Consider the following 228,009-nt stretch of genomic DNA (forward strand, 5'->3'; position numbering starts at 1 on the left):
GGAGAAGGTCTTCCCGTCGGTCGAGTGCCAGACGCGGAGGCCGTTGTGGTCGCGGTTGTCGACGCGGTCGTTGTCCAGGACGGCCATGGGGCGGTCGAACCCGACCACGACCACGCCGCGCGGTCCGGCGGCCACCGCCGAGAGCGCTTCGCCCGGCTCGCTCCCCGCCAGGGGGTGCGCGGACCACGAAACGCCGTCCTCGGACCGCCAGACCGCTGCCCCGCCCGTGGTGGCGCCCAGGACGTGGACGGTGTTCCGGTACCCGGCGACCGGGGTCCGGTGCCCGAGCTGCTGGACGCCGTCCAGCACCACCGGGGACCACGTCCCGCCGTCCGGGGAGGTGAAGACGTCGCTGACCAGGTCGTTCACCTGGCCCCGGCTGTTCGGCGCGGCCGGGACGAGGTGGTGCCCGGCCAGGACGAACCCCCGGTCCCACCCGGCGCCGCCCTGCAGGCTGGTGAGCCGGTCCGGCGGGACCCCGGGGGAGGCGGCGACCCAGCGGGGGGCCGGTGCAGCGGGTGCGGTCGGCGGGGGCGGCGCGGCGCCGGTCCCGCAGGCGGCGGCCAGGGCGATCGCCAGGACGACCACCGGCAGGCGGATCAGGCGCACGACGGGCTCCCGTCCGGTTCGGCCCAGGTGATGGAGTCCTTCGTGCACCACTTCCGCGCCGCCGTGGCGGCGGTCGTCCGGAACGGCTTGCCGCCGTCGTCGATCCGCAGGTCACCCCGGCTGCCGCCGGAAGTCCACCGCACGTGCAGGTACCACTCCACGTACCCGCTCGACGCGGTGGGCACGACGACGACCTTCTCCACGTCGTCCTTCGCCACCTTGAAGCTGAACTCCTGGGCTGGGACGACCCGGCCGCCCTGCTCACCCGCCACCGGGACGACCTCGGGTCGCGGCGAGCCCAGGTCGGTGGCGTAGTGGTGCGGCGTGACGTCGCTGCCGCACGTGCCCGGCAGGTAGATCCCGGTCAGCGGCGCGGACCGGGACACGACCTCCACCGAGATCGAGTGCAGCACGGTCGCCGTGTCGCTCGCCCCCTGGAACGTGACCTCGACGTGCCCACCCGAGCTGAGCGCGGCCCCGTCCGGCGGCCCCTCCCGAGGCACCGGGATCGACTTCTGACCCCGGTCGGGCACCACCCACCCGGTCTCGCACCGGTCCGGGCCCATCGACACGGCCCAGTGCGGCGCCCCGCCACCGGCCGCCGGATCAGCCGTGGCGGGCCCGGACCGCTGCAACAACCACGCCCCCGCCACCATCCCGGCGAGCGTCGCCACGATGACCAGCACACCGACGGTCAGCCCCGCGGTGCCGGAACGCGACTTGACCGTGATCCGCTCACTGGAGCCGCCCACGTTCACCTGCACGCCCTGCTCGCCGTGGTTCGCCTGGCTCACCGCCCCCGGCACGGGCGCCTCCTGCGCCCCCACGGCCCCGCGCGACCTCGTGCGCTTCTCCGCCCCGAACCCGACCGCCGCCCCCGCGACCACCAGGACCACGACCGCGAGCCACGCCCAGACGCTGCTCTTGAGGTCGGTCGCGACGTTGATGACGATGCCCAGGGCGGCGGTCACGGCGCTCCCGGTGAGGGCCTTCACCCACCCTGCTCGCTGACTGTCGATCGGTCTCTCCCGGGCGCCGGAGTGCGGTTCTGCTGACGACGCCCGAGGCTATCGGGTCCGCCCAGCCCCGTGGGCCAGTGCGCTCGGACGCCCTCAGTCGAACTCCACCGGGAGGCGGTCGACGCAGATGTGCCTGCCGTTCTCGAAGTAGCGGGTCGGTTCGGCGGTGAGCCGGTAGTTGCCGTGCCGGGCCAGTTCGTCGAGGACGGCGAGGAACTCTGTCCTGGCGTGGTGGGCGCCGAGGCAGAAGTGCACGCCCTGGCCGAAGGTCAGGTGCCGGTTGTGCGGGCGGTCGAGGCGGAACTCGTCCGGGTCGTCGAAGACCGCCGGGTCGCGGTTGGCGGCGCCGGTCAGCAGGACCACGCGGGCGCCCGCGGGGATGGTGGTGCCGCCCACCTCCACCTCGCGGGTGGTGAACCGGGTGCCGTGGTCGACCGGGGCCCACAGCCGCAGGGTCTCCTCGACCGCGCGTGGTCGCAGGTCGGGGTGTTCGCGCAGCAGGTCTTGCAGGTCGGGGCGGCGGGCGAGGACCCAGCACAGGTGGCCGATGGTGTTCATGGTGGTCTCGTGGCCCGCGATCGCGTAGGCGACCAGCATGACGTGCAGGTCGTCCTCGGTGAGCAGTTCGCCGTCGACGCGGGTGCGGACCAGGGTGGACAGGTGGTCGTCGCCGGGGTTTTCGCGGGCGCGGCGGATCTCGGTGCGGAACAGTTCGGCGAACGGGGGCCAGAAGCCGCCGGAGTCGGCGTCCCTGGGCATGCCCTTCCACGTGTTGCTGGTCAGTTCGCGGATGCGGGCGCGGGCCTCGGGGGAGAAGCCGACCGCCGCGCCCACCACGGCCAGCGGCAGCGGGGTGGCGAGTTCGGCGACCAGGTCGCCGTGGCCGCGTTCGACGACGGGGCGCACCAGCTCCGCCACCAGCCCGGTGATCGCCGCCGCGGACTCCTTGGCCCGCGCCGGGGTGAACGGCGGGCGCATCAGCGCGCGGTAGCGGGTCTGCTCCGGCGGGTCGTACTCCAGCGGGGCGAACCGGGGTGTGCCCGCCGCCCTGGGGAAGAACACGCCGTGGCCGGAGGCGAAGGTCTCGTGGTCGCGCAGGGCGGCGTCGACGTCGGCGTGGTGGGACAGGACCCACATCCCGCCGTGCGCCGACGAGTGCGCCACCCTGCCCCGTCCCCGCACCGCGCGGTGCACCCGCAGGGCCAGGTCGGGGGTGAACTCGGGGTCGTGGTGGTCGAAGTCGGCGGTGAGGCGGTCGACCGGGCAGCTCATCGGACCTCCCCGGCCCAGGCGGGCGCGTCCGGCGCCATGTGCGCGAACGGGTGCGTCGACGCCGGGTCGTAGCTCTCGTCGGTGATCCACTTGATCATGCGGCGGGTCGGCTCCATCCCGTCCTGGGGGACCTCGGGGCGGAAGTGGGTGGCGTAGCCGAGCGACACCAGCCGCTGCACGCCGTAGAGCGGCGCGGTGTCGCGCAGGACCCGCTTGAGCGAGTCCGGGTAGACGCCGACGGTCTGGGTGTAGCTGTTCATCGCGCGCACCGCCTCGGCCGGGTCGTCGATCGGGACGACGTTGGCGACCCGCCCCGACAGCGCGTCGCGGAAGTCGACCGGCTCCGCCGACAGCGACACCACCACCGCGCCCTCGCCGCCCCGGCCGCCGACGACCCGGTACCAGTCCGGGGCGGCGGCGAGGCCGCGCAGGTTCTCCCGCAGCTCGGGGTCGAACCGGCGGGCGGGGGTGCTCAGCGCGGCGGGCAGCCGCTGCACCTCCTCGTGCAGCATCGCGCCCCAGCGCAGCGCGGTGGCCAGCCCGGCCTCGTCGGTGCCGGTGGCGGCGTAGATGACCCTGGCGTTGAAGCAGCCCTCCTGGTTGAGCACGCCGACGTCGGCGGCGGCCAGCCTGGCCGTCTCGCGCAGCGCCGCCTCGGAGGCGAACGCCTCGGGACCGATCACGGTGGCCGAGAGCTTCGGGTCCAGGGCGATCAGCTCCAGCCCCGGCCGCAGGTACCGGGTCACGTGCTGGACCGAGCCGAACCCGCCCCACGCCACCACCTTCTCGACCTGCGCCGGGTGGTAGAGGCCGCGCTCGAACCCGGTGTCGCCGCCCTTCCAGTACAGCACCGACAGGTGCCGGGTCAGCGGGTGCTCCGGTGCCAGTTCGACGAGGGTGCGGAGGATGGCGGGCGCGGTCACCGGGTCGTTCGCGGGTGCCTTGATGATCGCGTCGCCGCGGGTGACGGCGCTGCGGACCACGGTGATGGCCGCGATGATCGGGTTGTTGCCCGCGATGACGTGCACCGCCCGCGCCCCGAACGCCCGCACGGCCGCGCCGCCGGAGGACACCCAGCCGTCGAGGAACTCCGCGCCGATCGCCCGCTCGGCCAGCGCCCACACCGCTTCCGGGGCGAACAGGCCCGGCAGTTGCAGGTAGGTCGAGCGCAGCACGTCGGCGGTGAGGTCGGAGAACTCCGGCAGCAGGGACAGCGCCTCCTGCAGGAAACCGTTGCGCGACAGCGCGAGCTGTCCGCCCAGCTCCGCGAGCAGGTCCACGACCTCGGCGAACGGGACCGATTGCAGGTCCGACAGCGCCACCGGGTCGCGCAGCGGCAGCACCGGCAGCAGGCCGACCGGGTCCGGGCCGTGGAACCCCGCCGGGAACTCGACCGGGTCGGCCTCGTGCACCCGCCCGCGCACGACCGCGGGCACGAAGACGGCGCTCACACCAGTGCCCCGTTCAGGAACTCCAGCGTCTCGGTGAGCGCGCTCGCCGTCGCCGCGCAGGTGATCTTGTCGTCCCCGCCCGCCCCGCCGAAGCGGCCGACGGTGCCGTGGTGCAACCGGGGGGTGGTGCGCCCGCACGGGCACGGCTCCCAGGTGACGGTGACCCTGTCCCCGGAGACGAACCCGCCCCAGAACAGGTCGGCGGACAGGTCGAGGAACGCGGCGCGGCCGGTGACCGTGCCCCGCCGGGGCAGGACCCGCCCGGTGTCGGGGTCGAGCAGGTACAGCACCAGCCACGGCTCCACGTGGTAGGCGTTGTCCTGGCACAGCATGTTGAGCGCGATCACCTCGACCATCGCGTAGACGTAGGCCAGCCGGTCGACGCCCGCGAAGGCCATGACGCCGCGGTCCCAGTCCTCGGGCAGCACCCCCGCCTTGGACCCGCCGCCGGGCAGCAGCACCGAGTCGGGGGAGAACACCCCCCGCAGGCCCCGGCCCGACCCGGCCTCGGCCATGCCGTGGAAGACGTCCCAGGTGCTCAGCGAGGCGATCCGCCGCCCGCCGAGGGTGTCGGCGAGCCGCTGCACGAACTCGCCCATGCCGCGGCCGGTGGCGTCGAGCGCGTCCTCGAACTCCGCCCGGCGCTCGGCCAGGTTCGCCGGTACCCGGACCCGGTCCAGCTCACCCCGGGCCGCGGCGGCGCGCAGGCGCCCGGCCAGGTGCATCACGTCGGCGCTGAGGTGCCCGTCGTGCAGGGTGTGGAACCGGTCGGGGCTCCCGCCGAGCTGCTGCCCCATGGCGGTGGCGTGCCTCGCGATGCCGCTGCGCCCGGTGCGGAAGCTGGGCCACACCACGTCCACGTCGGCGTCCGGGGTCACGTCGAGCCGGACCATCTCGTAGAGGCGGTCGTACTGCACGGCGGTGTGCGGCAGGAACGACATGGTGCCGGTGGTGCCGGAGGAGTGCGCCAGCCGCAGCGGGGTGCGCTCGTCGACCAGGTCGAGCCAGGCGTCGATCGAACCCAGGCCACGAGCATCCACTTCGGACAGGTCGACCGTGGTCAGCCGGGCCAGCCACCGGGTGAGCCGGTCGAACCGGTTGTCGGTCAGCAGCGAGGCGGGGTAGGACTTGTAGACGGTGTGCGGGAACAGCAGCGGCGCGGCGTCGTCGAGCCCGCGCAGTTCGGTGATGCCCTGCTCCTCGGCCATGGTCGTCAGCACCGGGACCCGGTCGCGCAGCGCGGCGAAGCGCAGGCGCGCCGCCTCCAGTTGCAGGCGTTCGAGTTCCCCCCGGGGCAGCGTGTGCATGGCCAGTCGGGAGCCGTTGAAGTACTCCACGGGGTTGCCCGCGAAGGTGAGCGGGTCGTGTTCGCCGGTCATGCGGTCTTCCTCTCCGGCTCGGGCCGCGGGGCGGAGGCGTCCCGGGCGAGGTGGTGGGCGATGGCGGTGACGGTGGGGTGGTGCCAGAGCAGGGTCGCGGCGACGGTGACCCCGAGGCGCGCGCCCAGTTCCCGGCGCAGCGCCACCGCCAGCAGCGAGTCCAGGCCCAGCTCGGGCAGCGGCCTGCGCGGGTCGACCCGGTCGGGCGCGGCCCCCAGCACCTCGGCGGCGGCGGCGCGGACCTCGGCCACCAGGAAGTCGACCCTGGCCTGCCCGGTCAGCGACACCCAGGGCACGGGGGCCCGCCGCGCCGGTCCGCGCTCGACGAGCCCGCGCAGCAGCGGGACGTCGAGCGGGTCGGGGCCGCCGGGGTCCTCGGGCAGCACCCGCAGCACCGCGAGGTTGCCCGCCATGCCGCTGTCCACCCTGGACCAGGCGCGCAGCGCCTCCTCGGCGCTGACGGCGTCGGTGCCGCGCGCGGCCAGCTCGGCGTCCACCGCGGCCGCCGACGCGGCCATGCCCAGCCCGCGCCAGCTCGTCCAGGCCAGGGCGACCGCGTCGCGGTCGCCGAGCGAGCGCCGGTGCCGGGCCAGCCCGTCGAGGAAGGCGTTGGCCGCCGAGTACGCGGCCTGCCCCGGCAGCCGCAGCAGTTGCCCGGCGGAGGAGAACAGCACCAGGAAGTCCAGGGTGCCCGGCGGGAACACCCGGTGCAGCACCAGCGACCCGGCCACCTTGGGGGCGAGCACGGCGTCCAGCTCGGCGCGGGTCAGGTCGGCCGCGGCCCCGGACAGCACCGCCCCGGCGGCGTGCACGACACCGCGCACGGGCGGGAACCCGACCTCGGCCAGCGCGGCCCTGGTCGCGGTTTCGTCGGCGACGTCGGCGGCGAGCCCGCGCACGGTCGCGCCCGCGGCCTCCAGGTCGGCGCGCAGCCCCCGGCCCACCCGGCCGGAGCGGCTGAGCAGCAGCAGCCTGCGCGCCCCGCGCTCCACCAGCCACCGGGCCACCCGGCCGCCCAGCGCCCCGGACCCGCCGGTGACCAGGTACGTGCCGTCCGGCCTGCACCGCGGGCCGCCGTCGAGCCCGCCGGGCACGGCCGCGCGCAGCCGGGCCGCCGTCGCCCGGCCGCCCGCGACCGCCACGACGTCCTCGTCGACGCCCGAGCCCACCAGCCGCGCCACCGCGGCCAGGTCCTCGGCGGTGGGGTCGGCGACCAGGTCGAGCACCCCGCCCCACTGCTCCGGGTACTCCGCGGCGAGCCCACGGGCCATGCCCCACAGCGCGGTCTGCGCCAGGCCCTCCCGCGCCCGCGCCGTGCGCACGCCCCGGGTCACGCACACCACCCGCCGCCCGGGGTGGGCGAGCACCACCTCGCGCAGCCGCCACACCAGGTCCGACACCGCGGCGGCCGTGTCGTCCCCGGTCTGCTCCGGGGCGAACACCAGCACCTCGGCCCGGTCGGCGGGCACCAGCCGCGAACCCAGGGCGGCCACCAGGTCCGGGGCGTCGCCGAGGACGGCCGCGGTCGCGCCGGGCTCGTGCTCCGGCGCGGTCACCGGCTGCCAGGTCAGCTCGTGCAGCAGACCCGCCGCCGAGGCCCCGTCCGCGTCCGGCGTGCCGAACCGCAGCCCCCGCAGCATCCCGGCGGGCACGCCGGACGCGGACGCGATGTCCACGTCGACGGTGTCCCCGGTCCGCACGCGCACGCTGAACACCGCGTCGGTCGGGGCCTCCTGCGCCAGCGACAGGCGGTCGACGGCCGCGGGCATCCGCAGCCGAGCCGGTCCGGGGAACGCCACCGACGCCGTCGACAGGACCGCGTCGAGCAGTTCGGCCCAGGTGCCCGGCACCTCGACCCGGGCGCTGAGCAGGCGGTGGCCCCGGCGCAGCTCGGTCACCGTCCACTCCAGCCCCATCGACAGCACCCCGAGCCGGGCGAGCCGGGTCACCACCGACGTCGACGGGATGCGCGTGCCGACCAGCCGCGCCGCCGCCCGGGCCGGTGGCCCGGCCGTCCCGGCGGTGGCGGTGGTGTGGGTCAGCCAGTCGCCGTCCACCCGCGAGGACAGCCGCAGCGCGCCGTCCTGGGCGCTGACCTGCACCTCCCTGGCCGGGGAGGTGGCCACCGGGACGCGCAGCCGCACGTCGCGCAGCGCCGTGGTCCCGGCGGCCCGCAGGAACGTGTTGAGCAGGACGGCGGCGGGCACGATCTCGCTGCCCGCGACCGGGTGGTCCCCGGGGTAGGGGCGGGAGTCGTGGTCGAGCCGGGTGTGCCACACCGTCACCGGCACCGGTCCGCGCACGGTGACGCCGTCCGCGCCGAGCAGGCTCTGCTCGGCCGGGTCGTGCCCGCGCCCGCCCGCGGGCGTGGGCCGCTCCCCGGCCCAGTGCTCGCGCCGCTGCCAGGCGGTGGTGGGCAGGTCGGCCAGCCCGGCGCGCGGGACCAGGGCGGTCCAGTCGACCCGCCCGCCCGCGGCGTGCAGCGCGGCGGCGTTCTCCAGCAGGGTGCGCCGCTCGGGCCGGTGGCGGCGCAGCGTGTGCGCGACGGCGACCTCCGGGGCGGTCTCGCCGATGGAGTGCGCGACCACGGGGTGGGTGGACACCTCCAGGAAGACCCGGTGCCCGTCGGCCACGGCGGCGGTCACCGCGCCCGCGAAGCGCACCGGGTTGCGCAGGTTCGCCACCCAGTACCCGGCGTCGCGGTCGGCCGGGTCGCGCGGGTCCGGCAGCGCGGTGCTGTAGAGCGGGACCGCAGGCTGCGCCGCGGCGAGTGACGCGGCCGCCTCGGCCAGCCCGGCGCACAGCGGGCGCATCTGCGGGCCGTGGAAGGCGACGTCGGAGTCCACGCGGCGCACCGGCGCGCCCAGCTCGGCGAAGCGCGCACTCACCCGCTCGACGGCGCCCGGTGACCCGGAGACAACCGTGGTGCCCGGAGAGGACTCGATGGCCGCGGTGACGTGCGGGTCCCCGTCGAGGCGCGCGGCCACCTCGGCGAAGGGCAGCGCCACCATGACCATCGCGCCGCGTCCGGCCACCTGCCGCAGCAGCACCGCCCGTCGGCAGGCCAGCCGGGCGGCGTCGGCGCGGCTGAGCACCCCGGCCGCCGCGGCGGCGGCGATCTCGCCCACCGAGTGCCCGACGACGGCGGCGGGCCGGACACCCCGGTCGCGCCAGACGTCGGTCAGCGCGAGCTGGATCGCCACGATGGCCGCCTGGACCAGGTCGGTGCCCAGCGGGTGGGCACCGGTGATGATGTCGCGGGCGCTGAGCCCCAGCTCCGCCGCGTACACCGGGTCCAGCTCGTCGATGGCGCGGGCGAACACCGGTTCCTCCGCGAGCAGTTCCCGGCCCATCCCGGCCCACTGGGCACCGTGGCCGGAGAACACGAACACCGGGTCGACCTCGGTGCGGGTGACCGTCGACCCGCGCAGGTCGCCCAGCCCGGCGACCAGGTCGTCCCGGTCCTCCGCGACGACGACCGCGCGGCAGGCCAGGTGCGAACGGCGGGTCGCCAACGTGTCCGACACGGCGGCCAGGTCCGCCTCCGGGTGCGACCGCAACCAGTCGGCGAGCCGGGAACCGTTGTCCCGTAACGCTTCCGGTGAATCACCGGAGACGGGGAAGAGGACGGGGCGGGAGTGCGGTCGCGGCACGGGGGCGGTGGGCGGGGCCTGCTCGACGACGAGGTGGGCGATGGTGCCGCCGTAGCCGTAGCCCGCGACCCCGGCCCGGCGGACCTCGCCGGGGAAGGGGGTCGGCTCGGTCACCAGGCGCAGCCCGTTGCGCTCCCAGGGGATGCCCGGGTGCGGACCGGCGGTGGACGCGGTCGGCGGGATCGTGCCGGACGCCACCGCGAGGACGGCCTTGACCAGGCCGACCGCGCCCGCGCCCGCTTCCAGGTGCCCGACGTTGCCCTTGACCGAACCGATCAGGCACGGCTGCTCGGCTTGCCTGCCCGCGCCGAGGACGGCGGCCAGCGCCCCGGCCTCGACCGGGTCGCCCGCGCGGGTCCCGGTGCCGTGGGCCTCGACGTAGCCGACCGAGGCCGGGTCCACCCCGGACGCCGCGTAGGCCGCGCGCAGCAGGTGTTCCTGGGCGGGCCCGCTGGGCGCCATGATCCCGTCGGTGCGCCCGTCCTGGCGCACGGCCCCGCCGCGCAGGACCGCCAGCACCCGGTCGCCGTCGCGCCGGGCGTCGGAGAGCCGCTTGAGCACCAGCAGCGCGCCGCCCTCGCCCCGGCCGTAGCCGTCGGCGGCTGCGTCGAACGGCTTGGACCGCCCGTCCGGCGCGGTGGCCCCGGCCCGGTCGAGCACCACCGACAGCCCGGGGGCCGACATGACCATCACCCCGCCCGCCAGCGCCAACGGGACCTCACCGAGCCGCAGCGCCTGCACCGCCTGGTGCACGGCGACCAGGGACGAGGAACAGGCGGTGTCCACCGCGACGCTCGGGCCGCGCAGGTCGAGCGCGTACGAGACGCGGTTGGGCGCACCGCACTGCGAGGAACCGATCCCCGTCCACGGTTCGACGGTCGGCAGGTCCTCCAGCAGCCTGCGCCCGTAGTCCTCCGAGCCGATGCCGACCCACACCCCGGTGTCGGTGCCCGCCAGTGAGCGGGCCGGGACGCCCGCGTGTTCGAGCGCTTCCCAGGCCAGTTCCATGGCGAGCCGGTGTTGCGGGTCGACCAGTCGCGCCTCGCGTGCGGTCATCCCGAAGAACTCCGCGTCGAAACCGGACACATCGGCCAGGAACGACCCCTGGGAAACGCGCCCGCGAATGGCGCGTGCGAACTCCCAACCGCGTTCGGCATACGATTTCCACCGATTGTCCGGAATGCTCCCGACAGCATTCGAGCCGGTCATGAGAAAATCCCACAAAGCGGCTGGTGAATCAATTCCCCCGGCGCACCGGCACGACATCCCGATGACCGCGACCGGCTCGTCCAACCCCACTGCCATTCCCTCCCCTGCGTGCCGGAAAAGGGTGGCCGGGGCCAGTGGGCCCCGGCCACCGGTGCCTCAGAGCAGGACCTTGTCCCCGTCCCAGACGGTCGCGCCGAAGATGTCGCCGTAGAGCCAGTTGCCCCGGGCCTCGGGGTCGGTGGAGGTGTAGTACTCCTTCCACGCCTGCACCAGCTCGTCGACCGTCAGGTACCCGTCGCCGTTGCGGTCGAGCTTCTCGAACGCGATGCGCACGTTCGCCGACGAGGTGCCGAACGCCCGGTGGTACGCGGCGAACTCGCCCGGCTGGACCTTGCCGTCGCCGGACTTGTCGCACAGGTCGAACAGGGCCTGGGCCAGCGGCCGGAAGCCCTCCTCGAAGTTGCCGTCCTCACCGGAGAACGCCCGCTTGAGGCCGGTGCGCCACTCCAGCGGCGTCACCTTGCCGTCGTTGTTGGAGTCCAGCTCCCTGGACAGGTGCTGCCAGAACGTGTCGAACGCGCTGAACAGCGCGATCGCCTTGGGCGAGCCGAACGGCTCGCCGAGCGCGGCGACCGTGCGGGCGGCCAGGGCGAGGGCGTCGGCGGGCTCCAGCACGCCGTTGCCGTTCTGGTCGCCGTGTCCGAAGCAGATGTCGAGCTTGCGGTCGAGCAGGTTCGCCACGTCGGAAGGGCTCACGGAAGAAACACCACCTAAGGCATCGAATGAAAGGGGGAAGGTGAAAGGTGAAGACCGGGCCGAAGAAGGCCGTGGCGCCGGGCGAGGAAGTCCCGGGCAGTGGCGCCGCAGCGCCTTCGCCAAAGTAGCGACGGGGACGACGCCCGCGCAAGTATCGTCACCCGGAAAGGATGTTTGCGAGCGGTGCGGAACGGGAATCACTCCCACAGTGGTCGTCGACGCCACTCCCCATCACCCGGCTGGCCGATAGTGGCGTTACCCCGACTCCGGTATCCGCGAGTACCGCGACGCCCCGGCGTCCGGGAACGGGTCGGGGAGCACCGCGTCCTGGTCCGCGTGGCCGGGGCTCGGCCGGTGGATGTGCGGCGATCGTGCGTTCGGGTGACAGCGGGTCCGGGGTGGTGACGGTGCGGGCGAATCCGGGCACACTGATTCGGTGCACGTGCATCCGCATGTGCGGTTGGGTTGGGTGTCGGTTGTGCCGGGGGAGAGGCGCGTGGCGGGCTGGACCGCTCCGCGCGGTGGAGGGCGGTCTCCGTGGACAGTATTGTCCACAGTGGACGCATTTGGGGTTCGCAACGGACGGTCCACTTGCGCCGGTCGTGCTCCGGGGCGGGGTGCCGTCCCGGTCATCGCTTGGTGGGAGTGGGGGCCCGCGTCTGGGCGGGGTGGCGGTGGTCGAGTCGCACCCGACCCGCGTCGGCGGAGCGCCGGGGCGTGGTCGCGGTGGGGGCGCGCGATTGACGCGCGGACCGGGTTCGGTGGAATGGCCGCCTGTCGTTCCCGGGGCGCACGAAAAGGGGTGAGGGCTCCGGTGGAGCCCTCACCCCTGAAAAAGAAATGGTTTCCGGGTTATCCTGCACCGCGATTTTCGTCATCGATCGGCGGTCGGAAAATCATTTTCCTGGTCCGCGTGGGGCGGGACCCCGGGGAAATACGACCGGAGGTCAGTCGCCGCACCAGCCCGGGCCCGCCTTGTCGGTGGAGACGTAGCCGCCGAGGTCGGTGCGGTAGCGGCCGTTGATGATGGCGTCGTACCAGAAGTTCGTGCAGGCGTTGAGGTAGCCGTAGTTGGCGTCACCGGTCGCTGCGGCGAAGAGCCTGGTCTGGCCGGTGGAGTTGACGTGGCCCTTCTGCCACGCTGCGGCGACGCTGGGCTGGAGCAGGGCTGTCGTCGGAGCCGGGGCGGCCGAGCCGGTGGCGGGGGCCAGGGCCAGTGCCGCGGCCACCGCGCCCGTGACGACGAAAAACTTCATTGTTCTCGTGGACATTCGACCAATTCTCCCGAGTGTGAATGGTGATGCGATCCGGTCGGCAAGACGGATCAGACGCTACGGGCAGCCCGCGAAGGGTGTCGATAGTCCTTTCGGTGACTGTCCGGGAAGCGGCGGACAGTCACCGAAATGGGCCAATCGGGTGGCGGGTGCGATCTGCTTTCCCGGAATTCCGGTGCGGGGGGATTTTGTTCGGCGGCGGTGACAAGAACCGCTCCCGCCGGGCCGGTTTCAGTCGTCACGCGGTGTGTCGGCGGGCTCGCTCAGGAGGTGGCGGAGGCCGGGGAGGACGGTGTCAAGGTCCTTCGTGGTGCGGAAGACCACGATGCCGCCCTCCGGTCCGGGGGACTGGCGGGCGGTGAACAGGTCGACCGTGGTGGCCATGGCGGCGTCGAACTCGGGTTCGGGGTGGTCGGTCTGGCCGCGCAGCCAGCGGCGCAGGACGTGGTTGTGGGCGGTGACCACGGCGGCGGCCATGAGTTCGGCCTTGAGGGCGCTCTCCTGACCGCCGCCCATCCAGGTGTGGATGAACTCGCGGAAGATGCGGTGGTACTGCTGCCCGCCCGCGATCTCCCGGGCGCGCAGGGCGGGGACGCTGCGGGTCAGCCGGTAGCGGGCACGGGCGAGGTCGCCCTCGGCGAGGTAGTGGCGCAGCGCCAGGCGGGAGGCCTCGGTGACCGCGACCAGCGCCGTCTCGTGGGTGGAGCCGTTGAGGCGGGCCTCGATCGCCCGGCGCAGCACGTCGTGGTCGGGGAAGATCACGTCTTCCTTGGAGCGGAACGTGCGGAAGAACGTGGTGCGGCCCACGCCCGCGCGGTCGGTGATGTCGTCCACGGTGGTCTGCTCGTAGCCGCGCTCCTCGAACAGCGCGAACGCGGCGTCGATCAGGCGGGCCCTGGTCGGCGTCACTGGCATCGGGGGCTCCTCGGCTCGGTTCGGGCTCACCCTAGGGCGTGCCGGGCGCCGCGCGGTCGGAGCTTCGTCTACCCTCGGGTACTGAGTACCGGCGATCGGGTATTCAGTACCAGCGGAGAGGGCGTCGCCATGCAGAAGGTCGGGGTCGTCGGGTGTGGCCTGATGGGGTCCGGAATCGCCGAGGTGTCGGCGCGGGCGGGGCTGGACGTGGTGGTGGTCGAGACCGGGCGGGCCGCGATCGACGCCGGGCGCGAGCGGCTGACCGCGTCGCTGGAGCGGGCCGAGCGCAAGGGGAAGGTCGCCAGTGCCGCCGAGGTGCTGGACCGGATCACCCTCACCGGCTCGCTGGAGGACCTGGCCGACCGCGACCTGGTGATCGAGGCCATCGTGGAGGACGAGGCGGCCAAGGTGGCGCTGTTCCGGCGGCTCGACGACGTCGTGGTCTCACCGGAGGCGCTGCTGGCCTCCAACACCTCGTCCATCCCGATCATGAAGATCGCCACCGCGACGAAGCGGCCCACCCACGTGCTGGGCATCCACTTCTTCAACCCGGTCCCGGTGCTGCCGCTGGTCGAGCTGGTGCCGAGCCTGCTCACCCTGGACGAGACCACCGACCGCGCCGCCGAGTTCGTCGGGACCGCGCTGGGCAAGCACGCGATCCGCAGCAAGGACCGGGCCGGGTTCGTGGTCAACGCGCTGCTGATCCCGTTCATCCTCGCCGCGATCCGGATGCTGGAGTCCGGCTTCGCCGAGCGCGACGACATCGACGAGGGCCTGGTGCGCGGCGCCGCGCACCCGCAGGGCCCGCTGGCGCTGGCCGACCTGATCGGGCTCGACACCACCAGGGCGGTCGCCGAGTCGCTGTACGAGGAGTTCAAGGAACCGCTCTACGCCCCGCCGCCGCTGCTGAACCGGATGGTCGACGCGGGCCTGCTCGGCCGCAAGACCGGCCGCGGCTTCTACACCTACGCCTGAGGAGGGCCGCGCCATGACCGGGTTCGACCTGTTCCGCACCACCGACGACCACGAGGCCCTGCGCGCGGTCGTGCGCGAGCTGGCCGAGGAGCGCATCGCCCCGCACGCCGCGGAGGTCGACGAGCGCGCCGAGTTCCCCAAGCACGCCTACGACGCCCTGGTGGCCTCGGACTTCCACGCCCCGCACGTGCCCGAGTCCCACGGCGGTACCGGGGCCGACGCGCTGGCCACCTGCATCGTGATCGAAGAGGTGGCGCGGGTGTGCGCGTCGTCCTCGCTGATCCCGGCGGTGAACAAGCTGGGCAGCCTGCCGTTGGTGCTGGCGGGGAGCGAGGAGGTCAAGCAGCGCTACCTCCCGCCGTTGGCCTCCGGGCAGGCCGCGTTCTCCTACGCCCTGTCCGAGCGGGAAGCAGGCTCCGACACCGCCTCCATGCGCTGCCGCGCCACCCCCGACGGCGACGGCTGGGTGCTCGACGGGCAGAAGTCCTGGATCAGCAACGCCGGGTTCTCCGAGTACTACACCGTCCTCGCCGTCACCGACCCCGACGGCCCGCGCGGCTCCAACATCAGCGCGTTCGTCGTGGAGAAGTCCGACCCCGGGTTCTCCTTCGGCGCCAAGGAGAAGAAGCTCGGCATCAAGGGATCGCCGACCCGCGAGCTGCTGTTCGACCGGGTCCGCATCCCCGGCGACCGCATCGTCGGCAAGCCCGGCGAGGGGCTCAAGATCGCCCTGCGCACCCTGGACCACACCCGGGTCACCATCGCCGCCCAGGCCGTCGGCATCGCCCAGGGCGCGCTGGACCACGCCCTGGCCTACGTGCGCGAGCGCCGCCAGTTCGGCAAGCGCATCGCCGACTTCCAGGGCATCCAGTTCATGCTGGCCGACATGGCGATGGCCGTGGAGACCGCCCGGCAGATGGTCTACGCCGCCGCCGCGAAGTCCGAGCGCGGCGACGCGGACCTGTCGTTCTTCGGCGCCGCCGCCAAGTGCCACGCCTCCGACGTCGCCATGCGCGTCACCACCGACGCCGTGCAGCTCCTCGGCGGCTACGGCTACACCCAGGACTTCCCGCTGGAACGCATGATGCGCGACGCCAAGATCACCCAGATCTACGAGGGCACCAACCAGATCCAGCGCGTGGTGATGGCCCGCCACCTGCTGAAGTGACCACTCGGAACTGAGTCGTCCCACCCAGACGCCGCCGTTCCCGGTTCACCGGGGGCGGCGGCGTCGCCCGTTCCCCCGCCTGTGACCGATCGCACCTCGTTTCACTTTTGGAAAAGTTGCACGGATGGAAACGAACGGCCACTGTGGAGGCATGACCGCCGAGCCGGGCCTGCGCGCCCGCAAGAAAGCGGCCACCCGGCTGGCCCTGGGCCACGCCGCGTGGTCGCTGATGCTGGAGCGCGGTCTGGACGCGGTCACCCCGGAGTCGGTCGCCGAGGCGGTCGGGGTGTCCTCGCGGACGTTCCGCAACTACTTCGGCAGCCGGGAGGAGGCGATCGTCGACGAGTGGTCGCGGCGGCACGCCTCGCTCGCCGACGCGGTGCGCGCCCGGCCCGCCGACGAACCGGTGTGGGACTCGCTGGTGGCGGTCCTGCCCCGGGCGCTGACCGACATCGTGGGGGAGCGGGCGGACTTCGCCGTGCTGCTGCGGGTGATCAGCGAGAGCCCGGCGATGCTGGCGCAGAACCTGCTCGCCCTCGACCGCACCGGTCAGTTGCTGGCGGAGGTGATCGCCGAGCGCACCGGCGCCGACGCCGACCGCGACCTGGCGCCGCGGCTGCTGGCGGGCTCGGTGCTCGCCGCGGTCAGCACGGCGGCGACCTTCTGGGTCACCGGCGGCGCGCGGACCGACCTGCCCGACCTGCTCCGCGAGTGCCTGGACCACCTGCGCGCGGGCCTGCCCACCGCCGACCTCGCACCCACCGCCTGACCCCACCGCTTGATTTCACTGCCTGATCTCACTGCCCGCCCCACTGCCCGGCCCCCAGGTCCCGCCCCGCACCCGGTCCCCACCGCGGGCGCGCACGCCTCGAACAGGAGAAACACCCCATGGCCACGTTCCTGTACCGGCTCGGCCGGTCCGCCTTCCGCCGCCGATGGTTGGTGACGGTGGCCTGGTTCGGCGTGCTGGCCGCGACCGTCCTCGCCGCGGTGGCCCTGGCCAAGCCGGCCTCCGGCACGTTCGAGATCCCCGGAACCCCGGCGCAGCAGGCGATCGACCTGCTCGGCGAGCGGTTCCCGGCCGTCTCCGCGGGCGGCGCCAGTGCCCGGGTCGTGTTCGCCGCACCCGAGGGGCGCACCCTCGCCGAGCCGGAGTACCGGGCGGCGGTGGAGCGCGCGATCACCGACATCGGCGGGGCCCCGCAGGTCGCGTCGGTCACCGACCCGTTCCAGACCGGGGCGGTGGACCCGACGACCGGCACCATCGGCTACGCGCAGGCCACCTACTCGGTGTCCTCCGCGCTGGTCACCGAGGAGGCCAGGGACGCGCTGATGACCGCCATCGAGCAGGCCCGCACGTCCGGCCTCACCGTCGAGGCGGGCGGGGACGCGTTGCAGGCGCCGGTGGAGACCGGGGTGGCCGAGGTGCTGGGCATCGCGGTCGCCGCGGTCGTGCTCGTGGTGACCTTCGGGTCGCTGGTGGCGGCCGGGCTGCCGCTGCTGACCGCGCTGCTGGGCATCGGCATCGGCGTCGGGCTGGTCACCGCCGCGGGCCACTTCTTCGACCTGTCCTCCTACACCCCGGTCCTGGCGCTGATGCTGGGGCTGGCGGTGGCCATCGACTACGCGCTGTTCATCGTCTCCCGGTACCGGCACGAGGTCGCGCTCGGCCGCGCCCCGGAGGAGGCCGCGGGCCGCGCGGTCGGCACCGCGGGCTCCGCCGTCGTGTTCGCCGGGCTGACCGTGGTGATCGCGCTGGCCGGGCTGGCGGTCATCGGCATCCCGTTCCTGAGCCAGATGGGGCTCGCCGCGGCGGGCACGGTCGCGATCTCCGTCCTCCTCGCGCTGACCCTGCTGCCCGCGCTGCTCGGCTTCGCGGGGCACCGCCTCCTGGGCCGCCGCGCCCGCGCCGCGCAGGCCGCCGGGCCCGACCAGGCCGCCGGGGCCGACCCGGCGGGCGAGCGGGCCAAGGCGCCGATGGGGGAGCGCTGGGTCGCGGCGATCGCGCGCAGGCCGGTGACCGTGCTGCTGACCTGCCTGGTCGCCCTCGGCGTCATCGCCATCCCCGCCCTCGACCTGCGGCTGGGGATGCCCAGCGAGGCGGTGGCCAGCCCGGACAGCACCCAGCGCAAGGCCTACGACCTGCTCGCGGGCGGCTTCGGCCCCGGCGTCAACGGCCCGCTGACCGTCGTCGTCGACACCGGGGGCGAGTCGGTCACCGCGGCGGCCGAGCAGGCCGCGCAGCGCATCGGCGGCCTTCCCGACGTGCTGGCGGTCGTCCCGGTCGCCACCAACCCCGAGGGCAACACCTCGATCCTCACCGTCGTCCCGGCCAGCGCCCCCAACGCCGCCGAGACCCAGGACCTGGTGCGCGCCATCCGCGCCCTCGACGGCACGATCCCCGGCGCGGGCATCGGCGTCACCGGCCTGACCGCGGTCAACATCGACATCTCCACCAAGCTCGACGCCGCCCTGGTGCCCTACGTCGCGGTGGTCGTCGGGCTGGCGTTCATCCTGCTGATGCTGGTGTTCCGCTCGCTGCTGGTGCCGCTCAAGGCCACCGCGGGCTTCCTGCTGAGCATCGCGGCCACCCTCGGCGCGGTCGTGGCCGTGTTCCAGTGGGGGTGGCTGGCAGGGGTGTTCGGGGTGGAGCAGCCCGCCCCGATCATCAGCTTCCTGCCCATCTTCCTGGTCGGCATCGTGTTCGGCCTGGCCATGGACTACCAGGTCTTCCTGGTCACCCGGATGCGCGAGGAGCACGTGCACGGCCGCGACGCGCGGACGGCGGTCACCGTCGGGTTCGCCCACGGCGCCAGGGTGGTGACGGCGGCGGCGCTCATCATGATCAGCGTGTTCGCCGGGTTCGTCTTCTCCCCGGAGTCGTTCATCAAGTCCATCGGCTTCGGCCTGGCCATCGCGGTGTTCTTCGACGCGATCGTGGTCCGGATGGTCGTGGTGCCCGCGCTGATGACGCTGTTCGGCCGCGCCGCCTGGTGGCTGCCGCGGTGGCTCGACCGGGTACTGCCCGATGTGGACGTCGAGGGGGAGAAGCTGGTGCAGCACCTGGACCACGGCGACGCGGGCTCCGCTCCCGAGGCCGAGAAGGTGCTGCGGTGAGCGCCGCCGAGCGCATCGTCCCCGGCCGGTTCGACGGCCACACGGTGATCGTGACCGGTGCCGCCTCCGGCATCGGCCGCGCCACGGCCGCCCGGGTCGCCAGGGAGGGTGGCCGGGTCGTGGCGGTCGACATCGCCGTCGCGGGCCTCGACGCGCTCGCCGCCGAGCTGCCGGACGCGGACCTGGTCACCGTCGCGGCCGACATCACCGAGCAGGCCGACGTCGAGCGGATCACCGCCGCGGCCGGGCCGCGCGTCGACGGCCTGGCCAACGTCGCCGGGGTGATGGACGACTTCTCCCCGGTGCACGAGGTGACCGACGAGGCATGGCGGCGCGTGTTCGCCGTCAATGTCGACGGGATGTTCCGGCTCACCCGGGCGGTCCTCCCGTCGATGCTGGCCGCCGGGCGCGGCTCGGTCGTCAACGTCGCCTCGGAGGCGGCGCTGCGCGGCTCCGCCGCCGGGGCCGCCTACACCGCCTCCAAGCACGCCGTCCTGGGCATCACCCGCAGTTCGGCGTTCATGTACGCCCCGAACGGCATCCGGGTCAACGCGGTGGCGCCGGGCGGCGTGGCCACCGGCATCACCATGAGCGCCACCCCGTCGCAGTTCGGCCTGGGGCGGATGGGCGCCTTCATGGGCCTCATCCCGCCGGTCGCCACCGCGGCGCAGCTCGCCGCGTCGATCACCTTCCTGCTCAGCGACGACGGCGCCAACGTCACCGGCGCCGTCCTCCCGTCCGACGGCGGCTGGTCCGTCCAGTAGGGAGCCCCTTGCGCTGTCCGTCGGCACGGACTAACGTACAACCATGTGGTTGTAGATCAGCTCGGGATTGACGGGCTCAGTGTCGACGAGGTGGACCGCGTGTTCCACGCCCTCGCCGACAGCACCCGCCGGGACATCATCGGCCGGGTGCTGCGCGCGGAGCAGTCGGTCTCGGAGCTGGCCCGGCGCTACGAGATGAGCTTCGCCGCGGTGCAGAAGCACGTCGCGGTGCTCGAACGGGCCGCGCTCGTGCGCAAGCAGCGGCGGGGGAGGGAGCAGATCGTGCACGGCAACGCCGACACCCTGCGCAAGGCAGCCCGCCTGCTCGACCGGTACGAGCAGCTCTGGCGCCACCGCGCCCAGGCCATTTCGGACATCCTGTCCGAGGACAGCGGCAAGAGCGAGAAGAGGACAGACAAGTGACCGTGACCAGCGTCCACAAGGACCCCGAGGCGTTGAGCATGACGTTCACCGCCGAGTTCCCCGCCCCCGTCGAGCGGGTGTGGCAGATCTGGGAGGACCCGCGCCGGCTCGAGCGCTGGTGGGGTCCGCCGACCTGGCCCGCCACCTTCGACGAGCACGACGTCACCGTGGGCGGCGGCTCCGCCTACTACATGACCGGCCCCGAGGGTGAGAAGGCCCGCGGCTGGTGGCGGTTCACCCTCGTCGAGGCCCCCAACCGCCTGGAGTTCGACGACGGCTTCGCCGACGACGACGGCAAGCAGTTGCCCGACCCCGCCCCGGTGCACTGCGTGGTCACCCTGGAGGCGACCGCCGAGGGCACCCGGATGGTCACCGCCAGCACCTTCTCCAGCGCCGAGCACCTGGAGCAGATGGTGAACATGGGCATGGAAGAGGGGATGCGCGAGGCCATGGGCCAGATCGACGCGATCCTCGCGGGGAGCTGAGCAAGTCCACAGCGGAGGGGCCCCGGCCGGGGCCCCTCCACCGCGTTCAGGACAGGCGCAGCACGCTGCCCTCGCCGTTGGCCGACAGATAGAGCGAACCGTCCGGTCCGACCGCGAGACCGGCGAACTGCCTCGGCGCACCGGGCATCCCGTGGCAGAACAGCGCCGGGTCCTCCCGCGTGACCCCGCCCGGCAGGCCGACCGCCAGGTCCTCCGCGTCCACCCGGCTTTCCCCGGTCACCAGGGAGATCGCGGTCAGCCGCCGGTGCTCGACCTCCACCACGAACACCTCATCACCGCGCACCGCCAACCCCTGCGGCGCACCAAGGCCCTCCGCGACGAGGACCGCCTTCCCGTCGTCGATCCTGAACACCGCGCCGCGCCGCTCATCGCTGACGTAGCAGCGTTCCTCGCCGTCCAGGGCGACGTCCACCGGCTGCGCCAAGCCCTCCACGAGCACGGTCACCGCGTCCTCGGCGTCGATGAGCAGGACCCGGCCCGCGCCCGACTCGGCGACCACGAGCACGCCGTCCGCGCGGACCGCGATCCCCATCGGGCGGGCCAGCCGCTCCGCCCGCACCCGCGTGGTCTTCGCCACCGGGTCGAAGGTCCGCACGTCGCCGTACTGCGAGGTCAGGTGCACCAGTCCGGCGCTGTCGGTGGTGATGCCGTGGGCGAAGATCAGCAGTTCCCGCGTGCTCACCCCGTCCGGCTCCGGGGTCGCCAGCCGGTAGTGGTCGGCGGCCAGCACGTTGCCGCCGAAGTCGACCGTCACGCCGAACGGGCCGTCGAGGCCCTGCGGCACGATCGGCCGGGTGCGGCCGTCCGGGTGCAGTTCGGCGACCCCGCCGCTGGCGAAGCTGGAGACGTACATCCGGTTCTCCGCGTCGAACGCCGCGTTGTCCAGCCCCACGACCCCGCTGGTGACCAGCGTCCGCTCCCCGCTGCCCAGGTCGATCCGGGTCACGATGCCCGCCACCCCCCGGGAGAGCACCACCAGGTTCCCGTCGAGGTCGAAGCGCACCGCGACGGGTTCGTGCACGTCCTCGGCGACCAGCTCGGCCGGGCCGCCGTCGGGGTGGGTGCGGAACACCTCGCCGGTCAGCATGTGCGGGTAGTACAGGTGCCCGTCCGGGCCGCGCTGCATCGCGTTGCCCATGGCCAGGCCCTCGGCGAGGACGACCGGGTCGCCGCCGCCGGGGAACAGCTCCAGCACGCGGCCGTCGAACTTCATCTCGTTGACGAACAGCCGGTCGCCGACGCAGGTGATCCCGTTGGGCACCTGCACCTGGTCCGACACCAGCGCGTACTCGCCCGCCGGGCTGCGCCGCCACACCCGGCCGGGGATCAGGTCGGTGATGTACATCGACCCGTCCGCGCCGAAGGCCAGGTCATCCGGTGCCTGCACCGGGCCGTCCACCGGCACCACCACCTCCACGTCCCCGGAGGCGAGGTCGACCGCGCTGATCTGCCCGGCGAGGAACTGCGCGACGTACAGCCGCCCGTCCGGGCCGAACGCCACCCCGTTCGACCCCCACAGCGGGCTCGGCGGGGTCAGCCGCCGCACGTCCCAGCGGGTGCTCGTCGGGTGCTCGCGCCCGGTGCCGTCGAACCGGTTGGGCCGCGTCACTTCGCCTCCACCAGCACGTCGTCCAGGCCGCCCTCGTCGCGCCAGCGCCGCAGCTCCGCGTGGAAGGCCACCGGCCCGTCGCCGTAGGACTCGCTGCGCGCCCTCGGCTGGCCCTCGTTGTTGTAGTAGCCGGGGGTGCACTCGGCCTGGAACCGGTGCTGGTCCGGCGCCTTCTCCCGGATCGTGGCCACCCAGGCGGCCTCCGCCTCGACGCTGGGCTCGACGTACCGGGCCCGGCGCTCCTCGGCCGCGGCGACCACCGCGGCCACGTGCGTGGCCTGCTCGTCGAGGATGTGCACGTAGTTCACCGAGCTGGCGTTCTGCAAGGGGCCCAGGTTGAACAGGTTCGGGAAGCCGTGGCTGCCGAACCCGTGCAGCGTCCTCGGCCCGGTGCCCCAGTGCTCGAACAGCGACTTCCCGCCCCGGCCGTGCACCGGCAGCAGCCCGGACAGGATGCCGGAGCGGCCCACCTCGAACCCGGTCGCGAAGATGATGCAGTCGACCGGGTACTCCACCCCGTCCACCACCACGGCCTTCTCCGTGACGCGCTCGACGCCCCCGTGGTCGGCGGTGTCGACCAGCGTCACGTCGGGCCGGTTGAACGCATCCAGGTAGTGGTCGCTGAACGTCGGCCGCTTGCACATGTAGCGGTACCAGGGCTTGAGCACCTCCGCCGTCCCCGGGTCCGCGACGGTGGACTCGACCCGCGAGCGGATCTCGTTCATCTTCTGGAAGTCGACGATCTCGTTGACGTACTCGCGCTCCTGCGGCGACAGGTCGGAGTAGGCGTTGCTGGGGATGAGGTTCTGCAACAGGCGGGCGCTGCCGGTCCACCCGTCGGCCACCAGGTCCCGCTCCACCTGCTCACCGCTCACGACGGTGAGGAAGTTCTCCATCCGCTCCCGCTGCCACCCCGGCGCCAGCGACGCGGCCCACTCCGGGTCGGTCCGCCGGTTGCCCCGCACGTCCACCGACGACGGCGTGCGCTGGAACACGTACAGGTGCTCGGCGTCGCGCGCCAGGTGCGGCACCACCTGGATGGCGGTCGCCCCCGTGCCGATCAGCGCGACCCGCTTGTCCGCCAACCTGTCCAGCCCGCCGTCGGCGCTGCCACCGGTGTAGTCGTAGTCCCAGCGGCTGGTGTGGAAGGTGTGACCCTGGAACGACTCGATGCCGGGGATGCCGGGCAGCTTCGGCCTGCTCAGCGTTCCGGTCGACGTGATCACGTAGCGCGCCCGCACCCGGTCGCCCCGGTCGGTCTTCACCACCCACTCCGAGGTGTCGTCGTCCCAGCGCAGCGCGGTCACCTTCGTCTGGAAGCAGGCGTCGCGGTAGAGGTCGAAGTGCCTGCCGATCGCGCGGGCGTGCTGCCGGATCTCCTCGCCGGGGGAGTACTTCCACTCCGGGACGTAGCCGATCTCCTCCAGCAGCGGCAGGTAGACGTAGGACTCGATGTCGCAGTGGATGCCGGGGTAGCGGTTCCAGTACCAGGTCCCGCCGAAGTCGCTGCCCTCCTCGATCACCCGGATGCCCGCCACCCCCGCCTGCCGCAGCCGGGCCCCCGCGAGCAACCCGCCGAACCCGCCGCCGACGAGCACCACCTCGACCCGGTCGGTCAGCGGTCCCCGGTCGCGCTCAGTCTCCGCGTAGGGGTCGTCGGCGTAGTAGCCGAAGTCACCGTCGGCGGAGCGGTACTGCGCGTTCCCGTCGGGCCGGACCCGGCGGTCCCGCTCCGCCCGGTACCGCGCGCGCAGCTCGTCGGGGTCGAAGCCCAGGTCGTCCGGGACCAGGTGATCAGGGGGCGTGGGCATGCGGGCCTCTCTGCTGTGGGGACCGGGGTGTCGGCGGGCGCGCCGCGCGCGAACACCGGGTGTCCGCGCGGACGCGCTCCGCAACCAGTCAAGCGGCACCGAACTACGTAAGTCAAGTGACTGAATTACACCGTACCGGTTCCCGCGAGCACCCCACCGCCCGCTCGCTCAGTGCAGGTGCGCCCGGAAGTACCCCTCGATCCGCGCCCACGCGTCGGCCGCCGCAGCCGGGTGCGGCCCGATGCCCGCGACCCGCCACAGGGGGCGCAACCAGCCGGGGCCGACCTCGTCGTCGTTGAGGAAGGCGTGGTTGGCCTCCGGGTACTCCTTGACGTCGTGCTCGACGCCGAGGGTGGTCAGGGCGGTGTCGAGCTGGGCCGCCGCCCCGCGCAGGGTGAGGTCGCGCCCGCCGAAGCTGCCGACGATCGGGCAGGCCCCCGCCAAGGTCGTCAGGGGATCGGGAGGCAGGTGGGCGTAGTTGACGGCGGCAGCCGCGTAGTCGCCGGAGGCTGCGGTCATCAGCGCGAAGCCGCCGCCCAGGCAGAAGCCGATGATGCCGGTCTTGCCGGTGCAGCCGGGCAGGGCGAGCAGGTGGTCGCGGGCGGCGGCGATGTCGGCGTAGGCGCGGCCCTTGCCGGTCATCGACGCCCGCATGGTCGACACCAGGCAGCGGGCGGCACCACCCTGGCTGAACAGGTCGACGGCGAGGGCCAGGTAACCCAGGTCGGCGAGCCGGTCGGCCTGCCTGCGCACGACGTCGTTCATCCCGAAGACCTCGTGCAGCACCACGACCCCCGGCCACGGTCCTTCACCCGAGGGGGTGGCGAGGTAGCCGCGCAACGGCTGCGAACCCGCCCTGGCGGCGGCGGGGGAACTCAGGTCGACTTCGGGCACGGTGTCCTCCACGGTCTCGGCAGTGGTCGGCACGGTAGACCGAACCGGGCCGCGAAGTCGTCCCACCGCACCTACGATGGCGGCTGTGAAGCGCCTCGACCCACGCGGTGTCCCGGACACCCCGACCTACCCCGAGGTCGGGGCGACGGCGGGGGAGCCGCCCGCCGGGTACCGGGTGGTCGAGGTGAGCAGGCGCCTGCCTACCGGGGTGGACTTCTCGGCGGCGGTCGAGGACCTGATGCGGTGGCGCGTGCACGAACGCGCGGGTTTTCGGGTGGCCGCTTCGACGGAGTCGGCTGTCGCCGGTTCGGTGGTGGTGTTGCGGTTGGGGCTCGTGCTGCGGATTCCCTGTCAGGTGATCTACGTCGTGGACGAGCCGGATCGGCGGGGGTTCGCCTACGGGACGTTGCCGGGCAATCCGGTCAGCGGTGAGGAGGTGTTCCTCCTGCACCGTGGCGCCGATGGTCGGGTGACTTTCCGGATCACGGCTTTCTCTCGGCCCGCTTCGGTGCTGTCGCGTGCCTCCGGGGCGGTGGGACATGGGTTCCAGGACTTCATGACCAGGCGGTACCTCAAGGGGGTTTGACCGCGTCAGAGGAGTTGGGCGAGGTCGAGCAGTTCGCCGTACCAGTCGGCGGAGTGGTTCAGGAGGGCGGCGGCCTCCGCAGGTGGGCAGGCGCGGACCTCGACCACCTGCTCCCCATCGGGTGGGTTGGTCGGGGTGGAGTCGAGGACCACGTCGGCGACGCACCAGAGCCAGGCGGACTCCGGGTGCGGCAGGTGGGGTCGGTAGGGGCGTGGGCGGTCGGTCACCGCGTGGTGGGAGCCGAGCGCGCGCAGGGGACTGATGATGCGGGCGCCCGCTTCCTCCAGCACCTCCCGGTCGGCGCAGTCCTCGATGGACTCGTCCGGTTCGCGGGTGCCGCCGGGGAGGAACCAGTGGTCGTTCCCGTCGCGGCAGATCACGACCCGGTCGCCGACCCGGCCCACCAGGTGCACGTTCGTCACCGCGTCGGGGTCCGGTGGGACGGTGCTGAACCGGGCGTCGATGCCGCCCCAGTCCCAGCGCTGCGGGGCGAACAGCCGGGGCAGGGCCGCCGCCCAGTCGGTGACCACGATCGGCTCCCGGTGGTGGTCCCGGTCGGCCGGGCACTCCCACAGCGCGTTGCCGTCCACCAGCCGGGCCGACAGCGGGTGCTGGTGCCCGGGGCACCCGGGCAAGGCGGCCCCGAACAGTTCCGCCACGTGCTCGACGGCCCGGTCCTGGAGCTGATCGGCCATCCGCACCGTTCCCCCGGCCCGGCCGATGCCCAGCGGGAAGAAGACCGGCATGGGGGTCTCGCCACCGAACTCCACGACCAACCCGTCCGAGTCGTGCGGCCGCACGTCCAAGACCCGCCACGCGGGACCGTGGAGACCGAGCCGAGCCAACACCTGCTCTGCCGCGGACCTCGCGTAGTCGACATCTCCGGGATCAGTCACGCGCCCACTATCCCGCAAGGGCACTCCCGGGCGCCGGTGGTTATCGTGGACCGACTGGTGACCAGCGCTTTCTCCGGAGAAACCCACCCCCGGCACAGCCCCGCCGCCGATCCGATGGGAGCACGCATGTCGACCACCCCGGTGCGCAACTGGGCGGGCAACGTCACCTATGGCGCCACCCGGCTGCACCGCCCGAGGAGCCTCGACGAGCTGCGCGCCCTCGTCGCAGGCGCCGACCGCATCCGGGCCGTGGGCAGCGGGCACTCGTTCAACGGCGTCGCCGACACCACCGGTGAACTGGTCTCCCTCGACCGGCTGCCCGCCACCTTCGAGGTCGACCGGGACGCCGGGGCGGTGACCGTGGCCGCGGGCATGACCTACGGGGAGGTCGTGGTCGCCCTGCACGACGCGGGCCTGGCCCTGGGCACCCTGGCGTCGCTGCCGCACATCTCGGTCGCCGGGTCCTGCGCCACCGGCACCCACGGCTCCGGCGACACCGAGCGCTGCCTGGCCGCCGCGGTCCGCGCCCTGCGCCTGGTCGGCCCGGACGGCGACGTGGTCGACCTCGACGGAGACACCCTGCCCGGGGCGGTCGTCGCGCTCGGCGGCCTCGGCGTGGTCACCCACCTCACCCTGGGCGTGGAGCCCGCGTACGACATGCGCCAGTCCGTCCGGCTGGGGGTGCCGCTGGGCAAGGTGGCGGGCGCGGTGGACGAGGTGTTCGGCGCGGGCCACAGCGTCAGCGTCTTCACCGATTGGCGCTCCGGCACCGGCTCGGTCTTCCTCAAGCAGCGCGTGGACCGGGAGGCGAGCGGCTGGGCGGGCGGCAGGCCCGCCGCGGAGCTGGTCCACCCCGTCCCCGGCATGTCGACCGACTCCAGCACCGCCCAGCTCGACGTGGTCGGCCCCTGGTTCGAGCGGCTGCCCCACTTCCGCGCGGACCGGCTCCCGAGCAGCGCGGGCAACGAGTTGCAGTCGGAGCTGTACCTGCCCAGGTCCCAGGCCCCGGCGGCCTTCGCCGCCCTGCGCGAGCTGGGTGAGCTGATGGCCCCGGTCCTCCAGGTCGCCGAGGTCCGCACCGTCGCCGCCGACGACCTGTGGCTCAGCCCCGCCCACCACCGCGACTCGGTGACGATCCACTTCACCTGGGTCCTGGACCCCGCCGCGGTCTTGCCGGTCATCGCCGCCGTCGAACGGCGCCTGCACCCCTTGGGCGCCCGCCCGCACTGGGGCAAGCTGACCACCCTGCCCCCGGCGGAGGTCACCGCCGCCTACGACCGCGCCGCCGACTTCACCCGCCTGCGGTCCACATTGGACCCGACGGGAAAGTTCACCAACGCCCTGCTCGACGCCCACTTCCCGCCCCGCTGACCCTGTCCGGCGCCTCCCCGGCTCGGACGTCGGTGTCGTGGCGGGGCAGCAGGAACGGTGTCCCGAGGATGAGGACACCGGCGGCGGCGATCGCGATCCGGGGGCTGGTGACGCCCGCCAGCAGGCCCCACAGCGCGGTCGTGGCCGCCGTGGTGGCCTTGCTGGTGACCGACCACGCGGTCAGGGTGCGCACGACCCGGTCCGTGGCGGTGTGGTGCAGCCGGTACGTGGCGAACACCGGGTTGAACACGCCGAAGCAGGTGATCATCGCCAGTTCCACGGCCACCACCAGGAGCAGACCGGTGGGGCCGGGGTGGACGAAGGCGAGCCCGAGCAGCCAGCACGGGCGCAGCACCCCGACGGTCAGCATGACCCGGTACCGCCCGAAGCGGGTGACCAGACCGCGCGACAGGCGGGCGCCGAGGAGGCCGCCGACGCACGGGACGCCGAAGGCCAGGCCGTACTGCCACGGGGTGAACCCCAGGTCGGCGAGCATGAGGACGGCGAGCGGGGGCGCGGTTGCCATGATCAGGCTGTTGACCAGGACCGTGTTCAGGAACAGCGGGCGCAGGGTGGGGTGGGTCAGGATGTGCCGCCACCCCTCGACCACGTCGTGGAGGCGCGGTCGGTGCGTGCCGGTGCGCTCGGGCGGCTCCTCGGTGCCGCCGATCGCGCGGAGGCCCGCCGCCGAGAGCAGGTAGCTGATCGCGTTGACGACCACCGTCGTGACCGGGCCGAACAGGCCGATCAGGACCCCGCCGAGCGGTGGTCCGAGCGCGGTGGTGGTCCAGGCCGTCGACTCGAACCGCCCATTGGCGACGAGCAGGTCCCCGGGGGCCACCAGCGCCTTCAGGTGGGCGCCGCTCGCCGCGGTGAAGGTGATGTCGGCTGTGGCGACGACGGCGGAGACGGCCAGCAGTTGCGCGAAGGTCAGCCACCCGGCGGCGAAGGCGGCCGGGACGCTGAGCACCGCAGCGCACCGGACCAGGTCCATCGCCACCATCACCGGCCGCTTGCGGCGGAACTCCACCCACGGCCCGAGCGGCACCGCGACCACCGCCCCCGCCGCGAGCCCCACCGCCGCCAGCATCGACACCGCGGTCGGCCCCGCGTCCAGCACGCGGATGGCGATCAGGGCGAACGCGTCGAAGGCGAGCCACGTGCCGACCGCGCTGGTCGCGTACGCCGCCCACAACCACCGGAACTGCCGCCCCAGCGCCACCCCGCTCAGCCCCGACCGGTCGGGAGGGCGCACGCCGGGCGGGCCCCGGGTGTCGACTCGAACCGGTGTGCGGCGGGCAGGTCGGCCCCCGGGGCCGGGCACGCCTCCGGGGCGGCCGGGTCCGGCCCGCGGGCCGGGGCGGTGGCGCTGGTCAAGGACGTCCTCCCGGGGCTTGGCGGAGGCGCCAGACTAGTGGGTGGCCGGGGCGGCGATCGCCACCTCGTCACCGCCGGTGGCGGCCGGGTCCGTCACCACCCCCAGCGGTGGCGGACCCGGCCCGCCCGTCATCCCCTCGGTTCCTCCCGCAGCGGCTTCACCGAGGCCGGGAGGGCTGAGGTCGTGGTGTCCACATAGGTCACGTCGAACGTTCCGGAGTAGGCCAGCACCAGCCCGCGCAGCGGGTTGGTGACCCGGACCGCGATCCGGAACCGGCCCAGCTCGTCGTCGAAGCTCTCCCGCACGTCGGCCGCGCCGGTCAGGGCGGTGGGCCAGCGGACGTCGAGCCGCAGGCCGCGCACCCGCTGCTCCCCGGAGCGGATGCGCAGCTCGCCGCGCTCGCCCACCTCGGGCCGCAGGTCGACGGCGACGTGCTGGTGGGTGCCCAGGTAGTCCACGACGCAGCCGCGCTCGTCGTTGTAGACCATGGTCGCGTCGAAGCGCCTGCGCCGGTGCGGGAACTCGAAGGTGCGCACGAAGGTCAGCGTGTCCCGCCCGTACCGGTCCAGGTAGGCGTGGTTCTCGATGGTGAAGGGGATGTCGGTGCCCTGCTCCGGGAACAGGATGTTCCTGCTCGCACCGAGCGCCAACAGCGGCCGCGCGATCCCCGCCCTCGGCCAGATCCGCCGCATGACCCCGGTGCCGACGCAGCCGCGCCCGTCGCCCGCGGCGAAGCCGAACCGCTCGCGCAGCCTCGGGTGCAGGCGGTCGAAGTCCCCGCCCAGGGCGCGCCGGAAGATCGAGGTCATCGCTGCTCCAGGCGGGCGAGGGTGGCGGGGGCGGTCGCGGAGAACCGGTCCGGTGGCGTTCGCAGGCACCGCCGCGCCGCCGGGGTGCCCGGTGACGGCGGGATCAGCGCGACCGCGACCCCGGCGACGAGCGCCGCGGGCGGGCTGAACCCGGCGACCGCCGCGGTGGCGGCCAGGCGCCAGGCCACGTCCAGGGCGGTGGTGCGCAGCGACGCCTCCGGGGTGGTGCCGCGCTCGGCCCAGAGCCGCAGCCGGTCGAACGACCACGCCGTGCCCCACCCCATCAGCGGCCGGAACACCCGGTCGACCACCCGGTGCCGGGGCGTGTAGTCGTAGCCGGTCAGGAACCGCACACCCCCACCGGACGGCACGTACCGCCAGTAGCCCGCCCCCGCCACGATCGGCGACAACGGGTGCCCCGACGAGAACCGCAACGCTGATGTGCGCGTGCCGTCCGGCCTGGTCCGCTCGCCCACCGTCGTGCCGGTACCGCCGATCCGCAGCCCCGGCAGCACGCGCGTGGCGTACCGGAACCGCTGCGGCTCGGTGCCCGGAACGGGGTCGATGGTGGTGAACCGCAGATCCCACCGCTGGTGCAGCCGGGGGTCCCGGGTCAGCTCCCACACCCGGTCCAGATCAGCTCTGACCAGCGTCTCCACGTACAAGCCCCGCATGGCGCCCCCAGGTTTGAGCAGTCGCTCAACAGCTCGGGCACGACCATAGCCCATTGTTGAGCGACTGCTCAAGAGTGGTGTGCCACAGCGCTCAGCGCCGGTGCTCCGGGTTTCGCCCGCCGCCCGGGGGGAACCACTTCCAGTCTTGAGTGGACCCGACAACGGGAGGAACCAGATGCGCGCGACCTTGATCTACGGAGCCGGTGACGTGCGGGTGGAGGACGTGCCGGACCCCCGGCTGCACGAGCCCACCGACGCGGTGGTGCGGGTGCTGCGGTCGTGCGTCTGCGGCAGCGACCTGTGGCCCTACGGCGCCAAGAAGGACGCGACCGAGGGCGACCGCATCGGCCACGAGTTCCTCGGCGTGGTCGAGGAGGTCGGCTCGGAGGTGTCCGGGCTGGTCGGGGGCGACGTGGTCGTCGCGCCGTTCGTCTGGGCGGACAACACCTGCGACTTCTGCACCGAGGGGTTGCAGACCTCGTGCAGGCACGGCGGCCAGTGGGGCGCCCCCGGGGTCGACGGCGGGCAGGGCGAAGCGGTGCGGGTGCCGCAGGCGCAGGGCACCCTGGTGAAGCTCCCCGTCGGCGAGGACTCGACGCTGCTGCCGTCGCTGCTGACGCTGTCGGACGTGTTCCCCACCGGGCACCACTGCGCGGTGACCGCCCGGGTGGGGCCGCGCACCACCGTGACCGTGATCGGTGACGGCGCGGTCGGGCTGTCAGCGGTGCTGGCGGCCAAGCGGCTCGGCGCCGAGCGGATCATCCTGATGGGGCGGCACACCGACCGCACCGACCTGGGCCGCGAGTTCGGGGCCACCGACGTCGTCGCCGAGCGCGGCGCGGAGGGTGTCGAGAAGGTCGGGGAACTGACCGGCGGCGACGGCACCCACGCGGTGCTGGAGTGCGTCGGCCTCAAGCCCGCCCTGGAGACCGCGTTCGGCGTGGTGCGCGCAGGCGGCGTGGTCAGCCGGGTCGGGGCGCCGCAGTACTCCGACGTGCCGATGGACGGGGGCCTGTTCATGCGCAACATCACCCTGACCGGCGGCGTCGCCCCCGCCCGCGCCTACATCGAGGAACTGCTCCCCGACATCCTCGACGGCAGGGTCGAACCGGGCCGCGTCTTCGACCGCACGGTGGGCCTGGACGAGGTGCCGGACGGCTACCGGGCTATGGCCGACCGCAAGGCGCTCAAGGTGCTGATCCGCCCCTGACCGCGTTTCCACCGGGCCGATGATTCGCGGCCGGTGGAGGAGTCTCACCCGGGAGATGTCCCACACCCGGAGGAGGAGACCCCTGTGATCGACATGCGCGAGACGTGCGCTGAGGTGGCTGCGCTGGTTGAGAGGGTGCGCGACGACCAATTGGCTGCCCCGACCCCGTGCGCTGAGTACACGGTTGCCGACCTGCTCGACCACCTGGACGGGGTGGCGGTGGGGTTCACTGTCGCTGCGGGTTCCAGCGTCGAAGCGGGTGGCTCGCGTGACCGGGTTGGGCTGGCCGACCGGCTTCGCGGCCTGGCTGGGGCCTGGGCCGTTCCGGCTGTGTGGGAAGGGGAGACCGAGGGGCCTGGGGGACTCGTTCTGCCGAACGCGGTGTGGGGGCGGATCGCGCTGACCGAGGTCGTGGTGCACGGGTGGGACCTGGCCACGGCGACCGGCAACGGGCTCGTGCTGCCTGAGGACGCTCTGCGTGCCTGCTACGAGCATGTGGTCCGGTTTGTTCCCGGGGCTCCGCTGCCTGAGCTTTGGGGGCCGCCTGTGGCTGTTGCGCCGGATGCGCCGTTGCTGGATCGCATTCTGGGTATCACCGGTCGCGCTCCGGTGTAGCGGGCTGGAGGCTGGGCTTTGGTGGGTGGATGTGCTCGGCCGCGCGCTTCGACTCAGGCCCGGTCGTTTGCCGGGTGTGCCCGGGTGGGTGGATGTGTTTGGCCGGGGCCCCTATGGCGATCATGTGCTCCAGTGCGTCAGGTGGGGCTGAAAAGATGCCCCACCGCCCAGGCAGGCTGTCACATGATCGCCACCCCCGGCCAAACACATCCACCCACCCGGGCAGTTGCTTGGTCGGGCCGCCGGTTGCGGGGGTGGTCGGCTGGCCGAGCGCATCCATCCACCCGGGCAGTTGGCTCGCCGGGCCGCCGGTTCTTGGGGTGGTCGGCTGGGCAAGCGCATTCGCCTACCCTGGCATCCGGTCGCCGGGCCGCCGGTTTCGGGGGGTGGTCGGCTGGCGAGCAACACATCCACCCACCCGGGTGTTTGCCCGCTGGCCCGCTGGCCCGCTGGCCCGCCGGGCCCGCTGGCCCGCCGGGCCGCCGGGCCGCCGGGTTTCGGGGTGGTTGGCTGGTCAGGGGCAGCCACCTGCCTGGGTGCTTGCTCGCCGGGCCGTCGGTTTCGGGGGTGGTCGGCTGGCGAGCAACACATCCACCCACCCGGGTGTTTGCTCGCCGGGCCGCCGGGTCGCCGGGTTTCGGGGTGGTTGGCTGGTCAGGCGCAGCCACCTGCCTGGGTGTTTGCTCGCCGGGCCGCCGGTTTCGGGGGTGGTCGGCCGGCCGAGCGCACATCCACCCAGTCGGGCATGGGCGTCGCCGGGCTGGCGGTTGGTGGGGTGGTCGGCTGGGCAAGCACATCCGCCCACCCGGCACCTGCTTGGTCGGGCTGGCGGTTTTCGGGGTAGCCGGTTGTTGCTGCGCTGGTGGGGGTTGGGGTGGCGGGGGCGGTCAGTGGGGTGATCGTGGGGCGAGGAGCAGGCCGGTGACGGCGTCGGTGAGGGCCGCGCCGACCAGGGGCCAGTCGGCGGGGGTGTTGGTGTCGGCGGCGGTGCGTTCCTGTTCGGCGCAGGTGTGGATGACCGCGAGCCGGGCGGTCTGCCTGCGCAGGGCCGCCTCCGCGGCCGGGAGGTCGGGGACGTGTGCCCAGACCGCCGCGTTGCCCTCCTCGAGGAAGGTTGCCAGCAGTGGGTCGTCATGCAGGCCCGCTGTGGCGCCCGGGTCCGTGTGGACCTGGGCGGTGAAGCGGGCGTACCAGCTCGGGTTGCCCAGTTCCGCCAGGTGCTCGGTGTAGGGGAGGACCAGGCTGGCGACGTGGTCGCGGGGCCGGGTGGACCCGCGCGCCAGCTCGACCAGTTCCCGGGTCCGGTGGGCGATGGGCTCCGCATGTGCGCGGGTGATCGCGCGGAGCAGGTCGGTGCGGGTGCCGACGTGGTAGCTCAGCGCGGAGTTGTTGGCCTGGCCCGCCGCCTCGACGATGCGGCGGTTGGAGACCCGGGCGAGGCCGTGCTCGGCGAAGAGGCGTTCGGCGGTGCGCAGCAGCGACCCGCGGGTGGCCTCGGCCTGCTCCCGCCGCGAAACCGGTCTCGGGAGCGCGGGTTCGCGCGACGACGTCTCGGTGTCCATGCGGTCATCCTCGCCCACCGCCGCCGTGGTGATGCGTTCCCCACTCCACGGCTTGTCGGTGACCCTTTCTCAGACAAGCGTCTGACTTAATCGCTAAGGTGGAACCGGACGGCTGTCCGAGCAACCGGTTCCCGGCGTTGCCCGCCGAGGGGCCAGTGAGGAGTCGAACGCATGACCACCGCGCAACCCCGCCCGTTCCCCTTCAGCCCGCCGCGCGGGTTGGAGCCCGAACCGCTGTTCGCCGAGCTGCGCAGGCAGGAGCCGCTGACCAGGGTGGTGCTCCCGTACGGCGAGCCCGCGTGGTTGGCGACCCGCTACGAGGACGTCAAGGTCGTCCTGGGCGACCCCCGGTTCAGCCGGGCGGCGGGCGCGGGCCGCGACGAGCCGAGGATGCGCCCGCACCCGGCGCCCCCGGGCAACATCCTGGGCATGGACCCGCCAGAGCACAGCAGGCTGCGCCGCCTGGTCACCAAGGCGTTCACCGTGCGCCGGGTCGAGCAACTGCGCCCGCGCACCCAGCAGATCGCCGACGACCTCGTCGACGCCGTGCTGGCCCAGGGTCCGCCCGCCGACCTGGTCGAGGCCTTCGCCCTGCCGCTGCCGATCACCGTCATCTGCGAACTGCTCGGCGTGCCCTTCGCCGACCGCGACGACTTCCGGTACTGGTCGGACGCGTTCCTGTCCACGTCGAAGTACACCCCCGACGAGGTCCTGGAGTGCATGGGCAAGCTGCGCGAGTACATGGCGGGCCTGATCGCCGAACGCCGCGAGCACGCCACCGACGACCTCCTCGGCGCCCTGGTCATCGCCCGCGACGACGAGGACCGGCTCTCCGAGGACGAGATGCTGTCGCTGGCCGAGGGGCTGCTCGTCGCCGGGCACGAGACCACGGCCTCGCAGATCCCCAACTTCGTCCACGTGCTGCTGAGCCACCCCGAGCAACTGGCGGCGCTGCGCGCGGACCTCGACCTGGTCCCGCAGGCGGTCGAGGAACTGATGCGCTTCGTCCCCCTCGGCGTGGGCGCGGGCATCGCCCGCTACGCCACCGAGGACGTCGAACTGGGCGGCGTCCTGGTCCGCGCGGGCGAACCGGTCCTCCCGGTCATGGCCTCGGCCAACCGCGACGAGTCGGTCTACCACGACCCCGACCACCTCGACCTCCAGCGCCAAGAGGCCTCCCACGTCGGTTTCGGCCACGGCCCGCACCACTGCCTCGGCGCCCCGCTCGCCCGCATGGAACTGCGCGTCGCCCTGGACACCCTCCTGCGGCGGCTGCCCGGCCTGCGCTTCGCCGGTGAGGGCATCGAGTGGAAGGAAGGCCTGTCCACCCGCGGCCCGGCCCGCCTGCCCGTCACCTGGGACAACTGACCCACCCCGCGGTGGGCGACCCGCCGTCGCCCACCGCGGGTCTTCCCCGGTCATCGGCGCTTCGTCGTCCCGGTGGGCCGGTCGCGGTGGCGCCCGCCCGGTCCCAAAGCCCCAACGGCACGCGGATCAATCGCAGCGATGCCGGATTGGGCGGCACGCAATCCCGCCACCACCCGCTGGGCGTCACTGTTCCAAGGCGGTCCGCAGGGCGTCGACCAGGCGTTCGCGGAACGCGGCCATCGACGGAACCTCCTCGGCGACCTGGCCGTCGGCGCCGTGGTACATGCCCGGCTCGACGTGCAAGGCGCACGACACCCCGGCGGCCCGCAGGCGGTGGGCGTAGTCGACGTCCTCGTCGTGGAACAGGTCCAGGTCACCAACGCCGATCCACGCCGGGGGCAGGCCGGTGAGGTCGGTGCGGCGGGCGGGCGCGGCGTACGGGCGGTCGTCGTCGACGCGCGGCGGGTGGCCCAGGTAGGCGGTCCAGCCGAAGCGGTTGGCGGCGGGCGTCCAGACGAAGGCACCGCGATTGCCGTGGTCGGTGCGCAGGACCGTCCGGTCGTCGAGCATCGGGTAGACCAACGCCTGGAACCGAACGGGCACACCGGTGTCGTACGCCCGCTGAGCCAGCGCGGCGGCCAACCCCGCACCCGCACTCTTCCCGCTGACGGCCACCCGGTCCGGGTCGACACCGAGCTCGGCGGCGTTGTCGTGCACCCACCGCAACACCCGGTAGCAGTCATCCAGCGCGGCGGGGTACGGGTGCTCCGGCGCCAGCCGGTAGTCCACGTTCACCACCAGCACGTCGAGTTCACCGGCCAAACGCGCACACCACGCATCACTGGCAGCCGCACTCCCCAACACCATCCCGCCGCCATGAATCCACACCACCACACCACCGGGCCGCCGACCACCTTCCTTGCGATGCACCGACACCCCGACAGCGGGAACCCCGCCCCCGGCGGGAACCGTCCGCTGCTCGGTCCGCACACCAGGGTGTGGCCGCGGCCGCGGCACCGACTGCTTCCGGAAGACGGCCAGGGTGACCGAGTTGAGGCTGAGCGGCAGGTACAGGGTCCACTGCCGCAGTTCCGGCGCCACGTCGGCCACCGCTCGGTGGCGGGCCAGCAGGCCCTTGGCGGCGAACCCGGCGCCGATCGCGGCCAGTCCGGCGAGCACCCGCCTCGGTGTTGAGCTCACGGTGTCGTGCCTCCTCCATCAAACCGCCCGCACGCGCTCGGTCGGGCGGTTCAGCGGTGCCGCTCCTGGTCGTACTCAGTGGAAGCGCCCATGCCTCGAAGAACACGGGCACTGCCCTCGCAGAAGCCTGCCAGGTCGTCCGCTCGCTGTGGGCCCGGGTGCCGGCAGCGCCCCGCCATACTCCTGACCGCCCCGCCACCACCGCGCGCCGAAAATCGTGCCCAACACAGTAAGTAACCAGGGGACTACACTTGCCCGGTTCGGCGCGAAAGTGATGCTAAAATCCACTTCGAGCATCTAAAGGCGCAGGTCAAGAGTCTTCCCCGCGCGAGCGGGGCTGTTCCGTCCAGGCCGCACCCGGGCTCCCACTGGTCGTAGTCTTCCCCGCGCGAGCGGGGCTGTTCCCTACCTGGTCGGCATCCTGACCGCGGTCGCCGGGTCTTCCCCGCGCGAGCGGGGCTGTTCCCCCGCTGACCGGCACTCCGCGAAGGAGCACGCCGTCTTCCCCGCGCGAGCGGGGCTGTTCGGCGTGGTTCGAGGTCGCGGCCTGCGGTGGTTCTCGGGGCGCTCAGGTCCCGACCGGGTGATCAGACGCGTTGCCGCGATTCTGAATCATCGGGTGGGTTGTGCTCTGTGCTGTGGGGGCGGACCGGGATACGATCATGGTCCGGAGTTCACGTCCGAGGAACGGGAGGCACGCGTCAGGTGCGGGACCGTGGTGGCTGCAGGCTGCGGCGTTCGTCCCGCGACGCGGCGAGATGATGGTTGGCATCAAGATCGAGGCGGTGGAACGGTCGGTCGACGACGTCTTCAGCGAGGACTACCGCTTCACCATTCCGCTCTACCAGCGTCCCTACGCGTGGACGACCGAGCAGGCGGGGGAACTCTTCGACGACCTGGTCGTGGCGGCGTCCGGGGACGCGCCCCTGGAGGAGGTCGATCCGTACTTCCTCGGCAGCATCGTCCTGATCAAGGAGGTGGGGAAGCCCGATTCGCAGGTGGTGGACGGGCAGCAGCGCCTCACCACCTTGGCGCTGTTGCTCGGTGCGCTGCGCCTGCACGTCCACGATGACTTCGCCGCCTCTCTCGACAAGCGGCTCCTGCAGGAGGGGGACCCGCTCAAGGGGACCATCGACCAGTCGCGGTTGACCTTGCGTGGCAATGACCAGGCGTTCTACGTCAAGCACCTGCAAGCCCCGGCGGCGTTGGCCGAGGCGGCCACCCTGTCCGTCGACACCCTGCTCGACAGCCAGCGCAACCTGCTGCTGAATTCGCGGTTGTTCCTGGAGCGGCTCGGTGAGCTGTCCGAGGCCGAGTGCACGCGGCTGGTCCTGTTCGTCGTCCAGCGGACCTTCCTGGTCATCGTTTCCACTCAGGACTTCAACTCCGCCTTCCGCGTCTTCACCGTGCTCAACGAGCGCGGGCTCGACCTGACCCACTTCGACATCTTGAAGTCCGAGGTCATCAGCACGATCCCGGACGCGGACCGGGAGAGCTACGCCAAGAAGTGGGAAGAGGAGGAGAACGCCCTCGGGCGCCCCGGCTTCAACGAGTTGTTCTCCCACATCCGCATGGTCTTCGCCAAGACCAAGGCGCGGGGGTCCATCCTCAAGGAGTTCCGCAGCGCGGTCCTCACCGGGCAGCGCACCGGGCGCGCGTTCATCGACGACGTGCTCGTGCCGCTCTCCGGTGCCTACGCCACGGTGACCCGGGCCGACTACGCGGCTCCCGGTGGCGCTGATGCCGTCAACAACCTGTTGCGGTGGTTGGGCCGCATCGACAACGTGGACTGGATTCCGCCCGCCATCGCCCACCTCAGTCGCCCCACCACCGACGCGGCGTCGTTGCGGGAGTTCCTCACCGGGCTGGAGCGGCTCGCCGCGAGCATGCTCGTCCGGCGGGTCGACACCACCCGGCGCATCGAGCGCTACGGTCGGGTGCTCACCGCGTTGGAGACGGGGGAGGACCTGTATCGCCCCGATTCCCCGCTGCAACTCACCGAGGCCGAGAAGCGGGACACCCTGCTGCGCCTCGGGGAGGACCTCTACACCGCCGCCCGCGTCCGCCTCTACGTCCTGCGCCGCCTGGACGCGGCGCTGTCCGACAGTGGCGTCACCTACGACCACAGGATCGTGACCGTGGAGCACGTGTTGCCGCAGTCCCCGGCGGCGGACAGCCGGTGGAACCGCGACTTCACCCCGGACGAGCAACTGCACTGGCGGCACAGGTTGGCCAACCTGGTCCTGCTCAACCGCCGGAAGAACACGGCTGCGGCCAACTACGACTTCGACGTCAAGAAGGCGAAGTACTTCACCAGCGTCAACGGCGTTTCCTCCTTCGCGTTGACCACGCAGGTGCTCACCGTCGACGAGTGGACCCCGTCGGTGCTCGAGGAACGCCAACAGCAGCTCCTCGACACCTTGGCCGCGGTGTGGTCACTGCGCTGACGACCTCAGCGCAGGCCGCGCTTCCACTGCATCCACGGGGAGTCGGGAACCTCGGTCACCCGGCCGCCGTCGACCGTGATGGTGCGGTCGGTGATGGCTGCCAGGGCTTGGTGGTCGTGGCCGATCAGCAGCAGGGCCACGCCGGTGCGGGTGGCCGCGTTGTCCAGGGTTCGCAGGGTGGTGGCCCGGGTGGTGGCGTCCAGGCCGCTGGTGACCTCGTCGCAGATCAGGAGGCGGGGGTGGGCGAGGAGGGCTCGGGCGAGGGCGCAGCGCTTGAGCTGGCCGCCGGAGAGTTGGTGGGGGTGGCGGGTGCCGACGAAGAGGCCGAAGGCGTCGAGCAGGGCGGTGGCTTCCGCTCGGGCCTCGGGTTCGGGGAGGCCGCGCAGCCGGGTCGCGGTGGCGGCGACCTGGCCCAGGACGTCGCGGAATTCGTCGAAGGAAGCGTGGGCGTCCTGGTGCACGTATTGGATCGCCCGGAGCTGTTCCCGTGAGCGTTCGCGGACGTGCGCGGGGAGGGGCAGGCCGTCGAGCGTGGTGGAGCCCCCGGAAGGCGGGAGGAGACCGGCGATCGCGCGGGCCAGTGTGGTCTTGCCCGCTCCGGACGGGCCGATCACCGCGGTTCGGCTCGCCTCGGTCAGGGTCAGGTCCGTCGGTCGCAACAGGACCGTGTGTCCCACTCGCACGGTGAGGCCCGCCGCGACGACCACGGGTGGTGTGTTCGCCACCGGGCCCGGCGGGAGCGGGGGGTCCTCGGTCAGGAGGGCGGCGGTGCCGGGGTGCCGGGGAGCGGTGAGCACCGCGTCGGCGGGGCCGGTTTCGATCAGGGCGCCGTGTTCGAGGACGGCGATGTCGTCGGCGGTCGCGCGGGCCAGGTCCAGGTCGTGGGTGAGGAGCAGGAGGGCCATTCCGGCTGTGGACAGCGCTCGCAGGCGTTCGGCGAGGCGTTCGCGGGATCGGGGGTCGAGGCCGGTGGAGGGTTCGTCGAGCACCAGCAGGCTCGGGGCGGTCACCAGGGTGGTGGCCAGCGCCATCCGCTGCTGCTGGCCGCCGGATAGCTGGTGCGGGAACCGGTGCCAGTGCTCGGGATCGAGCCCGGCCGCGTGCAGGGCGCGTTCGGCGGCGGCGACCCGGGCGGCTCGGCCGCGGTGGCCGACCGCGGCCAGTTCGACCAGGACGGAACCGCACCGCCGCACCGGGTCCAGCACGGCGCCCGGGTGCTGCGGCAGGTGCCCCACCGCCCCCGCCCGCGCCCGCCGCCGCTCGCGGGGACCGAGACCCAGCAACTCGATCCCCCCGAGCCGCACGGTCCCGCCCAACCGCACACCGCGCCGGGATTCGCCGAGCGCGGCCAGGCCGAGCGTGGTCTTGCCCGCACCGGAACCGCCCAGCACCGCGAGCACCCGCCCGGCTCCCAGCCGCAGGGAGACGTCCTCGAGCAGCGCGCGGTCGCCCGCGTCCGCGCGGAGTCCGTCGAGCCGCAGCAGGGTCATCCGGTCCTCCGCCCGCGCCCCAGGACCGAGTCCGCGACCAGGTTGGCGCCCACGCACAACCCCACCAGCAGCGCCGAGGGCACCAGCACCACCGCGGGCTGCGCGTCCAGGGCGTCGCTGTTGCGGTCGATGACCACGGCCCAGTCCACCGACCCCGACGGCAGGCCCAGCCCCAGGAAGTTCGCCGACGCCACCAATCCCAGCACCAGCGCGACCCGCGTTCCCGCGTCGGTGGCCACCGGCCCCAGCGCGGACCGGGCGACGTACCCGACGTGGATTCGCCACCACGACTGCCCCTGCAGGTACAGCGCCTCCACCGCCACCCGGCACCCCGGTGCCAGCGCCGCCGCCCGCACGACCCGGACCACCGCGGGCACCTGCACCGCCGCCGCGGTGAACACCAGCACCACCGCCCCGCGGTGCCCGGTGGCCGCGAGCACCATCAGCACCAGCAGCGACGGGAACGCCAGCACCAGGTCCAGCCCGCGCATCAGGACCTCGTCGACCACCCGCCGCTGCCCGGCCGCCACCAACCCGACCGGCACGCCGACGCCGTAGGCCAGCCCCAGCGCCGCCGCGGTGAACCCCACCACCGACAGGCCGCCGGAGAGCACCACCGCCAGCACGTCGCGCCCCAGCACGTCGGTTCCCAGCGGGTGCCCGGCCCTCGGGGGCGCCGACGGCGCACCGACCGGGTCGACCGACCCGGCCACCAGCGGTCCGCCCAGTGCCACCAGCAGCGGGACCACCAGCAACACCCACCCCAGCGCCCGGCTCACCGCAGCACCAGCTCCCGGCGCGGGGTCAGCCGGTGGGCGACCAGGTCCGCCGCCAGGTTGCCCAGCACCACCACCCCGGCGAAGACCAGCACGTACCCCTGGATCTGCGGGATGTCGCGGTTCTGCACCGCCTCCACGAACCCCGTCCCCAACCCCGGCACCGCGAACAGCGACTCCACCACCACCGCGCCCGTGAGCAAACCCTCCACCGTCCGCGCGAGCTGCTGCACCACCGGCGCCGAGGCCCCCGGCAGCACGTGGCGCAGCACGACCGCGTGCTCCGGGAGGCCGAGCAACCGCAGGTGCCCGGCCACCTCGCCCGCGCTGTGCTCCGCCACGCCGATGCGGATCTGCCGCGCCAGGTCGCACAGCTGCCGCGCCACCAGCACGGTCACCGGCAGCACCAGCACCTCCGGCCGGGCGAGCAGGTCCACCCCGGCCGCGGTCGCCGGGAACAGGCCGCCGTGCACGGCCAGGCCCGCCACCAGCAGCAGGCCGAGGACGAACTCCGGCACCGCGTGCAGCAGCACCGCGACCGACGTCAGCACCCGGTCCACCCGGGAGCCCTCCCGCAGCCCGCTCGCCACCCCGACCAGCAGGGCCAGCGGCAGCAGCACGAGCAGCGTGACCCCCGCGAGCAGCGCCGTGGCGGCCAAGCGGCGACCGATCTCCTCCGCCACCGGTAGGCCGGTCACCAGGGATTCACCCAGGTCACCGGTGAACAGGCCGGAAATCCAGCGTCCGAATCGGACGGTCAGCGGCTGGTCCAGGCCCAGGCGGGCGCGGACGACCGCGACGTCCTCCGGTGCGGCGTGCTCGGTCAGCACCACCGAGGACGCGTCGCCGGGGAGCAGGGCGGTCATGCCGAACGTGGCCACCAGGACGACCAGCGCCTGCACCGCGGCCAGCCCCAGGCGCCTGGCCGGGTAGCCCGGCACCTCAGGACAGGGTGACGCGGTCGAACCTGGCCCAGTCGGCGGTGTTCGGCGGGGCGCCCACCACACCGGACACCCGCTTCGACGTGGCCACCGTCCAGTTGCTGAACCCCCAGGCGAGCAGCCCGGCCCGGTCGTGGGTGATCCGCTGGGCCTCGGCGAGCAGGGCCAGCCGCTGCCGCTCGTCGGCGGTGGCGACGGCGCGGTCCAGCAGGTCGTCGAAGTCGGGGGAGGTGAAGCCGTTGGTGTTGCTGGAGCCCCGGGTGCGGAAGCGCTGCTTGAGGAAGGTGGGCACGGGCAGGGTGGCGGTGCGGGTGTGCGCGGCGACGCCCTTGGTCTTGATCTCGGTGAAGTAGGTGCTCGACGCGCGGGTGCTGGGGGTGACGACCAGGCCGATCTCCGAGAGCTGGCGGGAGATGAGCGTCGCCGCCGTCTCGAAGCAGGGGTCGATGTCGCTGGTCTCCAGCGGGAACGCCAAGCCCTCGGCACCGGCCTCGCGGACCAGCGCGCGGGCCGCGTCCACGTCCCGGCTGCGCTGGGGCAGGTCGGCGGCGTACCCGCGCAGGCCCTTGCCGAACAGGTCGTTGCCCACCTCGCCGCGCCCGGACAGGGCGATCCGGTTCAGCTCGTCGCGGTCCACGCCCAGCAGCACGGCCCGCACCAGCCGGGGGTCGGAGAATGGCGGCTCGGTGAGCCGCAGGGCCACGCCCTGCATGGTCGTCAGCCTCGTCTCCAGCAGCGACACCCCGGACTCGCCGGTGAGCCGGGCCGCGGTGCCCGTCGCCAGGTCGTGGGCGTAGTCGACCTGGCCGGACAGCAGGGCGTTGACCCGCGCCGCCTCCTCGTTGACCGGGACGAACTCCAGTTCCGCCACGGTCGGCCGACCCTCCCAGTGACCCTCCCAGGCGTGGAACACGGCCGGGCCGCCCGGGGTGAAGGACCCGAAGCGGAACGGCCCCGAACCGACCGGGGCGGTGAAGTCCGTGGTCCCCGCGGGCACGATCTCGGTCCCGGGAGCGCCCAGCCCCGAGGCGAACTCGAAGTCCGGCGCGGCCAGCACGAACTCCACCTCGGTGGGGGACAGCGCCCGGCTCGCGCCGAAGTCCACCGTGGCGAAGTACTGCCGCGACGACGACGCCACCGCCGGGTCGGCCACCCGCCGCAGGCTGTGGAGCACGTCCTCGGCGGTCACCGGCTTGTTGTCGTGGAACGCGGCTTTCCGCAGCTTGACCCGCCACCGCCGCCCGGTGGGGTCGCTCTCCCAGGACTCGGCCAGCCGGGGCCGCAGCGACATGTCCGCGTTGTAGGCAACGAGGGTGTCGAACAGGGCTTTCGCCCGCGCTTGGTCGACGAACAGCGACACCAGCGCCGGGTCCAGCGTCTCCTTCGACCCGCCCGCGGCGAACGCGACCCGCAGTCGCCCGGACGCGGCGGGACCGGGGCCCGCGCAGGCGGTCAGGGGACCGAGGACGGCGGCCCCGAGGACACCGCCCAGCAGCGCGCGGCGGGAGAACTGGACCATGGTGGCGACCTCCGGGACGGCGAGTGCTGTCCCGGGCGTCCGCGCGGCGCGGAACGGGGACCCGTTCCGCACTCCGCGACAGACAGGGTTGTTCGTGTTCCCGGGCGGGCATTCCGACTCGTGGCGCGCGGCCACTCACGGTTGCGGGTCAGCGCCGGATTCGCACCGGCTTCCCCCGCCGGGGGACTGTTCGGTTGTGCGAGGACCGTAGCCCACGGCCCGTGCCCGGTGGCACGTGACTCCGGGCACGGTGCGACGTCCGCTCCGGTTCAGCCGAAGGTGACGGACTCGGTCTTGACCGTTCCCGCCCGGCGCCCAGGAGCGGTGTGGTGGTCCCAGCAGAGGTTCGTGTGGTCGATCACCTTGTCCGGCGCCGGTGCGCCCCACTCGGAGAGGTCCTCGGTGGTGTGCGCGTCGGCCACGAGCGTCGCGTCGTAGCCTCGGGTGATCGCCCCGTGCAGGGTGCCCCGAATGCACGCGTCGGTCTGCGCGCCGCTGACGACGAGGCTGCCCACCCGGTGTGCCGCGAGCACGGCCTCCAGGTCGGTGTCGTCGAAGGAGTCGGCGTAGGCCTTGTGCACCAACGGTTCTGACTCGTCCTGGACCAGTTCGGGGACGTACTGCCACTTCTCGCTGCCCCGGGGGAACTCGTCCGAGTGGTGCTGCACCCACACGACGGTCGTGCCCGCCGCGCGGGCCCGGTCGACCAGGGTGGCGATGTTGGCGATGACGCCCTCCCGGTTGTGCGTCCCCGCCATGACCCCGTTCTGGACGTCGATGACGAGCAGCGCGGTGTTCGGGCGGTCGGTCAGGGTGGTCATGTCGCTCCTCGGGGTCGGTGTGCGTCCACCGTAGGACCGGGCACCGACAGAATTGCCGGGTTCTCGCGGCGGAACGGCCTGTGGATACGAAGAGTGCGAATCCGATCACGCACCGGTACCCTTGGCGGCTCGTGGTCGAGTGCGAGTCGGGGGAACTGCCGGTGAAGGCGAAGGTGTGGGCGCGAATCGCCCTGGTCGTGCTGTTGTCGTTGACGGGGCTCGCCGGTGTGGCCTCGGCCGCCCCGGTCGGGCGGGTGCCGGTGGTGCTGTTCCCGGCCTTCCACCTGAACAGGTTGGAAGTCGTGGTGGCGGGCCAGACGGCGGCGCCGGAGTGCCCGAGGACCGGCCGTTTCCAGGACTGGTACCGCAACGACCGGCCGAGCGCCGATTTCAGCCAGGTGTGCCAGGACAAGCTGCTGACCCTGCGGTACAGGGCCGACCGGGCGGTGCCGATGTCCGCGCGCTTCTCCGAGCAACCCGGGGTGCGCGTGCGCCTGGTCGACTTCGGACGGACCTCCAGCGCCCCCTTCTACGAAACCATGTACCGCAGGCTGGAGTCGGTGGGCTACGTCCGCGACCGGGACATCCGGGTGGCCGGTTACGACTCGCGCCTGACCCCCGACATGGGCGGCTTCCTGCCCCGGACCGTGCGCCTCATCGAGGACACCGTGCGCGCCAACGGCGGCCGGAAGGTCCACCTCGTCGGCCACTCCAACGGCCCGCTGTACGCCCACTACCTCCTGACCCACACCACCCGCGAGTGGCGCGATCGGCACATCCACGGCTTCACCCCGATCGCGGGCAACTTCCCCGGCCAGGGCCTGCTGTACCCGACCCTGTTCACCGGCCTGAACATCCAGGACTTCGGCTACCCCACCACGGTCGAGAACGCCGAGAGCAGCGCCCGCATGTACCAGGCCGCCCCTTCCACCTACATGAGCGCCGCCGACCCCGAGGTCTTCGGGGACCGGGAGGTCGTCCTCACCGACCGGTCGACGGGCCGTTCCTACACGCCCCGCGACCACCCCCGCCTCCTCGCCGACGCGAACCTCCCCGTCGCGGCCGAGATCGCCCGCCACTACGTGGGATTCGTGGAGTTCACCAGCCCCCGGTGGTTCCCGAACGTCGACGTCCACGCGGAGAAGGGCTCCGGCCTGTCGACGGTGGTGGGCGCCACCCTGCCCGACCTCCGCACCGGCCAACTCCTCACCCCGCCCCAGTTCCTCACCCGGGACGGCGACGGCAACCAGGAAGACCTCACCAACGACGCCGTCCGCGTCTGGAACGCCATGCGCCACCACCACTTCTCCCTGACCGACAACCCCGGTGTGGACCACTTCGCCCTCCCCAACGACCCCCAGGTGCTGGACCGCCTGGTCGCCACCCTCCAGACCCCGTGAGCACCGGGCAACCGGCCTCCCGCGCCCTGCTGGCAGGCGCGGTGTCCTGCTGGCTCCTGGCGGTGGCGGTATACCTGATCGCCGAGGCGATCGCCGCATCAGCGTTCCCGGGCTATTCCTACGCGACGAACTACATCAGCGACCTCGGCGTCCCGGAGGTCGCGACGGTCGACGGGCGTGCGATCGACTCACCGCTGCACGCGGTCATGAACGCGGGTTTCATCGCCCACGGCGTCCTGTTCGTTGTCGCCGCGCTCCTCGCCGCCCGAGCGGCGCCCGTGCGGCACCGCCGCTGGTTCGTCGTGCTCGCGGTCGTCCACGGCGTCGGGATCGCCCTGGTCGGCATCTTCTCCGGCAGCCAGGAAGCCCTGGAGAGCGGACTTGCCGCCTTCCACGTCATCGGCGCGGCCATGGCCATCATCGGTGGCAACCTCACCGCGATCATCGCCAGCCGCACAGCACGCCACGGCGTCTCAGCCCTGAGCCTCGCCCTCGGAGTCGTGGGCATCGTGAGCGTGGTGATGCTCGTGGTCGACTCCGGGACGACCGCGATCGACCTCCTGCCGGACGGCATCTGGGAGCGCCTGTCGGTCTACACGATCCAGGCGTGGGAACTCGTCGCCGCCGCTGCGGCACTCGTCTGGCTCCGCCGCACCCCGATGCCCTGAGGGCGGTGTCGAGCGGGTCGCGGCCACGCTGGTGATCAGCCGTGGGTCAGCTCGGTGGAGACGACCCAGAGGCGCTGCGCGGTGGCGGGGTCGAGAGCCCATTCCTTGACGCCGTGCGGGTGGTCGGCCATGGTGGCGTCGTCGGGCACGGTGTACGCCTCCCGGGCGTCGTCGAGGTAGTGCCCGCCCGTGCGGGTGAACTGCGGCGCGACCGCGGCGACGACGGTGGTCGCGGCGCCCTGCCCGATCGTCCTGTAGCCGAAGACGCCTGCGGCTTCGGCCGCGTCGAGGGACCGCCTCTGCGCCGGGGTGAAGTTCCGCTGCAACCCGGTCACGATCCCGCCGGGGTTCACCGCGTTCGCGAAGATCCCGTCGGCGGCTCGTCGGCTGATGGCGTCCGCGACTGCTCGACCGGCGGCCGCGTTCCGGACGGCGAGGGTCACCTCGGCGCCGGAGGCCGTGAGGGCGCGGGCCGTTTCGGCGCCGATTCCCGAGGACGCGCCGGTCACGTCGAACGCCGGCACCGCGAGCCACCGGGACGCGGTGCTCGAATCGGTGCTGCTCACCTTCGCCCGCCACGGCTACCGCAAGACCTCCATGGAGGAGGTGGCGCGAACGGCCCGGATCTGCCGGCCGGGCCTGTACTTCTTGTTCGAGTCCAAGGAAGCGCTGTTCCGGGCCGCGTTCACCCGGGCGCTGGAACAGGACCTCGCCGCAGCCGAGGCGTTCCTCGCCGCCACCGATCGGCCGCTGCGCGAGCGCCTGGCCGGAGCCTTCGACCGTTGGGCCGGGACGTCACGAACGTCATCGAGCAGAACCCGGACCTGCTCGGTGGGATCGTCGAAACCGCGCCGCTCCGCTTCGCGGACCTCGTCACCGACGCGATCGCCGAGACCGTGGAGCGGGCGTCCGCGATCCGGATCGCGCAAACGCTGATCAGCGTCTCGATCACCCCTCGCCGACCAATTGCGGGACACCTCTCAGCAGCTCTTGCCGACGTTGTTCTCGTACTCGTACGCGCACCTCGGCAGGGCGTTGTCGTCACCCACGTTGTCCACGGTCAGGATGCCCACCGGCCGGGTCGCGCCGGTCGCGGAGGTGGTGAAGTCGATGGTGCCGGTGGCGCCCTGGTAGTCCTTGAACCCGCGCATCTCGTGCGCGATGGCGCCCCGGTTGGGCGAGTACGGCGGCTGGGTGGTCGACGGGACGTCGAGCGGGTCCGGTACGCGGCGGCGCTGCTGGTTGAGTTCGACGGCGTGGACGAACAGGCCCGCCGCGTCGTAGGCCAGGCCGACGCGTTCGCCCGGCCACGGCCTGCCGGAGCGCTTGTCCTCGGGCAGCTTGCGGTAGCCCTCGCAGAACGCGGTCAGCGCCTGGTCGTCCGCTTCGCCCGTTCCACCCGGGCGGCACTTGCCCTCGGCGAGCACGACCCTCGGGGCCAGGGACACGAAGGAGGCGGGCCGGCCCGCGAGGTTGATGTCCTGGCGCACGCTCTGCTGGGCCATGAACCGGGACACGGTGTCGTCCCCGACGACGATCGGCTGTTCCTGGCCCGGTTTGCCGCAGGTGGTGACGACCTTGATCAGGAAGTTGCGGAAGTCGTTCTCCCGCCCCGCGTAGAACAGCATGGTGTCCGCGCCGCAGGCGGGCACGATCTCGCCGACCTGATCACCCCAACTGCTCGGCGTGGAGAGGATCCCCCGCTCCCGCAACGCATTCGCGCTCTCCTCGACCAGGGTGCGCAGGTAGTTGTCGCTCAGGTTCGGGTGGTACACCATGACCCGCCGGACGCCCAGGGTCGCCGCGTACCCGGCGATGGCGCGGGCCTGCGTGCCGTTGGGCGGTACGAGCTGGAAGTACAGCGGCGACAGCGACGGCAGGATCGTGCCGGTGAGCGTGGTCGCCACGACCGGCACGCCGTGGTCGCCCAGCGCCCCCAGCGCGCTCTCGGTGGCGTCGGTGGTGAGGCCCAGGTTGACCATGCCGAGCACCGACGGGTCTTCGTCGATCATCGGCAGCAGCAGGTCGTCGACCACCGTGCGGGCGGTCAGCATCCCCTCGCCGCCGTTGGCGACCACGATCCGCAGCAGTGGGCGGTCGTAGTTCTCCACGTTCAGCGCCCGCTGCTGGATGTGCAGCCCCTCCAATTCCTCGGCGATGGACGCGTCGGTGCCGGGGGACTCCTCCGCGTGCGTCAGGTCGCCGAAGTAGACCAGGCTGACCAGTGGCCGCCCGCTCGCCTCGTGCAGGTCCTCGGCGACGCGGTTGGAGGCGAAGAGGTCGCGCTGGGCCCGTTTCAGCCGCTCGTCGGTGCCGAAGACCTGGCTGGCGTCGTCGCTGTAGCCGACGCACTCGTCCAGGTCGTCCATCCAGCGCACCGCGACCCCGTCGCCGATGGTCAGCGGCAGGCAGCCGTTGCCGTAGCGCTGGGCGGCGGGCAGGACGACGGCGCTCACCAGCGCGATCACCACCAGCGCGAAGGTCAGCACCAGTGCCCACCGCCGGGCCAGCACGGGCGGCTTGGGCGACTGGTGGCCGTCCCAGGTCCGCCAGGCCGCGTCGTCGGCGTCGCTGGGGCCGTCGCCGCCGGGGTCGGGGACGGACAGGAACAGGAAGCGGGCGTCGGCGCTGAGCTTCTGCCTGCCCACCGGGAGCCCGTTCTCCCACGCCTCCAGCGCGGCCCCGGCCTCCTGCGCGCGCCACGGCGCCTCGCCGGGGCGCAGGTCGTCCGGCTTGCGCTGGGCGGTCGCCACCACCAGCAGCGGGTCGTGCTCGGTGGACTCGTTGCGCACGTCGTTGATCAGGCGCAGCAGCTTCCAGCCGCCGTTGCCCTGGGTGATGCCCTCCAGCAGCACCACGACGTGGGAGGTGTGCCGCCACCGGCGCGGCCGCAACCGCCTCGGCCGGAACTCGGCGCGCAGGTCCTGCAGGAACGCGTGCACCAGCAGCTTCTCGACCTGGGTCGCGCTCTCCCGGCCGCGCCGGTCGTCGGCGAGCCGGTCGGCGAAGTCGACGAACCGGGTGGAGTGGCCGGGCATCATGAACGGCTGCCGCATCAGCCACCGGGGCTCGCCGAAGGTGCGCCACAGGCCGAACCGGGCCAGTCGGAACAGGTCCGGCACCAGCGTCAGCAGCCGCAGCCAGAGCGAGTCGCCCCCGGTCTCGGGGGACAGCGCCGACGGTCTGCCCTTGGTGTGCCACTCGCGCAGGGCCTGCACCGTCGGGAACGTCTCGTCGCGCTGCACCGCCTTGCCCGCCGAGCGCCGCGTCAGCCAGTCGACGAGGTGGTAGTGGCGGAAGCGGGCCCGCCGCGTGGAACCGTAGACCGGCAGGCGCAGGCCCTGGCGCAGTTGCTCCAGCAGCGGCAGCACCGGCTGCCGGTCGCCCGGCTCGTCCGGTTGCTCCGAGCCCTTCTCCGCGACCACCCTCGCGAACGGCGGTTTCCGGGTCCGACCGGACATGCCCTCGGCCAGCCCGTCGAGCACGTCCGCGCCGGACGGGCCGACCAGGCACACCAGCGGCAGCGGCCGGTCGCCGCGCAGGTCGCTGTTCTTCGGCCCCAGCCACCTGGGGCGCTCCACCAGGCCGATGAGCAGCCCGACCAGGTTCGACAGCCCCCGAAACCGTCGGCGGGCGGGTACCCGGGGCGCCGCGTCCGTCGTCATCCGGACATTATGTGGCACCGCGCCCGCCAGGATGAGGCTTTGACAACTTGTGTCCAGCCCGCGCGGCGTGGTGCCTCAGACCCGGTTGCCGGAGCTGTCGACGACCACGGTGTCGACGCCCGCCGCCAGGAAGGGCGCCAGGGCGTCCGGGTCGGCGGTGACGCCGTCCGCGCCGAGGAAGGCGCGGTCGAAGGTCATCCGGTCCAGGGCTGCCTCGGTCAGCGGCCCCACGAAGCCCTGCGACACGTGCCGCGGGGTGCCGCCGAGGCACTGCACGTGGATCTGCTCGACGTCGGCGAGGGCCTGCAACGCGGTGAGGCCCGTGGTGGCGACCGTCAGCGGGGACGTGGTGCGCAGCTCCAGCGCCAGGGCGCCGGTGGTGGAGCCCGCGTCGAGCACCACGTTCTCCCCGGGGCGGACCTGGGCGGCGGCCCACCGGGCGATGGCCTGCTTCTGCGCGTAGGCGTCGCCGATGCGCTGGCGCAGGGTGGTCTCCGGGTGCGGGTCCAGCGCGATCGCCCCGCCGTAGGTGCGCGCCAGCCTGCCGTCGGCGGTGAGCTGGGCCAGGTCGCGGCGGATGGTCGACGCGGTCACCGCGAACTCGGCGGCCAGTTCCTCCACCGACGTCAGTGCGCCGGTCGACGCCAGGCGCACGATCTGCTCCCGGCGCCACCGCGACCCCTGGCGCTGGCCATCGCTCGACACGGTCGGTCCCCTCAGCTCGTCGCCGCCGGGCTCGGCGACATCCGCGCCGCCTGGCGCAGTGCCTCGATCATGCTCCGCACGTCAACCTCGCCGGTGCCCGCGATGTCGAAGGCGGTGCCGTGGTCGACCGACGTGCGGATCACCGGCAGGCCCACGGTGATGTTGACCCCGGCCTCGATGCCCAGGACCTTCACCGGCCCGTGCCCCTGGTCGTGGTACATGGCCACGACCAGGTCGTAGTCACCGCGACCGGCGACGAAGAACGCGGTGTCGGCGGGCAGCGGGCCGTGCACGTCGATGCCGTCGGCGCGCAGCACCTCCAGCGCGGGGACGATCTCCTCCTCCTCCTCCTCCTCGCCGTACCCGAACAGCCCGTTCTCCCCGGCGTGCGGGTTGATGCCGCAGACGCCGATGCGCGGCTCGTCCACCCCGGCCCGGCGCAGCGCCTCGTGCCCGCGGCGCACCGTGCGCTCCACCAGGCCCGGCTCGATCCGGCGGATGGCGTCGAGCAGGCCGATGTGGGTGGTCACGTGGATGACCCGCACCTTCGGCGTGCTCAGCATCATCGACACCTCGTTAACGCCGCAGAAGTGCGCCAGTAGCTCGGTGTGCCCGGGGTAGCGGTGGCCCGCGGCGTGCAGGGCCTCCTTGTTCAGCGGCGCGGTGCAGATGCCCTGGACCTCCCCGGCCAGCGCCAGCTCGGCGGCCACCCGGACGTACTCGTAGGCGGCGTGCCCGGCCACGGCCGACAGCTCGCCCCACGGCAGGTCGGCGGGCAGCAGCCCGACGTCGAGGACGTTGATCCGACCCGGGGTGAACTCGGCGGCGGCGACCCGCTCGACCACGACGACGTCGGGCTCCAGGCCCAGCACCCCCGCCGCCGCGCGCAGCCGGGCCGCGTCGCCGATCACGACCGGGCGGCAGTCCGGCCGCGGCTCGACCAGCGCGCCGACGACGACCTCGGGGCCGACCCCGGCGCCGTCGCCCATGGTCACGGCGATCAGCGGGGTGGTGGAGCTGCTCATGGGTGGCGTGCCTTCCGTCGGGTGGGCGCCGCCGCGCAGCGCGGCGGCGATCTCGATCAGCGATCCCGGGCCGCCGAAGCTGCCCGGGCGGGTGACGACGTGCCTGCCGCCGTCCGCGCGGCTGCGCACCGCGCCGTGGTGCACGGAGTCGAGCGGGGTCAGGGTGCGGACCCCGAGCGCGTCGAGCACCCGGCGGGCCGTCTCCCCGCCGGTCAGCGCCAGTGGTGGGTCCGACGACCCGGGCGACGAGCCGCGCGAGCGCGGCGGACACCAGTCGGGTCTGCTCGGGCCGCACGGGAGCGTCCCGGGCGGGTCGCAGCACGACCGGCCCCGCCTCCAGCGCCGCCGCGACGGCGCGGGCTGCTTCGGGGTCGTCGGCGAGCAGCACCGTGACCGGCACCGCGCACTCGGTGACCCCGGTGGCGACCAGCGCCCGCACCTGCGCGTCGGCGGTCGCCTCCGCGGTGCCCACCACGACGAGCGGGTGGACGTCGGTGGTGGGGTGGCTGTCGGTGCGCGTTCCGCGCAGCAGGGTGCGGCCGAGGGCGGCGGCGAGGCCGCCGGAGCCCGCGAGGGCCACCCACGGTGGTGCGGCGGCCACGACGGCGTCCAGGTCGGCGTCGGTCTCCGCGTCGCAAACGGGGATCTTCGCCGCGTCGAGGACGAGTACCTGGAGTTTGCCCGCGCCACCGGCCTGTCCACAATGGTCTACAACCCGCTCGGCGGCGGCCTGCTAACCGGCAGGCACACCTTCACCGAGGACACCACCACCGGCCGCTTCGGCGACTCCCGCTTCGCCGCGATGTACCGCGAGCGCTACTGGAACGCCGACCTGTTCGCCGCCGTCGAGCGGCTGACCGCGATCGCCGCCGGGGCGGGCATCCCCCTCACCGAACTGGCGCTGCGGTGGCTCGCGGGCTCCCCCCGACGTGCACGCGCTGCTGCTCGGCGGCTCGAAGGTCGAACACCTGCGCCAGAACGTCGAGGCCGCGGCCCGGGGTCCGCTGCCCGATGATGTGCTGACCGCCTGCGTGGAGGTCGGCGCCGTCCTGCGCGGCCCGATGCCCGTCTACAACCGCTGACCCCGCCCGGCCTGGCCGACATCGCCGAGATCTGCGCCACCCCCGGCCTCGACGGCGTCTACGTCGGCCCGTCCGACCTCCGCATCGCCGTGGGCGGCGCCTTCCCCGGCGACCCGGCCGTGGCCGAGCAGTTCGAGGCGGCCCTGACGACCATCCGCGAAACCGCCGCGAACACGGGCATCGCGGCGGGCATCCACACCTCCGCTGGCGAGGACGCCGCCCGCCGCCTGGGTGACGGTTACACCTTCGCCACGGTCGCCTCCGACCTCACCCACCTGGAGCAGATCGCGGCCGCCCACCTGGCGGCAGCCCGCGCCTGACGCCGGGCGCGGCCCTCGGTCCCGGTGGAACCCGAGGACGGGTGCGGTCCCGACGGGCCCGGTGGCGGTGCCGCCTCGACATACCTCCGTCAGTACGCTTGGCTGGGACGTCGGAGGCCCCTCGGGTTGTGGTGCCCGGGCCGAACCGCCACCGCCCACGGAGGTCCGCGACATGGTGCCTGCCAGTTCCGATGACGTGTGGAGAGCGGCGCGGCAGGGGTTCGGTCGGGTCCTCAGGTCGCTGCGCGTCGAGGCGAACCTGAAGCAGGGCTCGGTTTCCGCGGCGATCTCCGCCTCCGATTCCGCCTTGTCGGACCTGGAACGCGGTGTGGGAGCCCGGCCGCCCAGGAGGGACGTGGTGCGGCACTACGTCGACCACTGCCTCGGTGCCATCGCGGCCGACGAGGCCGTCCTGCGGGAACGGCGCAGGGCGGTGTGGGTCGCGTTCGCGCAGCTCGAGGCACTCCACGAGCAGCTCGGTGACATCGCGGGACCCGAGCACGCGCCACCGGGGGGAGCGCCGAGCACGCTCCGACGGGACGTGCACGCCTTCACCGGCCGGGTGGACGAGTTGGCCCTGCTCGTCGAGACCGCCGAGCAGGTGGACACCGCCTCGCACCGCGTCATCGCCGTGCACGCGGTCGACGGGATGCCCGGGGTCGGCAAGACCGCCTTCGCGGTCCACGCCGCGCACCTGCTCGCCGACCGGTTTCCCGACGGGCAGGTGTTCCTCGACCTGCACGGCCACAGCCCCGGTCGAGCGCCGGTCGACCCGCGCGACGCGCTGGCTTCGCTGCTGGCCGCCCTCGGGGTCAACCCGCTCGACCTGCCCGAGGGTGTCGAGGCGCGGGCCGAACTCTGGCGCAAGGTCCTCAGCGGGAAGAGGGTTCTGCTGGTCCTCGACAACGCGGCGGACCACGCGCAGGTGGAGGCGCTGCTGCCGGGTGAGGGGCGCTGCCTGGTGCTGGTGACCAGCAGGCGCAGGCTAGTCGAGCTGGACGTGGTGTCGATCGACCTGGCCCCCCTCAGCGCCGACGAGGCGGAGCGGATGTTCCAGGACCTGGCCGCGCGCCCGGTGTCGGAACCGCGGGCGCTGGGGGAGCTCGTGCGGCTGTGCGGTCGGCTGCCGCTCGCCCTCGCGATCCTGGCGGCCCGCTTCCGGAACCGGAAAGCGCTGAGCGTCGCCCGGCTGGTCGAGGAACTCACCGACGCCGGGAATCGGCTGCCCGCCCTCCGGTCGGGGGACCGCGCGGTCGCCGCGGCGTTCGACCTGTCGTACCGCGACCTGCCACCCCGGCGGCAGCGGTTCTTCCGCCTGCTCGGCCTGCACCCCGGCGAGGGCATCGAGCGCTTCGCGGCCGCGGCGGTGTGCGGGATCGACCCCGACGAAGCCGAGGCCCATCTCGACGCCCTCCACCACGAGCACCTGGTGGACGAGATCCTCCTCGGCAGGTTCCGGATGCACGACCTCATCGCCGAGTACGCCCGCGCGCTGGTCGGACTCGACGATCCGGACCCCACCGCGGCGGCGCTGGCCTCTCTGCTCGACTTCTACGAGCAGGCGGCGGGCATCGCGGGCGACCTGCTGGCGCGCGGTTCGCGCGATGACGAGACCGACACCGGGGCCGCGAGCCGACTCCCCCGGTTCGCCGATGCCGCCCAGGCCATGGACTGGACCGACGAGGAGCGGGCGAACCTGCTGATCTGCCTGGACTGGGCGGAGGAACCGGAGCGGGTCGTCGGCTTCGCACTCGCTCTCGCGCCGTACCTGAGGCGCACCGGCCCCTGGGACCTGGTGCTGCGGGTGCACCACCGCGCGGTCGGGGCAGCGCGTGCGCTCGGTGTCCCCGAGGTGGAGGGGCGCACACTGCTCGAACTCGGCAAGACGGAGTTCTACGCCGACAACTACGAGCGGGCGCAGGTCGTGCTGCGCGGCGCGGTCAAGATCTTCACCGAGCTCGGCGACCACAGCCGGGTGGCGCGTGCGCTGATGAGCCTGGGGCAGACCTGGATGCAGACCGGGGACTACTCCGACGCCGAGGAGGCGTACTCGCAGGCGCTCGCAGCGCACGAGCAGGCTGGGGACGTTCGTGGGGTCGCCGCCGTCCTGGTGGAACTCGGCACGCTGCACTACTACCAGGACGAGTACGCGGAAGCGGTCGACACCAACAACCGGGCACTGCGGATCTACGAGGAGCTCGGCGATCACCCGGGTCAGGCGACCGCGCTCAAGGGCCTCACCCACGCTTTCCTGTTCAGCGACGACTACGAGCGCGCCCACGACGCGGCGACGAAGGCCCAGCTTCTCTTCCGAGACCTGCGCATGCGCTTGGGGGAGGCGCAGGTGCTGTCGCTGTTGGGCAGCATCGACGTCGCCCGTGGCCGCTTCGCCGAGGCTCGCGACAGCCTCGAGGCCGCCGTGCGGGCCTACGACGGGCTGGGCGACCGCGCGGGTGTCGCCATGGCCATGATCGAGCTGGGGATCGCCCTGCGCCACCTGGGTGAGTTCCCGCGGGCCGAGGAAACCCTGCGCGCGGCGCTGGCGCTGTACGAAGAACTCGGCGAGCCCGCGGGGAAGGCCGCGGTGCGCAGGGAACTCGCCGAACTGCTGACGGCCTCGGGCAAGCTGCCGGGTGCGCTGGCGCTCCTCGACGAGGCGGAGGCGCTCTACCAGAAGCTCGACGACCGGTACGGCAAGGCCGCGACGTCCAGCGCGTACGGTGCCTGGCACCTGGCCTCGGGTGATCCGGGTGCCGCGCGGAGCAGGTACGCCGAGGCGCTGCGCTTGGCCAGGGACATCGCGGGACCGGCGGAGGAGGCATCGGCGCTGGCGGGAATGGCCCGCGTTGCCAGGGCGCTGGGCGAGCACGAGGCGGCGGACCGGGCCTTCCGGGAGGCCGTGGCGATCCACCGGCGCATCGGCTCGGGCAAGGCCGCTGGACTCGCCGCTGAGGCGGGGCTGGAATGACGGGGGTGCCCACCGGGCCCGTGCCGGGTCGGTGGCGCGCGAGGATCACCTCCACCCTCGTACGCGTGGAGGGGGTTGCCAGGTGGACGACACGACCGGCGGGGACCCGTGGCGGGCGCGACTGGCCGAGTTCGGTGCCCGGCTGCGGGACCTGCGCAAGCGGGCAGGCCTGACGCTGGAGTCCCTGGCCCCGGACATCGCGAGCAGCAAGAGCACGCTCTCGACGCTCGAACGCGGTGGGGGCGCGGTGGTGCCCGACCGTGGGCTCGTCGAGTCGTACGTGCGGCGCTGCCTCGCGGCGTGGGACGTGGACGAGGTCATCCGGGCGGCCACCGGAGAGGACCTGCTCTCCCACCACGATCAGCTGGTCGCACTGCACGACCGCGTCCGCCCGGAGCCGCGCCGAGCGCGCGCCGGGGGCGGGGAACCGGGTGGCCGGGCTCGTGTCGAGCGGGTGGTGCTGCAGGGTGCGGTGCTCATCGAGCGCCCGGCGGGTGACGCGGCGCTCGACTTCAGCCGTTCGCCGTTCGACGTCGAACGCGTGCCCGGCCCGGTGCCCGCCCTGTCCGTGGAACAGGCCAGGGCCAGGCCGTCGCGGCTGCTGCAACCCAGGTTCGCCGTCGTCCCGTTCACCGGTCGAGACGCCGAACAGGTGGCGTTGGGGAGGTGGTTGGCGGAACCCGAGCACACATCGGTCCGCCTGCTGCACGCCGCGGGCGGGCAGGGCAAGACCCGGTTGGCGGACCGGGTGGCCGCCGAACACCGCGGCGGGCAGTGGGCGGTGTGGCAGGTCCGGCACAGCCCGGCGGCGGTGGACTCCGGGAACGACCCGGAAGCCACCGAGGGCGCTGTCCCCCTGGCCCCGGGGGCGGACGTGCTGGCCGTGGTCGACTACGCCGACCGGTGGCCCTCCGACGACCTGATCACGTTGGTGCGCACCCTGCAGCAGTTGGCCCGCCGTCGGGGCACCCGAGCCAGGGTGCTCCTGCTGGGCCGGACGGCGAAGAACTGGTGGCCCGCCGTGGTCGGGCGACTCGACACCGCGTACGGCCTCGACGCCACCGGGCAGTGGCCGCTGGCCTCCCTCACGGAAGAGCCCGCCGCCCGGCTGTCGATGTTCCGCCTGGCCGCAGGCCACTTCGCCGCGCAGCTCGGGGTCGACGCCGATCCGGCCGAGGTGCCGCTGCCGGTCGACCTGGACCGCGACGGGTACGCCCAGGTCCTGGCGGTGCAGATGGCGGCCTTGGCCGCGGTCGACGCGCGGTGGCGCGACGTCGCGGTGCCACTGGACCTGGTGTCCGTGGCCGACTACCTGCTGTGCCGCGAGTACGCCACCTGGGACGCGTTGCACTCCGCCCGCGGTGGCTTCACCCGCCCGCCGGTGATGAGCAGGCTCGCCTACGTCGCGACCCTGGCTGGTGCGTTGCCGCGCCCGCACGCCCGCCTGGCGCTGCGCCGCACCGACCTGGCCGACTCGGCGAGCACGGCGGACCACCTCATCGACGATCACCTCGCGTGCTACCCGTCCGCCGACCCGCGCACGGTGTTCGAACCCCTGCACCCGGACCGGCTCGGCGAGGACCTCGTCGCACTCACCACCCCCGGTCACCCCCACGCACAGCTCAACTGGCAGGTCGACGACTGGGCCACGGCCGCCACCACCGCGGGCGCGGGCACCCGCGTCGTGTCCGCGGCGGAGGCGCTGACCACCGACCTGCTCCCGGACCCGGCGATGGCGCGGAGTTGGGCCCCCGCCGCGTTGACGGTCCTCGCCGAGGCCGCGCACCGCCACCCGCACCTGTCGACCGGCTTGCTCAACCCGCTCCTGCTGGCCAACCCGCACCTGCTCCTCGTCGCGGGGGGCGCCGCGGCGACGCGGCTGACCGACCTGCCCGACCTCGATCCCGCCGTGCTCGAAGCCGTCGAACCGGTGCTCCCGCAGACCCGCGACGTGACCACGGACGTGGCCGCGGCGGCGGTCGCGCGGCGACTGGCCGAGCACCGCTTGGCGACGGAGGCGGACCCGGTCCGGCGCGCCGCGGTGCACGGCGACCTCGCGATGCGGTTGGACCGGGCCGGGCAGTACGAGGAGGCCTTGGCCAACGCCGCGCTCGCCGTCGGGGAGGCTCGCCGGGCCACCGCGCGGGACCCGGTCCACCGCCGACGACTCGCGTCGTGGTTGAACACCCTGAGCCTGCAGTCGGCGAGGGCGGGCAGGCGGAGCGAGGCGTTGGCGCACGCGCGCGAGGCGGTCGACCTCCGCCGGGCGCTCGGGCCCGGAACCACCGAACCGGATCTGCCCGGTCTGGCCAACGCGCTGAACAGCCTGGCCAAAGCCCTCGCCGAACTCGGGTCGCACGCCGAGGCGCTCCAGTACGCGGAGGAGGCCGCCGATGTGCTCCGGGCGCTGGTGACCGCGGGCGCACCCACCGCCAGGGAGGCTCTCGCGCAGGTGCTGCACAACATCGCCGCCTCCCGATCGGACCTCGGTGCGGACGACGAGGCGCTCGTCGCCGCGGCGGAGTCGGTGGGCATCTACCGCGAACTGGCCGCGGCCGATCCGGCTGCCCACCTGCCGGATCTGGCTGACGCGCTGCAGAACCTGCCCGCGTACCTGAGCGCCGACCCGGGGCGGGCACGCGATGCGCTCGCCGCAGCCGAGGAGTCCGTCCGGCTCTACCGCGAATTGGTCGAGACCAATTCCGCTCCGTTCCTGGCCCAGCTCGCGGGGGCGCTGCACAACCTCTCCGTCACCTGCTCGGCACTCGGGGAGCGGCGGGAGGCGGCGGGGTACGCCGACGAGGCGGTCACGACCTACCGGGACTTGGCCGAGACCGACCCCGACGCCCACCAACCCGACCTGGCGCTGACGCTGCACCACCAGGCCAAGACGCTGGCGGACAACGGGCAACGGGATCTCGCGGTGGACGTGGCCGCGGAGGCTGTGACCCACTACCGGCACCTCGCCGCCATCGACCCCCGACCGTTCGAGCCCAACCTCGCGATGGCTCTCTACAACCAGGCGTCGTTCCTGTCCGAGGCGGGCAGACCGCAGGAGGCGGTGGCTCCGGCGGAGGAATCCGTGACCCGCTACCGCGGGGTGGAAGAGGTCGAGGGCGACCTCCACGCGGCGAACACCGCCGACGCGCTGCACAACCTCGCGTTCATCCTGGGTGAGGTCGGCCGTGCGGACGAAGCGCTGGCCCGTGCTGAGGAGGCCTGGTCGCGCTTGCGGCTGCTGTCCGAGGAGGACGACTCGTACGCGGCGCACACGGCGGTGTCGTGCGGCACGGTGGGCCGACTGCTGGCGGGGCTGGGCCGTCACGGGGAGGCCGTCGAGCTGGGTGGGCTGGCGGTGGCGGGGTTGCGCGCCGCAACAGCCGAGGAACCCGGTTGGGAACCGTACCTCTCCGGCGCGCTGACCACGCTGGCCCTGGGGTTGTCCGGGCTCGGTCGTGCCACCGAGGCGCGGACAGCCGCGCGGGAAGCGGTGGACATCGTGCGGCGGGTCGGGCGCGAGGCACCGGAACTGGTGACCGACCACATGCTCGTGGCCGAGCGGGTGCTGGCCGACCTCACCGGATGAACCTTCGTCACGTGCGAGGGCCGCGCACCGCGGAAGCCAACTAAGCTGGGGGGTTCTGAGCAGGAGGTGTGCCGTGGACCGGTCGGGTCTCCGCGTGGTCAACGAGCTGTCGCACCCGGTCGGCGGATCGGTGCTCCAGGCCGGTTCCGTGCACGGGGGCATCCACGTGCACCAACGGCAGTCCGCGCCGGTCGTGGTCCCGCGTCAACTCCCTGCGGCCCCGGCGCACTTCACCGGTAGGGGTGACGAGGTGCGGGAGCTGTCGACCGCGCTCGCGGACGATTCCCACCGGGGTGGACCCGCCCTGGCAGTCGTTACCGGCTTCGGTGGTGTGGGCAAGACCGCGTTGGCGCTGCACTGGTTGCTCGGCGAGTCGGACCGGTTCCCCGACGGGCAGTTGTACGTGGACCTGTCGGCGCACGGCCCGCTCGGCGCCACCGCGCCCGTCGACGTGCTCGGTGGGTTGTTGCGCGGCTTGGGTGTGCCGACCGCGGACCTCCCACCCGGCATCGAGCAGCGGTCGGCGCTCTACCGCTCGCTGACCGCGGTCAAGGCGCTCGTGGTGCTGCTCGACGACGCCGCTTCCACCGCGCAGGTCCGGCCGCTGCTGCCCGCCTCCCGGCACAGCGCGGTGCTGGTGACGAGCAGGCGCAGGCTCGGCGGCCTGGTCGCCGACGGGGCCCGGGTGGTCCAGCTCGGAGCCTTGGCGCCGGACGCGGCGGTGGAGCTGCTGCGGCGCGCCGTCCGCCCGGAGCGGGTGGCGGCTGAGCCGGAGTCCGCGCGGGAGGTCGCCGTGCTCTGCGGTGGCGTACCGATCGCCCTGCACGTCGTCGCGGCCCGCTTGGCCAGCAGACCGCACTCGCGGTTCGCGAACCTGGCGGTCGAACTCGGGGACGAGCGCCGTCGCCTGGGGGCGCTCGCCGCCGAAGACGACCTCCTCTCGGTCGCGGCGTGCTTCGACCTGTCCTACCGCTGGCTCCCCCCGGCGGCGGCGAGGCTCTACAGGTTGCTCGGGCTCTACCCCGGCACCGAGTTCGACCGCGACGTGGTCGCGGCCCTCACCGGTTCGCCGGACGCGGACGGGCTCCTCGACGCACTGGTCGACGCGAACGTGGTGTCCGACCTGCCGTACGACCGCTACCGATTCCACGACCTGCTGCGCCTGCACGCCCGGCGGTGCGCGGAGCGGGACGAGGTGGAGTCGGAGAGGTCCCGCGCCCTGCGGTCGGTGGTGTCCCGGTTCCTCGACCGGGCCGTGGCAGCCGATCGCGTGGTCACCCCGTTGCGACCGCACCTCGGTGAGCGGTACGGCGCACCCGGTGCGGCGCGGTTCGACACCCCCGCCTCCGCCCTGGACTGGCTCGAGCGGGAGGTGCCGAACCTGGTGGCGTGCGCGGAGGCCGCGTTCGCCCGGGGGTGGGACGACCTGGTCTGGCAACTCCACGAAGCGCTCTGGGGGTTGTTCCTGCACCGCGGCCACCACGGGGAGTGGGAGAGGACGGGCACCCTCGCGATCGAGTCCGCGACTCGGTGCGGCAACCGCGCCGCCGAGGTGCGGAGCCTCCTGCAGACCGCCGCCGTCCGCACGCGCACCGGCGCCTTGGACGAGGCCGTGGCGCTGTACCGCAGGGCCTTCGACCTGGCCGGTTCGACGGGCGACTGGCAGGGGCAGGCGACGGCGTTGGAGGGGCTCGGGAGTTCCGCGCACCGCGGTGGTCGGACGTCGGAGGCGGTGGATCTCTACCGCCGCTCCCTGGCCCTCAGCGAAGAGCACGGTCAGCAACGCGGCGTCGCGCTGCTGCTGTGCTACCTGGGGTACGCCTTGGTCGACCAGGGTGAGCACAGCGCCGCCATCGACCACTTCCGGCGATCGGCGCGGATCGCGGCGACCCTGGCTGATCGCCACTGCCACGCCCAAGCCCTCGTCGGGCTCGGTGCCGCACACGCCGCGCAGGGTGCTGTCGGGAAGGCCGTGGTCGAGATGGAGGAGGGGCTGGCGTCGCTCCCGGCCGCCGAGTCGCTCGTGCTGCGGGTCCACGTCCTGGAGAAGCTGGCCGAGGTCAAGGTCGGCGCAGGCGACCTCTCCGGTGCCAGGGAGCACTGGCAGGAGGCGCTGGAGTCCTACACCGCGTTGGGCGACCCGAAGGCCGAGCACATCCGCGCCCGGCTGGACGCCCTGGATGACGAACCCCCGGCGCACCGGGCCGGGTGAGCGTCCGCGAACGCAGCTTCGCGTCCGACGGCCGCCCACCCGCCCGGCGGTCCCGGTCACCTGATCGGCCTCGGCCTCGGCGCAGGGGAGACGGGTACGCCGTGGGTCGGCTCGGACAGCCCCATGAGCCCGTAGAAGGTGCGCCGCAGGATGCCCAGCGCCGCACCGGGACGGGTGGTGATCAGTCCGACCACCTCGGGGTCGGGCTCGTTCGCCCGCACGGCCAGCGCCCGCTCGACCTGCGCCTGCAGCGAGCGGTCGAGCCGCAGCGGGGATGCGACGCGGGACACGACGTCCGCCGTGCTGCCCGGTCGCACGTCGACCAGCGAACCGGTGTTCATCAAGGTCGGCACCCCGATGGCCGCCGCGTACTGGAGCACCGAGCCGTGGTCGCCGACCACGACATCAGCGGCAGCGAGCGCTGCCCGCCACCCCTCCTCCGGCGGCAGCACCACCAACCCCCGAGCTCGTGCCGCCGCCAACCAGGCCAGCACCTGTCGGCGGCCGTACCCGCGCCAGATGAACGGGTGCAGCACGGCCACCACCAGGTAGTCCTCAGTGGGCAGTGCCTCGACCAGCCGGGAGAACACCAGCGGGTCGTTGCCGAACAGCGAGTGCTCCGACCAGGACGTCGTGGCCACCACCACGCGCTGACCCGGTCGAGCGCCGAGCGCGTTCCGGTAGGCGCCGCGGTACGGCACCCCCGCGAGGATGCGGTCGAACGACGGGTCACCCGCGACGATCGACCGCGGGATCGCTTCCGGGCAAGAGCGCGCCAGCGCGACCACCTCGTCGTCGGTCGCCAGTGCCAGCGCGGCCGGGATGACCCGGTCACCGCGCATCAGCTCTCCCGGGTGCAGGCCGTGCCCGCCGGAGCCGCCGTCGTGCCCGACCCGGGACCGCAGGCTCCCCGCGCCGTGGGGCATCAGGACCACCGGCCCGTCCAGTTCCGCGATCCCCCAGTTGCAGGCGGCGATCACCAGGTCGAAGCGCGTCCGCACCGCCTGGGTCCAGGGGATGACCAGACCACCGAGTGCGCGCACGCGCTCCTCGACCCCGTACCACCGGTACCCGGTGTCGGGAACGCCCAGCACCACCTGGACGCGGAAGTCGCTCTCCAGCGCGGGGATGACGTCCAGGATGCGGTTCACGGCCTGGTCGTGGGGACAGGGGGCGAAAACCCTCTTGATGCCCGGGCGGGACAGCCACAGCTCAGCCACGGGATCGCCCGTCGTGATCACGCGCCTGTGCTCGGTCGTTTGATCGGTACGGGCGGGGATGTCGGGTGTCGACAACTCGATGCTCCTCCGGTCGGGCTGCGCGAACCGGCTGGGAGCCGCCGCAGCGTGAACGGGAACATCGTGCGGCGGTATGACCCCTCCACCTCGGAACTCCGGAATCCCGGTGCTGAGGAGCGCATCGTGCCTGGTGGGGGCGTTGAGTGTCGTTTCCGGAGCCGGAATTCCGGACCCACCCGCACCCTGCTCGTGCCGGTCCGCGCCTCCCGCCCCTGATCTACGACCGCTTGCGGGGCTTCCCGCGCTTGCCCGTCTGGTTGCCGCTGCGGTGCTTGGCCGTGCCGGTGGGTTTGGGCTTGGCGGGTTTGCGGGGGGTGCTGTCCGGGCGCTTGGGTTCCGGTGGTGTCGGCGTGCGGCCCCGGGTGCTGTTGCCGGTGCGGCCGCGGATGATGCCGATGAACTCCTCCACCGCGTCGGTCGTCTCGTCCTCCGGCCAGGACAGGGCGACCCGGGATTCCGGGGCGTCGGTCAGGGGGCGGTAGGTGAGGTCCTTGCGGTGGTGCAGCCGGGCCAGGGATTGGGGGACGACGAGCAGGCCCACGCCCGCCGCGACCAGTTCGATCGCGTCGCCGGTGGTGGCCGGGCGCTCGAAGGCTTCCTCGCCCGGGGGGCGGTCCCAGTCGAGGGTGTCGTCCAGGGGGTGCAGGACGACGCTGTCGGTCAGGTCCTCGGTGGACGCCTCGTCCGTCGCGGCCAGGAGGTGGTCCTTGGGGAACACCACGACCGTCGTCTCCGTGTAGAGGGGGATGGCGTGCAGGCCGGTGCGGTCGATCGGCAGCCGCAGCAGGGCCGCGTCGGCGGCGCGGTCGCGGATCAGGGCCTCGGCGTCGGCGGCGGGGACCTGGACGAGGGTGAGCGGCGCCTCGGGGAAGCGGTCGTTCCAGGTCCGCACCCACTTGCCCGGGATCACGCCCGGGACGTAGCCGAGCCGGAACGGGGGCGCTGTCACCCGGTCAGATTACCGGGCGTGATCGGGGGTGCCGCACACGCCCGATACCCTGGACCCATGACGTCGCCCAAGACCCCCCAGACCATGAAGCCCGCGACCGCGGCGAAGAAGCTGGGCGTCTACCTCGAAGCCACCCCCGAGCAGTTCCAGGAGGGGGTCGTCTCGCGCGACGAGCTGAACGCCCTGCAGGCCGACCCGCCGGAGTGGCTGCGCGACCTGCGCCGCGACGGCCCGCACCCGCGGCCGGTCATCGCGGCGAAGCTGGGGATCTCGATCGGCGGCCTTGCCCGTGGTGGCGTCACCGACCCGTTGACCACCGAGCAGGTTGAGGCGTTGAAGGCCGAGGGGCCGGAGTGGTTGGCGCAGGAGCGGGCTGTCCAGGCCGAGGTCCGGAAGGAAACCGCGCGGTTGAAGGCGGAGAAGGCCGAGAAGGCGGCGGAGGCCGCGAAGCCGGTCAAGCGCAAGGGTCAGCCGCACCGCCCGCGCTGACGGGACTGACCACACAGCACACACGTCCGCCGTGCGGGGTTGCCCCGCACGGCGGACGTGTGTCGTACCCGCCTCACTGTCCGATGCGGATCTCCTTGGCGGTGCTGGGGACGCCGTCGGCGTCGAGGGCGAACAGCAGGTAGCTGCCCGGCAGGGCGACGCCGGGGTCGGTGGGGATGGTGATCTGGTGCGAGGTGGGGCTCAGGGGGATCGGGGTGAGGGGGATGCGGCGCTGGTCGGTGTCCACGGTGTGGGTGGTCGAGCCGACGCGCATCAGGGCGAAGCCGGTGACCGCGCGGTCGGTGCCGATGGTGAGTACGGCGCCGTTGGCGGCGGTGGTCGGGGCTGAGGTGATGGTGGGGCGGGGTTTGGGGGTGCCGTCGGGGTTGAGCAGGTAGGGCGGGGTGAGGATCTGGCCGTCGGGGTGGTTGGTGGCGCAGGTGCCGCACAGGCCGCCGCCGCCGGAGAACACCCGGCCGTCGGGGAGGAGGTTGGCGACGCTGTGGTACGTCCTCGGCACGGCCATCGGGGCCAGGCGGGTGAAGGTGCCGGTGACCGGGTTCCACAGTTCCGGGGTCAGCACCGCCGTCTGGTCGCTGAACGGGACCGGGTAGGCCTGGCCGCCGATCACGACCACCGTGCCGTTGGGCAGCACCACGCTGTTGGCGAACGCCCGTGGGTAGGCCATGTCGCCGACCCGTTGCACGACGGGTGATCCGGTGGTGATGTCCACTGTGTACGCGCGGGCGGTGGCGTCGGCGTTCTGGTAGGCGGGGGCGCCGCCCACCGTGAGGATCTTGCCGACGTCGTACATGACCGCGTTGCCGTTCATCGCGTCCGCGCTGTCGCCGCGCAGGCCCGCGTCGGTGACCGAGCCCGTGCCGGTTGTGGAGACCCAGTTCATCCGCCTGCTCGGGCCCGCGTGGAAGACCCGGCCGCCACCGACGGCGAACAGCCAGGTGTGGTTGTCCGCGCGGTAGACGCCCTGCGGGTCGACGGTGAGGAACGGTTCCGGGCGGACGCCGGACAGGGTGCGCCACGAGTTTCCTGCGGGGGAGTAGACCTCGCCCACCTTGTTGCCCTCCCCGCCGCTCCACGAACCGCCGACGGTGAACGCCTCGCCGGTCGACAGGGTGGTCTGCGACTGGTAGCCGCGGGCGGTGTTCAGTTCGCCGGAGGCCGACCAGGTGTCGGTGGCCGGGTTGTAGATGCTGGCCTTCTTGGCGTCGCTGCCGCCCGCGACCAGGACTCGGCCGTCGGCGAGCATGGAGATGCCGGGGCAGAACATGTCGTGGCCGGTGTTGTCGATGCGGCGCTGGGTGACCTGGCCGGTGGTCAGGTCCATGATCGCGGTCTGGGTGTAGCCGTTGCTGCCGCCGAAGTTGTCCGCCGCGTAGGCCGACCAGGTCAGCAGCTTGTTGTTCGGCAGCAGCGCCGAGGCCACCGGCACGATCGGAAAGCCGACCGTCGCACCCCACAGCCCGGTCACGCTGGCGTCCGGGGCGGCGGAGGCGGCGAGGACGTCGATTTCGGCGGCCGAAGACCACGGGCCGCGGTTGCCCGCCTCGGTGAGAGCGGTCAGCCGGACGTAGCGGGCCTGCGCCTCCGGGAAGCGGACCGTCCGCACCGCGGAGCCGTCCGGCCACGTGCCCGTGGCCACCGGGGCGCCGAAGGTGACGCCGTCGGCGCTCAGTTCGATCCGGTACTGCCCGATGTTGCCGTTGCCGCTGTCCCCGCGCGGTCGCACCTGGAGACCGGCCACGGTCTGCGGCGCGCGCATGTCCAGGGTGATCCAGTGCGGCAGCGGGGCCGCCGTGCCGGACCACCGGGAGTGCCAGATCGTGGCGTCGCTGCCGTCGAGGACGTTGGCGGCGCGGCCGTCCTCGGCGGCGGTCTCCTGGTCGGAGGCGGTCGCCACCCAGCCGTCGCGGTTCAGCGGGCCGACCGCGATCGGCTGCGCGGGTGGGCCGTAGGCGTGGAACTCCGCTGCGGCGGCCACGGTCTGCGTCGTGCTCACCCGCACGTAGCGGGCGGTCGGCGTCCCGGTCAGGGCGACCGCCTTGGGGGTGGCGTCGGTGGCCCAGGTGCCGGTGGCCACGGCCGGGCCGAACGTGGTGCCGTCGGTGCTGACCGCAACCGAGAACGCGCCGAGCCGCCCCTCCGCCGAGTCGCCGCGCGGGGTGACCACCACCGACGACAGCGGTTGCTCGCGCTGGAGGTCGACGGTGAACGACAGGCCGCTGCCGGTCGTGCGCCAGTAGGTGGCCGGGTCGTTGTCCACCAGCGCGGCGGAAGTCGCCGTCCACCCGGCCCGGGACAGCGGCAGTTGCGTGCCCGGGAGCGGGCCGAGCAGGTTGATCTCGGCCGCCGAGGTCCACGGGCCGCGGTTGCCCGCCTCGGTCAGCGCGGTCAGCCGCACGTACCGGGCGGTGGCCACCTGGGAGAACCGCGCGTCCTGCACGGCGGCGGTGTCCGGCCAGGCCCCGGAGGACACGTCGGTGAACGCGGTGCCGTCGGTGCTCACCGCCACCCGGTATTCGCCGATCCGCCCGTTCGCCCCGCTCGCCCGCGGTCGGTAGAGCAGGCCGCCCACCGCCGTGGGCTGCTTGAGGTCGAGGGTGATGCTGTGCGGCAGCGGGGTGATGACCGCGTACCGGGAGTGCCAGTGCGTGGCGGCGTTGCCGTCGAGCACGTTCGCGGCGGCGCCGTTCTCGCGCAGGGTCTCCTGGTCGCTCGCGGCGGCGGTCCAGCCGGTGCGGGCCAGGGGGGTCATGGGGACCGGGGCGCCGGGGTCGCCGAGCAGGTCGACCTCGGCGGCGGCGACGCGCGGGGCGCGGTTGCCCGCCTCGGTGAGCGCGGTGAGCCGGACGAACCTGGTCCCGGTGACGGCGAAGCTGAACGCCTTGGCGGTCGCGTCGTCGGCCGCCGTGCCCGCCGCCACGGGGGCGCCCCAGGTGGTGCCGTCGAGGCTGAGGCGGATCTCGTACTGGCCCAGGACGCCGGTCCCGCCGGTGGTGCGCGGGGTGTAGACGAGACCGGACACGGGTTGGGTGCGGCGCGTGTCGATGGTGATCGACTGGGGTAAGGGACCCGCCGCGGCGGTTTCCCACACCGTGGCGGGGTTGCCGTCGAGCACGGCGGCGGCGGTTCCGGTGGTGGCGGTGGCCGTCCAGCCGGTCCGGGGGAGTTTGGTCGCTGTCGGCACCAGGGCGGCCGCGGTGGCCACCACGTGCCGTTCATTGTGATCCTGGTCACTATGCGGTTGGTCGAACAGGAACGGGGTCACCAGAACACCCGCCAGAACCGCTGTGAGGAACCGGATCGATCTGATCGGTCGTACCCGTTGGGCCACCCGGTCACCCCTTGGCTCGGCTGTTCGATCGGCGGCTCCCTACGAGCGCCGACCGGGCATCGTCCGGTCCGGTTCGGGTGTTTCACGCAGGTGACGGGTACCGGCGCGTCAGGGGGTGATTCGTGACCGAAGAGGGGTGTTCCTGATGTGCGGGGAAATCGGCAATCGGTTCAGCGGAGGTGGTCGCGCAGCCAGTTCTCGGTGATGGTGAGGCGGGCCTGGTTTCCGAGGCTGCCGGTGGCGCCGGTGTCATAGGCGTGGTTGGCGAACGGCAGCCGCACCAGGGTGACGTCGATGCCCGCTTCCCGGGCCCGGTCGGCGAAGGCGCGCACGCCGTTGGGCGGGACGACCGAGTCGTCGTCGGGGGAGATGACGAGGGTGGGCGGCGCGGTCGGGGGGAGGAACGTGGTCCCGGTGATGGCGCGGTAGCGGTCGGGGACCTCGGCGGGGGTGCCGCCGGTGTAGGCGCGGCCGAGGAAGCGGGTGTCGAGCTTCGGGTCGTCGCCGATGGAGAAGCCGTTGTCGTAGGCGCCCACCGGGTCGACGGCGGGGTACTGCACGGCGAGCGCGGCGACCCGGGGCACGGTGCCGCCGCAGGAGGACCGCGCGGAGCCCTCGGCGGCCTGGTAGGCCAGGGTGGTGGCGAGCTGCCCGCCCGCGGAGTCGCCCAGCAGGGCGATCCGGGCCGGGTCGCCGCCCCAGGCGGGAGCGCGTTCGGCCGCCCAGATCAGCGCGCACGCCAACTGCGGGCCCGCGATGTCCCAGGTGTGCACGGTTTCGGAGGCCAGCGTGTACTCCACGCTCACCACCAACCAGCCCCGGTCGGCGAACCAGCGCATGTCGCGATCCCGGTCCAATTCGGACCCCTCGACCCAGCCGCCGCCGTGGGCGTAGACCATCAGCGGGGCGTTCGCGGTGGCCGGGCGGTAGACCGCGGCGTGCAGGTCCTGGCCCGACGCGGTCCGGCTGTACACCGGGTGCTCGTCGGGTCCGTCGCCGAACGGTGACGTGGGGACCAGCGCGCGGAACGGGTTGATCGTCGCCCCGGCACCCGCGGCGGCGATCCAGAAGCCCACGACGATGACCAGCGCCATCGCCGTGCCGACGCCCCCGGCGGCGCCGAGCACCGTCCCGGTGCGCCGGAACCGCCTGCGCACCAGCAGCGCCCCGCCGACCGCCAGCAGTCCGATGACCACCGAAGGCGCGGCCGTCGTCGCCGCGACCGCGGTCCCGGCGGCGCCGAGGAGGCCGAGCCCGGGCAGCAGCGCGCCCACCCCGAGCAGCACCAGCACGAGCGCGATCCACCCCACCACGACGGCCCCCACCACCGCGAGCACCCTCGACCCGACGCCGTCCGCCCGTGTCCGCGCCACCACCACTCCCTCTGCCGTGTTCCCCCATCCTCGGGGAGGCGATCACCGTGCGCACCCCGATGTGACGTGTACGTCCGCCGGGGGCGAAAGAGGTTTGACGCGCGCCGCCCCGGGCACCCCATGAGCACACGACGAAGGGATCGACATGAGCGACGCCGACAAGATCGACGCCAAGAGCGACCAGCTCAAGGGCAAGGTCAAGGAAACAGCGGGCAAGCTCACCGACGACAACGAGATGGAAGCCGAAGGCCAGGGCGACCAGACCAAGGGCCACCTCAAGCAGGCGGGCGAGAAGATCAAGGACGTCTTCAAGAAGGACTGATGGCCGGGGCTGTGGTGGGCGGGTGATCCGAGGATCACCCGCCCACACGTCTGTTCACCGGTCTCGCAGCCACCGCGCGCTGGTGGTGAGCGTGGCCTGGGAGCCGAGGCTGCCGCCGGTGAGGTCGAAAGCGTGCTGGGTGAACGGGATGCCCACCACGGTGACGTCGACACCGCCCGCGCGCGCTTCGGCGACGAGTTCGTGGTTTCCCCTGGCGGGGATGAAGTTGTCGCGTTCCGGCTGGATGATGAGGGTTGCCGGGGCGGCGTCGGAGATGTGGGTTTCGGGGGAGATCGCGGCCAGGCGGTCCGGGTGCGCTGCTGGGGTGCCGCCGAGGTACCAGTTGGTGAAGTCGCGCGGGCTCAGTCCGTGTACGGGGTTTCCGTGTTCGTAAGCGTGGATTGGGTTGGCGACCGGGTACACCGCGACCACCGCTTCCGGCACGGGGACGGGACCCAGTTCCGGGCAGGTCGACACCGCTGTGCCCGCTGCCGCTGTCCAAGCGGCGTTGATGGCGAGGTTGCCGCCCGCCGAGTCGCCGTGGACGGAGAGCCGGGTGGTGTCGGCGCCCGCTTCGCGGGCACGCCGGGCTGTCCAGGCCAGTGCGCAGGCGACGTCGGCGGGAGCTTCGTCCCACGTTGGACTGTCTGGTGTGGACAACCGGTAGTCCACGCTCACCACGTACCAGCCGTGGTCGGCGAACCAGCGGGGGTGGGTCCCGGAATCCTTCGCGGCGCCGGTGAACCAACCGCCGCCGTGGATGTGCACCATGACGGGAGCGCCCTCGGTGGTCCCGGGTTCGTAGACCAGCGCCTGCAACGGTTCGCCGTCCACCACGGCGTAGGTGGTCGTCCGGTCGGGTTCCGGCGACCCGGTGGTGATGGCCAGCGCGGCGAACGGGTCCACCGAACCGCCCGCCCCCACCACCGCGACGACGATGGAGCCGGTGACGACGCCCGAGGTGACCAGGGCGGCAACCGACACGGCCGCCGCGACACCGCTGAACCACCCCCGTGGCCGCCGCGCCGCGACCGGGACCGCCACGGCCGCCGCGACCAGGCTCACCAGGACCAGGTGCGGCCCGTGGACGGCCCACGCCACCACGCCGATCAGCGGGAGGCTCACCGAGCCCGGCCGCAGCAGGTCGGCCACGGCGACGACCAGCGTGCCCGTGCCCAGTGCGGCGGCGACACCGGCCGCCACGGTGCTCAGCCGCGTTTTCCCGGCCGGGAGTCCTGGCACGTCCGCGCTCAACCGGTCCGGCGGACCAGGGGCAGGTAGACCTCGTCGACGATTTCGACGAGGACGTTGTCGGGCACGGTGGTCAGGCCGCGGGTCAGGTACTCGTTGCGCAGCAGCACGAGCGCGACGGTGGCCACGCGGGGGTGCACGGCCCCGGTGGCGACCTCGCCCCGGGCGGCGGCTCGGTCAAGGATGGTCAGCCAGGGCCCGGTTCCGCCGTCGGCGACCTGCTCGTGCAGTTGCGCCAGCAGTTCCGGTTCGTCGTTGGCGCTCGCCAGGAGGCTGCGCAGGACCTCCGCGCGCGGTGTGGCCAGGTCGCAGTTGACGCCCCGCAGCAGTTCCAGCGCGTCGCCGCGCAGGTCGCCGGTGTCGGGTGTCGGCGTCTGCTCGGTGACCAGTTGCCGGTAGGCGGCGACGCCGAGGGCGGCGCGGTGCGGCCAGCGGCGGTAGATGGCGTTCTTGTTGGTGCCCGCGCGCCTGGCCACCCGGTCCATGGTCAGCCCGGCGTACCCGGACTCGGCGAGTTCGGCCACGGCCGCGCGCAGGATCGCCCGCTCCAGCTCGGCGCCGCGCCGCCGGGTCGCCGCCTGTGCTCCCACCCCCATGCCGACCTCCTCCGGCGACGAGCCTACTGCACCGGCGCTCCGATATAAGGTACGGTACGTACCGTACCTTAACCGACCAGGAAGGTCCCCCCATGCGAGCCAAGGGCATCGGCTACGACACCGGGCTGAGCCTCGACGGCGACACCCGTCGACCGTTCGACCCCGACGTCGTCCGCCGCGAACTCCAGATCATCCGCGACGACCTGCACTGCACCGCCGTGCGGCTGTGGGGCGACGACCTGGACCGGTTGGAGTTCGCCGCGGACCACGCGGCCACCCTGGGCCTGGAGGTCTGGTTCTCCCCGTTCACCCACCAGTTCGGCCAGGAGGAAATGCTCGCCCTGCTCGCCGACGGCGCCGAACGCGCCGAGCGGATTCGCCGCCGGGGAGCCGAGGTCGTGTTCGTGACCGGGGCCGAGCTGAGCCTGTTCAACCGCGGGTTCCTGCCCGGCGACAGCGTGCGGGAGCGCACGGCGGCCCTGCTGGAACGGCGGTCCGAACTGGGCACGCTGCTCGCTGACCTGCCCGCGCGGGTCAACGACTTCCTCGGCAGGGCCGTCGCCGTCGTCCGCGAGCGGTTCGGCGGCAAGGTCACCTACGCCTCGGTCCCGCTGGAGCGCGTCGACTGGACACCGTTCGACGTCGTGTCGGTGGACGCGCACCGCTCCAAGGAGGTCGCCCACGTCTACCAGGACGGCATCCGCGCACTGGTCGCCCAGGGCAAGCCGGTCGCCATCACCGAGTTCGGCTGCACGCCCTACCGCGGTGCGGCCGACCTCGGCGCCCTGAGCGGGGAGATCGTCGAGTACTCCGACGGCATCCCGGTGCGGCTCGACGGCGACTACACCCGGGACGAGGAGGAACAGGCGGGTTACCTGCGCGAACTGCTGGACGTCTTCGCCGAGGAGGGGGTGGACGCCGCGTTCGTGTGCACGTTCGTCTGCCACGGCCTGTACCACCGGGCCGATCCCCGCGAAGACCTGGACATGGCGAGCTGGGGCGTGGTCAAGGTCCTGGAGCACGGTCGCGGCGACACCTACCCGGACATGCCGTGGGAACCCAAGGCCGCCTTCGCCGCCGTGGCCGACCACTACCGGGTGGGGTGACGGACCGCCTCGCCGCTGCTCCGAGGGGCAGGCGGCGACCGGCCTCATCAGCCCGGGGCGTTCCCGCCTCGCCCGGGTCGAGGTCAGGCGTCGTGCGCGCGGAGTTCGGCGCTGCCCTGCACCGCGCCCAGGAACCGCTCCGCGAGCGCGTCCACCGCCGGGTTGGCGTGCTCGTGGTCCAGGCTCAACGACAGCACCGTCCCCCCGCGCTCACCCACCACGGCGGGCGAGACCCGCAGCGCCCCCGCCACCGGTGCCAGGTCCCCGCTGACCACGAAGGCGACCAGGAACGACCCGGCCCCGCGCACGGCCGAGGTGAACCGCACCTCCAGGCGCCGGGAACCGATGCCGGGCAGCTCCGCGGTCAGGTGGTGCACCTCGTCGACCACCACCAACCGGGAGATGTCCGGCCAGAACTCGACGATCCGGTGCGCGCGGAGCAGCAGGACCACACCGTGCGGGTCGGCCTCGATGTGGCGGCTGAGCAGGACAACGGGCATCAGGACATCCGGGTGCGCTGGGGGACGGTGTCCTCCGCAGGTTAGAGGGTTCCGGCGCGGCGCGCGCCGGAACCCCGCCCGCTGCCCCCGGTCGTGGGGCGGGGCGGCGTACGGCGGTTCACTTCGGGGCGCGGGGTTCGGTGACCGCCACGACGTCGGCGGTGACCACCGCGCCGTCCTCCAGGTGCAACAGGCCGATCGTGCCCACCGGCTGGCGCCTGCGGTCGGTGGGGGAACCGGGGTTGAACACCCGCACGTCGTCCACTGTGGAGTTCCAGGGGATGTGGGAGTGGCCGAAGACGACCAGGCGGGCACCGGGGAACAGGCGGCGCATCCGCGCCTCGCGACCCTTGGCCTGGCCGCTGTCGTGCACCATGGCCACCGGGACGCCCGCCAACGACAGCTCCAGGGTCTCCGGCGCGCCCCACTCGGCCACGTCCGGGCCGTCGTTGTTGCCCAGCACCGCGTGCACCGGGGCGTAGGACTCCAGCTCCCGCAGGACGGGGGCGACGCACACGTCGCCCGCGTGCAGGATGACGTCGGCGGACCGCAGGTGCGGGAACAGCGCCTGCGGGCAGGACTTCCAGTACCGGGGCGCGTGGGTGTCCGACAGGACGAGGACTCGCACCCGCCGATCGTGCCACAGGCCCGGGGGTCCGGCGCGTGGCGGGACCGGTTCCGGTTGTGGCAGCCGCCACCGCTATTCGAGGAAAATTGTCGCCGTCTTTACCCTGTTTGCCGATTCTTGGTATTCGTGCTGAATTCGGATTACTCTTCATCCTGTGCGGTTTGACGGTGGTGGTGTGGCGCACTTTCGTTCATCCGTCGTTCACCCGGAATGTGAAGACCTTTGTGGATGTCCGTTGTGAACGAGGCGTTCGGTGGGGGTCGGGTGTGTTGTCCGCGTTTTGTGGACCGCCTTTCCGGTGGCGAGTGGGTGATTTCACTTCGTCAGGGCCGTCCTTGCGCGGCGGGGTTGGACGTGCTGTGATGGGAGCAGGAAAAGCGTCCCGGAATGCCGGGGTGCAGCGGTTCCTGTACCGTCCGGGGACCGTCGAACATTCCCGTCAGGGCGGCCGCGAGGCTGACCCATGGTGCGCACCCGACATTCCAACCACCCCGTCGCCGGTTTGTGGCTGGTGTTCTTCCTCAACGGCGCCGTACTGGCGAGTTGGGCGCCGCGCATCCCCGAGGTGAAATCGGATCTGGGGTTGTCCGACGCCGCGCTCGGTGTGGCCCTGTTCGGTGTGGCCGCCGGTTCCGTTCCCGCGCTGCTGGGCACCGGGTGGTTGTTGCGGTTCACCAGTGCCCGGTTGTTGTGCGTCCTCTCCGGCGCGTTGTTCGCCGGTTTCCTCCCGCTGATCGCGGCGGCCCGGGGTGTGCTGGGCCTGGCTCTGGTGCTCGTGCTGCTCGGTGCCGCCAGCGGGTGCCTGGACGTGGCGATGAACACCGCGGGGATCGAGTTCCAGCAGCGCTCGCCCGACCGACCGTCGGTGATCTCGCGACTGCACGGCGGCTACAGCCTCGGTGTCCTCTTCGGAGCCGCCGGGGGTGCGCTCGCGACCGGGGCGGGGGTGGGCGTGTTCGCCCACTTCACCGCGGTGGCTGGGGTCCTGCTGGTGCTCTTGGCCGTCGCCGCGCCCGCGTTGCCGCACACGCCGGTCGTTGAGCCCGCGCAGGAGGTGGCGCCCGCTGTGTCGCCGTTGCGGGGCATCGCCGCGATCCCGTTGGCGATCGCCGCGATCGCGGTCAGCGGGCTGCTGGTGGAGGGCATGGTCACCGACTGGTCGGCGCTGCTGGTCGCCAGGGACTTCGCCGGTGGGGTGTCCCTGGGGTCCACGGCGGTCGTGGCGTTCAGCGTGGCCATGTTCGTGTCCAGGTCGGTCGGGGACGTGCTGGTGGTGCGGTTCGGGCGGCGGGCCGTGCTGCGCTGGTCGGCGGGCGCGGTCGCGGTCGCGCTGGCGGTCGGGCTCGCGCAGCCGAGCGCGGTGGGGGCGTTCGCCGCCGTGGCCGTCGTCGGCCTCGCGCTGGGGCCGGTGTTCCCGCTGTCGATGACCGCCGCCGCCGACCGGATGCCGCACTCGGTGGCCACCGCCGCCGCCGGGGTCAGCGCCGTCGGCTACCTCGCCTACCTCGCCGGGCCGCCGCTCATCGGCGTGGTCGCCGAGGCCGTGAGACTGGTTCCCACCGTCGCCGCCATCGGGCTGGCCGCCTCGCTCACCACCGCGGTGGCCGCCCGCCACCTCGACCGGAACCCGCGCCGCCTCGCGGTCGCACCGACAACCAAGGAGGACGGCGATGACGTCGGCACGCCTGCGTGAAGTGCCGGTCGGCCGGTACCCGCTCAACGGGCTGCGCGGGTGCCTGACCGCCGCGCGCTGGGACCGGCTGACCGCCGCGGCGACCAGGTGGGCGGCCACCCTGCCCACCGTGTGGCACGTCAACTCCACCGACAACGGCGGCGGGGTCGCCGAGATGCTGCGGCCTGCCCTCGGCTACGGGCACGCCCTGGGCCTCGGCCTGCGCTGGCTGGTCATCGAGGCCGACACCGACTTCTTCACCACCACCAAGCGCGTCGACAACGGCATCTCCGGCGTGCCGGGCGACGGGGGACCGCTCGGCCCCGAGCAGGTCGAGGGGTTCCGGCGGGTCAGCCGCGAGGCCGCCGCCGACCTGGGCCGGTACCTGCGACCGGGTGACGTCGTGGTCCTGCACGACCCGCAGACGGCGGGCCTGTGCGAGCACGTCGCGGACCGGGGCGCCATCCCGGTGTGGCGGGCGCACAACGGCGCCGACCGGCCGAACGCGCACACCGCCCGGTCCAGCGCGTTCCTCACCCCGTTCCTGCGGCGGGCGCGGGGCCTCATCACGACCCGCCCGCACTTCCGCGACGTGGTGCTCGACTCCAGGATGGGCGTGCCCAGCGCGTCGATCACCCCGTTCATCGACCCCATGTCCGCCAAGAACACCGACCTGACCGCCGACGCGGCGCGGTCGCTGCTGGTGCGCTCGGGGCTGCTGGCCGCGCCGGACTCCGGGCACCCCGTCGTGCGGGTCGGCACGGCGCCGGGGGCCGACGTGCCGATGGTCGCGCAGGTGTCCCGGTGGGACTCGGTCAAGGACATGATCGGGGTGATGGACAGCTTCGCGCGGACCGTCGCCCCGCGCACGGACGCGCACCTGAGCCTCATCGGCCCCCAGGTCGACGGCGTGGCGGATGACCCGGAGGCGGCGGAGTACTTCCGGCTGTGCGCGGCGCACTGGGAGCGGCTGCCGCGCACTGTGCGGTCGCGGGTCCAGTTGTGCTGCCTGCCCACGGCGGACCCGGTGGAGAACGCCCGCGTGGTCAACGCCGTGCAGCGGCACGCGGCCGTCATCACCCAGAAGAGCCGGTCGGAGGGGTTCGGGCTGACCGTGGCCGAGGCGATGTGGAAGGGCACTCCCGTCGTGGCGACCCGCGTCGGCGGCATCACCGCCCAGATCCCGGACGCGCGGCACGGGCGGGCGGTCGCCCTGCCCGACCCGGACGACCTGTTCGGCCGCGCCATCACCGAACTGCTCGCCGACCCCGCCACCGGCGCCGCGGTCGGGCACGCCGCCCGGGAGCGGATCAGGGACCGCTTCCTGCCGGACTCGCACCTGCACGACGAGCTGAGCTTCCTCGGCGGCCTGGTCGGGTCCGAGGTCGCGGCGTGAACGTCCTGGCGGTCGGCGCCCACCCCGACGACGTGGAAATCCTCTGCGCTGGCACGCTCATCCGCTACCGGCGGGCGGGCCACTCGGTCGGGATCTGCGTGCTGACCAACGGCGACCTCGGCGCCCCCGACGGCGACAAGGCCACCATCGCGGCCGTGCGGGAGCGGGAGGCGCGGCGCTCCGCCGAGGTGATCGGCGCCCGGCTGTTCCTCCTGGGCGAACCGGACGGGTTCCTGTTCGACAGCCCGAGCACGCGCATCGCCTTCGCCGAGGTGCTGCGGGAGTTCCGACCGGACGTCCTGTTCGCCCCCGACCCGAACGACTACCACCCCGACCACCGGGCGGCGTCGGCGATCGCGCTCAACAGCCTGGTGCTGGCGGCGTCACCGTTGCAGCGCACGGGATCGCCCGCCATCGACGCGCTCCCAGCCGTGTACCACATGGACACGCTGGCGCTCGTCGGCGCGGCCCCGCAGCGCTGGGTCGACATCTCCGACGCGCTGGGGACCAAGCTCGACATGCTCGCCGCGCACCGCAGCCAGAACGACTGGCTCCGCTGCACCGACGGCGTGGACTACCTCGACTACGCCACCAAGCAGGCGCGGCTGCGGGGGTTGCAGTGCGGCACGGCCGCCGCGGAAGCCTTCCGCGCCCCCGAGTTCTTCCCGATCCACCGCGCCGGTTCGACACTGCCCGGACTCGATGACCAGCCCGGACTCGATCACCAGGGGGACTGAGACATGTGCGGAATAGCAGGGATCACCGGAACCGACGACGCCGGACGGGCGCTGGTCGACGCCCTCGCACGCCTGGAGTACCGGGGGTACGACTCGGCGGGGATCGCCACCCACGCCCCGGACGGCATCGAGGTCCGCAAGTCCGCGGGCTCGGTGGCCGCGCTGGCGGCGCTGGGCTCGCCCGGGGGCGAGCGCCGCTCGGGCATCGCGCACACCCGGTGGGCCACCCACGGCGCACCCTCCACCCGCAACGCCCACCCGCACCTGAGCCACGACGGGACCACCGCCCTCGTCCACAACGGAACGGTCCGCAACGTGGCCCGGCTGCGCGGTGAACTCACCGACCGGGGCATCGCGACCACCTCCGACACCGACAGCGAGGTCCTGGTCCACCTCATCGCCTGGCACCGCGCCCAGGGGGTCGACGCGCTGGAGGCGGTCCGGCTGACCCTCGCCCGCGTCGACGGCGACTACGCGGTGCTGGTGATCACCGCCGACCGCCCCGGCACGCTGATCGCGGCGGCCTCCGGCAGCCCGCTGCTGATCGGCACCGACGGCCGCGCGGTCCACGTCGCCTCCGACCGGGCCGCGCTGAGCAGCGGGTGCACCCACTGCTCCCCGGTCCTCGACGGCGAGGTCGTGGCCGTCACCGCCGCCGTCCCGGCGGGCCGGACCTGGGAGGCGCTGACCCCGGGGACCACCTGGACCGACAAGGGGTCGTACCCGAACTTCCTGCTCAAGGAGATCAACGAGCAGCCGCAGACCAGCCGGGCCGCCATCGGGGCGCTGTTCTCCCCGGTGGCCGAGGGTTCGGCGGCGGACTGGGGCAGCGCCCTGGACCGGTCGGCGGTCAAGCGGGTGTGCTTCCTCGGGTGCGGGTCGTCGTACTACGCGGGCCAGGTCGCCGCCTCGTTCGTGGAGAACCTGGCCCGCATCCCCGCGACCGCCGAACCGGCGGCGGAGTTCACCCAGCGGGACCCGGTCGTCGAACCGGACTGCCTGTACGTGCTCATCAGCCAGTCCGGGGAAACCCTGGACACCCTGCACGCCCACCGGTTCCTGCGGCGGCACCCGGTGCAGGTGCTGTCGATCGTGAACGTGCGCGGGTCGAGCCTGGACCGGGAGAGCGACGCCTCGATCCCGCTGTGCGCGGGCGCGGAGGTGTCGGTGGCCTCGACCAAGGTGGTCACGAACATGCAGATCGCCGGGCTGGCCCTGGCGTCGTGGCTCGCCCGCGCCGACTACGGCTCGAAGTCGGCGGCCCTGCTGGAACTGGACCTGGCGCTGCCCATCCTGCCGACGATCCTCGCCGACCTGCTGGCAGGCCAGGACGCCGAGATCCGCGCGCTCGCCGAGTCCGTGCACGCCTTCCGGAGCATGTACTACCTCGGTCGCGGCCCGTCGTGGCCGGTGGCCCGCGAAGGCGCGCAGAAGATCAAGGAAATCTCCTACATCCACGCCGAGGCGTACCAGGCATCCGAACTCAAGCACGGCCCGCTGGCGCTGGTCGACCCCGACCACGTCTCCGTGGTGGTCGCCGCCAACGACGCCGGCGGGCAGCAGAGCGCCACCCTCATCGGCCAGATCCAGGCCAGGGGCGGCGCGGTGGTGGTGTTCTCCCAGCACCAGGACTACGAGTTCGACGCCCCCACCGTCCGGCTGCCCGCCGTGCACCCCCTGCTCGACCACATCGTGATGGGCGTGGCCCTCCAGGTCTTCGCCTACCACACCGCGACCCTCCTCGACCGCGACGTCGACCGCCCCCGAAACCTGGCGAAGAGCGTGACAGTGGAATGAACAGCGACCTGCGAACCTCCAGCCTGGCCACCACCATCCGCCTCGACATCGGCGCGCTGATGCTGGAGTGCCGAGCCATCTGCTTCGACCTCGACGGCGTCCTCGCCGACTCCCACGACCACATCACCCGCGCCATCACCCGCTGGGCGCAGGCCCGGCAGGTGGACCTGCGCGACCTGGCGGAAGCGTCCCGCTCCCTGACCGATGTGGAGTTCGTCCGCATCGCCGCCCCGCACCTCGACGCCGAGGCCGAGGCCCGCGAAATTCAGCGGATCGAATACGAACTGGCCGGGGAAACCCCACCGATGCCCGGGGCCCTGGAGCTGTACCGAAGCGTCCCCCGGCACGCGACGGCTGTTGTCACCTCCGGGGCCCGGGCGGTCGTGACCCGCCGCCTGCACTCGCTGGGCGTCGGGGACCCGAACATCCTGGTGAGCGCGGACGACGTCACGGCGGGCAAACCGGACCCGGAGCCCTACCGCACCGCGCTGCGCCACCTCGGCGCCCACCCGGCCGACGCGATCGCCGTGGAGGACACGGTCGTCGGCGCCCGCTCGGCCAAGGCGGCGGGGATGCGGGTGATCGGGGTGGGGGAGCACCTGACCGGCGGCTGGCTCACCACCCTGTTCGAGACGTGCGTCCCCAGCCTGGACCACATCGGCACCCGGGCCTGATCCGGGCGTTGATCAGCCGCCGTGCGCGGTGATGGCGTAGCCCTCGGGACCGGTGAAGGTGAACATCCGGCCGAACGGGCTGTCCGAGGGGTCGGCAACGATGCCCACCCCTGCGGCGGCGAGCCGATCGTGCAACTGCTGGGCGTCGTCGGTGCCGAACCACAGGGCGACCCCGAGGCCGGGCCGCTCGACGGAGTCGAGGTCCACCCCGGGCAGGGGCGCGCGGACGGCGAACGGAACCGGCTCGGTGGCGAACACCACCGCTCCCGGCGGTGACGCCGGAGCCCGGCGCAGGCCGAGGTGCTGCTCGAAGAAGCGGGCAGCCGCCTCCACGTCGCGCACCTGGAGGGCGATGAAATCGGGTCCGGTGACGGTCATGGGTTCTCCTCGTCGGTTTGCATGTCAGGAGTTTGACATGGCGAACGGTAGACCTGACCGTTCCGCTATGTCAAACTCCTGACATGCCGGATCTGCCGCCTGTCCCCAACGTGACCCAGCGCTTGGGCTACCGCCTCAAGCGCGCCGCCGCCGCGTTGCGGGGTGCCATGGACCGGGGGCTGCGCGCGCACGGCCTCACCGTGCCGCAGTACGCCTGCCTGGAACTGCTCGACCAGCAACCCGGGCTGTCCAACGCCGAGCTGGCCCGGGGCACCTTCGTCACCCGGCAGTCCATGAACGTGGTGCTGCGCGGCCTCCAGGACGGCGGCCTCATCACCCGGCCCGCCACCACCGAACACGGCCGTGCGCTGCCCGCGCACCTGACCGAGGAGGGGCGCCGACGCCTCGCGGCGGCCCGGGGCGTCGTGTACGCCGTCGACCAGCGGTTGGCGGATGCCGTTCCGGCGGAACGCCTCCCCGGCCTGCTCGCCGACCTCGATCGCCTGTCGGCCGCGTTCGACGGGTGAGCTTGTCCGTCGCGGGGTGTCGACCGTGGCCCAGGCGGCCGGTCCGCGTTCATCGAGGCGGGATGATCTTGCGCGCCCGCATCTCGTCGAAGATGCGCGGGAACATCTCGGTCGTGTCGACGTAGCGGTGGAAACCGTGGCGGCGGGCCTTGGACCCATCGGCGATGAAGTCGTAGTCCCAGGAGAACACGGCGTCACCGAACGCCCAGGACGACACGTCCCGGTAGGGCGTGGGCGCCAGGTCGTGCTCGGCGGTGATCTCCCGCCACACCTGCTCCTTGTCGGCCATGACGGTGGCGAGGCTCATCGGCAGGCCGGGTGCGACCGGGAGGTCGAAGTAGTCGGCGATCCGGGGCCACATCTCCTCCCAGCGGAACAGGTCGCCGTTGTTGATGTTGTAAGCCTGGTTCGCGGCAGCCGGGTCGGTGGCCGCCCACACCATCGCTTCCGCGAGCAACCCGGCGTCGGTCATCTCGATCAACGAGCGGTAAGCACCCGGTTTGCCGGGAAAGCGCAGCGGAACGCCGAGGTGTTTGGAGATGGTGGCGTAGACGGCGATGACCATCGCCAGGTTCATCGGGATGCCGAGCGCGAAGCCGCACACCACCGACGGCCGCAGCGCCGACCAGGTCCAGTCCTTGCCCCGCTGGGCCCGCTCGACGAACGCCTGCTGCTCGACGTTGAACTCGGGCGGCATGTGCGGCGGGTCGTCCTCGCGGGCTGGGGTCTTGAACGGTCCCAGGTGCGCGCCGTAGACCTTGTAGCCCTGCACCAACTGCACGTGCCGCAACCCGGCGGCCACCGGCTCGATCGCCTCCAGCGCGTTGACCAGCATCCGCTGGTTCGGCTCGACCAGCCCCGCGAACGTCGGGGCGTCCTGGTAGGCGGCGTAGAACACGTGGGTCACGTCGGTCAGGCCCGCGAGCTTCGCCCGCGTGTCGTCGGCGTCGAGCAGGTCGACGCTGATGTGCCGCACCCGCTCCGACCCCTCGCCTCCCCGCCGGGACAGGCCGATCACCTGCCAGTCGCCCAGCCCCTCCAGGTGGTGGACGAGGTTCCCCCCGATCACCCCACGGGCTCCCACGACCAACGCCACGTTGTCCGACAAGACCAGCCTCCGATCGTCATATCGAAATTTTCCGATGCATCAAGCTAGCACGCTCCATCGAAGAATGGCGATACCCCGGTACAGTGGGGTTGTGAGCAACGCTGAGCTGGACGACCTGCTGGAGGTGTGCAAGGCGCTGGCCAACCCCACGCGCTTGCAGATCATGGGCTGGCTGCGCGACCCGGCCGACCACTTCGCGCCGCAAGCCGACCCGGTGGAGGAGGTCGGGGTGTGCGTGAAGCAGATCCAGGAGAAGGCCGGGGTCTCCCAGTCCACCGCATCGCAGTTCATGTCGGTGCTCCAGCGCGCCGGACTGGTCGAGAGCACTCGGATCGGGCAGTGGACCTACTACCGCCGCAACCGCGAACGCATCGCCGCGCTGCCCGAACTCCTCAGCGCCAGCCTCTGAGCGCCAGCCTTTGGGCGACGTCCGGGCCGCCGGGAGTCAGGGCCTGGTACCCGAGTTCATTTGGTGGGGGTGGGTCACCGTGGTGCGCGGTGACCCACCCCTGGGTCCTGCGGGTCAGCGGCTGAGTCGGGTGATCAGCTCGCGGACGGCGGTTCGGGTCACGGGCAGGGTGACACCGGGTCGCTTGCTGTCCCGGACGGCTGCGAGGTCTTGCCGCAGTTCGACACATTCACCGTTGCTGCCGGAACGGGACGACCTGCGCCACTCCATGGTCACAACCTTTCTCGTAGTCGCTCGATCATACTGCGGCTTTCCGCAGTTGAAAGGGCCAAACGATCGAGCACCGAGCGCATGTTCTCATAGGCTTCGACCTCGGCGTCGTGCAGATAGACGCCGCTTTCATACAGCTCGGCGTAGAGCACGGGAGGCGCTTCGGGGAAGTGCAGCAGCAGCCAGGAATGCAGCAGTGCGCGGTGCGGCAGGCGGCCTCGCACGATGCGGACGTTGAGGCCCCTGGCCGAGGCCTGTGCCAGGTGATCCAACTGTTCTCGGAGTGCATCGATGCCGCCGAAAGGCTGGTGGAAGGCGCTTTCGTGGAGGAAGGCCACGTAGTCGACCTTCGGCAGCACGCCCTGCCGCCGCAGGCGGGCGAGCCATCGCAGTTCGACGTCCTGCGGCCCGTAGCCATCGCTCACCATGATGCCGGTGGCGTATTTATCCGTTTGCAGCAGCCCGGGAATAGAGTTGATCGTCCAAGTCGTGATCGCTCTGGCCGAGGCCTCGTAGCTGGCCAGGGTGCCCACGTCGGGGAGTACGCCAGGAAGGGGGCGGGACCACCAACCGGCCTGGACGCCGGAGCGGGCGCTTTCGATCAGCTCCTCGCGTTGGGCCGCCGGGACGCCGTAGGTGGTCAGGATGACCGCCACGTCCTCGCTGGTGATGTGGCGCTTGCCGTTCTCGGTGCGGCTCAGGGTCGCTGCCGACCAGCCGATCGCCTGGGCGGCGGCCTCCAGGTTCAACGCGGTCTGCTGCACCCGGACCGCTTTGAGCTGGGCGCCTATGGTTCTGTCCCGCGCCTGCGGGTTCTTCCTCTGGCCGGACACGGCTTCCTTTCCACCCCTGCAAGGACGCGTGTGCGCCGAAGCGGGGAATCTACAGTGTGGGTCGCATCCGGCGGGGCGGCTCATCATCAGGTGTTCGGCACCGAACCGCTGTTGCACCATACGCAACGCGTTCACACTAGGAGAAACCGGTACAGCACAACGAATCGACGGTCCGGTCGACTCGGGAATTCACTCGTTCGGCGGGGTGAAACAGAACTCCACTGTGGACGACACGGCTATCCACAGTGGAGTTCAGAATGGTGGGTCGAGGCGGGACAGGACCTCGGTGGTGATCGCTTCCAGGGCGGCGACCTGGTCGGGGGACAAGCCTGCGAAGACCGTTCGGCGGACGGTGGCCGCGTGGGCGGGGGCCGCCTTCTCGATGGCCTCGCGGCCCGCGTCCGTCAGGACCGCGTACGCGCCCCGCCGGTCGGTGGTGCACTCCTCGCGCACCACCAGGCCCCGGCGCTGCATGCGGGCCAGGTGGTGGGACAGCCTGCTCTGCTCCCACTGCAAGTACTCGGCGACCTCGAACACCCGCAGGCGCCCACCGGGGGTCTCCGACAGTTGGACCAGCACGTCGTAGTCCGCCATGGACAGTGACGAGGTCTGTTGCAGGTCGCGGTTGAGGCGGTTGCCCAGCCGTGCCGTCATCTGCAACAGACCTCGCCACGCCCGTTGTTCGTCGTCGGTCAGCCATTCGGGTTCCGGCACGGTCAGGCTCCGTGCAGGAGGGTTTCGAACGGAACCGGGTCGGCGAACGGGTCGGGTCGGGTCGCCGGGGGGCGGGCTGCCACCAGGTCGGCCAGGTCGGTTCCGGCTCGACGCACGCGGTCGGCCAGGGCCTCGTCGCCGCCCCAGTCCTCCGAGGCGGCGAACACCGCCGTGGGGGCGACCACCGCTCGCAGGTAGGCGAACAGGGGGCGCATCGCGTGCTCCAGGACCAGGGAGTGCCGGGCGGTTCCCGCTGTGGCGCCGAGCAGGGTGGGCTTGGCGGTCAGCGCGTCCTTGTCCAGCACGTCGAAGAAGGTCTTGAACAGGCCGCTGTACGACGCGGCGAAGACCGGCGTGACGGCGATCAGGGCGTCGGCGCCGGTCACCGTGTCCACCGAGTGGCGCAGGGCCTCGTTGGGGAAGCCGGTGACCAGGTTGTCGGCGAGGTCGCGGGCGTGCTCGCGCAGTTCCACGACCTCCACCGACACCTCCACCCCGCGTTCGCGCAGGGCCTCGACGGTGGCTGTGGTCAGGCGGTCGGCCAGCAGGCGGGTCGAGGACGGGACCGACAGGCCCGCGCTGACCACGGCCAGGGTGCGCTTCATCGGACCTGGGCCTCCTCTCGGGCCTGGCCGGTGACGTCGTCACCGGCGCCGTGCACGGTGCTGTCCTTCGCCCCGCCCGCTGCGGCGACGCGGGAGGCGTGCGTGGGGGCGTCGGGGACGTGGGCGGGCTTGAGGGCGGCGAACTCGCGGCGCAGGACCGGGACGACCTCCTCGCCGAGCAGGTCGAGCTGTTCCAGGACCGTCTTGAGCGGCAGGCCCGCGTGGTCGATGAGGAACAGTTGGCGCTGGTAGTCACCTACGTAGTCGCGGAAGCCGAGGGTGCGGTCGATGACCTGCTGGGGGCTGCCCACCGTCAGTGGGGTCTCGCGGCTGAAGTCCTCCAGGGACGGGCCGTGGCCGTAGACCGGGGCGTTGTCGAAGTACGGGCGGAACTCCTTGACCGCGTCCTGGCTGTTCTTGCGCATGAACACCTGCCCGCCGAGGCCGACGATCGCCTGGTCGGCGGCGCCGTGGCCGTAGTGCTCGAAGCGGCGGCGGTAGAACTCCACCATGCGCTGCGTGTGCTCCTTGGGCCAGAAGATGTGGTTGTGGAAGAACCCGTCGCCGTAGTAGGCGGCCTGTTCGGCGATTTCCGGGCTGCGGATGGAGCCGTGCCACACGAACGGCGCGACGCCGTCCAGCGGGCGCGGGGTGGAGGTGAAGCCCTGCAGCGGGGTGCGGAACTTGCCGCTCCAGTCGACGACGTCCTCGGTCCACAGGCGGTGCAGCAGTGCGTAGTTCTCCACGGCCAGTTCGATGCCGGTGCGGATGTCCTTGCCGAACCACGGGTAGACCGGTCCGGTGTTGCCCCGGCCCATCATCAGGTCCACCCGGCCACCGGCCAGGTGTTGCAGCATCGCGTAGTCCTCGGCGATCTTCACCGGGTCGTTGGTGGTGATCAGCGTGGTCGCGGTGGAGAGCTGCAAGCGGCTGGTCCGCGCGGCGATGTAGCCCAGGGTGGTGGTGGGGGAGGAGGTGAAGAACGGCGGGTTGTGGTGCTCGCCGAGGGCGAAGACGTCGAGGCCGACCTCCTCGACCTTCTCGGCGATGGTGACGACGGCCTTGAGCCGCTCCGCCTCGCTGGGCGCGCGACCGGTCGTCGGGTCGGTCGTGATGTCGCCGACCGAGAAGATGCCGAACTGCATGGGACCCTCCTGCTCACTGCGTGCCCTGCCGAAAGTACATGATGTGTCATGTACCCCCTTCAAGGCGCTGACCGGCCCGTTCATTCCCGGGGTGACGCGGGGCATACCGGGGTGCGCGGCGGTGACTTCCCCATCGGCTCGACGGGTGTTGTGTTAGTTGCTCCCAACTGCGGAAACACGGCCTCAAAAGATCGGATCGGGGCTATCTTGCGTGTCGTCCGACGAGAGGACCTCCCGGGTGTCCTCACCGGCACCACCCCACCCGGATCGCTCAGGAGCCCACCGTGTCAAGCCGCCTGTACCCCCGCCCCGCCACCCACGCGGGGTACATCGTGGGTACCGTCCTCGCCTCGGCCCTCGTCCTCCTCATGCTGTTCTTCGGGTTCGTGGGCGGGTACACCCTCCACCGGGTTGTCCTCGTGGTCCTCTACACCCTGGCGGCCCTGCGCGCCGCCCGCCTCGCGGTCTTCCCGTTCGTCGTCCTCGAACGCGACGGCCTGGTCGTGCGGATGACCTGGCGGACGCTGCGCGTCCCGCTCGGCGACATCGCCGCCGTCGACCTCCGCCCCGCCGCGAGCCGCAACGCCGCGGGCGACCGGTTCAACCCGGCCATCACCCGGACCGACGGCACCGAACTGGTCCTGACCAAGGCGACGTACCGCCTCGACTCGGCCTACCAGTGGCGCGTGCAGGACTTCTTCGAGGAGGTCGAGCGCCGCAGGCCCGTCCGACCACACGCGAACCTGGACGCATCAACCCCGCGATGACGGGTAGCCACCCGGCATGGCGAAGACATTCCACAAGGGTGACCGGGTCCGCTGGGACGCGGGGAACCAGAGTTCCGTCGGCACGGTCGAGGACGTCATCACCAGCGACACCCACGCGGGCGGTCGGAACGTGAAGGCGTCGAAGGACGAGCCGCAGTACCTGGTGCGCAGCGAGAAGTCAGGCCGGACCGCCGTCCACCACCCGGACAAGATCCACCCGGCCTGACTCCCCGCTCAGCGCCCGGCGATGTACCAGTGGCGGTACGCGGCCCAGCCGAGGAACCGGCGGCCGGTGCCGGACGGCGTGGTGCCCGCCTCGGTGAACCGGCCACCGCCCAGGACGTGCACCAGGCCCTCCAGGACGGGCGCGAAGCGGTCGCCGATGCCAGCTTCGGCGACCTCGCCGTGCAGGGCCGTGACCCGGGCGCGCTGGGTGATGGGGTCGCAGAAGCCCAGGAAGAAGATCGCCTGGCGCCACGCGTAGGCGGCGTTCTTCACCTGGATCAGCTCCGCGTGGTGGTGGGCCGGGCGCTGGGCGAGCAACCGCACCGCACCGCTGAACGCGCGTGCCGCCAGGTCTGGTGCCTGCTCGCGCAGCCAGTCGCCCAGGTCCAACGCGTGGACCAGGACGGCCAGGTTGTGCGTGGTGAGGATCTGGCTCTGCTCCAGCAGGGTGCCGTTGCCGGACGGGTAGCTGCTGCGGCCCGCCTCCCGCGCCCGCTCCTCGCACAGGTGGGTGAAGTCCTCGGCGACCTTCTTGCCCCAGCGCAGGGTGAAGCGGCTCCGGGTCGGTTCACTCCACCGGGTGACAGGCGGCAGGTTGTAGTAGGACGCGTAGAGGGTGCCCGCCGTGAACTCGCTCGCCACGAGCGCCGCCGCGTGCCACTGCGGGGTGAACGTGCCGGTGAAGATGTCCGCCGCCACCTCCTGCACCAGGGGTGGCTTGAGACCCGCCTGCGCCGCCAGTGCCCGCAGTTCGGTGACCAGCGGGTTCGGCGTGATGGCGTGCGGGAACGCGGTCAGGGTCAGCTTGGTGGCCTGCTCCAGCGCGCGCCGGGCCGCCACCGTGCCGGTGCCCGACCCTCGCAGCACCGCCAGTGCGGACACCCAGGGCAGTTCCTCGAAGCGGACCTGCTGCTCCAGGTTGAGCAGGAGCAGGCCGCGCCTGCGGCGGAACGCGGTGTAGAGCCGCTCGTGCAGGCCCGCCGCCACCGAATCGGCGAAGTTCGCGGCGGTCAGGCGGGAGGTCAACTGGGGGAGCACGGTCGCCAGCACGTCGGCGGAGGTGATCACGCCCTGGGCCACCAGTTCCTCCGGTGGTGCCTCCAGCGCGCGGGCGGTCTTGCGCACCAACTGCGGTGGCACGGCTGAACCGGGCGGGATGCCCTCGGTGTCCGCCTCGGACACCTCGGCCGCGATGGGCTCCAGCGCTGGTATGCCGCCGTCGGCCGGGTAGTGGCGCAGGCGGTGGGTGAGGACGCGGGCGAACGCGGCAGTGGTCGGGGTGCGGGCGGTCTCGGCCTGGTCCGCGCGGACGGCGGCGCGCTCGGCGGAACCGGGGGCGCCGTGGTGGGTGAGCGTGCCTGCCAGGGCGCGGCGGACCCAGCCCAGGTCCCGCGCGGTGAGGGCGGTGAAGTCCGCCGGGCAGGCGGTGAGGGCGTGGTGCAGCCGGGTGAAGTTGCCCTTGCGGTGGGCGTGCTTGCCGGTGAACCCGTGCTCGGCGCGGGCGCGCTCGAAGTCGGCGAGCCACGCGGCCCGCTCCGCCGCCCAGTCCGGGGGCAGGCGGGTGCCGGGGCGACCGCCGTGGAGTGCGCCCTCGTCGTCGAGGGTCGGCAGGTCGCCGTCGACGGTTCGGCACCACAGCGCCACGAGGCGGTCGTAGAGCGGGTTCCACACGCCCAGCGTGCGGTTCATCAGGGCCACCTGCTGCGGCACGACAACGGCGTCCAGGGAGCGGGTGACGTCGGCGACCGTGGCCAGGCGCACGGCGGTGCCGGACAGCGCGGCCGTGGGCTGGAAGTGGGGGGTGAACCGCAGCCGGTCGAGGAACGGGCGCAGCTCGTCGAGCAGGTCCAGCGCCGCCTCGGTGAAGCCCTTGTCCAGCAGCAGGGCCACGACCGCCAGCGCCGCCTCCTCCGGGATGTCGACCCGGTAGTGGCCCGTGCGCAGCGCCGCCAGCAGCTCGGCCTGACCGGCGTCGCCCAGGTACCAGTGGTTCAGGCGGGCGCGGTCGGTGTCGCCGGGGACGTCGGCGGGCAGCGCGGCCACCCGCCGGGACTCCTCTTCGGACAGCGGGGCGTCGGCGAGGTGGCGGCCGGTGGCGAAACCGCCGGTGACGACCTCCAGGGTGACCCAGGCGGGCGTGCCCGCCACCGGGACGCGCGAGCCCACGGTGATCCGGCCCGCCGCCATGCCCGCCAGCACCCGCTCCCAGCGGCGGACCTTCCCCGCCGCCCGCGCGCGGACCGCCGGGTCCTCGGCCCGCGCCGCGCCCAGCAGGGCGCGCTGCAACCGGTCGGTCGCGTACGCGGGCGAGGCGGACTGGCGCGGGTCGTCGGACACTGTGGACTCCAGGATGAGAAGGGGGACCTGGTGGCGAGGGTCGAACTCGCACCCGCCTGGTCTCGAGCCAGGTGCTCTGCCGTTGAGCTACACCAGGTTTGCCGTGGAGGCGGGATTCGAACCCGCGCCCTCCCGGATAACAGCCGGGTGATCCACCGCTGATCCACTCCACGTGGCGGCACGACCGTAACACCCGGTCGTGCCGCGCACAGCCAGTTTTCCGCGCTCAGGCGCCCAGGTCGTCGGAGTGGCCCGCGCGCAGCCGGGCCCACTGGGCGGTCGGGCGGCCGTCGACGATCTGCCCGCCGTCGGGCGTCCACCCCTGCGACCGGTTCTCGGGCATGTCCTCCCACTCCTCCTGCCTGCCGAAGGCGGTCATGTCCAGCAGCGAATAGGTCGGGGTCATCGCCTCGACACCACGGCCGTTGGTCGCGTAGGTCTCGAACACGCGGTCCCCGTGGCGCACGTAGAAGGCGAGCAGGAACGGGCCGCGACCGGCGAGCAGGGTCTCGGCGGACTCCTGGGCGGAGTACCAGGGCACGTCCCAGCCCATGAAGTCGCGGTAGCGGACGGTCTGCTCGTACGGACCCTGGCAGAGGACGGCGTAGGTGACGCCACGGGAGTGCAGGTAGGACAGTTCGCGGACCTGGCTGGCGCAGAACGTGCAGCCCGCGCACTGCTCGGCGGCGGGGTGGCCGGTGTGCCACATGTGGAAGTAGGCGATGAGCTGGTCGCGGCCCTCGAAGGCGTCCAGCAGCGTGACCGGGCCGGACGGGCCGACCAGCGGGGCGCCCGCGTCCACCTCCACCATCGACAGCCTGCGGCGGGCCGCCGCGATCTCGTCGCCCGCGCGGGTGTGCGCCTTCTCCCGGACGAGCAACGCCTCCCGTTCGGCGGTCCAGGTGGCCCGGTCGACCACGGCGGGCAGGAAGGGGGGTGTCGGGTTGTCGGTCACGGTGCCTCCGGGGTGTCGGTGTGGTCGGGTTGGTCGGTGGTGCGGTCGAGGTGGTCTCGCAACGCGGCGAGCGGGGAGTCCCAGTCGCGGGCCAGCGCGCCGAGGAACTGCTGGGCGACCCGCATCGGTGCGGAGTTCAGCCGGTGGCGCACGCGGCGGCGCTCGCCGGGTTCGGCGGTGACCAGGCCCGCGTCGGCGAGCAGGGCCAGGTGCTTGGCGATCGCCTGGCGGGTGATCGGCAGCCGGGCCGCCAGGTCCGTGGCCGTGGCCGGGCCCCGGGCGGCCAGCGCGGCCAGGATGGCGCGCCTGCTCGGGTCGGCCAGGGCGACGAAGACCTGTTCGGCTACCGCCTCGGGGTCAGGCGGCATCGAGGTGGTCGACCAGCTCGCCGAGTTCGCTCGCCCACCCCTGGGTGTGCGAGTCGTAGGCCGTGCGGTGCGCGTCGTCGGGCAACTGGGCGAAACCGGTCTCCACCACGGTCAGCCGGGTTCCGTCGCCCGCGGGTTCGAGGGTGAACTCGACGTAGGTGCGGCGGGGGTCGTCCTCGGGGAGTTCTTCGAGGGGCCAACTGAACCCGAAGGCGGTCGGCTCCTCGACCCGCTCCACCCGCATCTCGACCTTGTGCCCGCCGGTCCAGCTCATCGCCGCCGTGCCGCCCGGCCGCAGGTCGATGCGCGCCTCGTTGCCGAACCAGGTGCCCAGGCCCTCGGCGGTGGTCAGCGCCGCCCACACCCTGGCAGGCGGGTGCGCGAGGTCCAGGGTGCGCTCGATGCGGTTGGGAAAGCCCATGGGTTCCTCCGAAGTGTGGCAACTGGTTGGTTGCGACACTATGGCAACCGATGCGTTGCGTCAACCGGGTGCGGGGTTAGAGCGCGGATGGGCGGGGAATCCTGGCCGCTGGGTGCACCACCACCCGCGTGAACTCCGAGGAAAGGCGTCGTCGTGCCGCTCTCGCTGACCTGCCGGGCCCACCTCCACGACTCGGGGGTCCGCTCGTGACCACCACCGCCGAGCAGTCCCTGTGGTTGGGCGAGACGACCGTCGAGCACCTGCCGCTCACCGGTGAGCAGCGGGCGGAGGTGGCGGTGATCGGCGGCGGCATCGCCGGGCTGACGACCGCCCTGCTGCTGCAACGGCGCGGGGTCGACGTCGTCGTGATCGAGGCCGAACGGGTCGGCGGCGGGGTCAGCGGGAACAACACCGCCAAGGTCACCGCGTTGCAGTCCACGATGTACTCCACGATCGAACAGCGCCACGGCGCCCTCACCGCCGCCGGGTACGCCTCCGCCGCCACCGCGGGCGTGCGCGTGGTCTCCACCCTGGCCGAGGGCGTCGACTGCGACCTGCAACGGGCACCGGCCGCGACCTTCGCCTACGCGCAGGACGAACGGGCCACGGTCGAAGCGGAGATGCGGTCCGCCGACCGGGCCGGGCTGGCGGTCGAGTGGACCGAACAGCTCGACCTTCCGTTCCCGACCCACGGCGCGGTGCGGCTGCCGGACCAGATCGTGCTGCACCCCGCGAAGTACGTGCGCGGCCTCGCCGCCGCGTTCACCGCCGGGGGCGGGCGCATCCACGAGCGCAGCCGCGTGCGCTCCGTGTCCGTCACCACGCCCTACCGGGTGAGCACGGCCGACGGGGAGGTCGTCGCGGAACAGGTGGTCGTCGCCACCCACTACCCGATGCTCGACCGGGGCCTGTTCTTCGCCCGCCTCGACGCCGAGCGGTCCTACTGCGTCGCGGCCCGGCTGCGGTCCGGCACACCGCCGCACGACCTGGCGATCAGCGCGGGCAGCGAGTCGTGGTCGTTCAGCCGCCACGGCGATCACCTGATCGTCGGCGGCCAGGGCCACCCGGCTGGGGAGCGGGGGGTCGACGCCGGGCGGTACACCGCGCTCGCCGACTTCGCCCACCGGCACTTCGACGTCGCCGAGGTCACCCACCGGTGGTCGGCGCAGGACCCCAAGCCCTACGACAACCTGCCGATGGTGGGCTCCTACCTGCCGGGGTCGGCGCGGCTGTGGGTGGCGACCGGGTTCGCGAAGTGGGGCCTGGCGATGGGCAGCGTCGCCGGTGAGGTGCTGGCCGACCGGATCACCGGGGTGGACAGCGCGCACGCGGAGTTGTTCTCGCCGCACCGGGTGAGCTTGCGCAGTGCGCCGACGTTGGTGCAGCAGAACTTGAAGGTTGCCAAGGACATCGTCGGGGATCGGCTTGCCACCTCTGATGCCTCTGCCAGCGCTGATGTGCCGGTGGATGAAGGGCGCGTGGTGTCTGATGGGGCGGGGAAGAAGGGGGTTTACCGGGATCAGGCCGGGGTGGTGCACGCGGTGTCGTTGCGCTGCACGCACCTGGGGTGTTTGGTGCGGTTCAACGGGGCTGAGCGGAGCTGGGACTGCCCGTGCCACGGCTCCCGGTTCGACGTCGACGGGGCTGTGCTGGAGGGGCCTGCGGTGGAGCCGCTGCCGCGTCGCGATCCCTGAGGCAGGTTTTGGTGGGGTGCCCGGGGTGGGTGGATGTGCTTCGGCTCAGGAGCGGGAGTTTGTCACTGGTGCCCGGTTGGGTGGATGTGCTTGGTCGGGGCCCCTACGGCGATCATGTGGCCCAGCGTGACAGGGTGGGGCTGAAGGGATGCCCCACCGCCCAGACAGGCTTGCACATGATCGCCACCCCCGACCAAACACATTCACCCACCCGGGCATTCGCGTAACCGGGCAGGTGGTTTCGGGGTGGTCGGCGGCTGCGCTGGTGGGGTTCGGCGTGGCTTGGTGGCCATGACTCTAGGGCTGGGGGGTGCTGGGGTCGCGCTTTTCGAAGAAGCCCGCCAGTGTTGTGCGCGGTGGTGGTGGGGGGCCGGTTTCGATGTGGGCGGTGCCGAACTGGTCGCGGATTTCCTCGGAGGAGAACCGGTTGCGCCAGCGGTGGGCTCGGGCGGTGCTGCGGGTGCTGGTGAGGGTGGCGACCTCGTCACCGGTGGCGGTCAGCGTCACCTGGGCGAGGTCCTTGTCCACCAACAGGTTCATCGCGGTTGTGACAGCACCGGGGGGCAGGGGGGCGCGTGCGTGCAGGCGGGCTCGGCAGCGGCGGAGTTGGTCGGGGGACCACGCCTCGGTTTGTGCGGTGCGGCCGTAGAGTTCCAGAGCTGCTGGGTCGGCATCTGGAGGCAGGCGGATTTTCAGGTCTCGGAAGTCTTGGCGCAGCAGGGAATGGGTGGTGCGGAAGGGGTCGGCTGTGGGGGACAGGTCCACCAGGACGTCGGGGAGGTCGATCGGGAGGGCTGCGCCCCGGGTGGTGGGTTCGGGGATGAGGGCGGCCAGGCGGGCGCTCTGGCGGTCCAGTGCCTCGCGGTCGGAGTCCCGGCCTTCCCAGTCGGGGCCGTCGTGCCAGGCGGTGGCTGAGCGTTCGTGGACCAGGACTGCTCCTGCGTTCCAGGCGCGGTAGCCGAGGTCCCAGTCTTCGCCGCCGTAGCCGGTGAAGCGTTCGTCGAAGCCTTCCAGTTCCTCGAAGAGGGTTTTGCGGCAGGCCAGGAGGGCGCTGATGACGTGGCGGAAGCTGCGGCCGTCGGCGTCGAGGAGGTTTCGGCTCGTCGTGTAGCCCTCGGTCAGCCAGGTGGGTTCGGGGAGGTGGGTGGCGGTGGCGGGGTGGGCATCCGGTGCCGTGCCGGTGAAGTCCGCGTGCCTGCGGCGGCCGACGGCCAGGGCGTCGGGGCAGCGGGAAACCGTTGCGACGATCTCGCGGAGGAAGTCCGGTTCGGGGACGGTGTCGGCGTCGAGGAAGACCAGGACTTCGCCGGAGCTGTGGCGGGCGCCCAGGTTGCGGGCGGCGGCTGCTCGGAAGCCCCGGTCGGGTTGGCGCACGACGCGGGTGGGTGGGCCGCCGGTGGGGGGTGCGGGCGGGGTGGCCGAGCCGTCGTCGGCGATGATGATTTCCAGGGGTGGGGCGGTTTGGCGGTGCAGGGCCAGGCAGGTGCGTTGCAGTTGGTGGGGTTGTTCGTAGTGGGTGACGACGACGCTGACCCGGGGGGTGGGGATGGGGTAGGGGGCGAGGAGGTCCCAGCGGTTGCCGGGCACGAGGACGTCGGTCAGCACGGGACGGCCGCGTGGACCGAGTCGTAGAGCGCCCGGTGGGCCGCGCCGGTGTCCGGCCACGGCGGCGGGTTCGGCAGGGTGGTGCGGGTCGGGTCCGCCAGTGCTGCGGTGATCGCGTCGTCCAGGTCGTCGTAGAGCCACACCGGGCTGTGGGCGGCGACCTCGTCGGCGTAGTCGCCGTGGGCGGTCAGGGGTTTGCGGCGGCCCGCGAGCCAGGTCAGCAGGGAGCCGCTGGCGCTCACGCCCCGGTTCAGCGCCAGCGGGACCGTCACGGCGGCCACGGCGGATGCCATCTCGGTGTCGCTGAGGGTGCCGGTGATGGTGAAACGGACCCCGAGGTCTGCGGCCAGGGTGTGCAGGGAAGCGGCCAGGTCGTCGTGTCCGGTGCTGACCGCTCCCATGGCCACCACTGCGGGTCTTGTGGGCTGGCGGGCTGCGGCGGTGATCGCCTCGGCGTGGCCCTTCCCGGGGTAGACGAAGCCGAGGACGCCCAGTGTCGGAATGGCTGCCCATGGCGGGCGATCACCGGGAGTGGGGAGGTGGGGGAGTGGCAGGTCGATCACCCGCACCGGGTCGCCGCCGAGTCGGGCGACCTTGTCCGCCTCGTGCCGGGACGAGACCACCGCCGCGTCGCAGGCGGCCACGACCCGCCGGTAGGACTCGGCGCGGGCGGCGCCGCGCCGGGGGTCCGGGTCGGCGCCGGGCACGTCGTGCAGGGTGACGACCAGTGGGCGCGGGGCGGTAGCCGCCCAGGTCTCGAACGCGGTGGCCGCCGCGCGGGTGTCGGGGCCGTACAGGCCGTCGGTGAACTGCGCGTGGACCACGTCCGGGTTCGACGCCACCGCCCGCACGCCGTGGGCCGCCGCCAGGTCGGCCACCAGCGCCGAGTGGCGCACCACCCCGTGCGACGCCGGGCCCGGGGCGTGGAACAGGACCCTCACACCCCCACCTCCTGCCGGACCCCGCGCAGCGCCGCCCGGTAGACCGCCTCGTGCGCGTCCGCCACCTCCCGGCGCTGGCGCAGCCGATCCGCGTGACGGGCCTGCCACACCGGCCGCTCGTGGTAAGCCCGCCGCACCGCCGCGTGCAGCGACTCCGCGTCGAACCCGTCCTCGTCCATCCCGTAGGACAGGCACGGCGCTTGCTCCGCGTAGAAGCCGCACGACGGTGCCACGACCGTCGTGCCCAGGTCGTGGCACGCCTCCAGCCAGCCGGAGTGGGTGCCGAACCGGTAGGGCAGCACCGACACGTCCAGGCCGCGCAGGTACTCCCACAGCTCCTCGTCGCTGAACGGCGGGTGGACCCGCACGTCCAGGTCGGGCAGTGCGGCGGCCACCGCGCGACCCCCGGCGTCGTCGTGGGCGTCCACCCGCAGGTGGGCGCCGGGCAGCGCGGCCACCGCCGCCGCGAGCGCGCGGGCGACCGGAACGGGATCGCTGTTGGCGCGCTTGCTCTTGGCGTGCAGGCCCACCACGAAACCGGGGCCGCGTTCCCGGGTGCCTGCCAGCAACTCCAGTGGGACGACGTGCGGGTGCGCGACCACCTCGGGCGTGCGCCCCCACCGCTCGGCGATCCGGGCCGCCGCGCCGGGGGTGAGCGTGACCACCGCGTCCGCCGCCGGTACCAGCACGTCGAGGGCGGCGGCGTGCGGGGCGGGATCGGGGTGGTGCGGGTTGCGCAGGTCGTGCACCGTCAGCACCAGTGGGCGCCGGGCCCGGCGGAGTGCGGCGACCAGGTCGCGCAACTGCGCCGGGGTGCGGTCGTCGAAGCCGAAGTGCAGGTGGTAGAGGTCGAACTCGGCCGCGTGCGCGTCCACCCAGGACCCCTCCAGCAGCGGCGAGGGCCACCACTGGCCCTCGGGTGCGCCGGGGACGGGCGGGGCCGGCAGCCGGTGCACCACCCCGCCGTCCTCGACGGGTGACAGGTGGCGCACGTAGACGTGTCCGGAAGGGACGGAGGCCACCCGGATGGCGGGTGAGGGCACGGGCATTGGCGCGTATTCCCCGAACCGCCCTCGGCGAAACTTCGGCGACCACGGCGCACCTGGGGCAGGATCGCGCGGTGGACAACGGGCGACGAGCGCACTACGCGGACTTCTACGGGGCGACCACCGGCGGCGATCCGGTCGCGGTGGTGCTCGGCAACTGCCAGGCCGAATCGTTGCGCGTGCTGCTGGCGGGCTCGCCGACGTTCCCCGTTCCCACCGTCCGCGTCCCACCCGTGCACGAGCTGACGGCCGACGACCTGCCCGCCCTCGACGCCCTCCTGGGGCGCACTGTGTTGTTTGCGACACAACCGGTCCGCGATGATTACCGAGACCTCCCGTTGGGAACCCGGCAGGTCCTCACTCGACTGCCGCCGAATGCCGCAGTGGTCCGGTGGCCGGTCATCCGCCACTACGGGCTGCACCCGTTCGCCGCGATCGTGCGCCACCCCGACGACCGCTCGCTCGTGCCGCCGGTGGTGCCCTACCACGACCTGCGCACCCTCACCGAGGCCGCCGGGGTGCCCTGGGAACCGGACCTGTCCCCGGCTTCGGTGCGCGCCGTGGCGGCGGCCTCCGTGGCCGACCTCGCCGAGCGGGAACGGCGGGCCGGTGTCGACGTCACCGTGTCCGACCTGCTGCGGGACGCGGGCGCGTCGGCGGCGAACACCCTGAACCACCCGGGGAACCCGGTGCTGATCGGCCTCGCCCGGCGCGTGCAGCGGGCCTTCGGCGCACCCGCCGACGCCGCCGACCCCGGCCGGGTGCTGCTCGACAGCGTGCACGCGCCGCTGACCGAAGCCGTGGTCACCGGGCTGGGATTGGACGTCGAACCGAGGGAGCACTGGATCGTCGGCGGGACACCGGTCGACGACGCGGAGGTCCGTACGGCCCAACGGCGTTGGTACGCCGACCACCCGCGGTGGGTGGACAGCGGGATGGCCCGGCACGCCGCCCGACTGGCCCTGCTGGGCCGGTGAGCACCCGTTCGAGTTGTGCGCCCGCACCACCCAACCGATGATGAGCGCGCGGACCGCCGACACCGGCGCCGCTCCCCACCGGCCCGGCACGCTCCAGTGCCGCGGTCGACGCTCCCGCACGGCAGATCCGGAAGGACCATGGCGACTCCACGCTGCGCAGACGAGCGGCCCAGCACGGCGCCGCTGCGCATCGCCGTCATCGCCTCCGCCCGCTACCCCATCCGCCAACCCTTCGCGGGCGGCCTGGAGGCGCACACCTGGCAGCTCGCGCACCGCCTCGGCGCCCGCGGCCACCGGGTGCACGTCTACGCGGGCGCCGATTCCGACCCGGGTCTCGACGTCCGGGTGCTGCGCGCGCTGCCCGCCCTGTCGCGGGCCGCCCGGCAGGACGTCAGCATGCCCGCGGAGTACTTCCTGGCCGAGCACCACGCCTACCTGTCGCTCATGCTCTCCCTGGCCGCCGGGCAGGACTACGACGTGGTGCACAACAACTCCCTGCACTACCTGCCGATCGCCATGGCCTCCAGCCTCACCGCGCCGCTGCTGACCACCCTGCACACCCCGCCGACGCCGTGGTTGGAGTCCGCGCTGGGCATCGAACCCGGCACGTGCGCCCACTTCGCCGCCGTCAGCCAGCACACCGCCGACGAGTGGCGGGGCAGCGTGCCGGTGAGCACCGTCATCCGCAACGGCGTCGACCTGGACCGGTGGCGACCCGGGCCCGGGGGCGGGCCGCCGGTGTGGTCCGGCCGCGTCGTCCCGGAGAAGGGCCCGGAGGAGGCCATCCGCGCCGCCCGGCTGGCGGGCACCGGCCTGCGGCTGGCCGGACCGTGCCCGGACCCCACCTACTTCCGCGAGCGGGTGCGGCCACTGCTCGGCGACGGGGTCGACTACGTCGGGCACCTCGACCACGCCGCGCTCGCCGACCTGGTCGGGTCGGCCACCGTCGCCGTGGTCCCCCCGTGCTGGGACGAGCCCTACGGCCTGGTCGTGGCCGAGGCGCTGGCCTGCGGCACCCCGGTGGCCGGGTTCGCCAGGGGAGCCCTGCCCGAACTGCTCGACGACGCCACCGGCGCCCTCGCCGCCCCCGGCGACGTGCCGGGCCTGGCCGGGGCGATCCGGACCGCGTCCGGGCTCGACCGCGTCGCCGCCCGCCGCCGCGCCGAGGCCACCTGCTCGGTCGAGGCCATGGTGGACGGCTACGAACGCCTCTACCGCGAACTGGTGCGGGGGGACTGACGCTGTGATCGCCTACTACGTGCACCACCACGGCAGCGGCCACCGCCACCGCGCGGTGTCCATCGCCCGCCGACTGCGAACCCCGGTCGTCGGGCTCTCCAGCGCGCCCGAGCCCGACGGTTGGCCCGGGGAGTGGGTGCGCCTGCCGGACGACGCGGACGGTGTGGACACCGCGACGGCGGACGTCACCGCGCACGGCACCCTGCACTGGGTTCCGCTCGGCCACCAGGGGCTGCGCGCCCGGATGGCCGCGGTGAGCGCCGTGCTCGCCCGCCCCGACGTGCGCGCCCTGGTCTCCGACGTGTCCGTGGAGATCGCGCTGCTCGCCCGGTTGCACGGGGTGGCGGTCGTGGTCATGGCGCAACCAGGGGACCGGCTCGACCCGGCCCACCGGCTCGCCTACGACGCCGCCGAGCGGCTGCTGGCCCCGTGGCCCGCCCGGCCGCAACCCGGCTGGCCCGCGTCCTGGACGGCCAAAGCGGTCCACCTGGGCGCGGTGTCGCGGTTCGACGACCGGACCGCGCCGGACCCGCCGGGGCCGGGCCGGGTGCTCGCGCTGTGGGGCACCGGGGGGACCGAGGTCGGTGCGGCGGAGGTGATCGCCGCCGCCGAGGCCACGCCCGGGTGGGAGTGGGAGGTCGCGGGTCCGCCGTCGGCCGAGCCGGGGCCGGGGAACCTGCGGTGGCGGGGCTGGCTGGCCGACCCGTGGCCCGCGCTGGGCGCGGCCGGGGTGGTGGTGACCCACGCGGGGCAGAACGCGCTCGCCGAGGTGGCCGCCGCCCGCAGGCCCGCGGTGGTGATCCCGCAGCCGCGCCCATTCGGGGAGCAGCGGGCGACCGCGGCGGCGCTGTCGCGCGGGCGGCTGGCGGTGGTGGTCCCGGCGTGGCCCGCGGCCGAGCGGTGGCCGGGGCTGCTCGACCGGGCGGTGCGTCGCGGTGGGGACCGGTGGTCGCACTGGTCGCGGGGCGACGGTGCCGCTCGTGCCGCCGCCCTGCTCGACGAGCTTGGCGGTTCCGCGCGGTGAGCGGAGTGTGCGCGGCGGTCGCGACGCGGGAGGGAGACTGGCGCGTGGCGGGTGGGGGCTTGGTGATCGGCTGGTGGTGGAGTCTGCTTCGCCGGGCTGTGCGTCGCGGTGGGGACCGGTGGCCACAAGGCGGCGGTGCCGTACCCGGGCGCCTCGGTGGTGCCGCGTGGTGAGCCGGACGGCGGTCGTCACCATCACCCGGGGGCGGGCGGGGCACCTGGCGTTGCAGTGCCGTGGTCTGGCGGCTGACCCGCCGGACCTGCACGTCGTCGTGGGGATGGGGGAGCGGCCGGAGCCGCCCGTGGTCCCCGGGTGCGAGCAGGTCGTGGTGGTGCTGCCGGACCACGGCGGGCCGCTGCCCCTCGCCGCGGCCCGCAACCGGGGAGCGGACGAGGCGATGGGGGCGGGTGCGGAAGTGCTCGTCTTCCTGGACGTGGACTGCATCCCGGGTCCGCGGGCGGTCTCGCGCTACCGGGAGGCGGTCAGCGCGGCGACCGGGCCCGCGCTGTTCTGCGGGCCCGTGGCCTACCTGCCACCCCCGCCGCCTGAGGGGTACCCGGCGACGGGGCTCGCCGCGTTGGCTCCGCCGCACCCGGGCCGCCCGGCCCCGGATGACGGGGTGCTGCTGCGCGATGACCGCTTCGAGCTGTTCTGGTCGCTGTCCTTCGGGGTGTCGGCGGAGAGCTGGCGGAGCTGGGGCGGTTTCCACGAGGGCTACCGCGGCTACGGCGCGGAGGACACCGACTTCGCCCTCACCGCCGCGGCGGCGGGTGCCCGCCTGTACTGGCTCGGCGGCGCCGACGCCCACCACCAGTACCACCCGCCGACCCGCGAGACGCCTGCCCGGGCCGCGGAGATGGTGCACAACTCCCACCTGTTCCGCCGCCGCCACGGGTACTGGCCGATGCGCGACTGGCTGCACGACCTCGCCCGCGACGGCCTGGTCGACTTCGACCCGGACGCCGACGTGCTGCGCCTGCGCGGCTGAGCCCCCGCACCCAACGAAGAGACCGTCCCCTCGCGATGCGAGGGGACGGTCTCCGTGGTCGTGGGGTCAGGGGGTGAACAGGATCTTGACCGCGCCGTCCTGCTTGCGCTGGAACATGTCGTAGGCCTCGGGGGCCTGCGACAGCGGAACCTTGTGGGTGGCGAAGGTGTCCACGCCGAGCGGGTCGTCGTCGGTGAGGTGCGGCAGGATGTCGTCCACCCAGCGGTGGACGTTGGCTTGGCCCATGCGGAGCTGGATCTGCTTGTCGAACATCGTCAGCATCGGCAGCGGGTCGGCCATGCCGCCGTAGACGCCCGACAGGGAGATGGTGCCGCCGCGGCGCACGATGTCGATGGCCAGGCGCAGGGCCTCCAGGCGGTCGACGCCCGCGGTGCGCATGAACTTCTCCGCCAGCGCGTCCGGGAGGAAGCCGGTGGCCTGCTGGGCGAGCTTCGCGACCGGCGCGCCGTGCGCCTCCATGCCCACCGCGTCGATCACCGAGTCGGGTCCGCGCCCGTCGGTGAGGTCGCGCACCGCCTCGGTGAGCTTCGCGCCGTGCTCGCGCAGGTCGAGGGTGCGCACGCCGCGGGCGGTGACCCGGGCGAGGCGCTCGTCCACCAGGTCGATGCCGATCACGTTCTCGACCCCGTTGAGGCGGGCGATCCGGGTGCACATGTCCCCGATCGGCCCCAGGCCGATGACCGCCAGGGACCCGCCCTTGGGCACGGCCGCGTACTGCACCGCCTGCCACGCCGTGGGCAGCACGTCGGACAGGAGCACGAACCGCTCGTCCGGCGGACCCTCCGGGACCTTGATCGGCAGCTTGTCGGCGAACGGCACCCGCAGCAGTTCCGCCTGCCCGCCCGGCACCGCGCCGTAGAGCTTGGTGTAGCCGAACAGGGAGGCGCCCATGCCCTGCTCGCGCACCTGGGTCGTCTCGCACTGCGAGTGCAGGCCCTGCCCGCACATGAAGCAGTCGCCGCAGGAGACGTTGAACGGGACCACGACGCGGTCGCCCACCTTCAGCGACGTCACCCCGGGGCCGACCTCCTCGACGACGCCCATGGGTTCGTGGCCCAGGATGTCGCCCTCGGTCAGGAACGGGCCCAGCACCTCGTACAGGTGCAGGTCGGAACCGCACAGCCCGGACGAGGTGATCCGCACGATGGTGTCGGTCGGGTCCTGGATCACCGGGTCCGGGTGGGTGTCCACCCGGACGTCCCGCTTGCCGTGCCAGGTCACTGCCTTCATGGTGCCCTCCGGGGCGGATCAGGGTTTCAACCGTTGCCCCCGCTTACCCGGTGGGGACACGGGCAAACGCGCGGCGTCGCCCGTCCGGTGTGCGCGGCGCCCCCGGATGGGGCAGGGTGGGACGATCTCAGCCGACCCCCCGAGACCACGGGGCCGGGGACCTGTCAGGGAAGGACCTCTGTGGTGCGTGCGCAGGGAGAGCTGGAACTGTTCTTCCCCGGCAGCGGTGAGATGGCCCGGCGGATGCGCGCCCACCCGTGGGGGGACACCCCGCTGGGTGAGCCCGCGGACTGGCCGGAGAGCCTGCGCACCGCGGTGCGGATCTGCCTGACCTCGCGGTTCCCCATGATCGTGTGGTGGGGGAGCGAGCTGGTGTTCCTCTACAACGACGCCTACCTGCCGTCGCTGGGCGACAACCATCCGGCGCTGGGCAAGCCGGGGTCGCGGGTGTGGACCGACATCTGGCACATCATCGGGCCGATGCTGGAGTCGGTGATGCGCACCGGGGAGGCCACCTGGTCGCAGGACATGATGCTGCCGACCGCCCGGCACGGGTACCTGGAGGAGACCTACTGGACCTACTCCTACAGCCCGGTCTTCGGCGACTCGGGCGAGGTGCTGGGGGTGTTCACCGCCGTCAGCGACACCACCGAGCAGGTCGTCGGCGAGCGGCGGCTGGCGGTGCTGCACGACCTGGGCGCGCAGACCGGCCGGGCGCGCACCGTCGCGGAGGCGTGCCACCTGGTGGCCGAGGTGCTGCGCCGGGCGGAGTCCACGCTGTCCTACGCCGCGCTGCACCTGCGCGACCCCGACGGGCTGCGGCGGGCCGCTGCCAGCCAGGACGTGACCGGGGACGAGCCGTGGCCGGTGGCCGAGGTGCTCGCCAGCGGCGAGGCGGTGTCGCTGGACGACGTGGCCGAGCGCGCGCCCTGGCTGACGACCCGGGACTGGGCGCAGCGGCCGAACGAGGCGCTGGTGCTGCCGCTCACCGGGGAGACCGGCGGGCGGACCATCGGGGTGGTCGTGCTCGTCGCGCACGCGGGCCGCAGGCTCGACGAGGCGTACCGGTCGTTCCTGACCCTGGTGGCCCGCCAGACCTCCGACCTGGTCAACGCCGCCATCGCCTACGAGGCCCAGCAGCGGCGGGCCGAGGAGCTGGCCGAGCTGGACCGGGCCAAGACGCTGTTCTTCTCCAACATCAGCCACGAGTTCCGCACCCCGCTGACGCTGATCATGGGGCCGTTGCAGGAGCTGCGGACCGCCGCCGCGGCGGCGGGCGACGAGCGGGCGAGCGCGGAGCTGGAGGTGGTGCACCGCAACGGGTTGCGGCTGGGCAGGCTGGTGAACACGCTGCTGGACTTCTCCCGCATCGAGGCGGGCCGGATGCGGGCCCGCTTCACCCCGGTCGACCTCGGGGTGCTGACGGCGGAGCTGTCGAGCGTGTTCCGGTCGGCGGTGGAGCGGGCGGGCCTGGACTTCGAGGTGGACTGCCCGCCGCTGCCCGACGCGGTCTACGTGGACATCTCCCTGTGGGAGAAGGTCGTGCTCAACCTGCTGTCCAACGCGCTCAAGTTCACCTTCGACGGCGCGATCCGGGTGCGGACCGCCGCCGAGGACGGGCACGCGGTCGTGACCGTCGCCGACTCCGGCATCGGCGTCGCCGAGGACGAGCTGCCCCGGCTGTTCGAGCGCTTCCACCGCGTGCACAGCGCCCGCGCCCGCTCCGGGGAGGGCAGCGGGATCGGGTTGGCGCTGGTCCGCGAGCTGGTGGGCCTGCACGGCGGCACGATCGACGCCGAGAGCCGGGTGGGCGTGGGCACCACCTTCACCATCCGGCTGCCGCTGGGCGCCGACCACCTGCCCGCCGAGGACGTGGCACCCGCGGGCGAGCGCACCCCGTCCACCGCGGACGCGGACCCGTACGTGCAGGAGGCCCTGCGGTGGCTGCCGGACGCGGGCGCCGGGGCGGGCGACGGGGCGCCGGTGACGCTGCCCGCGGTGGGGGAGTCCGCGGCCGTGCGGGCGCCGCGGCGGACGCGGGTGCTCGTCGCCGACGACAACGCCGACATGCGCGACTACCTGGCCCGGCTGCTGCGCGCGGGCGGCTACACCGTCGACCTGGCCACCGACGGGGTCAACGCCAGGGAGGCCGCCGTCGCCGACCCGCCGGACCTCATCGTCAGCGACGTGATGATGCCCCGGCTCGACGGGCTCGAACTGGTCGCCGCGCTGCGCGAGGAACCCCGCACCGCCGCGGTCCCGGTGCTGCTGCTCTCCGCCAGGGCGGGGCAGGAGGCCTCCATCGAGGGGCTGGCCGCCGGGGCCGACGACTACCTGGTCAAACCGTTCTCCGCGGCGGAGCTGCTGGCCAGGGTGCGCGCCAGCGTGCAGCTCGCCCGGCAGCGCAACCACCACACCCGCTGGCGGACCGCGCTGGTCGACTCGCTGCACGAGGGGTTCTTCGTCTGCGCCGACGACGGGTCCATCGTCGAGGCCAACGCCTCGTTCGGCGACATCCTCGGCTACGGGGTGGAGGGCCTGCCGTACCGGCCGCCGCACCCCTGGTGGCCCGACCCCGACGCCGACCCCGACGCCCACCGCCGGGTGCGGGAGGTGTTCGACCGGGTCATGGTCGACTCGGCGGACACCTGCGAACTGCCCGCGATCCACCGCGACGGCCGCGACCTGTGGATCTCCGCCTCCTTCGCCCCGCTGGAGGACCCGGAGACCGGCAAGCGGGTGGTGGTCGGCACCTTCCGCGACATCACCGACGAGCACCACGCCATCCAGCGCGAGACCGCCCTGGCCCGGCTCAACGCGGCCCTGTCGCAGGCGGACACCGCCGCGGAGGCGGTGCGGACCGTGCTGCCCCTGCTGCGCGCGCTCTGGCTCGCCGAGCACGCCCTCGCCGTGACCTTCCGGCGCTCGGGCGACCCGGAGGTGTTCGGCGACGGCGGCGACTTCACCGGGCCGGTGGAGTGGGAGCGGCTGGACCAGGCGACCCGGACCGCGATGCTGGACGTGGCCGGGCTGCCGCCGCTGACCCCCGCGATCAGCCCGGAGGGGTTCGTCGCCATCGCCATGGAGCACCCGGACGGCATCCTGGGCATCCGGATCGACCTACGCGGGCGCCGCCGCGTCGGGGCCGAGGACCGCACCCTGCTGTCCCTGCTCGCCGGGCGCCTCGGGCAGGGGGTGCAGCGCGCCCACCAGATCGACCAGCAGCGCGAGGCGGCGCTGGCGCTGCAACGGGCGATCCTCGGGCCGCCGCTGCTGCCGATCGGCATCGCCGCCCGCTACGAGCCCGCGACCCGACCGCTGAGCGTGGGCGGCGACTGGTACGACACGGTGGAGCTGTCCGACGGCCGGATCGGCATCGTCGTCGGCGACTGCGTGGGCAGCGGCCTGCCCGCGGCCACCGTCATGGGCCAGTTGCGCAGCGCCTGCCGCGCCCTGCTGCTGCGCTCGGCCGACCCCGCCCAGACCCTCGACGACCTCGACCAGTTCGCCACCAGCCTGCCCGGCGCGATCTGCACCACCGTGTTCTGCGCGGCGCTGGACACCCGCACCGGGCACCTGACCTACGCCAGCGCCGGGCACCCGCCCGGCGCGGTCGTGCTCCCCGACGGCACCACCCGGCTGCTGGACGGGGGGCGCTCGGTGCCGCTGGTCGTCGACCCCGCGCCGCGGCGGACCGCGGCGGAGTTCGTCGTCCCCGCCCGCGCCACCCTGCTGCTCTACACCGACGGCCTGGTCGAGCGCCGCGGCCACTCGGTGGACGACGGGGTCGACCAGGCGGCCTCGGCGCTGCGCTCGGGGCGGGGCAAGTCCATCGACGACCTCGCCGACCACCTGATGGGCGAGCTGGCCCCGGCCCCCGGCTTCGACGACGACGTGGCGCTGCTGCTCTACCGCCACCCCGGCCCGCTGGAACTCGCCTTCACCCCGGCCACCGGCGAACTGGCCCGCATCCGCGCCGCCTTCGGCGACTGGCTCGACCGCTGCGACATCGACGCCGAGCAGGCCACCGACATCATGGTGGCGGTCGGCGAGGCGTGCGCCAACAGCATCGAGCACAGCGACCAGGCCTGCACCGACACCGCGGTCCTGCGCGCCACCGCCACCCCGGACACCCTCACCGTCACCGTCACCGACAAGGGCCGCTGGCGCCCGCCGAACCCGTCCCCGGAGAGCACCAGGGGGCACGGCCTGACCATGATGCGCGGGCTGGTCGACGAGGTGGCCATCGACAGCCCGGACACCGGCACCACCGTCCGCCTGCGCGTCGACCTCGCCCTCGACGGTCGCCCCGGCGTTTAGGCGCTGGTCACCGGGGTCACCGCGAGCAGGTGTTTTGCTCGGCGCGGACGGCGGTACTCGGGGGGCAAAACCCTGTGGAGGTCCGATGCCCGCCGAGGCGAAAACACCCACTGACCTGCCCAAGCGGTCGTGGAAAGACACATTGGTCCGCACCGGTAAAGGTGTGGTCAAGGACAACCTGACCGACTGGGCCGCCGCCCTGACGTACTACGCGGTGCTGTCGCTGTTCCCGGCGATCATCGTGCTGACGTCGATCACGGCGATGCTCGGCCCGTCGGCCACGCAGAACCTGACCGACAGCATCAACGACCTGGCGCCAGGTGAGGCGGCGAAGATCCTGACCGGCGCCATCGAGGAGTTGCAGGGCAGCGCGAGCATCGCCGGTCCGATCGCGATCATCGGTCTGCTCGGTGCACTGTGGACGGCCAGCGGGTACGTGGGCGCGTTCATGCGGGCGTCGAACTCGATCTACGAGATGCCCGAGGGCCGCCCGGTCTGGAAGACCATCCCGATGCGGCTGGGCATCACCGCCGCGGTCGTCCTGCTGTTGGCGCTGTGCGCCGCCGGTGTGGTCGCCACGGGCGGCATCGCGGAGAAGATCGGGTCGGCGCTCGGGATCGGGTCGACCGGGGTGATGATCTGGGACATCGCCAAGTGGCCGGTCATCGCGGTCCTGGTCTCCATCGCGATCGCGCTGCTGTACTGGGCGTCGCCGAACGTGCGCCAGCCCGGGTTCCGCTGGGTCACCCCCGGCGGCGTGGTGGCCGTGGTGGTCTGGGTCGTCGCCTCGGCCGGGTTCGCGCTGTACGTGGCGAACTTCAGCTCCTACAACAAGACCTACGGCTCGCTGGGTGGCGTGATCGGTTTCCTGGTGTGGCTGTGGATCTCCAACCTGGCCATCCTCTTCGGCGCCGAACTCGACGCCGAACTGGCCAGGGCGCGCGCCATCGACCACGGGGTGCCGGAGGACAAGGACCCGTTCCTGCCGCCGCGCGACACCCACTCCTTCGACGACGCCGAGAAGGCCGCGGTCGCCGACATCCCCGAGCAGAACGACCACCGCAAGTCCGACTCGCGCGAGTCCGACGAGGTGGCGAAGGCGGGCACCGGCCGCGGTTCCGACCGCTCCCGGGACTGACCAGGCACGCGGACAACCCTGATTCGACTGGTGGACACCGCCGGACCCGTGTAGGTCTGGCGGTGTCCACTGTCCACATCGGTACAACGGGAGGTGACGGACTTGCCACAGTTCCTCGCGGCGGGCGGCTGGGGTCTGCTGGCCGGTTCCGCGCTGCTCGTCGGCGCGCTGTTCGGGTTCCTGGCGAAGGTGCCGGGCAAGGTCGTGGCCGCGGTCATGGCCTTCGGCAGCGGCGTGCTGCTGTCCGCGGTGTCCTTCGACCTCATCTCCGAAGCCGAGGAACAGGGAGGGCTGCTCGCCACCGCCGTCGGCGCGGTGGCGGGTGCGGTCGTCTACACCCTCGCCAACGTCGCCCTCGCCCGGCGCGGCGCCCGGCACCGCAAGCGCTCCGGCGACCAGCAGCCCTCGGAGTCCGAGCAGTCCGGGTCGGGCACCGCGCTGGCCCTGGGCGCCCTGCTCGACGGCGTCCCGGAGTCCATCGTGATCGGCACCAGCCTGCTCGGCGGCGGCTCGGTCAGCGCCGTCACGGTGGCCGCGGTGTTCATCAGCAACGTCCCCGAGGGCCTGTCCAGCGCGTCCGGGATGCGCAAGGCGGGCCGCTCGGCGCGCTACGTGTTCGGCCTGTGGGGTGGGATCGCGGTCATCAGCGCCATCGCGGCGATGGTGGGCAACGCCCTGCTCGGCGGCGCCCCGCCCGCCGTGCTCGCGGCGATCACGGCGGTGGCGGGCGGGGCGATCCTGGCCATGGTCACCGACACGATGATCCCGGAGGCGTTCGAGCAGGCCCACCTGTGGATCGGGCTGATCACGGTGAGCGGCTTCCTGATCGCGTTCAGCCTCTCCCACCTCGGCTGACATCCCGCGCCCGGCACTCCCACCGGCTTGCCGTCGACCCCGCGCACGCGGGAGCGGTCCTCGGTGTCGGCCTCCTCGCCGTCCTCTTCGCCGTCCTCCGCCGCGGCGGGGTCCGGGGTGTCCAGCTTCGTCCGGGAAAGTCCAGGACAGGCCGTCCCCGCCCCCGCGGCTTGCTTCCATCGGGGCCGTCGAGCACGGGGGGAGGTGACCTGATGATCATCATCGAGATCCGCGAACTGCCGGTGGCCGAGGCCAGTGGCCCCACCTGGGAGCGCCCGCTCCCGCGATGACCGCTCGCGGGTGGGGGCACCCCGCCCCCACCCGCGCGCTCCACCCCCCCGGCGGCTCCAGGAGAGGACCACGCGGATGCGGTTGCCCAGGGTCAAGGGCGTCCACCGCCCATACCGGACGAACGGCGCGATCCGGATCGGCGGCGCGGCCTTCGGGGTGGCCGCCGAGATCGCCGACCCGGACGGCGTGGTCTGGTCGCTGCTCACCGCGATGGACGGCACCAGGACACCCGCCCAGGTCGCGGCCGCGGTGCGCGCCGACCGCCCACACCTGCCCGAACCCGCCCTGGTCGGTGCGATCGACCAACTGGTGGCAACCGGTTTCCTGGAAGACGCCGCGACCGCGGGGGACCCGGCGGTGGGAGAGCGGTACTCGCGGTCCACCGCCTACTACAGCTACGTGGACCGCACCCCCCGCGCCTCGATGACCGAGGTGCCCCACCTCATCGCCGCCGCCCACGTCGCCGTCCTGGGGGTCGGCGGCGTCGGCTCGACCGCCGCCCACGCCCTCGCCGCCTCCGGGGTCGGCGGCCTGACCCTGATCGACCCGGACGTGGTCGAACTGTCCAACCTGAACAGACAACTGCTGTTCACCACCACGGACATCGGCCGCCCCAAGGTCGACGCGGCAGCGGAGCGGTTGACCGAATTGCGCCCTGACCTCGCCGTGGACGTCCGCCACTCGGCGCTGACCTCGGCCGCCGAGATCGCGGACCTGTTCGCCGATTCCCAGGTCGTCCTGCTCTGCGCCGACACCCCGGCCGAGATCGAACAGTGGTGCAACACGGCCGCGCTGACGACGACCACCCCGTGGGTCAGCGGCGCTTACGACGGCCCGCACGTGTGCGTCACCCGCTACGACCCACCGCACGGCCCCTGCTGGCGCTGCCTGCGCCTGCAGCACTACGACCGCGACCCGCTGCCGGGCGAAACCACCCCGCACATGGCCACCGCCGCGACGACCGGCCTGGCGGGCAACCTGACCGCGCACGTGGCACTGGCCCAGATCACCGGCGTCGCACCGCCTCCGGCGGGGGTCCCGGTCGTCTGGAACGCCGTGGCCCTGGGGCACGCCTTCGCTGTTCCGGTCCACCCCGATCCAAGCTGCCCGGACTGCGCCCACCGCTCCTAGGTGTGCCTCCGCCTGGGACACTCGTGAGGTGGTGCTCGGTCGGCTTCGGGGTGGTCGAGCGGCTGTGAGGCGGGTCTAGGCCGAGGCCGCCCGCGCGTAGGCCCCGGCGGCGATGTCCTCCAGGAGGGTCGGGCCGGTCGGGGTCCAGTTCAGGAGTTGTCGGGTGCGGGTGTTGGACGCGACGACGTCCATGCCGAAGAAGCGGCCGAGCCAGCCGAAGTGGGCGTCGGCGTCCTCGGGGGCGACCGAGACCGTCGGCAGGCCCAAGTGCGCGGCGATGGCGGCGGCGATGTCTCGGGAGGGGACGCCCTCCTCGGCGACCGCGTGCAGCCGGGAGCCCGCCGGGGCCTTCTCCAGGGCCAGCCGGACCATCCGGGCGGCGTCCGAGCGGTGCACGGCCGCCCAGCGGGTGGAGCCGTCGCCGATGTGGCCCGAGGCCCCGTGCCGCTTGGCCAGGCGGGTCAGTTCGGCGGTGAAGCCGTGGTCGTCCACGCCGTGGACGGTGGGGGAGAAGCGGAGCGCGACCGAGCGGACGCCGCGGTCGGCGTGGTCGAGGGCCAGGTTCTCGCTGCCGCCGCGCATGGAGTCGGCGCCGCGGAAGGGGGAGGGGTCGTCCTCGGTCACGGGGCGGCCGGTGACCCCCGACGCCAGACCGGAGGCCAGCAGGAACGGGCGACCGCTGCCCTCCAGCGCGTCGAGCATCCGCTGGACGGCGGTGTGCTCGGTGCGGCCCGCGCCCGCGTAGTCGGAGAAGTCGTGGTTGAAGGCGAGGTGGATGACGCCGTCGGCCGCGGCGGCAGCCGCGGCCAGGCTGTCGGGGTCGTCGAGGGTGCCGCGGTGGGCGGTGGCGCCCTTGGCCGCCAGGGCGGCGGCCGACTCCGCGGAGCGGGCCAGGCCGACGACCTCGTGGCCGTTGGCGAGCAGCTCGTCGGTGACGGCCGAGCCGATCCAGCCGGAAGCGCCGGTGACGAAGACGCGCATGGGGGTTCCTCCCGATGATGTCAGTGGCTGACATCAACACTAGCACCGCTTGTCAGTCGCTGTCATCACTACACTCGCGGCATGGGTCGCTGGGAGCCGGACGCGCGCGGGCGGATGATCCGCGCCGCGGTGGAGCTGTTCGACGAGTGCGGCTTCGAGCAGACCACCGCGGGCCACATCGCCGAGCGGGCCGGGGTGACCGAGCGGACCTTCTTCCGCCACTTCACCGACAAGCGCGAAGTGCTCTTCGACAGCACGGGCGCCATGGACCGGGTGACCCGCGAGGCGATCGAGGCCGCCCCGGCCGACCTCCCCCCGCTCAGCGCGGCGCTGGTCGGCGTGGTCGCCGGGGGTGACCTGCTGGCGGACCGGCACGAGCACGCCGCCCGCCGCTCCCGGATCATCGCGGCCACCCCGAGCCTGCGGGAGCGCGAACTGCTCAAGCTGGCCGGGATGGTCACCGCGACGGCGGACGCGCTGCGGGCCCGGGGGGTCGCCGAGCCCGCGGCCAGTCTTGCCGCGCACAGCGCTGTGGCGGTGTTCCAGGTCGCGTTCGCCCACTGGGTCTCGGCGGAGGACCCGCCTGCTCTCGCGGATTGCATCGCGGCTGCGGCGGCGGTGCTGCGCGCCCTGGAGTGACGCGTCGATCTGGGGCGGGGTTGGCGGCTTTGGTTCCCGCGCGGTCTTTCGCTGGGGCCCGGCTCAGGGTTGGGGTTTTGGTGGGTCCCGGCTCAGTCCGGTTGTTTGGTGGTGGTGCCCGGGTGGGTGGATGTGTTTGGCCGGGGCCCCTATGGCGATCATGTGCTCCAGTGTGACCGGGTGGGGCTGAAAAGATGCCCCACCGCCCAGGCAGGCTGTCACATGATCGCCACCCCCGGCCAAACACATCCACCCACCCGGGCATATCCGTAGCCGGGGCGGCGGTTCTCGGGGTGGCCAGCCTGCGTTCAGGACATCCACCCACCCGGGCATTTCGGCAGCCGGGCTGGTGGCTGGCTGGCGCTGTGCGAGCTTGGCTGGCCGGGGGATCGGTCGGGTGGAAGGCTTTCCCCACGTGGAGATGGGGTGTTACTTTCGATTCATCGAGCCGCAGGGACAACGGCTTTCCGGCGATCCGGAGGAGTGCCCGTGCGCCCCGTTCACCCCTTCCTGCACACCATCGCAGCCGCCCTGGTCCTGACCGCCGCTGTGCTGCTGAGCCCCGTCGCCGCCGCCGAACCGGACCCGGCGTGGTCCACGCGGGGGCAGATCGGGTTGCGCGCCGCCGATCCGAGCGTGATCCGCGTCGGGGGCACCTACATCTCGGTGCAGTCGGCGGCGGGCACCATCCAGGTCCGCCAGGCCCCCTCGCCCGACGCGCTCGCCGGGGCTCCCGCGCGCCAGGTCTGGGCCGACACCGGGAACCTGGGTTCGGTGTGGGCGCCGGAGATCGTGCACGACGGTGGCCGCTACTACATCTACTTCTCCGCGGGCAACGACGCCGCGCACCGCATGTACGCCATCAGTTCAGCTTCCCCGGACAGCGGCTACTCCACGCACCGGCGGCTCGCCCTGCCGGGGGACCGGTGGGCCATCGACGGCACGATGTTCGTCTTCGCGGGGCAGCGCTACTTCGTCTGGTCCGGGTGGGAGGGCACCACCAATGTCGAGCAGAACCTCTACCTGGCCCGCATGTCCGACCCGTTCACCCCGGTCGGCGACCGCCACGTCATCTCCCAGCCGCGTGAGCCGTGGGAGCGCGTGGTGGGCAACCCGTTCATCAACGAGTCCCCCGAGGCCATCAAGGACCCGAACGGCCAACTGCACATCGTCTACTCCGCCAACGGGAGCTGGAGCGACCAGTACTGCCTCGCGGACCTGCGCCTGCGCGCGGGCGGCGACCCCACTTACGTCTGGGACTGGTACAAGTCCAACGGGTGCCTCTTCGGTTCCAACCGGGCCACCATGATGTCGGGCTGGGACCCCACGCTGTCGGTCAACGGCCCCGGGCACCACACCTTCGTCCTCCTCGACGGTGACATCGCCACCAGCCCACCGGCCGGACCCCGGTTCCCGTTGGTGTTCCACGCGGTCCCCAAGGGCACCCCGTACACCTGGGACAACCGCCAGTGGTACAGCGGCAGCTTCTGCTGGTGGGGTGGCACCACCTACCGGCGGGCGAACGTCCCCGGGCCCACCGCCGACACCGGCTGGGGCTTGAAGTTCTTCGAGTAGGCGCCGGGGGCGCCACCGGAGGTCCGGCGGCGCCCCCGGGCGGGGTCAGCCGCGCCGCAGGACGCGGCGGGCGAGGCGGTTGCCGGTGAACTGGGCGACCTGCACCAGCACCACGATGATCGCCACCGCCACGCCGGTCACCGCCCAGTCGAACCGCTGGTAGCCGTACACGATGGCGAAGTCGCCCAGGCCGCCGCCGCCGATGGCGCCCGCCACCGCGGACATGTCGACAACGGCGACGAAGACGAACGTGTAGCCCAGGATGAGCGGGCCCAGCGCCTCCGGCACCAGCAGCGTGGTGACGATCCGCCACGGGGAGGCGCCCATCGCCCTGGCCGCCTCGATGACGCCGGGGTCGATGGTGACCAGGTTCTGCTCGACGATGCGGGAGATGCCGAAGGTGGCCGCGGCGATCAGCGCGAACGTGGCCGCCCCGGTGCCGAGCTGGGTGCCGACCACCGCGATGGTGACCGGGCCGATCGCGGTGATGAAGATGATGAACGGGATCGGCCGCACGATGTTGACCACCACGTTGAGCACCGTGTGCACCACCCGGTTCGGCACGATCCCGCCCGCCCGGGTGACGTAGAGCGCGATGCCCAGCAGCAACCCGAGGAAACCGCCGACCACCAGCGTGGCCGCGACCATCCACAGCGTCTGCCCCACCGAGTCCAGCAGGACCGGCCAGAGGGTGTTCCAGTCCGTCGCCATCAGCCCAGCTCCTCGACCTCGGTGACCGCGCGCAGCCCGGCGACCACCGCCGCGACCCCGGCGTCCGCCCCCACCAGCTCCAGCGTCAGGCTGCCGAACGACGCCGCGCCCAGCTCCTTCACGCCGCCGTGCACCACCTCGAACCGCACCCCGTGCCGCCCGGCGTCCGACAGCACGGCGCCGACCCGGCTGCCGTCGCGGACCTGGGCGGTGACCAGCGTGCCGGGGTGGCGCTCCCGGAGCCGGGCCAGGCCGTCGGCGTCCGGGCGGGCGCGCAGCACGGTCTCCACGAACCGCTTGGTGGTGCGCTCCCTCGGGGCGGTGAAGACCTCGTGCAGGGTGCCGTGCTCGACCACCCGGCCGGACTCCAGCACCGCGACCCGGTCGGCGATCTCGCGGACCACCTCCATCTCGTGGGTGATCACCACGATGGTCACCCCGAACTCGGTGTTCACCCGCTTGAGCAGGCGCAGCACCTCCGCGGTGGTCTCCGGGTCGAGCGCGGAGGTCGCCTCGTCGGCGAGCAGGACGCGAGGGTTGGTGGCCAGCGCCCTGGCGATGCCGACCCGCTGCTTCTGCCCGCCGGAGAGCTGGTCGGGGTACTGCCACGCCTTGTCGGCGAGGCCGACGAAGTGCAGCAGCTCGGTGACCCGCCGCTCCCGGTCCGCCTTGGCCCAGCCCGCGACCCGCAGCGGGTAGGCGACATTGCCGAAGACCGTGCGCGAGCGCAGCAGGTTGAACTGCTGGAACACCATGCCGATGCCCAGCCGCACCTCGCGCAGGCCGCGCTCGGACAGCGTGGTGAGGTCCACGCCGTCGACCAGCACCGACCCGGACGTCACCTTCTCCAGGGCGTTGACCAGCCGCACCAGCGTGCTCTTGCCCGCCCCGGAGTGCCCGATGACCGCGAACACCTCGCCCGCCTCGACGGCCAGGTCGATCCCGTCGAGCACCGGGGGGCCGCCGAAGGACTTGGTGACGCCGCGGAACTCGATCAGCGGGCTCACTTCTTCGCGCGGATGGTCTCGGACAGCCGGGCCAGGATCGCCCGCAGGTCCGCCACCGGCCGGTCCACCAGCACCGACGTGCCCTTGGACTCCGCCTGCACCTGCTCGGCGACGCGCTTGTCCTTGTAGATCCGGGCGACCTCGGCGTAGGTCGGGTCGTCCTTGTCGGCGTCGCGGGCCACGATCGCGTTGATGTAGGGCTCGGCGGTCGGGTCCTTCGGGTCGTCGCCGAACAGCGCCTTCGACGGGTCGAGGCCGCCGTTGAGCGCGAAGTTGTTGTTCACGACCGCGCCGTCCACGCTGGCCAGGGCGTTGACCGTCTGCGCCGCGTCGACCGGGGTCGCGGTCACCCTGGAGGCGGCGGTGTCGATCTCAGCGGGCGTCGACAGCACCGTGCCGCCGCCCTTGAGCACGACCAGCCCGGCCTTCTGGAGCACCAGCAGCGCCCGCGCCTGGTTGGTCGGGTCGTTCGGGATGGCCACCGAGCCGCCCTGCGGGATGTCGGTGACCGCGGCGTGCTTCTTCGAGTACAGCGACAGCGGCACCACGTAGGTCGACGCGATCGGCGTCAGGTCCGCGTCGTTGGCGACGTCGTAGTTCGCCAGGAACAGCAGGTGCTGGAACAGGTTCAGGTCGATCTGCCCCTGCGCCAGCGCCGGGTTCGCCTGGGTGTAGTCGCTGAAGTTGACCACCTCCAGGGTGATCCCGCGCTCGGCGGCCAACTGCTTGAACGTCGCCCAGTACGGCGACCCCGCCTCGGTCGTGCCGATCCGCACCGTCCGGCCCGCCGCCGGTTCGTCCCCGCCCCGGGTGAGGTACACCACCAGACCCACGACGACGACCACGACCAGCACCGCGGCACCGATGAGCACACCCCGGTTCCGCTGGGGCCGCGGTGGCAGCACCAACCCGGAACCCGTTTCCTCAGCCATGACACCCTCTCGTCCTCCGGCGGTGGTCCACCGCCGGAGGACACCCTGCGGCAGCCGCCGCGCGGCGGCCAAACCGTTCCGCAGAGCGAGCCGATTGGCGTTCCCGGTGCCACCCGTGATAGGCGGCGCTGCCGGAGTGGCCACTGTGGAGCCCCGGGTGGTCGGTCGGGCGGAGCGGATCGGCGAGGCCGGAACGGACGGGGACAAAACGGACAGTTCGTGCGTTGAGGGGGTGACAGCGACCCCGACGAGAGGACCCGATGAGCTTCTTCGACATGATCAAGGACAAGGCCACGCAGATCATCGGTGACGCCACCGGCCAGGCCACCGACCTGGCGGGCGGCGCCACCGACGCGGTCTCGGGCGCCACCGGCCAGGCCCAGGAGTTCGTCGGTGCCGCGACCGACCAGGCGACCGGGTTCGCGGGCACCGCGACGGATCAGGCGTCCGAGTTCGCCGGGACCGCGACTGACCAGGCCACCGAGTTCGCGGGGAGCGCGACCGAGCAGGCGTCCGGGTTCACGGGCGCGGCCACCGAGCAGGCCGAGGGCGCGGTGCAGTCCGGGCAGGGCTTCCTCGGCCAGGCGCAGGAGGCGGTGTCGGACCCCGGCGCGGCCGCCCAGGGCCTGCTCGGCCGGTTCTTCAACTGATCCGCCCGATCACGGTCGGGGCGGGGTCACCCGGTCACCTTGGCCAGGAACGCGGCCAGGTTCGCCACGGTCCGCTCGACCTTCGCCTCGACCGCGATCGACTCGTTCAGCCGCGCCCCCGGACCCGCGTCCTTCAACCCCCGCAGGTACAGCGAGCAGGCGAGGTCGCTGCACACGTACGTGCCCACCGAGTTGCCCTGCTTCCCGGCCGCACCCGCCTTCGGCGCGACCATCAGTGAGACGCCGCTGATCGGGGAGGTCAGGCACATCGAGCACATGGTGCGGCGGGTTTGGCCGGTGGAACTGGGGCAGCGCAGCGCGAGGGCCTGGGTGCGGCCGTCCAGTTCGGCGACGAGGTAGGCGCGGACAGGGGACCGGGGGTCGCGCCAGCCCAGGTAGTCCAGGTCGTCCCAGGGCTGTTCGCGCAGGTCGTGGGGCACGTGCAGGCGCTTCGCCTCGCCCTTGGAGCAGTTCACGAAGGCGGCACGGATCTCGGTCTCGGTCAGCGGCTTCACGGGAAGCACGCTAAGTTGCCTATAAGGTTTAGGCAAATCAATAATGGACGATGGCAAGTAGGCTGGGGGTTATGGCACGGGCGGGACTGACCACGGAACGGGTGACCCTGGCGGGGGCGGAGCTGGCCGACGAGGTCGGCTTCGAGCAGGTCACCGTCTCGGCGCTGGCCCGGCGGTTCGACGTCAAGGTGGCCAGCCTGTACTCGCACGTCAAGGGCTCGCACGACCTCAAGACCAGGATCGCCCTGCTCGCCCTGGCCGAACTCGCCGACCGGGCGTCGGACTCGGTGGCGGGCCGGGCAGGCAAGGACGCCCTGACGGCGCTGGCGAACACCTACCGCGACTACGCCCGCGAACACCCCGGCCGCTACGCCGCGACCCGGCTTCGGCTCGACCCGGAGACGGCCGCCGCCAGCGCGGGCGGCAAGCACTCACAGCTCACGCGGGCCATCCTGCGCGGCTACGACCTGCCCGAGCCGGACCGCACCCACGCGGTCCGGCTCCTGGGCAGCGTCTTCCACGGCTTCGCCAGCCTGGACGCGGCGGGTTCGTTCGACCACAGCGCCCCCGACGCGGCGCAGAGCTGGCCCCGCATCCTCGACGCCCTCGACGCGCTGCTGCGCAACTGGCCCCCGGCGGAATAGTGACTCTCCGCGCCGGGTTGACCCCGGCATGGTCGAAAACACCGCCGAGTTCAGCCCGACGCCCTGGGTCCAGGACCAGACGAAGCAGATCCTCGAGACCGGGACGACGGAGGGCCTGCAGGTCCTCGGGTCGCCGATCGTGCTGCTGACCCTGCGCGGCGCGAAGTCCGGCAGGCTGCGCTACACCCCGGTGATGCGCGTGGAGCACGAGGGCCGCTACGCCGTGGTCGCCTCCAAGGGCGGCGCCGAGGAGCACCCCGTCTGGTACCACAACATCAAGGCGCACCCGGAGTTCACGCTCCAGGACGGCACGGTGACCAAGGAGTACGCCGCCCGCGAGGTCGACGGCGAGGAGCGCGCGCAGTGGTGGGAGCGCGCGGTCGCGGCGTTCCCGTCCTACGCCGAGTACCAGACGAAGACCGACCGCCAGATCCCCGTGTTCGTCCTCGACCCCAAGTCCTGACGCCCCGACGACGAAGACCGGGGCCTCCGTGTGGAGACCCCGGTCTTCTCGCGTGCTGTGGTTACTTCGCGTAGACCTCGAACTCGTACAGCGAGTACCCGTACCGGGTGCCCCGGGACACGCCCTGCATCCGCACGTACCGGGCGTCGGTGGCGGCGAACGCGGCGACGTCGGTCCCGCCGTCACCCGCCGTCGTCGACCACGCGTCGCGCCAGGACGTGCCGTCGGTCGACACCTGGATGCGGTAGGACTTGCCGTAGGACGCCTCCCACTTGAGCACCGCCCGCGACACCGACCGGGTCGAGCCCAGGTCGACGGTCAGCCACTGGTTGTCGTTCCAGTCGCTGGCCCACCGGGTGCCGGTGTTGCCGTCGACGGCGTTGCGCGGCGGGGAGTTGAACAGGCCGCGCTCGTAGCTCGACGCGGTGGCCGTGGCGCCCGCGCTGAGGTTGGCGACCTGGTCGCCCCGGTGCGCCGGGAATTCCACGACCTGCTGGAACGTCGGCCGGTTCTGCCAGCCGATGGTGTCCTGGGTGATGCCGCCGAGTGCGCTGTGGATGATCGAGTCCGCGCACCACTGGTCGCCCGCCGCGCAGTTCCCGTCACCGGGGTAGACCTGCGTGGCCGGGGTGGCGGCGGCCTGCTTGAGCGTGTCCAGCAGCACCTGCCTGCACCTGGCCAGGTCGCCGTCGCCGCAGAACCGCTTGCCCAGCGGGGCCTGCACATTGTCGCCGAGCACGGCCCGCAGGTCCTTGTGCACGAAGCCCCACCAGCCGCCCTGGAACGCCGAACCGCGGTGGCTGTTGTTGTACGACGGCGTCTCGTCGACCTTCTGCCTGCGGGTCAGCTCGGTGTACGCCGCCTCGCCCAGGCCGGGCTGGAACTCGCCCTTGACCAGCAGCGGCCACCACGCGTCGAGCACCTTGATCGCGTTGGCGTTGGCGTAGGTCTTGCTGCCCTGCGCGGTCGCGGTGCGCTTGCCGCCCGAGGCCACCCACTGCTTCAACTCGGCCACCGCCGCCGCGGTGTCCGCGTCGCCGTCGCCGATGACCCGGAACACCTCCGGCAGCACCTTCTCCGCGCGCAGGTCGACCAGCGCCGCCTCGGCCATGGCCTGCACCAGGTTGACCCGGTCGACCTGACCGCCGTTGCTGATCAGCTTCTTGACCCGCGCGTCGAGCAGGTCGCCGCGGTGCACCGACTGCCGGTCAAGGCCCGACGACGCCGTGCCCGGGGCCTGGCCGTTGTTCCAGGAGATCAGGTAGTCCTGGTTCACGACGTTCGGGTGCGCCTCGGCGGGCACGTAGTCGGCGCGGTTGGTCGCCGGGTCCCAATTCACCCAGTCGAAGCCCGCGTTCGCCCGGACCGGCATCCCGGGGTCGACGTTGGCCTGCCGGACCGGCTGGAGGCCGGAGTTGTAGTAGGCGATGTCCTTGGAGTCGGCGTAGAACCAGTTGAAGTTGTAGGTGACGTGCGAGGCGGCGCGCTGGAAGTCCGCCGCCGAGGTGATCGCGTCCGGGTCGTTGAACTCCTGGAAGCCGATCACCGTGTCCAGCTCGTGCTGGTAGGTCGAGCGCAGCGTGGTGTAGGCGACGGGCTTGCCGCCGACGGTCGCGCGGCTGGCCACCGGGCCGTACTTGGTCCGGTAGGAGCGCAGCGTGTAGGACCCGGCAGGGGTGGTGCTGCCGATGGACGTGGTCCAGGCGTTCTTGCGCTCCACGACCTCCATCGGGGTGCAGACGCCGCGCAGCATGTAGCTGTTGCTGTCCTTGGTCACCGGGCTGCCGTCGGTGCTGCACAGGTCGACGGCGTAGGTGTCGGTGATGTCCTGCCCGGAGCTGGTGGCGCTCCAGGAGTAGTCCTGGCCGCGGCCGAGCAGGACGTAGAAGCTGATGCCCGCGAACGAGGCACCGCGGGCGCTGATCCCCGGTCCCTGCAACTCCTGGAGCATGAGCATCTGCGGTGCGAAGTACCCGGTCTGCGGGCCGAACACGGCCACCGGGTTGCCGCTCTTGGTGTGCGCGCCGGAGACCAGCAGCGCGTTGGACATGCCGTGCTTGTCGGACAGCAGGTTGCCGGGCAGCACGCCGTCGTCGAGGGCGCCGCGCGCGGCCTCCAGGTTGGGCTTGCCGTCGCGGGTGGTGGGGGAGGCCCCGGTCGGCTTGGCCACGTCCTTGCTCGCGGTGGCCGGGGTCGCCGCACCCGCCCGGTCGAACACCAGCGGCTGCGGGGTCACCGAACCCTTGTCCGGCAGCGCTTCGCCCTGCGGGTTCGCCGGTCGCTTGGCGTACGGGAAGTTCTGTCCGTTGTGGATGGTCTGGATGTGCTCCGGGTCGTCCTCGGAGCGCATGGTCTGCCAGACCCGCTCGCCCTCCACGACGCCGTAGCGCTCCTGCAACGCCAGCTTGGCGATCGCGGACTGCACCTCACCACCGCCGCCGCCACCGAACTGCGAACCGATCACCGAGGCGATCACGGCGAGGTCGGTCAGCTTGAACGGCTCGATCTTGCCCCGGTTGGTGATGGCGTCGATGTGCCCGAGCAGCACGTACTCACCGGGGAAGTACCGGCCGTTGTAGGCCTCGGTGATGTACTGGTTGACGCCGTCGAGGTAGGAGCGGGCGTCGGCGATGGCGACCTGACCGCGCGGGCTCGCCGCCGCGGCCTCGTCAACCTGCCGCTGCAACTCCTCCTCGGTGTACGGCGCGTCGGCGAAGAACCCCTGCTCCAGCGACTGGTTGGAGGCGGCGCCACCCGCGAACGGGGTCAGTTGCCCGCGCCCGACCCGGCGCAGCACGTCCATCAGGAACAACCGGTCCTGCGCGGCGGCGTACCCGGCGCCGAAGGTGGTCCCGGACCGGGTGGTGCCGTAGATGTGCGGGACCCCGGTCGCCTTGTCCCGGATGATCGTCACGTCCGCCCGCGGCTTCTTCGTGCTCTCCACCTGGTCCGGCGCCACGCCGAAGGAGGAGTCGTTGAAGAAGGCGTTGATCTTCTCTGTGGTCAGCCCGCCGTACCCCTGCGCGAGCGCGTCGTACTTGCCGATCTGGTCGTCGAAGTGCTTGGGCCGGGTGCCGAACGCCTTGTTCGCCAGGATCTCGGCGACCGTCGCGCTGCCGTTCTGCCCCGGCGGCACGATGTCACCGCACTGCCCGAGGCAGTAGTCACCCTGCGCGAACCCGGCCCCCCGGGGCGGCAGGGGAGCCTGCTCCCCGGCGGCCGACCCCTGCACCGCCACCACCGCGGCGGCGGTCACGGCGACCGCGGCCACCGCACCCGTCAGGTACCGGGAACGTCGTCCCATGCCCAACCCCTCTCACTCCAGTGTGACGAGCGGTGAGGCTACCGCCGGGCCCGGAACTTATGAAGGGCTTCACATTTCGCACCGGCGAGGTTGGTCCATCGGTGCAGTCGGAACGCGGCGAAACTGGCGCAGGGTGACAAAACCCGGTCTCCTTTCGGCCGGTCAGGTGGCTTCTGGCAGGGTGGTCCGACCGGAGCCGCCCGACACGCCCCGGGGAACGGGGGAGCAGCGGTGAATCCCCGCCACCAGCGCCTCAACCCCAACCTGATCGTCGGCCGCAGGGCCCGCGCGGTCCTGGGGGTCGTGGACACCACCGGCGACCTCCTCGCCCTCCAATTCGTGTTCGAAGACGCGACCTCAGCCGTCTTCACCATCTGGACCGACTGGACCCTGGTACTCGACACCCGCCCGGACGACGGGGTCCCGGACTACTTCTGGCCCCCCGAGGACCACGCCCAACGGCCGCTGGGCATCGAGATCCCCCCGGGAGGACTGGAAATCCTGTCGGTCGCCGCCCGCACCAACGACTTCGGCGAATTGGCGGGCGCCGACATCACGGCGGGCGACCACCTCATCTCACTGCGCACGTTCGCGGGCGACCTGGCGCTGGGCATCGAGTAGGGCAGGGACGAGGTCTCACGCCGTCGTGCCCAGGTAGGCATCGGAAACAGCCGTGTCGCTGAGCAATTCCGGCACCGGCCCGGACGCGGTCACCTGCCCGTGGGCCAGCACGTACGCGGTGGCGCACAGAGCACGCACCAGCCGGACGTTCTGCTCCACCAGAACCAGCGCTGTCCCGTCGCGAGCGATGTCGGCGAGGACCGCCCCCACCTCGTCCACCGCCACCGGCGACAACCCACTGGAAGGTTCGTCGAGCAGCAGCAGCCTGGGGGCGGACATCAGTGCGCGGGCGATGGCCACCGTCTGCTGCTGCCCGCCGCTGAGCCTGCCCGCCGGTTCGGCGCGGCGGGTGGCGACCCAGCCGAAGCGGTCGTAGGTGTCGCGCAGGCGGGTGCGGCGGGTGGCGCGGCCGGTGCCGTAGGCGCCCAGTAGGAGGTTGTCCTCGATGGACATGTTGGGGAACAGCCTGCGGTTCTCCGGGCACAGCGCGATGCCCGCCCGGACCAGGGCGCCGGTGTCGAAGCCGGTGACGTCCGCGCCGTCGAAGGTGATGCGGCCCGACTGCCGGGGGGCGCGGGCCAGGATGCCCAGCAGGGTGCTGGTCTTGCCCGCGCCGTTGGCGCCGAGGACACCGGTGACGGTGCCCGCGGCGGCGGTGAGCGACACCCCGCGCACGGCGGTGGTGGGCCCGAAGGTGATGGTGAGGTCGTGCACGTCCAGCACGGTCATGCCTCCCCGAGGTAGGAGGCGATGACCGCCTCGTCGGACCGGATCTGCGCGGGGGTGCCCGAGGCGAGCACCGCGCCCGCCGCCATCACCAGGACGGTGTCGGCCAGCGGCATCAGGAACTGCATGTTGTGGTCGACCACGACCACCGCGACGCCGAGTTCGCCCGCCGCGCGCCGCACCGCGGCGGCCAGGGCGGCGGCCTCGGTGCCGTCCATGCCGACGGCGGGTTCGTCGAGCAGCAGCACCCTCGGACCGGTGGCCAGCGCCAGGGCGATCATCGCCAGCCGCTGCGCCGCGCTGGTCAGGCTCGCGCCCGGCCGGTCCAGCGCGTCGCCCAGGCCGAGCAGGTTCGCGATCTGCTCGTCCGGCCAGCCGGGGCGCCCGCGCCGTTCGCCGTGGGCCAGGCGCAGGGCCTCCCGCAGGGTCCACGTGCCGAACAGGCGGGTGGTCTGGAAGGTGCGCGCGATGCCCGCCGACACCGCCCTGTGCGCGCCCCGGCCGGACGCGGTGCGCCCGTCCAGGGTGACTGTGCCCGAGGTGGGGTCGTGGGTGCCCGCGAGCACCCCGAGCAGCGTGGTCTTGCCCGACCCGTTGGGCCCGATCAGCCCCAGCACCTGCCCGGCGTCCAGGGTGAACGACACCCCGTCGACCGCGGCCACCCCGCCGAACCGCTTCACCACGTCCTCGACGACCAGCAGCGCGCTCACGCCACCGCCCCCTCTCCCCGAACCGACCGATCCGCCCGACCCGTCCGGGCCGCGCGCACCCGCCGCGCCAGTGCCGACACCCCGCCGAGCACGCCCTCCGGGGCGAGCAGGGTGACGAGGATGAACAGCACGCCCAGCACGATCTGGCTCACCCCCGGCCCGAGCGTGAGCAACTGCGTCAACCCGATGACCACCGCCGCGCCCACGGCGGGGCCGAGCAGCCTGCCCGCACCGCCGAGGCCCAGCGCCACGAACATCAGGAAGCTCTGCCCGAAGGTGAACTGCGACGGGGCGACCACGCCGTTGTACTGCCCGAACAGCACTCCCGCCCACGCCGCCGCGCCCGCCGAGCACACCATCGCCAGCAGCTTGACCCGGGAGGTCGGCACGCCGACGTGCTGGGCCAGGTCCTCGTCGGCACGGATGGCGCGCAGCCGGTCGCCGAACCGGCTGACCGAGGCCCAGTGGAACAGCGCCAGCCCCACCCCGACCGACGCGGCCAGCAGCACGACCGTCGCCTCCAGGCTGTAGCCGAGGGCCACCGGCCTGCCGTTGGGGCCGCCGGTGAGGTCGGCGGCGTTGGTGAACACCAGCGTGGCCACGGCGGTGAAGAACATGGTGCCGATGGCGAAGTACTGCCCGCGGGTGCGGCTGAACACCAGCGCCACGACCAGCCCGGCGGCCATCACCCCGGCCACCGCCAGCAGCGCGGCCACCGTCATCGGCAGCCCGGTGTCCAGCAGCACCGCCGCCAGGTACGCCCCGCCGCCGAAGAACGCCGCGTGCGCCAGGTTCGGGTACCCGCCCAACCCCTGGATCAGGTTCAGCCCGATCAGCGCGATCGTCCAGACCACCACCAGCAGCGCGACCTGCCCCTGGTCACCGCTCAACCCGGTCAGCAGCAGGTAGGCGAGCACGCTCAACCCCACCGCGCTGCCCAGCGCCGTCACGTGCGCGCGCATCTCAGGCCACCCTTCTCGCGTTCGTGCTGCGCAGCCCGCCGGGGCGCAGCACGAGGATCGACACCAGCAGCAGGAACCCGAAGGCGCTCTGGTAGGCCGGGCTCAGGTAGGCGGAGCCCAGCCCCTCGACCACGCCGAGGACCAGCCCGCCCGCGACCGCCCCCCACACGCTGCCCAGGCCGCCCAGCACGACCACGACGAACGCGCTGAGCAGCACCTCGTCGGCCATGTACGGCGAGACCTGGAACGTCGGGGCGTAGGCGATCGCGGCGACCCCGCCGAGTACCCCGGCGATGAGGAACGCCAGCGCGTACTGCCTGCGCATCGGGATGCCGAGGATCGCCGCGGCCTCCCGGTCCTGGGCCACCGCACGCATGGCCCGGCCCAGCGACGTGCGCGACAGCAGCAGGTGCAGCGCCAGCAGCGACACCACCGCGAGCACCACCAGCGCCGCCTTCACCCCCGACAGCGACACCCCGCCCAGGCGCAGCAGCACCCGGTCGTACGGGGTGTCCAGGGACCGGCCCTCGCCGCCGTAGAGGCGCAGTGCGACGTTCTGCAGGATCAGCATCAGCCCGAGCGCCACGGCGGGCGCGGCGGCGGGCCGGTCGATGATCCACCGGTAGGCCAGCACCTCGGTCAGCACCGACACCAGCGCCCCGCAGGCGATGCCCGCCAGGGCGGCGAGCGCGAACGGCAGCCCCGCCGCGCTCGCCGACCAGGTGGTGTACGCCGAGAGCACGATGACCCCGGCGTGGGCGAAGTTCGGCACCTCCATCACCCCGTAGACCAGGGTGAGGCCGACAGCGACCACCGCGAACAGGCAGCCGAGGAACACCCCGTTGACCAGGACCTGGCTCATCCGCAGGTCTCCTGCGGGAAGGTCGGGTCGACCACGGCGTCGTCCTTGACGTCGAACACCATGGCGCTGCGCAGCGTGTCCTGGCCGGGGCACCACGCGGTGACCTCGGAGGCGGTGCGGGCGTTGCGGTCGGTGAACAGCCTGCCGCCGTCGCCGGGGAGCCAGCCGCTGACCGTCCCCTGTGGAACGTCGATCTCCTTGAGCGCCTGCTCGATCTTCGCCGGGTCGGAGACGGTGTCGGCCTTGGTCATCGCGGCGGCCACGATGAACGGGAAGTCGTGCGCCCACATGGTCAGGTCCTGCGGGTACTCGTCGTAGCGCTGCTGGTAGTCCTTGGCGAACGCCTGCGCCGCCGGGTCCTGCGAGGTGGTGGGCAGGGTGCCCGCGCAGTCGTAATTGTCCTTCATGATGGAGTCGTACTGCGCGCCCAGGATCGCCTTGGCCTGGTTGGGGTTCACGCCCGCGCTGTGGATGACCGGCCCGGTGTAGCCGGACTGCCGCAACTGCTTGAGCACGGGCAGGATCACGGCGGTGACGCTGGACAGGTAGACCGCGTCGGGCTTGGCGGCCACGGCGGCGCTGATCGCGTTGCTGTAGTCGGTGGAGCTGAGCGGGAACTCGCTGTTCGCCGCGATCCGCACGCCCTCGGCCTGCGCGGACTTCGTCACGAGCTGGGTCAGGCCCTCGCCGTAGGGCTCGCCCTTGGCGGTGATCACCGAGATGCTGGTGGTGCCCAGCTTGCGCTTGGCGTAGTACAGGCAGCCCGGCACGTAGGTGGGGGAGGCGCCGCGGGTGAGGAACAGGTGGTCGCTGAGCCCGAGGATGCCGGGGTGGCTGGAGTCGAGCATGTTCACCATCGGCACCGGCTGGCGCTGCAACTGCGGTACGTAGGTGTCCGACCCCAGGCCGTAGGCGATCACGGGGACCTTCTGCGACTGCACCAGTTCGCGCAGCGCGGTCACGCCGGTGGTGGCGGCATCGGAGCGGTCGTCGGCGTAGCTGATCTCGAGCGTGCGCTTGCGCCCGCCGACGGTGAAGCCGGTGCGGTTGAGTTCCTCGACGCCCATCTGCAACGCGTTCTTCTGCGCCGGGCCGAGGGTGGCGTAGATGCCGGACAGCGACAGGATCGCGCCGACCTTGACCACGTCGCTGTCGGGGGAACCGCTGGGCGAGCCGCAGGCGGTGGTGGCGGTGAGCACGGCCGCGGCCATCAGCGCCGCTGCTGATCTGGAGCGCATGGGGGAGTCCTTCGTGCCTGGGTGTCCTGAGTGGAGACCGGCGGTGGTGAGGTGCTGAGAACTGTAGGTGCGAAACTCGGCGTTCACAAGAACGAAGTTCGACAATGTCGAATCTCAGGTTCGTTGTTCGACAATGCCGGATCGGCTACGGTGGCGGAACTCGCCGCCGTCGGCCAGGTCCCCGGCGGCCCACCCGTCCCCCGGAGGAACCGACGATGTTCACCTTCCCCAGCGCCGACGGCCTGACCGTGCACGTCGAGGAGTGGCGGCCCACCGGCCCGGTGCGCGGTGTCGTGCAGCTCGCGCACGGCATGGGCGAGCACTCCGCGCGCTACGCCCACCTTGCCGAGCTGCTGGCCGGTCTCGGTTGCGCCGTGTACGCCAACGACCACCGCGGCCACGGCCGAACCATGGTGGCCGCACCCGGCGACCTCGGCGAAGCGGGCTGGGACGGACTGGTCGCGGACGTGGTCGCGCTGACCCGATTGCTGCGCGAGCGCCACCCCGGCCTGCCGCTGGTGCTGCTGGGCCACAGCATGGGCTCCTTCGCCGCCCAGCAGTACCTGCTCGACCACGCCGACCTGCTCGACGCGGTCGCCCTGTCCGGCACCACCGCCCTCGACCTGCTGGCCACCACGATCGCCGAGGGCGGCCTGACGGTCTACAACGCCGAGTTCGAACCCGCCCGCACCGAATTCGACTGGCTCAGCCGCGACGAGTCCCAAGTGGACACCTACCTCGCCGACCCGCTGTGCGGCTTCTCCCTCGACGAGCGCGGCCTCGCGGGCATGTACGCGGGCGCCGAACGCGCGATCACGCCCACCGGCATCCGCCCCGACCTCCCGCTGTACGTCATGGTCGGCGACCGCGACCCCCTCAACCGGAAACTGGCCCTGTCCGACACCCTGGTCCAGCGCTACCGCGACGCCGGCCTGGTCGACATCACCTACCGCACCTACCCCGGCGCCCGCCACGAACTCCTCAACGAGACCAACCGCGACGAGGTCGAGGCCGACCTCGCCTCCTGGCTCACCCGCGTCACCGGCTGACCACCCGGGGTGGCCGTCACCCGACGGCCACCCCGGGGCGATTCGGCCCGGCCGCACCCCCGGCGCAGCAGCCCAATCAGCCACCCCGAAAACCGGCGGCCCGGCGAGCGAATACCCGGGTGGGTGGATGCGCTTGCCCAGCCGACCACCCCGAGAACCGCCGGCCCGGCGAGCGAATACCCGGGTGGGCGAATGCGCTTGTCCAGCCGACCACCCCCGCAACCGCCGGCCCGACCAAGCAACTGCCCGGGTGGGTGGATGTGTTTGGCCGGGGGTGGCGATCATGTGACAGCCTGCCTGGGCGGTGGGGCATCTTTTCAGCCCCACCTGACGCACTGGAGCACATGATCGCCATAGGGGCCCCGGCCAAACACATCCACCCAGCCGGGCACACCCACAAACGACCGGGCTCGAAAGCTGAGCACATCCACCCAGGCACCACCACCAAACGACCGGGCCCTAAAAACGGTGCACGGCCGAGCACACCCACCCGGACGCACACCCACGCAAAGACCGGGCTTCCAGGACTCGGACCGGCCACCCCCCAGGGCCAAGCCTCAGGCCGACTGCAACGCCGCCGCGGCGGACTCGTCGTCGGGCTGCTCCTGCGCCTTGCGCTCGGCGCGCACCCCCGCCCGGTATGCCTCGGCCTCGGCGGCAGCCCGATTCGCGTCCCAGCCGAGCACCGGGGCGATCAGGTGCGCGGTGAGCTGCGCGGAGTCCACCCCCCGGTCAGCCGACTCGATGGCCACCCGCACCCGGCGGGCGAGCACGTCACCCACATCCCGCGCCCCCTCCGCCGCAGCGGCGTACACCAGCTCAGCCCGCAGGTACGCGTCGCTGCTCGGCAGGGGTTCGGCGAGCGCCGGGTCGGCCGCGATCAGTTCCAGCACCTCGCCGATCAACGAACCGTGCCTGCCCAGCAGGCGTTCCACCTGCTCGACGGTCAACCCGTGCTCGCGCGCCACGGCGTCCCGCCGGTTCCACAGCCCGGCATGGCCGTCCGCCCCGAGCAGCGGCACCTCGGCGGTGACCGACGCGGGCACCAACCCGAGCCCGCGCACCGCCTCGTCCACCGCGTCGGCGGCCATCACCCGGTAGGTCGTGTACTTCCCGCCCGCGACCACCGTCAACCCCGGGACGGGGGTGCCCACCACGTGTTCGCGCGACAGCTTCGCCGTCCGCTCGTCGCTGCCCGCCAGCAGTGGTCGCAGCCCGGCGTAGACGCCTTCGACGTCGTCGGGGGTCAGCGGGTCGACCAGGACCCGGTTGACCTGCTCCAGCAGGTACGCCACGTCGGCCGCGCTGGCGGCGGGGTGTTCCTTGTCCAGGTCCCACGGGGTGTCGGTGGTGCCGACGATCCACTGCCTGCCCCACGGGATCACGAACAGCACGCTCTTGTCCGTGCGCAGGATCAGCCCGCTGGTGGAGTCGATGCGTTCGCGCGGCACCAGCAGGTGCACCCCCTTCGACGCCCGGACCCGCACGCTGCTCGCGGCGGCGAGGGCCTGCGTCTCCTCGCTCCACACCCCGGTCGCGCTGATCACCCGCTTGGCCCGGACCTCGGTGCGCTCCCCGGTCTCCCCGTCCACCACCACCGCGCCGACGACGCGTTCGCCGTCGCGCAGGTAGTCCACGACCCGCGCCCGGTTCACCGCCAGCGCGCCGTGGGCGGCGGCGGTGCGCACCAGCGCCAGCGTGTGCCGGGCGTCGTCGACCTGGGCGTCCCAGTAGCGCACGGCGCCGACCAGGGCGTCCGGGGAGAGTCCGGGGGCCGCGGCGAGCGCGCCGCGGCGGGTCAGGTGCCGGTGGCGCGGGGTGCCGGGGTGGCCCGCGGCCATCGCGTCGTAGAGCAGGATGCCTGCGCCGACGTACGGGCGCTCCCAGCCGCGGTGGGTCAGCGGGTAGAGGAACGGGACCGGCCGCACCAGGTGCGGGGCCAGGCGGGTGAGCAGCAGGCCGCGCTCGCGCAGCGCTTCGCGCACCAGGCCGAAGTCGAGCATCTCCAGGTAGCGCAGGCCGCCGTGGATGAGCTTGCTGGCCCGGCTGGAGGTGCCCGCCGCCCAGTCGTCTGCCTCGACCAGGCCGGTGCGCAGGCCGCGGGTGGCGGCGTCCAGCGCCGCGCCCGCCCCCACCACCCCGCCGCCGACCACGAGGACGTCCAGCCCGGGGGCGGCGGCGAGTTCGCGCAGCGCGCGGGTCCTGGCCTCGGGGGAGAGGGGTGCGGGACGCATGGCGGCTCCTCGACGTACGGGCGCGGATCGGCTTGACTGAACACAGTATGACAATGTCGAACACGGTACCGGCAAGGGGAGGGTGGATGCCAGGGAGAATCCAGTCGGTCGAGCGGGCGGCTGCGGTCCTGCGGCTGCTGGCCGCGGGGCCGCGCGGGCTGGGCGTCGGCGAGGTGGCCCGCGCGCTGCGGTTGCCCAAGGGGACGGTCCACGGGATTCTCCAGGCGTTGCAGCACGTGGGGTTCGTCGAGCAGGACCGCGCGGGTGGCGAGTACCGCCTCGGCGCCACCCTGCTGCACCTGGGCACCAGCTACCTCGACGGCAACGAACTGCGCACCCGCGCCCTCAACCGGGCCGACTCCCTGGCCTCCCGGACGCGGGAGAGCGTCCGCATCGGAGCCCCGCACGAGGGCCGGGTGCTGGTCGTGCACCACGTCTTCCGCCCCGACGACAGCCTCCAGGTGCTGGAGGTCGGCGCCCTGCTGCCCGCCCACGCCTGCGCCCTCGGCAAGGTCCTGCTCGCCTTCGACCTGCGCGGCGCCCCGGCCCTGGACGAGCTGCCGCTGCCCCGCTGCACCCCGCGCACCCGCACCACCCGCGCCGACCTCACCGCCGACCTGGAACTGGTGCGCGCCCGCGGCTGGGCCACCGACGTCGGCGAACTGGTCGACGGCGAGGCGGGCGTCGCCGCCCCCGTCCGCGACGACCGCGGCGCGGTCGTCGGCGCGGTCGGCCTGTGCGGTGCGGTCGAGCGGGTGTGCGCCCCCGACGGGACACCGCGCGCCGCCCTGGTCTCCGCGGTCCGCGACTCGGCGCGCGCCATCTCCCGCACCCTGGGCTTCACCGGGTTCCCCCCGGACCGGGGGTGACCCGGCCCGGTCACCGGTCGCGGGCGGCGATCCAGGCGGCGATCTGGGTGCGCCGGGTGAAGCCCAGCTTGGTCAGGACGTGCTGCACGTGCGTCTCCGCCGTGCGCGGGGACATCACCAGCCTCGCCGCGATGTCCCGGTTGGACAGCCCCTCGGCCACCAGCACCGCGATCTCGTGCTCCCGGCGCGTCAGCCCGGAGCGGTCGCGGGTCGGGGCGGGGGCCAGCGCGCAGCGCACCGCCTGCTCGAAGGACAGGGCCCGACCGGTGGCCACCGCCTGGTCGAACCGGTCGTGGCCGAGCCCGTCGCGGGCCATCGCCCAGTGGTCGAAGTGCGGCACGGCCAGTGAGCCCGCCTGCTCCGGGGAGGTGCCCACCGCCTCCCACAGCGTGGCGGCGGCGCCGAAGAGCAGGCCCGCGTGGGCGTGCTCGCCCTGGCGGGCGTGCACCCAGGCCAGGGCCTCCACCTGGTGGGCGGTGCCGAACCGGTTGCCCAGCAGCAGGTCCGCCGCGATCCCGGCCCTGGCCGCGCGGGCGGCGGTGCCCGCGTCGCCGTAGAGGACCTCGACCACCGCCTGGCCGTAGTGGGCCATGGCCAGGTAGTACGGGTCGACCACGTCGGCGGCCAGGTCGGCGAGCAGGGTGCGCGCGGTGTCGAGGTCACCGAGGACGGCGGTGCACACGCCGTGAATCCAGCGCGGGTGCGGTCGGTGCCGGGCGGGGGCGTCGCGGGCGGCCCGCCGGGCCAGGTCGGCCGCGCCCGCGAAGTCCCGGCGCAGCATCGCCCCGAGCGCCCGGACGTAGGTGACGTGGGCGCGTCCCGGCGCGTCGGCGATGGTCTCGGCCTCGTCGAGGCGGGCAGAGGCGACCGGGACGTCGTACTGCCAGAGCGCGTACAGGGCGCTGACGCTGAGCGCCTTGGCCCGGGCGGGGTGGGCGGGCGCCGCCGCCAGGGCGCGGTCGAGCCACATCCGCGCCTCGGCGTTGCGGCCGTGCAGCGTCCAGTGCTCGTCGACCCGGGCGGCCATGGCCAGGGCCGCCCCGGCCTCCCCTGGCTCGGTCAGCGACCAGTGCAGGGCCGCGCGCAGGTTGGCCTGCTCGCGGTGCAGCCGGTCCGCCCACCGCACCTGGTCCGGGCCGAGCCAGGCGGCGTCGGCCTCGGCGGTGAGCCGGTCGAAGGCGTCCCGGTGGCGGCGGGACACCTCGGTCAGCTCCCCGGCCTCGCGCAACCGCTCCTGCCCGTACTCGCGCAGCACCTCCAGCACCCGGTAGCGGGCCGTCGGCGCACCCGGCCGGTCGTCGCGCACCAGCACCGACTTGTCCAGCAGGGCGTCCACCAACCCGAGCACGTCGTCCGCGCCCACCCCGGGCCCGGCGCACACGTACTCGGCGGCCCCCAGCTCGAAGGAACCCGCGAACACCGACAGCCGCCGCCACACCGCCCGCTCCGCCGCCGTGCACAGCCCGTGGCTCCAGTCGAGGGTGGCGCGCAGGGTCCGCTGGCGCTCGGGAGCCGTGCGCGGCCCACTGCCCAACGGCGACCCGCCCGCCACCAACCGATCGGCGATCTGCCCCGGCGACAGCGCCCGCACCCGCGCCGCCGCCAACTCCACGGCCAGCGGCACCCCGTCCAGGTGCGCGCACAGCCGCACCACGTCGTCCACGTTGCCCGGGGTCAACCGGAACGACGGCACGACCGCCCGCACCCGGTCGACGAACAACACCACCGCGTCGTACCCGGCCGCCTCCGCGAGCACCGTCCCCCGCTCGGGCACGGCCAACGGCGGCACCGGCAGCACCCGCTCCCCACCCACCCCCAACGACTGCCTGCTGGTGGCCAGCACCACCACCCCCGGGCACCTGTCCAGGACCCGCTGCGCGAACCGCGCGCACGCCTCGACGAGGTGTTCGCAGTTGTCCAGGACCAGCAGCAGCTCCCGCCCGCGAAGGTGGTCCAGCACGGTGTCCTCGACCGCTTCCCCCGGCCGGTGGTGCAGCCCCAACCGATCGGCGACCAGGTTCGGCAGCAGCCCGGGATCGCGCAACTCGGCCAGCCCGACGAACACCGCCGCACCGGGGTACCCGGCCAGCACGTGCCCGGCCAGCCTGGTCTTGCCGACACCACCGGGGCCGGTGAGCGTGGTCAGCCTGCCGGTGCCGAGCGCGTCCCGGACCCGCGCGTCCTCCCGGCCGCGCCCGACGAAACTGGTGTTCGCCAGGGGCGGCGCAGCCTCATCCGGTGCCACGCCGCCCGATGGTAGCCGTCCCGGTGGGCCCGGGACGGCCACCGCTCAGGCGGGAACGCTCCCCGAACCACCCGAGGTGCTGTCCGAACCGGTCACACCGCGCCGCGACCGGACCGCGACCACGAGCAGCACCACCCCCGCCAGCAACGGCAGGACCAACCGGACCGCCCAGGGCACCGGCCCCCACTCACCCACCGCGGCCTGCGTCGCCGTCCCCGCGGTCATGCACCACGCGGCCAACAGCGCCGAGGCGACAGCACCGGGCAGCACGCTCCCGGTCCACCGGAACAGCGCCACGCACAGCACCCCGGCCACCGCCAGCAGCACCACCACCTGGTAGGCGACGATCGTGTGCAACTGGTAGCCGGGGAACACCAGCTCCCCGCCGAACGGGAACCGCGAGTACTGCACCAGCACCAGCACCGCCAGCCCCACCGACGGGACCAGCGCCGCCGCCCAGTACCCGCGCCGCCCGCCCACCCGCAACTGGGTGTTGAGCAGCGTGGAGAAGACCACGAAGAACACCAGCAGCGGCAGCGCGTAGCAGAACGCGGTGACCAGTTGCGGGGCGGTCGGCGCGCGGAACGCCAGCACCCAGAACCGGAAGTCGGTCTTGAACAGCAGGTCCGACGCCAACACCAGCCCGAGCATCGTGCCCACGGCCGCGGCTCCGAGCCCGACCGCCCGCCCCGCCGCCCGCCACGACCCGGGCAGCACCCCGGACAGCGGCACCCACCCGCGCACCAGCCACGGGACCAGCGCCACGGCGGTGATCACCGCGTTCAGCAGCGCCCAGGCCAACACCCAGTTGGACACGCTCTGGCTGAACCAGGCGCCGGGGGGAAACAGCTTCGGCGCGTACTTCATCACCGGGATGAACGTGATCGCCGGGATGGCCGTCGCCGCGAGCGCCGCCACCCACCAGCCGCGCCCGGTGGCGGCCGGGACCGCGGGCCGCTCCGGTCGCCGGGCCAGGGTCTTGGCGACGCCGAAGACCGACAGCACGCCGCCGACCATGGCCACGAGCGTGCCCAGCTCCTTGAGCCACCAGACCTGCCCGCCCGCCGAGCCCGCCCCGGTCAGCGTCCGGCCGAACCAGTCCACCACGTGCCCCACGGCGGCCGGGTCGTGGGTGACCCCGGCGTGCACAGTGGACGGCCGGTGCAGCACCCGCCCGGTCCCGGCGCCCACGTCGCCGTAGACGGTGCCCTCGCGGACCGGTGAGTCCGTGCCGAACAGCGACTCCATGTTCGGTGCGCCGTTGATGTCGACAGGGTTGGCCGACTGCCACATCGAGCCGGAGAACTCCTCCACCGTGGACACGACCACGGCGGTGTTGCGCGGGAACGTCGTCGTCCCCTTCGGGGTGGCCGCCGCACCGCCCCCGGTCGACGGACCGGCGGGGAACGGCGCCGACGACATCAGCACCAGCGACCGGTAGCCGTCGGGCACGGCCGCCGCGGCCTGCAACACCGTCCAACCACCCATGGAGTGCCCGACCAGCCCGACGTTGTCGCGGTCGACGAAGTCCAGGGAGCGCAGGTGGCGCAGCGCGGCCGGGCCGCCGTAGCCGTGCGCGAACGCGGGGGCCGCCGACGTGCCGTGCCCGGCCTGGTCCAGCTCCAGCACCACGTACCCGCGCCGGGCCAGTTCGATGGAGACCGGGGACATCGTCTCCCGCGAGTTGACGTAGCCGTGCACCGCGAGCACGGCGGGCGCCGGGGAATCGGCGGTGACGCCGTCCGGCACGTAGAGCAGCCCACCGAGCGACTGCCCGCCCTCACCGGTGAACCGGGTGTCGGTCACGCTGACCCGGCCGAAGTCGGTGTTGACCACCGCGGCGAACGCGCCGCCGACCAGCACCAGCGCCAAGCCGACGACGAACAGCAGGCTGATCCGCCTGACCGGTGCCCGGCTCGCTGCGGGGGAGTGTTCGGTCGACGGTGTTGTCCCGGTCGATGTCTTCCTAGTCAAGGTCATCCTCGTCCATCCAGTCCAGGCTGCGCTCGACGGCCTTGCGCCACTTGCGGAACCGCCGCTCGCGCAGGTCGGCGTCCAGGCCGGGGGTCCACTCGGCGGCCTTGTGCCAGTTGCCGCGCAGGCTGTCCAGGTCGGGCCAGTAGCCGACCGCCAGCCCCGCCGCGTACGCCGCGCCCAGGCAGGTCGTCTCCGCCACGGTCGGGCGGGCCACCGGGACCGCCAGCGCGTCGGCCAGCAGTTGCATCAGGGTGTTGTTGGCGGTCATGCCGCCGTCGACCCGCAGGCCGGTGAGCGCGATGCCGGTGTCCGCGCGCATCGCGTCGACCACCTCCCTGGTCTGCCACGCGGTGGCCTCCAGCGCCGCGCGGGCCAGGTGGCCGCGGCCGACGTAGCCGGTCAGCCCGGTGATCACCCCTCGGGCCTCGCCGCGCCAGTGCGGGGCGAACAGCCCGGAGAACGCGGGCACGATGTAGCAGCCGCCGCTGTCGGCCACGGTGTTGGCCAGCGTCTCGATCTCCGCCGCCGAGTGGATCAGGCCCAGCCGGTCGCGGAACCACTGCACCAGCGCGCCGGTCACCGCGATCGACCCCTCCAGCGCGTAGGTCGCGGGCACGCCGTCGAGCTGGTAGGCGACCGTGGTCAGCAGCCCGTTCTCCGAGCGGACCAGCGTGTCCCCGGTGTTGAGGACGAGGAAGCTGCCGGTGCCGTAGGTGCTCTTGACGTCGCCGCGGTCGAACGCGGTCTGCCCGAACAGCGCCGCGTGCTGATCACCCAGCGCCGCCGCCACCGGCACGCCCGCCAGCGCGCCCCGGGCGGTGCCGTAGACGTGCGAGGAGGGTTTGATCTCCGGCAGCACCGCCGCCGGGACGCCCATGGTGTCGAGGGTGTCCTGGTCCCACTGGAGCTTGGTGAGGTCCATCAGCATGGTGCGGCTGGCGTTGGTCACGTCGGTGACGTGCACCCCGCCGTCCACCCCGCCGGTCAGGTTCCAGATCAGCCAACTGTCGACGGTGCCGAACAGCACCTCGCCGCGGGCCGCCCGCTCGGCCAGGCCGGGCACCTCGCGCAGCAGCCACACCAGCTTGGGACCGGAGAAGTAGGTGGCCAGCGGCAGGCCGCAGCGGTCCCGGAACCGGTCCGGTCCCTCCGCGCCCGCCAGCTCGGACACCAGGTCGGCGGTGCGGGTGTCCTGCCAGGTGATGGCGTTGTGCACCGGGCGGCCGGTGGCCCGGTCCCACACCACGGTCGTCTCGCGCTGGTTGGTGATGCCCACGGCGGCCAGGTCGCCCGGCGCCAGGCCCGCGTCCTCCAGCGCCTCCAGCACCACCTGCTCCACGGTGGACCAGATCTCGGCCGCGTCGTGCTCCACCCAGCCGGGGCGGGGGAAGATCTGCCGGTGCTCGCGCTGGGCCAGCGACACGATGCCGCCCCGGCCGTCGAAGACGATGCACCGGCTCGACGTGGTGCCCTGGTCGATGGCGGCGACGTACCGGGGATCGCTCACGGGTGTCCCTTTCCGGGGTCGGGACGGGACGGTCTCCGGCTCCGCGTCGAGCCGCCCCGGGGGTCGCGGCCAGTCTGTGCGCGTCCCCGGAGCGGGGGTATCCGCAGGAATACGTAGGTTTCTACGTACTCGCGGTCATGCGGCCGGGTTCGACATCGCCGACCCATTCGGCTGCTTGTTCGGCATGGTCGAATTCGCTACCGTCGCCGTCATCCCCACCCCACGCGGAGGCCCCGGTGAACCGACGAGCGATGCTGGCCACGACCACCACCGCCGTGGCGACGACCCTGCTGGGGTCCACCGCCGCGACGGCGACCCCGGCGCGTCCGGTGCCCGCGGGTCGGGTCGAGGAAGGACTGCGGCTGCGCAGCCGCATCCTGGGCCAAGACGTCCGCTACTCCCTCTACCTGCCCCCCGGCCACCGCCCCGGCAGGCGCCACCCGGTGCTGTACCTGCTGCACGGCCTGATCGGCGACGACACCGAGTGGCCGGGCCTGGGCCTCGGCCCGATCGCCGACCGCGCCATCGCCTCGGGCACCCTCCCCCCGACGGTCGTGGTGATGCCCGACGCCCGCCGCGACCCGACCCGACCCCTCACCGAACAGGCGCAGACGTACTACATGGACGACGCCGACGGGTCCTTCCGGTACGCGGAGATGGTGGTGCGCGAACTGCTGCCCGGGGTGGAGGCGCGGCACGGCGCGGGCGGCTCGGCCGCCCGCCGGGCCATCGGCGGCGAGTCCATGGGCGGCTTCGGGGCGCTGTCCTTCGCGTTCGGCAACCCCGGCCTGTTCAGCGCGGCCTTCGGCCTCAGCGTCGGACACCGCACGGATGCGCAGATCACCGCGCTGCCGCAGGCGGAATTCGACTGGCGCTACGCCAGGGCGTGGGGCGCCGGTCTGGTCGGGCAGGCTCGGCTGAACGACCGCTACCGGCAGTGGAACCTGCTCGACACGATCACCCGCACCCCCGCCGAGGCGCTGTCGCGCACCGCGTACTTCCTGGACTGCGGCTCGTACGACGGTTTCTTCGAGGGCAACGCCGACCTGCACCTGGCGCTGACGGCGAAAGCGGTGCCACACCGGTTCATGGCGCGGGAGGGCGCGCACGAGTGGGACTACTGGACCTCCGGCCTCCCCGCCGCGCTGGAAGCCGTCGGCACGGCCTTCGCCGAGGCGGCTGCCGGGCGGTGACCGGCGGTTGCCGCCTGCCGCCGGGTTTCGCGGGGCGGGCAGCCCGCCGGAATCGCGCTTGATCGGCTGTGTCGTTCGGTATCGTCGAACGTGGTGCCGGGTATGGTGTGCGCGTGCCAGAGAGAATCCAGTCCGTCGAGCGCGCCGCCGCCATCCTGCGGTTGCTGGCCTCCGGCTCCCGCAGGCTCGGCGTGGTCGAACTCGCGCAGGCCATGAAGCTGCCCAAGGGCACCGTGCACGGCATCCTGCGCACGTTGCAGCACGTGGGTTTCGTCGAACAGGACCGCTCCGGCGGCAAGTACCGCCTCGGCGCCACCCTGCTGCACCTGGGCAACAGCTACCTGGACCTCAACGAACTGCGCACCCGCGCGCTCAACTGGTCGGACTCCCTGGCCACCCGCTCCGGTGAGAGCGTGCGCATCGGCTCCCTGCACGAGGGCAAGGTCCTGGTCGTGCACCACGTCTTCCGCCCGGACGACAGCCTCCAGGTCCTGGAGGTCGGCGCCCTCCTGCCCCCGCACGCCAGCGCCCTCGGCAAGGTCCTCCTCGCCTTCGCCCTGGAAGGCGACGCCATCCTCGACGACCTGGAACTGACCCCGGTCACCCCGCACACCCACACCACCCGCCGAGCCGTCCTCCAGGACCTCAAGCGCGTCCGCACCCAGAACTGGTCCGCCGACGTCGAAGAACTGGTCCCCGGCGAAGCAGGCATCGCCGCCCCCATCCACGACGACCGGGGAGTGGTCGTCGGCGCCATCGGCATCTCCGGCGCCATCGAACGCGTCTGCGCCCCGGACCGCACCCCCCGCCCCGACCTCATCGCCACCGTCCGCGACGCCGCCCGATCCGTCTCCCGCAACCTCGGCGCCCGCTCCTGGTGAGCCCCGCTCCCGGGCTGGGCCGGGCAGGTCGCACAGCAGAGTCGCCTGGAGCTGAGCGCCCTTTCCGCCCGAACGATGGGCCAGGCAGCCGAAGATCGACGAACTCCAGTGACCGGGAACAGCCCCGCTCGCGCGGGGAGGACCATCTGCCGATAGGACAACGACTTTCCGCCGCGGGAACAGCCCCGCTCGCGCGGGGAGGACCACTTCTTGACCTGCGGTTTCGGTGCCCGGAGGCAAATCTAGCATCACTTCCGGCGGGGATTCGAAACTGCGTGGTGGGTTGATCACCGTCTGTCTCCCACCCGTGTTGGCCTGTGAATGCCGAGTGGCGCGCTTCGGGGAGCAGATCCAGCAATGATCTTCCCGCGAGCGGGCGTGCGGCGTACGATTGTCGGGCTGCGCGGCGGTTGGCCGGGCGTTCGGGGGAGCGCGCCACAGCACACCCCATCGACCGGAGTCCCCGATGACGAGTGCCCACCCGAAGCCGAAGTCCTATGACGACATCAAGCCCGCCGTGCGCGAGAAGCTGAAGACCGTGTTCACCCCGGCGGACCTGTTCGACCCCGCCGGTGACCCGAACCTGCTCACCACCGCCGTGGACGTCAAGACCTGGGCCGAGGCGGGGCGCACGGCGGCGCAGGGGTTGGGGAAGGCGCGGAAGCTCAGTTCGGAGAAGGAGAAGTTGGAGGCGGTCGAGCAGCAGTTCGCGCGGGTGAGCGTTGCGGCTGGGCGGGACCTGGGGGCTGCCCGGCAGGCGCTGGTCGCGTTCGCCGGGTGGAAGGACTACCCGGGTGGTGATTCCTGGGGGTTCTTCGCCGACCTGCAGGGTCCCGTGGCGAAGTTCGCGGCGGAGGTGGTGGTCGAGCAGCGGTGGGTCGCGTGGTTGGAGGCCACCAAGCAGACCACGCAGGCGATCGCCCTCGACGAGACCAAGCGGCACGCGAACGGGCCGGACAGCGTGGTGGGCACGGTGATCGCGGGGATGGCCGACGGTGCCGGGGGTTCCTGGGTCGGCACCAGCGGTCACGGTGCGGTGCACCGGGTGATGTGGGACCTGCTCGACGGCGTCAACCAGGTCGAGGCGTGGGAGACCCACGTGTGCGGTGAGGTCGACGCCATGAACCAGTACCTCGTCGCGCACGCCGTGAACTCGGTTGCGGACATCCCGGTCGGTGGGGTGTTCAGCCACGCGCGGACGTGGGATGCCGGTCAGCGCAAGTGGAAGGCGCGGGCGGCGTGCGGGAACTGCGAGCAGTGGCTCAAGCGGATCGGGGCCTACCTGTCCTGACGCGCCCGCTCAGGTCAGGAGGGCGGCCACGGCGTCGACCACGACCTGGCGCCTGGTCCCGGTGTCGGTGTCCGTGCTCGCGCGGGAAGTGGCGCCGCTGGGCATCGGGGTGACCGTCGTGGAGCCGGGCGGGATGCGCACCGACTGGGCGGGGGCGTCCATGCGGACCGCCGCGATCCGGCCGGAGTACGCCGGGACCGTCGGTCGGACGGCCGCCGTGCACGCGTCGGGCGCGACCGGCGCCGGCGACCCCGCCAAGGTCGCCCGGTCGGTCCTCGACCTGGTCGACCTCGACGAGCCGCCGCTGCGCCTGCTCGTCGGCGTCGACGCCCACACCTACGCGACCGCCGCGGGCCGCTCCCTGCTCGCCGAGGACGAGCGGTGGCGCGCCCTGTCCGAGTTCACCACGGCCGACGACGCCACGCCCGAACACCTCGACCCCCTCGGCCTGCGGGGCTGAGAATGGGGTTGGCGCGAACCTAACCGGTCGTCGGTGGTGGGGCAATGCGCCGTTCGGAGTGATCGCACGACCTCGAATCCCGGTGTACTCGACCGGCGTATCCGGTCACCCGGGTGGTCCATTGACCCAAAGGGACCGGTGGTTGATTGTTGTCCCTTGCAAGCGGTTATGCGGAACGCATCCCGATCACGGCGGGCGAATTCAGGGGATTTTTCGAATTCACTCGTCGGGGTGTGCGATTCCATTCCATTCACCATTGTCCGCTCGGGGCTCCCTGTCCGCCCGGGCGGTTCCTCTCCCACGTCTGGAGGCGACGATGAAGAAGATCAAGGTTCGCAAGGCGGGCACCGTCCGGCTGACCACCTCGGCGGCGATCTACGCGACCCCGCTCTGCTGGCCCGTCTAGGGGCGCCGGTCCCCCCGGGGACCACGTGACCCGATCCCACGGGTTCCCCGGGCCGCCCGGCCCGGGGAACCCCGGCCCCGTGAGGTTCCCATGACGTCCACCGCGTTCGACCTGGACAGCCCCCTGCCGCTGCACCCGCTGACCTTCCACGCCGAGGACGGGGCCGACGACGAGGTGACCATCGGCCGGGCCGACACCGGCGAGTTCGGCGTGTTCCCCGCGGACGGGGCGGCGCTGCTGGCCCGGCTCGCGGGCGGCGCCCCGCTCGGCGAGGCGGTCGCCTGGTACGAACGCGAATACGGGGAGGGCGTCGACCTCGCCGAATTCCTGGAGGTGCTCGACGAATTCGGTATGATCGTGCGCGACGGGGAGACCGCCGCCGAGGTCGCGCCGGTGCGGTGGCGGCGGTTGGGGGTGGCATTGTTCTCCCCGGTCGCCTGGTTGCTCTATTCGGCGGTCGTCATTGCCGGAATCGTGGTGATGGTCGCCGTTCCGGAGGTGGCGCCGAGCTATTCGCACGTGTTCTTCACGCCGTCGCTGGTGGCGGTGCTGTTGTTGGCCCTGCTGGGGCAGATCCCGTTGATCCTGGTGCACGAATCGTTCCACGCGCTCGCCGGTCGGCGGTTGGGCATTCCCTCGTCGCTGCGGGTGGGGCGCAGGCTGATCTTCGTGGTCTTCGAGACCTCCCTGGACGGGTTGGTCGCGGTGCCGCGCAGGCAGCGGTACCTGCCGATCCTCGCCGGGTTGGTCGCGGACGCGGTGTGCGTCGCCGGGCTGACCCTGGTGGCCGCCGCGCTGCGCGACCCGATCGGCGGGGACGCCGGGTTCGTCGGGCGGGTGTGCCTGTCGTTGGCGTTCTTCACGCTCATGCGGCTGGTGTGGCAGTTCTACTTCTTCCTGCGCACCGACCTGTACTACCTGGTGTGCACCGCGCTGGGCTGCCTCGACCTGCAAACGGTCGCCTTCGCCATGCTGCGCGCCCGGTTCGCCCGGCTGCTGCGCGGGCCCGCGCGCCCGGTCGACGAGTCCGACTGGCACCCGCGCGACCGGGAGGTCGCCCGCTGGTACATGTGGTTCCTGCTCGCCGGTTACGCGTTCGTGCTGGCCAGTGTGGCCCTCGCCATCGTGCCCGCGGTGCTGCTCACCGTGGACATCGTCGTCGACCGCGTGGCCCACGAGCCCAGCGCGCTGGGCCTGGCCGACGCCGTCGCGTTCCTCGTGCTCACCTTCGGCCAGTTCGTCCTCGCCGGGGTCCTCGCCCGCCGCGAGCGCTCCGCCTGACCCGCCCTGGAGGCACCCATGTCCCGACACCTGTGGGTCCGGTTCCCCCGGACGATCGACCCCGCCGAACTCCCCGGCCTGCTCGCCGACGGCCTGCCCGCGCCGCTGCCCGGAGCCGTGGTCGCCCCGCTGGACGCGTGCAGGCGGCTGCGCGGCCCGTTCACCGCCACCGGGCAACTGGTGCGCGCGCTGGCCCCCGGCGCCTCGGCCGCGCTGGTCGAGCGCCACCAGGTCGAACTGCTCTCGACCGCGCCCGAACTGCGCGCCGCGGTCGACCTGCCGCGCGAAACCCTGACCTCGCTGGCGGTTCCCGCCGAGCGCACCCGCTTCTACTCCGGTGTGCGGACCCAGCGCCTCGGGCACGGCGTCGTGGAGTTCGTCCACGCCCGGCTGCGCGAACTGGGCGGCGGGCCGCGCTCGCTCGTGGTGCGGGTGGTCGACGCCGACCACACCGACCTGGAGTTCCTCGCCGCCCTCGTGCGCCGCACCGACCCGGCGCTGCTCACCGTCGTGGTCTGCGACAGCGGCGAGGACCCGGGCGGGCCGCTGACCGGGGTCCTGCGCGAGCACGCCGACGAGATCCCCGTGCCCGCCCCGCCGCCCGCCCCCTCCGGCCTGGACGACCTCGCCGCCGCCACCCGCTACGTCGACGGGGACTGCGCGGTGGACCTGCCGGAACTGGTCGCGGCCTACCACCGGCTGCCCGAGCACGTCCGCGCCGAGCTGCACGACCGCCGCGCCGACGCCCTCACCGCCGGTGGCGAGCCCACGCACGCGCTGGGCGCCGTGCCGCTGCACCGCGAACGCGGCACCGACCCGCGCGGCGCCGGGCTCAAAGCCCTGGACGAGGCCATAAACCACTGCGTGGACATGGGCTTCTACCACGCCACCGTCGACTTCGGACTGCGCGGCCGGGCGCTGCTCGACCCGGCCGAGTCCTTCGGGCAGTGGTGGGTGTTCAGCACCAAGATGACCACCTCGCTGCTGATGCTGCGCCGCGCCGAGGAAGCCGAGGCGATCTACGACGAACTGATCGCCCTCACCGACCTGCCGCGCGCGCACATGCAGGCCGCCTACGCCCGCGCCATGATCCACACCCGGCACCGCGAGCGCCGCGACCACCTGCGTGCCAAGGGGTTGATCAAGCAGGCCATCGCGTTCTCCCGGCTGCTCGCCGACGAGGGCGACAACCAGGTGTTCTCCACCGTGTTCCACCAGAACGGCCTGGCCCTGGTGGAGATGCACCTGGGCGACCTGGAGGAGGCGCTGCGGCTGGTCACCGAGGGCGCCGCGTGGCTCGACCGCACCATCGAACCCGGTACGCACGCCCTGCACCGGTCGGTCCTCGTGCACAACCGCGCCCAGCTACTGGCCAAGCTCGGCCGCACCGACGAGGCCCTGGAGTGCTTCGACCAGGTCATCGCCGCCGACCCCAACCACCCCGACCACTACATCGACCGCGGCAACCTGCTGCACACGCTCGGCCGCGACGCCGAGGCGCTGGCCGACTACGACACCGCGATCCGCCTCGGGCCGCCGTTCCCGGAGGCGCAGTACAACCGGGCGGAGCTGCTGCTCGACCTCGACGAGGTGGACGCCGCCCTGGCCGTCCTGGACCACGTCCTCGACCTCGACCCGGACATGGTCGACGCCCGGGTCAACCGCGCGGGCATCCACCTCGACCGCGGTGACCTGACCCGCGCCCGCGCCGACGCCGAACACGGCCTCGCGATCGACCCCGACAACGCCCACCTGCACCTCGTCGTGGCCCAGGTGCTGGCGGAGGAGGACGCCCACGCCGCGGCGACGGCCGCGTTCGACCGGGCGCTCGCGGCGGACCCGGACCTGCTCGGCGCGCTGGTCGGCCGGGCGGCCTCGGCCCACGAGCTCGGCGACAACCCCGCCGCCCTGGCCGACCTCGACCGCGCGGTGGCCCTCGCCCCCGACGACCCCGCTGTCCGCTTCAACCGCGCCCTGCTGCACGAGGCGGCGGCCCGCTGGGACAACGCCCTCGCCGACCTGGTGGTCGCCGCCGAATCCGCCCCCGACGACGAGGACGTGACCTCGGCGCTGGACCGCTGCCGCACGGCGGTGTGCCGCTGACCGCCCGCCGCCGATCCGCCCGGAGACCTCTGCCCTGAGACCTCCGCACTGAGACCTCCGCACTGAGGACCGCCGGTGTCCGGCGTGACCCGACGGGCGTGGACCCGCTTGCGGAAGCGTAACCACTGGGTTACGCTTCCACCGTGGATGAGGTCGCCGGAGCGATAGCGGACCCCGTGCGCCGGGACATCCTGGTGATGCTGCGGCACGAGCGGCTGTCGGCGGGGGAGATCGCGGCGCGGTTCCCGATCAGCAGGCCCGCCGTGTCCCGCCACCTGCGCGTGCTGCGCGACAGCGGCCTGGTCCGGGACGAACTCGTCGGCAGGCAGCGGTTCTACGTGCTCGACCCGGAGAAGTTCACCGAGGTCGTCGACTGGCTGGCCCAGTTCGCGCGTTCCTCCGGCTGGCAGCAGCGCCTCGACGCCCTGGCGACCGAAGTCCACCGGACCCGGCGCGAGCGCGCCGCCCGCCGAGCCACCGAACACGCAGAGGAACACACAGCATGAGCCCCGTGCCCACCGGCAGACTGCTCCGCACCGCCGTCGGAAGCGACCTGGTGCTGCCCCGCACCTTCCGCGCCCCCGTGGCGGACGTGTGGGCGAGCATCACCGAGCCCGAGCGGACCGCGCGCTGGTTCGGCCCCTGGGAGGGCGAGGGCGCGCCCGGGCGGACGGTCAAGGTGCAGATGGTGTTCGAGGACGAGAAGCCTTGGTTCGACCTGCGCATCGAAGCCTGCGAACCGCCGCGGCGGCTGGCCGTCTCCTCGGTCGACGAGTTCGGCTCCTGGCGCCTGGAACTGCTGCTGTCGGAGCACCGGGGGACGACCGAGCTGCGATTCGTGCACCACCTGGACAACGAGGACTCGATCGGTGACGTCGGCCCGGGCTGGGAGTACTACCTGGACTTGCTCACCGCCTCCCGCGACGGGTCGCCCGCGCCGGACTTCGACGACTACTACCCGTCCATGAAGGCCCACTACGCCGGGCTCGCCGCCGCGACCGGCCGTCAGCCGGAGTCCGAACAGGAGTGATCACGGCGGCGTCCACCGCGCGACGGTGAAGTGGCGCAGCCCGGGCTCGGGGTCCTCGATCTCGTCGAGGGCGGCCACGGCGAGGTCGTCGGCTGAGATCTGCGATGTCCCGTTGGTGTCGACCAGGATTCGGTTCCCGCCGCGCCGGTACGCGCCCGTGCGCTCGCCGGGTTCGAACAGCGCGGGCGGGCTCAGGTAGGTCCAGTTCGCGGGGTGGGCCAGGCAGGCGTTGAACTGGTCGACGCTGGCCTGCGCGGTGGTCCGCCACCGCGGGGGGACGAAGCGCGGGTCGTCGACCACGAGTCGGTCCGAGTCGGGGCTGCGGAGTGGGCCCGCGCCGCCGATCACCACGACCCGGCGCCCGAAGCCCAGGGCCGCGTCGAGGACGGTGGTCACCGGCGAGGTGACGTCGTCCTCCGCCCCGGGGGCCTGCCTGGTGGCGAGCACGATGACGTCGTGCCGGGCCGCCACGCGGGCCATGGCTCCCGGGTCGGTCGCGTCGGCGGTGACCGGCGTGACCCCCTCGACCGCTCCGCCACGCCCGCCTGATCGCGAGAACCCGGAGACGGTGTGCCCGCGCCGGACCGCTTCGGCGGCGATGCGGGAGCCCGCCATCCCTGTTGCCCCGACAACGGCGATCCTCATCGTGCTCTCCCTGTCTGTGCGGTGGACACCGCGATGTGGTCGGTGTCCGTGGCCGGGGGTGTCGCGCTGCCGGGGGTGATCTGGCCCGCGGCGATCGCCGCCAGGGCGAGGGCGAACCCGACCACCTGCACCGCGCCGAGGGTCTGGCCCAACAGGACTGCTCCCAGGGTCGCGGCGACCAGGGGTGAGAGCAGTCCCAGCACGGCGACCGACGCGACCGGCAGGTGGGCGATGCCGCTGAACCACAGGGTGTAGGCGAGTAGCCCGCCGATGAGCCCGAGCCAGGCGTAGCCCGCCAGCGCTGTGCTGTCGACGGCCGGGGGGACGCCCTCGACGAGCAGCGCGGTGGGCAGGAGGAGTAGACCTCCGGCTGTCAGTTGCCACCCGGCCAGGCCCATCGCGGGTACCCCGGTGGGCCTGCCCCACTTCTTGGTGAGGGTGACGCCGACCCCCATGGACACCGCGCTCAGCAGCCCGGCGACCACGCCCACCGCGTCGAGCGCCGCGGTGGAGCGCAAGACGACCAGGGCGACACCGGTGATCCCGACGAGCCCCCAGGACAGGCGCCACGCGGAGAACGGCTCGCGCAGCACGACCACGACGAGGACGGCGACGACGAGCGGTTGCGCGGCCCCGAGCGTGGCGGCCACGCCGCCGGGCAGGTGCAGGGCGGCGACGAACAGCAGCGGGAAGAAGGCCCCGATGTTCAGCACGCCCAGCACGGCGGACTTCCACCACCAGGAACCCGTGGGCAGCGCGCGGGTCAACGCGATCGCGATCAGCCCCGCGGGCCCGGCCCGCACCAGCGAGGCGAACAGCGGGTGCCCGGGTGGCAGCAGTTCGGTCGTCACGACGTACGTCGTTCCCCACACCGCGGGTGCGATCGCGGTGAGCAACGTGATCCGGAACCGGTCCACGAGAACTCCTTAACGTTGAACTGTTTAACGCTGAGGACCATACGGTGATAGCCTCGCCCACGTCAAACAGTTCAACGTTGAGAGGTGTGTGGTGGAGGACAGCGTCGACCGCGTCATCGCCCAGTGGGCGCGGGCGCGTCCCGACCTCGACGTCAGCGCGATGGGTGTGCTGGGCAGGCTCTCCCGGCTCACCCGCCGGTTCGAGCGCGAGTTGCAGGAGGTCTTCACCCGGCACGGCCTGCACCCGGGGGAGTTCGACCTCCTCGCGACCCTGCTGCGCGCGGACGTCGACGGGCACGGCCTGACGGCGGGGCAGCTCGCCGACAGCGCCATGGTCACCTCCGGCGCGATCACGAACAGGCTCGACCGACTCCTGGCCAAGGACCTCATCACCCGCGAGGCGGACCCGCGCAGCCGCCGCACGATCCGCGTCGCGCTCACGCGGCGGGGCCGCGAGGTCGTCGACGCCGCCCTGCGCGACCACGTCGCCAACGAGGAACGCCTGCTCTCCGCCATGACGGCCGCCCAGCGCGGACAGCTCGAAGGTCTGCTCCGCGCCCTGCTGCACGACAGCGAGAACCGGGACTGACGGGCGCAGCGACCACCCACGTCGGTGGTGGCCCCGGCGAGCGGTATGGGCGCCTCGGACCCCAGGTCGAGAAGGTGGTCAGGGCGCGCGGGACGCGGACTTCGAGGTCGTCGACCTCACCGACTACGACCTGCCCCTGTTCGACGAGCCCCGCGTGCCCCGGCTGGGCCTGTACGAGCACGCCCACACCCTGACCGACGTGCTCGCACCGCTGCGCCGGGTCTGGACCGCTCCCGGCTCAGGCGAGGTCGGCGTAGACGATGACGTTGTCCGCGTAGTTGCCGGTGGCCCGGTCGAAGGCGCCGCCGCAGGTGATCAGGCGCAGTTGCGGGTTGCCGGTCTCCCCGTAGACGGCCTCGGTGGGGAAGTCGGTCTTGGCGACGCGGTCGACCCGGCGGACGGTGAAGGCGGCCGTGCTCCGGTCATGCCGGGTGACCTCGACGCGGTCGCCCGGGGTGAGGGTGGCCAGGTCGTGGAAGATCCCCGGCACGCCGTGGCCGTCGACGTGGCCGAGCAGCACGGCGGGACCGGGGTCGCCGGGGACGGGACCGTGCCTGTACCAACCCGCCTGCGCGGGGCGGTCGAGGGAGGGGACCTCGGCGGTGCCGTCGGGGTTGAGGCCCAGGGGGATGAGGCTGGACCGGGCGCCGAGGGCGGGGATGCGCACCTCGACGGGCGCGGCGGCGGACACCGCCGGTGGCGTGGCGGTGGTCCGGCCGACGGGGTGGCCGCCGATGACGTCCGGGGACCACAGCAGACCCGCGGTGAGCAGGCCCGCGACGAGCGCGCCCACCAGCGCCCCGACGAGCACCCGGCCGCGGGCCATCACGGGGCCACCGTCCCGCCGCCGGTGGCCACACCGCCGCGCGGGATGGCGCTGACCTGGCTGTTGCCGGGCAGTGCCGCTGCGGGCGGCGGGGCACCGGGGCTGGTGGCGCTGGTCGGGGGAGCGGCGGCGGGTGGGCTCGCGGTCGTGGTGGGGCCGGGGGTGGTGGTGGGGGCGAGGATGATCACGTTGGTGCAGTCGGTGACCTTCCCCGGCCCGGCGTAGTCGCTGCCGTGGGCGGTGACGCACAGCGGGTGGTTTCCCACGTCCAGCGGCGGCGTCCGCACGGTGTAGCGGACCTGCTTCGGCCCCGGCTGGGGCAGGGCGGGGGTGATGTCGGTGATCGGCAGCTCCGGGCCGCCGTCCACGGTCAGCGTCAGGTGGTGCAGCTCCGAGGCCAGCAGCCGCGACAGCGCCTCGCCCAGGTCGGCGAACCCCGACATCGAGCAGGTGCCGCCGGTGGCCAGCGCGATCCGCTCCAGGGACACCGACCCGCCCTGGCACGAGGCGTCGGGACCGAACCCGAAGGTGTGGATGTCGACCGCTTCCGGCAGGTCGGCCAACATGCGTTCGGCCTCACCGCCGGTGCCCACGTTGTGCCTGCCGTCGGACAGGAACAGCACCAGCTTGCGCGTGCCCGTGGTCGCCGCCGACACCTCCGCCGCCCGTTGCAGCCCGGCGATGAAGTTCGTGCTGCCGTCGAGGTAGGGCATGGCGCCCAGCGCTTCGAGGAAGTCCGGGGTGCCGCTGCCGTCGTTGTCGGCGGCGGGCGCGACGGCGAGCTGGGTCCCCGGCGCCGAGTCCACGTCGATGCTGCGCCCGTCGGTGGCGAAGGTGGCCAGGCCGACGCTGCCGATCCCGTAGGCGGGGTTCAGCGCGTACTCCCGGTGGAACCGCTCGACGGCGGCCTTCTCCTGGGCGAACCCGGCGTCGGTCAGGCTGCCCGACCCGTCCAGCACGTAGGTCACCGACGTCGTGGGCGGCACCGCGCCCGTGCCCACCGACGCCGTGCCGACGACCGTGGTGCTGCCCTTGGGGATCACCGTGTCCGGCAGCGGTGCCTCGATGTCCACCGCGATCCCGATCCCACCGGGCAGGGTGCCGTCCACGGCGCCCGCCGGGGCACCACCCGCCACCACCAGCACGGCGGCCACCGCGGCACCGAACCTTCGCATCCCGTGTCCTCACGTCGTAGGAACTGCACCCGTCCAACGACCGGGCGGCGCACGGGGAAACCGCTCGATCGGGTGATCACTTCCGTGCTGCCCCGGATCAGTGCGTCGAGGCGGCGGTGAGGGGTGGGGTGGGGACGGGGACGGCGGCCACCAAGCGGCGGGTGTAGTCGGCCCTGGGGTTGCGGAGCACTTCGTCGTGCGGGCCTTCCTCTTCGACCTTCCCCGCCCGCAGCACGACCACCCGGTGGGCCAGGGAATCCACCACGGCCAGGTCGTGGCTGATGAACAGGCAGGCGAAGCCGAGGTCCCGTTGCAGGTCCGCCAGCAGTTCCAGGATCGCCGCCTGCACCGAGACGTCGAGGGCGCTGGTGGGTTCGTCGGCGACCAGCAGGTCCGGGTGCAGGGCGAGGGCTCGGGCCAGGCCGACGCGCTGGCGTTGGCCGCCGGAGAGTTCGGTGGGTTTGCGGGTGGCGTGGGTGGCGGGGAGGCGGACCGCGTCGAGGAGTTCCGGGATGCGGTGGGTGGCGCCGTCCACGCCGTGGATGCGGAGGGGTTCGGCGATGCACTCGGCGACCGTCAGCAGGGGGTCGAGGGAGCTGCCCGGGTCCTGGAAGGCGAAACCGAGGCGGGCGCGGGCGGCGCGCAGGTCGCGCCGGGACAGCTTTTCCAGCGGTTCGTCGAGCAGTCGGGCCGAGCCCGAGGTGGGGCGCAGCAGGCCCGCGGCGACCCGGCCGATGGTGGACTTGCCCGACCCGGACTCGCCGACCAGGCCGACCACCTCGCCCCGGCCGACCCGCAGGGTCACACCGTCGACGGCGCGGAAATCCGGGCGGCCCCGGCCGCCGGGGTAGGTGACGACCAGGTCGGTGAGGCGCAGGGCGTCGGTGTCGGTGGTGACCGGGGTGGCCGGTGGGCGGTGGCCCAGGCGGGGGACGGAGTCCAGCAGCAGGCGCGTGTACGGGCGGGCCGGTGCGCTGAACAGCCGGTGCACGGGGGCGTCCTCCTCGACCAGGCCGTCGCGCAGGACGACGACCCGGTCGGCGAGTTCGGCGACGACGCCCATGTTGTGGGTGATCAGGAGGATGGCCGTGCCCAGGCGGTCGCGCAGGTCGCGGAGCAGGGCCAGGATTTCCGCCTGGACCGTGACGTCCAGTGCGGTCGTGGGCTCGTCGGCGATGATCAGGCGCGGGTCGTTGGCCAGGGCGATGGCGATGACCACGCGTTGGCGCTGGCCGCCGGAGAGCTGGTGCGGGTAGTGGCGGGTGCGCGCGGCCGGGTCGGGGATGCCGACCAGGTCCAGCAGGCGCACCGCCTCGGCGTCGGCCTGGGCGCGGGTGAGGCGGCGGTGGGCGCGCAGGGTGGTGCGTAGCTGCCTGCCGATGGTGAACACCGGGTTCAGCGCCGTCGCCGGGTCCTGGAAGACCATGGACACCTCCCGGCCCCGGACCTGGCGCAGGGTCGGCTCTGGTGCGCCGATCAGCTCCCGCTCGCCCAGGCGGGCGCTGCCCCGGACGGTGGCCGTGCCGGGCAGCAGGCCCAGCACGGCACGCGCGGTCACCGACTTCCCCGACCCGGACTCGCCCACCAGGGCCACCACCTCGCCCGGGTCGATCCGGAACCCCACCCCCCGCACCGCCGGGGTGGGTCCGAAGTCGACGGTCAGGCCGTCGACGGTCAGCACGCTGTCGGTCATCTCGGGAGTCCTAGTCGTAGACGCGTTCGGCCTCGGCCCACAACCGGGCGAGGAGGGCGGGGTCGTAGGCGGCCCGCGCGCCGGGTTCGTAGCGCACGTGCCGCAGCGCGCCGGTGTACGGGAACGCCCGCTCGGCGGTGTGCAGGTCCCAGTCCACCGGGCCGCCGCGGTCGGCGCCGACGCTGATGCCGGTGAAGGGGGCCAGGCCGATCAACTGGGGCACCGGCCCGACCGAGGCAGCGGAGTCGCCTGCGGTGAGGGTCAGTGCCCACTCGAAGTCCGGCAGCGCCCGCGCGGTCAGCCGGACCTCGACGTCACCGCCCCGCAGGGGCAGCGGCTCGGAGCGGAACGGCTTGCCGTAGGCGTTGTAGGTCAGGTGGACCGCGTCCCGGTCGACGAACACCACGTACCCGCCGCCCTGGTCGCCGTGGGCGAACAGCACGCCCCGGTCGCCCGGGTGGAAGTCGACGGCCGCGGTGGCCGTGAAGTCGCGGAACTGGACCAGTTGCGCGGACCGGTAGCGCTCCAGCGTGGGCGTACCCGGGTACAGGGTCACCGGGCGGCTGAACCGCTCGTCGGACGGGCGGCGCAGGTGCGCGGCGGGGCCGTGGTCGGTCAGCGGGAACACGGTGTTGCGCCAGGCCTCCCGCTCCCACGCCGCCGCCAGTTCGGCGAGCTTGTCCGGGTGCGCGGCGGCGACGTCCTCGGTCTCCGTCGGGTCCTCCGCCACGTGGTACAGCTCCCACTCGCCGTCGTCGTAGGCGGTTCCGGGAACGTGGCGGGTGACGACCTTCCACCCGTCGGCGTAGTAGCCGCGGTTGCCACCGGTCTCGGTGTACTGGCTGGTGTGCGGGCTCGCCGCGTCCGGGTCGCGCAGCACGGGCACCACGCTCACCCCGTCCTCCTCGACCGCGGGCACGCCGTGGCGAGCTTCCAACCGGGGCACGCCCGCCAGCTCCAACAGTGTCGGTGCCACGTCGGTGACGTAGGTGTACTGGTGGCGCAGGCCCGGTTCCAGCCCGGCGGGCCAGTGCGCGAGGAACGGCGTGCGGACCCCGCCCGCGTACGTGTCGAACTTGTAGAGCCGGAACGGGGTGTTCGACGCCTGCGCCCAGCCGCGCGGGTAGTGCACGGTCGCCTGCGGGCCGCCGAGCAGATCCAGGTCCCTGGCCACGTCGCGGTCCCAGGTGGACGGGACGCCGGGCACGTGCACGAACTGGCTGAAGTAGCTGCGCGTGCCCTCCGGGCCGCCCTCCGCGGTGGCGCCGTTGTCGGAGGTGAACACGACGATGGTGTTGTCGAGTTCGCCGTGCCTGCGCAGCGCCCCCACGATCCGGCCGACGCTGCGGTCCACCGCGTGCAGCGTGGCCGCGTACACCTCCTTGTACCTGGCGAAGAACTCCCGCCGGTCCGCGGGCACCTCCGACCACGGCGGCACGTCCCGGCCCGGTTCGCTGTTGCGCGGCGGCAGGGTGGTGCCGGGCGGGAACAGGCCCTCGGCGAGCTGCTTGGCGAAGCGCCGCTCCCGGATGACGTCCCAGCCCTCGTCGTAGCGGCCCCGGTAGTGGGCCAGGTCCGCTTCGGTGGCGCCGAGCGGGCCGTGCATGGCGTGGTGGGCGAAGTACAGGAAGAACGGCTTGTCCGGGTCGCTCGCGCGCAACGTGTCGACCATGCCGATGGCGCGGTCGGTCAGGTCGTCGGTGAGGTAGTAGCCGTCGCGGTAGTCCGCCACGTCATAGGGGCTGTTGTCCCACACCAGCCGGTGCGGGTGGTGCAGGTTGGTCAACCCCTCCAGGCTGCCGAAGTACCGGTCGAACCCGCGTTGCAGCGGCCACGACGACCGGTCGGCCGCGTCGTGGCTGGCCGCGTCCCTGGTCAGGTGCCACTTGCCGACCGCGAGGGTGGCGTAGCCCGCCGCGCGCAGCGACTCCGGCAGCGACGGGGCGTCGTCGGGGAGCTGGAAGGAGTACCCGGGGTAGCCGGGGTCGGAGTTCGCCGGGAACGCGAACCCGGCCCGGTGCGGGTTCAACCCGGTCAGCAGCGCCGCGCGGGACGGCGAGCACAGCGGCGTCGTGTGGTAGTTGGTCAGCCGCAGCCCGCCGGCGGCCAGCGCGTCCAACGCCGGGGTGTCGACCTCGCCGCCGAACGGGCCGATGTCGGCGTAGCCGAGGTCGTCGACCAGCACGACCACGACGTTCGGCCTGCCCGCCCGACCCGGCTCGGCGGGCCAGGCGGGCCGGGACTCGGCGAAGGTCCGCCCGACCCGGCCGGGGAAGCCGGTGTAGCCGCGGGCGTGGGGCGGGGTGTTCATCGGGGTGCTCATGCCGCCTCCAGGGCCGGGTTGCCCGCACCGCGCGCCAGCAGCCCGAAGCCGAGCACCAGCGCCGCGATCACCACCAGCGGACCGACGGCGAACAGCGGGTTGAGGTCGAGGTAGCGCAGGGACGTGGCCAGCAGCGACCCCAGCGACGGGTTCGGCGGGGTGACGCCGATGCCCAGCACGCTCATCGCCCCCTCGATGAACACCGCCACCGACATGGACAGGGCGAGCTGCACCAGCACCGGCCCTCGGCAGTTGGGCAGCACGTGCGTGCGCAGCACCCAGCCCCGCCCGCCGCCCGCCACCTCGCTCGCGGTGACGAACTGGGCCTCGCGCACCCGCAGCACCGCCGCGCGCAGCAGCCTGCCGAACACCGGGATCTCCACCAGCACCACGACCAGCACCACCGACGCGGCACCGGGGCCGATGACCGCGGCGAGGCCGATGGCCAGGATGAGCTGCGGGAAGGCCAGCAGCACGTCGAACACCCGCTGCACGGCCACGTCCAGCGCCGCGTTCACCGTGGCCAGCGCCCCGACCGCGCAGCCGAGCAGCGCGCCGAGCGGGACCGCGACGAAGCTGGTCAGCAGGTCCACCCGGATGCCGGTGAGCAGCCGGGCGAGGACGTCGCGGTTCAGCTCGTCGGTGCCCAGCGGGTGCGCCGCGGACGGGCCGAGCAGGTTCGCGCCGTCGATCTGGGTGTACGGGTCGTGCGGGACCAGCAGCGGCCCGAGCAGCCCGGCCACCACGACCAGCCCGACGAGCACACCCCCCACAAGCACCTGGGCGGGCAGCCGCCTCATCGCGCACCCCCCAGCCGCACGCGCGGGTCCAGCCACGCGTGCGCCACGTCGGTCAGGAGCTGGATGACCACGAACACCGCCACCGACAGCATCAGCAGCACCTGCACCACCGGGTAGTCGCGGCGGGTGATGCCCTGCTCCACCAGCAGCCCCAGCCCCGGCCAGGCGAAGATCGACTCCACCAGCACGGCCCCGCCCAGCAGCGCGCCGGTTTGCAGGCCCAGCGCGGTCATGGTGACCGGCAGGGCGTTGCGCAGGGTGTGCCCGAAGACGACCGACCGCCGCGACACGCCCGCCGCCAGCGCGGTGAGCACGTAGTCCTGGCGCAGTTCCGCGCGCAGCGTCTCCGCCAGGAACCCGGTCAGCACCGCCGAGACCGGCAGGGCCAGGCACACCGCGGGCATCAGCAGGTACTGGGCGGTGATGTCGACCCGGTCGAGCAGCCCGCCCGGTGGCACCCCGCCGGTGGGCAGCAGCCGGAACACCACCCCGAACACCAGGATCAGCAGCACCCCGGTGGCGAAGGTCGGCAGCGCGACCGCCGCGGTGTGGAAGGCGGTGAGCGCCCGGTCGAGCCAGCCGCCGCGCGAGACCGCCCACAGCGGCCCCAGCACCAGCGCCACCAGCACGGCGAGCAGCAGCGCGGCCAGGGTCAGGGTCAGCGTGTTCGCCAGGCCGTCGGCGACCAGGTCGGCGATGTCGCCGCCGACGAGGTACGACCGGCCCAGGTCCGCCGAGAGCAGCCCGCCGACCCACCGCGCGTACTGCTCGGCCACCGGCAGGTCCAGCCCCAGGTCGTGGCGGATGGCGGCGACGACGTCGGGGGTGGCGTCCGGTCCGGCGAGGGCGCTGGCCGCGTCCCCGGGCACGGCCCGGAGCACGAGGAACACCAGCACCGACGCCAACCAGAGCACGGCCACCGCGGACGGGACGCGGCGCAGCAGGTAGCGGGTCACGACAGGTACGCCTTGCTGAGGTCGAGTTCGCGCCTGCGGGTGTAGTCCACGTCGTGCAGCGCGTCCCGCAGCACCAGTTGCTCGAACACCACACCGATCTCGATCAGGAACGAACCGTCGAGCAGTTGCTTCGACAGCTCGGCGTACGCGGCCGGGCTGTCCCCGCCCACCGGCACCTGCCACGCCTCGTCCGCCGCGGCGGTGTAGGTGTCGGCGGTGAAGTGGGAGGCGTTGCGGCGGGCGTTGAACGGGTACGCGCTCACCGCCAGGGTGGACGGGGTGAACTGGGCCCAGGAGTGGGTGGTCGTCCACAGGCCGGGGAACTGGGCGCCGATGAGCTGCTTGACGAACTGCGTGGAGTCCACCGGCCGCAGCTCCACGGTGATGCCGACCCGGCTGAGGTCGTTCTGCACGATCTGCGCCACGGAGGCCGCGACGTTGTCGGTGCCGACGTAGGTCAGCGGCACGGTCGGCACCGGCTGCCCGTGCTCGGCCAGCAGCGCCTGCGCCTTCGCCGGGTCGTGGGTGAAGTGCCCGTTGCGGGCGGCGTCGAAGGCGGGGCTGCCCTTTGGCCACGGCAGCGACGTCGGGTAGCCCGCGCCCCGGAAGACCTCCTTGATGATCCGCTCGCGGTCCAGGGCGAAGCCGATCGCCTGCCGCACCCTCGGGTCGTCCAGGCCGGGCACCGACACGTTGATCCCGACGTAGGCCTGCAACTCGGCGCCGCGGTCGAGCGGTTTGACGGTGACGCCGGGGGTGTTCGCCACCGACTCCGCGTCGCGGTAGCCGACGCCGCGGGCGAGCTGCACCTGACCGGACTTGAGCGCCGACAGCAGCGACTGGCCGTCGGGGATGACCCGCACGTGCACGCCGTCGAGGTGCGCCGGGCCGCCCCAGTAGTCCGGGTTTCGGGAGAAGGTGAGGTCGGTGTTGGGCCGCCACTGGTCGAACTTGAACGGCCCGGTGCCGACGAACCGCTTGCCGGTGCCGATGTCCGCGGCGGTCTCGCTGTCGAGGATCGGCGCGGTGTCGAGCAGGTCGAACAGGTTGCTCACCGGGTGCGCCAACCGAAGCGTGACCTCGGTGGGGGAGGGGGTCTCGATGGCGGTGATGGCCGTGGCGGTGCTGCGCAGTTGTCCGTTCCACTTCGGGTCGGCGTAGGTCTGGAGGGAGAACTTGACGTCCTCGCTGGTGAACGGGCGACCGGTGTGGAACTTGACCCCCTGGCGCAGCTTGAGCGTCAGCGAGGTGCCGTCCGGTGCGGCCGTCCACTCGGTGGCGAGCGCCGGTTGCGGCTTGAGGTCGTCCTTGCCGTAGCGGATCAGCGGCTCGTAGACCAGGCCGACCACGGTGGTGATGGACACGTTGCTGTTGGTCAGGATGTTGCCGGGGACGAGGTCGACGTTCACCCCGACCTCGGCCACACCGCCCTGCTTCGGGGTGCTGCCCGCGCCGCCGGACTGGGCGTCCACAGCGGACTGGCAGGCGGCGGTGGCCAGCAGCAGGGCGGTCGCGGCCACGCCGCGCAGGACTGCGCGTCTGCGCAAGGGGGAGTTCACGGGGTCGGTGCCTTCCGGGTGGGGCGGACGAAGTCGAAGGGGTTCTCGAAGACTCGGGTGAGCAGCCCGGTGCAGGCGGCGACCGCCTGCACCGCGGGTCCGAACGGGGTGACCGACACCAAGTCGGCCGGGCCGGGCAGGGTGGTGGTGTCGCGGAAGCTGCGCAGCAGGTCGGGCAGCCGGTCGGGGTCCTCGGTGACGGCCTGGCCGCCGAGCACCACCGCGTGCGGGTTGAGCACGTCGCGCAGGATGGCCGCGGCGCGGCCGATGGTGTGCGCGCGGTCGGTGAGCAGCCCCACGGCCCGGCTGTCGCCCCCGGCCGCAGCGGCGCGCACCAGCCGGATGTCGGCCTCGTCGACCACCCCCGCCGCCGCGGCCCGCTCGGCCACGGTGCGGTCGCACACCTCGGCCTCCAGGCAGCCCAGCGCGCCGCACGGGCACTCGGCCGACCCGCCCACCGGCAGGTGCGCGATCGTGCTGCCGCCCCACGGGCCGCGGTGCAGCCTGCCGTCGACCACCATGGCGATGCCGACGACCTCGCGGGCGTAGAAGTACAGCAGGCTCGGCGCGCTCGCGCCGCGGCCGAACACCAGCTCCGCGCTGGCCATCGCGGCCACGTGGCCCTCCAGCAGCACCGGCAGCCCGGTGGCGCGGCGCAGCGCCTCCGCCGCGGGCACCGACCGCCAGCCCAGCCGCTCGTGGTCGAGCAGACCGCGCTCGGTGTCCACCTGGCCACCGCTGGCCAACCCGACCCCGAGCACCACCCGGCGCGGGAAGCGGCGCAGGAACGCCCGCAGCTTCCCGGCGATGTGCGCGAGGGCGTCCTCGGCGTCACCGGACGGGGTCGGCAGCTCCTGCGAGGCGATGATCGCGCCGCGCAGGTCCGCCAGGCCGTAGGTGGTGGTGCTCACTCCGATGTGGACACCGCCGACGGCGAACACCCCGTCGTCGAGGTGCAGCGGCACCCTCGGCCTGCCGATGCTGCCCACCGGGACCAGTTCGGGGTGCTCGCGCACCAGGCCGACGCCGATCAGCGCGGACACGCTGCGGCTCACCGTGGGCAGGCTCAGGCCCGTGCGCTCGCCGATGGCGGCGCGCGAGAGGGGACCGGCGCGGCGGATCACGGCGAGCACGCCCGCGGCGGTGGCGTTTCTGGACAGGACGGCCTCGATCGTCTCTGCGGGCGGGCAGCGGCCTCCCTTCCGTTCACGGGGGAGGCGAACCGCCGCACACGCGGTCGGGTGGGTCACCGGGCGGCGACTGCGGCACCCGGACAAGCAGGAAGGCTCTGTTCGACCGCCCCGGAAGTCAACGCTGCCCGCAATGTGGAATCCCGGCCCGTACTTATTTTCAGTGCGGCAAGAAGCCTTGTCCGGTGCGACGGCGCGTTCGTACGGTCAGCTCATCCCACCAAACCCGTGAAAGGGGTTCCAGTGACCCTGCAAACGCAGAACGCGGTGACCGCGACCAAGCTGGGCGGTGTCATCGGCGCCCGGGTCGACGGCGTGCGCCTCGGCGGCGACCTCGACGCGGCGACCGTCGCCGAGGTGCGGCAGGCCCTGCTGGCCAACAAGATCATCTTCTTCCGCGACCAGCACCACCTCGACGACGAGGGCCAGCTCGCGTTCGCCGCGCTGCTGGGCGAACCGACGCTGGCGCACCCCACGGTCAAGGGCGTGCGCAACGCGAACGTGCTGCCGATCGACTCCGAGCACGGCAAGGCCAATAGCTGGCACACCGACGTGACCTTCGTCGACCGCATCCCGTCGGTCAGCATCCTGCGCGCCCTGCACCTGCCGCCGCACGGCGGCGACACCACGTGGGCCAACACCGCCGCCGCGTACGAAACTCTGCCGCCGTCGCTCAAGGCGCTCGTGGACGGCCTGTGGGCGGTGCACACCAACGCCTACGACTACGCGGCCAACATCGACGAGACCCGCATCGGCGGTGTGGACACCAAGTCCAAGGAGTACCGCGCCGAGTTCGTCTCCGAGCTGTTCGAGACCGAGCACCCCGTGGTCCGCGTGCACCCGGAGACCGGGGAGCGCGCGCTCGTCCTCGGCCACTTCGTCAAGCGGTTCATCGGCCTGTCCTCCACCGAGTCGGCCGCCCTGTTCCAGTTGCTCCAGGCCCGCGTCACCCGCCTGGAGAACACGGTCCGCTGGCAGTGGCGGGAAGGCGACGTGGCCATCTGGGACAACCGCGCCACCCAGCATTACGCCATCGCCGACTACGACGACCACCCACGCCGCCTGCACCGCATCACCCTCGCGGGCGACGTCCCGATCAGCGTCGACGGCACCCGCAGCACCCCGCGCACGGGTGACGCCTCGCACTTCTCCAACCTCTGAGCGCGCGAGAGCCCGTTGTCGGTCCGCTCGAACCGTCCGCAGAGGACTGATCCGAAGTGGACCGACAACGGGCTCGCGACCTGTCAGCGCTTCACTTGACGGGACGGCCCACGTTCTGCGGGAACTGGCCCGGGTAGTTGCCCGCGGGCGTGTAGCGGACCACGACGAACCTGCTCGCCTGCTGCATGATCGTGCCCGCCCCGCACTGGACGACGACCGCGCTCACCTTGGTGCTCGACTTCCACACCAACTGGGTGAAGTGCCCCGTGGCGGCCGAGAACCCGGGGCTGTTGTAGTTGTACTTCGATGCCTCGGCCATCCAGGAGTCCACCGCCTCCCTGATGCCCGCCTTGGGGTCGGAGCTGGCGTAGAGGTTCTCCCCGTACTTGCCCTGGCTGTTGGAGTGCTTGAACCGGCACGCGTTCGCGTACTGCTGCGTCGCGGCGGTCATGGAGGGGTCCCACGACACCGGCGGGGCGCCGTGGCGCGCCCTGGCCGCGTTGTGCGCGGCGACGACCTCGTCGCTGAACGCGTCTTTCGCCACTGCGCTTCCCCGGTCCTCCGCCTGCGGCGCACCGGTTGCCTGGGCGGCATCCGTCACCACCGTCAACGCCAGGCACACCGAAACCCCGGTCAGCAAAGCACGTGCACGCCTCATGACAGCCTCCTGTCGTTCCCCGACCGAATTGCGAACTGCGACAACAATCCGATGGTGCGTCGGCAGCTCGGCACCCGCCGGGGGAGTCACCCCATCGTGTGGAGGCTGACCTGGGCAAACCACTCCATTGAGGACGTTTGGAAGCGGTGCCCCGGAGGCAACCGGGGGCTCAGGTCCCGCAGAAGGTCTGGTAGGTCGAACCGAAGTCCCGCGGTGCCGGTTCGGCGTAGCGGTCGAGGCCGGGCCGCTCGTCGAAGGGAGCGCTCACCGCGTCCAGCAGCCGCCGGAACGGTTCCAGGTCACCACCCGTCGCGGCGGCCAGCGCTTCCTCGACGAGGTGGTTGCGGGGGACGTAGACGGGGTTGACCCGGTCCATCGCCTCCGTGTCCGGCTCCAACGCGCGCCAGCGGTCCAGCCAGCCGTCGATCCCCGCGAGGTCGAGGACCAGCCCGCGCGCGGGCTCGGCGTCCCCGCGAGCGGCGGCGGCGAGGCGGCGGTGGAACGAGGTGTGGTCGACGTGGTTGTCCCGCAGCAGGACCAGCAGGTCGTCGACCAGCGGCGCGGTTTCCGCCGGGTCGAGGCTGTCGGGCAGGCCCAGCTTGGCCCGCATCCCGGCCGTCCAGGCGTCGTTGTACTGCCTGCGGAACTCCCCGAGCGCCTGCACCGCCAGTTCGACGGCCCGCTCCTGGTCGTCGGCGAACAGGGGCAGCATGGCCTCGGCGAGCCGGGCCAGGTTCCACTCCGCCATGGCGGGCTGGTTGCCGTAGGCGTAGCGGCCCTGGTGGTCGATGGAGCTGTAGGCGGTGGCCGGGTCGAAGGCCTCCATGAACGCGCACGGCCCGTAGTCGATGGTCTCACCGGAGATCGTCATGTTGTCGGTGTTCATCACCCCGTGCACGAAGCCCACCAGCATCCACCGCGCCACCAGCGCCGCCTGGTCGGCCACCACCGCCTCGAACAGCGCCAGGTGCCGCCGCTCGGCCGCCCCGGCGTCGGGGTGGTGGCGGGCGATCGCGTGGTCGGCGAGCCTGCGCAGCAGGTCCACGTCCCCGGTGGCGGCGGCGTACTGGAAGCTGCCCACCCGCAGGTGGCTGCTCGCCACCCGCGCCAGCACGGCCCCCGGCAGCGGCCCCTCCCGGTGCACCGGCGTCCCGGTCGCCACCACGGCCAGCGACCGGGTCGTGGGAATCCCGAGGGCGTGCATCGCCTCGCTGACGACGTACTCGCGCAACATCGGCCCGACCGCCGCCAACCCGTCCCCGCCCCGGGAGAACGGTGTCCGCCCGGACCCCTTGAGGTGCAGGTCGCGCGGCAGCCCGTCGGCGTGGACGAGTTCGCCGAGCAGCAGCGCCCGCCCGTCGCCGAGCCGGGGGGAGTAGCCCCCGAACTGGTGCCCGGCGTAGGCCTGCGCCACCGGCGCGGCCCCCTCGGGCACCAGGTTCCCGACGAGCAGCCGCACCCCCTCCGGCCCGCGCAGCCACCCGGGGTCGAGGCCGAACTCGGCGGCCAGGGCCTCGTTGAGCACGAGCAGTTCCGGCGCGGCCGCCACGTCCGCCTGCCAGGGCAGGGCCATCTCCGGAAGCGTGCGGGCGAACTCGTCGCCCAGGGTCACGGTCGACAGCGGTGCGGTGGTCACCCACCCAACGGTACGCGGTGCCCGCCCCGGGGGCAGACGGCGCGGCGGCGGCCGACAGTCCACTCCGGTACGCCGCACCAGCGCCCCGGACCCCCGCTGTAAGCTCCCCGCCGGGGCTTCCGGGGGGAGGATCGGTTCAACGTGAACACGTCCGACATGTGGCTGCGCGACGTCGAGAAGTGGGTGACCGACGCCGAGCGCGAGGTGTCGAGCGCGAATGTGGTCCACACCACGGCGTGGACGTCCCCGCGAGAAGCCGAACCCACCCCCGGCCACGTCACCCACCCGCCCCGCTGATGCCCGGCCGCAACAGGGGCACCGGCTCGGACAGCAGCTCCTCCCACCACAGCTCCACCCACCACACCGGCGGCCCACCCGGCGGCTCGTCCACCTCCGGCAGGCCCACCCCGGGCCCGGGAGGGGTCGGCGGCCCCGGCACCACCGGCATGAACCCGGACAGCGTCGAGTCCCTCGGCGGCCGCATGGTCGGCCGAGCGGGCCAGGTGCGCGGCGCCGTGGGCGGCAAGATCCCCGCAGGCGCAGGCGCAGGCGCCGCCAGCGCGGGCGTCTTCGGCCAGGTCGCGATGGGCGCGGCGGACCGGGCCGTGGCCCGAGCCCGCACCAGCGTCGAGGGCGCCGCCAACGCCGCCGAGAACGCGGGCACCAACGCCCGCTCCAGCGCCCAGACCGCCCGCGCCACCGACCAGTCCGCCGCGAGCACCATGGACCGCCTCGCCCGCGAGACCAAGGCCCCCACCACCGCCACCGGCACCGCCGCCCGCCCCACCACGGGAGGCACGGGAGGCACGGCAGGCGCGAACGCCCCGGCGAAGACCAACGCCCCCACGGGTTCCGCCACCCCCACAACGGCCCCGACCGCCCAACGCGCTTCCGCCCATCCCACCCCCACCACCCCGACCCAGGGCTCCCGCTCCCCGACCGTCCCCACCCCGCCGCCCGGCCGCCCCGGTCAGGCACCACCCCTGAAAGGCACGGGCTCCCGGCCGCCGGATCGTGCCGCCGCTGCTTCGGTCCGCCCCGGTCAGGGGTCGCCGGTGGCTGGTCCGGGCTCCCGGCCGCCGGAGCGTGCTTCGGCTGCTTCGGCCCGTTCTGGTCAGGGGTCGTCGGTGGCTGATGTGGGCTCCCGCTCTCCGGATCGTGCCGCCACCACCCCCACTCAGGCCCGCTCCGGCCAGACCCCGGCCGGGGGGACTCCGGGCGGCGGGCCTGCCGCACCCGGCACGGCCGCACCCGGTGCGGACAGCCGTGGCGGACGTGTTCCCGCAGGCGAGTCGGGCAACCGTGGTGCCGATCCGCAGGGGAACAGGCCCGCTCGCCCGGGGACCCGGGGTCCGGCAGGCCCCGGGCCGGGTGGTGGGAACCCGGCTCCCGGCGGCACCTCGGGTGCTGGTGGTGCGGGCGACCGCCGCACCGGTCCGCCCGCGCAGGGTGGACCCACCCGCCCGGCTGACCAGAACGGGTACGCGCCCCAGCCGCCCGTTCCACGCGCGCCCGGTCACCAGGGCGGGGGCGCCCGCAACGGTGATCCGAACACCGCACCCCCGCGCGCGGGTGGTCCGGTGCCGCCCCCCGCCCCACACGGACGCCCGCAGGGCGGACCGGGGCAGCAGGACACTCGACCGCCCGTTCCGCCTCGTCCGCCCCAGGCGGCAGCCTGGTCGCCGGACCGCTCATCCGGTCAGCACCCGCTCCCCCCGCCGGGACAGGCCGGTGGGCAGAACCCGAACCAGGCTCGCCCCAACCAGCTCCGGCCACCGGTCCCGCAGCACGGCGGGCAAGTCGTGCCACCGGTCGGCCTGCCCGCGAACCCGCAGGGTGCCCAGCACCCCGGTCCGCTGCCCCACCGGGGCGGACAGGAGCCCGCCCCGACGCACTCCGCGCCACCGGCCTCCGGTCTGACGAACCCCTCGCAGCACGCCCCCACCCCGATGCCACCGGGGTCGCAGCGCCCGGTCAACCAAGCGCATCCCGGCCAGTCGCACCCCCGTCCGCCGCAGCCGCTCGATCGGCAACAGCCACCTGCGGGCCGCTTCCCGGAGTCGGATCAGCACGCCCCGCGCCCCGACTCGCGTTCCCAGTGGCCTGCTGATCAGGTGCAGCCGCGTCCGCCGCAGCCGTCTGACCGCCGGCAACCAACTGCGGGTCGTTTCCCGGAACCGGGTCAGCACGCTCCGCATCCTGACTCGCGTTTCCAGCGCCCGGCTGATCAGCCGCAACTGCCCGACCGGCAGCAGCCACCTGCGGGCCGCTTCCCGGACTCGGGTCAGCACGCCCCGCACCCCCAGCGCCCGGTTGATCAGACGCAGCCCGGCCAAGCGCACCCCCGTTCGCCCCAGCCGCCCGATCGCAGGCAGCCCCCTCCGGGGCGTTTCCCGGAGCCGGATCGGCATGCCCCGCACCTCGACTCGCGCCCCCAGCGTCCGGTTGATCAGCCGCAGCCGCCCGACCGGCAGCAGATCCCTGCGAGTGGCTTCCCGGAGCCGGATCAGCACGCCCCGCGCAGGCGCCCGGCCGGACCCGAGGCGCCCACCGGTCAGCACCGGCGCCCGGCCGAGCAGGTGCACCGGGACCACGGTGTGCAAGCGGAGCAGCTTCGGCGTCCCGCCGATCCCAACCAGTACCCCGACAACGGTCGCCCCGCCGATCCCGGCACCGCGTCGGACCGGCCCGCGCACCGCGACGGCCACGGTCAGGCGCACACCGGTCCCGCACCGCAGGCGGACGGTCCGCCCTACCCGGCGCGGAAGGAGTTGGTGCCGCACCTGAACTACTCCGAGCCGGTGCCGGTCGACCACGCCCCGCGCGACCACGACCTCAGCGGGTACGACCCCCCGGGGCCGGGGGAGCACCCCCGGGTGCAACTGGAGGCGATCGGGCCGGACACCTCCGGCTGGGAGCAGGTCAAGAGGAAGGTCGACGACTGGGCTGACGACGGGAATGTGCTCTACCGAGGTGACTCGCGGCCGCCGTCGGAGATCGCGAGGGAGCAGGGGTTCGGGTTGAAGAACCCGGACGGGGTCGTCGACATCAAGAAGCACGTCCTCGGCACCACCAACGCCTACGTCAGCACCTCGAAGTCGGTGGACATCGCGGCGCGCTTCGGGGCGAAGTCCGAGGGGTACGTCTACCGGGTCAAGGCGCCCGGCGGCACCCTCACCGAGGAGACCCAGGCCAGGGCGGGGGATCAGAGCGGCACGGAGTACAGGGAGGGGGAGGTCCTCTTCCCCGGTGGCATCCACTTCAGCCACGTCGAGGGTTGGCACAAGACCTTCGCCGACGCCCGGGGCAACGTCTACCTCGGTGAGTTCGAACCCAATCCGCACTACACCGGCGGTGCCCGGGAAGATGCCCCGGCGCATCCCAAGGGCTTGGAACAGCCCGACCAGGGGCACGTCCCACCGCCCGTCGCCCCGCCCAAGCACGTGTTGGAGCGGCAGGAGCGGGAACGGGCCATCGCCGAGGGGCGCGACCCGGACGCGCCCGCCGACCCCGCACCCGCCGCCGACCCCACCCCGGACCCGGGCGCCTCGGAACGCGACCACACCCCGATCGGCGGTCGCTTCGACCCCTCCCTGCTCGACCCCGACGGCGAGCCCACCGGCGACCAGCACACCGACAACCAGCCCACCGACGGCTCCCGTCAGCCCGACAGCGCCGACACAAGCGCCGACACAACCGCCCACCAGGACCCCGCCGAGCCCCCGCCAACCCCGGCACGCTCCATCAGCGCCGCCCTCGACGGTCTCGAAGGACCCGGAGAACCCGAGGGCCTGGCGCGCCCCGGCCCCCCGCTGACCGAACCCGCCGTGCACAGCGGCGTCGGCGACGAGCAGTCCCGGCAGGCCTTCCTCGACGAGCACTTCCCCGGTTACGGCGACATCAACCCCCACCACGCCGACAGCGGCGCCGCCGACGGCCACCGCACGAACTGCGTCGAGGCGATGCTCGCCGACGAGCGGCGCCACCACGGTGAACCCGCCCAGGCCGCCCCCACCCGACCCGAGGACGTCGCCACCGACGGCCGGTTGTCGCGGGTGCGGGAGGCGCTCGGCGGGGTGTGGACCAGCCACCGGGACTTCGACGCGGTCGCCTCCGCGGTGGCGCGGACGCCCGAGGGGGCGCGCGGGGCGGTGGCGTTCCGGTACACCGACGCCGACGGGCACGCGATCGGGCACGTGGTGCGGGTCGTGCACACCCCGGGCGGGGTGGCCTTCGCCGATCCGCAGACCGGCCGCCTGGCCGAGTTGCCCGCGGGCGCCACCGAGGTGTGCCTGCTCTCCGCCGACCACACCGATGACACCGCGCACGCCGACGTCCCCGACGACGGCGGGTACGGGCGGTCGCCGGGGGAGCGGCGCGACCAGGCCGTGGACGAGGTGGACGCCGAGTCGGGCAGCACCGACCCGCTGCGGCGGGCCCTGGCCGACACCCACGACGTGGCCCGGGGGTACACCGTGGTGGACGTGGCCGCGCGGACGCACGACGACCTGGTGGCCAAGGTGGCGGCGGACCCCGGGCACCGGGTGGTGTTCCCCGGGCGCGACGGGCACAGCCCGGCCCTGGCCACCCGCGCCCCGAACCCGGGGTGCTTCGACCGGCACGCCACCGAGGTCGTACTGTCGCGCGCGGTGGTCGACGTGGCCGAGGAGGCCGCCGCGCGGCGGGCCGGGGGCGGGCCGTGGCGGGCGGCGTTGGCGGCCCGGGCCGAGCGCGGGCGCGACCAGGTGCGGTCGTGGGTGGCCGGGGACGACCCGGACCCGCGCTTCCGCGAGGTGGTGGACTCCCTGGTGCGCCGGGGTGACGAGGGCGCGGTGGAGGACGTCGAGGAGCGGACCCGCGACCTCGACCCGGAGGCCCGCCGCCGGGTGTGGGCGGAGTTCGACGCGCTGCCCCCGGTCCGGGAGCGCACCGAGTGCGCCGCGCGGACGGGGGTGGGCCGGTCGTGAGCGGGGAACTGAACCGGGAGCGGCGGGCGCTGGTCGACCTGGCGCGGTTCGGCCTGCCGCAAACCGTTGCCGGGCAACCGTTCCCGCCCTCGGAGGTGGGCGCCCCGCTCGTCGTGGACACCGACGCGGGCGGGGACCCGGACGACGCCGTGGCGCTGGTCCTCGCCGCCGCCGAGCCGACCCTCGCCCTGGTGACCACAGTGGACGAACTGGGTGGGGAGCGGGCCCGGTTCGCCCGGCACCTGCTGGACCTGCTCGGCCGCGCGGACGTGCCGGTGGTCGCCGGAGCCGACCTGGGCAACACCAGGATGAACTGCGTCGAGGGCCTGGTCCCCGACGACGTGCCCGCGCAGGGCGGGGACGTCGTCGAGGCTGTCGCCGAGGTGTGCGCGCGCACCGACGGGCCGGTGCGGTGGGTGGGCATCGGACCGGCCAGCAACCTCGCCCGCGTCCTCACCACCCGGTCGGACCTGCGCGCCCGGCTGGTGGTGACGCAGATGGGCGGGGCGATCAACTACCGCGACCCGTCCCGCGCCGAGCACAACTTCCGGGTCGACCCGGCGGCGGCGGCGACCCTGGTCAGCACCGCCGAGCTGCCCAAGCTCGTGCTGTCGGACACCACCTTCACCCCGGAGATCGAGATCACCGAGGGCTCCGACCTGCACCGCGCGCTCGCCGCGGGCCCGGCCTGGGCCCGGCTGGTGGCCGCGCACCTGGACCGGTGGTTCACCCGCTTCCACCCCGGCACCATCCAGCACGACGCGCTGGCTTTGGCCGCCGCGTTGCAACTGCCGTACGTCGACCTGTTCCACGAGCGGGTGCTGCTCGACGGGATCGGCCGGATGACCGTCGACCCCGCGGGCCACCGGGTGCGGGTCAGCGGCGGTGCGAACCACCCGGCGTTCCTGCGCTGGCTCACCCGCGGTCTCGAAACCGCACTGGACCGGGAGGACACCCGATGAACCGCGCCGAGGCCATCACCCGCGCCGAGGCGTGGATTCGCGAGCAGCACGGCGCCGGCGCCGACCGGCTGGCGGTGCTGACCGAGCACGTCAAGCTCATCCGCGGCGACTGGTACGTGCCCTACGACCTCACCGACCCCGACGACGCGCTGGTGCCCCTGCCTGCCGTGGAGGTGCCCGACGACGGCGGCCCGCTGCGCCGCCACGTCCCCCCCGACGGCTGGTCCACGGGGGTTCCCGAGTCCTGGCCCGCGCCCACCGCGGCCGGGGTCTACGTCGACCAGGAGTGGGACGCGGAGACCTTCGCCCACGTGGACGTGCCGATCGGGGCGATCCTCGGGTGGCAGCGCGAGGACCACCCCGAGCAGTTCCGCCGCAACCCGAAGTACGTGCGCGGCCCGGCGTGGCGCGGTGAGCCGCTGCCGTACACCCCCGCCGACAAGGCGTTCGGCTACTACCGCTGTGGCTGGCTCAACACCGCCGAGGAGGTCGCCGCCCTCCTCGACGTCCAGCTCTACCTGCCGCTCACGCCCGACGGGCGGCTGGCGAACGCGGGCAGCGACGAATCCACCCGCCTCGACGCCCACACCTCGCCCGCGTACCTGCCGCCCGGGACGCACGCGTGGTTGGAGAAGACCGCGCGCCAGATCCTGACGGACGTGCCGGTCGACGAGATCCTGATCAGCCCCGGGATGACCCCGGAATCGCGGATGGTCAGGGAGCAGCTGCTCCGGGTCCTCGACCGCTACCCCGGACCCGCCGTGCCGCCGCCGACGGGGCACCGGGGCTTCCCCCCGGACCTGGCCGACGCGCTCGACCGGGCCCAGTCCGCCGGGTTCGAGCTGGGGGGCAGGCAGTGGGAGGAGCTGCGCGAGGTCCGGGCGTGGAAGCAGGGCGGCCGCCGCGGTCCCCGCCCGCCCGCCGCCCAGGCGTTCTGGGACGCCGAGGGCGGCCGGTACTGGGACGAGCCCACCTTCTCCGCCATCGCCCCACCCGGCCCCGCCCACCACAGCTGGCACAGCGTGGTCGGCGCCTACCTCGGTTTCGCCCTCGGCGACCGCGTCTCGGGCACGAACCGCGGCCTGACCGCGGGTCTGCTGCACGCCACCGACCTGCTCGTGCGCAAGGCCGCCGGGTGGGCGCCGGACCTGGCAGGCACCGGTCTCCCGCTGCGGCCCGCCGGGTGGCTCGACCGCTGGTCGGCGCCCGGCGGACCGCAGGTCAAGGAGACGACCGGGCTGCTCGGCGCGGTCGCCTCGGCCGCCCGGCCGCAGCTCGGCGGCTACTGGGTCGACGACGTCAGCCCGGTCTTCGAACTCCTGCTGCGCCCCGACCGCGGCGAGCTGACCGCGGTGCTGCGGGAGTTGGGCGCGTTCGGGCACGTCGTGGCGATGCGCGAGCAGGACACCCCGCTGGCCGAACAGCTCGCGGGCCTGGGCACGCCCTGGGAGCGGGCGCTGCTCGTCGTGGTCAAGCTGGGCCACCGGCCGTTCGACGCGCTGGGGGTGCCCCTCGACGACCTGACCAGGATGACCGTCGGCGCCCTGCTCGGCGCCCGCCACGGGATCCGGGCCTTCCCCGGGAACTGGCTCGACGACCTGCCCGACCGCCACCTGGTGGAGTGCCTGGCCACCACCGCGTACCGGGCGTTCGACCCGACCCTGCTGCCCGACCCGACCCGCCTCGCCGCCCACCCGGGCCTGCCGCCGATCACCCCGGCCATGCGCGCCGAGGCCACCAGGACCCCCGGCGGCTGGCTGTACTGCGCCGACCCGGACGTCGACCCCCGCCACATCGACGGCGTCCCCGTCCCCACCCTGCTCGGTGCCTACAAGATCGGCCCCGACGGCGCCTTCACCGGCGAGACCTGGGTCAACGAGGACTACCGCCCCAGCCCCCGCCGCCGCGGCCTGCCCCGCCCGGAGAACGCCTTCGAGGAGGTCCTGGCGTTCGTGGCCGCCGAGTGGCTGCCCTACGAGGCGGCGGTGCGGGCCGCCCTGGACCACGAGTTCCTGATCGGCCTGGCCCCCGACGGCGACCTCGCGGTGCTGATCGCCCCCACCGGGGCCAGGGTCCTGCCCGCCTACTCCGCGCCGCGCCACGTCCCGGAGGGCACGGCGGTGCGGCCGATGTCGTTGCGCTCCCTGCTGACCGTCCTCCCGGGAGTGGCGGTCCTGGTCAACCCGGGCGGCTCGCTGGGCATCGACCTCGTCGGTGACCAGTTGGTCGCCAATGCGTGATCATCACCGTGTTTCGGCGCGCGCCTGCCATGGAACCCCGGCTCGAACCGCAGAGATCGACTGGTGCGGCGAGCCCGCCCACGACGCTGTTTAGGATGACCCGATGCGCGCCACGTTGAACGCCGAGAAGACCCGGACCGTGCTGCGCAACTCGGCGCGCGTGTCGCTGGACGTGTTGCTGCTGCTGGCGGTGACCGTGGTGGTGCTGTGGGTCGTGGGGCGGATGTGGTCGGTCGTCTGGCCGCTGGTGATCGCGCTCCTGCTCACCACCCTCACCTGGCCCGTCGCCCGGTTCCTGCGCGGGCACCGGTGGCGCCCCGCGCTGGCCGCCTCGGTCGTCACCGTGCTGTTCCTGCTGGTCGCGGCGGGCATCGGCACGTTGATCGTGCTGCCGGTGGTGCAGCAGGCCGGTGACCTGTCCGACGGCGTGGTGGCGGGCATCCAGCGCGTGCGGGAGTGGGCGGCCGGGCCACCGCTGAACATCGCCGACGAGCAGGTCTCCTCGGCCCTGGACTCGGGGATCGCGCGGATCAAGGACAGCGCCGGGGACATCGCCAACGCCACCGTCACCGGGGTGGGTGCCGTGGCGAGCGGGCTGCTCAACGCCGTGCTGGCGATCTTCCTGATGTTCTTCTTCCTCAAGGACGGGCCCCGGTTCCTGCCGTGGCTGACCCGGCAGCTCCCCGGGCGCCTGGCCACGCACGTGCCCGCGGTGACCGAGCGGTGCTGGGTCACGCTGGGGTCGTTCGTGCGGTCGCAGGCCCTGGTGGGTCTGCTGGACGCGGTGTTCATCGGGATCGGGCTGTGGATCGTGGGCGTGCCGCTGGTGCTGCCGCTGGCGGTGCTGACGTTCGTCTCGGCGTTCGTGCCGATCGTCGGGGCGCTGTTCGCCGGGGCGGTCGCGGTGCTGATCGCGCTGGTGTCCAACGGGTTGACCGACGCGCTGATCGTGCTGGCCATCATCGTCGTGGTGCAGCAGTTGGAGGGCAACGTCTTCCAGCCGATCATCCAGAGCGAGAGCCTGGGGCTGCACGCGGCGGTGGTGCTGCTGGCGGTGACCCTGGGCGGCAGCCTGGCGGGCATCACCGGCAGCCTGCTGGCCGTGCCGGTCGCCGCCATGATCGCCGTGGTGTGGAACCACGTGCGCGACCGCCTCAGCGACCCGGAACCGGCCGCTGTGGACCCGGGCACCGCTGTGGACTCCGACGCCGAGCCCGTCGCGAAGACCGACCCGGCCTGACGGCGGTGGTCGGCCGGTGTGGGCCGGTGGGTAGCCTCCTCCCAGGAGGTCGGATGACGCGGGCACGGGACACAGTGGTGGTGGGCGCGTCCGCGGGCGGCGTCGAGGCCCTCCGGGCGCTGGTGGCGGGGTTGCCACCGGACCTGCCCGCGGCACTGGTCGTCGTGCTGCACATGCCCGCGGGCGGGACGAGTTCGCTGGCCGCCATCCTGAACCGCTCGGGGCCCCTGCCCGCGCGGGTCGTGCGGCACGGGGAGCCGTTGCGCCCCGGCACCATCCACGTCGCCCCACCCGACCACCACACCCTGGTGCTCGACAACGCCCTGGCCCTGTCCCACGGCCCGACCGAGAGCGGGCACCGCCCGGCGATCGACGTCCTGTTCCGCTCCGCCGCCATCGCGCTGGGGCCGCGGGTCATCGGGGTCCAGCTCTCCGGCACGCTCGACGACGGGGTCGCGGGCCTGGTGGCGATCTCGGCGCGCGGTGGGAAGGTCCTCGTGCAGGACCCCGAGGACGCGCTCTACCGGGGGATGCCGGACAACGCCCTGCGCACCGTGCGCGCCGACCACGTCGCGCCCGCGTCCGCCCTCGGTGCCGTGCTCGCCGAGGTCGTGGGGGAGCAGGTGGGCGCCGCGGGTGCGATGCCGCCCGGAATCACGGAACGGGAGAACACGATCGCCGCCGACGTCCAGCCCGATCCCGACCCGGACGCCTACGTGCTCGGGCCCGCCTCCGGTTACACCTGCCCGGACTGCCAGGGCAGCCTCGCCGACATCGGCGACGGCCGCTACCGCTGCCGGGTGGGGCACGCCTGGACCGCGGAAGCGCTGCTGGCTGCCCAGGGGTCGGAGTGGGAGCGGGCGCTGTGGGTGGCCCTGCGCGTGCTGGAGGAGAAGGCGAGCCTCACCAGGAAGATGGCCGAGCGGGCCGACCAGCGGGGGAGCACCGGTGTGGCCGAGCGCTACCGCGGCAAGCTCACCGAGACCGCGCACGCCATGGACACCCTGCGCAAGTACCTCGGCGCGGGTGTGCAGGTCGCCGACGGTTCGGGGTGAGCGGCCCGGACCAGGTCGGACCGATGGACGCGGACCCGGCCTTCGAGGCGTTGCTGGAACACCTGAAGCGGGCGCGCGGCTTCGACTTCACCGGCTACAAGCGCACCAGCCTCGGCAGGCGCGTGCGGCAGCGGATGACGCAGGTCGGCATCGCCGACTTCGCCGACTACACCGACCACCTCCAAGCCAACGCCGACGAGTTCAGCGCGCTGTTCAACACGATCCTGATCAACGTCACCGGCTTCTTCCGGGATCAGGAGGCGTGGGACCACCTGCGCGCCGAACTCCTCGGCCCGCTGGTGGCGGCCCGCTCCCCGGCGGACCCCATCCGGGCGTGGAGCGCGGGCTGCGCGTCCGGCCAGGAGGCCTACACCCTGGCCATGGTGCTGGCCGAGGAACTCGGCGTCGACCAGTTCCGCCGCCGGGTGAAGATCTACGCCACCGACGTCGACGAGCACGCGCTGGCCCAGGCCAGGCAGGCCGTCTACAGCGCCGCCGAGGTGGCGCAGGTCCCCCCGCCGCTGCTGGAGAAGTACTTCGAGCAGGTCAACGGCGAGTTCGCCTTCCGCAAGGACCTGCGCCGGTCGGTCATCTTCGGCCGCAACGACCTGGTGCAGGACGCGCCGATCTCGCGCATCGACCTGCTCACCTGCCGCAACACGCTGATGTACTTCAACGCCGAGACCCAGTCGAAGATCCTGCGCAGGCTGCACTTCGCGCTGGCGCCGCAGGGGCTGCTGTTCCTCGGCAAGGCGGAGATGCTGCTGACGCACGGCCGGATCTTCGAGCCGGTGGAGTTGAAGCGGCGCATCTTCCGCAGGGCGCCCAGCTCGCGGGTCGAACTCGGACCGGTGGGGGTCGAGGCGCCCCCGGACATCGGCAACGACCGGTTCGGCGAGATGGAGCAACTGCGGCAGTTGGCCTTCAACGCGGCCCCGGTGGCGCAGCTCGTGGTGTCGGCCGACGACGTGCTGGCGCTGCTGAACACCAGGGCCGAGGCGGTGTTCGGGCTGTCGCAGGCCGACATCGGCAAGCCGCTGCGCGACCTGGAGGTGTCCTACCGCCCGGTCGAGCTGCGCGGTCACGTGGACGTGGCCAGGGTGCAGCGGCGGGCGGTGCGCGTCGAGGACGTGCAGTGGCAGCGCGGCGGCATGGCGGCGGTCTGGTTCCGGGTCGTCGTCGAGCCGCTGACCGGCGGCGACAACGGCCTGGTCGGCGTGGTGGTCACCTTCCACGACATCACCGCCACCCGCGTCCTGCTCGACGAGCTGGCCCACGCCAACCGTCAGCTCGAGGTGGCCTACGAGGAACTCCAGTCGACGAACGAGGAACTGGAGACCACGAACGAGGAACTCCAGTCCACCGTGGAGGAACTGGAGACGACGAACGAGGAACTCCAGTCCACCAACGAGGAACTGGAGACGATCAACGAGGAGTTGCAGTCCACCAACGACGAACTCCAGGCGATCAACGAGATGCTCCGCGAGCGCAGCATCGAACTCGACCACGTCAGCGAGTTCCTGGACGACGTCCTGCGGTCGTTGCGGTCGGGGATCGTCGTGGTGGACCTGGAGTTGCGGGTGCGCGCCTGGAACCGCGGCGCCGAGGAGCTGTGGGGCCTGCGCAACGACGAGACGACCGGCAGGCACCTGCTGGACCTCGACGTCGGCCTGCCGGTCGCGGACCTGCGGCAGGCGCTGGGGGTCGCCCTCATCGACCCGGCGTTCACCGAGGTGCTCGTCATGGACGCGGTGAACCGCCGCGGTCAGTCGATCCGGCTGCGCCTGACCTGCGGCTCCCTGCGCAACGAGCACGAGCAGACCCGCGGCGCCATCCTGGTGATGGACCCCGTCCACGACTGACGGCCCGCCGCGCGACGACCGCCAGGCCCACCGCGTCCCGGCCGCCTCCCGGCGCCGAAATCAGGACCGATCCGCGTCCGGATCACCGTCAGACCCGGGCCCGGCGGGTTCGCGCGCCCCGGTGCGCAGGGTCGCCCAGACGACCTTGCCGCCGGTGGGGGTGGGCGCGCTGCCCCACGCCGTGGCCAGGAACGCCACCAGGTCCAGCCCGTGCGTCCCGGACAGGCCCTTGCCCGGGTCCACCGCGTGCTGGGGCTGGGTCGGGTCGTCGTCGTACACCGCGATGGTCAGGACGCCGCGGCGGTGCTCCAGGCGGACCGTGGGGGCGGACAGGGTGTGCTGGATCGTGTTCTGCACCAGTTCGGCGCTCATCAGCAGGCAGTCCTGCGCGACCCGGTCCAGTCCCCACACCACGAGGGTGTCGCGGATGAAGCCGCGGCCGATGCGCATCGCGGAGTGGTCGTTGGGCAGTTCGATCCTGGCCACCACGCGGGTGCTGCCGCAATCGGCGGCCAGCGCCTCCTCGGTGGTGGCGTGCACGTCCAGGAACCGGCGCAGCGGGCTGGCAGCGGTGACCGCCCGGCTGTCGCGCCCGCACACCAGCCGCAGCGGCACGCTGGGCCACTTCGCCACCTGGTCGGCCACGGTCACGAACACCGACAGCGCGACCGGGTCCGCGCACTCCATCGAGCGCACGTCGACGACGATGGCCGAGGGGGCCTCGGTCGCGCACTTGAGCAGGTGGCGGCGGACCTCGGCGTAGTGCGAGCGGTCGAGGGGACCCGCGATCCGGACGACGACGGCGGTGCCCGCTGACTCCTGGGCGATGCGCAGCGAGGCCGGTACGGCGTCCATCCGGCCTCCTCTGCCCACGGCACCCACGGCCCCGAAACACCGATGATACGCCCGGCGGGGGCCTCCACCGCCAGGGGTGTGCGCGAACCGACCGTTCCTCGAACCGGGGTTGTCCGGTTACGGCGCCGATCGGCGGGTAGCTCTCGGTCATGGGCATTGAACGGGCGGCGGTCACCGGTGGTGCGGGGTTCCTCGGGTCGCACGTGTGCCGGGCGCTGCTGGACCGGGGCGTGTCGGTCGTGTGCGTGGACGACCTGAGCACGGGGTCGCTGGACAACCTGCCCGACGACCCGGGCCTGGAGGTCGTCGTCGCGGACGTGACCGGGGAACTGCCGGTGCGCGGCCGGGTGGACCTGGTGCTGCACATGGCGTGCCCGGCCTCACCGGTGGACTACCTGGCCAGGCCCGTCGGCACGCTGCTCACCGGCGGCCTGGGCACCCTGCGGGCACTGGAGCTGGCGCACCGGAGCGGGGCGCGGATCGTGGTGGCCTCCACCAGCGAGGTCTACGGCGACCCGGTCGAGCACCCGCAGCGCGAGTCGTACTGGGGCAACGTGAACCCGATCGGCCCGCGCAGCGTCTACGACGAGGCCAAGCGGTACGGGGAGGCGCTGACCGCCGCCTTCCGCCGCGAGCACGGCGTCGACACCGGGATCGTGCGCATCTTCAACACCTACGGGGAGCGGATGCGCCCGGACGACGGCAGGCTCGTGCCCACCTTCGTCCGGCAGGCCAGGGCGGGCGAACCGCTCACCGTGCACGGCGACGGCGAGCAGACCCGGTCGCTGTGCCACGTCGACGACCTGGTGGCCGGGTTGCTGGCGATGGCCGGTTCCGACCATCCGGGGCCGGTGAACCTCGGCAACCCCGAGGAGGTCACCGTGCTGGAGGTCGCGCGGCGGGTCGTCGAGGTCACCGGCAGTTCCTCGCCACTGCGCCACGTCGCGGCGATGACCGACGACCCGCGCAGGCGCAAGCCCGACATCACCCTGGCCGGGGAGGTCCTCGGCTGGTCGCCCAAGATCCCGCTCGACGAGGGCCTGCGCCGGTCCTTCGGCTGACCGGGCGAACCCGCAGAACACCGCCAACCAGTTCCCGACAGCCAGAAGGAGACCGCCGTGCGCGTCCTCGGCATCAACGCCGTCTTCCACGACCCCGCCGCCGCGCTGGTGGTGGACGGTCGGATCGTCGCCGCCGCGGAGGAGGAGCGCTTCTCCCGCCGCAAGCACGGCAAGCGCCCGGTGCCGTTCTCAGCCTGGGAGCAGCCGGAGCAGGCCGCCCGGTGGTGCCTGGAGCACGCCGGGCTCACCCCCGCCGACCTGGACGCGGTCGCCTACTCCTACGACCCCGACCTGACCGAGCCGTCGGACGTGCCGTGGGAGGACCTGCGCACCGAGTACGCCCGGCGGGCGCCGCTGTTCCTGGCGACCGCGCTGCCCGGCCTCGACCCGGCGATCGTGCGGTTCGTCCCGCACCACGTGGCGCACGCGGGTTCGGCGGGCCTGGCCGCGCCGTTCGACGGCGACTGCGCGGTGCTGGTGTCCGACGGCCGCGGCGAGTGCGGGTCGCACCTGGCTGGCAGCTACCGCGACCACCGGCTGACCACGCTGGCCGCCCAGCACCTGCCGCACTCCCTGGGCCTGCTCTACGAGGACCTGACCCAGCACCTGGGCTTCCTGCGCTCCAGCGACGAGTACAAGGTGATGGCCTTGGCCTCCTACGCCGAGCCCCGCCACCTCGACCTGATGCGCGAGCTGATCCGCGCCGAGGACGACGGCGGCTTCTCCGTCGCCCCCGTGGACTGGGACACCCTGGCCAAGCGCCGCGAGGCGGGGGAGGAGATGACCCGCGAGCACGCCGAGCTGGCGGCCAGCGTGCAGGTCCGGGTGGAGGAGGTGCTGCTGGACCTGGTCCGCTGGCTGCACGAGCGCACCGGTCAGCGCAGGCTCACCATGGCGGGCGGGGTCGCGCTCAACTGCGTGGCCAACACCCGCATCTTCGCCGAGGGGCCGTTCGACGAGGTGTGGGTGCAGCCCGCCGCCGGGGACGCGGGCACCGCCCTGGGGGCCGCCCTGCACGTCGCCGCCACCGAGGGCGAGCCCGCCGCCGCCATGCCGGGCGCCGACCTGGGCCGGGGCTGGACCGACGACGAGATCGAGGCGGTGCTGCGCACGGCCAACGTCCGCTACACCCGATCCGACGACATCGCCGAGGAGGTCGCCGCCGCGCTGGCGGACAACCAGGTGGTGGCCTGGTTCCAGGGCCGCAGCGAGTACGGGCCGCGGGCCCTGGGCCGCCGGTCGCTGCTGGCCAACCCCTGCCACCAGGAGAACCTGACCCGGATCAACGACGTCAAGGGCCGCGAGCAGTTCCGCCCGGTCGCCCCGATGGTCCTCGCCGACCGGGCCGCCGAGCTGTTCGAGCGCGGCCCGATCCCCAGCCCGTACATGCTGTTCGTGCACGACGTGCGCCCGCAGTGGCGCGACCGCATCCCCGCGGTGGTGCACGTGGACGGAACGGCCCGGGCGCAGACCGTCTCCGCCGACAGCGAGCCGCTGATGGCCAGGGTGCTGCGCGGGTTCGAGCGGCGGACCGGGGTGCCGGTGGTGGTCAACACCAGCCTGAACACCGCGGGCAGGCCCATGGTGGACGACCCGCGCGACGCCCTGGAGTGCTTCGGGTCCGCGCCGGTCGACCTGCTGGCCATCGGCGGCTTCGCGGTGCGCCGATGACCCGCGCCGCGATGACCCACGCTCCGATGGCCCGTTATGCCGTGGTGGTCCCCACCGTGGGCCGGGAGAGCCTGCGCGCGGTGCTCGACGCCCTGCACACCGGCGACGGCCCGGAGCCGGTGGAGGTCGTGGTGGTCGACGACCGGCCCGTGCCCGGTGACCTGCCGCTGCCGCACCGGATGACAACACCCGTGCGGGTGGTGCACAGCGGCGGTCGCGGTCCCGCCGCCGCGCGCAACGCGGGCTGGCGCGCGGTCGACGCGGAGTGGGTCGCCTTCCTCGACGACGACGTGCTCCCCCCGCCGGACTGGCGGGCGCGGCTGGCCGAGGACCTCGACGTCGACCCGGACGTGGGGGCGACGCAGGCCCGGCTGTCGGTGCCGCTGCCGCCGGACCGGGCGCCGACCGACTGGGAGCGCGGCACCGCCGGGCTGGCCGACGCGAAGTGGATCACCGCGGACATGGCCTACCGCCGCTCGGTGCTGGCCGAGGTCGGCGGTTTCGACGAGCGCTTCCCGCGCGCCTACCGGGAGGACGCCGAGCTGGCGGTCCGCGTGCAGGACCGGGGCCACCGGATCGTCTCGGGCAGCAGGCACACCACCCACCCGGTGCGCCCGTCCGACTTCTGGGCGAGCCTGCGCCAGCAGCGCGGCAACGCCGACGACGCGCTCATGCGCAGGCTGCTCGGCCCCGGCTGGCGCGACCGCATCGGCGGTCACCCCGGCAGGCTGCGCGCGCATGCCCTGACCACGGCGGCGGGGGCGGGCGCGGTGCTCGCCGGTCTGCTCGGCGCCCGGCGCACCGCGCTCGCCCTGGCCGGGGTGTGGGCCGGGCTCACCGCCGCGTTCGCCGCGCAGCGGATCGCCCCGGGACCGCGCACCCCGGAGGAGGTGCTGCGGATGGTCGCCACCAGCGCGGCCATCCCACCCGCGGCGTGCGCGCACCGCCTGCGCGGCGAGCTGCGGCACCGGGGGGTGCGGCGGTGCGCATCCTGATCCTGCGCGCGCTGGGCCTGGGCGACCTGCTCACCGCGGTCCCCGCGCTGCGCGCCGTCCGCCGGGCCCACCCGGACGCGGAGATCACCCTGGCCGCCCCGCGGTGGCTGGCGGAGGTGGTGGACCGGGTCGACGCCGTCGACCGGCTGCTGCCCACGGCGGGCCTGGTGCCGATCGAGTACGCCGAACCCGACCTGGCGATCAACCTGCACGGGCGCGGCCCGCAGAGCGTCGACCTGCTCCGCGCCACCCACCCCGGCGAGCTGATCACCCACGGCCCGGAGCACCCGTGGAACGACGAGCAGCACGAGGTGCTGCGCTGGTGCTCCCTGCTGGCGCACCACGGCATCCCCGCCGACCCCGACGACCTGCGGTTGCCCGCCGGGGAGCGCAACGGCGCGATCGTGGTGCACCCCGGCGCCAGCCACGGCTCCCGCCGCTGGCCCGCCGACCGGTACGCCGAACTGGCCGGGGAGCTCGGCCCGGACGTGGTGGTCACCGGCAGCCCCGACGAGGCGGACCTGGTGGCGGCGGTCGGCGCCGCGCGCACCCAGGTAGGCGGGTTGGGCGCGCTGCTCGACCTGGTCGCCGGGGCTCGGGTCGTGGTGTGCGGGGACACCGGGGTCGCGCACGTCGCCACGGCGTTCGGCACGCCCTCGGTGCTGCTGTTCGGCCCGGTGTCGCCCGCCCGGTGGGGACCGAGGTCCGGCCCGCACCGGGTGCTCTGGCACGGCGGCACCGGCGACACCTTCGCCGCGGCACCCGACCCGGGCCTGCTGCGGATCACCGTGCCCGAAGTGCTCGGCGCGGTGCGCGACCTGGTGGCCGGGCAACCGGCCGGACGATCGAGAGGAGCGACGGGATGGCCGCGATCGGCGTCATCGGCGCGGGCTACGTCGGACTGACCACGGCGGCCTGCTTCGCCGCCCTGGGCCACCGGGTGGTGTGCGCGGACCGCGACGCGGACCGCGTCAGCGCCCTGCGCCGCGGCGAGGTCACCGCCCACGAACCCGACCTGCCCGACCTGGTCTCCGACGGCCTGCGCTCCGGCGCGCTGTGCTTCACCGGCGCCAACGCGGAAGCCTTCACCGAAGCCGGGTTCGTGTTCCTGTGCGTCCCCACCCCCTCCGGCCCCGACGGCGCCGCCGAACTGGGAGCGGTCCGCTCGGTGCTGGCCGAGATCGGCCCCCGCGACTGCCGGGTGGTGGTCAAGTCCACGGTCCCGCCGGGAACGGCGGCAGCACTGTCCCGGGAGACCGGGATCGAGCTCGTGTCGAACCCGGAATTCCTCCGCGAGGGCCACACGGTGGCGGACTTCCTGCACCCGCAACGCATCGTCGTCGGCGCCACCCAGCCGGAGGACGCGCGCGCCGTGCTCGCCCTGTACCCGGAGGCCCCCGCGATCGTCACCGACACGACCACGGCGGAACTGGTCAAGTACGCGGCGAACTGCTTCCTGGCGATGAAGCTCTCCTACGCCAACTCCCTGGCCGAACTCTGCGAGGTCTTCGACGCCGACGTCGCCGCGGTGACCGAGGGCATCGGCTCCGACACCCGCATCGGCCCCGACTTCCTGCGCCCCGGCCCCGGCTGGGGCGGCTCGTGCTTCCCCAAGGACACCCGCGCCCTGGCCGCCGCGGCGGAGGCGGCGGGCGTGGACTTCCCACTGCTGACGGCCACGATGTCGACCAACGACCGGCAAGCGGATCGGGTGGTGCGGCGGGTCATGGCCGAAACCGGTCCGCTGCGCGGGGCGCGGGTCGGCGTGCTGGGCCTGACGTTCAAGGCCGGAACTGATGACCTGCGGGATTCGCCCGCACTGCGGGTGGTGGAGCGGTTGGTGGCCGCCGGGGCGGTGGTCCGTGCTTACGACCCGTGTGTGCGTGGGGCGGTTGACGGGGTTGAGGTGGTGGAGTCGGCGGAGGTCGCGGTGGAGGGGGCGGTGGCGGCGGTGGTGCTGACCGAGTGGCCGGAGTTCGGTGCGCTGTCGTGGGCGGAGCTGAAGCCGACGATGGCGCTGCCGGTACTGGTCGACACGCGGTGCGTTGTGCCGGTCGAGGCCGCCCGGGAAGCCGGGATGCGAGTGGTGCGGTGGGGGAATGCTTCGGTGAGGTGAATGGGGTGCCGACAACCTCCGAAAATGGAGCAATCGCCATGCCGACTCTTTCCTCGCACCCTCACAGGTCGACAACTGTGCAACCGTTCAACTCCCGGACCAGCTGGGAGGCCAGAGCCCATCGGATCGCAGGATCGTCGAACATCACCGCCTGATCGCCCACCGGCAAGGGACTTTGAAGGCTGTCTCGTAACCCGGTGGTTGGTCGCTGTGGCAGGTGTTTGATCATGTCCTTGTGCAGGTGATCTCAGCATCGAGCCCGGAGTGGATCTTCCCGTTCACCGGGTTGCGGCCCGCCTGGTTCCGCAAGCTCGTGCGGGTTGTGGCCGTGCATGGAGGCGAGGAGATCGCCGACGGCCGCCCCGGCAGGCAGTGGGCGCTGGGCCTGGCTGACCGGGTGCTGCTGGTGGCCACCTACTGGCGCACGAACCTGCGGATGCGCCGGATCGGCCCCCTGTTCGGGGTGTCGCCCCGTGCGCACGGCATCGAGCCGGTCGGTCGCGGTGCCGGGGGGCCAATACCATGATCAGCACCGGCATCGCAGGTCCTGCGGAAACCGGGGCGGGAACACCGTCGTCCGACTGTTGGGCTGGGACGCCACCGCATCGGGCGGGCCTGCTCGATCTCGATCGCGGCACACTGTCCTATCGGGGACCCTGCGCGCTGGTGACACACCTGGACATGGTCCACTTCCCTACCGGTTGGGGATTTGGCTGAAGCGAAAGGGTGAACCTGGCCTCGTCGTGTTCAGCGGCACCTGGGTGGCGGGCGTGGGGCCAGAGGTGTGACTGTCCTCTGCGAAGGATCGGTTCCCTTGCCTGCCTTGGCTTTGTGCCCATGAAAGCGGCTGGTGGGTCTTCGCTTGCTGTGTCGTTGACGTCAGACCAAGTGTCACTTTCTGTGATCGTCCAAGCTCGCTCTGCTGACCGTCCACAGTGATCTGTCCAATGAGACCACCATCTGCCTATACTCGGCGACGTCACCAGAATGCACTGCCATGAAACGCTGTTGCAGGTTGCACGGCGGTTGAGAGATTTGTTCGGGTCTGAGTGGGACGTGTGGTTTCGAGGTGGCGATGGCTACGGTCGGTAGTTCGGCCGCTCCTGTCGGGAGCCGGAGGTGTCGGTTGGCGATGACGTGCGGAGCGGACGGACGACAACGCGATGAGCCGCCGGTGACGGGCCCGCCGTCGGACCACGAGCGGCCGCGGCCGGGTGGCGCACTCGGCTCACCCCGGCCGTCGGTGGCCTGCCTGCCGGACGGCGGGCGCGGGGCGCTGCCCCCGGAGCTGGACGTGTTCGTGGGGCGTGCTGAGCAGGTGGCCCAGGGGCTGGAGTTGCTGGCGACTCGGCGGTTGGTGACGCTGGTCGGTCCCGGAGGTGTCGGCAAGACCCGCTTGGCGGTGCGCTTGGCGCACCGGGTGGCCGACGCGGGCACGCACCCGGACGGCGTGGTCCTGGTCGGCCTGGCCGACGTCGAGCGCGCCGGGCCGGGGGAGGACCCGGCGCGGGTGCGGGCCAGGGTGCTGGCGCGGTTGTCGGTCGCGCTGCGGGTGCCGGACAACACCGACGACGCGGGCGTCGAGGCGGCGCTGTCGCACCGGTTGGCCGGGCGGCGGGTGCTGCTGGTCCTGGACAACTGCGAGCACGTCATCGGCGCGGTGCGCGCGCTCCTGCCGCGGCTGCTGGCCGCCGGGGACGGGGTGCGGGTGCTGGCCACCAGCACCCACCACCTGTTGCTGAGCGGGGAGCGCCCACTGGTGGTGCCCACGCTGGACACCGACAGCCTCGACGGCTCCGGTGCGGTGCCGGACTCGGTGCGGCTGCTGGCGCACCTGGCCGCGGACCACGACGTGGACATCGACCCGCACGACGACGCCGTGCGCGAGCTGTGCCGGTTGCTCGACGGGCTGCCGCTGGCCATCGTGCTCGCCGCGGCCAACCTGGAGGGCCAGAACCTCGACCAGCTCGTGCGCAGGCTGCGCGAGGACCCATTGGCACTGCGGGGGACCGAGGAGCGCGAGGACCGAGCCCACCACCGGTCCCTGCGGGCGGTCGTGGACTGGGCGCGGGAGCTGCTCATCCCCGATGAGGTCGCGACGTGGGCCACGCTGTCGCAGTTCTCCGGGTGCTTCTCCCCCGAGGAGGCCCACGACCTCGGCTGTGCCCTCGGCGTCGACCGCGACCGGATGACCGCGCTGATCGGGCGACTGCTGCACCGATCGGTGCTCGTGCGCGAACAGCGGCACGGGCAGGTGCGGCTGCGGATGCTGGAGCAGGTCCGCGCCTACGGCGTGGCCCTGGTGCCCGAGGGCACCCCCCGCGAGCAGATTCGAGACGCGCACGCCGCCGTCTACCTCGCCCAGGCCGCCTGTGCCGCGAACACCTGGTACAGCCCGCGCGAGGAGGACGTCCTCAAAACCCTCACCGCCAACAGGCCGAACGCGGCCGCGGCACTGGGCAGGCTGCTGGCGAGCCCGGACACCGTGTGGGACGGGCTGCGCCTGGTGGTCGATCGGGCCCGCACCCGGGCGGGGATCTGGGCCGGGCGGCTCCGCGAGGACCGTGAGCAGATCGCCGACGCCCTCGCCGCCACTGCCCGCCACCACCCCGGGGAACACCGCGTTGTCGAGGTGGAGGCGGTGGCCTCGGGCGCCTTCCTGGCGCTGTGCCAGGGCCGGTGCGACCTGGGCCGGGAACTGCTGGACCGGGCGTGGTGGCTGCACGCGGTCGTGGGGGGCCCGGAGCCGCCGGTGCTGTTGACCGCCCACGGGGTCTCGCTGTGGCTGTCCCCCAGTGCGGTGGTGGCGGGCAGCGCGCCCGAGGTGCTGACGCGGGCGGTGACCGCGGCCCGGGAGCAGGACGCCCCCGGTGAGGAGGCGATGGCCGAGCTGTTCCTGGTCCTCGTGGCATCGTTCGGCGGGGCGGCGTCCGCCGTCGAGTCGGCCGTGGTCCATCGCCGCGGGACCGAGGCGGCGGGAGCGGTGTGGGCGTCGTCGTGGGCGGGTATCGGCCTGGCCGTGGCCGAGTACCACCAGGGCCGCCTCGGGCGGGCGGCGGCGGCCCTGCGGCCCGCCCTGCGGGCGCAGGAGCGAATGGGCGACACATGGGGCAGGACGTGGGCGGTGCACCAGTCCGCGGTCCTCGCCGCGGCGGCGGGTGCTTGGCAGGAGGCGGCTGAGCTGTTCGGCGCGGTCGCGGTGATGCTGCGGTCCATCGGCGTCACCGTGAGCGGGTTGCCGCAGTGGTGGCGCGTGCAGCGCGAGGCGACCGCCCGCTGCGTGGTCGGGTTGGGCCAGTCCGCGATGGAACACCACACCGCCGCCGGGGAGCGGATGGGCGCGCACGAGGCGGTCGCCTCGGCACTGCGCCTGCTGCGCACCGTCGAAGCCGATGCCGACGATGCCGACGGCGTCGACCCGGTCGAGCGGCAGGGCAAGCTGAGCGCGCGCGAATGGCAGGTGGCCCGGCTGGTGGCCCAAGGCCTCAAGGACGCCGAGGTCGCCGACGTGCTGCGGCTGTCCCCGCGCACCGTCGAGTCGCACGTGCGCCGCATCCGCGAACGACTGGGGCTGCCCAACCGGACAGCCCTGGCCACGTGGCTCACCACCCAGGTCAGCCACGCGGTGTGAAAGCCGCTTGAGGGACGGCCGGTCTGCTGTGCCCGGGGTCGGGCAGCAGGATTGTCGACCACGATCTCGATCAGGTCCACAACATCGACGAGGTCATTCGACTGGCGGCATCGGTGGTGCTGTCGGAACCTGCCATCCGGGAAAATACTGAGTGGCCCACGATCGAAACCCTCAAACGGGTTTGTTCACTCGTGGACCGGACGCTCCGTCGCCGCGCTGGAAACCGTTCGTATCGAATGGGGCGCGCGGCGTCATCGAAGTGAGGGCGGAAAGGTGTCGGTGTTCGCATCTGTCCATCGACGGAGCAAGTGCGCTGGGTAGCGCGGTGGTGCCTGCGCGTGCACGTTCGCAGGACATTGAGGGTTCTCCCTTCTGTGTCGTTTGTTCGAGGCAACAAAATGCAGGCTAAATACGGTTACGTGGTGTGTTTCTGCTTGTTTATCGTCGGTCGCGTCGCTGCTTGAAAAGTGGTGGCGACGCCTTCTGTGATCGCGCACCGCCCACCCGCGGGCCGTGCGCCTCCCGACAACGACCGAGGTCAGGGAAGCACATGCGCAAATCAGTCTACAGTGGACTCGGTGGAGTCGTTCTCGCGACGGTGGTCGGAGCCGCCCCCCACGCACTCGCAGACCGTGCCCGCCGCCGTCGACCAGCGGGGCGGGGGCCCCGGATCGCCATGCGGCTGCTGCGGCTCCTGCCGGTGGCGGCGGACCACCGACGGGGTTTCCGGGGAGAAACCCCCCGACCCGGCGCAGGCGGGGGAGTGGCCACGTCGCCGCTGGACCACCGCGGTTGGAGTGCGGCGGAGACCGCGGGCGCCACACCGGGTGACCGGCGCCGCGTGCACTTCGTCGGCTCGCTGCCGCCCGCGCTGTCGGAGACGGACCGGGCGGGCATGCGGTGGCTGCTCGACCACACCGCCCCCGCGCAGCTGACAACCCTGCCGTGTGACCGCGATCCGCGCTGGATCATCGAGTGGCTGGAGGGCCTGCGCGACCGCGGCCCGTTGGAACTCGTGCTCGACGGCGACTCCTCCGACTACACCCGCATGCCGGTGTACCGCGTGCGCCGCGGTGCGACCCTCCACCCCGGTGACGTCGGCCCGCGACGCGCGCAGGAGGTCCCGGCCGCGATCGCCGCCCGCCGTGGGCTCGGTGTCGCGCACCTGCCCCCGCACCAGGTGTCGATGCCCGCGCCGCTGGACCTGAGCCTGTTCGCCTTCGGCGTCCCCAGCGCGGTGATGCGCCTGCTGCCCCCGGCCGCGGCGCTGCGCGCGATCCGCGGCGCGATCAAGCACCTGCCGACATTCACCGCCGCGATCACCGCCGAGGTCGAGCAGGTCCAGCGACTCGCCGACCGGCAGGACGAGCACGTCGTCATCCAATTGGAGAGCCCCGCGGTGATGGTCGCCTACGACCGGGTGCCCCGTGCGGTGTGGCCGCTGGTGACCGCGCTGTTGACCCGCCAGCTCGCAGGCGTCATCGCCGCCCTGCCCCCGCAGACCTCGCTCATCCTGCACGGCTGGTGCCACGGAGACCTCGCGCACAAACCGATCGCCGACACACGCGACCTGAGCCCACTGGTCGACTTCGCCAACAACCTGGCCGCGCGCCTCGACCGCCTCGGACGCCCGATGCCGCCGGTGCACGTCGCGCTGTGCGACGGCGAGACCGCGCCCTCGACCGAACCGTCGGACTACCAGGTCCTGCGCCGCCTGCGCGGTGACATCCGACTCTTCGCGGGCCTGGTCGACGAACACCACCCGGAAGCCTCCGCCCGCGCGCTCGAACTCGTCGAACAGGTCCTCGGTCGGCCCGTCGACGCGGTCGCCGCGGCCTGCGGGCTCGGCCGCCGCACACCCCGGGAGGCCGAGGCGAACGCCGCCCTCGCCGCGCGGCTGTCCACCGCTCCCGTTCTCGTCGTGCGGTGATCGTCGGAGCACGCTCGTACGGGTTCGCCGCCGCTGTTGCCGAGGGGCCGCGGCTGCGATCAGATCCACCAGCGCAGCGGGCGAAGGCAGCCGGGCGAGGCCGTCGGTATTGCCTTCTGGACGAGTGGACGCTCACCGGTGTGGCCTGTGCGGGAGGAAGGTCAACCTCAGGCCGCGCGGCGCGTTCAGGGTGCCCCGTGCGGGTGCGGGGGCGTGGTGGGGCACCACGACGTGGGTGTCGAGAACGGTGGCGATGACGACGACGAGTTCGGCGATGGCCAGGTGGGACCCGGGGCAGAAGCGGGGCCCCAGCGCGAAGGGCAGGTAGGCCCCCGGGGGCGGGTGGGAGTCGGGGTGGCGGCGGTGCGGGTCGAACCGGTCGGGATCGGGGTGGGCGGCTCGGTCCCGCTGGTTGATGTGGGGACTGAACAGCAATTCGGCACCTGCCGGGAAGTCGAGCACGGGAGCGTCGAGCACGCGCCGCAGTTGCCAGACCGGTGGGTGCAGGCGCAGGGCTTCACGCACGACGGCCCGGCACAGCGGCAGATCGGTGCCACCGGGGTCGCGCTGGGCGGTGGTTTCCCCGCGCAGCTGTTCCTGGAGATCGGGGCGCGAGGACAATTCGTGCAGCGCCCATGCCAGGGCGGCGGCCGGGACGTGGTGGCTCGACAACAACATCGTGCGCACCGCCAACGCGGTGGTCCGTTCATCCAGACCCGCGTCGGCCAGTGCGGCGACGAGGTCCGCGGGAGGCACCTCGGTGCGCAGGTGGTCGTGGACGGTGGTGAGGGTGGCGAGCTGGGCGCGCAGCAGCCGACGTCGGCGCAACAGCGGCGGGCGTGCCCGTTCCGCGGCCGACAGCTCCTCCCCGACGAGGCGGGTGAGGGTGGGGGAGGGCCGACCCAGGATGTAGTGGGTGTTGACCGTCGACAGCAGACCGGAACCTTCGCTCATCACGTCGATGTCCGCCGCGGACGCCCACCGCACGACGGCGCTCCGGGCGTGCGCGCTGATCGCAGGCGCGAACCGGGCGGCCGCGGACGGGGTCAGCCACGGGCGCATGGCTCGTCGCGCCGCCATCCACCGTTGCAGGCCGTCCACACCCCAAGATGTCGTGGCCGCCCCCTGCTCGACCCTGGCAGGCAGCGCGTGCCTGCTCGCCAACAGCCGATCAGTGGTCGCGGGGTCGGTGACGAGCCACGTGCCGGGGTGCAGTTCGACCACACCATCGCCAGACCGCGCCGCGGCGGCCAGCGCGCGTCGCGGGTCTCTCACCCCGGTGGTGTCCTCCCCGGGCCGCCCGCGCGGGCGGCCCGGGCGTGGAACCGGATCACACAGCCGGGTAGGCGTAGTAACCGGACGAGGCAAAGCGACGACGACGCACGAGCTTCTTCAGTAGTTTCATTGCACCGCTCCTCACTCGGGGGTGCACCGATTGTGATCCAGTCATCACCAAGAGTCAACAGGGTGAGGCGGGTGCATCGTGGGGAACGGTGCCCTGCGGGCAGCAGGCCCCTCCGGGGTGGTGGGTGAAAGTCCCCGGTTCCGGTGGCGCGGTCAGCCGTCGAGGAGGTCACTGCCGAGAAGGCCACCGCCTCCGGCGCCACCGCCGAGAAGGCCGTTGCCGCTGCCGCTGAGCAGCCCGATGCCGTTGTCGAGGAGGTCGTCGGCGGTGTCGACCGGGTCGGCGGCGGTGCCCGCAGTGGCCAGGGCCAGGGTCGCCGCGGCGGCCAGCACGGTCACCTCGTCGGCGTTCGCGCGGGGTCCACGGCGGCAGCCGGGCGTCGGTGCGGGAGGCGATGGCTTCTCGGCGCCCGGTTCAGCCGCCGGGGAACAGGGTGGAGCCGAGCGGCCGTTGCCGGTCGAACCCCGGGAGCACCAGGAAGGTCGCGCTCGCCGTGGTCTTGGTGAAGGGGGGAGCGCGTCGGAGCGCTCCATGTGGGTGAGGGTGGTGGTGAAGGTCCGCAGGTCGTTCTGGAAGCAGGCGAACAGCAGGCCGGGCGCGGGTTCGTCGGTGCTGTAGGAGCGGCGGAGCATGAGGCCGACACCGATCGCGCCTGCGTCCGCGCGGCGCGCGTGGGCGTCGGCGGGGACGAGGTACCTGCCGTCGGGTGTCTTGGCGCCGAGGTCGGGCCCGGCAGCGGCGGAACCGCCCGACAGGGGGACACCGGTGTCGCGGTGACGGCCGATGGCGGCCTCCTGGTCCGGAGTGGACAGAGTGGCGAACCGCCGCAGGTCGGGTTCCATGCGGCGGAGCACGGCGATGGTGCCACCGGCCACCGGCGGCGGTCCGGCCAACCACAGGTCCCGTCGCCGCTCGGCGGGCGTGTGCGGTCCCACGACGCCGTCGACGAACCCCAGCAGGTTCCGCGGCGCGGTGCGGTCCTCGGCCAGGGCGACACCCGGGCCGCGCCTGCCGGACTGGCGCCAGCGTTCGCGGACACCCGCTCGGTCCAGGAGCGCGGACGCCGCGGCCGACAGCAGCACGGCGTCGCTCGCGCACACCTGCACCAGCAGGTCGCCGCCGCGCTCGCGATCGGTGATCTCCTCGCGGGAGAACGGTGGCAGGTCGGTCGCACCGGGCAGCGCCGGGTCGCACAACCGGACGATCCGGGGGCCGATCCCGATCGTCACGGTGAGGTCGCCCGGGGCGAGGCCGAGCAGTCGCGGGTCGGTGCCCGCCGTGAGCGCGAGGACGGTCCGGCCGAGTTCGGCCAGCACCGGGCCCACCGCGGCGGTGCCATCGAGGTCCGCCACGACGACGAGCAGGTTGGGTTGGGCGTCCCGGGGTTCGGTGATCCCCGCCTGGTGCTCGCCCGCCGCGGGCACCGGGGCCGGGAGCGCGGGTCTGCCGTGCGGTTCGTCGGAACGGGTTTCGCACCCGGCGATGAGACCGGTGGTCACCGCGGCACCCGCGGCGCGAGGAACGTCCGGCGGGACGGGCGGCGGCTCACGCGAGGCAGGGTGCCACACGTCCGGGAGCGCGGACCAGTCCGGTGTCCGTGCCAGACTCGACCCATGCTCCGTGTGGATCTTCGGGTGTGGGCCGCGGCGGTGGCGCTCTCCGGCTGCTCCGGTGAGGACGACAGCGCAGCTCAGGGCCGCCGGTGCTTCCTGGACTCGTTCCTGGTCTCGCACGTGACCGCCACCGGCAACGGCCTCTACGGCATCTACGCGTTCTCCGCGCGCAACGGCGTGATCGAGGGTTCCTACGCCTCCGGGAGCGTCGACTCGGGGATCTACCTCGGGCAGTGCAAGCCCTGCCGCGTCGTGGTGCGCGACAACGTCGCCGAGTTGAACGCGATCGGCTTCGAGGCCACCAACGCCAGCGGTGACGTGTACGTGGTCGGCAACCGCTTCTCGGGCAACCGGGTCGGTCTCGCCACCAGTTCCGATCACCAGGAGAAGTTGCTGCCGCAGCGGGGTTCGGTCGTCGCGGGCAACCTGATCGCGGCCAACCAGCAGGTGGCCACCCCCGAGCAGGCCGACGGCGGGTGGGGCACCGGTGTGGGCATCGACGGCGGCAGCGACAACCGGGTCCTGCGCAACCGGATCACCGACAACGCGAACGCGGGCTTGGTGATCACCGCGACCCAGGACATCCCGGCGAACGGCGACCAGGTCCTGGACAACGTCTTCACCGCGAACGGGGTCGACGTGGGATGGGTGTTCCCCACCGCGACGAAGGGGTACGGCAACTGCGTCGGCGGTGCGGACCTGCGCACCGCGCCCGCCGGGCTCACGACGGCCGCACCGTGCCCGGCGACTCCCGGATCGCCGTCCCCCTCCGGCGCGCTGACCGGTCCGCGCCCACCCCGGGGCATCCCGTTCACCGAGGTGGCCGCACCGCCCGCGCAGCCCCAACTCCCGGGGGCCGCCGGGGCGAGCGAGGTTCCCGCCGTCCCCGCGCTGCCCGACCCCACCGCGGTCCCCGTGCCCGCGGCGTCGCTGCTGGCCGACCGCGCACTGGTGCGGGTGTCCTGAGCCCGCGGCCGTCACCGCGGCGGGACGGCGCCGGGGAGCGCGGGCACCGCGGCGCGGCTGTGCGTGTCGAAGTCGATGACGACCGGGCCCGGTTCGGAGGCCACCGCGACCTCGACCCGGTGCATGGTGCCGTCCGGACCGAGCCAGTAGCGCACCGAGCTCCCTGTCACTGCCGATGGCCGCCCTGTCATCGGCCTGCAGGCCTCGCTGGAGTCGGTGGCCACCCGCCCGGGAAGGCCTGGTGGTGTGCGGTCCGTCTGGCTCCGGGCCGCACCACCGCCCTGCATACCCTTGCTGCCGCCGTGCGCAGGACGGACCCCAGCGTCGAGATCCACCTGGTCACTGGTAACCGACGCCCCGCCCTCGCGGGCCTGGCGGAGTTATCCTCCGTGGTCAGGGGCGACGCGGAGATCGTGGCGTGGGCGCCCGAGTTCGCTGCGGAGTTGACCGCCGCCTCTCGGTAGGTCGTTCTTTTGTATAACTTGGTTGCCTTCGGGGCCACCGTCGACGGTCCGCTGCGCGGGCGCTGGCCCAGGTGCACTGCCACCAGCACGCGGTGATGGGGTGGGACGCCGACGCCGAACTGCTGCGCCGGGCGGGGGTCGACGTCGACCGCTTGGACTCGGGCTGCTGCGGCCTGGCGGGCAACTTCGGCTTCGAACGCGGTCACCTCGAGGTCAGCGAGGCCTGCGCCGAACGCGTGCTCCTGCCCCGCCTGCGCGACACCGGCACCGACACCCCGTTGCTCGCCGACGGGTTCAGCTGCCGCACCCAGGTCCACCAGCTCGACAGCGGTGGCCATGAGGGGATCCACTTGGCGCAACTGCTCGCCGCGGGTATCGACCACCCGATCGCGCCGGACTGATCGCGGTGTCGGCCGACGACCGGTGCGCCCTGCCTGCCGGAAGTGCACTGGTCCGCGTCCAGTCTACCAGGCCTGCCTTCCGCCCGACTCGGCCCTTGCAGTAGCTCACCCGTGAGCGTCGCCGGTCGTCCGTGGTGTCCCTTCTTCCACCTGTCCTTGGGCCTGGTGAGGATCGGCTCCCTGTTCGCGGGCCCGGATCGCGGCGCGCAGTTGGTCTGGTGAGAATTCGTCGTGGTCGACGAGGCCGAGGAGTTGGGCACGCTTGTGGAGTTCGATCGACTCCCGCTCATCCGCCTTGTCGTTGTGCTGCTCGTGCACGGTGTTCTCCTCGCGGGGGCTGTCCCCGTGCTCATGCCGCTCGACAGCGAGTCGGACGTGGAGATGTCTTCGCCGACCCGGGCAGATGAGGCGTCAGCGGCTGGGGGGTGGCGGTTCAGGTCGGGACGGATCGGGCGGGTCGGGCGTCGGCGGGACCGGTGGTTCCGTGCCGGGGGTGGGTTCGGGGCCGGGCGGCCGGGGGATCGGCTCGGGGATGGGTGGTTGCGCCGGTTGTGGAGGGGTCGGCTGGACCATGTTGTGCGCTCCTGTTCGCGATCAGCGGTCAGCTCTGTCTACCCGTTTTCGAGCGTGTTCCACATGGGGGTGGTGGGTCGGGCTCGTGCCGACTCACCACCCGGGTTGTCACCATCGGGATCCGCAGGTGACGGCTTGTGGACGTTGGGGTCGAGGAGCGGGAACCACGCCGACCGGGACCGGTCCGCTTGCCCCCCGGGTGGTGCTCGGGGTACCGGAAGGCCTGCCGGTCGGGGTCGAGGTCTGGTTCGGCGAGTTCGCCGACGACCGGTGTCAGGTGCGCGGACGCGGGGGGCGCCTCGCCTGCCGAACCGGGTCGCCTCTGCGGGAGGCGACGGTGCGGACGGCGCCGGGCATTGCGCGGCACGAGCGGTGGCGTCGGTGGCAGGCCTGTCGTCATGGGTTTCTGCACCGGGGACGTTCGGTCAGGTGCCTGTCGGATGGGTCTGCGGCTCCAGTGCGTCCGTCTGACGGGTGTGGAGCGGGTGCAGTGCGCGGGTCCGGTCGATCCAGACGAAGGCGTCGTAGCGGTCGCCGAGCACGGTGGGCACGTAGTTGCCCCGGTGTTCGCGTTCGGGGTGGTACACCACGCCGACGGCGCGGTGCCCGAGTTCGGTGGTGAGCAGGTCGGGGCGGTCGTCGCGGGGGAAGACGAACAGGGCCGATGTGGGTGCGGCCGCGTGCAGCACGTCCTCCAGGGAGCCGGGGCGGGCGGCGGGCACGGGCATTTCGCGCATCGGCGCCCCCCACGAGTCGCCCGCGATGACGGTGCCGCGGTGGCTGCCGAACCCGATTAGCACCACCTGGTCCGCGCCGTACCGCTCACGGGCGAGTTGGCCGAGGTTGACCTCGCCGTGGACTGCCATGTCGGTGGCGCGGGCATCCCCGACGTGGGTGTTGTGCGCCCAGACCACCCCCTTCGCGCCCGGCCCGTGGTGGGTGAGCAGCCGGTCGAGGGTCTCGTCCATGTGGCGGTCGCGGACGTTCCACGCCTCACCCCCACCGCGGACCATGCTCCGGTAGTAGCGCTCGGCCCCCGCGACGACCTCGGCGTTCTGCCACGCCCCGAACGCGCCGCCGCCCGCGGCCCGCCCCCGCAGCCGCACCAGCAGGTCGACCACCTCGTTCTCGCAGCCGGTGGGCACCAGGCGGGTGGCCGACGCGTAGTACCGCGCGTTCTCGCCGTAGGGTTCGAAGCACCGGTAGGCGGCCAAGGCCGCGGGCACCTCGGCGGGGTCGTGCTCGCGCAGGTGGGTCAGGATCTCGCGCAGCGATTCCCACAGCGAATACACGTCCAAGCCGTGGAAGCCCACCCTCCGGTGGATGTCGAGCCCGCTGTTGTGCGTGCGCAACCACCGGCAGAAGTCGACGACCTCCTCGTTGGCCCACATCCACGTCGGCCACCGCTCGAACGCCGCCAGTGCCGCACGCGGGTCCTCGGGGGCGTGCCGCGAGCACCGCACCGCCCGGTCCACCCGGCCGCAGTCGGGCCAGTCGCCCTCCACCGCCACGAAGGAGAAGCCCTTCTCGGTGATCAGCCGCCGGGTCAGCGCCTCACGCCACCGGTAGAACTCGTGCGTGCCGTGGCTGGCCTCACCGACCATCACCACCCGCGCGTCGCCGACCCGATCCAGCAGCACGTCGAGATCGCCCGCATCGGTCAGCGGCGCGGCCAGCGCCGCCACCTCATCCCCGTATCGGGACATGGGTGTCCTCCTCGCGGTCGTCGGCCGGTGTCCGAACCGCATACCCGCACCGTTCCGGCGGAAACCAGCCGGATGCCCCACTTCCTCCCGTGCGCATGGGTGTCAACCCGTCTCCGACGGGTACCACGCAGGGCAGGAAACCCCGACCACGAGGAGGAACGGATGTCCGGCAACGAGAGCGGTCAGGTGACGGGTACGCAGGACAAGGACTACAACATCATCTGGTTCGTCGAGGCGTGCCTGAGCAACGCGCTGCGCCTGGAGACCTACATCGCCGACGCCGACCGCGCGGGCGACAGCGAACTGGCGGACTTCTTCCGCCGCGCCCAGGGCGCGAGCCACAAGGGCGCCGAAGAGGGCAAGGAACTGCTCGCCCGACGACTCAACGGCTGACCGCGACGCACCTTGTGCCCGCGGTCCCGCCCACATGGACCGCGGGCACAAGGTGCGGACGACGGCCGGATGCGCCCGCGACGATGCTCACCTTGCCGGGTGGTGTTCACTCGGGTGTGGCGCCGACCAGGCGCCTCACAGTGTCGGGACACCGTACCGCTCGACGGTCTGCGAGGTGGTGCCACCGATGCCGTCGGTGGCCACCACCTCGTGGCTGAGCAGGCAGACACCCGGCGCACGCAGCACCACGGGTACGGTCCACATCGGAGTCGTCGGGCGATCAGCCCCGGATCGCACCACACCGAGGGGACGAATGCACCGGATCGACAACTCGCGCACCACGACGGCGGACACCGCTCCCTGCACGACGTGATCGACGCGGTCATAGTGGTTGCGTTCAAGGCCGAACCACTGCCTTGGCGCGGACACCTTCGTGGTCGGCATGTCCGTGCACACCCCTAACGGCATCCCTCCATGCCAGTACGAAGCCAGTACGAACGGCATGAGCGAGAGCCTTGCCCCCTCAGTGCCGCAGCGGCGCCGGTGCCACGGGCATCCCGGTGGCGCGCAGGCGGGCTGCGATCCCCCGCCGATGCCACCGGCGGAAATCGGGAGAGGGCAGTGCAACGCCTGGCCCTGGACATGGAACGTAAACTCGACGACCCACCCTCCCCGCCTGAACCGAACCGGCCGCCTGTGGTGAAGTGCCTCTCGCCCTTCGAAGATGTGGCCGGGAACCGGTGCTGACCGGTCGGCGGGGCTGACGAGTTCCATGGACGGCGGCGCCGGTGACCGCCAGGGTGGCGGCGCGGTCACGGGCAGCGACGAGGCCGCCCGTGACCTGATCACCAGCCGGGTGGGGCCGCAGGTCACCGCGACCGCCCGCCGGTCCTCCTCGACGTTGTAGTCGGCGTACCTGTCGCCCCGCAGGTGGTGCTGCGACATCGGAAGCAGCGGCCACCGGGTGAGAGGAGCGGTGCCCGGTTGCTCTCGGTGGCTCAGATCACCCCGTCCAGGTCATCGAGGTTCTCGATCAAGGTCAGAACGCCATCGAGTCCGAGGAGCGTGAAGATCCGACGAGACGCGGTTCCCCCGGGGCAGGACACGACCATGGCACCACCGCGTTCGCGGGCGCGCAGCCCAGCGTCGACCAACACCCCGATGCCCGTGCACCCCAGGAAAGTGACCCCGGTCAGATCCACCACGACGACGGCGGGTGAGGGCAACCGGGTGAGGCCGTCGGAGACGGCCGCCCGCAGGGCGGGCGCGGTCAGGAGGTCGACCTCGCCCTTGACCTGCACGGTGGTCCATCCTGCGGTCCGTGCAACCGTTGTGTCGAGCAGACAATCGTTCACCTGGAGTTCTCCGGTTGAGGAAGCCATCGACGGCGACGGCTGTCTGCTCAACCGCCCGTTCGAGAGTCACCGTAGACATGAATCTTTCTTCGTCCACTGCGGGGGCCGTTGTTCACCCCACCTGTTCGAGGTGCATCCGCGTGGCGACCTCAACGGCAGCAGGGCGCAGCGTCTATGGGGAGCGCGGGTCGTTGATGTGCTGTGGGTGTGCCGTGGTTCGGGCCCGGGCGGGCTGGTCCGGCTGCACGGCCGCCCTGCCACCGTTGTCCGGACGATCCAGGTTTCACCGCGCCCCGCGGTGGGAACAAGGGGTCATGGTCGGTGACGTGAGCGACGCTCTTTCCCAGACCTCGTCGGCCCCCGGAGCGGTTCCCGCGCTGAGCGGGCCTGCCCCGAGGGCACCCTGCCCTGTTTTGTACGTTGCCGCAGGCGCGGCGATGCGCCGTGCACTCGACGAGTACTTCGAGCAAGGCTTCGACGTCGAAAGCGCCAGCGACGGTTGGGTTCTGCTGCGCCGTCGCGCGGAACGCCTCGCGCTGACGTGCACGCCCGTACCCATCGGCATTCACCAAGCCGGCCCCGGGTTCAACACACGTGGATTTGGCCGATTCTCACTTGTGCCGAACCCGTTGGTGTGATCTTACCCTTTGGTGTCGAACGCAAGGCGTGCTCCATCCGGTGGCGTGGTGTTTCGGTGATCCTGGGTGACCCGGTCCCGCCGACGTGCTGCGGGCGGCGATCCACCAGCGCGAACTGACCCTGCGGCGGACCCACACCCGGTTGGCCGACCGAGACATGGACATCACCTGTTGGGTCCCCTTCTGAACAGCGGCGCGGCTACGCGATGGTCAACGGGCACGCTCGAGGTGGGGATGGCGTTGGCGTCGGGCCCCTGCGAGTGCAAAGGAGAACTCGGTGCGCGCTGTCGCTGTGGCCGCATTGTCGACGATCCTGCCCGCAAGTGTCTGTGGCGGAGCTTCGGCCGCTCGACCTCCGGCGGTCGGAGGGAATCCGGTGCGAGTTCGGAACTGCCGCGCAGTGGTGAGGGTGATCAGCGGAACAACGCGCCACAGGACCGAGCGGCCTGGGAAGGCGTTCCGCATGGTACCGGCTTCGCGGGCTTGGTCGTTCCGCACCTCATCCGGATGGCGGTCAGTCCGGCGACGGCCTCGGTGAAGGAGGCCTTGCCCGGCGGTTCCCAACCCAGATGGGCCAGGCGCCGCGCTCGCCGACGTGCGGGCCGAGGGCATCCAGGCCGGAGGTGAGCCTTTGCCCGTGGTGGGGGTGATCCCGCGCGACCGGTAATCTCGGACAGGGGTGCCCACGTGGTCCAGGTGGACCTGCGTTCTCAGGACGGGACGGACGAACTGCGAGTCGGAAGCCGCAGCCACCACGTCATCACCGCACTGGACCGCTCCACCGACGTCGACGCCGTCCGCGCACTCGCCACCTGCCTCGTCGGCCGGGTCGCCGCCGCCTTCCCGGCACCCCACCGCCGCCCAGCATGAAGAACAGGTGCAGCGGCCGTGTCCTGCTCGACGTTCACGATCGACCCCGCCCACCTGGTACTCGGCGAGTTCTGTTCCAGCGTTGCGGTCCGCACAGGTGGGCGACCCCGCGCGCTGGTGCCGAACGGATGGACCGTCTGGGCCCAACAGACGTGGATTCCGGGTGAGCGGGTATGCCCCGGCCGTGGATGCACGAAAGAGTGACAATGAGGCCGCGCGAGGACACGTCGCCGGGGCGGGACCCGGTGACCGCCGCGGGGCCGGACCGCATGTGGCGCACTCGGCTGTGCGAGGGGAGCACAGTTCACCCCTTGGTCGTGACCTCGCGGCGGGCGCGGCGCCGCTCGCCCGTCTGGTCTCCTACCGTTCGGACATCGGCGTGGCGGTGCTGCGCGGGGCGTTGGACTTGACCGCTGAGAGGGGGCTGCGCGACGTCTTCGCGGCGTTGCCGGAGCCGGTCGCCATCCTGGACCTGTCGGCGGTGGAAATCCTGTCGGCGTCCTGTCTCGGTCTGATCGTCGAGGACGCGGCCGCGCGCGGTGCGAGGGGGTACGCGCTGGCCTTGGTCGCCGCGGACGGGCTGGCCCTGCGGGTGGTGCGGCTGAGCGGCGCGCACACCTGTATCCCGACCTTTCCCTCGTTGTCCGACGCGGTCCGGGAGATGGGTGAGCGGGAGTTGGGGCGGCAGGCCACCGACCACGGCGTCGGTGAGCCCCGGCGCGCGCCGACCCCGGTGACCGACCGTTCCCCGTCGAGTGTCCGCGACAGCGGACCTGGGCAGAGGATCCCCACGGATCGTCGGACGTCTCGGGCTCCGTCGGTTTCCCCGCGCCTGTGCGCGGGTAGCCCGATCGTGGACGGGTGCCCGGCGGTGCTCCTGGACACCGCGGCGGCTTCGCGGGTTCGACGAAGCCGCGCGGGAACCGGAGTGAGTGCCGAATGCGCCGAGAGAGGACCGGGGTGCACGGGAACCTGATCGATGTTCGGGTCGACAAGACGACGTCGCACGTGGTGGTGCACATCAGCGGGGAGTTGGACATGGTGACCGCCCCGGTGGTGAACACGGCGTTGGACACCGCCACGGCCACGAGCGGGGACCGCGCGCTGGTCATCGACCTGACCGCCCTGTCGTTCATGGGTTCCACCGGCCTGGCCATGTTGCTGGAGACCAGGCAACGCTGCGTGGACAACGGCAGGGGATTCGCGGTGGTGTCCCCCTCGGGCAGCCCTCCTCGACGGGCTTTGGAAGTGACCGGCCTCTTCCCGGTCATGTGTGTTGAGGAAACCGTGACGGCAGGTGTTCGACGGACAGGCATGGGTTGGTGCGTCAACGGTCGAACGAAACCACGACCGGGTGGATGAGCGCCGGAACGACGTCCTGACCCGAGTCACGCTGCCGCTCGTGTGACCGCGTTGTCCGGCCGGGTGCCATGGTCCGCGCGGTGGGCGTCGATGCCGGACGACTCCCCTCGATGTCCCCGGAGTGCCTGCGGTGGCGACTGGCTCCGACCGTGTGGTTGATGTTCGATTCCGTGAGCCGAAGGAGGCCGGATGGCAATCAGTCCGGTCCCGTTGGAGCTGAGCCACCGCGCTGTGGGCGACGCCATCGTGGTGGCTGTGCGCGGGCGCCTCGACCGTGCGCAGTATCCCCGGGTCAAGGGCTACCTGCTCAAGTGCGCGGCGGAGGCGCCCACCGCCCTGGTGGTCGAGCTGTGTGCGGTGCAGTGCGCGGACCCGATCGCGCTGTCGGTGTTCGTGACGGTCGCGCACCAGCTCGCGCACTGGCCCGGTGTGGTGCTGCGGCTGGTCTGCGGGGCCGACAGCGGCGCCGTGGCCGCCGACAGCCACCTGCGCCGATTCCTCGACGTGCACGCCACCACGGACGAGGCACTCGCCGCCGTTTCCGCTCCCATGCGCCGGGTGGCCGGGGTCGAGTTGCCCAACGACCACTCCGCGCTGCGCATCGGTCGCGTCTTCATCCGCGAAACGCTCGCAGGCTGGGGGCTGGACGAGTTCCTGCACGAAGGCGTGCTGCTGGCCTCCGAACTGGTCCAGAACACCATCCAGCACACCTTGTCGGCGCCCGCTGTCCGCTTGGAGCACCGCCGCGGCGTCCTCTCCGTCGCCGTGTACGACGAGGACCCGGCCCACCCGGAACCACGTTCGGTCGAGCAGGCGCGTTCGCGGGCACTCCACGGGCTGGGCCTGGTGGCGAACCTCGCGGCGGCCTGGGGCACCTCGGCGACCCCCTCCGGGGGGAAGGTGGTCTGGGCCACGCTGCGCACCTCGACGACCGCGGCCGACTGAGCATGCCCGGGGCGGTCGTCAACCGCGGGCCCAGCCCCACCACCAGGACCACACCCCGAAGGATCGACTACCCGGGCTCTCAGGTTCGATGCGGGCCCAGTCCCGATGTGGGGTACTCGCGTTCCTTCCCGGCCGACCTGGGTACTCGCCGAGGACGCTCGAGAGGAAGGTGGGGCAATGCCACGACCTGAAGTGCGACCGGGGACGATCGTGGTCTACACCGATGTCGCGTGCGCGTGGTCGACGGTGGCGATCGTCAGGTTGTTGCGGGCCCGGGACGAGTTGGACCTGGTCGACCGGGTGCACCTGGACCACCGGTGCTTCCTGCTGGAGGACGTCAACGCCTTCCCGATCCCGAAGAAGTTCCTGGATTCGGAGATCCCGGTGGTGGGTGCGCTGGAGCCGGACCTGGGGTGGAAGAACTGGCAGGGCGACCCGGCGGACTGGCCGGTGACCACCGCGCCCGCCAACGAGGCCGTGCACGCGGCGAAGGAGCAGTCCCCGCGGGCGGCGGAGGAGTTGGACATGGCGCTGCGGCTGGCGCTGTTCCGCGACAGCCGGTGTGTCTCGCTGCGGCACGAGATCGTCGACATCGCCCGCAACTGCGAGCACGTGGACGCCGACGCGCTGGGCGAGGCATTGGACGACGGCCGGGCGCGCGGGCCGATGATGCGCGACTACCGGGGCAACCGGGACGCGGTGCAGGGCAGCCCGCACCTGTTCTTCGCCGACGGCCACGACGTGCACAACCCCGGCATCGGGCTGCGCTGGGTGGGGGAGCAGGGCGCCGGGTTCCCGGTGGTGGAGCACGACGATCCCGGGATCTTCGCCGACCTCGTCCGCCGCGCCGCCGATACCGCCGCATGAACACGCCATCACCCGGTGAGCCCATTCCCAGGCGGACGGACGGGACAGCTGCGCGACGTTGGCAGGTATCGACCACCACCGGGTGCGCGACGGAGTTCCCGAACGCCGCGTCGATTGTGATCGGGTCGAGCGGGTGAAGCCCTGTGCGTGGTTCCCACGACGTTGACCGCGCTCGCACTGACAGGGATTGCGTCGAACTGGGGTGGACGCCGGACCCATCCGAGTCCGGTGACACACGAGTTCCGGTGACACACGAGCTGAGGAGTGATCCGCTTGACCACCACGACGATGCTGATGCTGGAAACCCACCCGGCCGAGATCGGCCTGGACCGGGGCAGGCTGGCCGCGGCGATCGATGCGCTGATCGCATGCGCCCAGGCGTGCACGGCGTGCGCGGACGCCTGCCTGAGCGAGAGTTCGGTGGCGGAGCTGACCAAGTGTGTGCGCACCGACCTGGACTGCGCCGACATCTGCTCCACCACGGCGCGGGTGCTGTCCCGGCACACCGGCTGGGACGCTGGCATCAGCCGGTCGTTGCTGGAGGCGTGCGCAACGGCGTGCGAGTCCTGCGCGGACGAGTGCGAGCGGCACGCGAACATGCACGAGCACTGCCGCATCTGCGCCGAGGCGTGCCGCAACTGCGAACAGGCGTGCCGAGACCTGCTGGCCGCCACTGGCTGACGGAGGTTCGCGAGGTGACCGCCCACGCCGGGGAGAAGGCGCAGGAGGCCGGGACGTTCCACTGCGCGAAGTGTGCCGGGAAGGTGCACGTCGCAGGTGCTTGGGCGCACCGCCCCGGGCGAGGCCGCGCGGCGTCGTTGCCGACCGCGCCCCGAAGCGGGTGCCGCGTCGACGCCCGGCCCGCGGACCGGGTTGGTCGCGTTTCACCGTCGATCGTGCGGGAAGCCGTCCGTGGACGACGACGGAGGAGATGGCATGAAGGCTGTGGTGTGGCACGGGACCGGGGACATCCGCTCGGAAGAGGTGCCCGACCCGAAGATCCTGGAACCGAGCGACGCGATCGTGCGCATCACGCGCAGCGCGATCTGCGGCACAGACCTGCACCTGGTGCGCGGCACCATGCCCGGCATGGTCGAGGGCACGGTCCTCGGCCACGAGGCCGTGGGCGTGGTGGAGGAGGTCGGGCCCGCGGTGCGTGGGTTCTCCCGCGGTGACCGGGTGGTGGTGACCTCCACGATCGGGTGCGGCACGTGTTCGTACTGCCGGGCAGGCTATTACGCGCAGTGCGACACGGCCAACCCGAACGGACCGTCCGCGGGCACGTCCTTCTTCGGCGGCCCGCAGACCACCGGTCCGGTGGACGGGTTGCAGGCGCAGTACGCGCGGGTGCCGTTCGCGATGACGACCCTGGTGCGCATCCCCGACGCGGTGACCGACGACCAGGCCATCCTGCTGTCCGACATCTTCCCCACCGCGTGGTTCGGCGCGCGGCTGGCCGAGGTCCGCGAGGGCGACAGCGTGCTGGTGCTGGGCGCGGGCGCGGTCGGGCAGTTCGCCATCGCCTCGGCCAAGCGGCAGGGCGCCGGGCGGGTGTTCGTGGTCGACGGCATCGCCTCCCGGCTGGACAAGGCGCGCGAGCAGAACGCCGAGACCGTCGACTTCAACCGCGAGGACCCGGTCGCGCTGGTCAAGGAGTTGACCGGTGGCATCGGCGTGGACCGCGTCATCGAAGCCGTCGGCGTGGACGCCCAGCGCCCCGAGACCGGCCCCGCCGCCGAGCAGGCCGGGCAACAGGCCGATCAGTTCGAGCGGGAACGGCAGCAGGCCGCCCCCGAGGCGAACCCGAGCGGCGAGCAGTGGGTGCCCGGCGACGCGCCCAGCCAGGCCCTGCGGTGGGCGGTGCAGGCGGTCGCCAAGGCCGGGAGCATCGGGATCATCGGCGTCTACCCGCCCGGCTTCGACAGCTTCCCCATCGGCGAGGCGATGAACAAGAACCTCACGATCAGGATGGGCAACTGCAACCACCGCCGCTACCTGCCCGAACTGCTCGACCTCGTGGTCAGCGGCGTGGTCGACCCCACCGCGTTCATCACCCGGCACGAGCAGCCCGTCGACGCCGTCGAGGCGTACCGGACCTTCGACCGGCGCGAAGAGGGCTGGCTCAAGACCGTCCTGGACGTCGCATGAGCGGCACCGTCGCGGACGCCCTCGTCCGCCGCCTGCGGGCCTGGGACGTGCCCAGGGTGTTCGGCTACGCGGGCGACGGGATCGACCCGGTCCTCGCCGCCCTGCACCGGGCGGGCGGCGACCCGGAGTTCGTGCCGACCCGGCACGAGGAGATGGCCGCGTTCATGGCCACCGGCCACGCCAAGTACACCGGTCAGGTCGGCGTGTGCCTGGCCACCCAGGGTCCCGGTGCGATCCACCTGCTCAACGGTCTGTACGACGCGAAGCTGGACCGCCGCCCGGTGGTGGCGATCGTCGGGCAGGTGGTGTCCACCGCGCTGGGGACCGGTTACCTGCAGGAGGTGGACCTGCACGCGCTGTTCAAGGACGTGTGCGGCCAGTACTCCCAGACCGTGTTCGCGCCCGAGCAGTTGCCCGTGCTGCTGGACAACGCCATGCGCACCGCGATCTCCGAACGGGTGCCGACGTGCCTGATCGTGCCGCACGACGTGCAGCGCGCCGACGCCGTGGACGAGCCGCCGCACACCCACGGCGTGGTGCCCTCCTCGGCTGTCGTCGCCCGGCCCCGAGTGCTGCCGCACCAGGACGACCTGCGCGGGGCCGCCGACGTGCTCAACGCCGGTCGGAAGGTCGCGCTGCTGGTCGGGCGCGGCGCGGCGGGCGCGGAGCGCGAGATCACCAGGGTGGTCGAGGTGCTGGGCGCGGGGGTGACGGCGTCGCTGGTGGGCAAGCCGGTGCTGTCGGAGGACGCCCCGTGGCACACCGGGGTGATGGGCCACCTGGGCACCACCGCCTCGGCCGAGTTGATGTCGGGCTGCGACACGCTGCTCATCGTCGGCAGCAACGACCCGTGGACGGAGTTCTACCCGGGGCCGGGGCAGGCGCGCGCCGTGCAGATCGACATCGAGGCCCGCGTGGTCGGCAGCAAGTACCCGGTCGAGGCCCCGCTGGTGGGGGACACCACCGAGACGCTGCGGGCGCTGCTGCCGCTGTTGCGCCGCAACCCCGACCGCCGGTGGGAGCAGCGGGTGCTCACCTCCGTGGCGCGGTGGCGGCGGATCGCGGAGCAACGCGCCCAGACGCCTGCCGACCCGCTCAACCCGGAGCTGGTGGTGCACGAGCTGTCCGGCCACCTGCCCCCCGATGTGCGGGTGGCGGTGGACGTCGGCTCGGCCACCTACTGGTTCGCCCGTCACTTGGCGCTGCCGGTCGGCGTGCCCGCCCACACGTCCAGCTACCTGGCGTCCATGGGCTGCGCCCTGCCCTACGGCCTGGCCGCCAAGCTGGACGCGCCGGACCGGCCGGTCGTCGCCCTGGTGGGCGACGGCGCGATGCAGATGAACGGCCTGCCGGAGCTGATCACCGTGGCCGACCGGTGGCGCACCTGGGCCGACCCGCGGTTCGTGGTGCTGGTGCTGCACAACCGCGACCTCAACGAGGTCACCTGGGAACAGCGGGAAATGGAGGGCGACCCGCGCTTCCCCACCTCGCAGCGCGTGCCGGACTTCCCCTACGCCGCCTACGCGGAGCTGCTCGGGCTGCGGGGCATCCGCGTCGATTCACCCGAGCAGGTGGGCAAGGCGTGGCACGAGGCGTTCCACGCCGACCGGCCGGTGGTCGTCGAGGCGATCGTGGACCCCGCGGTGCCGCTGCTCGCCCCGCACCTGCCCGATGAGAAGGCGGACACGATCCGACAAGGGCTCGACCAGGAGCCCGACGGCGATGCGGAACGGGAGCACCTGCGGCGGCAACGCGCCGACGAAGGACACCGACAGCCGTGAACGGCGGTAGGTCGGACGGGCACCCGACCCACCGTCGCCGGCCGTCCTGACCACCGGGACAGCGCCCCATCGCCGCGCTGGTTCGCGTCGCGCCCGTGTCTCGCGGCCGTCCGGTACCAGACCGGATGAAGGACATCACCGGAGCCGGTCCCAAGGAAGAAGCCGTGCGCGTCGGCAAGGCGAAGCCCACCACCGAACAGGAGGGGCTCGACGAAACGGACTCCTCATCGCCCGATGACCAGCGAAACGGCAACTCGGGGCACCAGAGGACGACCGCGCCACCAATACCGGTGGTACCCCGCAGCCGGAGCCGCTCGGTGGCTGTCCCGATCGTCGCCCGGATGCTTGAGATGAACACCGCCGAGGAGACGGCCAGGTGTTCAGCGGGTTGGAGTTCTTCCTTGGTTCCTCACCGTACTGGCACGGTCCAGTCCGGCGACGCGGTTGGCGGCCGTCGCCTTGGAAGTCAGTTCAGGATGAGCTTGCGGGGACAGAAGATCGAACAGCCCAGGAAGAGGATGGTATGTCGGGTGTCGGCTCGTCGTTCGGTGCGGATGCGCGGGCGCCGGAGGTTCTTGAGCCAGGCGAAGGTGTGCTCGACCGGCCAGTGGACGACACCGAGGCCGGAGTCGTGTGCAGTGCCTGCGGCGGGTGATGTTCGGGATGACGCCGCAAACGTGGACCAGGCGCAGGTACTTGTCGTGGTACCTCTGGTGCATGACGAGCCCCGGACGACGCGCCGGCGGCGCGAGCGGCCCGTTCCACGGACGCTTCGCGGGCGCGGCCCGTCCACTAGGATTGGGATGATGCGGGAGACTTTTCACGGGGACCTGGTCCAGCTTGGTGTCGAGCTGGGCGGGATGTGCGAGCACGCCGCGACGGCGATGCGGCGGGCCACCCGGGCGTTGTTGGAGTCGGATCTGGCCTTGGCCGAGCAGGTGCTGGCCGCTGACAGTGACTTGGACGAGCGGCGTGACCGGTGTGAGGAGCAGGCCAACACCCTGCTGGCCTTGCAGGCCCCGGTGGCAGGGGACCTGCGCGCGGTGCTGGCCGCGATCCACGGTGCCGAGCGCATCGAGCGCATGGGTGACCTGGCCGCCCACATCGCCGCCCACGCCCGCATCGCCCACCCCGCCCGGGTCGTCCCGACCGAGCTGCACCCGGCGTTCAGCCGCATGGGGCAGACGGCCGCTGACATGGCCGATCGGGTCGGTGAGCTGGTGGGCGGTCCCGCGCAGGGTGGGCACGCCGAGCTCGTGGCCGCTGATGAAGTCCTCGACGGCCTGCACGGTGAGGTCTTGGCCCACGTCACCGCGTCGACTTGGGGACACGGTCCTGCCGTCGCGGCCGGCCTGGCGTTGGTCGCCCGTTTCTTCGAGCGCTTCGGCGACCAAGCGGTGTCGGTGGCCACACGGTTGGAGTTCGCAGCCACCGGCGAGCTGCCCCGCTCGGGCTGACCGGCTCGCACTGAGCACGGGAACGTACCCGACCGGGTGCGTGCCGTACCCGCCGCCGAGCAGGTCGGGCGGGAAGGATGCGGTCATGGACCTGACTGCCGACCTGGTGACACTGATGGCCATGCGGTACGTGCGCCCCGCCCCCAGCCTGGGCCCGCCGCCCGACCCCCGGTCGGAAACGGTGCCCGGTGTGTCCGTCGACCCCAGGCTGCTGGAACGGGCTGCCCGGCTGCTGCAGGTGCTCGCCACCGGCGCCGACGGACCGCCCGCGACCGCGGCGCTGTGGGTGGCGGTGGCGCTGCGCGCCCACGTCCCGGACGAGGTCGTCGCCGAGGCCGACGCCGAACTCCTCCGACTGGCCGACCAGTGGTGCGCCCCGACAGCGTCGAGCCCCGGCAACCCCACCGAGCACACCGCGGGGTTGTCCGTGCCGACGGCACAGGAAGCACCCGGCTGAAACCGAATCGACACCCGGCTGTGGATGGTCACCACGCCACACCCGGCCAACGACGTACCGGTGTCCCTGATGAACCGCTCACACACCGGGTGCGCCCCCGACCGGCAACGGTTCGAGGAAGGCGCTTTCCTGTTCGACCCGCAGCCCACCAGGTCACACGCTTGTGCGTGGGGTTGCAGTCGGCGTCCCCGGAGGTTCGTCGCACGACCCTGGTTCACCGGTGGTGGCCGCAGGGGGTGAGGCTTGTGGAAGCCCCGGCTCGTCGGATTGGTTCGCCGAGCAGGCGCTGATGCTCGTGTGTGCGCTGTTGTACTGTGTGGAGGCCGAGGTTCCTCGTGCGCACCGGATCAGCGGTGCGTCACCTCCGCGGTATGCCGATTCCGCGCGAACACCGTGGGAACCTCGTCGCACGGGGGACGCTGCGCGTGTCCTCTTGGTCCAGCAGCGGGCCGGGAACCCACCGGTCGCCGGTGGGGATGGCCACCGACATGCTCGGGGTGCCGTCTGACCCGCTCGTTCCTTTGTATGCACGTCTTCCTCCCGTTCGGCGCGGCCGATGAGGAGAACTGTCATGGGCCAGCAACCCGAGCGGGCGTGGCCGGTTGTCCTCGACGAGGTCACCGCCGCGGTGGAGTCCCTCACCGCGGCGCTGGACAGCGTGGAGGACTTCACGCTGCTGCTGCAACAGGTGTGTGAGCAGGTCACCCGGGCCGTGCCGGGGGTGGACGAGGCCAGCATCACCCTGCTCGTCGACGGTTCCCCGCGCACCGCGGCCACGACCAGCGACATCCCCGCCCGGTTGGACCGCGACCAGTACGCCACCGGTGACGGCCCGTGCCTGCGCGCCGCGAGCACCGGCCACCTGGTGCGGGTGTCGGTCGAGGAAGCGGCCGAGCAGTGGCCCGCCTTCGCCAAGGACGCCCGGGCGGCCGGGTTCGGCAGCTTCCTGTCCGCGCCCCTGACGATCGACGAGGAGTACACCGGCGCGGTGAACTGCTACAGCGCCGCCGAACACGGGTTCGCCGAACTGGACGTGAAGCTGCTCGACCTCTACACCAGCACCGTGACCGCGACGCTGCGCGTGCACCGCCGCTACCAGCGAGCCCGCGACACCACCGAGCAGCTCATCATCGCGCTGGAAACCCGGGCGGTGATCGACCAGGCCAAGGGCATCCTCATGGCGCTGCGGCAGATCCCGGCCGATGAGGCGTTCACCCTGCTGGCCGAGCAGTCCCAGCGGGAGAACATCAAACTGCGTGACCTGGCCGCCCGGTTCGTCGCCCACACCACCGGCCGACCCGACCACGGCGCCTGATCCCCTGTTTGGCCACCGACCGGTGGGGAAAGACTGCCCGAGGGGCGCTTGCCCGCCGCTGTTCGCCGGACACGATGGAGGAGCCAGGATGGGCGGGGGAACGGGTTCGGCACCGCGAGACAGCAGGCTCTCCGGTGGTGCACCGCGGGCAGGCGACCTGCTGGGCGACGAACTCCGCGGTGTCGACGCGTACTGGCGGGCGGCCAATTACCTCTCGGCCGGACAGATCTACCTACTGGCCAACCCGCTGCTGCGGGAGCCGCTGCGAGTCGAGCACATCAAGCCCCGGCTCCTGGGCCACTGGGGCACCACCCCGGGGTTGAACTTCGTCTACGCCCACCTCAACCGAGTGATCCGAGCGGGCGACCGCGACGTCATCCACGTGACCGGCCCCGGTCACGGTGGTCCCGGAACGCTGGCGAACACCTGGCTGGAGGGCGCCTACAGCGAGGCCTACCCCGACATCGGGCAGGACGAGGCGGGCATGTGCGCGCTGTTCCGGCAGTTTTCCTTCCCCGGCGGCGTGCCCAGCCATGTGTCCCCGGAGGTGCCCGGGTCCATCCACGAGGGCGGCGAACTGGGCTACTCCCTGGCCCACGCCCATGGAGCCGCGCTCGACAACCCGGGGTTGATCGTGGCCTGCGTCATCGGCGACGGCGAGGCCGAGACAGGTCCGTTGGCCGCGAGCTGGCACCTGAACAAGTTCTCCAACCCGGCCACCGACGGCGCGGTCCTGCCGATCCTGCACCTCAACGGGTACAAGATCGCCAACCCGACCGTGCTGGCCCGCATCCCCCAAGACGAGCTGGACGCGCTGTTGCGCGGCTACGGCTACGCGCCGCGCTTCGTCTCGGGCAGCGACCCGGCGACGATGCACCGCGACATGGCCGCAGCCCTGGACTGGGCCTTGGACGAGATCGACGACATCCAGCGGCGGGCGCGCACCGGCGACGGCAGTGGCCGCCCCCGGTGGCCGGTGCTGGTGCTCCGCAGCCCGAAGGGCTGGACCGGCCCCTCGCACGTGGACGGTGTTCCGGTGGAGGGCACTTGGCGCTCGCATCAGGTGCCGCTGTCCGCGGTGCGGGAGAACCCCGGACACCTGGCCGCGCTGGAGCAGTGGCTGCGCTCCTACCGCCCGGAGGAGCTGTTCGACGACTCCGGCGCCCCGGTCGAGCAGGTGCGCGCCATGGCCCCGGCGGGCAACCGGCGCCTGGGATCCAACCCACACGCCAACGGCGGCCTGCTTCTGCGGTCGCTGCGGCTGCCCGATTTCCGCACGCACGCCACCGAGGTCGCCCAACCCGGCGGATCGACCTCCCAACCCACCCGGGTGCTGGGCCGGTGGCTGCGGGAAGTCGCCGAGGAGAACGCCGACGCCCGCAACTTCCGGATCTTCGGTCCCGACGAGACGGCGTCCAACCGCTTGGACGCGGTCTACGAGGTCACCGACAAGCAGTGGCAGGCCGGAACCCTCGACACCGACGAGCACCTCTCCGGCGACGGCCGGGTCATCGAGGTCCTCTCCGAGCACCTGTGCCAGGGCCTGCTGGAGGGCTACCTGCTCACCGGCAGGCACGGGCTGTTCAGCTGCTACGAAGCGTTCATCCACATCGTCGACTCGATGTTCAACCAGCACGCCAAGTGGCTCAAGATCAGCAGGCGCCTGCCGTGGCGGCGCCCGGTGGCCTCGTTGAACTACCTGCTCACTTCCCACGTGTGGCGGCAGGACCACAACGGCTTCTCCCACCAGGACCCCGGGTTCATCGACCACGCCGTGAACAAGAAGGCGGAGGTCATCCGCGTCTACCTGCCGCCGGACGCCAACACGCTGCTGTCGGTGGCCGACCACTGCCTGCGCAGCCGCGACTACGTCAACATCGTCGTCGCGGGCAAGAACGACACCCCCGACTGGCTTTCGATCGAGGACGCGGTCCTGCACTGCGCCCGCGGCGTGGGCATCTGGGAGTGGGCGGGCTCGGAGGACGGCGGCGAGCCCGACGTCGTGCTGGCCTGCGCGGGCGACGCGCCCACCCTGGAGGTCATGGCCGCGGTGTCGCTGCTGCGCGAGCACCTTCCCGCGTTAAAGGTCCGCGTGGTCAACGTCGTCGACCTCATGCGCCTGCAACCGGACACCGAACACCCGCACGGCCTCACCGACCCGGAGTTCGACGCCCTGTTCACCACCGACAAGCCGGTCATCTTCGCCTACCACGGCTACCCGTGGCTCATCCACCGCCTGACCTACCGGCGGAACAACCACGGCAACCTCCACGTGCGCGGCTACAAGGAGGAAGGCACCACCACGACCCCGTTCGACATGCTGGTCCTCAACGACATGGACCGCTTCCGGCTGGTCATCGACGTGCTCGACCGCGTCCCCGGCCTCGGCGTCCGCACCGCCGGGCTGCGGCAGGCCATGGTGGACAAGCGGGCCCGGCACCACGCCTGGACCCGGACCCACGGCGAGGACCTGCCCGAGGTCCTCGACTGGGCCTGGACGAACTGAACACCATGACCGCACCGAACAGCGTGGCCGAGCCGAACACCGTGCTGGTGGTCAACGCGGGCTCCTCCAGCCTGAAGGTCCGCCTGCTCGCGGGCGAAGACGTCGTCGACTCGCTGGACCTGACCGACTGGTCCGGCGCCGAGGACACCGACGGCCTGGAGCGGTTCGTCACGGCCCAGTCGACCGTCGACGTCGTGGGGCACCGGATCGTGCATGGCGGCGCCCGCTTCACCGAGCCGGTGGTGCTCGACAGCGGGGTCCGCGACGCCATCGCGGCGCTGACCGAGCTGGCGCCGCTGCACCAGCCCAGGGGAGTGGCGGGCATCGACGCGGTGTGGAAGGTCCTGCCCGACACCCCCGCGGTCGCCTGCTTCGACACGGCCTTCCACACCACCCTGCCCGCCGCCGCGGCCACCTACGCCCTGCCGCGCGAGTGGAACGAGCGGTGGGCGCTGCGCCGCCACGGCTTCCACGGCCTGTCCCACTCCCACGCGGCGCGGCGCACGGCCGAGCTGTTGGGCCGCCCGCTCCGGGACCTGCGGATCGTGACCTGCCACCTGGGCGCGGGCGCGTCCCTGGCGGCCGTCGACGGCGGCCGCTCGGTGGACACCACCATGGGCTTCACCCCGCTGGCAGGCCTGGTGATGGCCACCCGCTCCGGCAGCGTCGACCCCGGCCTGGTCCTGTGGCTGCTCGAACACAGCGGCCTGGACCTCGGCGCGCTCACCCACGCCCTGGAGTCCGAGTCGGGCCTGCTGGGCCTGGGCGGCTCCGCGGACATGCGCGAGATCCTGCGCCGCGCCGACACCGGCGATCCGGCCGCCACGCTCGCCTTCGACGTCTACGTCCACCGCCTGGTCCGTGAGATCGCCGCCATGACCGCGAGCCTGCGCGGCCTCGACGCCCTGACCTTCACCGGTGGCGTCGGCGAACACAGCCCCCGCGTCCGCGCCGCCGCCACCGCGGCCCTGGCCCACCTGGGCGTGCACGTCGATGACTCCCGCAACACGGCCACCTCCGACGCCGACATCAGCACGGCGGACGCCGAGGTGCGCACACTGGTGGTCACCGCCCGCGAAGACCTCGAAATCGCCCGCCACACCCGCACCGCCCTGTCCTGACACCACCTGTGAAGACGCCCCGATCCACGCCGACAGCCCCTCGAAGCCCATACGATCGAGTTTCTTCGATCAGGATGAACGCCTCGTCGAGCCCCGTGGCCACGAGCGTGCGGTGGGGGCGGTTCCCGAAGGGCAGACCACGACCAGGACGCCACCGCGTTCGCGGGCGCGTAGCCCGAAGTCGATCAACACCTCGACGCCTTCGCAACCCAGGAAAGTGACCTTGGTCAGACGTTGTATCGAGCAGACAATCGTTCACCTGCGGTTCTCCGGCCGAGAAAGCCATCAGCGGCGCCTGCTGTCTGCTGAGTGACCAGGGAAACGCGGTCCAAGAACAGCGCTTGCATCGGCTTCACGGGGGCCGGGTGATCCTGACCATTGGAACGACGAGCGCCGCAGCGCCGGGAACGGCACTGCGGCGCTCGTCCTGAAGTGGGTCAGCGTTGGCGGGGGAGTCCGATGTGGACGACCTTGGTGGTGGTCATCTCGTCCAGCAGTTCCGGGCCGTAGCCGTACCCGGTGCCGGAGGCGCCCCTCGGTTGGGCGGCGCCGCCGGGGGCACCGCCGAACACGGCGTTCACCTTGACCGTCCCCACCGGCAGAGCGCGCCAGGCGCGCTGGGCGTTGGTCATGGAGGCGGTCAGGACCGTGGCCGCCAGGCCGTGCTCGTCCTGGCAGGCCAGACCGAGGCCCTCGGCGAACGAGGAGACCACGCACACCGGGGCGACCGGGCCGAAGGTCTCCTCCCGCATGACCCGCATGTCCGGGGTGCAGCCGCGCAGGACGGTGGCGGGGTAGTGGGCGCCCTCTCCTTCCGGGATCGCGCCGCCGACCAGGGCTTCGGCGCCGTCGGCGATGGCCTGGGCCACGTGGCTGTGCACGGCTTCGCGGTGGCGGCGGTCGACCAGGGGCTGGGGGTCGGCGTTCCACTCGCTGGCCTCGGCGCACAGGGCTTCGAGGAACTCCTCGGCGATGTCCTGGTGGACCAGGACGCGCTCCACCGAGGTGCAGATCTGGCCCGCGTTGGCGAACGCCCCCAGGGCGGCCTGCTCCGCCGCCCACACCGGGTCGACATCGGCATCGATCAGCAGGGCGTCGTTGCCGCCGTTCTCCAGCAGGGCTTTGGCCCCGGTGAGCGCGGTGGCGGCGGCGATGGAGCGGCCGGTGGCGGTGCCGCCGACGTGGGCCACCACGTCGACCGACGGGTCCCCGGCCAGGCGGGCGCCGACCTCGCCGTCGCCGGTGACGGTGTGCAGCACGCCCGGGGGGAAGTGCTCCGAGAGCAGGTCGCCGAGGTGGGCGCCGGTGTGCGGGCAGCGCTCGCTGGGCTTGTGCACCACAGCGTTCCCGGTGACCAGGGCGGCGCCGAGCAGGCCGCAGGCCACCGCCACCGGGTCGTTCCACGGGGTCAGCGCCACGACCAGGCCGCGCGGTTCGGGGACCATCAGGTCGGTGGCGCCGGGGGAGCCGAGCAGCGAGCGGCCCCGGTGGACCGGGCCCAGTTCGGCGTACTGCTCCAGTGTGGACACACCGGCCAGCACGCCCTCGCGGGCCGAGTCGACCGGGCGACCGGTCTCGGCGGCGACCGTCGCGGCCAGTTCGTCCGCCGCGGCGCGCAGTGCGGTGGCGGCGGCGCGGACCGCGGCGCCGCGGTCGGCGGCCGGGGTGTCCGCCCAGGGGCCGCGGGCGGCGAGGGCGGCCCGCACGGCCCGGCTGACCTCGTCCTCGGTGGCGGTGGGCAGGGAGCCGACCTCGTGGCCGTCCAGCGGGGAGCGGATGTCCAGGGTCACGGCCACGAGCCCTCCTCGGCGTGCGCGACGACCAGTTCGCGGACCTCGCACCCCGCGGGCTGCGCGAGGGCGAACACGATCGCGTCGGCCACCCGCTCCGGTGGGTTGAGCCGGGAGTCGTCGGCCGGGCGGTACTGCTCCGGGCGGTCGTCGAAGAAGTGCGTGCGCATCCCGCCGGGGATCACCAGCGTCACCCCGATCCGGCCCGCGGTCTCCGCGGCCAACGCCCTGGTGAAGCCGACGACACCGAACTTGGAGGCGCAGTAGGCGGTGGCGTCGCCGACCGCGCGCAGGCCCAGGGTGGAGGAGATGGTGACCACCCGCCCGCCGTCGAGCATCGGCAGTGCCGCGCGGATGACCGCGGCCGTGCCGAACAGGTTGACCATCACCACCCGTTCCCAGTCCTCGGCGGGCACCACGTCCAGCGCGCCGCACGCGTCGATCCCGGCGGCGGTGACGACGGCGCGCAGGCCGCCGTTGCGCCCGGCGATCGCGGCGACCGCCCGTTCCGCCGCCCGGGTGTCGGACAGGTCCACCGCCTCGAAGTCGGCGACCTCCGCGGCCGAGGGGGCCGCCTTGTCGAGCACGAGCGGCTGCCCGCCCGCCTCGTGCACGGCGCGCACGACGGCCGCGCCCAGACCGGACGACCCGCCGGTGACCAGCACCTGACCCAGCATTCAGCTCCTCCTCGTGAGAATTCCGGTTGTCGAGCGACCGCTGTGGTAGGGCACCACCACGGTCCGCCCGCCCCAGCCCGCGACCAGGTCGGCCTCGGGCAGGGTCTCGGCGGAGTAGTCCCCGCCCTTGACCCACACGTCCGGCCGCAGGACGCCGAGCACCTGCTCCGGGGTGCGTTCGTCGAACACGACCACCTCGTCCACGCAGCCCAGGGCGCTGAGCACCTCCACCCGGTCGTCCTGCGTGGTCACCGGGCGGTCCGGGCCCTTGAGCCTGCGCACGGAGTCGTCGGAGTTCAGGCACACCACCAGGCAGTCGCCCAGCGCCCGCGCGGCGCGCAGGGTGCGGACGTGGCCCGCGTGCAGGATGTCGAAGCACCCGCCGGTGGCCACGACCGTGCCACCCCTGGCCCGCACCGCGTCCACAGTGGATGGTTGCTCCGCCTCGGGGTGCTCGCGCAGCAGGAAGTCCGCCGCCGAGGTGACCGCGGCGGCCACCGCCTCGTCCGGCGCCGCGCCCGCCATCAGCCGGGCGGCGGCGGTGGCGGCGAACCGGTCCCCGGCCCCGCAGGGGTCCAGCACCGGGATGCGCCGCGCGGGGACCGCCGTGGGGGTGCCGCCGCCGTGCAGCAGCGCGCCCCGGGCGCCCAGGGTGACCACGACCGCGCGGGCCGACCACCGCCGCCGCAGCTCCGCCGCGGCCTCGGTGGGGTCGCTGAGCCCGGAGAACGCCTCGGCCTCGGCGGCGTTGGGGGTCACCAGCCGGGCGCCCGGGGTGGGCGCCGGGCCGCGCGGGTGCGGGTCCCAGACGACCGGCACCCGGTCGAGCACCGCCCGCAGCCGCTCGTCGCGGGCCAAGCCGCGGCCGTAGTCGGACACCAGCACCAGGTCGGCGCTGAGCACCTCGTCGAGCATCGCGTCGGTCGCCGCGGGCAGGCGCGGGCCCCCGCCGCTGTCGATGCGGGCCAGCGAGGTGCCGCCCGCGCGCAACCGGGTCTTGACCGGTGTCGGCTCCGGCGACGGTCCCCAGACCGCGGGCACGTCGCCGAGCGCGGCGCGCAGCCGCTGCCCCGCCTCGTCGTCGGCCACGGCGCTGACCAGGGTGACGTCCACCCCGTCGGTGTGCGCCAGGGTGGCCGCCAGCGCCGCACCACCGGCCCGCGCGGTCTCCCCGCTCACGTCCAGCACCGGCGCCGGGGCGTCCGGGCACAGCCTGCCCACGGAGCCCCGCACGTCCACGTCGAGCAGCGCGTCCCCCACCACGACCAACTTCATGAGGCCCTCCGGGACGCCCCGGGCAGCGCCGCCTCGAACGCCGCGCACACCGCGTGCACGGCCACCAGTTGCGCCTCCTGCACGTTGGCCGTGGCACCCGGCAGGCACAGCACCTCGTCGGCGGCCTCGGCCAGCGGGTTGGGCCCCGGACCGGTCATCGCCCACACCAGGGCACCGGCCAGCCTGCCCGCGGTGGCCGCCTCCAGCAGGTTGCGGCTGCGCCCGCTGGTCGAGAGCAGCACCACCACGTCACCGGGGCGGGCGTGCGCGGTGACCTGCCGGGCGAAGACCTGGTCGTAGCCGTAGTCGTTGCCGATCGCGGTGACGCTGGAGGTCTCCGCGCACAGCGCGATCGCCGAGAACGGCCGCCGGTCGTCGCGGAAGCGGCCGACGAGTTCGGCCGTGAGGTGCTGGGCCTCGGCCGCCGAACCGCCGTTGCCCGCGGCGAGCAGCCGCGCGCCCGCCGACAGCCGCCGGGCCAGCACACCGCCCCACCGCGACACCAGCCGCGACTGCGCCCGCAGCCCGTCGAGGGTGACCGCGAGCCGGTCGAGGTGACCGCCCAGCGCGCCGTCGACCGCCGGGTCGAGTTGGGTCTCCGCGCTCACCGGGCCACCTCCACCATGTCCGACTCGACCGCCGCACCCGCGCCCACCCGCAGGTAGACATCCTCGGTGGCCTGGGCGACGTGCTCCCACAGGTACCGCGCCTGCACCCGGTCGCAGCCCGCGAGGCCCAGAGCCTGGCGCTGGGTCGGGTCGGCGAGCAGCGAGCGCAGCGCCTTGGCCAGCGCCACCGGGTCCCGCGGCGGCACCAGCAGTCCGGTGACCCCGTCGACGACCGTGTCCATCAGCCCGCCCACGGCGGTGGCCACCACCGGCACCGAGCACGCCATGGCCTCCAGCGGCACGATGCCGAACGGCTCGTACCACGGCGCGCACACCACCACGTCCGCCGAGCGCAGCAGCGCGGGCATGGCCCGCCGCGACACCCGCCCGGCCAGCCGCACCCGGTCGCGCACCCCGACCGACCCGGCGTGCTCCAGCAACGCCCGGGCCTGCGGGTCGCCCTCGACGTCGGCGCCGCCGCCCGCGATGACCAGTTCGGTGTCCGGCAGCAGGCGCAGCGCGCTGATCACCTCGGCGAAACCCTTGCGCGGCACCAACCTGCCGACCGAGACGATGCGGTGCCCGGTGCTCTTGGGCGCCCCCCGGCCGTCCGGGCTGAACCGCTGCGCGTCCACCCCGGACGGCACCACGGTCACCTTTTGCCGCGACAGCCCCATCCGCACCAACTCGAACACCTCGTCGGTGCAGGTGGCCACGATGGCGTCGGCCTGCTTGCCGACCATCCGCTCGATGCCGATCCGCTTGGCCGGGCTGGTGTCGGCCGAACCCTGGTGGCGGCGCTTGACCGTGCCCAGCGCGTGGTAGGTGTGCGCGACCGGCACCTCCACCGTCCGCGCGGCGAGGACCGAGGCCATGCCGGACATCCAGAAGTGCGAGTGCACCACGTCCGGGGTGTCGTCGCGCCAGTGCCGGGCCAGGAACCGGGTGAAGTCGTTCATGTGCGGCAGGAGGTCGTCCTTGGGCACCGGGGCGGCGGGCCCGGCGGGGACGTGCACGACGTCGTACCCCTTGGCGTGCACCAGTTCCGGCACGTCCGGGTCGTCCCTGCGGGTGAAGACGGTCACCCGGTGCCCCCGGGCGGCCAGCGCGGACGCCAGACCGGCGACGTGGACGTTCTGGCCGCCCGCGTCCTCCTCGCCGAGCGCGGCGAGGGGATTGGCGTGTTCGGACACCATCGCGATTTTCATGCGGTCACCTCCATCAGCAAGCGGTCCCAACCCTTGAGGAAACTGTCGAGCCCGTACCGGGCCAGGGCGGTGCGCCTGGCCTCGACCCCGCGCGCGCGGGCGGCGTCGGGGTCGGACACCAGTTCGCGCAGTCCCCGGACCAGCCGGTCCGGGTCGTTGGACACCACCCCCGCTCCCGGTGGCACCGCGCGGCCCACCTCGGTGCAGGCCAGCGCGACCACGGGCATCCCCAGGCACATCGCCTCCAGCAGCGACAGCCCCAGCGACGTCCACCGCACCGGGTGCAGGTAGACCCGCCGCCGCGCCATCTCCCGGTGCAGGTCGGCCATGCCGTGGTCGCCGCGGCCCATCGGCCCCAGCAGTTCGGTGCCCATGCCGTAGACGTCGAGCGGGGCGGCCTCGGCGAAGCGGGGCAGCAGGTCGGTGCCGACGACCCGGCCGCGGCGCACCGGCTCGTTGACCACGACCGCGGCCCGGGGCAGCTCACCGGTGTAGAGCGGCCCCGGGTCGACCACACCGTGCTCGATGACGGTGGTGCGGGTGCTGCCCGTGTCCCACATCAGCGCGTTGAAGTGGGTGACGTGCACCAGCCGCCCGGGCCAGTCGGCCATGGGGTGGCGCTCGTTGGGCGCCTTGGGCGTGTTGTGCTCCAGGTAGATCACGGGCATCCCGTCGGGCACCAGGGGCAGCTCGCGCGGGTTCTGCACGACCGCCACGTCCGCGCTGCCGCGGTCGAGGTCCGACAGCGGCACCTCCCGCGCCGAGGGCCAGTCGCGCCCGGCGAGTCCCACCCCGTCGGGCGGGGCCACCAGCAGGAACTCGTGCTCGCCGCGGACGAAGGCGTTCGTCCACGACCCGTGCACGTGCCAGAGCAGGACCCTCATGCGCGGACTCCGATCAGCTCGTCGACGGCGTCGGCCACCCGGCGGGGATCGACCCCGTCGAGGCACGGGTGACCCGGTACCGGGCAGTCGCGGGCCCGGGTGTCCCGGCACGGCGCGTGCTGGTCGCCGAGCAGGACGTGCGGCCCGTGCGGGGCCCAGCGGGCGGCGGGCACCACGGGGGCGAACAGCGACACCACGGGGGTGCCCACGGCGGCGGCCAGGTGCGCCGGACCGGTGTTGCCGACCACCAGCGCGTCGGCGCCCGCCAGCAGCCCGGCCAGCTCCGCCAGCGTGGTGCGGCCGCCCAGGTCGACCCCGGTCGTGCCCGCCACCCGGGCGGTCAGCGCGCGTTCGCCGGGGCCGCCGGTCACCAGGACCCGGTGCCCGCGCCCGGTGAGCACCGAGACGGCCTCGGCCCAGCGGTCCGGCGACCAGGTGCGGGCGGGCACCGACGCGCCGGGGTGCACCACCAGGTACGGGCCGGGGGTGGTCGAGGGCTGCGGGCGGACCGCGAGACCGCCGCCGTCACCGGGGGGGAGGTCGAACCCGGCCGCCCGCGCCACCGCCAGGGCCCGGTCCGCCTCGGGGATGTCGGGGTCGTCGGTCAGCCGCACGTCCAGCAGGGAGCCGGGGTAGTCGATCGACCGGGCGACGATCCTGGGCACGCCCGCGAGCCGCAGCAGCAGCGCCAGCGGCAGCGGGCTCTGGTGGAAGGACGTCAACACCAGCGCCACGTCCGGTCGGCGTTCCCGCACCGCGCCGACCAGCCGGTCCACGTCGGCGGCGTCCACCGCGGGCGCGGGGTTGGCCACCCAGGGGCACGCCCACACCAGCACGTCGTCCACCCCGGGCAGCAGTTCGGCCGCCTGTCGACCCGCCGGACCGACCAGGAGGGTGACCTCGCCCGCCGCCGCGGCGGCGCGGACGGCGGGACCGGCCAGCAGCACGTCCCCGTCGCTGTCGAGGCGGGCGACCAATGTCCTCACAGGACCACCGCCAGCGCGGCGTGCAGGTCCGCGACGACAACCGGCGCGCGCTCGACCTCCTCGGGCAGCGTCCGCTCGGTCGGGACCAGGATCGCGCGGGCACCCGCGGCGCGGGCGGCGTCGACGTCCGCGCCGATGTCGCCTATGACCACGGTGTCGGACGGGTCCACACCCAGCGCCGCGCAGGCCGCGAGGACGAGGCCGGGTCGCGGTTTGCGGCACGCGCAGCCGTCTTCGGGCCGGTGCGGGCAGACCTGCCAGGTGCCGAAGCGACCGAGCAGGGTCTCCACCCTGGCGTTGACCGCGGCCACCTGCTCCTCGGTGAGCATCCCGCGGCCGATGCCGGACTGGTTGCTCACCACCCCGGTGCGCACGCCCCGGGTCCGCAGGGCGGTGGTCAACTCGATCGCGCCGGGCATCAGCCGCACCAGCGCGGGGTCGCCGTTGTAGGGCACGTCGTGCACGAGGGTGCCATCCCGATCCAGCAGCACAGCGGCAGGAGGTGGTGTCACGGGAGCAGTGATATCCAGCATTTTCGCTGGTAAACACTTCGACGGTAAGCAGACGCTCGTACTGGTGAATGGTGAAACCACCCCCGTGCGGCGGTACCGGCACATCGGTGGTGATCTCCGCGAATGAATCGCGGCGCAGTGGGAACACCTCTGCCACAGACACCCGGGGCGCCGCCCCGAAGCGATGGACACACCCCCCGGTTCGACTGAAGGAGAAACGGACATGGCGACAGGTGAGACCGGTTTCGACGACGTGACCTTCGACCTCATCTCGGTGCAGTACCACTCGCTCAAGGCCGGGCACGACTACGGCCAGTACGTCCGCGACGCCAAGAACGCGGGCAAGAACGACATCGCCGAGTTCTTCGAGCAGGTGATGGCGGAGGACTCCGCGCGGGCGAAGAAGTGCCACGACTTCCTCTCGCAGCTCGCCGGTTCCTCCGATTCCGGACCCGCTGTGAGCTGACCAGCGCGCACTGAGAACCACGTCTCCTGTTTCCCGGAAGGAAACAGGAGACGTGGTTTCCGCGCTTCACCCGAATGGGTGGCTATTCACTGCTCCACGTGCTGGGTGACCAAACCCCGGACGAAGTAGCGCTGGGCGCACAGGAACAGCACGATCATCGGCACCGTGGCCACCACGCTGGCCGCCAGCACGATCTCCCACTGCGACTCCCCGCCCTGGCCGAACCGGTCGAGCACCGTCTTCAACCCGCGCGGCAACGTGTAGAACTGCGGTTCGCGCAGGTAGATCAGCGGCTTGATCAGGTCCGTCCACGCCGACCGCAGCTCGAACACGAACACCACCACCATCCCCGGCCGCGCCAGCGGCAGCGCGATGGCGGTGAAGGTGCGCAGCGGCCCGGCGCCGTCGACCCTGGCCGCGTCGAACACCTCCGAGGGCAGGCCGAGGAAGAACTGCCGCAGCAGGAAGATGTAGAACGCCGAACCGAACAGGTTCTGCGCCCACAGCGGGACCTGCGTCGTCGCCAGGCCCACCGCGTGCCACTCCAGGTACACCGGCACCATCGTGACCGCGCCGGGCAGCATCATCGTCGCCAGCACCAGCCCGAACAGCAGGCCCCGGCCGCGGAAGCGGTAGCGGGCGAACCCGTAGGCCACGACCGCGCTCGACAGCGTCGCCGCGACCGCCGCGGCCACCCCGACCGCGACGCTGTTGCCGATCCAGGTCAGCAGCGGCACCGCCCGCCACACCTCGACGAAGTTCTGCGGCGCGAACGGCACCGGCAGCAGCGCGTTGTCGAACACGTGCGCCCGGTCCTTGAGCGAGGCGCTCACCAGCCACGCGAACGGGTAGCCGAAGGCCACCGCCGCCACGACCAGCCCGGCCAGCGCGAACCCGCGCCCCCTGGTCCTCATCGGACCTCACCCTCGTAGTGGACCAGCCGCCTGCTCGCCCGGACCTGGAGTGCGGTGATCAGCGCGATCACCAGGAACAGCGCCCACGCCATCGCCGAGGCGTAGCCCATCCGCAGCGAGCCGAACGCCTGCTGGAACAGGTAGATCACGTAGAACAGCGCCGAGTCGTCGCGGCCAGCCTCGGTCTGGGCGTTGCCGTAGAACATGACGTAGGCCTCGGTGAAGACCTGCAACGAGGCAATCGTGTTCACGATCACGGTGAAGTACACCGTGCCGCTGATCATCGGCAGCGTGACGTGCCGGAACCGCCGCCACGGGCTCGCGCCGTCGAGTTCGGCGGCCTCGTACAGCTCCGGGGGCACCCTGGTCAGCGCGGCCAGGTAGATGACCGCCGTGCTGCCCACGGTCCACAGGCTCATCAGCACCAGGCCCGGCTTGATCCACGCCGGGTCGGTCGTCCAGTTCGGGCCGGTGAAGCCGAACCAGCCCAGCACGTCGTTGATGGCGCCGGTCTGCCCGTTGAGCAGCAGCAGGAACAGCGCCGCGAGCGCCACCGGCGGGGTCATCACCGGCAGGTACAGCAGGGTCCGGAACACCCCGCCCGCGCGCCCGGCCCGGCGCAGCAGGCTCGCCAGGACCAGGGCCAGCACGATCTGCAACGGCACGTGCAGGACCGTGAAGAACAGCGTGTTCCCCAGCGCGGTGGCGACCTTGGGGTCGGTGAACAGCTCGCGGTAGTTGTCGGTGCCGACGAACTCCGCCGGGGTGAGCATGTCGTAGCGGGTGAACGACAACCACAGGCTGACCAGCATCGGGCCCGCGGTGAACGCGGCGAAGCCCAGCAGCCACGGCGACAGGAACAGCCACGGCGCCCGGCGCTCGGTCCGGCTCACGGCCTACCTCCCCAGTACCCGGTCGAGCGCGGCGTCGGCTTCCCGCTGCGCCTGGCCCAGGGCCTCCTCGGGGGTCTGCGCCCCGGTCAGCACCCGGGTGGCCGCCTGCTGCCAGGCCCGGATCAGGTCCGGCCCGGCGGGGCTGGCGGGCAGGGCGAACGAGTCGTCCTGCAACGCGCGCACGATCGGCACGCCCTGGTCCAGGATGCGGTTGCCCTGCGCGGCGTACACGGTCGTGAAGATCTCCTCGTCCGCCACCCGGTTGGCGGTGAACGTGCCGCCGTAGGGCCTGCCCTTGGCGGCCAGCGCGTCGCGGCGCGCCTTGGCGGCGGTGACCCAGGTGTCGGTGGCGGTCATGGTGACCAGGAAGTCGCACGCCCGCTCCGGGTGCCGCGACCCCTTGGGGATGGCCCACGCCTGCCCGCCCAGCTCGGTGACGGGCTCGCCCCGCCGGTCGGTGAACGGGGTGATCGTCACGTCCACGTCGGGGGAGTTGGTGGCCAGGGTGTTGATGTAGAAGGAATCCATCGGCATGACCGCGAGCTGGTCCTTGGCGTAGGCGTTGTCGGCGCCGAAGTCGTTGAAGCCGTCCTTGAACGCCTTGAACGCCGCCCACGTGCCCTGCGACTTCACCAGGTCCGTGGTGTAGCGCAGGGTCTCGACCACCGCGGGGTCGTCGAGCCGCACCCCGCGCCCGTCCGCGGTGATCAGCTCGACACCGTTGGCCTTGGCCCACAGCGGGAGGAAGTCGGGCAGCTTCGGGTCGAAGCCGATCCGCCGGAACCGCCCGTCGGCGTTGTCGGCCAACCGGGTGCTCAGGTCGGCCAGGGCGGACCAGTCGGTGGTCGAGACGGTGGCGGGGTCGACGCCCGCGGCGCGCACGGCGGTGTTGTTGATGATCAGCAGCCGCACGGTGGCGAACTCCGGTGCGCCGTAGACCTTTCCGCCGTAGGTGACCTGGCGCATCGCGGCGGGCCGGAACTGCGCCTGGTCCACCCCGTGCGAGCGCAGGCAGTCGTCGATCGGCTCGACCGCGCCCCTGGCCGCGTAGGCACCCAACTTCGCCCGGTCGGCGTAGACGAGGTCCGGCGGCTCGCCACTGGCGACGGCGGAGAGGAACTGCTGCTCGTCGAAGGCGCCCTCGTTGACCCGCAGGTCTGTGTCGGGGAACCGGTCGCGGAACACCGCGACGCGGGCGGTGGCGTGCTCGTCCGGGAGGCCGAAACCCATGGTGGTCAACGCGTTGGGGGCGTCTTCTGGCGAGGCACCCAACCCGCCGCAGCCCCCGGACACCAGCACCGCCGCCACCACGGCTGAAACCCGCACCCACCGGCCCACAGTCATCCGCCCCCTCCCGTGACCAAGGCAGGGGCTACCCACCCACCGCGGGGTTCAAACCACGGTGGGTGGGTGCGGTGCCAGCGCCTTCCGGTGTGTTGTCGGGAGGCGGCCGGTCAGCTCTTGGACGCCGCCTGGCTCACGGCGTTCGGGCCGTCGTAGGTCCGGTCGGGCATGTTCTCCAGTGCTTGCAGGATCTCCTCGCTCGCGCCGTCGGACCTGGCGTGCTCGACGAGGTCCTGGCGGCTCGCCGGGTAGTCCACGCCGCTGAGGTGCTTCTGCAGTTCGATCGGGTTCGTTGTGCTCATGTCGGCCGGGTAACCGCTGTGCGGCAGCCGAACCATCGATCCGGGTTCAGCCGACGTAGTTGCGCGCGGTGCGCCCCACGCGGGCGGCCTCCAGCAGCCGCAGCCCCGACTCGACCTCGGCGGGCACCACCCGGCGCCCGGCGAGCACCCACGGCAGGCCCAGCAGCGCGCGACCCACCGCGCCCGCCGTCGCCCGGTCCTTCGGCGCCCCGCGCAGGACCCAGGCGGTGTGCCGCACGGCGCTGCGCAGCGGCCTGCGCAACCACGCCGTCCACAGCGTGTTCCGGATGCCGTCGGCGCGCCGGGCCCGCGGGTCGCGCGCCCGCGACGGCGCGTGCCGGATCACCACGTCCTCGGCCCAGCACATCCACCAGCCGCGTGCGGCCAGGTCGAGGGCGAACAACTCCTCCTCGCCGCCGAGCCACAGCCTCGGGCTGAACCCGCCGACGTCGCGGAACGCCGAGACCCGCACCATGCTCAGCCCGGCCATGATGCCCAGCAGCGCCGGACCGGGCAGCCAGTCGGGGCCGGGGACGGGGGAGTGGCGCATCTCCGGGGTGATCGGGTCCTCCCGCAGCCCCGGTTCGACCAGGCAGCGCCCGGTGACCGAGCCCAGCTCCGGGTTCTCGTCGAGCAGGTCCGCGGCCCGGGTCAGCGATCCGGGCTCCCAGCACGTGTCGTCGTCGCAGAACGCCACGTAGGGCGTGCGCACCCGCTCCACCGCCAGGTTGCGGCCGATCGCCCCGAGGTTGCGCGGGCTGGCCAGCAGCTCCACCTCCGGGAAGTCGCGGGCCACCGCCGTCGCGCTGCCGTCACCGGAGCCGTTGTCCACCACGATGATCGGCGCCCGGTCCGACAGCGCGGCCATGTGCGCGAGCGTGCGGCACAGCTCCGCCCGCCGGTTGTGCGTGATCACCACGACGGTCACCCGCCCGCTCACGCCGCGCCCTCCACCAGCTCGACGTGGCGCAGCACCCGGTGCGGCAGCGCGCTGCGACCGCGCGCCGCCGCGGGCAGCCGCCGCACGGCCTCCCCGAGGGCGGTGCGCGCCGCCCGGTCGCCCAGGGCGCGCCGGGCCAGCGCCGCGGTGGCCGCCACACCGTCGCGCACCGGTTTGCGCAGCCACGCCGTCAGCAGGTCGTTGCGCAGCTCCAGCACGCGCCGGGCGTGCGCGCCGCCGCGCCGGGGCGAGGGGTGGTGGTGGGCGACCGCGGTGTCGAGGTAGCAGCACGACCAGCCCGCCGCCGCCAGGTCCCAGGCCAGCAGCCGCTCCTCGCCGAGGAAGAACAGCAGCGGGTGTATCCCGCCGACCCCCAGGTGGGCCTCGCGGCGCACCACGGCCGCGCAGCACAGGAAGCCGAGCACCGACGGCCCCGGCAGGTCCGGGTCGCGCCCCAGCGGGCTGTCGGCCAGCAGGTGGTTGATGGGGTCGGGCCGTTCCTGCTCACCCACCAGCGTCCGCCCCGTGACCAGGCCCAACCGCGGGTGCGCGTCGAAGGCCGCCTCCACCCGCGCCAGCGCCCCGGGCGCCCACCACGAGTCGTCGTCGCTGAAGGCGACGTACGGGGTTCGGGCGGCGCGAACCCCGAGGTTGCGCGCGGAGGCGCCGAGGTTGCGGTGCAGCCGCAACACCCGGACGCGGGGGAACCGGGCGCTGACGCGCTGGGCGGTCCCGTCCGCGGACCCGTTGTCCACCACGACGACCGGTGAGCCGGGGGCCCCGTCGTCGAGGTGCTGGAGGGTTCGCAGCAGACCGTCGCACCGGTTCCGGGTCGCGATGACGATCGTGGTGCGCGAGGTGGTCATGCCCCAGTGCTACCCCTGCATCACGCATTTACCCACCGATGCGGTGAGCCGGTCGTCTCACTGGCCGGGAGGGTCGATCGCCTCGGAGCCGACGACCTCCCACACTCCCTCGACGACCGTGATCGAGCCGATGAGGCCGGTGACCTCCAGGACGCGGTGGGGTGCGCCACCGGGCGGGGCCACCACCGTGAACGGGGCCCCGCCGCCCGCGCAGCGCCCCCAGGCGTTGACCAGCAGACCCAGCCCGGGGGAGCCGAGGAACGTCAACCCGGTCAAGTCGACCACCAGGTGGCGCCCGCCCACCGCCCGGACGGCGTCGTCCAGCGCGGCGCGCGCCACCGGGGCGGTCGCCAGGTCGAGTTCCCCGGCGAAGCGGGCGATGAGGTGCGACGACGTCTCCTCGCTGGAGACATCGATCCCGGCTCCGGGCATGTCACTCCCCTCCGCGCGTCGTCGCGAACCCGGTCGGCATTGTGCGCCGGACCGGTCGCGATCAGCCACTCGGGGTCAGCGCGGTGTCCAGCGCCCACTCCTCGTGCTCGGTGCGCGCGAGGGTGAAGCGGCTCCGGGGGAGGGTGGGGATGCGGTTGAGCGGGATGTCGAGGTCCTGCTCGGGGACCGCGTGGTCGAGCCGGGCCAGGCGTGGTGCCAGGGCGGCGAGGATGGTGATGACGATGTCCTCGCCGGGGCAGCGGTGCCCGGTGCGCGGGTCGCCGCCGCCCTGGGGGATCAGCTCGAAGGCACCGATCTCGCGGTCGAGGAAGCGCTCGGGGGAGAAGGTGTACGGGTCGGGGAACAGCGCCGGGTCGTGGTTGTGGCCGTAGACGTCGAGCAGGACCATCGCGCCCTTCGGGATCTCCTGGCCGTGGAAGGTCAGGTCCCGGGCGGCCAGGCCGCCGAGGAAGGGGGCGAACGGGTAGAAGCGGCGGACCTCGTGGGCGAAGGCCACCGCGTACTCCCGGTCGCCGCGCGCCAGCCGGGCCCGGGTTCCGGGCCAGCGGTGCAGGGCGTGGCCGGTGAAGGTCAGGAACCAGGAGATGGCCACGGTGGGGCGGACGATGTTGAGCACCTCCACCGCGGCGACCCGGGGTTCGAGCAGGTCCCCGCGCTCGTCGACGTGGGAGGCGACCGCCCGGACCGCGCTGTCCGGGGCCACCTCCACCGAGCCGTCGCGGATGCCGGTGATGATGTCGGCGAGGCGCTTCTCCTGGCGACCACGAGCGGCGCGGGCCTTGAAGTGCCGGGGCGCGGGGGTGGCGAAGCCGTCCACCATCGTGACCAGGTCCGCCGCGACCGGGGCGACCTCTTCGGGCGGCAGCGGCAGCCCGACCCAGGCGAACACCGCCTCGGTCAGCACCCGGCTCGCCTCCTCGAACAGCGTCACCGGCCGGTCGACGACCCAGTTCGCCACGGTCGCGTCCCAGGCCGCGGTGGTCCGCTCGACCAGGTCGGTGATGCCCTCCCGGTTCATCAGCAGACCGGTGAACAGGGACTTGCGGCGCCGGTGGTCGGCGGCGTCGAGGGTGTGCACGGCACCGTGGCCGAACAGGGTGCTCTTGACCGGCTCGGGCAGCGCGCCGTGGCGGTGCACGTTGCGCTCGTCGTAGAACAGCCGCGCGGCGTCCACACCGTGGATGCAGACCGCGCGCTGACCCATCAGCCGTGTCCGCACGACGGGGGCGTTCTCGGCGCGCAACCGGTCCGGGAGCCAGGCGTAACCCTTCGTCAGCACAGCGAGCGATTCGTCCATGGGCGCGTCTACCCGTCCCGGGCGCGCCGAAACCGCCGGAGGCCGATTTGGATGATCGTCATCTGTGGTTCCGGTCACCCGTTCGTGGCAGGTGGGTGGTGCCCTGTCGTGCGGAGCACCGCTCCTGGTGGGTTCGGACGGCGCCCACGGGGTAGACCGGTCCGGACCGGAAAGGACGCGAGCGCGCCGAGGGGCGTCGCCCACCGAACCGGAAGACCGATGGCCACGACGAGCGGGGCGGATGATGGACGAACGACAGGGCGACGGTCGGCACGAGCGCGCGGCGGCACCGCGTTCGCCCGCGCGGTGGTTGTGCGCGGCGCTGGGCGCGGTCCTGCTCGTGCTGGGCGTGGTGGGACTGGTCCAGAGCGGACTCGACGGCTTCGCCAGCACACCCGCGTCCACGGCCGAGGGAACCGTGGGCGGCCTGGGCGGTTCGACGCTGCTCAACCTGGTGCACATCGGGCTGGGGCTGCTGGCGCTGCTCGCCGCGCTGCGCAAGGCCGCCCGCATCGCGGGCCTGTTCGGCTGCCTGGTCTTCACCGCGCTGCTGGCCTACGACATCGTCGCGCTCATCGACAACGCCCCCGGCGAACCGGCCGGGGTGCACACGCCCATCCTCGTCGTGCACGGCGTTGGCCTGCTCGCCTCCATCGCGATCGCCTGGCTGGAGGGCCGCGCCGACGGCGACTACGCCGGTGACCGCGCGGACCGGGGCACCAACAAGGACATCCCGCGCCACGCCGACTGACCACCCCGCAGCGCTGTGGATCGACCGAGTGCACCGACCGGGGGTCGACATCCCGTTCCACAGGGATGTCGACCCCCGGTCGGTGCCGTCAGCCCACAGGGGTGAGCAGGTCGTTCTCCTGCACCGCCGCCAGGGACAGCGTCCGGTAGCCCTGCTCCTCGAACAGCACGGTCACCCGGTCGTCCGCCACGGACATCACCGTGCCCGCGCCCCACTCGGCGTGCCGCACCTCCTGCTGCACGGCGAAGCCCGCCGCCTCCCTGGTCAGGGTGCTCGCCGTACCCGCCGCGCAGGTGTCGCACGCCCCGCACGGGTGGTCGAGCACCTCGCCGAAGTAGCCCAGCAGGTGCTGCCTGCGGCAGCCCGTGGTCTCCGCGTAGGCGCGCATCATGTGCAGGCGCGAGCCGACCATCCGCCGGTGCCCCTCGGCCGCCTCGGTCGCCAGCTCGATCGCCCGCCCGGGACCGACTTCCGGATCGCGGTAGTCCAGGTCCCCCGACGGTGACACGTCCAGCACACCGGCCTGGTCGAGGTGGTTGAGCGCCCGGGTGCGGCGTGCGGGCGCGGCGGACACCTCCTCGGTGAACTCGGCGCGGGTCAGGTGCCCGCCGTGGGACCGCACCGCGGACACCACCTCCGCGATGGTGTCCTCCGGCACGCGCGACCCGGTGAGGAAGCGCTGCAACGCCATGTCCTCGGCCCGGTAGAACAACTCCACCGTGGCCGGGTCGCCGTCGCGGCCCGCGCGGCCGATCTGCTGGTAGTAGGAGTCCAGCGACTCCGGGGCGGCGGCGTGCACGACGAAGCGCACGTCCGGCTTGTCGATGCCCATGCCGAACGCGGAGGTCGCCACCACCACGTCGAGGTCCCCGGCGAGGAAGTCGCGGTGCACCTGCTCGCGGTCGGCCTTGCGCATCCCCGCGTGGTAGGCCGCGACGCGGACCCCGGCCGCGGCGAGGTCGTCCCGGTGACCCTCGCAGTCGCGCCTGCTCGCGGTGTAGAGCAGGCCGGGTCTGCTCGCCGCGTCGGCGGCCAGCTCGCGCACCCGGTGCACCACCGCGGTGCGGCGCTCGGTGTCGTCGGTGTGCGTGTGCACGGTCAGGTGCAGGTTGGGCCGGTCGAAGCCCGCCACGACGAGCCGGGGGCGGCGCATGTGCAGCCGATCGACGATGTCGTCGCGCACCGGTGGCGCCGCGGTGGCCGTCAGCGCCACGGTCGTGGGGTGCCCCAACCGCTCGACCGCCTGGTGCAGCCGCAGGTAGTCGGGGCGGAAGTCGTGGCCCCAGGCGGAGACGCAGTGCGCCTCGTCGACGACGAACAGGGCCACCTCGGACCCGGCCAGTTCGTCGAGCACGTCCTCCTTGGACAGTTGCTCCGGTGCCAGGAACAGGTACCGCACCGTGCCGTCGCGCACCGCCCGCCACGCCTCGCGGTTCTCCTTGGCGGAGCGAGCCGAGTTCACCGCCACCGCCGCCGAGCCCGCGTCGAGCCCCTCGATCTGGTCCTGTTGCAGGGCGATCAGCGGCGACACCACCACGGTCACCCCCGGCAGCAGCAGCGCGGGAACCTGGTAGACCGCCGACTTCCCGGCCCCCGTGGGCAGGACCACCAGCACGTCCTCACCGCCCATCACCGCCGCCATCGCGGTGAGCTGCTCCCCGGTCAGGCTGGTCCAGCCGAACTCGGCCTCGGCGGTGCGCCGCAGGAGGTCGAGGTGTTCCCGTTGCCCTGTCACGGCCGCCGGGTACCACCGGCCCCCGCACTGACACACCGGATCCCTTCCCCATACAGCCGGGAAAATCGAGGTGTCAACCGACCCGACCGGGGAACCCGCCGCCCATGTCCCAGAAAGACATCCTGCTGTACGCGATGCGGGTGCCGCTGATGGTGTCGGTGCTGCGTTCGACCCGGGCGCGGGTGC

198 protein-coding genes, 2 tRNA genes, 2 pseudogenes and 2 riboswitches (2 of these 204 running past the window's edge) are annotated in these 228,009 nt (G+C 73.0%); of the genes and pseudogenes, 95 read left to right on the forward strand and 107 right to left on the reverse strand.

Annotated elements, in window-relative coordinates; genetic code table 11:
• From DFQ13_RS01415 to DFQ13_RS01455, 9 genes are all read right to left on the reverse strand, one after another.
• Positions 1-609, reverse strand: the 5' portion of a protein-coding gene (locus DFQ13_RS01415; protein WP_110078507.1) for a hypothetical protein. Its footprint begins 582 nt before the window's first position; 609 of the gene's 1,191 nt are visible here — the first part of the coding sequence; the start codon lies at positions 607-609; the stop codon falls past the left edge of the window.
• A complete protein-coding gene (locus DFQ13_RS01420) occupies positions 600-1,604 on the reverse strand; it encodes a hypothetical protein (protein ID WP_110078508.1) in 1,005 nt (334 codons plus the stop codon). Before DFQ13_RS01420 ends, DFQ13_RS01415 begins: the two co-directional genes overlap by 10 nt.
• Before the next feature lie 117 nt (positions 1,605-1,721).
• The gene (locus DFQ13_RS01425; protein WP_110078509.1) at positions 1,722-2,900 is read right to left on the reverse strand and encodes a cytochrome P450; all 1,179 of its coding nucleotides are present in this window, start codon (positions 2,898-2,900) and stop codon (positions 1,722-1,724) included.
• On the reverse strand, positions 2,897-4,351 hold the full coding sequence (locus tag DFQ13_RS01430) for an acyl-CoA reductase (protein WP_110078510.1): 1,455 nt from the start codon (positions 4,349-4,351) through the stop codon (positions 2,897-2,899). Before DFQ13_RS01430 ends, DFQ13_RS01425 begins: the two co-directional genes overlap by 4 nt.
• A complete protein-coding gene (locus DFQ13_RS01435) occupies positions 4,348-5,730 on the reverse strand; it encodes a phenylacetate--CoA ligase family protein (RefSeq protein ID WP_110078511.1) in 1,383 nt (460 codons plus the stop codon). The genes DFQ13_RS01430 and DFQ13_RS01435 overlap by 4 nt, the downstream gene beginning before the upstream one ends.
• Complete coding sequence (locus DFQ13_RS01440) at positions 5,727-10,688, reverse strand: type I polyketide synthase (protein WP_110078512.1); 4,962 nt, start codon at positions 10,686-10,688, stop codon at positions 5,727-5,729. The genes DFQ13_RS01435 and DFQ13_RS01440 overlap by 4 nt, the downstream gene beginning before the upstream one ends.
• Positions 10,689-10,748: 60 nt before the next feature.
• Positions 10,749-11,348: an EF-hand domain-containing protein gene (locus tag DFQ13_RS01445; protein ID WP_161784477.1), complete on the reverse strand. Its 600-nt coding sequence runs from the start codon at positions 11,346-11,348 to the stop codon at positions 10,749-10,751.
• 947 nt (positions 11,349-12,295) lie between these two features.
• Positions 12,296-12,619 carry a hypothetical protein gene (locus DFQ13_RS01450; RefSeq protein WP_146241018.1) on the reverse strand — a complete coding sequence of 108 codons (324 nt, stop codon included), beginning with the start codon at positions 12,617-12,619 and terminating at the stop codon, positions 12,296-12,298.
• A 234-nt stretch (positions 12,620-12,853) separates the two neighbouring features.
• On the reverse strand, positions 12,854-13,537 hold the full coding sequence (locus DFQ13_RS01455) for a TetR/AcrR family transcriptional regulator (protein WP_110078514.1): 684 nt from the start codon (positions 13,535-13,537) through the stop codon (positions 12,854-12,856).
• A gap of 129 nt (positions 13,538-13,666) precedes the next feature.
• On the opposite strand from DFQ13_RS01455, the gene DFQ13_RS01460 reads away from it, so the two are divergent.
• The 7 genes from DFQ13_RS01460 (at position 13,667) to DFQ13_RS01490 (ending at position 20,469) form a co-directional block, all read left to right on the forward strand.
• Positions 13,667-14,512 (forward strand): 3-hydroxybutyryl-CoA dehydrogenase, encoded by an 846-nt coding sequence (locus DFQ13_RS01460; protein ID WP_110078515.1) that lies wholly within the window; start codon positions 13,667-13,669, stop codon positions 14,510-14,512.
• Between the two features lie 13 nt (positions 14,513-14,525).
• Positions 14,526-15,680 carry an acyl-CoA dehydrogenase family protein gene (locus tag DFQ13_RS01465; RefSeq protein ID WP_110078516.1) on the forward strand — a complete coding sequence of 385 codons (1,155 nt, stop codon included), beginning with the start codon at positions 14,526-14,528 and terminating at the stop codon, positions 15,678-15,680.
• Positions 15,681-15,831: 151 nt separating this feature from the next.
• Entirely contained in the window at positions 15,832-16,449 is a 618-nt protein-coding gene (locus tag DFQ13_RS01470; RefSeq protein ID WP_110078517.1) for a TetR/AcrR family transcriptional regulator, read from the forward strand.
• Between the two features lie 119 nt (positions 16,450-16,568).
• Entirely contained in the window at positions 16,569-18,797 is a 2,229-nt protein-coding gene (locus tag DFQ13_RS01475; protein ID WP_110078518.1) for an MMPL family transporter, read from the forward strand.
• Entirely contained in the window at positions 18,794-19,561 is a 768-nt protein-coding gene (locus DFQ13_RS01480) for an SDR family NAD(P)-dependent oxidoreductase (RefSeq protein WP_181399833.1), read from the forward strand. The genes DFQ13_RS01475 and DFQ13_RS01480 overlap by 4 nt, the downstream gene beginning before the upstream one ends.
• A gap of 90 nt (positions 19,562-19,651) precedes the next feature.
• Entirely contained in the window at positions 19,652-19,984 is a 333-nt protein-coding gene (locus DFQ13_RS01485) for an ArsR/SmtB family transcription factor (RefSeq protein WP_233427710.1), read from the forward strand.
• Entirely contained in the window at positions 19,981-20,469 is a 489-nt protein-coding gene (locus tag DFQ13_RS01490; protein WP_110078519.1) for an SRPBCC family protein, read from the forward strand. Before DFQ13_RS01485 ends, DFQ13_RS01490 begins: the two co-directional genes overlap by 4 nt.
• Positions 20,470-20,515: 46 nt before the next feature.
• On the opposite strand, the gene DFQ13_RS33470 is transcribed toward DFQ13_RS01490, so the two are convergent.
• From DFQ13_RS33470 to DFQ13_RS01505, 3 genes are all read right to left on the reverse strand, one after another.
• Positions 20,516-22,099, reverse strand: coding sequence for an NHL repeat-containing protein (locus DFQ13_RS33470; RefSeq protein ID WP_181399787.1), 1,584 nt, complete (start codon positions 22,097-22,099; stop codon positions 20,516-20,518).
• Positions 22,096-23,910: a flavin-containing monooxygenase gene (locus tag DFQ13_RS01500; protein ID WP_110078520.1), complete on the reverse strand. Its 1,815-nt coding sequence runs from the start codon at positions 23,908-23,910 to the stop codon at positions 22,096-22,098. The genes DFQ13_RS33470 and DFQ13_RS01500 overlap by 4 nt, the downstream gene beginning before the upstream one ends.
• A 168-nt stretch (positions 23,911-24,078) precedes the next feature.
• Entirely contained in the window at positions 24,079-24,804 is a 726-nt protein-coding gene (locus tag DFQ13_RS01505; RefSeq protein WP_110078796.1) for a dienelactone hydrolase family protein, read from the reverse strand.
• 85 nt (positions 24,805-24,889) lie between these two features.
• Between DFQ13_RS01505 and DFQ13_RS01510 the strand changes: the two genes are divergently transcribed.
• Positions 24,890-25,390, forward strand: coding sequence for a DUF1990 domain-containing protein (locus DFQ13_RS01510; protein WP_233438214.1), 501 nt, complete (start codon positions 24,890-24,892; stop codon positions 25,388-25,390).
• Between the two features lie 5 nt (positions 25,391-25,395).
• Here DFQ13_RS01510 and DFQ13_RS01515 read toward each other — a convergent pair whose 3' ends face one another.
• Positions 25,396-26,286, reverse strand: a complete 891-nt coding sequence (locus DFQ13_RS01515; protein WP_233438215.1) for an NUDIX domain-containing protein — start codon at positions 26,284-26,286, stop codon at positions 25,396-25,398.
• A gap of 126 nt (positions 26,287-26,412) precedes the next feature.
• On the opposite strand from DFQ13_RS01515, the gene DFQ13_RS01520 reads away from it, so the two are divergent.
• Positions 26,413-27,657, forward strand: a complete 1,245-nt coding sequence (locus DFQ13_RS01520; RefSeq protein ID WP_110078522.1) for an FAD-binding protein — start codon at positions 26,413-26,415, stop codon at positions 27,655-27,657.
• Here DFQ13_RS01520 and DFQ13_RS01525 read toward each other — a convergent pair.
• From DFQ13_RS01525 to DFQ13_RS01535, 3 genes are all read right to left on the reverse strand, one after another.
• On the reverse strand, positions 27,617-28,912 hold the full coding sequence (locus DFQ13_RS01525; protein WP_233438216.1) for an MFS transporter: 1,296 nt from the start codon (positions 28,910-28,912) through the stop codon (positions 27,617-27,619). The two genes, DFQ13_RS01520 and DFQ13_RS01525, sit on opposite strands and share 41 nt — an antisense overlap.
• A 251-nt stretch (positions 28,913-29,163) precedes the next feature.
• The gene (locus tag DFQ13_RS01530; protein WP_110078523.1) at positions 29,164-29,844 is read right to left on the reverse strand and encodes a DUF4166 domain-containing protein; all 681 of its coding nucleotides are present in this window, start codon (positions 29,842-29,844) and stop codon (positions 29,164-29,166) included.
• The gene (locus DFQ13_RS01535) at positions 29,841-30,518 is read right to left on the reverse strand and encodes an SRPBCC family protein (protein ID WP_035283952.1); all 678 of its coding nucleotides are present in this window, start codon (positions 30,516-30,518) and stop codon (positions 29,841-29,843) included. The genes DFQ13_RS01530 and DFQ13_RS01535 overlap by 4 nt, the downstream gene beginning before the upstream one ends.
• Before the next feature lie 175 nt (positions 30,519-30,693).
• Here DFQ13_RS01535 and DFQ13_RS01540 point away from each other — a divergent pair, with 175 nt between their 5' ends.
• On the forward strand, positions 30,694-31,728 hold the full coding sequence (locus DFQ13_RS01540; protein ID WP_181399788.1) for a zinc-binding dehydrogenase: 1,035 nt from the start codon (positions 30,694-30,696) through the stop codon (positions 31,726-31,728).
• Positions 31,729-31,821: 93 nt separating this feature from the next.
• Positions 31,822-32,343, forward strand: coding sequence for a TIGR03086 family metal-binding protein (locus DFQ13_RS01545; protein WP_181399821.1), 522 nt, complete (start codon positions 31,822-31,824; stop codon positions 32,341-32,343).
• A gap of 887 nt (positions 32,344-33,230) precedes the next feature.
• Here the strand turns inward: DFQ13_RS01545 and DFQ13_RS01550 are convergent.
• Positions 33,231-33,905 carry a TetR/AcrR family transcriptional regulator gene (locus DFQ13_RS01550; RefSeq protein ID WP_052021045.1) on the reverse strand — a complete coding sequence of 225 codons (675 nt, stop codon included), beginning with the start codon at positions 33,903-33,905 and terminating at the stop codon, positions 33,231-33,233.
• A 171-nt stretch (positions 33,906-34,076) separates the two neighbouring features.
• On the opposite strand from DFQ13_RS01550, the gene DFQ13_RS01555 reads away from it, so the two are divergent.
• On the forward strand, positions 34,077-35,273 hold the full coding sequence (locus DFQ13_RS01555) for a cytochrome P450 (protein ID WP_110078526.1): 1,197 nt from the start codon (positions 34,077-34,079) through the stop codon (positions 35,271-35,273).
• A gap of 183 nt (positions 35,274-35,456) precedes the next feature.
• Here the strand turns inward: DFQ13_RS01555 and DFQ13_RS01560 are convergent, their stop codons facing one another.
• Positions 35,457-36,473 carry an alpha/beta hydrolase gene (locus DFQ13_RS01560; protein WP_110078527.1) on the reverse strand — a complete coding sequence of 339 codons (1,017 nt, stop codon included), beginning with the start codon at positions 36,471-36,473 and terminating at the stop codon, positions 35,457-35,459.
• Positions 36,474-37,234: 761 nt separating this feature from the next.
• Here DFQ13_RS01560 and DFQ13_RS01565 point away from each other — a divergent pair.
• The gene (locus tag DFQ13_RS01565) at positions 37,235-38,920 is read left to right on the forward strand and encodes a DUF262 domain-containing protein (protein WP_181399789.1); all 1,686 of its coding nucleotides are present in this window, start codon (positions 37,235-37,237) and stop codon (positions 38,918-38,920) included.
• A gap of 5 nt (positions 38,921-38,925) precedes the next feature.
• Here DFQ13_RS01565 and DFQ13_RS01570 read toward each other — a convergent pair whose 3' ends face one another.
• The 5 genes from DFQ13_RS01570 to DFQ13_RS01590 form a co-directional block, all read right to left on the reverse strand.
• On the reverse strand, positions 38,926-40,410 hold the full coding sequence (locus tag DFQ13_RS01570) for an ABC transporter ATP-binding protein (protein ID WP_110078529.1): 1,485 nt from the start codon (positions 40,408-40,410) through the stop codon (positions 38,926-38,928).
• On the reverse strand, positions 40,407-41,189 hold the full coding sequence (locus DFQ13_RS01575; RefSeq protein WP_233438217.1) for an ABC transporter permease: 783 nt from the start codon (positions 41,187-41,189) through the stop codon (positions 40,407-40,409). The genes DFQ13_RS01570 and DFQ13_RS01575 overlap by 4 nt, the downstream gene beginning before the upstream one ends.
• Entirely contained in the window at positions 41,186-42,127 is a 942-nt protein-coding gene (locus tag DFQ13_RS01580; RefSeq protein WP_219994212.1) for an ABC transporter permease, read from the reverse strand. The genes DFQ13_RS01575 and DFQ13_RS01580 overlap by 4 nt, the downstream gene beginning before the upstream one ends.
• 1 nt (position 42,128) lies before the next feature.
• Positions 42,129-43,718 (reverse strand): ABC transporter substrate-binding protein, encoded by a 1,590-nt coding sequence (locus DFQ13_RS01585; RefSeq protein ID WP_233438218.1) that lies wholly within the window; start codon positions 43,716-43,718, stop codon positions 42,129-42,131.
• A 14-nt stretch (positions 43,719-43,732) separates the two neighbouring features.
• Positions 43,733-43,871: riboswitch (cobalamin riboswitch) on the reverse strand.
• A 44-nt stretch (positions 43,872-43,915) separates the two neighbouring features.
• Positions 43,916-44,467, reverse strand: a complete 552-nt coding sequence (locus DFQ13_RS01590; protein WP_110078531.1) for an isochorismatase family protein — start codon at positions 44,465-44,467, stop codon at positions 43,916-43,918.
• A 161-nt stretch (positions 44,468-44,628) separates the two neighbouring features.
• On the opposite strand from DFQ13_RS01590, the gene DFQ13_RS01595 reads away from it, so the two are divergent.
• A complete protein-coding gene (locus tag DFQ13_RS01595; RefSeq protein ID WP_146241020.1) occupies positions 44,629-45,867 on the forward strand; it encodes a lipase/acyltransferase domain-containing protein in 1,239 nt (412 codons plus the stop codon).
• Positions 45,864-46,535 (forward strand): DUF998 domain-containing protein, encoded by a 672-nt coding sequence (locus DFQ13_RS01600; protein ID WP_219994215.1) that lies wholly within the window; start codon positions 45,864-45,866, stop codon positions 46,533-46,535. The genes DFQ13_RS01595 and DFQ13_RS01600 overlap by 4 nt, the downstream gene beginning before the upstream one ends.
• Positions 46,536-46,570: 35 nt before the next feature.
• On the opposite strand, the gene DFQ13_RS01605 is transcribed toward DFQ13_RS01600, so the two are convergent.
• Positions 46,571-47,101: an SDR family NAD(P)-dependent oxidoreductase gene (locus DFQ13_RS01605; protein ID WP_110078533.1), complete on the reverse strand. Its 531-nt coding sequence runs from the start codon at positions 47,099-47,101 to the stop codon at positions 46,571-46,573.
• Here DFQ13_RS01605 and DFQ13_RS01610 point away from each other — a divergent pair.
• Positions 47,091-47,471 (forward strand): TetR/AcrR family transcriptional regulator, encoded by a 381-nt coding sequence (locus DFQ13_RS01610; RefSeq protein WP_219994217.1) that lies wholly within the window; start codon positions 47,091-47,093, stop codon positions 47,469-47,471. The two genes, DFQ13_RS01605 and DFQ13_RS01610, sit on opposite strands and share 11 nt — an antisense overlap.
• A gap of 44 nt (positions 47,472-47,515) precedes the next feature.
• Here DFQ13_RS01610 and DFQ13_RS01615 read toward each other — a convergent pair whose 3' ends face one another.
• The 3 genes from DFQ13_RS01615 to pdxA all read right to left on the reverse strand — a co-directional run bounded on the left by DFQ13_RS01615 (position 47,516) and on the right by pdxA (position 52,119).
• Positions 47,516-50,200 (reverse strand): type 1 periplasmic-binding domain-containing protein, encoded by a 2,685-nt coding sequence (locus DFQ13_RS01615; RefSeq protein WP_110078534.1) that lies wholly within the window; start codon positions 50,198-50,200, stop codon positions 47,516-47,518.
• Positions 50,201-50,275: 75 nt separating this feature from the next.
• Positions 50,276-50,905: a DeoR/GlpR family DNA-binding transcription regulator gene (locus DFQ13_RS01620; protein ID WP_110078535.1), complete on the reverse strand. Its 630-nt coding sequence runs from the start codon at positions 50,903-50,905 to the stop codon at positions 50,276-50,278.
• 11 nt (positions 50,906-50,916) lie between these two features.
• Positions 50,917-52,119 carry a 4-hydroxythreonine-4-phosphate dehydrogenase PdxA gene (gene pdxA, locus DFQ13_RS01625; RefSeq protein WP_219994219.1) on the reverse strand — a complete coding sequence of 401 codons (1,203 nt, stop codon included), beginning with the start codon at positions 52,117-52,119 and terminating at the stop codon, positions 50,917-50,919.
• Here pdxA and DFQ13_RS34320 point away from each other — a divergent pair.
• From DFQ13_RS34320 to DFQ13_RS01650, 5 genes are all read left to right on the forward strand, one after another.
• Complete coding sequence (locus DFQ13_RS34320; protein WP_233438219.1) at positions 52,094-52,945, forward strand: aldo/keto reductase; 852 nt, start codon at positions 52,094-52,096, stop codon at positions 52,943-52,945. The genes pdxA and DFQ13_RS34320 overlap by 26 nt on opposite strands.
• A 78-nt stretch (positions 52,946-53,023) precedes the next feature.
• Complete coding sequence (locus tag DFQ13_RS01635) at positions 53,024-53,332, forward strand: aldolase/citrate lyase family protein (RefSeq protein ID WP_267897632.1); 309 nt, start codon at positions 53,024-53,026, stop codon at positions 53,330-53,332.
• A gap of 172 nt (positions 53,333-53,504) precedes the next feature.
• Positions 53,505-56,300 (forward strand): ATP-binding protein, encoded by a 2,796-nt coding sequence (locus DFQ13_RS01640; protein ID WP_110078537.1) that lies wholly within the window; start codon positions 53,505-53,507, stop codon positions 56,298-56,300.
• Between the two features lie 82 nt (positions 56,301-56,382).
• A complete protein-coding gene (locus DFQ13_RS01645) occupies positions 56,383-59,886 on the forward strand; it encodes a tetratricopeptide repeat protein (protein WP_181399790.1) in 3,504 nt (1,167 codons plus the stop codon).
• A gap of 73 nt (positions 59,887-59,959) precedes the next feature.
• On the forward strand, positions 59,960-62,098 hold the full coding sequence (locus DFQ13_RS01650; RefSeq protein WP_052021038.1) for a tetratricopeptide repeat protein: 2,139 nt from the start codon (positions 59,960-59,962) through the stop codon (positions 62,096-62,098).
• A gap of 56 nt (positions 62,099-62,154) precedes the next feature.
• Here DFQ13_RS01650 and DFQ13_RS01655 read toward each other — a convergent pair whose 3' ends face one another.
• Positions 62,155-63,249 carry a hypothetical protein gene (locus DFQ13_RS01655; RefSeq protein ID WP_146241022.1) on the reverse strand — a complete coding sequence of 365 codons (1,095 nt, stop codon included), beginning with the start codon at positions 63,247-63,249 and terminating at the stop codon, positions 62,155-62,157.
• Between the two features lie 364 nt (positions 63,250-63,613).
• Positions 63,614-64,345 carry a LysR family substrate-binding domain-containing protein gene (locus DFQ13_RS01660; protein WP_110078540.1) on the reverse strand — a complete coding sequence of 244 codons (732 nt, stop codon included), beginning with the start codon at positions 64,343-64,345 and terminating at the stop codon, positions 63,614-63,616.
• A 57-nt stretch (positions 64,346-64,402) separates the two neighbouring features.
• On the opposite strand from DFQ13_RS01660, the gene DFQ13_RS01665 reads away from it, so the two are divergent.
• Positions 64,403-64,834 carry a DUF5997 family protein gene (locus DFQ13_RS01665; protein ID WP_035281582.1) on the forward strand — a complete coding sequence of 144 codons (432 nt, stop codon included), beginning with the start codon at positions 64,403-64,405 and terminating at the stop codon, positions 64,832-64,834.
• A gap of 73 nt (positions 64,835-64,907) precedes the next feature.
• Here DFQ13_RS01665 and DFQ13_RS01670 read toward each other — a convergent pair whose 3' ends face one another.
• Both DFQ13_RS01670 and DFQ13_RS01675 read right to left on the reverse strand, forming a co-directional pair.
• Positions 64,908-68,063 carry a discoidin domain-containing protein gene (locus DFQ13_RS01670; protein ID WP_219994221.1) on the reverse strand — a complete coding sequence of 1,052 codons (3,156 nt, stop codon included), beginning with the start codon at positions 68,061-68,063 and terminating at the stop codon, positions 64,908-64,910.
• Between the two features lie 293 nt (positions 68,064-68,356).
• Positions 68,357-69,559 (reverse strand): alpha/beta hydrolase, encoded by a 1,203-nt coding sequence (locus DFQ13_RS01675; protein ID WP_146241024.1) that lies wholly within the window; start codon positions 69,557-69,559, stop codon positions 68,357-68,359.
• A 145-nt stretch (positions 69,560-69,704) separates the two neighbouring features.
• Here DFQ13_RS01675 and DFQ13_RS01680 point away from each other — a divergent pair, with 145 nt between their 5' ends.
• On the forward strand, positions 69,705-69,881 hold the full coding sequence (locus DFQ13_RS01680) for a CsbD family protein (RefSeq protein WP_035281581.1): 177 nt from the start codon (positions 69,705-69,707) through the stop codon (positions 69,879-69,881).
• Positions 69,882-69,935: 54 nt separating this feature from the next.
• Here DFQ13_RS01680 and DFQ13_RS01685 read toward each other — a convergent pair whose 3' ends face one another.
• Both DFQ13_RS01685 and DFQ13_RS01690 read right to left on the reverse strand, forming a co-directional pair.
• A complete protein-coding gene (locus DFQ13_RS01685) occupies positions 69,936-71,123 on the reverse strand; it encodes an alpha/beta hydrolase (protein ID WP_146241026.1) in 1,188 nt (395 codons plus the stop codon).
• 8 nt (positions 71,124-71,131) lie between these two features.
• Positions 71,132-71,728: a TetR/AcrR family transcriptional regulator gene (locus DFQ13_RS01690; protein ID WP_110078543.1), complete on the reverse strand. Its 597-nt coding sequence runs from the start codon at positions 71,726-71,728 to the stop codon at positions 71,132-71,134.
• Positions 71,729-71,820: 92 nt separating this feature from the next.
• On the opposite strand from DFQ13_RS01690, the gene DFQ13_RS01695 reads away from it, so the two are divergent.
• On the forward strand, positions 71,821-72,834 hold the full coding sequence (locus tag DFQ13_RS01695) for a hypothetical protein (RefSeq protein ID WP_110078544.1): 1,014 nt from the start codon (positions 71,821-71,823) through the stop codon (positions 72,832-72,834).
• A gap of 83 nt (positions 72,835-72,917) precedes the next feature.
• On the opposite strand, the gene DFQ13_RS01700 is transcribed toward DFQ13_RS01695, so the two are convergent.
• Both DFQ13_RS01700 and DFQ13_RS01705 read right to left on the reverse strand, forming a co-directional pair.
• Positions 72,918-73,334 (reverse strand): hypothetical protein, encoded by a 417-nt coding sequence (locus tag DFQ13_RS01700; RefSeq protein ID WP_110078545.1) that lies wholly within the window; start codon positions 73,332-73,334, stop codon positions 72,918-72,920.
• Between the two features lie 118 nt (positions 73,335-73,452).
• A complete protein-coding gene (locus tag DFQ13_RS01705; protein WP_035281574.1) occupies positions 73,453-73,962 on the reverse strand; it encodes a metallophosphoesterase family protein in 510 nt (169 codons plus the stop codon).
• A gap of 466 nt (positions 73,963-74,428) precedes the next feature.
• On the opposite strand from DFQ13_RS01705, the gene DFQ13_RS01710 reads away from it, so the two are divergent.
• The 5 genes from DFQ13_RS01710 to DFQ13_RS01730 are packed head-to-tail and all read left to right on the forward strand — an operon-like array spanning position 74,429 to position 80,238.
• Entirely contained in the window at positions 74,429-75,655 is a 1,227-nt protein-coding gene (locus DFQ13_RS01710; RefSeq protein ID WP_181399791.1) for an MFS transporter, read from the forward strand.
• Positions 75,633-77,030, forward strand: a complete 1,398-nt coding sequence (locus DFQ13_RS01715; RefSeq protein ID WP_146241028.1) for a glycosyltransferase — start codon at positions 75,633-75,635, stop codon at positions 77,028-77,030. Before DFQ13_RS01710 ends, DFQ13_RS01715 begins: the two co-directional genes overlap by 23 nt.
• Positions 77,027-77,767 carry a PIG-L deacetylase family protein gene (locus tag DFQ13_RS01720; RefSeq protein ID WP_110078548.1) on the forward strand — a complete coding sequence of 247 codons (741 nt, stop codon included), beginning with the start codon at positions 77,027-77,029 and terminating at the stop codon, positions 77,765-77,767. Before DFQ13_RS01715 ends, DFQ13_RS01720 begins: the two co-directional genes overlap by 4 nt.
• 3 nt (positions 77,768-77,770) lie before the next feature.
• The gene (glmS, locus tag DFQ13_RS01725; protein WP_110078549.1) at positions 77,771-79,564 is read left to right on the forward strand and encodes a glutamine--fructose-6-phosphate transaminase (isomerizing); all 1,794 of its coding nucleotides are present in this window, start codon (positions 77,771-77,773) and stop codon (positions 79,562-79,564) included.
• On the forward strand, positions 79,561-80,238 hold the full coding sequence (locus DFQ13_RS01730) for an HAD family hydrolase (protein WP_110078550.1): 678 nt from the start codon (positions 79,561-79,563) through the stop codon (positions 80,236-80,238). Before glmS ends, DFQ13_RS01730 begins: the two co-directional genes overlap by 4 nt.
• Positions 80,239-80,250: 12 nt before the next feature.
• Here DFQ13_RS01730 and DFQ13_RS01735 read toward each other — a convergent pair whose 3' ends face one another.
• On the reverse strand, positions 80,251-80,616 hold the full coding sequence (locus DFQ13_RS01735; protein ID WP_110078551.1) for a VOC family protein: 366 nt from the start codon (positions 80,614-80,616) through the stop codon (positions 80,251-80,253).
• An 83-nt stretch (positions 80,617-80,699) separates the two neighbouring features.
• Here DFQ13_RS01735 and DFQ13_RS01740 point away from each other — a divergent pair, with 83 nt between their 5' ends.
• Positions 80,700-81,143: a MarR family winged helix-turn-helix transcriptional regulator gene (locus DFQ13_RS01740; RefSeq protein ID WP_110078552.1), complete on the forward strand. Its 444-nt coding sequence runs from the start codon at positions 80,700-80,702 to the stop codon at positions 81,141-81,143.
• 49 nt (positions 81,144-81,192) lie between these two features.
• On the opposite strand, the gene DFQ13_RS01745 is transcribed toward DFQ13_RS01740, so the two are convergent.
• A complete protein-coding gene (locus tag DFQ13_RS01745) occupies positions 81,193-82,251 on the reverse strand; it encodes an SDR family oxidoreductase (RefSeq protein ID WP_219994223.1) in 1,059 nt (352 codons plus the stop codon).
• 163 nt (positions 82,252-82,414) lie between these two features.
• On the opposite strand from DFQ13_RS01745, the gene DFQ13_RS01750 reads away from it, so the two are divergent.
• The gene (locus tag DFQ13_RS01750) at positions 82,415-82,660 is read left to right on the forward strand and encodes an ArsR/SmtB family transcription factor (protein ID WP_233438252.1); all 246 of its coding nucleotides are present in this window, start codon (positions 82,415-82,417) and stop codon (positions 82,658-82,660) included.
• A 114-nt stretch (positions 82,661-82,774) separates the two neighbouring features.
• Here the strand turns inward: DFQ13_RS01750 and DFQ13_RS01755 are convergent, their stop codons facing one another.
• The 5 genes from DFQ13_RS01755 to DFQ13_RS01775 all read right to left on the reverse strand — a co-directional run bounded on the left by DFQ13_RS01755 (position 82,775) and on the right by DFQ13_RS01775 (position 86,227).
• Positions 82,775-82,930, reverse strand: a complete 156-nt coding sequence (locus DFQ13_RS01755) for a DUF397 domain-containing protein (RefSeq protein WP_110078803.1) — start codon at positions 82,928-82,930, stop codon at positions 82,775-82,777.
• A 2-nt stretch (positions 82,931-82,932) separates the two neighbouring features.
• A complete protein-coding gene (locus tag DFQ13_RS01760) occupies positions 82,933-83,763 on the reverse strand; it encodes a helix-turn-helix domain-containing protein (protein ID WP_181399792.1) in 831 nt (276 codons plus the stop codon).
• A gap of 252 nt (positions 83,764-84,015) precedes the next feature.
• The gene (locus tag DFQ13_RS01765) at positions 84,016-84,477 is read right to left on the reverse strand and encodes a MarR family winged helix-turn-helix transcriptional regulator (protein ID WP_407643116.1); all 462 of its coding nucleotides are present in this window, start codon (positions 84,475-84,477) and stop codon (positions 84,016-84,018) included.
• 2 nt (positions 84,478-84,479) lie between these two features.
• Entirely contained in the window at positions 84,480-85,082 is a 603-nt protein-coding gene (locus tag DFQ13_RS01770; protein ID WP_035281539.1) for a CE1759 family FMN reductase, read from the reverse strand.
• Complete coding sequence (locus tag DFQ13_RS01775; RefSeq protein WP_110078556.1) at positions 85,079-86,227, reverse strand: LLM class flavin-dependent oxidoreductase; 1,149 nt, start codon at positions 86,225-86,227, stop codon at positions 85,079-85,081. The genes DFQ13_RS01770 and DFQ13_RS01775 overlap by 4 nt, the downstream gene beginning before the upstream one ends.
• A 284-nt stretch (positions 86,228-86,511) precedes the next feature.
• Here DFQ13_RS01775 and DFQ13_RS01780 point away from each other — a divergent pair, with 284 nt between their 5' ends.
• Together DFQ13_RS01780 and DFQ13_RS01785 are read left to right on the forward strand one after the other, a co-directional pair.
• Positions 86,512-86,994, forward strand: a complete 483-nt coding sequence (locus tag DFQ13_RS01780; protein WP_110078557.1) for a hypothetical protein — start codon at positions 86,512-86,514, stop codon at positions 86,992-86,994.
• A gap of 16 nt (positions 86,995-87,010) precedes the next feature.
• Positions 87,011-87,220, forward strand: coding sequence for a hypervirulence associated TUDOR domain-containing protein (locus tag DFQ13_RS01785; protein ID WP_110078558.1), 210 nt, complete (start codon positions 87,011-87,013; stop codon positions 87,218-87,220).
• 8 nt (positions 87,221-87,228) lie between these two features.
• On the opposite strand, the gene DFQ13_RS33475 is transcribed toward DFQ13_RS01785, so the two are convergent.
• The 6 genes from DFQ13_RS33475 to DFQ13_RS01815 form a co-directional block, all read right to left on the reverse strand.
• On the reverse strand, positions 87,229-89,556 hold the full coding sequence (locus tag DFQ13_RS33475; protein WP_181399793.1) for a hypothetical protein: 2,328 nt from the start codon (positions 89,554-89,556) through the stop codon (positions 87,229-87,231).
• A gap of 25 nt (positions 89,557-89,581) precedes the next feature.
• Positions 89,582-89,653 (reverse strand) — tRNA-Ser (locus tag DFQ13_RS01795).
• 4 nt (positions 89,654-89,657) lie between these two features.
• Positions 89,658-89,729: transfer RNA gene (locus DFQ13_RS01800), tRNA-Asn, on the reverse strand.
• Between the two features lie 53 nt (positions 89,730-89,782).
• On the reverse strand, positions 89,783-90,511 hold the full coding sequence (locus DFQ13_RS01805; protein WP_110078559.1) for a DUF899 family protein: 729 nt from the start codon (positions 90,509-90,511) through the stop codon (positions 89,783-89,785).
• The gene (locus tag DFQ13_RS01810) at positions 90,508-90,879 is read right to left on the reverse strand and encodes an ArsR/SmtB family transcription factor (protein ID WP_052021025.1); all 372 of its coding nucleotides are present in this window, start codon (positions 90,877-90,879) and stop codon (positions 90,508-90,510) included. Before DFQ13_RS01810 ends, DFQ13_RS01805 begins: the two co-directional genes overlap by 4 nt.
• The gene (locus DFQ13_RS01815; protein ID WP_110078560.1) at positions 90,869-91,300 is read right to left on the reverse strand and encodes an SRPBCC domain-containing protein; all 432 of its coding nucleotides are present in this window, start codon (positions 91,298-91,300) and stop codon (positions 90,869-90,871) included. Before DFQ13_RS01815 ends, DFQ13_RS01810 begins: the two co-directional genes overlap by 11 nt.
• A 206-nt stretch (positions 91,301-91,506) precedes the next feature.
• Here DFQ13_RS01815 and DFQ13_RS01820 point away from each other — a divergent pair, with 206 nt between their 5' ends.
• On the forward strand, positions 91,507-92,994 hold the full coding sequence (locus DFQ13_RS01820; RefSeq protein WP_146241029.1) for an FAD-dependent oxidoreductase: 1,488 nt from the start codon (positions 91,507-91,509) through the stop codon (positions 92,992-92,994).
• 297 nt (positions 92,995-93,291) lie between these two features.
• On the opposite strand, the gene DFQ13_RS01825 is transcribed toward DFQ13_RS01820, so the two are convergent.
• From DFQ13_RS01825 to DFQ13_RS01830, 3 genes are read right to left on the reverse strand one after another with little or no spacing between them, the layout of a single operon-like run.
• Positions 93,292-94,599: a glycosyltransferase family 2 protein gene (locus DFQ13_RS01825; RefSeq protein ID WP_181399794.1), complete on the reverse strand. Its 1,308-nt coding sequence runs from the start codon at positions 94,597-94,599 to the stop codon at positions 93,292-93,294.
• Entirely contained in the window at positions 94,593-95,540 is a 948-nt protein-coding gene (locus DFQ13_RS33480) for a glycosyltransferase (protein WP_181399795.1), read from the reverse strand. The genes DFQ13_RS01825 and DFQ13_RS33480 overlap by 7 nt, the downstream gene beginning before the upstream one ends.
• Complete coding sequence (locus DFQ13_RS01830; protein WP_110078562.1) at positions 95,537-96,589, reverse strand: glycosyltransferase family protein; 1,053 nt, start codon at positions 96,587-96,589, stop codon at positions 95,537-95,539. The genes DFQ13_RS33480 and DFQ13_RS01830 overlap by 4 nt, the downstream gene beginning before the upstream one ends.
• Before the next feature lie 71 nt (positions 96,590-96,660).
• Between DFQ13_RS01830 and DFQ13_RS01835 the strand changes: the two genes are divergently transcribed.
• The 4 genes from DFQ13_RS01835 (at position 96,661) to DFQ13_RS01850 (ending at position 100,814) form a co-directional block, all read left to right on the forward strand.
• On the forward strand, positions 96,661-97,563 hold the full coding sequence (locus DFQ13_RS01835; protein WP_110078563.1) for a WcbI family polysaccharide biosynthesis putative acetyltransferase: 903 nt from the start codon (positions 96,661-96,663) through the stop codon (positions 97,561-97,563).
• Between the two features lie 138 nt (positions 97,564-97,701).
• Positions 97,702-98,802 (forward strand): glycosyltransferase, encoded by a 1,101-nt coding sequence (locus tag DFQ13_RS01840; RefSeq protein ID WP_110078564.1) that lies wholly within the window; start codon positions 97,702-97,704, stop codon positions 98,800-98,802.
• 4 nt (positions 98,803-98,806) lie between these two features.
• Complete coding sequence (locus DFQ13_RS01845) at positions 98,807-99,826, forward strand: glycosyltransferase (protein ID WP_110078565.1); 1,020 nt, start codon at positions 98,807-98,809, stop codon at positions 99,824-99,826.
• A 169-nt stretch (positions 99,827-99,995) separates the two neighbouring features.
• Positions 99,996-100,814: a glycosyltransferase family 2 protein gene (locus tag DFQ13_RS01850; protein WP_110078806.1), complete on the forward strand. Its 819-nt coding sequence runs from the start codon at positions 99,996-99,998 to the stop codon at positions 100,812-100,814.
• Positions 100,815-100,880: 66 nt separating this feature from the next.
• Here DFQ13_RS01850 and DFQ13_RS01855 read toward each other — a convergent pair whose 3' ends face one another.
• Positions 100,881-102,065, reverse strand: a complete 1,185-nt coding sequence (locus tag DFQ13_RS01855) for a zinc-dependent alcohol dehydrogenase (protein ID WP_035281522.1) — start codon at positions 102,063-102,065, stop codon at positions 100,881-100,883.
• A gap of 183 nt (positions 102,066-102,248) precedes the next feature.
• Here DFQ13_RS01855 and DFQ13_RS01860 point away from each other — a divergent pair, with 183 nt between their 5' ends.
• The 4 genes from DFQ13_RS01860 (at position 102,249) to DFQ13_RS01875 (ending at position 109,800) form a co-directional block, all read left to right on the forward strand.
• Positions 102,249-106,385 carry a SpoIIE family protein phosphatase gene (locus DFQ13_RS01860; RefSeq protein ID WP_233438221.1) on the forward strand — a complete coding sequence of 1,379 codons (4,137 nt, stop codon included), beginning with the start codon at positions 102,249-102,251 and terminating at the stop codon, positions 106,383-106,385.
• Positions 106,386-106,470: 85 nt separating this feature from the next.
• Positions 106,471-107,523, forward strand: coding sequence for a YihY/virulence factor BrkB family protein (locus DFQ13_RS01865; RefSeq protein ID WP_110078566.1), 1,053 nt, complete (start codon positions 106,471-106,473; stop codon positions 107,521-107,523).
• Between the two features lie 102 nt (positions 107,524-107,625).
• Positions 107,626-108,378: a ZIP family metal transporter gene (locus DFQ13_RS01870; RefSeq protein WP_035281517.1), complete on the forward strand. Its 753-nt coding sequence runs from the start codon at positions 107,626-107,628 to the stop codon at positions 108,376-108,378.
• 366 nt (positions 108,379-108,744) lie between these two features.
• Positions 108,745-109,800: a HesA/MoeB/ThiF family protein gene (locus DFQ13_RS01875; protein ID WP_110078567.1), complete on the forward strand. Its 1,056-nt coding sequence runs from the start codon at positions 108,745-108,747 to the stop codon at positions 109,798-109,800.
• A 75-nt stretch (positions 109,801-109,875) separates the two neighbouring features.
• On the opposite strand, the gene DFQ13_RS01880 is transcribed toward DFQ13_RS01875, so the two are convergent.
• Positions 109,876-110,781, reverse strand: a complete 906-nt coding sequence (locus DFQ13_RS01880; protein WP_110078568.1) for an SDR family oxidoreductase — start codon at positions 110,779-110,781, stop codon at positions 109,876-109,878.
• A gap of 81 nt (positions 110,782-110,862) precedes the next feature.
• On the opposite strand from DFQ13_RS01880, the gene DFQ13_RS01885 reads away from it, so the two are divergent.
• Together DFQ13_RS01885 and DFQ13_RS01890 are read left to right on the forward strand one after the other, a co-directional pair.
• Positions 110,863-111,420 (forward strand): TetR/AcrR family transcriptional regulator, encoded by a 558-nt coding sequence (locus DFQ13_RS01885; RefSeq protein WP_110078569.1) that lies wholly within the window; start codon positions 110,863-110,865, stop codon positions 111,418-111,420.
• A 489-nt stretch (positions 111,421-111,909) separates the two neighbouring features.
• Positions 111,910-112,995: a glycoside hydrolase family 43 protein gene (locus DFQ13_RS01890; protein WP_063935925.1), complete on the forward strand. Its 1,086-nt coding sequence runs from the start codon at positions 111,910-111,912 to the stop codon at positions 112,993-112,995.
• 45 nt (positions 112,996-113,040) lie between these two features.
• Here the strand turns inward: DFQ13_RS01890 and DFQ13_RS01895 are convergent, their stop codons facing one another.
• Genes DFQ13_RS01895 through DFQ13_RS01905 form a run of 3 tightly spaced genes read right to left on the reverse strand, consistent with a single transcriptional unit; the run spans position 113,041 to position 115,645 of the window.
• Positions 113,041-113,706: a methionine ABC transporter permease gene (locus DFQ13_RS01895; RefSeq protein WP_110078570.1), complete on the reverse strand. Its 666-nt coding sequence runs from the start codon at positions 113,704-113,706 to the stop codon at positions 113,041-113,043.
• Positions 113,706-114,713 carry a methionine ABC transporter ATP-binding protein gene (locus tag DFQ13_RS01900; protein WP_110078571.1) on the reverse strand — a complete coding sequence of 336 codons (1,008 nt, stop codon included), beginning with the start codon at positions 114,711-114,713 and terminating at the stop codon, positions 113,706-113,708. Before DFQ13_RS01900 ends, DFQ13_RS01895 begins: the two co-directional genes overlap by 1 nt.
• Entirely contained in the window at positions 114,710-115,645 is a 936-nt protein-coding gene (locus DFQ13_RS01905; RefSeq protein WP_110078572.1) for a MetQ/NlpA family ABC transporter substrate-binding protein, read from the reverse strand. The genes DFQ13_RS01900 and DFQ13_RS01905 overlap by 4 nt, the downstream gene beginning before the upstream one ends.
• Before the next feature lie 260 nt (positions 115,646-115,905).
• Here DFQ13_RS01905 and DFQ13_RS01910 point away from each other — a divergent pair, with 260 nt between their 5' ends.
• Positions 115,906-116,295, forward strand: coding sequence for a hypothetical protein (locus tag DFQ13_RS01910; protein ID WP_110078573.1), 390 nt, complete (start codon positions 115,906-115,908; stop codon positions 116,293-116,295).
• Between the two features lie 26 nt (positions 116,296-116,321).
• Here the strand turns inward: DFQ13_RS01910 and DFQ13_RS01915 are convergent, their stop codons facing one another.
• Positions 116,322-116,810 (reverse strand): FBP domain-containing protein, encoded by a 489-nt coding sequence (locus DFQ13_RS01915; RefSeq protein WP_110078574.1) that lies wholly within the window; start codon positions 116,808-116,810, stop codon positions 116,322-116,324.
• Between the two features lie 71 nt (positions 116,811-116,881).
• Here DFQ13_RS01915 and DFQ13_RS01920 point away from each other — a divergent pair, with 71 nt between their 5' ends.
• Positions 116,882-117,454 carry a TetR/AcrR family transcriptional regulator gene (locus DFQ13_RS01920; protein ID WP_035281501.1) on the forward strand — a complete coding sequence of 191 codons (573 nt, stop codon included), beginning with the start codon at positions 116,882-116,884 and terminating at the stop codon, positions 117,452-117,454.
• A 28-nt stretch (positions 117,455-117,482) separates the two neighbouring features.
• Positions 117,483-117,917, forward strand: a complete 435-nt coding sequence (locus DFQ13_RS01925; RefSeq protein ID WP_035281500.1) for a nitroreductase family deazaflavin-dependent oxidoreductase — start codon at positions 117,483-117,485, stop codon at positions 117,915-117,917.
• A 61-nt stretch (positions 117,918-117,978) separates the two neighbouring features.
• Here DFQ13_RS01925 and DFQ13_RS01930 read toward each other — a convergent pair whose 3' ends face one another.
• Positions 117,979-121,221 (reverse strand): penicillin acylase family protein, encoded by a 3,243-nt coding sequence (locus DFQ13_RS01930; RefSeq protein WP_052021017.1) that lies wholly within the window; start codon positions 121,219-121,221, stop codon positions 117,979-117,981.
• 231 nt (positions 121,222-121,452) lie between these two features.
• Here DFQ13_RS01930 and DFQ13_RS01935 point away from each other — a divergent pair, with 231 nt between their 5' ends.
• Positions 121,453-121,842 (forward strand): hypothetical protein, encoded by a 390-nt coding sequence (locus tag DFQ13_RS01935; RefSeq protein ID WP_035281498.1) that lies wholly within the window; start codon positions 121,453-121,455, stop codon positions 121,840-121,842.
• Positions 121,843-121,857: 15 nt separating this feature from the next.
• Here DFQ13_RS01935 and DFQ13_RS01940 read toward each other — a convergent pair whose 3' ends face one another.
• The 5 genes from DFQ13_RS01940 to DFQ13_RS01960 are packed head-to-tail and all read right to left on the reverse strand — an operon-like array spanning position 121,858 to position 126,340.
• The gene (locus tag DFQ13_RS01940; RefSeq protein WP_035281496.1) at positions 121,858-122,571 is read right to left on the reverse strand and encodes an ABC transporter ATP-binding protein; all 714 of its coding nucleotides are present in this window, start codon (positions 122,569-122,571) and stop codon (positions 121,858-121,860) included.
• A complete protein-coding gene (locus DFQ13_RS01945; RefSeq protein WP_110078575.1) occupies positions 122,568-123,278 on the reverse strand; it encodes an ABC transporter ATP-binding protein in 711 nt (236 codons plus the stop codon). Before DFQ13_RS01945 ends, DFQ13_RS01940 begins: the two co-directional genes overlap by 4 nt.
• Positions 123,275-124,240, reverse strand: a complete 966-nt coding sequence (locus tag DFQ13_RS01950) for a branched-chain amino acid ABC transporter permease (protein WP_110078576.1) — start codon at positions 124,238-124,240, stop codon at positions 123,275-123,277. The genes DFQ13_RS01945 and DFQ13_RS01950 overlap by 4 nt, the downstream gene beginning before the upstream one ends.
• A gap of 1 nt (position 124,241) precedes the next feature.
• Positions 124,242-125,102, reverse strand: coding sequence for a branched-chain amino acid ABC transporter permease (locus tag DFQ13_RS01955; protein WP_035281490.1), 861 nt, complete (start codon positions 125,100-125,102; stop codon positions 124,242-124,244).
• Complete coding sequence (locus DFQ13_RS01960; protein WP_110078577.1) at positions 125,099-126,340, reverse strand: ABC transporter substrate-binding protein; 1,242 nt, start codon at positions 126,338-126,340, stop codon at positions 125,099-125,101. Before DFQ13_RS01960 ends, DFQ13_RS01955 begins: the two co-directional genes overlap by 4 nt.
• 215 nt (positions 126,341-126,555) lie before the next feature.
• Between DFQ13_RS01960 and DFQ13_RS01965 the strand changes: the two genes are divergently transcribed.
• Positions 126,556-127,389: an alpha/beta hydrolase gene (locus DFQ13_RS01965; RefSeq protein WP_110078578.1), complete on the forward strand. Its 834-nt coding sequence runs from the start codon at positions 126,556-126,558 to the stop codon at positions 127,387-127,389.
• Between the two features lie 557 nt (positions 127,390-127,946).
• Here the strand turns inward: DFQ13_RS01965 and DFQ13_RS01970 are convergent.
• A complete protein-coding gene (locus DFQ13_RS01970) occupies positions 127,947-129,623 on the reverse strand; it encodes a glycerol-3-phosphate dehydrogenase/oxidase (RefSeq protein ID WP_110078579.1) in 1,677 nt (558 codons plus the stop codon).
• Positions 129,624-129,709: 86 nt separating this feature from the next.
• Between DFQ13_RS01970 and DFQ13_RS01975 the strand changes: the two genes are divergently transcribed.
• The gene (locus DFQ13_RS01975) at positions 129,710-130,492 is read left to right on the forward strand and encodes an IclR family transcriptional regulator (RefSeq protein ID WP_110078580.1); all 783 of its coding nucleotides are present in this window, start codon (positions 129,710-129,712) and stop codon (positions 130,490-130,492) included.
• A 10-nt stretch (positions 130,493-130,502) separates the two neighbouring features.
• On the opposite strand, the gene DFQ13_RS35460 is transcribed toward DFQ13_RS01975, so the two are convergent.
• Genes DFQ13_RS35460 through glpK form a run of 3 tightly spaced genes read right to left on the reverse strand, consistent with a single transcriptional unit; the run spans position 130,503 to position 136,221 of the window.
• Entirely contained in the window at positions 130,503-132,737 is a 2,235-nt protein-coding gene (locus tag DFQ13_RS35460) for an ATP-binding protein (protein ID WP_110078581.1), read from the reverse strand.
• Positions 132,738-132,782: 45 nt separating this feature from the next.
• Complete coding sequence (locus DFQ13_RS01985; RefSeq protein ID WP_110078582.1) at positions 132,783-134,717, reverse strand: alpha/beta hydrolase family protein; 1,935 nt, start codon at positions 134,715-134,717, stop codon at positions 132,783-132,785.
• Positions 134,704-136,221 carry a glycerol kinase GlpK gene (gene glpK, locus DFQ13_RS01990; RefSeq protein WP_110078583.1) on the reverse strand — a complete coding sequence of 506 codons (1,518 nt, stop codon included), beginning with the start codon at positions 136,219-136,221 and terminating at the stop codon, positions 134,704-134,706. The genes DFQ13_RS01985 and glpK overlap by 14 nt, the downstream gene beginning before the upstream one ends.
• Before the next feature lie 236 nt (positions 136,222-136,457).
• Between glpK and DFQ13_RS01995 the strand changes: the two genes are divergently transcribed.
• From DFQ13_RS01995 to DFQ13_RS02030, 8 genes are all read left to right on the forward strand, one after another.
• Positions 136,458-137,414 carry an alpha/beta hydrolase gene (locus DFQ13_RS01995; RefSeq protein ID WP_181399796.1) on the forward strand — a complete coding sequence of 319 codons (957 nt, stop codon included), beginning with the start codon at positions 136,458-136,460 and terminating at the stop codon, positions 137,412-137,414.
• A 113-nt stretch (positions 137,415-137,527) separates the two neighbouring features.
• The gene (locus DFQ13_RS02000) at positions 137,528-138,295 is read left to right on the forward strand and encodes an IclR family transcriptional regulator (protein WP_035279971.1); all 768 of its coding nucleotides are present in this window, start codon (positions 137,528-137,530) and stop codon (positions 138,293-138,295) included.
• Positions 138,296-138,761: 466 nt separating this feature from the next.
• Complete coding sequence (locus tag DFQ13_RS02005) at positions 138,762-139,586, forward strand: hypothetical protein (protein WP_035279920.1); 825 nt, start codon at positions 138,762-138,764, stop codon at positions 139,584-139,586.
• Between the two features lie 73 nt (positions 139,587-139,659).
• Entirely contained in the window at positions 139,660-140,046 is a 387-nt protein-coding gene (locus DFQ13_RS02010; protein WP_146241031.1) for a Rossmann-fold NAD(P)-binding domain-containing protein, read from the forward strand.
• 496 nt (positions 140,047-140,542) lie between these two features.
• Positions 140,543-141,733 (forward strand): hypothetical protein, encoded by a 1,191-nt coding sequence (locus DFQ13_RS02015; RefSeq protein ID WP_110078586.1) that lies wholly within the window; start codon positions 140,543-140,545, stop codon positions 141,731-141,733.
• Between the two features lie 18 nt (positions 141,734-141,751).
• A complete protein-coding gene (locus DFQ13_RS02020; protein ID WP_110078587.1) occupies positions 141,752-143,836 on the forward strand; it encodes a tetratricopeptide repeat protein in 2,085 nt (694 codons plus the stop codon).
• A 143-nt stretch (positions 143,837-143,979) separates the two neighbouring features.
• Positions 143,980-144,342 (forward strand): metalloregulator ArsR/SmtB family transcription factor, encoded by a 363-nt coding sequence (locus DFQ13_RS02025; protein ID WP_035279916.1) that lies wholly within the window; start codon positions 143,980-143,982, stop codon positions 144,340-144,342.
• A complete protein-coding gene (locus DFQ13_RS02030; protein ID WP_110078588.1) occupies positions 144,339-144,866 on the forward strand; it encodes an SRPBCC family protein in 528 nt (175 codons plus the stop codon). The genes DFQ13_RS02025 and DFQ13_RS02030 overlap by 4 nt, the downstream gene beginning before the upstream one ends.
• On the opposite strand, the gene DFQ13_RS02035 is transcribed toward DFQ13_RS02030, so the two are convergent.
• Both DFQ13_RS02035 and DFQ13_RS02040 read right to left on the reverse strand, forming a co-directional pair.
• Positions 144,867-145,511: an NAD(P)-dependent oxidoreductase gene (locus tag DFQ13_RS02035; RefSeq protein WP_110078589.1), complete on the reverse strand. Its 645-nt coding sequence runs from the start codon at positions 145,509-145,511 to the stop codon at positions 144,867-144,869.
• Positions 145,508-146,428 carry an EamA family transporter gene (locus tag DFQ13_RS02040; RefSeq protein WP_110078590.1) on the reverse strand — a complete coding sequence of 307 codons (921 nt, stop codon included), beginning with the start codon at positions 146,426-146,428 and terminating at the stop codon, positions 145,508-145,510. The genes DFQ13_RS02035 and DFQ13_RS02040 overlap by 4 nt, the downstream gene beginning before the upstream one ends.
• A gap of 91 nt (positions 146,429-146,519) precedes the next feature.
• On the opposite strand from DFQ13_RS02040, the gene DFQ13_RS02045 reads away from it, so the two are divergent.
• Entirely contained in the window at positions 146,520-147,017 is a 498-nt protein-coding gene (locus DFQ13_RS02045; RefSeq protein ID WP_181399797.1) for a MarR family winged helix-turn-helix transcriptional regulator, read from the forward strand.
• Between the two features lie 238 nt (positions 147,018-147,255).
• Here the strand turns inward: DFQ13_RS02045 and DFQ13_RS02050 are convergent, their stop codons facing one another.
• The 8 genes from DFQ13_RS02050 to DFQ13_RS02085 form a co-directional block, all read right to left on the reverse strand.
• On the reverse strand, positions 147,256-147,843 hold the full coding sequence (locus tag DFQ13_RS02050) for a class F sortase (protein ID WP_110078591.1): 588 nt from the start codon (positions 147,841-147,843) through the stop codon (positions 147,256-147,258).
• Positions 147,843-149,018, reverse strand: a complete 1,176-nt coding sequence (locus DFQ13_RS02055; RefSeq protein WP_110078592.1) for a vWA domain-containing protein — start codon at positions 149,016-149,018, stop codon at positions 147,843-147,845. The genes DFQ13_RS02050 and DFQ13_RS02055 overlap by 1 nt, the downstream gene beginning before the upstream one ends.
• Before the next feature lie 97 nt (positions 149,019-149,115).
• A complete protein-coding gene (locus DFQ13_RS02060) occupies positions 149,116-150,711 on the reverse strand; it encodes a dipeptide ABC transporter ATP-binding protein (protein WP_110078593.1) in 1,596 nt (531 codons plus the stop codon).
• 10 nt (positions 150,712-150,721) lie between these two features.
• Positions 150,722-153,034, reverse strand: a complete 2,313-nt coding sequence (locus tag DFQ13_RS02065) for an arylsulfatase (RefSeq protein ID WP_233438223.1) — start codon at positions 153,032-153,034, stop codon at positions 150,722-150,724.
• Positions 153,031-153,834, reverse strand: a complete 804-nt coding sequence (locus DFQ13_RS02070; RefSeq protein WP_110078594.1) for an ABC transporter permease — start codon at positions 153,832-153,834, stop codon at positions 153,031-153,033. Before DFQ13_RS02070 ends, DFQ13_RS02065 begins: the two co-directional genes overlap by 4 nt.
• Positions 153,831-154,790, reverse strand: a complete 960-nt coding sequence (locus tag DFQ13_RS02075; RefSeq protein ID WP_035279908.1) for an ABC transporter permease — start codon at positions 154,788-154,790, stop codon at positions 153,831-153,833. The genes DFQ13_RS02070 and DFQ13_RS02075 overlap by 4 nt, the downstream gene beginning before the upstream one ends.
• On the reverse strand, positions 154,787-156,349 hold the full coding sequence (locus DFQ13_RS02080) for an ABC transporter substrate-binding protein (protein WP_110078595.1): 1,563 nt from the start codon (positions 156,347-156,349) through the stop codon (positions 154,787-154,789). The genes DFQ13_RS02075 and DFQ13_RS02080 overlap by 4 nt, the downstream gene beginning before the upstream one ends.
• Entirely contained in the window at positions 156,346-157,521 is a 1,176-nt protein-coding gene (locus tag DFQ13_RS02085) for an ROK family transcriptional regulator (protein ID WP_181399822.1), read from the reverse strand. The genes DFQ13_RS02080 and DFQ13_RS02085 overlap by 4 nt, the downstream gene beginning before the upstream one ends.
• 261 nt (positions 157,522-157,782) lie before the next feature.
• Between DFQ13_RS02085 and DFQ13_RS02090 the strand changes: the two genes are divergently transcribed.
• Entirely contained in the window at positions 157,783-158,700 is a 918-nt protein-coding gene (locus DFQ13_RS02090) for a TauD/TfdA dioxygenase family protein (protein ID WP_325050888.1), read from the forward strand.
• A 91-nt stretch (positions 158,701-158,791) separates the two neighbouring features.
• Here DFQ13_RS02090 and DFQ13_RS02095 read toward each other — a convergent pair whose 3' ends face one another.
• Positions 158,792-159,358, reverse strand: coding sequence for a CAP family protein (locus tag DFQ13_RS02095; protein WP_110078598.1), 567 nt, complete (start codon positions 159,356-159,358; stop codon positions 158,792-158,794).
• A gap of 169 nt (positions 159,359-159,527) precedes the next feature.
• Positions 159,528-160,994 carry a protein adenylyltransferase SelO gene (locus tag DFQ13_RS02100; RefSeq protein WP_110078599.1) on the reverse strand — a complete coding sequence of 489 codons (1,467 nt, stop codon included), beginning with the start codon at positions 160,992-160,994 and terminating at the stop codon, positions 159,528-159,530.
• 141 nt (positions 160,995-161,135) lie between these two features.
• Between DFQ13_RS02100 and DFQ13_RS33485 the strand changes: the two genes are divergently transcribed.
• Positions 161,136-161,291 carry a hypothetical protein gene (locus DFQ13_RS33485; RefSeq protein ID WP_161784437.1) on the forward strand — a complete coding sequence of 52 codons (156 nt, stop codon included), beginning with the start codon at positions 161,136-161,138 and terminating at the stop codon, positions 161,289-161,291.
• Here the strand turns inward: DFQ13_RS33485 and DFQ13_RS02105 are convergent.
• Positions 161,272-161,793 (reverse strand): hypothetical protein, encoded by a 522-nt coding sequence (locus DFQ13_RS02105; RefSeq protein WP_146241033.1) that lies wholly within the window; start codon positions 161,791-161,793, stop codon positions 161,272-161,274. The genes DFQ13_RS33485 and DFQ13_RS02105 overlap by 20 nt on opposite strands.
• Positions 161,794-162,685: 892 nt before the next feature.
• Entirely contained in the window at positions 162,686-162,859 is a 174-nt protein-coding gene (locus DFQ13_RS32900) for a hypothetical protein (protein ID WP_181399798.1), read from the reverse strand.
• A 732-nt stretch (positions 162,860-163,591) separates the two neighbouring features.
• On the opposite strand from DFQ13_RS32900, the gene DFQ13_RS35465 reads away from it, so the two are divergent.
• The 6 genes from DFQ13_RS35465 to DFQ13_RS02140 all read left to right on the forward strand — a co-directional run bounded on the left by DFQ13_RS35465 (position 163,592) and on the right by DFQ13_RS02140 (position 173,320).
• Positions 163,592-165,961 carry a scabin-related ADP-ribosyltransferase gene (locus DFQ13_RS35465; RefSeq protein WP_146241037.1) on the forward strand — a complete coding sequence of 790 codons (2,370 nt, stop codon included), beginning with the start codon at positions 163,592-163,594 and terminating at the stop codon, positions 165,959-165,961.
• Positions 165,958-166,923 carry a nucleoside hydrolase gene (locus tag DFQ13_RS02120; RefSeq protein ID WP_035279963.1) on the forward strand — a complete coding sequence of 322 codons (966 nt, stop codon included), beginning with the start codon at positions 165,958-165,960 and terminating at the stop codon, positions 166,921-166,923. Before DFQ13_RS35465 ends, DFQ13_RS02120 begins: the two co-directional genes overlap by 4 nt.
• Positions 166,920-169,163: a hypothetical protein gene (locus DFQ13_RS02125; RefSeq protein WP_035279900.1), complete on the forward strand. Its 2,244-nt coding sequence runs from the start codon at positions 166,920-166,922 to the stop codon at positions 169,161-169,163. The genes DFQ13_RS02120 and DFQ13_RS02125 overlap by 4 nt, the downstream gene beginning before the upstream one ends.
• A gap of 103 nt (positions 169,164-169,266) precedes the next feature.
• A complete protein-coding gene (locus tag DFQ13_RS02130) occupies positions 169,267-170,403 on the forward strand; it encodes an AI-2E family transporter (RefSeq protein ID WP_035279899.1) in 1,137 nt (378 codons plus the stop codon).
• Positions 170,404-170,456: 53 nt separating this feature from the next.
• A complete protein-coding gene (locus DFQ13_RS02135; RefSeq protein WP_110078604.1) occupies positions 170,457-171,458 on the forward strand; it encodes a chemotaxis protein CheB in 1,002 nt (333 codons plus the stop codon).
• 23 nt (positions 171,459-171,481) lie between these two features.
• Positions 171,482-173,320, forward strand: coding sequence for a CheR family methyltransferase (locus DFQ13_RS02140; protein WP_035279962.1), 1,839 nt, complete (start codon positions 171,482-171,484; stop codon positions 173,318-173,320).
• 60 nt (positions 173,321-173,380) lie between these two features.
• Here the strand turns inward: DFQ13_RS02140 and DFQ13_RS02145 are convergent, their stop codons facing one another.
• Entirely contained in the window at positions 173,381-174,175 is a 795-nt protein-coding gene (locus tag DFQ13_RS02145) for an STAS domain-containing protein (RefSeq protein WP_110078605.1), read from the reverse strand.
• Between the two features lie 149 nt (positions 174,176-174,324).
• Between DFQ13_RS02145 and DFQ13_RS02150 the strand changes: the two genes are divergently transcribed.
• The 8 genes and pseudogenes from DFQ13_RS02150 (at position 174,325) to DFQ13_RS02185 (ending at position 185,579) form a co-directional block, all read left to right on the forward strand.
• Positions 174,325-175,236: an NAD-dependent epimerase/dehydratase family protein gene (locus DFQ13_RS02150; protein WP_110078606.1), complete on the forward strand. Its 912-nt coding sequence runs from the start codon at positions 174,325-174,327 to the stop codon at positions 175,234-175,236.
• A gap of 57 nt (positions 175,237-175,293) precedes the next feature.
• Positions 175,294-176,907, forward strand: a complete 1,614-nt coding sequence (locus DFQ13_RS02155) for a carbamoyltransferase family protein (RefSeq protein WP_110078607.1) — start codon at positions 175,294-175,296, stop codon at positions 176,905-176,907.
• Positions 176,904-177,902, forward strand: a complete 999-nt coding sequence (locus tag DFQ13_RS02160) for a glycosyltransferase (RefSeq protein ID WP_324608956.1) — start codon at positions 176,904-176,906, stop codon at positions 177,900-177,902. Before DFQ13_RS02155 ends, DFQ13_RS02160 begins: the two co-directional genes overlap by 4 nt.
• Entirely contained in the window at positions 177,890-178,807 is a 918-nt protein-coding gene (locus tag DFQ13_RS02165; protein ID WP_035279895.1) for a glycosyltransferase family 9 protein, read from the forward strand. The genes DFQ13_RS02160 and DFQ13_RS02165 overlap by 13 nt, the downstream gene beginning before the upstream one ends.
• Positions 178,765-180,018, forward strand: a complete 1,254-nt coding sequence (locus DFQ13_RS02170) for a UDP-glucose dehydrogenase family protein (protein WP_035279894.1) — start codon at positions 178,765-178,767, stop codon at positions 180,016-180,018. Before DFQ13_RS02165 ends, DFQ13_RS02170 begins: the two co-directional genes overlap by 43 nt.
• 235 nt (positions 180,019-180,253) lie before the next feature.
• Positions 180,254-180,496: pseudogene (locus DFQ13_RS02175) on the forward strand (transposase family protein); the annotation flags it as partial.
• A 696-nt stretch (positions 180,497-181,192) separates the two neighbouring features.
• A complete protein-coding gene (locus tag DFQ13_RS02180) occupies positions 181,193-183,649 on the forward strand; it encodes an ATP-binding protein (RefSeq protein ID WP_035279893.1) in 2,457 nt (818 codons plus the stop codon).
• A gap of 763 nt (positions 183,650-184,412) precedes the next feature.
• Positions 184,413-185,579 carry a hypothetical protein gene (locus DFQ13_RS02185; protein WP_110078609.1) on the forward strand — a complete coding sequence of 389 codons (1,167 nt, stop codon included), beginning with the start codon at positions 184,413-184,415 and terminating at the stop codon, positions 185,577-185,579.
• Positions 185,580-185,711: 132 nt separating this feature from the next.
• Here the strand turns inward: DFQ13_RS02185 and DFQ13_RS02190 are convergent, their stop codons facing one another.
• Positions 185,712-186,854 (reverse strand): cytochrome P450, encoded by a 1,143-nt coding sequence (locus DFQ13_RS02190; protein ID WP_146241039.1) that lies wholly within the window; start codon positions 186,852-186,854, stop codon positions 185,712-185,714.
• 282 nt (positions 186,855-187,136) lie between these two features.
• On the reverse strand, positions 187,137-188,483 hold the full coding sequence (locus DFQ13_RS02200) for a Dyp-type peroxidase (protein WP_233427463.1): 1,347 nt from the start codon (positions 188,481-188,483) through the stop codon (positions 187,137-187,139).
• A 114-nt stretch (positions 188,484-188,597) separates the two neighbouring features.
• Here DFQ13_RS02200 and DFQ13_RS02205 point away from each other — a divergent pair, with 114 nt between their 5' ends.
• Positions 188,598-189,563, forward strand: a complete 966-nt coding sequence (locus tag DFQ13_RS02205) for a right-handed parallel beta-helix repeat-containing protein (RefSeq protein ID WP_084175365.1) — start codon at positions 188,598-188,600, stop codon at positions 189,561-189,563.
• 11 nt (positions 189,564-189,574) lie between these two features.
• On the opposite strand, the gene DFQ13_RS33490 is transcribed toward DFQ13_RS02205, so the two are convergent.
• The gene (locus tag DFQ13_RS33490; protein ID WP_181399834.1) at positions 189,575-189,718 is read right to left on the reverse strand and encodes a hypothetical protein; all 144 of its coding nucleotides are present in this window, start codon (positions 189,716-189,718) and stop codon (positions 189,575-189,577) included.
• A 353-nt stretch (positions 189,719-190,071) separates the two neighbouring features.
• Here DFQ13_RS33490 and DFQ13_RS02210 point away from each other — a divergent pair.
• A pseudogene (locus tag DFQ13_RS02210) lies at positions 190,072-190,428 on the forward strand (FAD-binding oxidoreductase); the annotation flags it as partial.
• 105 nt (positions 190,429-190,533) lie between these two features.
• On the opposite strand, the gene DFQ13_RS02215 reads toward DFQ13_RS02210, so the two are convergent.
• Positions 190,534-190,746, reverse strand: a complete 213-nt coding sequence (locus tag DFQ13_RS02215) for a hypothetical protein (protein ID WP_035279889.1) — start codon at positions 190,744-190,746, stop codon at positions 190,534-190,536.
• Positions 190,747-191,426: 680 nt separating this feature from the next.
• Positions 191,427-192,707, reverse strand: coding sequence for an erythromycin esterase family protein (locus DFQ13_RS02220; RefSeq protein WP_052020850.1), 1,281 nt, complete (start codon positions 192,705-192,707; stop codon positions 191,427-191,429).
• Between the two features lie 162 nt (positions 192,708-192,869).
• Between DFQ13_RS02220 and DFQ13_RS02225 the strand changes: the two genes are divergently transcribed.
• A complete protein-coding gene (locus tag DFQ13_RS02225) occupies positions 192,870-193,100 on the forward strand; it encodes a hypothetical protein (RefSeq protein WP_035279888.1) in 231 nt (76 codons plus the stop codon).
• 135 nt (positions 193,101-193,235) lie between these two features.
• On the opposite strand, the gene DFQ13_RS35740 is transcribed toward DFQ13_RS02225, so the two are convergent.
• Positions 193,236-193,874, reverse strand: coding sequence for a DUF2238 domain-containing protein (locus DFQ13_RS35740; protein WP_325050891.1), 639 nt, complete (start codon positions 193,872-193,874; stop codon positions 193,236-193,238).
• Between DFQ13_RS35740 and DFQ13_RS35470 the strand changes: the two genes are divergently transcribed.
• A complete protein-coding gene (locus DFQ13_RS35470; protein ID WP_267880588.1) occupies positions 193,873-194,007 on the forward strand; it encodes a hypothetical protein in 135 nt (44 codons plus the stop codon). The genes DFQ13_RS35740 and DFQ13_RS35470 overlap by 2 nt on opposite strands.
• Positions 194,008-194,098: 91 nt before the next feature.
• Here DFQ13_RS35470 and DFQ13_RS02235 read toward each other — a convergent pair whose 3' ends face one another.
• Positions 194,099-194,482 carry an STAS domain-containing protein gene (locus DFQ13_RS02235; RefSeq protein ID WP_084175363.1) on the reverse strand — a complete coding sequence of 128 codons (384 nt, stop codon included), beginning with the start codon at positions 194,480-194,482 and terminating at the stop codon, positions 194,099-194,101.
• 410 nt (positions 194,483-194,892) lie between these two features.
• Here DFQ13_RS02235 and DFQ13_RS32910 point away from each other — a divergent pair, with 410 nt between their 5' ends.
• The 8 genes from DFQ13_RS32910 to DFQ13_RS02275 all read left to right on the forward strand — a co-directional run bounded on the left by DFQ13_RS32910 (position 194,893) and on the right by DFQ13_RS02275 (position 203,066).
• Positions 194,893-195,093 carry a hypothetical protein gene (locus tag DFQ13_RS32910; protein WP_146241041.1) on the forward strand — a complete coding sequence of 67 codons (201 nt, stop codon included), beginning with the start codon at positions 194,893-194,895 and terminating at the stop codon, positions 195,091-195,093.
• 368 nt (positions 195,094-195,461) lie between these two features.
• Positions 195,462-195,605, forward strand: a riboswitch (cobalamin riboswitch).
• A 175-nt stretch (positions 195,606-195,780) separates the two neighbouring features.
• Positions 195,781-195,963 carry a hypothetical protein gene (locus DFQ13_RS02240; RefSeq protein WP_035279886.1) on the forward strand — a complete coding sequence of 61 codons (183 nt, stop codon included), beginning with the start codon at positions 195,781-195,783 and terminating at the stop codon, positions 195,961-195,963.
• 939 nt (positions 195,964-196,902) lie between these two features.
• Positions 196,903-197,325: an anti-sigma factor antagonist gene (locus tag DFQ13_RS02250; protein WP_110078613.1), complete on the forward strand. Its 423-nt coding sequence runs from the start codon at positions 196,903-196,905 to the stop codon at positions 197,323-197,325.
• Positions 197,326-197,514: 189 nt separating this feature from the next.
• The gene (locus DFQ13_RS02255) at positions 197,515-198,270 is read left to right on the forward strand and encodes an ATP-binding protein (RefSeq protein ID WP_146241043.1); all 756 of its coding nucleotides are present in this window, start codon (positions 197,515-197,517) and stop codon (positions 198,268-198,270) included.
• A 177-nt stretch (positions 198,271-198,447) separates the two neighbouring features.
• A complete protein-coding gene (locus DFQ13_RS02260) occupies positions 198,448-199,137 on the forward strand; it encodes a DsbA family oxidoreductase (RefSeq protein WP_035279884.1) in 690 nt (229 codons plus the stop codon).
• A gap of 273 nt (positions 199,138-199,410) precedes the next feature.
• Positions 199,411-199,818 carry a four-helix bundle copper-binding protein gene (locus DFQ13_RS02265; RefSeq protein WP_407643117.1) on the forward strand — a complete coding sequence of 136 codons (408 nt, stop codon included), beginning with the start codon at positions 199,411-199,413 and terminating at the stop codon, positions 199,816-199,818.
• A 255-nt stretch (positions 199,819-200,073) separates the two neighbouring features.
• Positions 200,074-201,285 carry a zinc-dependent alcohol dehydrogenase gene (locus DFQ13_RS02270; RefSeq protein ID WP_110078615.1) on the forward strand — a complete coding sequence of 404 codons (1,212 nt, stop codon included), beginning with the start codon at positions 200,074-200,076 and terminating at the stop codon, positions 201,283-201,285.
• Positions 201,282-203,066, forward strand: coding sequence for a thiamine pyrophosphate-requiring protein (locus DFQ13_RS02275; RefSeq protein ID WP_035279882.1), 1,785 nt, complete (start codon positions 201,282-201,284; stop codon positions 203,064-203,066). The genes DFQ13_RS02270 and DFQ13_RS02275 overlap by 4 nt, the downstream gene beginning before the upstream one ends.
• A gap of 466 nt (positions 203,067-203,532) precedes the next feature.
• On the opposite strand, the gene DFQ13_RS35870 is transcribed toward DFQ13_RS02275, so the two are convergent.
• Entirely contained in the window at positions 203,533-203,859 is a 327-nt protein-coding gene (locus tag DFQ13_RS35870; protein WP_407643118.1) for a transposase, read from the reverse strand.
• Between the two features lie 13 nt (positions 203,860-203,872).
• On the opposite strand from DFQ13_RS35870, the gene DFQ13_RS02280 reads away from it, so the two are divergent.
• The 5 genes from DFQ13_RS02280 (at position 203,873) to DFQ13_RS02300 (ending at position 209,922) form a co-directional block, all read left to right on the forward strand.
• Entirely contained in the window at positions 203,873-204,523 is a 651-nt protein-coding gene (locus DFQ13_RS02280; protein ID WP_035279952.1) for a phosphate signaling complex PhoU family protein, read from the forward strand.
• An 85-nt stretch (positions 204,524-204,608) separates the two neighbouring features.
• Positions 204,609-204,980: a hypothetical protein gene (locus DFQ13_RS02285; RefSeq protein WP_110078616.1), complete on the forward strand. Its 372-nt coding sequence runs from the start codon at positions 204,609-204,611 to the stop codon at positions 204,978-204,980.
• A gap of 571 nt (positions 204,981-205,551) precedes the next feature.
• The gene (locus DFQ13_RS02290; protein WP_035279880.1) at positions 205,552-206,295 is read left to right on the forward strand and encodes a GAF and ANTAR domain-containing protein; all 744 of its coding nucleotides are present in this window, start codon (positions 205,552-205,554) and stop codon (positions 206,293-206,295) included.
• 88 nt (positions 206,296-206,383) lie between these two features.
• The gene (locus tag DFQ13_RS02295; protein WP_110078617.1) at positions 206,384-208,801 is read left to right on the forward strand and encodes a phosphoketolase family protein; all 2,418 of its coding nucleotides are present in this window, start codon (positions 206,384-206,386) and stop codon (positions 208,799-208,801) included.
• A gap of 5 nt (positions 208,802-208,806) precedes the next feature.
• A complete protein-coding gene (locus DFQ13_RS02300) occupies positions 208,807-209,922 on the forward strand; it encodes an acetate/propionate family kinase (protein WP_052020847.1) in 1,116 nt (371 codons plus the stop codon).
• Positions 209,923-210,359: 437 nt separating this feature from the next.
• Here the strand turns inward: DFQ13_RS02300 and DFQ13_RS02305 are convergent, their stop codons facing one another.
• From DFQ13_RS02305 to DFQ13_RS34675, 8 genes are read right to left on the reverse strand one after another with little or no spacing between them, the layout of a single operon-like run.
• A complete protein-coding gene (locus DFQ13_RS02305) occupies positions 210,360-211,718 on the reverse strand; it encodes an aldehyde dehydrogenase family protein (protein WP_110078618.1) in 1,359 nt (452 codons plus the stop codon).
• Complete coding sequence (locus DFQ13_RS02310) at positions 211,709-212,389, reverse strand: SDR family oxidoreductase (RefSeq protein WP_110078619.1); 681 nt, start codon at positions 212,387-212,389, stop codon at positions 211,709-211,711. The genes DFQ13_RS02305 and DFQ13_RS02310 overlap by 10 nt, the downstream gene beginning before the upstream one ends.
• Positions 212,390-213,664, reverse strand: coding sequence for a D-glycero-beta-D-manno-heptose 1-phosphate adenylyltransferase (gene rfaE2, locus DFQ13_RS02315; RefSeq protein ID WP_110078620.1), 1,275 nt, complete (start codon positions 213,662-213,664; stop codon positions 212,390-212,392).
• Complete coding sequence (locus tag DFQ13_RS02320) at positions 213,661-214,272, reverse strand: D-sedoheptulose-7-phosphate isomerase (protein ID WP_110078621.1); 612 nt, start codon at positions 214,270-214,272, stop codon at positions 213,661-213,663. The genes rfaE2 and DFQ13_RS02320 overlap by 4 nt, the downstream gene beginning before the upstream one ends.
• Positions 214,269-215,480 (reverse strand): glycosyltransferase, encoded by a 1,212-nt coding sequence (locus tag DFQ13_RS02325; protein ID WP_110078622.1) that lies wholly within the window; start codon positions 215,478-215,480, stop codon positions 214,269-214,271. The genes DFQ13_RS02320 and DFQ13_RS02325 overlap by 4 nt, the downstream gene beginning before the upstream one ends.
• Complete coding sequence (locus DFQ13_RS02330; protein WP_035279875.1) at positions 215,477-216,364, reverse strand: glycosyltransferase; 888 nt, start codon at positions 216,362-216,364, stop codon at positions 215,477-215,479. Before DFQ13_RS02330 ends, DFQ13_RS02325 begins: the two co-directional genes overlap by 4 nt.
• Entirely contained in the window at positions 216,361-217,350 is a 990-nt protein-coding gene (locus DFQ13_RS02335; RefSeq protein ID WP_035279874.1) for a glycosyltransferase family 9 protein, read from the reverse strand. Before DFQ13_RS02335 ends, DFQ13_RS02330 begins: the two co-directional genes overlap by 4 nt.
• Positions 217,347-217,862 (reverse strand): D-glycero-alpha-D-manno-heptose-1,7-bisphosphate 7-phosphatase, encoded by a 516-nt coding sequence (locus tag DFQ13_RS34675; protein ID WP_407643119.1) that lies wholly within the window; start codon positions 217,860-217,862, stop codon positions 217,347-217,349. The genes DFQ13_RS02335 and DFQ13_RS34675 overlap by 4 nt, the downstream gene beginning before the upstream one ends.
• A 223-nt stretch (positions 217,863-218,085) precedes the next feature.
• Here DFQ13_RS34675 and DFQ13_RS02345 point away from each other — a divergent pair, with 223 nt between their 5' ends.
• Positions 218,086-218,328, forward strand: a complete 243-nt coding sequence (locus tag DFQ13_RS02345) for a hypothetical protein (RefSeq protein ID WP_035279873.1) — start codon at positions 218,086-218,088, stop codon at positions 218,326-218,328.
• Positions 218,329-218,414: 86 nt separating this feature from the next.
• On the opposite strand, the gene DFQ13_RS02350 is transcribed toward DFQ13_RS02345, so the two are convergent.
• The 8 genes from DFQ13_RS02350 to DFQ13_RS02385 form a co-directional block, all read right to left on the reverse strand.
• A complete protein-coding gene (locus DFQ13_RS02350) occupies positions 218,415-219,242 on the reverse strand; it encodes a carbohydrate ABC transporter permease (protein WP_052020844.1) in 828 nt (275 codons plus the stop codon).
• Positions 219,239-220,135: a carbohydrate ABC transporter permease gene (locus tag DFQ13_RS02355; protein ID WP_035279872.1), complete on the reverse strand. Its 897-nt coding sequence runs from the start codon at positions 220,133-220,135 to the stop codon at positions 219,239-219,241. Before DFQ13_RS02355 ends, DFQ13_RS02350 begins: the two co-directional genes overlap by 4 nt.
• A 3-nt stretch (positions 220,136-220,138) precedes the next feature.
• Positions 220,139-221,479, reverse strand: coding sequence for an extracellular solute-binding protein (locus tag DFQ13_RS02360; RefSeq protein ID WP_233438224.1), 1,341 nt, complete (start codon positions 221,477-221,479; stop codon positions 220,139-220,141).
• Positions 221,480-221,589: 110 nt separating this feature from the next.
• Positions 221,590-221,781 carry a DUF2795 domain-containing protein gene (locus DFQ13_RS02365; protein ID WP_035279946.1) on the reverse strand — a complete coding sequence of 64 codons (192 nt, stop codon included), beginning with the start codon at positions 221,779-221,781 and terminating at the stop codon, positions 221,590-221,592.
• 46 nt (positions 221,782-221,827) lie between these two features.
• A complete protein-coding gene (locus DFQ13_RS02370) occupies positions 221,828-222,721 on the reverse strand; it encodes a glycosyltransferase family 2 protein (RefSeq protein ID WP_035279870.1) in 894 nt (297 codons plus the stop codon).
• Positions 222,718-223,587, reverse strand: coding sequence for a glycosyltransferase family 2 protein (locus DFQ13_RS02375; protein WP_110078623.1), 870 nt, complete (start codon positions 223,585-223,587; stop codon positions 222,718-222,720). Before DFQ13_RS02375 ends, DFQ13_RS02370 begins: the two co-directional genes overlap by 4 nt.
• Positions 223,588-223,644: 57 nt before the next feature.
• A complete protein-coding gene (locus tag DFQ13_RS02380; protein WP_035279868.1) occupies positions 223,645-224,019 on the reverse strand; it encodes an STAS domain-containing protein in 375 nt (124 codons plus the stop codon).
• Between the two features lie 61 nt (positions 224,020-224,080).
• The gene (locus tag DFQ13_RS02385; RefSeq protein WP_052020843.1) at positions 224,081-225,337 is read right to left on the reverse strand and encodes a cytochrome P450; all 1,257 of its coding nucleotides are present in this window, start codon (positions 225,335-225,337) and stop codon (positions 224,081-224,083) included.
• Between the two features lie 244 nt (positions 225,338-225,581).
• On the opposite strand from DFQ13_RS02385, the gene DFQ13_RS02390 reads away from it, so the two are divergent.
• Positions 225,582-226,088: a DUF4383 domain-containing protein gene (locus DFQ13_RS02390; protein WP_219994227.1), complete on the forward strand. Its 507-nt coding sequence runs from the start codon at positions 225,582-225,584 to the stop codon at positions 226,086-226,088.
• A gap of 88 nt (positions 226,089-226,176) precedes the next feature.
• On the opposite strand, the gene DFQ13_RS02395 is transcribed toward DFQ13_RS02390, so the two are convergent.
• The gene (locus tag DFQ13_RS02395; protein ID WP_233438225.1) at positions 226,177-227,823 is read right to left on the reverse strand and encodes a RecQ family ATP-dependent DNA helicase; all 1,647 of its coding nucleotides are present in this window, start codon (positions 227,821-227,823) and stop codon (positions 226,177-226,179) included.
• Between the two features lie 104 nt (positions 227,824-227,927).
• Here DFQ13_RS02395 and DFQ13_RS02400 point away from each other — a divergent pair, with 104 nt between their 5' ends.
• Positions 227,928-228,009, forward strand: partial view of a hypothetical protein gene (locus tag DFQ13_RS02400; protein WP_035279867.1) — the start only. It continues 323 nt past the right edge of the window; 82 of the gene's 405 nt are visible here — the first part of the coding sequence; its start codon is at positions 227,928-227,930; the stop codon falls past the right edge of the window.

Origin of the sequence: Actinokineospora spheciospongiae, assembly GCF_003182415.1 — a bacterium.
GTDB lineage: Bacteria > Actinomycetota > Actinomycetes > Mycobacteriales > Pseudonocardiaceae > Actinokineospora > Actinokineospora spheciospongiae.

Excerpts from the sequence above, each read along its gene's own strand:
- DFQ13_RS01425 (WP_110078509.1), bottom strand. The coding sequence starts at position 2,900 with ATGAGCTGCCCGGTCGACCGCCTCACCGCCGACTTCGACCACCACGAC.
- DFQ13_RS01435 (WP_110078511.1), bottom strand. The coding sequence starts at position 5,730 with ATGACCGGCGAACACGACCCGCTCACCTTCGCGGGCAACCCCGTGGAG.
- DFQ13_RS01440 (WP_110078512.1), bottom strand. The coding sequence starts at position 10,688 with ATGGCAGTGGGGTTGGACGAGCCGGTCGCGGTCATCGGGATGTCGTGC.
- DFQ13_RS01450 (WP_146241018.1), bottom strand. The coding sequence starts at position 12,619 with ATGTCCACGAGAACAATGAAGTTTTTCGTCGTCACGGGCGCGGTGGCC.
- DFQ13_RS01455 (WP_110078514.1), bottom strand. The coding sequence starts at position 13,537 with ATGCCAGTGACGCCGACCAGGGCCCGCCTGATCGACGCCGCGTTCGCG.
- DFQ13_RS01460 (WP_110078515.1), top strand. The coding sequence starts at position 13,667 with ATGCAGAAGGTCGGGGTCGTCGGGTGTGGCCTGATGGGGTCCGGAATC.
- DFQ13_RS01465 (WP_110078516.1), top strand. The coding sequence starts at position 14,526 with ATGACCGGGTTCGACCTGTTCCGCACCACCGACGACCACGAGGCCCTG.
- DFQ13_RS01470 (WP_110078517.1), top strand. The coding sequence starts at position 15,832 with ATGACCGCCGAGCCGGGCCTGCGCGCCCGCAAGAAAGCGGCCACCCGG.
- DFQ13_RS01475 (WP_110078518.1), top strand. The coding sequence starts at position 16,569 with ATGGCCACGTTCCTGTACCGGCTCGGCCGGTCCGCCTTCCGCCGCCGA.
- DFQ13_RS01500 (WP_110078520.1), bottom strand. The coding sequence starts at position 23,910 with ATGCCCACGCCCCCTGATCACCTGGTCCCGGACGACCTGGGCTTCGAC.
- DFQ13_RS01520 (WP_110078522.1), top strand. The coding sequence starts at position 26,413 with ATGTCGACCACCCCGGTGCGCAACTGGGCGGGCAACGTCACCTATGGC.
- DFQ13_RS01530 (WP_110078523.1), bottom strand. The coding sequence starts at position 29,844 with ATGACCTCGATCTTCCGGCGCGCCCTGGGCGGGGACTTCGACCGCCTG.
- DFQ13_RS01535 (WP_035283952.1), bottom strand. The coding sequence starts at position 30,518 with ATGCGGGGCTTGTACGTGGAGACGCTGGTCAGAGCTGATCTGGACCGG.
- DFQ13_RS01540 (WP_181399788.1), top strand. The coding sequence starts at position 30,694 with ATGCGCGCGACCTTGATCTACGGAGCCGGTGACGTGCGGGTGGAGGAC.
- DFQ13_RS01545 (WP_181399821.1), top strand. The coding sequence starts at position 31,822 with ATGCGCGAGACGTGCGCTGAGGTGGCTGCGCTGGTTGAGAGGGTGCGC.
- DFQ13_RS01550 (WP_052021045.1), bottom strand. The coding sequence starts at position 33,905 with ATGGACACCGAGACGTCGTCGCGCGAACCCGCGCTCCCGAGACCGGTT.
- DFQ13_RS01555 (WP_110078526.1), top strand. The coding sequence starts at position 34,077 with ATGACCACCGCGCAACCCCGCCCGTTCCCCTTCAGCCCGCCGCGCGGG.
- DFQ13_RS01565 (WP_181399789.1), top strand. The coding sequence starts at position 37,235 with ATGGTTGGCATCAAGATCGAGGCGGTGGAACGGTCGGTCGACGACGTC.
- DFQ13_RS01570 (WP_110078529.1), bottom strand. The coding sequence starts at position 40,410 with ATGACCCTGCTGCGGCTCGACGGACTCCGCGCGGACGCGGGCGACCGC.
- DFQ13_RS01590 (WP_110078531.1), bottom strand. The coding sequence starts at position 44,467 with ATGACCACCCTGACCGACCGCCCGAACACCGCGCTGCTCGTCATCGAC.
- DFQ13_RS01615 (WP_110078534.1), bottom strand. The coding sequence starts at position 50,200 with ATGACGACGGACGCGGCGCCCCGGGTACCCGCCCGCCGACGGTTTCGG.
- DFQ13_RS01640 (WP_110078537.1), top strand. The coding sequence starts at position 53,505 with ATGGTGCCTGCCAGTTCCGATGACGTGTGGAGAGCGGCGCGGCAGGGG.
- DFQ13_RS01665 (WP_035281582.1), top strand. The coding sequence starts at position 64,403 with ATGACGTCGCCCAAGACCCCCCAGACCATGAAGCCCGCGACCGCGGCG.
- DFQ13_RS01680 (WP_035281581.1), top strand. The coding sequence starts at position 69,705 with ATGAGCGACGCCGACAAGATCGACGCCAAGAGCGACCAGCTCAAGGGC.
- DFQ13_RS01690 (WP_110078543.1), bottom strand. The coding sequence starts at position 71,728 with ATGGGGGTGGGAGCACAGGCGGCGACCCGGCGGCGCGGCGCCGAGCTG.
- DFQ13_RS01695 (WP_110078544.1), top strand. The coding sequence starts at position 71,821 with ATGCGAGCCAAGGGCATCGGCTACGACACCGGGCTGAGCCTCGACGGC.
- DFQ13_RS01700 (WP_110078545.1), bottom strand. The coding sequence starts at position 73,334 with ATGCCCGTTGTCCTGCTCAGCCGCCACATCGAGGCCGACCCGCACGGT.
- DFQ13_RS01715 (WP_146241028.1), top strand. The coding sequence starts at position 75,633 with ATGACGTCGGCACGCCTGCGTGAAGTGCCGGTCGGCCGGTACCCGCTC.
- glmS (WP_110078549.1), top strand. The coding sequence starts at position 77,771 with ATGTGCGGAATAGCAGGGATCACCGGAACCGACGACGCCGGACGGGCG.
- DFQ13_RS01730 (WP_110078550.1), top strand. The coding sequence starts at position 79,561 with ATGAACAGCGACCTGCGAACCTCCAGCCTGGCCACCACCATCCGCCTC.
- DFQ13_RS01735 (WP_110078551.1), bottom strand. The coding sequence starts at position 80,616 with ATGACCGTCACCGGACCCGATTTCATCGCCCTCCAGGTGCGCGACGTG.
- DFQ13_RS01740 (WP_110078552.1), top strand. The coding sequence starts at position 80,700 with ATGCCGGATCTGCCGCCTGTCCCCAACGTGACCCAGCGCTTGGGCTAC.
- DFQ13_RS01750 (WP_233438252.1), top strand. The coding sequence starts at position 82,415 with ATGGGCTGGCTGCGCGACCCGGCCGACCACTTCGCGCCGCAAGCCGAC.
- DFQ13_RS01755 (WP_110078803.1), bottom strand. The coding sequence starts at position 82,930 with ATGGAGTGGCGCAGGTCGTCCCGTTCCGGCAGCAACGGTGAATGTGTC.
- DFQ13_RS01770 (WP_035281539.1), bottom strand. The coding sequence starts at position 85,082 with ATGAAGCGCACCCTGGCCGTGGTCAGCGCGGGCCTGTCGGTCCCGTCC.
- DFQ13_RS01775 (WP_110078556.1), bottom strand. The coding sequence starts at position 86,227 with ATGCAGTTCGGCATCTTCTCGGTCGGCGACATCACGACCGACCCGACG.
- DFQ13_RS01785 (WP_110078558.1), top strand. The coding sequence starts at position 87,011 with ATGGCGAAGACATTCCACAAGGGTGACCGGGTCCGCTGGGACGCGGGG.
- DFQ13_RS01810 (WP_052021025.1), bottom strand. The coding sequence starts at position 90,879 with ATGCCGCCTGACCCCGAGGCGGTAGCCGAACAGGTCTTCGTCGCCCTG.
- DFQ13_RS01815 (WP_110078560.1), bottom strand. The coding sequence starts at position 91,300 with ATGGGCTTTCCCAACCGCATCGAGCGCACCCTGGACCTCGCGCACCCG.
- DFQ13_RS01830 (WP_110078562.1), bottom strand. The coding sequence starts at position 96,589 with ATGCCCGTGCCCTCACCCGCCATCCGGGTGGCCTCCGTCCCTTCCGGA.
- DFQ13_RS01840 (WP_110078564.1), top strand. The coding sequence starts at position 97,702 with ATGGCGACTCCACGCTGCGCAGACGAGCGGCCCAGCACGGCGCCGCTG.
- DFQ13_RS01855 (WP_035281522.1), bottom strand. The coding sequence starts at position 102,065 with ATGAAGGCAGTGACCTGGCACGGCAAGCGGGACGTCCGGGTGGACACC.
- DFQ13_RS01865 (WP_110078566.1), top strand. The coding sequence starts at position 106,471 with ATGCCCGCCGAGGCGAAAACACCCACTGACCTGCCCAAGCGGTCGTGG.
- DFQ13_RS01875 (WP_110078567.1), top strand. The coding sequence starts at position 108,745 with ATGCGGTTGCCCAGGGTCAAGGGCGTCCACCGCCCATACCGGACGAAC.
- DFQ13_RS01880 (WP_110078568.1), bottom strand. The coding sequence starts at position 110,781 with ATGCGCGTCTTCGTCACCGGCGCTTCCGGCTGGATCGGCTCGGCCGTC.
- DFQ13_RS01885 (WP_110078569.1), top strand. The coding sequence starts at position 110,863 with ATGGGTCGCTGGGAGCCGGACGCGCGCGGGCGGATGATCCGCGCCGCG.
- DFQ13_RS01895 (WP_110078570.1), bottom strand. The coding sequence starts at position 113,706 with ATGGCGACGGACTGGAACACCCTCTGGCCGGTCCTGCTGGACTCGGTG.
- DFQ13_RS01905 (WP_110078572.1), bottom strand. The coding sequence starts at position 115,645 with ATGGCTGAGGAAACGGGTTCCGGGTTGGTGCTGCCACCGCGGCCCCAG.
- DFQ13_RS01910 (WP_110078573.1), top strand. The coding sequence starts at position 115,906 with ATGAGCTTCTTCGACATGATCAAGGACAAGGCCACGCAGATCATCGGT.
- DFQ13_RS01920 (WP_035281501.1), top strand. The coding sequence starts at position 116,882 with ATGGCACGGGCGGGACTGACCACGGAACGGGTGACCCTGGCGGGGGCG.
- DFQ13_RS01925 (WP_035281500.1), top strand. The coding sequence starts at position 117,483 with ATGGTCGAAAACACCGCCGAGTTCAGCCCGACGCCCTGGGTCCAGGAC.
- DFQ13_RS01930 (WP_052021017.1), bottom strand. The coding sequence starts at position 121,221 with ATGGGACGACGTTCCCGGTACCTGACGGGTGCGGTGGCCGCGGTCGCC.
- DFQ13_RS01940 (WP_035281496.1), bottom strand. The coding sequence starts at position 122,571 with ATGACCGTGCTGGACGTGCACGACCTCACCATCACCTTCGGGCCCACC.
- DFQ13_RS01950 (WP_110078576.1), bottom strand. The coding sequence starts at position 124,240 with ATGCGCGCGCACGTGACGGCGCTGGGCAGCGCGGTGGGGTTGAGCGTG.
- DFQ13_RS01955 (WP_035281490.1), bottom strand. The coding sequence starts at position 125,102 with ATGAGCCAGGTCCTGGTCAACGGGGTGTTCCTCGGCTGCCTGTTCGCG.
- DFQ13_RS01960 (WP_110078577.1), bottom strand. The coding sequence starts at position 126,340 with ATGCGCTCCAGATCAGCAGCGGCGCTGATGGCCGCGGCCGTGCTCACC.
- DFQ13_RS01965 (WP_110078578.1), top strand. The coding sequence starts at position 126,556 with ATGTTCACCTTCCCCAGCGCCGACGGCCTGACCGTGCACGTCGAGGAG.
- DFQ13_RS01970 (WP_110078579.1), bottom strand. The coding sequence starts at position 129,623 with ATGCGTCCCGCACCCCTCTCCCCCGAGGCCAGGACCCGCGCGCTGCGC.
- DFQ13_RS01975 (WP_110078580.1), top strand. The coding sequence starts at position 129,710 with ATGCCAGGGAGAATCCAGTCGGTCGAGCGGGCGGCTGCGGTCCTGCGG.
- DFQ13_RS01985 (WP_110078582.1), bottom strand. The coding sequence starts at position 134,717 with ATGACCTTGACTAGGAAGACATCGACCGGGACAACACCGTCGACCGAA.
- DFQ13_RS02005 (WP_035279920.1), top strand. The coding sequence starts at position 138,762 with ATGACGAGTGCCCACCCGAAGCCGAAGTCCTATGACGACATCAAGCCC.
- DFQ13_RS02015 (WP_110078586.1), top strand. The coding sequence starts at position 140,543 with ATGACGTCCACCGCGTTCGACCTGGACAGCCCCCTGCCGCTGCACCCG.
- DFQ13_RS02020 (WP_110078587.1), top strand. The coding sequence starts at position 141,752 with ATGTCCCGACACCTGTGGGTCCGGTTCCCCCGGACGATCGACCCCGCC.
- DFQ13_RS02030 (WP_110078588.1), top strand. The coding sequence starts at position 144,339 with ATGAGCCCCGTGCCCACCGGCAGACTGCTCCGCACCGCCGTCGGAAGC.
- DFQ13_RS02035 (WP_110078589.1), bottom strand. The coding sequence starts at position 145,511 with ATGAGGATCGCCGTTGTCGGGGCAACAGGGATGGCGGGCTCCCGCATC.
- DFQ13_RS02050 (WP_110078591.1), bottom strand. The coding sequence starts at position 147,843 with ATGGCCCGCGGCCGGGTGCTCGTCGGGGCGCTGGTGGGCGCGCTCGTC.
- DFQ13_RS02055 (WP_110078592.1), bottom strand. The coding sequence starts at position 149,018 with ATGCGAAGGTTCGGTGCCGCGGTGGCCGCCGTGCTGGTGGTGGCGGGT.
- DFQ13_RS02060 (WP_110078593.1), bottom strand. The coding sequence starts at position 150,711 with ATGACCGACAGCGTGCTGACCGTCGACGGCCTGACCGTCGACTTCGGA.
- DFQ13_RS02065 (WP_233438223.1), bottom strand. The coding sequence starts at position 153,034 with ATGAGCACCCCGATGAACACCCCGCCCCACGCCCGCGGCTACACCGGC.
- DFQ13_RS02070 (WP_110078594.1), bottom strand. The coding sequence starts at position 153,834 with ATGAGGCGGCTGCCCGCCCAGGTGCTTGTGGGGGGTGTGCTCGTCGGG.
- DFQ13_RS02095 (WP_110078598.1), bottom strand. The coding sequence starts at position 159,358 with ATGAGGCGTGCACGTGCTTTGCTGACCGGGGTTTCGGTGTGCCTGGCG.
- DFQ13_RS02125 (WP_035279900.1), top strand. The coding sequence starts at position 166,920 with ATGAACCGCGCCGAGGCCATCACCCGCGCCGAGGCGTGGATTCGCGAG.
- DFQ13_RS02130 (WP_035279899.1), top strand. The coding sequence starts at position 169,267 with ATGCGCGCCACGTTGAACGCCGAGAAGACCCGGACCGTGCTGCGCAAC.
- DFQ13_RS02135 (WP_110078604.1), top strand. The coding sequence starts at position 170,457 with ATGACGCGGGCACGGGACACAGTGGTGGTGGGCGCGTCCGCGGGCGGC.
- DFQ13_RS02140 (WP_035279962.1), top strand. The coding sequence starts at position 171,482 with ATGGACGCGGACCCGGCCTTCGAGGCGTTGCTGGAACACCTGAAGCGG.
- DFQ13_RS02145 (WP_110078605.1), bottom strand. The coding sequence starts at position 174,175 with ATGGACGCCGTACCGGCCTCGCTGCGCATCGCCCAGGAGTCAGCGGGC.
- DFQ13_RS02150 (WP_110078606.1), top strand. The coding sequence starts at position 174,325 with ATGGGCATTGAACGGGCGGCGGTCACCGGTGGTGCGGGGTTCCTCGGG.
- DFQ13_RS02160 (WP_324608956.1), top strand. The coding sequence starts at position 176,904 with ATGACCCGCGCCGCGATGACCCACGCTCCGATGGCCCGTTATGCCGTG.
- DFQ13_RS02170 (WP_035279894.1), top strand. The coding sequence starts at position 178,765 with ATGGCCGCGATCGGCGTCATCGGCGCGGGCTACGTCGGACTGACCACG.
- DFQ13_RS02205 (WP_084175365.1), top strand. The coding sequence starts at position 188,598 with ATGCTCCGTGTGGATCTTCGGGTGTGGGCCGCGGCGGTGGCGCTCTCC.
- DFQ13_RS02220 (WP_052020850.1), bottom strand. The coding sequence starts at position 192,707 with ATGTCCCGATACGGGGATGAGGTGGCGGCGCTGGCCGCGCCGCTGACC.
- DFQ13_RS02225 (WP_035279888.1), top strand. The coding sequence starts at position 192,870 with ATGTCCGGCAACGAGAGCGGTCAGGTGACGGGTACGCAGGACAAGGAC.
- DFQ13_RS35470 (WP_267880588.1), top strand. The coding sequence starts at position 193,873 with ATGGACGGCGGCGCCGGTGACCGCCAGGGTGGCGGCGCGGTCACGGGC.
- DFQ13_RS35740 (WP_325050891.1), bottom strand. The coding sequence starts at position 193,874 with ATGGAACTCGTCAGCCCCGCCGACCGGTCAGCACCGGTTCCCGGCCAC.
- DFQ13_RS02235 (WP_084175363.1), bottom strand. The coding sequence starts at position 194,482 with ATGGCTTCCTCAACCGGAGAACTCCAGGTGAACGATTGTCTGCTCGAC.
- DFQ13_RS32910 (WP_146241041.1), top strand. The coding sequence starts at position 194,893 with ATGCGCCGTGCACTCGACGAGTACTTCGAGCAAGGCTTCGACGTCGAA.
- DFQ13_RS02250 (WP_110078613.1), top strand. The coding sequence starts at position 196,903 with ATGCGCCGAGAGAGGACCGGGGTGCACGGGAACCTGATCGATGTTCGG.
- DFQ13_RS02255 (WP_146241043.1), top strand. The coding sequence starts at position 197,515 with ATGGCAATCAGTCCGGTCCCGTTGGAGCTGAGCCACCGCGCTGTGGGC.
- DFQ13_RS02260 (WP_035279884.1), top strand. The coding sequence starts at position 198,448 with ATGCCACGACCTGAAGTGCGACCGGGGACGATCGTGGTCTACACCGAT.
- DFQ13_RS02270 (WP_110078615.1), top strand. The coding sequence starts at position 200,074 with ATGAAGGCTGTGGTGTGGCACGGGACCGGGGACATCCGCTCGGAAGAG.
- DFQ13_RS02275 (WP_035279882.1), top strand. The coding sequence starts at position 201,282 with ATGAGCGGCACCGTCGCGGACGCCCTCGTCCGCCGCCTGCGGGCCTGG.
- DFQ13_RS02280 (WP_035279952.1), top strand. The coding sequence starts at position 203,873 with ATGCGGGAGACTTTTCACGGGGACCTGGTCCAGCTTGGTGTCGAGCTG.
- DFQ13_RS02285 (WP_110078616.1), top strand. The coding sequence starts at position 204,609 with ATGGACCTGACTGCCGACCTGGTGACACTGATGGCCATGCGGTACGTG.
- DFQ13_RS02290 (WP_035279880.1), top strand. The coding sequence starts at position 205,552 with ATGGGCCAGCAACCCGAGCGGGCGTGGCCGGTTGTCCTCGACGAGGTC.
- DFQ13_RS02295 (WP_110078617.1), top strand. The coding sequence starts at position 206,384 with ATGGGCGGGGGAACGGGTTCGGCACCGCGAGACAGCAGGCTCTCCGGT.
- DFQ13_RS02300 (WP_052020847.1), top strand. The coding sequence starts at position 208,807 with ATGACCGCACCGAACAGCGTGGCCGAGCCGAACACCGTGCTGGTGGTC.
- DFQ13_RS02310 (WP_110078619.1), bottom strand. The coding sequence starts at position 212,389 with ATGCTGGGTCAGGTGCTGGTCACCGGCGGGTCGTCCGGTCTGGGCGCG.
- rfaE2 (WP_110078620.1), bottom strand. The coding sequence starts at position 213,664 with ATGAAGTTGGTCGTGGTGGGGGACGCGCTGCTCGACGTGGACGTGCGG.
- DFQ13_RS02325 (WP_110078622.1), bottom strand. The coding sequence starts at position 215,480 with ATGAAAATCGCGATGGTGTCCGAACACGCCAATCCCCTCGCCGCGCTC.
- DFQ13_RS02330 (WP_035279875.1), bottom strand. The coding sequence starts at position 216,364 with ATGAGGGTCCTGCTCTGGCACGTGCACGGGTCGTGGACGAACGCCTTC.
- DFQ13_RS02345 (WP_035279873.1), top strand. The coding sequence starts at position 218,086 with ATGGCGACAGGTGAGACCGGTTTCGACGACGTGACCTTCGACCTCATC.
- DFQ13_RS02350 (WP_052020844.1), bottom strand. The coding sequence starts at position 219,242 with ATGAGGACCAGGGGGCGCGGGTTCGCGCTGGCCGGGCTGGTCGTGGCG.
- DFQ13_RS02360 (WP_233438224.1), bottom strand. The coding sequence starts at position 221,479 with ATGACTGTGGGCCGGTGGGTGCGGGTTTCAGCCGTGGTGGCGGCGGTG.
- DFQ13_RS02365 (WP_035279946.1), bottom strand. The coding sequence starts at position 221,781 with ATGAGCACAACGAACCCGATCGAACTGCAGAAGCACCTCAGCGGCGTG.
- DFQ13_RS02375 (WP_110078623.1), bottom strand. The coding sequence starts at position 223,587 with ATGACCACCTCGCGCACCACGATCGTCATCGCGACCCGGAACCGGTGC.
- DFQ13_RS02380 (WP_035279868.1), bottom strand. The coding sequence starts at position 224,019 with ATGCCCGGAGCCGGGATCGATGTCTCCAGCGAGGAGACGTCGTCGCAC.
- DFQ13_RS02385 (WP_052020843.1), bottom strand. The coding sequence starts at position 225,337 with ATGGACGAATCGCTCGCTGTGCTGACGAAGGGTTACGCCTGGCTCCCG.
- DFQ13_RS02390 (WP_219994227.1), top strand. The coding sequence starts at position 225,582 with ATGGACGAACGACAGGGCGACGGTCGGCACGAGCGCGCGGCGGCACCG.